211 protein-coding genes, 1 tRNA gene, 1 other RNA gene, 5 pseudogenes and 1 riboswitch (2 of these 219 cut by a window edge) are annotated in these 226,510 nt (G+C 61.8%); of the genes and pseudogenes, 108 read left to right on the forward strand and 110 right to left on the reverse strand.

The annotated features are described in order from the left end of the window. From FHT79_RS06140 to FHT79_RS06230, 20 genes and pseudogenes are all read left to right on the forward strand, one after another. Positions 1-280 carry the final stretch of a DsbA family protein gene (locus FHT79_RS06140; protein WP_183903068.1) on the forward strand. 323 nt of this gene lie to the left of the window's left edge, so only the last 280 of its 603 coding nucleotides appear in the window; the start codon falls outside the window, past its left edge; its stop codon occupies positions 278-280. A 157-nt stretch (positions 281-437) separates the two neighbouring features. Next, positions 438-1,814, forward strand: a complete 1,377-nt coding sequence (locus FHT79_RS06145; protein WP_183903069.1) for an FAD-linked oxidase C-terminal domain-containing protein — start codon at positions 438-440, stop codon at positions 1,812-1,814. A gap of 47 nt (positions 1,815-1,861) precedes the next feature. Continuing rightward, positions 1,862-4,183 carry a molybdopterin guanine dinucleotide-containing S/N-oxide reductase gene (locus FHT79_RS06150; protein ID WP_028758198.1) on the forward strand — a complete coding sequence of 774 codons (2,322 nt, stop codon included), beginning with the start codon at positions 1,862-1,864 and terminating at the stop codon, positions 4,181-4,183. A 134-nt stretch (positions 4,184-4,317) separates the two neighbouring features. Next, positions 4,318-5,970 (forward strand): ABC transporter substrate-binding protein, encoded by a 1,653-nt coding sequence (locus tag FHT79_RS06155; protein ID WP_183844639.1) that lies wholly within the window; start codon positions 4,318-4,320, stop codon positions 5,968-5,970. Between the two features lie 37 nt (positions 5,971-6,007). Beyond that, positions 6,008-7,018, forward strand: a complete 1,011-nt coding sequence (locus tag FHT79_RS06160) for an ABC transporter permease (RefSeq protein ID WP_183903070.1) — start codon at positions 6,008-6,010, stop codon at positions 7,016-7,018. Next, positions 7,015-7,863 carry an ABC transporter permease gene (locus FHT79_RS06165; RefSeq protein ID WP_183903071.1) on the forward strand — a complete coding sequence of 283 codons (849 nt, stop codon included), beginning with the start codon at positions 7,015-7,017 and terminating at the stop codon, positions 7,861-7,863. Before FHT79_RS06160 ends, FHT79_RS06165 begins: the two co-directional genes overlap by 4 nt. Then, positions 7,842-9,572 carry an ABC transporter ATP-binding protein gene (locus FHT79_RS06170; RefSeq protein WP_183903072.1) on the forward strand — a complete coding sequence of 577 codons (1,731 nt, stop codon included), beginning with the start codon at positions 7,842-7,844 and terminating at the stop codon, positions 9,570-9,572. The genes FHT79_RS06165 and FHT79_RS06170 overlap by 22 nt, the downstream gene beginning before the upstream one ends. After that, the gene (locus FHT79_RS06175; RefSeq protein ID WP_028758193.1) at positions 9,569-10,660 is read left to right on the forward strand and encodes an LLM class flavin-dependent oxidoreductase; all 1,092 of its coding nucleotides are present in this window, start codon (positions 9,569-9,571) and stop codon (positions 10,658-10,660) included. The genes FHT79_RS06170 and FHT79_RS06175 overlap by 4 nt, the downstream gene beginning before the upstream one ends. Positions 10,661-10,871: 211 nt before the next feature. Next, on the forward strand, positions 10,872-11,975 hold the full coding sequence (locus FHT79_RS06180; protein ID WP_028758192.1) for an LLM class flavin-dependent oxidoreductase: 1,104 nt from the start codon (positions 10,872-10,874) through the stop codon (positions 11,973-11,975). 114 nt (positions 11,976-12,089) lie between these two features. Beyond that, positions 12,090-13,271 (forward strand): acyl-CoA dehydrogenase family protein, encoded by a 1,182-nt coding sequence (locus tag FHT79_RS06185; RefSeq protein ID WP_183903073.1) that lies wholly within the window; start codon positions 12,090-12,092, stop codon positions 13,269-13,271. 77 nt (positions 13,272-13,348) lie between these two features. Beyond that, positions 13,349-14,326, forward strand: a complete 978-nt coding sequence (locus FHT79_RS06190) for a ketopantoate reductase family protein (protein WP_183903074.1) — start codon at positions 13,349-13,351, stop codon at positions 14,324-14,326. Between the two features lie 37 nt (positions 14,327-14,363). Continuing rightward, a complete protein-coding gene (locus FHT79_RS06195) occupies positions 14,364-15,368 on the forward strand; it encodes a C-terminal binding protein (protein ID WP_183903075.1) in 1,005 nt (334 codons plus the stop codon). 213 nt (positions 15,369-15,581) lie between these two features. Beyond that, positions 15,582-17,234, forward strand: coding sequence for an EAL domain-containing protein (locus tag FHT79_RS06200; protein ID WP_183903076.1), 1,653 nt, complete (start codon positions 15,582-15,584; stop codon positions 17,232-17,234). Positions 17,235-17,291: 57 nt separating this feature from the next. Next, entirely contained in the window at positions 17,292-17,801 is a 510-nt protein-coding gene (locus FHT79_RS06205) for a hypothetical protein (RefSeq protein ID WP_028758187.1), read from the forward strand. Next, positions 17,798-18,970, forward strand: a complete 1,173-nt coding sequence (locus FHT79_RS06210; protein ID WP_183903077.1) for a class I SAM-dependent methyltransferase — start codon at positions 17,798-17,800, stop codon at positions 18,968-18,970. The genes FHT79_RS06205 and FHT79_RS06210 overlap by 4 nt, the downstream gene beginning before the upstream one ends. Beyond that, positions 18,970-21,327 (forward strand): SpoIIE family protein phosphatase, encoded by a 2,358-nt coding sequence (locus tag FHT79_RS06215; protein ID WP_183903314.1) that lies wholly within the window; start codon positions 18,970-18,972, stop codon positions 21,325-21,327. The genes FHT79_RS06210 and FHT79_RS06215 overlap by 1 nt, the downstream gene beginning before the upstream one ends. A gap of 4 nt (positions 21,328-21,331) precedes the next feature. Next, a complete protein-coding gene (locus FHT79_RS06220; protein WP_028758184.1) occupies positions 21,332-21,892 on the forward strand; it encodes a hypothetical protein in 561 nt (186 codons plus the stop codon). 7 nt (positions 21,893-21,899) lie between these two features. Further along, positions 21,900-22,238: a hypothetical protein gene (locus FHT79_RS06225; RefSeq protein ID WP_028756789.1), complete on the forward strand. Its 339-nt coding sequence runs from the start codon at positions 21,900-21,902 to the stop codon at positions 22,236-22,238. Further along, positions 22,238-22,348 (forward strand): annotated as a pseudogene (locus tag FHT79_RS32050) (GFA family protein); the annotation flags it as partial. The gene FHT79_RS06225 and the pseudogene FHT79_RS32050, both read left to right, overlap by 1 nt. A 324-nt stretch (positions 22,349-22,672) precedes the next feature. Continuing rightward, entirely contained in the window at positions 22,673-23,320 is a 648-nt protein-coding gene (locus FHT79_RS06230; protein ID WP_183903078.1) for a hypothetical protein, read from the forward strand. A 132-nt stretch (positions 23,321-23,452) separates the two neighbouring features. Here FHT79_RS06230 and FHT79_RS06235 read toward each other — a convergent pair whose 3' ends face one another. Continuing rightward, the gene (locus tag FHT79_RS06235; RefSeq protein ID WP_063475187.1) at positions 23,453-26,236 is read right to left on the reverse strand and encodes an EAL domain-containing protein; all 2,784 of its coding nucleotides are present in this window, start codon (positions 26,234-26,236) and stop codon (positions 23,453-23,455) included. A gap of 173 nt (positions 26,237-26,409) precedes the next feature. Then, positions 26,410-26,543 (reverse strand): annotated as a pseudogene (locus tag FHT79_RS06240) (dihydrofolate reductase family protein); the annotation flags it as partial. 50 nt (positions 26,544-26,593) lie between these two features. Here FHT79_RS06240 and FHT79_RS06245 point away from each other — a divergent pair. Continuing rightward, positions 26,594-27,196 (forward strand): hypothetical protein, encoded by a 603-nt coding sequence (locus FHT79_RS06245; protein ID WP_028758227.1) that lies wholly within the window; start codon positions 26,594-26,596, stop codon positions 27,194-27,196. 329 nt (positions 27,197-27,525) lie between these two features. Here the strand turns inward: FHT79_RS06245 and FHT79_RS06250 are convergent, their stop codons facing one another. The 5 genes from FHT79_RS06250 to FHT79_RS06270 form a co-directional block, all read right to left on the reverse strand. Next, positions 27,526-29,658: a beta-galactosidase gene (locus tag FHT79_RS06250; protein WP_028758226.1), complete on the reverse strand. Its 2,133-nt coding sequence runs from the start codon at positions 29,656-29,658 to the stop codon at positions 27,526-27,528. A 17-nt stretch (positions 29,659-29,675) separates the two neighbouring features. Then, on the reverse strand, positions 29,676-30,821 hold the full coding sequence (ugpC, locus tag FHT79_RS06255; RefSeq protein ID WP_028758225.1) for a sn-glycerol-3-phosphate ABC transporter ATP-binding protein UgpC: 1,146 nt from the start codon (positions 30,819-30,821) through the stop codon (positions 29,676-29,678). Between the two features lie 46 nt (positions 30,822-30,867). Continuing rightward, positions 30,868-31,719, reverse strand: coding sequence for a carbohydrate ABC transporter permease (locus FHT79_RS06260; RefSeq protein WP_028756795.1), 852 nt, complete (start codon positions 31,717-31,719; stop codon positions 30,868-30,870). Further along, complete coding sequence (locus tag FHT79_RS06265) at positions 31,719-32,603, reverse strand: sugar ABC transporter permease (RefSeq protein WP_028758224.1); 885 nt, start codon at positions 32,601-32,603, stop codon at positions 31,719-31,721. Before FHT79_RS06265 ends, FHT79_RS06260 begins: the two co-directional genes overlap by 1 nt. Before the next feature lie 274 nt (positions 32,604-32,877). Next, positions 32,878-34,152: an ABC transporter substrate-binding protein gene (locus FHT79_RS06270; protein WP_028758223.1), complete on the reverse strand. Its 1,275-nt coding sequence runs from the start codon at positions 34,150-34,152 to the stop codon at positions 32,878-32,880. Between the two features lie 193 nt (positions 34,153-34,345). On the opposite strand from FHT79_RS06270, the gene FHT79_RS06275 reads away from it, so the two are divergent. From FHT79_RS06275 to FHT79_RS06285, 3 genes are all read left to right on the forward strand, one after another. Further along, complete coding sequence (locus tag FHT79_RS06275) at positions 34,346-35,569, forward strand: ROK family transcriptional regulator (RefSeq protein ID WP_028758222.1); 1,224 nt, start codon at positions 34,346-34,348, stop codon at positions 35,567-35,569. Positions 35,570-35,741: 172 nt separating this feature from the next. Beyond that, positions 35,742-36,008, forward strand: coding sequence for a DUF2277 domain-containing protein (locus tag FHT79_RS06280; protein ID WP_028758221.1), 267 nt, complete (start codon positions 35,742-35,744; stop codon positions 36,006-36,008). A 148-nt stretch (positions 36,009-36,156) separates the two neighbouring features. Further along, positions 36,157-36,543 carry a cupin domain-containing protein gene (locus FHT79_RS06285; RefSeq protein ID WP_028758220.1) on the forward strand — a complete coding sequence of 129 codons (387 nt, stop codon included), beginning with the start codon at positions 36,157-36,159 and terminating at the stop codon, positions 36,541-36,543. An 80-nt stretch (positions 36,544-36,623) separates the two neighbouring features. On the opposite strand, the gene FHT79_RS06290 is transcribed toward FHT79_RS06285, so the two are convergent. Further along, a complete protein-coding gene (locus FHT79_RS06290) occupies positions 36,624-38,300 on the reverse strand; it encodes a globin-coupled sensor protein (RefSeq protein WP_028758219.1) in 1,677 nt (558 codons plus the stop codon). Between the two features lie 547 nt (positions 38,301-38,847). On the opposite strand from FHT79_RS06290, the gene FHT79_RS06295 reads away from it, so the two are divergent. After that, positions 38,848-39,462, forward strand: coding sequence for a 3'-5' exonuclease (locus FHT79_RS06295; RefSeq protein WP_028758218.1), 615 nt, complete (start codon positions 38,848-38,850; stop codon positions 39,460-39,462). 71 nt (positions 39,463-39,533) lie between these two features. On the opposite strand, the gene FHT79_RS06300 is transcribed toward FHT79_RS06295, so the two are convergent. Together FHT79_RS06300 and FHT79_RS06305 are read right to left on the reverse strand one after the other, a co-directional pair. Further along, on the reverse strand, positions 39,534-39,992 hold the full coding sequence (locus tag FHT79_RS06300; protein WP_047610662.1) for a DUF4168 domain-containing protein: 459 nt from the start codon (positions 39,990-39,992) through the stop codon (positions 39,534-39,536). A 228-nt stretch (positions 39,993-40,220) separates the two neighbouring features. Continuing rightward, positions 40,221-41,084 (reverse strand): DMT family transporter, encoded by an 864-nt coding sequence (locus tag FHT79_RS06305; RefSeq protein WP_028758216.1) that lies wholly within the window; start codon positions 41,082-41,084, stop codon positions 40,221-40,223. Positions 41,085-41,174: 90 nt separating this feature from the next. Here FHT79_RS06305 and FHT79_RS06310 point away from each other — a divergent pair, with 90 nt between their 5' ends. Beyond that, on the forward strand, positions 41,175-42,644 hold the full coding sequence (locus FHT79_RS06310; protein WP_246713937.1) for a PLP-dependent aminotransferase family protein: 1,470 nt from the start codon (positions 41,175-41,177) through the stop codon (positions 42,642-42,644). Between the two features lie 129 nt (positions 42,645-42,773). Here the strand turns inward: FHT79_RS06310 and FHT79_RS06315 are convergent, their stop codons facing one another. Both FHT79_RS06315 and FHT79_RS06320 read right to left on the reverse strand, forming a co-directional pair. Further along, the gene (locus FHT79_RS06315) at positions 42,774-43,175 is read right to left on the reverse strand and encodes a response regulator (RefSeq protein WP_003560657.1); all 402 of its coding nucleotides are present in this window, start codon (positions 43,173-43,175) and stop codon (positions 42,774-42,776) included. A gap of 10 nt (positions 43,176-43,185) precedes the next feature. Further along, positions 43,186-44,931 (reverse strand): ATP-binding protein, encoded by a 1,746-nt coding sequence (locus tag FHT79_RS06320; RefSeq protein WP_183903079.1) that lies wholly within the window; start codon positions 44,929-44,931, stop codon positions 43,186-43,188. Positions 44,932-45,018: 87 nt separating this feature from the next. Between FHT79_RS06320 and FHT79_RS06325 the strand changes: the two genes are divergently transcribed. Continuing rightward, a complete protein-coding gene (locus FHT79_RS06325) occupies positions 45,019-45,555 on the forward strand; it encodes a GNAT family protein (RefSeq protein ID WP_183903315.1) in 537 nt (178 codons plus the stop codon). 104 nt (positions 45,556-45,659) lie between these two features. On the opposite strand, the gene FHT79_RS06330 is transcribed toward FHT79_RS06325, so the two are convergent. The 3 genes from FHT79_RS06330 to FHT79_RS06340 form a co-directional block, all read right to left on the reverse strand. Continuing rightward, complete coding sequence (locus FHT79_RS06330) at positions 45,660-46,574, reverse strand: esterase (protein ID WP_028758213.1); 915 nt, start codon at positions 46,572-46,574, stop codon at positions 45,660-45,662. Between the two features lie 128 nt (positions 46,575-46,702). Next, positions 46,703-47,335 (reverse strand): PQQ-binding-like beta-propeller repeat protein, encoded by a 633-nt coding sequence (locus FHT79_RS06335; protein WP_028758212.1) that lies wholly within the window; start codon positions 47,333-47,335, stop codon positions 46,703-46,705. Positions 47,336-47,380: 45 nt separating this feature from the next. Next, complete coding sequence (locus FHT79_RS06340) at positions 47,381-48,601, reverse strand: hypothetical protein (protein WP_028758211.1); 1,221 nt, start codon at positions 48,599-48,601, stop codon at positions 47,381-47,383. Between the two features lie 118 nt (positions 48,602-48,719). Here FHT79_RS06340 and FHT79_RS06345 point away from each other — a divergent pair, with 118 nt between their 5' ends. After that, positions 48,720-49,517 carry a thioredoxin family protein gene (locus tag FHT79_RS06345; protein WP_028758210.1) on the forward strand — a complete coding sequence of 266 codons (798 nt, stop codon included), beginning with the start codon at positions 48,720-48,722 and terminating at the stop codon, positions 49,515-49,517. 5 nt (positions 49,518-49,522) lie between these two features. Continuing rightward, the gene (locus tag FHT79_RS06350) at positions 49,523-49,864 is read left to right on the forward strand and encodes a hypothetical protein (protein ID WP_028758209.1); all 342 of its coding nucleotides are present in this window, start codon (positions 49,523-49,525) and stop codon (positions 49,862-49,864) included. A 167-nt stretch (positions 49,865-50,031) separates the two neighbouring features. Here the strand turns inward: FHT79_RS06350 and FHT79_RS06355 are convergent, their stop codons facing one another. From FHT79_RS06355 to FHT79_RS06365, 3 genes are all read right to left on the reverse strand, one after another. Then, complete coding sequence (locus tag FHT79_RS06355; RefSeq protein WP_183903080.1) at positions 50,032-50,673, reverse strand: metallophosphoesterase family protein; 642 nt, start codon at positions 50,671-50,673, stop codon at positions 50,032-50,034. 133 nt (positions 50,674-50,806) lie between these two features. Further along, a complete protein-coding gene (locus FHT79_RS06360) occupies positions 50,807-53,587 on the reverse strand; it encodes an EAL domain-containing protein (RefSeq protein ID WP_049816518.1) in 2,781 nt (926 codons plus the stop codon). 39 nt (positions 53,588-53,626) lie between these two features. Further along, positions 53,627-54,496, reverse strand: a complete 870-nt coding sequence (locus FHT79_RS06365; protein ID WP_348649667.1) for a FecR domain-containing protein — start codon at positions 54,494-54,496, stop codon at positions 53,627-53,629. Positions 54,497-54,630: 134 nt separating this feature from the next. Between FHT79_RS06365 and FHT79_RS06370 the strand changes: the two genes are divergently transcribed. Together FHT79_RS06370 and FHT79_RS06375 are read left to right on the forward strand one after the other, a co-directional pair. After that, positions 54,631-54,780, forward strand: coding sequence for a hypothetical protein (locus tag FHT79_RS06370; RefSeq protein WP_245294514.1), 150 nt, complete (start codon positions 54,631-54,633; stop codon positions 54,778-54,780). A 235-nt stretch (positions 54,781-55,015) separates the two neighbouring features. Beyond that, positions 55,016-56,038 carry an LLM class flavin-dependent oxidoreductase gene (locus FHT79_RS06375; RefSeq protein ID WP_028758207.1) on the forward strand — a complete coding sequence of 341 codons (1,023 nt, stop codon included), beginning with the start codon at positions 55,016-55,018 and terminating at the stop codon, positions 56,036-56,038. 3 nt (positions 56,039-56,041) lie between these two features. Here FHT79_RS06375 and FHT79_RS06380 read toward each other — a convergent pair whose 3' ends face one another. Next, positions 56,042-56,869 (reverse strand): AraC family transcriptional regulator, encoded by an 828-nt coding sequence (locus FHT79_RS06380; RefSeq protein WP_183903081.1) that lies wholly within the window; start codon positions 56,867-56,869, stop codon positions 56,042-56,044. 97 nt (positions 56,870-56,966) lie between these two features. Here FHT79_RS06380 and FHT79_RS06385 point away from each other — a divergent pair, with 97 nt between their 5' ends. Then, positions 56,967-57,890, forward strand: a complete 924-nt coding sequence (locus tag FHT79_RS06385) for a phytanoyl-CoA dioxygenase family protein (protein ID WP_183903082.1) — start codon at positions 56,967-56,969, stop codon at positions 57,888-57,890. A gap of 298 nt (positions 57,891-58,188) precedes the next feature. After that, a complete protein-coding gene (locus FHT79_RS06390; RefSeq protein ID WP_183903083.1) occupies positions 58,189-59,115 on the forward strand; it encodes a LysR family transcriptional regulator in 927 nt (308 codons plus the stop codon). On the opposite strand, the gene FHT79_RS06395 is transcribed toward FHT79_RS06390, so the two are convergent. The 3 genes from FHT79_RS06395 to FHT79_RS06405 form a co-directional block, all read right to left on the reverse strand. After that, positions 59,102-60,382, reverse strand: a complete 1,281-nt coding sequence (locus FHT79_RS06395; protein ID WP_183903084.1) for an MFS transporter — start codon at positions 60,380-60,382, stop codon at positions 59,102-59,104. The genes FHT79_RS06390 and FHT79_RS06395 overlap by 14 nt on opposite strands. Next, positions 60,379-61,023 carry a helix-turn-helix domain-containing protein gene (locus FHT79_RS06400; protein WP_047610686.1) on the reverse strand — a complete coding sequence of 215 codons (645 nt, stop codon included), beginning with the start codon at positions 61,021-61,023 and terminating at the stop codon, positions 60,379-60,381. The genes FHT79_RS06395 and FHT79_RS06400 overlap by 4 nt, the downstream gene beginning before the upstream one ends. A gap of 71 nt (positions 61,024-61,094) precedes the next feature. Beyond that, a complete protein-coding gene (locus FHT79_RS06405; RefSeq protein WP_183903085.1) occupies positions 61,095-62,213 on the reverse strand; it encodes an adenylate/guanylate cyclase domain-containing protein in 1,119 nt (372 codons plus the stop codon). Between the two features lie 217 nt (positions 62,214-62,430). On the opposite strand from FHT79_RS06405, the gene FHT79_RS06410 reads away from it, so the two are divergent. Beyond that, a complete protein-coding gene (locus FHT79_RS06410; protein ID WP_047610691.1) occupies positions 62,431-62,655 on the forward strand; it encodes a hypothetical protein in 225 nt (74 codons plus the stop codon). A gap of 218 nt (positions 62,656-62,873) precedes the next feature. Here the strand turns inward: FHT79_RS06410 and FHT79_RS06415 are convergent, their stop codons facing one another. Together FHT79_RS06415 and FHT79_RS06420 are read right to left on the reverse strand one after the other, a co-directional pair. Then, the gene (locus tag FHT79_RS06415) at positions 62,874-63,182 is read right to left on the reverse strand and encodes a hypothetical protein (RefSeq protein WP_018485640.1); all 309 of its coding nucleotides are present in this window, start codon (positions 63,180-63,182) and stop codon (positions 62,874-62,876) included. 185 nt (positions 63,183-63,367) lie between these two features. Next, a complete protein-coding gene (locus FHT79_RS06420; protein WP_063474682.1) occupies positions 63,368-63,814 on the reverse strand; it encodes an SRPBCC domain-containing protein in 447 nt (148 codons plus the stop codon). 259 nt (positions 63,815-64,073) lie between these two features. After that, positions 64,074-64,216: riboswitch (FMN riboswitch) on the forward strand. A 78-nt stretch (positions 64,217-64,294) separates the two neighbouring features. Here FHT79_RS06420 and FHT79_RS06425 point away from each other — a divergent pair. Together FHT79_RS06425 and FHT79_RS06430 are read left to right on the forward strand one after the other, a co-directional pair. After that, the gene (locus FHT79_RS06425; protein WP_063474681.1) at positions 64,295-64,729 is read left to right on the forward strand and encodes a 6,7-dimethyl-8-ribityllumazine synthase; all 435 of its coding nucleotides are present in this window, start codon (positions 64,295-64,297) and stop codon (positions 64,727-64,729) included. A gap of 281 nt (positions 64,730-65,010) precedes the next feature. Continuing rightward, entirely contained in the window at positions 65,011-65,700 is a 690-nt protein-coding gene (locus tag FHT79_RS06430) for a VOC family protein (RefSeq protein ID WP_047611733.1), read from the forward strand. A 142-nt stretch (positions 65,701-65,842) separates the two neighbouring features. Here the strand turns inward: FHT79_RS06430 and FHT79_RS06435 are convergent, their stop codons facing one another. Together FHT79_RS06435 and FHT79_RS06440 are read right to left on the reverse strand one after the other, a co-directional pair. Then, positions 65,843-66,376, reverse strand: coding sequence for a cytochrome b/b6 domain-containing protein (locus FHT79_RS06435; RefSeq protein WP_183903086.1), 534 nt, complete (start codon positions 66,374-66,376; stop codon positions 65,843-65,845). Further along, entirely contained in the window at positions 66,357-66,833 is a 477-nt protein-coding gene (locus FHT79_RS06440) for a MarR family winged helix-turn-helix transcriptional regulator (protein WP_047610698.1), read from the reverse strand. The genes FHT79_RS06435 and FHT79_RS06440 overlap by 20 nt, the downstream gene beginning before the upstream one ends. A 98-nt stretch (positions 66,834-66,931) precedes the next feature. Here FHT79_RS06440 and FHT79_RS06445 point away from each other — a divergent pair, with 98 nt between their 5' ends. Further along, on the forward strand, positions 66,932-67,300 hold the full coding sequence (locus FHT79_RS06445; protein WP_183903087.1) for an antibiotic biosynthesis monooxygenase family protein: 369 nt from the start codon (positions 66,932-66,934) through the stop codon (positions 67,298-67,300). Positions 67,301-67,370: 70 nt separating this feature from the next. Here the strand turns inward: FHT79_RS06445 and FHT79_RS06450 are convergent, their stop codons facing one another. Continuing rightward, the gene (locus FHT79_RS06450; protein ID WP_063474677.1) at positions 67,371-68,255 is read right to left on the reverse strand and encodes a LysR family transcriptional regulator; all 885 of its coding nucleotides are present in this window, start codon (positions 68,253-68,255) and stop codon (positions 67,371-67,373) included. Between the two features lie 125 nt (positions 68,256-68,380). Between FHT79_RS06450 and ampC the strand changes: the two genes are divergently transcribed. Further along, on the forward strand, positions 68,381-69,538 hold the full coding sequence (ampC, locus tag FHT79_RS06455; RefSeq protein WP_183903316.1) for a class C beta-lactamase: 1,158 nt from the start codon (positions 68,381-68,383) through the stop codon (positions 69,536-69,538). Positions 69,539-69,658: 120 nt separating this feature from the next. Here the strand turns inward: ampC and FHT79_RS06460 are convergent, their stop codons facing one another. Further along, positions 69,659-70,435, reverse strand: a complete 777-nt coding sequence (locus FHT79_RS06460; RefSeq protein ID WP_047610704.1) for a DUF1194 domain-containing protein — start codon at positions 70,433-70,435, stop codon at positions 69,659-69,661. A gap of 113 nt (positions 70,436-70,548) precedes the next feature. Next, positions 70,549-71,451, reverse strand: coding sequence for a LysR family transcriptional regulator (locus FHT79_RS06465; protein ID WP_047610706.1), 903 nt, complete (start codon positions 71,449-71,451; stop codon positions 70,549-70,551). Positions 71,452-71,645: 194 nt separating this feature from the next. Here FHT79_RS06465 and FHT79_RS06470 point away from each other — a divergent pair, with 194 nt between their 5' ends. Together FHT79_RS06470 and FHT79_RS06475 are read left to right on the forward strand one after the other, a co-directional pair. Beyond that, a complete protein-coding gene (locus FHT79_RS06470; RefSeq protein WP_047611738.1) occupies positions 71,646-72,371 on the forward strand; it encodes an SDR family oxidoreductase in 726 nt (241 codons plus the stop codon). Then, positions 72,365-72,853 carry a RidA family protein gene (locus tag FHT79_RS06475; RefSeq protein WP_183903088.1) on the forward strand — a complete coding sequence of 163 codons (489 nt, stop codon included), beginning with the start codon at positions 72,365-72,367 and terminating at the stop codon, positions 72,851-72,853. The genes FHT79_RS06470 and FHT79_RS06475 overlap by 7 nt, the downstream gene beginning before the upstream one ends. A 59-nt stretch (positions 72,854-72,912) precedes the next feature. Here FHT79_RS06475 and FHT79_RS06480 read toward each other — a convergent pair whose 3' ends face one another. Beyond that, a complete protein-coding gene (locus FHT79_RS06480; RefSeq protein ID WP_047610710.1) occupies positions 72,913-73,452 on the reverse strand; it encodes a Pycsar system effector family protein in 540 nt (179 codons plus the stop codon). 129 nt (positions 73,453-73,581) lie between these two features. Here FHT79_RS06480 and FHT79_RS06485 point away from each other — a divergent pair, with 129 nt between their 5' ends. The 3 genes from FHT79_RS06485 (at position 73,582) to FHT79_RS06495 (ending at position 80,489) form a co-directional block, all read left to right on the forward strand. Next, positions 73,582-77,367 (forward strand): FecR domain-containing protein, encoded by a 3,786-nt coding sequence (locus FHT79_RS06485; protein ID WP_183903089.1) that lies wholly within the window; start codon positions 73,582-73,584, stop codon positions 77,365-77,367. Next, on the forward strand, positions 77,367-79,349 hold the full coding sequence (locus tag FHT79_RS06490; protein WP_183903090.1) for an adenylate/guanylate cyclase domain-containing protein: 1,983 nt from the start codon (positions 77,367-77,369) through the stop codon (positions 79,347-79,349). The genes FHT79_RS06485 and FHT79_RS06490 overlap by 1 nt, the downstream gene beginning before the upstream one ends. 159 nt (positions 79,350-79,508) lie before the next feature. Beyond that, complete coding sequence (locus FHT79_RS06495) at positions 79,509-80,489, forward strand: SDR family oxidoreductase (protein WP_183903091.1); 981 nt, start codon at positions 79,509-79,511, stop codon at positions 80,487-80,489. Positions 80,490-80,607: 118 nt separating this feature from the next. On the opposite strand, the gene FHT79_RS06500 is transcribed toward FHT79_RS06495, so the two are convergent. Then, entirely contained in the window at positions 80,608-81,498 is an 891-nt protein-coding gene (locus tag FHT79_RS06500; RefSeq protein ID WP_183903092.1) for a LysR family transcriptional regulator, read from the reverse strand. Between the two features lie 171 nt (positions 81,499-81,669). Here FHT79_RS06500 and FHT79_RS06505 point away from each other — a divergent pair, with 171 nt between their 5' ends. Then, on the forward strand, positions 81,670-82,566 hold the full coding sequence (locus FHT79_RS06505) for a DMT family transporter (RefSeq protein ID WP_063474668.1): 897 nt from the start codon (positions 81,670-81,672) through the stop codon (positions 82,564-82,566). Between the two features lie 32 nt (positions 82,567-82,598). On the opposite strand, the gene FHT79_RS06510 is transcribed toward FHT79_RS06505, so the two are convergent. Beyond that, positions 82,599-83,135, reverse strand: a complete 537-nt coding sequence (locus FHT79_RS06510) for a GNAT family N-acetyltransferase (RefSeq protein ID WP_183903093.1) — start codon at positions 83,133-83,135, stop codon at positions 82,599-82,601. A gap of 44 nt (positions 83,136-83,179) precedes the next feature. Continuing rightward, the gene (locus FHT79_RS06515) at positions 83,180-83,932 is read right to left on the reverse strand and encodes a nucleotidyltransferase domain-containing protein (RefSeq protein WP_183903094.1); all 753 of its coding nucleotides are present in this window, start codon (positions 83,930-83,932) and stop codon (positions 83,180-83,182) included. Positions 83,933-84,216: 284 nt separating this feature from the next. Here FHT79_RS06515 and FHT79_RS06520 point away from each other — a divergent pair, with 284 nt between their 5' ends. Together FHT79_RS06520 and FHT79_RS06525 are read left to right on the forward strand one after the other, a co-directional pair. Beyond that, a complete protein-coding gene (locus FHT79_RS06520; protein ID WP_183903095.1) occupies positions 84,217-84,912 on the forward strand; it encodes a fumarylacetoacetate hydrolase family protein in 696 nt (231 codons plus the stop codon). 10 nt (positions 84,913-84,922) lie between these two features. Further along, positions 84,923-85,453, forward strand: coding sequence for a gamma carbonic anhydrase family protein (locus tag FHT79_RS06525; protein WP_047610725.1), 531 nt, complete (start codon positions 84,923-84,925; stop codon positions 85,451-85,453). Positions 85,454-85,764: 311 nt separating this feature from the next. Here FHT79_RS06525 and FHT79_RS06530 read toward each other — a convergent pair whose 3' ends face one another. The 3 genes from FHT79_RS06530 to FHT79_RS06540 form a co-directional block, all read right to left on the reverse strand. After that, on the reverse strand, positions 85,765-86,166 hold the full coding sequence (locus tag FHT79_RS06530) for a hypothetical protein (protein WP_049735194.1): 402 nt from the start codon (positions 86,164-86,166) through the stop codon (positions 85,765-85,767). A gap of 222 nt (positions 86,167-86,388) precedes the next feature. Next, a complete protein-coding gene (locus FHT79_RS06535) occupies positions 86,389-86,805 on the reverse strand; it encodes an ester cyclase (RefSeq protein WP_183903096.1) in 417 nt (138 codons plus the stop codon). Between the two features lie 89 nt (positions 86,806-86,894). Then, on the reverse strand, positions 86,895-87,470 hold the full coding sequence (locus FHT79_RS06540) for a transglutaminase-like cysteine peptidase (RefSeq protein ID WP_183903097.1): 576 nt from the start codon (positions 87,468-87,470) through the stop codon (positions 86,895-86,897). Positions 87,471-87,661: 191 nt separating this feature from the next. Between FHT79_RS06540 and FHT79_RS32055 the strand changes: the two genes are divergently transcribed. Further along, positions 87,662-88,933, forward strand: coding sequence for a hypothetical protein (locus tag FHT79_RS32055; RefSeq protein WP_246713938.1), 1,272 nt, complete (start codon positions 87,662-87,664; stop codon positions 88,931-88,933). A 235-nt stretch (positions 88,934-89,168) separates the two neighbouring features. On the opposite strand, the gene FHT79_RS06555 is transcribed toward FHT79_RS32055, so the two are convergent. From FHT79_RS06555 to FHT79_RS06565, 3 genes are read right to left on the reverse strand one after another with little or no spacing between them, the layout of a single operon-like run. Beyond that, positions 89,169-89,567 carry a Fur family transcriptional regulator gene (locus tag FHT79_RS06555; protein ID WP_047610731.1) on the reverse strand — a complete coding sequence of 133 codons (399 nt, stop codon included), beginning with the start codon at positions 89,565-89,567 and terminating at the stop codon, positions 89,169-89,171. Further along, positions 89,564-90,379, reverse strand: a complete 816-nt coding sequence (gene znuB / locus FHT79_RS06560) for a zinc ABC transporter permease subunit ZnuB (RefSeq protein ID WP_183903317.1) — start codon at positions 90,377-90,379, stop codon at positions 89,564-89,566. The genes FHT79_RS06555 and znuB overlap by 4 nt, the downstream gene beginning before the upstream one ends. Beyond that, entirely contained in the window at positions 90,372-91,307 is a 936-nt protein-coding gene (locus FHT79_RS06565) for a metal ABC transporter ATP-binding protein (protein ID WP_063474662.1), read from the reverse strand. Before FHT79_RS06565 ends, znuB begins: the two co-directional genes overlap by 8 nt. A gap of 102 nt (positions 91,308-91,409) precedes the next feature. Here FHT79_RS06565 and FHT79_RS06570 point away from each other — a divergent pair, with 102 nt between their 5' ends. The 3 genes from FHT79_RS06570 to FHT79_RS06580 all read left to right on the forward strand — a co-directional run bounded on the left by FHT79_RS06570 (position 91,410) and on the right by FHT79_RS06580 (position 93,960). Further along, positions 91,410-92,438, forward strand: coding sequence for a zinc ABC transporter substrate-binding protein (locus FHT79_RS06570; protein ID WP_183903100.1), 1,029 nt, complete (start codon positions 91,410-91,412; stop codon positions 92,436-92,438). A 143-nt stretch (positions 92,439-92,581) separates the two neighbouring features. Next, positions 92,582-93,787: a zinc metallochaperone GTPase ZigA gene (gene zigA, locus FHT79_RS06575; RefSeq protein WP_183903101.1), complete on the forward strand. Its 1,206-nt coding sequence runs from the start codon at positions 92,582-92,584 to the stop codon at positions 93,785-93,787. Then, the gene (locus tag FHT79_RS06580) at positions 93,784-93,960 is read left to right on the forward strand and encodes a hypothetical protein (RefSeq protein WP_168334074.1); all 177 of its coding nucleotides are present in this window, start codon (positions 93,784-93,786) and stop codon (positions 93,958-93,960) included. Before zigA ends, FHT79_RS06580 begins: the two co-directional genes overlap by 4 nt. 351 nt (positions 93,961-94,311) lie before the next feature. On the opposite strand, the gene FHT79_RS06585 is transcribed toward FHT79_RS06580, so the two are convergent. Next, positions 94,312-94,635 carry an RcnB family protein gene (locus tag FHT79_RS06585; protein WP_183903102.1) on the reverse strand — a complete coding sequence of 108 codons (324 nt, stop codon included), beginning with the start codon at positions 94,633-94,635 and terminating at the stop codon, positions 94,312-94,314. A gap of 316 nt (positions 94,636-94,951) precedes the next feature. Here FHT79_RS06585 and FHT79_RS06590 point away from each other — a divergent pair, with 316 nt between their 5' ends. Both FHT79_RS06590 and FHT79_RS06595 read left to right on the forward strand, forming a co-directional pair. Further along, positions 94,952-95,335 carry a VOC family protein gene (locus FHT79_RS06590; RefSeq protein WP_047611743.1) on the forward strand — a complete coding sequence of 128 codons (384 nt, stop codon included), beginning with the start codon at positions 94,952-94,954 and terminating at the stop codon, positions 95,333-95,335. 128 nt (positions 95,336-95,463) lie between these two features. Next, on the forward strand, positions 95,464-96,795 hold the full coding sequence (locus tag FHT79_RS06595; protein WP_183903103.1) for a hemolysin family protein: 1,332 nt from the start codon (positions 95,464-95,466) through the stop codon (positions 96,793-96,795). A gap of 77 nt (positions 96,796-96,872) precedes the next feature. Here the strand turns inward: FHT79_RS06595 and chrA are convergent, their stop codons facing one another. After that, complete coding sequence (gene chrA / locus FHT79_RS06600; RefSeq protein WP_183903104.1) at positions 96,873-98,294, reverse strand: chromate efflux transporter; 1,422 nt, start codon at positions 98,292-98,294, stop codon at positions 96,873-96,875. Between the two features lies 1 nt (position 98,295). Next, complete coding sequence (locus FHT79_RS06605) at positions 98,296-99,111, reverse strand: sulfurtransferase/chromate resistance protein (protein ID WP_183903105.1); 816 nt, start codon at positions 99,109-99,111, stop codon at positions 98,296-98,298. 284 nt (positions 99,112-99,395) lie between these two features. On the opposite strand from FHT79_RS06605, the gene FHT79_RS06610 reads away from it, so the two are divergent. The 5 genes from FHT79_RS06610 to FHT79_RS06630 all read left to right on the forward strand — a co-directional run bounded on the left by FHT79_RS06610 (position 99,396) and on the right by FHT79_RS06630 (position 102,206). Further along, positions 99,396-99,704, forward strand: coding sequence for a hypothetical protein (locus FHT79_RS06610; RefSeq protein ID WP_047610744.1), 309 nt, complete (start codon positions 99,396-99,398; stop codon positions 99,702-99,704). A gap of 456 nt (positions 99,705-100,160) precedes the next feature. Beyond that, positions 100,161-101,072, forward strand: a complete 912-nt coding sequence (locus FHT79_RS06615; protein ID WP_183903106.1) for a PhzF family phenazine biosynthesis protein — start codon at positions 100,161-100,163, stop codon at positions 101,070-101,072. Positions 101,073-101,290: 218 nt separating this feature from the next. Continuing rightward, a tRNA-Lys gene (locus FHT79_RS06620) sits at positions 101,291-101,366 on the forward strand. Positions 101,367-101,520: 154 nt separating this feature from the next. Further along, on the forward strand, positions 101,521-101,817 hold the full coding sequence (locus FHT79_RS06625; RefSeq protein ID WP_183903107.1) for a hypothetical protein: 297 nt from the start codon (positions 101,521-101,523) through the stop codon (positions 101,815-101,817). Positions 101,818-101,903: 86 nt separating this feature from the next. Next, complete coding sequence (locus FHT79_RS06630) at positions 101,904-102,206, forward strand: hypothetical protein (RefSeq protein WP_097594224.1); 303 nt, start codon at positions 101,904-101,906, stop codon at positions 102,204-102,206. A 149-nt stretch (positions 102,207-102,355) separates the two neighbouring features. On the opposite strand, the gene FHT79_RS06635 is transcribed toward FHT79_RS06630, so the two are convergent. Together FHT79_RS06635 and FHT79_RS06640 are read right to left on the reverse strand one after the other, a co-directional pair. Then, complete coding sequence (locus FHT79_RS06635; protein ID WP_183903108.1) at positions 102,356-103,126, reverse strand: NUDIX hydrolase; 771 nt, start codon at positions 103,124-103,126, stop codon at positions 102,356-102,358. Positions 103,127-103,134: 8 nt separating this feature from the next. After that, positions 103,135-104,244: an endonuclease/exonuclease/phosphatase family protein gene (locus tag FHT79_RS06640; RefSeq protein WP_183903109.1), complete on the reverse strand. Its 1,110-nt coding sequence runs from the start codon at positions 104,242-104,244 to the stop codon at positions 103,135-103,137. Positions 104,245-104,442: 198 nt separating this feature from the next. Between FHT79_RS06640 and FHT79_RS06645 the strand changes: the two genes are divergently transcribed. After that, positions 104,443-104,811 carry a DUF4189 domain-containing protein gene (locus tag FHT79_RS06645; protein WP_183903110.1) on the forward strand — a complete coding sequence of 123 codons (369 nt, stop codon included), beginning with the start codon at positions 104,443-104,445 and terminating at the stop codon, positions 104,809-104,811. A gap of 21 nt (positions 104,812-104,832) precedes the next feature. On the opposite strand, the gene FHT79_RS06650 is transcribed toward FHT79_RS06645, so the two are convergent. The 3 genes and pseudogenes from FHT79_RS06650 to FHT79_RS06660 all read right to left on the reverse strand — a co-directional run bounded on the left by FHT79_RS06650 (position 104,833) and on the right by FHT79_RS06660 (position 108,556). Continuing rightward, positions 104,833-105,888 carry an ABC transporter ATP-binding protein gene (locus FHT79_RS06650; RefSeq protein WP_183903111.1) on the reverse strand — a complete coding sequence of 352 codons (1,056 nt, stop codon included), beginning with the start codon at positions 105,886-105,888 and terminating at the stop codon, positions 104,833-104,835. Beyond that, positions 105,876-107,571, reverse strand: a pseudogene (locus FHT79_RS06655) (iron ABC transporter permease). The gene FHT79_RS06650 and the pseudogene FHT79_RS06655 overlap by 13 nt, the downstream one beginning before the upstream one ends. 7 nt (positions 107,572-107,578) lie before the next feature. Beyond that, positions 107,579-108,556 carry an ABC transporter substrate-binding protein gene (locus FHT79_RS06660; protein ID WP_183903112.1) on the reverse strand — a complete coding sequence of 326 codons (978 nt, stop codon included), beginning with the start codon at positions 108,554-108,556 and terminating at the stop codon, positions 107,579-107,581. A 297-nt stretch (positions 108,557-108,853) separates the two neighbouring features. Between FHT79_RS06660 and FHT79_RS06665 the strand changes: the two genes are divergently transcribed. Beyond that, positions 108,854-109,912 carry an aldo/keto reductase gene (locus FHT79_RS06665; RefSeq protein ID WP_183903113.1) on the forward strand — a complete coding sequence of 353 codons (1,059 nt, stop codon included), beginning with the start codon at positions 108,854-108,856 and terminating at the stop codon, positions 109,910-109,912. A gap of 201 nt (positions 109,913-110,113) precedes the next feature. Continuing rightward, a complete protein-coding gene (locus tag FHT79_RS06670; protein ID WP_183903114.1) occupies positions 110,114-111,157 on the forward strand; it encodes a DUF2278 family protein in 1,044 nt (347 codons plus the stop codon). A 22-nt stretch (positions 111,158-111,179) separates the two neighbouring features. Here FHT79_RS06670 and FHT79_RS06675 read toward each other — a convergent pair whose 3' ends face one another. Next, complete coding sequence (locus FHT79_RS06675; protein ID WP_183903115.1) at positions 111,180-112,400, reverse strand: PLP-dependent aminotransferase family protein; 1,221 nt, start codon at positions 112,398-112,400, stop codon at positions 111,180-111,182. Positions 112,401-112,668: 268 nt separating this feature from the next. Here FHT79_RS06675 and FHT79_RS06680 point away from each other — a divergent pair, with 268 nt between their 5' ends. The 5 genes and pseudogenes from FHT79_RS06680 to FHT79_RS06700 all read left to right on the forward strand — a co-directional run bounded on the left by FHT79_RS06680 (position 112,669) and on the right by FHT79_RS06700 (position 115,513). Next, a complete protein-coding gene (locus tag FHT79_RS06680; protein WP_183903116.1) occupies positions 112,669-113,769 on the forward strand; it encodes a branched-chain amino acid aminotransferase in 1,101 nt (366 codons plus the stop codon). Between the two features lie 257 nt (positions 113,770-114,026). After that, positions 114,027-114,260: pseudogene (locus FHT79_RS31925) on the forward strand (PIN domain-containing protein); the annotation flags it as partial. A gap of 105 nt (positions 114,261-114,365) precedes the next feature. Beyond that, the gene (locus FHT79_RS06690) at positions 114,366-114,617 is read left to right on the forward strand and encodes a type II toxin-antitoxin system ParD family antitoxin (protein WP_047610776.1); all 252 of its coding nucleotides are present in this window, start codon (positions 114,366-114,368) and stop codon (positions 114,615-114,617) included. Continuing rightward, the gene (locus FHT79_RS06695) at positions 114,601-114,936 is read left to right on the forward strand and encodes a type II toxin-antitoxin system RelE/ParE family toxin (RefSeq protein ID WP_047610777.1); all 336 of its coding nucleotides are present in this window, start codon (positions 114,601-114,603) and stop codon (positions 114,934-114,936) included. Before FHT79_RS06690 ends, FHT79_RS06695 begins: the two co-directional genes overlap by 17 nt. Continuing rightward, entirely contained in the window at positions 114,926-115,513 is a 588-nt protein-coding gene (locus FHT79_RS06700) for a class I SAM-dependent methyltransferase (RefSeq protein WP_183903117.1), read from the forward strand. The genes FHT79_RS06695 and FHT79_RS06700 overlap by 11 nt, the downstream gene beginning before the upstream one ends. Positions 115,514-115,562: 49 nt before the next feature. Here the strand turns inward: FHT79_RS06700 and ilvC are convergent, their stop codons facing one another. After that, on the reverse strand, positions 115,563-116,582 hold the full coding sequence (gene ilvC / locus FHT79_RS06705; RefSeq protein WP_047611747.1) for a ketol-acid reductoisomerase: 1,020 nt from the start codon (positions 116,580-116,582) through the stop codon (positions 115,563-115,565). 49 nt (positions 116,583-116,631) lie between these two features. After that, positions 116,632-117,297 (reverse strand): TetR/AcrR family transcriptional regulator C-terminal domain-containing protein, encoded by a 666-nt coding sequence (locus FHT79_RS06710; RefSeq protein WP_028757491.1) that lies wholly within the window; start codon positions 117,295-117,297, stop codon positions 116,632-116,634. Between the two features lie 174 nt (positions 117,298-117,471). Here FHT79_RS06710 and FHT79_RS06715 point away from each other — a divergent pair, with 174 nt between their 5' ends. Next, entirely contained in the window at positions 117,472-117,918 is a 447-nt protein-coding gene (locus FHT79_RS06715; protein WP_183903118.1) for a hypothetical protein, read from the forward strand. 23 nt (positions 117,919-117,941) lie between these two features. Beyond that, the gene (locus tag FHT79_RS06720; protein ID WP_183903119.1) at positions 117,942-118,307 is read left to right on the forward strand and encodes a DUF4087 domain-containing protein; all 366 of its coding nucleotides are present in this window, start codon (positions 117,942-117,944) and stop codon (positions 118,305-118,307) included. Between the two features lie 79 nt (positions 118,308-118,386). Here FHT79_RS06720 and FHT79_RS06725 read toward each other — a convergent pair whose 3' ends face one another. The 3 genes from FHT79_RS06725 to FHT79_RS06735 form a co-directional block, all read right to left on the reverse strand. Further along, the gene (locus FHT79_RS06725; protein WP_183903120.1) at positions 118,387-120,069 is read right to left on the reverse strand and encodes a hypothetical protein; all 1,683 of its coding nucleotides are present in this window, start codon (positions 120,067-120,069) and stop codon (positions 118,387-118,389) included. Beyond that, positions 120,069-121,127 carry a glycosyltransferase family 2 protein gene (locus FHT79_RS06730; RefSeq protein ID WP_047610786.1) on the reverse strand — a complete coding sequence of 353 codons (1,059 nt, stop codon included), beginning with the start codon at positions 121,125-121,127 and terminating at the stop codon, positions 120,069-120,071. The genes FHT79_RS06725 and FHT79_RS06730 overlap by 1 nt, the downstream gene beginning before the upstream one ends. A gap of 98 nt (positions 121,128-121,225) precedes the next feature. After that, positions 121,226-122,134: an AraC family transcriptional regulator gene (locus FHT79_RS06735; RefSeq protein ID WP_047610788.1), complete on the reverse strand. Its 909-nt coding sequence runs from the start codon at positions 122,132-122,134 to the stop codon at positions 121,226-121,228. A gap of 203 nt (positions 122,135-122,337) precedes the next feature. Between FHT79_RS06735 and FHT79_RS06740 the strand changes: the two genes are divergently transcribed. Then, on the forward strand, positions 122,338-123,384 hold the full coding sequence (locus FHT79_RS06740) for an NAD(P)-dependent alcohol dehydrogenase (protein WP_097594218.1): 1,047 nt from the start codon (positions 122,338-122,340) through the stop codon (positions 123,382-123,384). A gap of 138 nt (positions 123,385-123,522) precedes the next feature. Here the strand turns inward: FHT79_RS06740 and FHT79_RS06745 are convergent, their stop codons facing one another. The 5 genes from FHT79_RS06745 to FHT79_RS06765 form a co-directional block, all read right to left on the reverse strand. Beyond that, complete coding sequence (locus FHT79_RS06745) at positions 123,523-125,478, reverse strand: TetM/TetW/TetO/TetS family tetracycline resistance ribosomal protection protein (RefSeq protein ID WP_183903121.1); 1,956 nt, start codon at positions 125,476-125,478, stop codon at positions 123,523-123,525. A gap of 448 nt (positions 125,479-125,926) precedes the next feature. Continuing rightward, entirely contained in the window at positions 125,927-127,192 is a 1,266-nt protein-coding gene (locus FHT79_RS06750) for an NAD(P)/FAD-dependent oxidoreductase (protein WP_028757546.1), read from the reverse strand. Between the two features lie 361 nt (positions 127,193-127,553). Then, positions 127,554-128,063 (reverse strand): BA14K family protein, encoded by a 510-nt coding sequence (locus FHT79_RS06755; RefSeq protein WP_183903122.1) that lies wholly within the window; start codon positions 128,061-128,063, stop codon positions 127,554-127,556. A 127-nt stretch (positions 128,064-128,190) separates the two neighbouring features. Then, the gene (locus FHT79_RS06760) at positions 128,191-128,736 is read right to left on the reverse strand and encodes a PH domain-containing protein (protein ID WP_183903123.1); all 546 of its coding nucleotides are present in this window, start codon (positions 128,734-128,736) and stop codon (positions 128,191-128,193) included. Between the two features lie 26 nt (positions 128,737-128,762). Further along, positions 128,763-129,227, reverse strand: a complete 465-nt coding sequence (locus FHT79_RS06765; protein ID WP_097594216.1) for an Lrp/AsnC family transcriptional regulator — start codon at positions 129,225-129,227, stop codon at positions 128,763-128,765. A gap of 147 nt (positions 129,228-129,374) precedes the next feature. Here FHT79_RS06765 and FHT79_RS06770 point away from each other — a divergent pair, with 147 nt between their 5' ends. The 4 genes from FHT79_RS06770 (at position 129,375) to FHT79_RS06785 (ending at position 133,233) form a co-directional block, all read left to right on the forward strand. Then, positions 129,375-130,094 (forward strand): aspartate/glutamate racemase family protein, encoded by a 720-nt coding sequence (locus FHT79_RS06770; protein ID WP_028757544.1) that lies wholly within the window; start codon positions 129,375-129,377, stop codon positions 130,092-130,094. Between the two features lie 201 nt (positions 130,095-130,295). After that, positions 130,296-131,213, forward strand: coding sequence for a helix-turn-helix domain-containing GNAT family N-acetyltransferase (locus FHT79_RS06775; RefSeq protein ID WP_097594215.1), 918 nt, complete (start codon positions 130,296-130,298; stop codon positions 131,211-131,213). 59 nt (positions 131,214-131,272) lie between these two features. Continuing rightward, on the forward strand, positions 131,273-131,896 hold the full coding sequence (locus tag FHT79_RS06780; protein ID WP_097594214.1) for a TetR/AcrR family transcriptional regulator: 624 nt from the start codon (positions 131,273-131,275) through the stop codon (positions 131,894-131,896). A gap of 128 nt (positions 131,897-132,024) precedes the next feature. Further along, complete coding sequence (locus FHT79_RS06785) at positions 132,025-133,233, forward strand: MFS transporter (protein ID WP_063474640.1); 1,209 nt, start codon at positions 132,025-132,027, stop codon at positions 133,231-133,233. Positions 133,234-133,242: 9 nt separating this feature from the next. Here FHT79_RS06785 and FHT79_RS06790 read toward each other — a convergent pair whose 3' ends face one another. Further along, positions 133,243-133,659 carry a helix-turn-helix domain-containing protein gene (locus FHT79_RS06790; RefSeq protein WP_028757540.1) on the reverse strand — a complete coding sequence of 139 codons (417 nt, stop codon included), beginning with the start codon at positions 133,657-133,659 and terminating at the stop codon, positions 133,243-133,245. A 123-nt stretch (positions 133,660-133,782) separates the two neighbouring features. On the opposite strand from FHT79_RS06790, the gene FHT79_RS06795 reads away from it, so the two are divergent. Next, on the forward strand, positions 133,783-134,691 hold the full coding sequence (locus FHT79_RS06795) for an SDR family oxidoreductase (protein ID WP_063474639.1): 909 nt from the start codon (positions 133,783-133,785) through the stop codon (positions 134,689-134,691). Between the two features lie 246 nt (positions 134,692-134,937). Here FHT79_RS06795 and FHT79_RS06800 read toward each other — a convergent pair whose 3' ends face one another. Further along, the gene (locus FHT79_RS06800) at positions 134,938-135,690 is read right to left on the reverse strand and encodes a pyridoxine 5'-phosphate synthase (RefSeq protein WP_063474701.1); all 753 of its coding nucleotides are present in this window, start codon (positions 135,688-135,690) and stop codon (positions 134,938-134,940) included. A gap of 451 nt (positions 135,691-136,141) precedes the next feature. On the opposite strand from FHT79_RS06800, the gene FHT79_RS06805 reads away from it, so the two are divergent. Beyond that, the gene (locus tag FHT79_RS06805; protein ID WP_183903124.1) at positions 136,142-136,834 is read left to right on the forward strand and encodes a MerR family transcriptional regulator; all 693 of its coding nucleotides are present in this window, start codon (positions 136,142-136,144) and stop codon (positions 136,832-136,834) included. Positions 136,835-136,874: 40 nt separating this feature from the next. Here FHT79_RS06805 and FHT79_RS06810 read toward each other — a convergent pair whose 3' ends face one another. Beyond that, positions 136,875-138,002 carry an ATP-dependent RecD-like DNA helicase gene (locus FHT79_RS06810; protein ID WP_047610798.1) on the reverse strand — a complete coding sequence of 376 codons (1,128 nt, stop codon included), beginning with the start codon at positions 138,000-138,002 and terminating at the stop codon, positions 136,875-136,877. A 90-nt stretch (positions 138,003-138,092) separates the two neighbouring features. Then, a complete protein-coding gene (locus FHT79_RS06815; protein WP_063474637.1) occupies positions 138,093-139,019 on the reverse strand; it encodes a LysR family transcriptional regulator in 927 nt (308 codons plus the stop codon). Positions 139,020-139,151: 132 nt separating this feature from the next. Between FHT79_RS06815 and FHT79_RS06820 the strand changes: the two genes are divergently transcribed. The 4 genes and pseudogenes from FHT79_RS06820 to FHT79_RS06835 all read left to right on the forward strand — a co-directional run bounded on the left by FHT79_RS06820 (position 139,152) and on the right by FHT79_RS06835 (position 142,499). Further along, complete coding sequence (locus FHT79_RS06820) at positions 139,152-139,631, forward strand: carboxymuconolactone decarboxylase family protein (RefSeq protein ID WP_047610801.1); 480 nt, start codon at positions 139,152-139,154, stop codon at positions 139,629-139,631. Between the two features lie 68 nt (positions 139,632-139,699). Continuing rightward, positions 139,700-140,455: an SDR family oxidoreductase gene (locus FHT79_RS06825; protein WP_183903125.1), complete on the forward strand. Its 756-nt coding sequence runs from the start codon at positions 139,700-139,702 to the stop codon at positions 140,453-140,455. A gap of 53 nt (positions 140,456-140,508) precedes the next feature. Continuing rightward, positions 140,509-140,924: pseudogene (locus FHT79_RS06830) on the forward strand (cupin domain-containing protein). 93 nt (positions 140,925-141,017) lie between these two features. After that, positions 141,018-142,499 (forward strand): mechanosensitive ion channel family protein, encoded by a 1,482-nt coding sequence (locus tag FHT79_RS06835; protein ID WP_183903126.1) that lies wholly within the window; start codon positions 141,018-141,020, stop codon positions 142,497-142,499. A 114-nt stretch (positions 142,500-142,613) separates the two neighbouring features. Here FHT79_RS06835 and FHT79_RS06840 read toward each other — a convergent pair whose 3' ends face one another. After that, positions 142,614-143,102: an Rrf2 family transcriptional regulator gene (locus FHT79_RS06840; RefSeq protein ID WP_063474633.1), complete on the reverse strand. Its 489-nt coding sequence runs from the start codon at positions 143,100-143,102 to the stop codon at positions 142,614-142,616. 117 nt (positions 143,103-143,219) lie between these two features. Then, the gene (locus FHT79_RS06845) at positions 143,220-143,792 is read right to left on the reverse strand and encodes a MarR family transcriptional regulator (protein WP_183903127.1); all 573 of its coding nucleotides are present in this window, start codon (positions 143,790-143,792) and stop codon (positions 143,220-143,222) included. Between the two features lie 143 nt (positions 143,793-143,935). Here FHT79_RS06845 and FHT79_RS06850 point away from each other — a divergent pair, with 143 nt between their 5' ends. From FHT79_RS06850 to FHT79_RS06870, 5 genes are all read left to right on the forward strand, one after another. After that, a complete protein-coding gene (locus tag FHT79_RS06850; RefSeq protein ID WP_047610811.1) occupies positions 143,936-144,271 on the forward strand; it encodes a cupin domain-containing protein in 336 nt (111 codons plus the stop codon). Between the two features lie 46 nt (positions 144,272-144,317). Then, positions 144,318-144,734, forward strand: coding sequence for a VOC family protein (locus tag FHT79_RS06855; protein ID WP_047614142.1), 417 nt, complete (start codon positions 144,318-144,320; stop codon positions 144,732-144,734). A gap of 157 nt (positions 144,735-144,891) precedes the next feature. Continuing rightward, positions 144,892-145,272: a lipoprotein gene (locus FHT79_RS06860; protein ID WP_047614143.1), complete on the forward strand. Its 381-nt coding sequence runs from the start codon at positions 144,892-144,894 to the stop codon at positions 145,270-145,272. Between the two features lie 46 nt (positions 145,273-145,318). Beyond that, a complete protein-coding gene (locus tag FHT79_RS06865) occupies positions 145,319-145,834 on the forward strand; it encodes an RNA polymerase sigma factor (RefSeq protein WP_063474630.1) in 516 nt (171 codons plus the stop codon). Next, on the forward strand, positions 145,831-146,613 hold the full coding sequence (locus tag FHT79_RS06870) for an anti-sigma factor (RefSeq protein WP_063474629.1): 783 nt from the start codon (positions 145,831-145,833) through the stop codon (positions 146,611-146,613). Before FHT79_RS06865 ends, FHT79_RS06870 begins: the two co-directional genes overlap by 4 nt. 3 nt (positions 146,614-146,616) lie before the next feature. Here FHT79_RS06870 and FHT79_RS06875 read toward each other — a convergent pair whose 3' ends face one another. The 3 genes from FHT79_RS06875 to nthA are packed head-to-tail and all read right to left on the reverse strand — an operon-like array spanning position 146,617 to position 148,281. Beyond that, positions 146,617-146,985: a nitrile hydratase accessory protein gene (locus FHT79_RS06875; RefSeq protein ID WP_063474628.1), complete on the reverse strand. Its 369-nt coding sequence runs from the start codon at positions 146,983-146,985 to the stop codon at positions 146,617-146,619. Next, positions 146,972-147,631, reverse strand: coding sequence for a nitrile hydratase subunit beta (gene nthB, locus FHT79_RS06880; RefSeq protein WP_063474627.1), 660 nt, complete (start codon positions 147,629-147,631; stop codon positions 146,972-146,974). The genes FHT79_RS06875 and nthB overlap by 14 nt, the downstream gene beginning before the upstream one ends. Beyond that, positions 147,628-148,281 carry a nitrile hydratase subunit alpha gene (gene nthA, locus FHT79_RS06885; protein ID WP_183903128.1) on the reverse strand — a complete coding sequence of 218 codons (654 nt, stop codon included), beginning with the start codon at positions 148,279-148,281 and terminating at the stop codon, positions 147,628-147,630. Before nthA ends, nthB begins: the two co-directional genes overlap by 4 nt. Before the next feature lie 97 nt (positions 148,282-148,378). Between nthA and FHT79_RS06890 the strand changes: the two genes are divergently transcribed. Further along, positions 148,379-149,653 (forward strand): SDR family oxidoreductase, encoded by a 1,275-nt coding sequence (locus tag FHT79_RS06890; RefSeq protein WP_183903129.1) that lies wholly within the window; start codon positions 148,379-148,381, stop codon positions 149,651-149,653. Continuing rightward, the gene (locus FHT79_RS06895; protein ID WP_063474624.1) at positions 149,653-150,129 is read left to right on the forward strand and encodes a DUF2269 domain-containing protein; all 477 of its coding nucleotides are present in this window, start codon (positions 149,653-149,655) and stop codon (positions 150,127-150,129) included. The genes FHT79_RS06890 and FHT79_RS06895 overlap by 1 nt, the downstream gene beginning before the upstream one ends. Here FHT79_RS06895 and FHT79_RS06900 read toward each other — a convergent pair. Continuing rightward, the gene (locus FHT79_RS06900; protein ID WP_063474623.1) at positions 150,121-150,714 is read right to left on the reverse strand and encodes a LysE family translocator; all 594 of its coding nucleotides are present in this window, start codon (positions 150,712-150,714) and stop codon (positions 150,121-150,123) included. The genes FHT79_RS06895 and FHT79_RS06900 overlap by 9 nt on opposite strands. A 150-nt stretch (positions 150,715-150,864) precedes the next feature. Between FHT79_RS06900 and FHT79_RS06905 the strand changes: the two genes are divergently transcribed. After that, complete coding sequence (locus tag FHT79_RS06905) at positions 150,865-151,713, forward strand: aldo/keto reductase (protein WP_183903130.1); 849 nt, start codon at positions 150,865-150,867, stop codon at positions 151,711-151,713. Positions 151,714-151,792: 79 nt separating this feature from the next. Here the strand turns inward: FHT79_RS06905 and ilvN are convergent, their stop codons facing one another. Next, positions 151,793-152,365 carry an acetolactate synthase small subunit gene (gene ilvN / locus FHT79_RS06910; RefSeq protein ID WP_063474622.1) on the reverse strand — a complete coding sequence of 191 codons (573 nt, stop codon included), beginning with the start codon at positions 152,363-152,365 and terminating at the stop codon, positions 151,793-151,795. 83 nt (positions 152,366-152,448) lie between these two features. Next, positions 152,449-154,239 carry an acetolactate synthase 3 large subunit gene (locus FHT79_RS06915; RefSeq protein WP_047611753.1) on the reverse strand — a complete coding sequence of 597 codons (1,791 nt, stop codon included), beginning with the start codon at positions 154,237-154,239 and terminating at the stop codon, positions 152,449-152,451. A 323-nt stretch (positions 154,240-154,562) separates the two neighbouring features. Here FHT79_RS06915 and FHT79_RS06920 point away from each other — a divergent pair, with 323 nt between their 5' ends. Continuing rightward, positions 154,563-156,587, forward strand: coding sequence for an ATP-binding protein (locus FHT79_RS06920; RefSeq protein ID WP_183903131.1), 2,025 nt, complete (start codon positions 154,563-154,565; stop codon positions 156,585-156,587). Here FHT79_RS06920 and FHT79_RS06925 read toward each other — a convergent pair. Continuing rightward, complete coding sequence (locus tag FHT79_RS06925; protein ID WP_183903132.1) at positions 156,572-157,498, reverse strand: dihydrodipicolinate synthase family protein; 927 nt, start codon at positions 157,496-157,498, stop codon at positions 156,572-156,574. The genes FHT79_RS06920 and FHT79_RS06925 overlap by 16 nt on opposite strands. A gap of 20 nt (positions 157,499-157,518) precedes the next feature. After that, positions 157,519-158,133: a LysE family translocator gene (locus FHT79_RS06930; protein WP_183903133.1), complete on the reverse strand. Its 615-nt coding sequence runs from the start codon at positions 158,131-158,133 to the stop codon at positions 157,519-157,521. Positions 158,134-158,274: 141 nt separating this feature from the next. Here FHT79_RS06930 and FHT79_RS06935 point away from each other — a divergent pair, with 141 nt between their 5' ends. After that, positions 158,275-159,765: a PLP-dependent aminotransferase family protein gene (locus FHT79_RS06935; protein WP_132572538.1), complete on the forward strand. Its 1,491-nt coding sequence runs from the start codon at positions 158,275-158,277 to the stop codon at positions 159,763-159,765. A gap of 3 nt (positions 159,766-159,768) precedes the next feature. Here FHT79_RS06935 and miaA read toward each other — a convergent pair whose 3' ends face one another. Beyond that, the gene (miaA, locus tag FHT79_RS06940; RefSeq protein ID WP_047610844.1) at positions 159,769-160,665 is read right to left on the reverse strand and encodes a tRNA (adenosine(37)-N6)-dimethylallyltransferase MiaA; all 897 of its coding nucleotides are present in this window, start codon (positions 160,663-160,665) and stop codon (positions 159,769-159,771) included. On the opposite strand from miaA, the gene serB reads away from it, so the two are divergent. Then, positions 160,664-161,554, forward strand: a complete 891-nt coding sequence (gene serB / locus FHT79_RS06945) for a phosphoserine phosphatase SerB (protein ID WP_047610846.1) — start codon at positions 160,664-160,666, stop codon at positions 161,552-161,554. The genes miaA and serB overlap by 2 nt on opposite strands. A 93-nt stretch (positions 161,555-161,647) precedes the next feature. Here the strand turns inward: serB and FHT79_RS06950 are convergent, their stop codons facing one another. The 5 genes from FHT79_RS06950 to FHT79_RS06970 form a co-directional block, all read right to left on the reverse strand. Continuing rightward, entirely contained in the window at positions 161,648-163,393 is a 1,746-nt protein-coding gene (locus tag FHT79_RS06950; protein WP_183903134.1) for a DegQ family serine endoprotease, read from the reverse strand. A 207-nt stretch (positions 163,394-163,600) separates the two neighbouring features. Next, positions 163,601-164,557: a protease modulator HflC gene (locus FHT79_RS06955; RefSeq protein ID WP_183903135.1), complete on the reverse strand. Its 957-nt coding sequence runs from the start codon at positions 164,555-164,557 to the stop codon at positions 163,601-163,603. Positions 164,558-164,560: 3 nt separating this feature from the next. Further along, positions 164,561-165,643: an FtsH protease activity modulator HflK gene (hflK, locus tag FHT79_RS06960; RefSeq protein ID WP_047610852.1), complete on the reverse strand. Its 1,083-nt coding sequence runs from the start codon at positions 165,641-165,643 to the stop codon at positions 164,561-164,563. 165 nt (positions 165,644-165,808) lie between these two features. Beyond that, complete coding sequence (locus FHT79_RS06965) at positions 165,809-166,531, reverse strand: dihydrofolate reductase (RefSeq protein WP_183903136.1); 723 nt, start codon at positions 166,529-166,531, stop codon at positions 165,809-165,811. 107 nt (positions 166,532-166,638) lie between these two features. Continuing rightward, positions 166,639-167,433: a thymidylate synthase gene (locus FHT79_RS06970; RefSeq protein ID WP_183903137.1), complete on the reverse strand. Its 795-nt coding sequence runs from the start codon at positions 167,431-167,433 to the stop codon at positions 166,639-166,641. Between the two features lie 111 nt (positions 167,434-167,544). On the opposite strand from FHT79_RS06970, the gene ssrA reads away from it, so the two are divergent. The 4 genes from ssrA to FHT79_RS06990 all read left to right on the forward strand — a co-directional run bounded on the left by ssrA (position 167,545) and on the right by FHT79_RS06990 (position 169,127). Beyond that, positions 167,545-167,907: a transfer-messenger RNA gene (gene ssrA / locus FHT79_RS06975) on the forward strand. Between the two features lie 128 nt (positions 167,908-168,035). Then, positions 168,036-168,551, forward strand: coding sequence for an SspB family protein (locus FHT79_RS06980; protein ID WP_047610856.1), 516 nt, complete (start codon positions 168,036-168,038; stop codon positions 168,549-168,551). A 50-nt stretch (positions 168,552-168,601) separates the two neighbouring features. Next, a complete protein-coding gene (locus tag FHT79_RS06985) occupies positions 168,602-168,796 on the forward strand; it encodes a DUF4169 family protein (RefSeq protein ID WP_047610858.1) in 195 nt (64 codons plus the stop codon). A 106-nt stretch (positions 168,797-168,902) separates the two neighbouring features. Further along, complete coding sequence (locus tag FHT79_RS06990) at positions 168,903-169,127, forward strand: ribbon-helix-helix domain-containing protein (RefSeq protein WP_047610860.1); 225 nt, start codon at positions 168,903-168,905, stop codon at positions 169,125-169,127. A 95-nt stretch (positions 169,128-169,222) separates the two neighbouring features. On the opposite strand, the gene FHT79_RS06995 is transcribed toward FHT79_RS06990, so the two are convergent. The 3 genes from FHT79_RS06995 to FHT79_RS07005 all read right to left on the reverse strand — a co-directional run bounded on the left by FHT79_RS06995 (position 169,223) and on the right by FHT79_RS07005 (position 175,836). Further along, positions 169,223-172,933 carry an AsmA-like C-terminal region-containing protein gene (locus tag FHT79_RS06995; RefSeq protein ID WP_183903138.1) on the reverse strand — a complete coding sequence of 1,237 codons (3,711 nt, stop codon included), beginning with the start codon at positions 172,931-172,933 and terminating at the stop codon, positions 169,223-169,225. A gap of 191 nt (positions 172,934-173,124) precedes the next feature. Continuing rightward, positions 173,125-174,537 (reverse strand): FAD-linked oxidase C-terminal domain-containing protein, encoded by a 1,413-nt coding sequence (locus FHT79_RS07000; RefSeq protein WP_047614158.1) that lies wholly within the window; start codon positions 174,535-174,537, stop codon positions 173,125-173,127. Positions 174,538-174,801: 264 nt separating this feature from the next. Beyond that, positions 174,802-175,836, reverse strand: coding sequence for an aldo/keto reductase (locus tag FHT79_RS07005; RefSeq protein WP_183903139.1), 1,035 nt, complete (start codon positions 175,834-175,836; stop codon positions 174,802-174,804). Between the two features lie 92 nt (positions 175,837-175,928). On the opposite strand from FHT79_RS07005, the gene FHT79_RS07010 reads away from it, so the two are divergent. Further along, a complete protein-coding gene (locus FHT79_RS07010; RefSeq protein WP_183903140.1) occupies positions 175,929-176,831 on the forward strand; it encodes a LysR family transcriptional regulator in 903 nt (300 codons plus the stop codon). A 257-nt stretch (positions 176,832-177,088) separates the two neighbouring features. Continuing rightward, positions 177,089-178,183, forward strand: a complete 1,095-nt coding sequence (locus FHT79_RS07015) for an AbrB family transcriptional regulator (protein WP_047610870.1) — start codon at positions 177,089-177,091, stop codon at positions 178,181-178,183. On the opposite strand, the gene FHT79_RS07020 is transcribed toward FHT79_RS07015, so the two are convergent. Then, on the reverse strand, positions 178,143-179,054 hold the full coding sequence (locus FHT79_RS07020) for an AraC family transcriptional regulator (protein WP_047610872.1): 912 nt from the start codon (positions 179,052-179,054) through the stop codon (positions 178,143-178,145). The two genes, FHT79_RS07015 and FHT79_RS07020, sit on opposite strands and share 41 nt — an antisense overlap. A 40-nt stretch (positions 179,055-179,094) precedes the next feature. On the opposite strand from FHT79_RS07020, the gene FHT79_RS07025 reads away from it, so the two are divergent. Continuing rightward, positions 179,095-179,502 carry a DUF2000 family protein gene (locus tag FHT79_RS07025; RefSeq protein WP_183903141.1) on the forward strand — a complete coding sequence of 136 codons (408 nt, stop codon included), beginning with the start codon at positions 179,095-179,097 and terminating at the stop codon, positions 179,500-179,502. 67 nt (positions 179,503-179,569) lie between these two features. Here FHT79_RS07025 and FHT79_RS07030 read toward each other — a convergent pair whose 3' ends face one another. The 9 genes from FHT79_RS07030 to FHT79_RS07070 form a co-directional block, all read right to left on the reverse strand. Next, entirely contained in the window at positions 179,570-180,235 is a 666-nt protein-coding gene (locus FHT79_RS07030; RefSeq protein ID WP_047610874.1) for an OmpA family protein, read from the reverse strand. Between the two features lie 262 nt (positions 180,236-180,497). Then, positions 180,498-181,496, reverse strand: coding sequence for a flagellin (locus tag FHT79_RS07035; RefSeq protein WP_183903142.1), 999 nt, complete (start codon positions 181,494-181,496; stop codon positions 180,498-180,500). Positions 181,497-181,764: 268 nt separating this feature from the next. Beyond that, complete coding sequence (locus FHT79_RS07040) at positions 181,765-184,920, reverse strand: efflux RND transporter permease subunit (RefSeq protein ID WP_183903143.1); 3,156 nt, start codon at positions 184,918-184,920, stop codon at positions 181,765-181,767. Then, entirely contained in the window at positions 184,917-186,128 is a 1,212-nt protein-coding gene (locus tag FHT79_RS07045; RefSeq protein WP_132572562.1) for an efflux RND transporter periplasmic adaptor subunit, read from the reverse strand. Before FHT79_RS07045 ends, FHT79_RS07040 begins: the two co-directional genes overlap by 4 nt. A 267-nt stretch (positions 186,129-186,395) precedes the next feature. Further along, entirely contained in the window at positions 186,396-187,316 is a 921-nt protein-coding gene (locus tag FHT79_RS07050; protein WP_183903144.1) for an adenylate/guanylate cyclase domain-containing protein, read from the reverse strand. Between the two features lie 159 nt (positions 187,317-187,475). Beyond that, positions 187,476-189,026: a SpoVR family protein gene (locus FHT79_RS07055; protein ID WP_047610884.1), complete on the reverse strand. Its 1,551-nt coding sequence runs from the start codon at positions 189,024-189,026 to the stop codon at positions 187,476-187,478. After that, a complete protein-coding gene (locus FHT79_RS07060; RefSeq protein WP_047610886.1) occupies positions 189,023-190,297 on the reverse strand; it encodes a YeaH/YhbH family protein in 1,275 nt (424 codons plus the stop codon). The genes FHT79_RS07055 and FHT79_RS07060 overlap by 4 nt, the downstream gene beginning before the upstream one ends. Positions 190,298-190,309: 12 nt before the next feature. After that, positions 190,310-192,253: a PrkA family serine protein kinase gene (locus FHT79_RS07065; protein WP_047610888.1), complete on the reverse strand. Its 1,944-nt coding sequence runs from the start codon at positions 192,251-192,253 to the stop codon at positions 190,310-190,312. A 412-nt stretch (positions 192,254-192,665) separates the two neighbouring features. Beyond that, positions 192,666-193,142, reverse strand: coding sequence for a VOC family protein (locus tag FHT79_RS07070; protein ID WP_047610889.1), 477 nt, complete (start codon positions 193,140-193,142; stop codon positions 192,666-192,668). A gap of 260 nt (positions 193,143-193,402) precedes the next feature. Between FHT79_RS07070 and FHT79_RS07075 the strand changes: the two genes are divergently transcribed. Continuing rightward, on the forward strand, positions 193,403-195,895 hold the full coding sequence (locus tag FHT79_RS07075) for a UvrD-helicase domain-containing protein (RefSeq protein ID WP_183903145.1): 2,493 nt from the start codon (positions 193,403-193,405) through the stop codon (positions 195,893-195,895). A gap of 16 nt (positions 195,896-195,911) precedes the next feature. On the opposite strand, the gene FHT79_RS07080 is transcribed toward FHT79_RS07075, so the two are convergent. Continuing rightward, positions 195,912-196,259, reverse strand: coding sequence for a hypothetical protein (locus FHT79_RS07080; protein ID WP_183903146.1), 348 nt, complete (start codon positions 196,257-196,259; stop codon positions 195,912-195,914). A 402-nt stretch (positions 196,260-196,661) separates the two neighbouring features. On the opposite strand from FHT79_RS07080, the gene FHT79_RS07085 reads away from it, so the two are divergent. The 3 genes from FHT79_RS07085 (at position 196,662) to FHT79_RS07095 (ending at position 198,883) form a co-directional block, all read left to right on the forward strand. Next, a complete protein-coding gene (locus FHT79_RS07085; protein ID WP_183903147.1) occupies positions 196,662-197,165 on the forward strand; it encodes an EF-hand domain-containing protein in 504 nt (167 codons plus the stop codon). A 330-nt stretch (positions 197,166-197,495) separates the two neighbouring features. Next, the gene (gene pncA, locus FHT79_RS07090) at positions 197,496-198,122 is read left to right on the forward strand and encodes a bifunctional nicotinamidase/pyrazinamidase (RefSeq protein ID WP_183903148.1); all 627 of its coding nucleotides are present in this window, start codon (positions 197,496-197,498) and stop codon (positions 198,120-198,122) included. Between the two features lie 95 nt (positions 198,123-198,217). Next, the gene (locus FHT79_RS07095) at positions 198,218-198,883 is read left to right on the forward strand and encodes a dihydrofolate reductase family protein (protein ID WP_183903149.1); all 666 of its coding nucleotides are present in this window, start codon (positions 198,218-198,220) and stop codon (positions 198,881-198,883) included. Positions 198,884-198,976: 93 nt separating this feature from the next. On the opposite strand, the gene FHT79_RS07100 is transcribed toward FHT79_RS07095, so the two are convergent. After that, positions 198,977-199,240, reverse strand: coding sequence for a DUF2164 domain-containing protein (locus tag FHT79_RS07100; protein ID WP_047610898.1), 264 nt, complete (start codon positions 199,238-199,240; stop codon positions 198,977-198,979). Positions 199,241-199,373: 133 nt separating this feature from the next. Here FHT79_RS07100 and FHT79_RS07105 point away from each other — a divergent pair, with 133 nt between their 5' ends. Beyond that, positions 199,374-200,105 (forward strand): AzlC family ABC transporter permease, encoded by a 732-nt coding sequence (locus tag FHT79_RS07105; RefSeq protein WP_183903150.1) that lies wholly within the window; start codon positions 199,374-199,376, stop codon positions 200,103-200,105. 3 nt (positions 200,106-200,108) lie between these two features. Further along, a complete protein-coding gene (locus FHT79_RS07110) occupies positions 200,109-200,417 on the forward strand; it encodes an AzlD family protein (RefSeq protein ID WP_183903151.1) in 309 nt (102 codons plus the stop codon). A gap of 31 nt (positions 200,418-200,448) precedes the next feature. Here the strand turns inward: FHT79_RS07110 and FHT79_RS07115 are convergent, their stop codons facing one another. Beyond that, positions 200,449-202,284 carry an aminopeptidase P family protein gene (locus FHT79_RS07115; protein WP_183903152.1) on the reverse strand — a complete coding sequence of 612 codons (1,836 nt, stop codon included), beginning with the start codon at positions 202,282-202,284 and terminating at the stop codon, positions 200,449-200,451. A 278-nt stretch (positions 202,285-202,562) separates the two neighbouring features. Between FHT79_RS07115 and FHT79_RS07120 the strand changes: the two genes are divergently transcribed. Then, the gene (locus FHT79_RS07120) at positions 202,563-202,736 is read left to right on the forward strand and encodes a hypothetical protein (protein WP_012758267.1); all 174 of its coding nucleotides are present in this window, start codon (positions 202,563-202,565) and stop codon (positions 202,734-202,736) included. Positions 202,737-203,045: 309 nt separating this feature from the next. On the opposite strand, the gene FHT79_RS07125 is transcribed toward FHT79_RS07120, so the two are convergent. Beyond that, on the reverse strand, positions 203,046-203,924 hold the full coding sequence (locus FHT79_RS07125) for a 50S ribosomal protein L11 methyltransferase (protein WP_183903153.1): 879 nt from the start codon (positions 203,922-203,924) through the stop codon (positions 203,046-203,048). 68 nt (positions 203,925-203,992) lie between these two features. Next, on the reverse strand, positions 203,993-204,595 hold the full coding sequence (locus FHT79_RS07130) for an SCO family protein (protein ID WP_183903154.1): 603 nt from the start codon (positions 204,593-204,595) through the stop codon (positions 203,993-203,995). A gap of 392 nt (positions 204,596-204,987) precedes the next feature. Between FHT79_RS07130 and FHT79_RS07135 the strand changes: the two genes are divergently transcribed. Both FHT79_RS07135 and FHT79_RS07140 read left to right on the forward strand, forming a co-directional pair. Further along, a complete protein-coding gene (locus FHT79_RS07135; protein WP_183903155.1) occupies positions 204,988-206,952 on the forward strand; it encodes a methyl-accepting chemotaxis protein in 1,965 nt (654 codons plus the stop codon). Positions 206,953-206,954: 2 nt separating this feature from the next. Next, positions 206,955-207,422: a chemotaxis protein CheW gene (locus FHT79_RS07140; protein WP_017965084.1), complete on the forward strand. Its 468-nt coding sequence runs from the start codon at positions 206,955-206,957 to the stop codon at positions 207,420-207,422. A gap of 230 nt (positions 207,423-207,652) precedes the next feature. Here FHT79_RS07140 and FHT79_RS07145 read toward each other — a convergent pair whose 3' ends face one another. Next, a complete protein-coding gene (locus FHT79_RS07145; RefSeq protein WP_047610915.1) occupies positions 207,653-208,144 on the reverse strand; it encodes a CreA family protein in 492 nt (163 codons plus the stop codon). A gap of 76 nt (positions 208,145-208,220) precedes the next feature. Beyond that, entirely contained in the window at positions 208,221-208,811 is a 591-nt protein-coding gene (locus tag FHT79_RS07150; protein WP_183903156.1) for a 3'-5' exonuclease, read from the reverse strand. A 279-nt stretch (positions 208,812-209,090) separates the two neighbouring features. Here FHT79_RS07150 and FHT79_RS07155 point away from each other — a divergent pair, with 279 nt between their 5' ends. Beyond that, positions 209,091-209,627 (forward strand): GNAT family N-acetyltransferase, encoded by a 537-nt coding sequence (locus FHT79_RS07155; RefSeq protein ID WP_183903157.1) that lies wholly within the window; start codon positions 209,091-209,093, stop codon positions 209,625-209,627. 34 nt (positions 209,628-209,661) lie between these two features. On the opposite strand, the gene ligA is transcribed toward FHT79_RS07155, so the two are convergent. From ligA to aqpZ, 10 genes are all read right to left on the reverse strand, one after another. Beyond that, positions 209,662-211,818, reverse strand: a complete 2,157-nt coding sequence (ligA, locus tag FHT79_RS07160; RefSeq protein WP_183903158.1) for an NAD-dependent DNA ligase LigA — start codon at positions 211,816-211,818, stop codon at positions 209,662-209,664. 102 nt (positions 211,819-211,920) lie between these two features. Further along, complete coding sequence (locus FHT79_RS07165) at positions 211,921-212,457, reverse strand: DUF6886 family protein (RefSeq protein ID WP_183903159.1); 537 nt, start codon at positions 212,455-212,457, stop codon at positions 211,921-211,923. A 91-nt stretch (positions 212,458-212,548) separates the two neighbouring features. Beyond that, positions 212,549-214,222, reverse strand: coding sequence for a DNA repair protein RecN (gene recN, locus FHT79_RS07170; RefSeq protein WP_047610924.1), 1,674 nt, complete (start codon positions 214,220-214,222; stop codon positions 212,549-212,551). A 5-nt stretch (positions 214,223-214,227) separates the two neighbouring features. Continuing rightward, complete coding sequence (locus FHT79_RS07175; RefSeq protein WP_174824440.1) at positions 214,228-215,097, reverse strand: outer membrane protein assembly factor BamD; 870 nt, start codon at positions 215,095-215,097, stop codon at positions 214,228-214,230. Between the two features lie 257 nt (positions 215,098-215,354). Next, on the reverse strand, positions 215,355-216,311 hold the full coding sequence (lpxC, locus tag FHT79_RS07180; RefSeq protein WP_047610927.1) for a UDP-3-O-acyl-N-acetylglucosamine deacetylase: 957 nt from the start codon (positions 216,309-216,311) through the stop codon (positions 215,355-215,357). 262 nt (positions 216,312-216,573) lie between these two features. Then, a complete protein-coding gene (gene ftsZ / locus FHT79_RS07185; protein WP_047610929.1) occupies positions 216,574-218,292 on the reverse strand; it encodes a cell division protein FtsZ in 1,719 nt (572 codons plus the stop codon). Positions 218,293-218,347: 55 nt separating this feature from the next. After that, positions 218,348-219,679 carry a cell division protein FtsA gene (gene ftsA, locus FHT79_RS07190; RefSeq protein WP_047610931.1) on the reverse strand — a complete coding sequence of 444 codons (1,332 nt, stop codon included), beginning with the start codon at positions 219,677-219,679 and terminating at the stop codon, positions 218,348-218,350. Further along, entirely contained in the window at positions 219,676-220,608 is a 933-nt protein-coding gene (locus tag FHT79_RS07195) for a cell division protein FtsQ/DivIB (protein WP_281414610.1), read from the reverse strand. Before FHT79_RS07195 ends, ftsA begins: the two co-directional genes overlap by 4 nt. After that, a complete protein-coding gene (locus FHT79_RS07200) occupies positions 220,596-221,522 on the reverse strand; it encodes a D-alanine--D-alanine ligase (protein ID WP_183903160.1) in 927 nt (308 codons plus the stop codon). Before FHT79_RS07200 ends, FHT79_RS07195 begins: the two co-directional genes overlap by 13 nt. Before the next feature lie 272 nt (positions 221,523-221,794). Continuing rightward, positions 221,795-222,496 (reverse strand): aquaporin Z, encoded by a 702-nt coding sequence (gene aqpZ, locus FHT79_RS07205; protein WP_281414611.1) that lies wholly within the window; start codon positions 222,494-222,496, stop codon positions 221,795-221,797. Positions 222,497-222,706: 210 nt separating this feature from the next. On the opposite strand from aqpZ, the gene FHT79_RS07210 reads away from it, so the two are divergent. Continuing rightward, positions 222,707-224,020: an MFS transporter gene (locus FHT79_RS07210; protein ID WP_183903162.1), complete on the forward strand. Its 1,314-nt coding sequence runs from the start codon at positions 222,707-222,709 to the stop codon at positions 224,018-224,020. Positions 224,021-224,134: 114 nt separating this feature from the next. Continuing rightward, entirely contained in the window at positions 224,135-225,064 is a 930-nt protein-coding gene (locus FHT79_RS07215; RefSeq protein ID WP_183903163.1) for an SDR family oxidoreductase, read from the forward strand. Between the two features lie 3 nt (positions 225,065-225,067). Here FHT79_RS07215 and murB read toward each other — a convergent pair whose 3' ends face one another. Together murB and murC are read right to left on the reverse strand one after the other, a co-directional pair. After that, entirely contained in the window at positions 225,068-226,042 is a 975-nt protein-coding gene (murB, locus tag FHT79_RS07220) for a UDP-N-acetylmuramate dehydrogenase (RefSeq protein ID WP_063474590.1), read from the reverse strand. Then, positions 226,039-226,510 carry the 3' end of a UDP-N-acetylmuramate--L-alanine ligase gene (gene murC, locus FHT79_RS07225; RefSeq protein WP_063474589.1) on the reverse strand. Its footprint extends 944 nt past the window's final position, so only the last 472 of its 1,416 coding nucleotides appear in the window; its start codon lies beyond the right edge, outside the window — the gene reads right to left on this strand; it ends in the stop codon at positions 226,039-226,041. The genes murB and murC overlap by 4 nt, the downstream gene beginning before the upstream one ends.

The raw sequence follows: 226,510 nt of genomic DNA on the forward strand, positions 1-226,510 counted from the left end.
AAAGGCGCTTCAGGAGGCCTTCTGGACATGTGGCGAGGACATCGGCCGAGCCGAGGTTCGTCGCGCAATTGCGGATAAGGCAGGGTTCGACGGTGCAGTTCTGGAGCAGCGCGCTCAGGCCGAGGACGTGCAGGCGATCTGGAAATCGAACGCCGAGACCGCCAAGGCTGCCGGTGTCTTCGGGCTTCCAACCTTCCGATACGAAGACGAGTTGTACTGGGGACAGGACAGCCTGCCATTCCTCGAGCGCCATCTCAACGGCGACAAGATCGCCGCCTGATGGATCATCGAGCAGGCCGGCGCCAACAGCATCGGCCCGTTCGTCCCCCGCCAGAGCATCATCCGGAGCACTCCATGTCCATCACCCCCACCGAATGGCTGGCGGCGCATCCGGATAACCCTAGCCGCGTCATTCCTGGAGAGCGTCGAGGCGGCAAATGAGTGTTCTTTCTCCCGCTCTTTCGCAAACGCTTCGCATCCGTTTCGGCGATCGCTTCTCCATCTCGCAGGCCTTCCGCGAACAGCACGGCCGCGGTGAATCCCACCACACGCCCGCCATCCCGGATGCTGTCGTGTTTGCGGAAAGCACCGAGGACGTGGCCGAGATCGTCCGGCTCTGCGCGGCTGAAGACGTGCCGGTGATCGCGTTTGGCGCAGGCACCTCGCTCGAAGGCCATCTGACGGCGGTGCGCGGCGGTGTCTCGATCGATCTTTCACGCATGTCGCAGATCGTCCGCGTCAGCGCCGAGGACCTCGATTGCACCGTCGAGGCCGGTGTGAGCCGCGAGCAATTGAACACGCATCTGCGCGATATGGGCCTGTTTTTCCCGATCGATCCCGGCGCCAACGCCTCGATCGGCGGCATGGCCTCGACGCGGGCATCGGGGACGAACGCCGTGCGCTACGGCACCATGCGCGAAAACGTCCTGTCACTGACCGTCGTGCTGCCGAGCGGCCAGGTCATCCGCACCGGCGGCCGGGCGCGCAAGTCGTCAGCCGGCTACGATCTGACCCGACTGTTCGTCGGTTCCGAGGGTACGCTCGGCATCATTACCGAGGTAACGCTCAGGCTCTACGGCATCCCGGAGACGATTTCCGCAGCGCTCTGCTCGTTCGAAAGCGTCGAGCAGGCGGTCAATGCGGCGATTGCGGTCGTGCAGCTCGGCATTCCGGTTGCCCGCATGGAGTTGATGGACCGCGGCCTGATCGCGGCCGTCAACGCCTATTCCAATCTGTCGCTGAAGATCGAGGACACGCTCGCCTTCGAATTTCATGGCTTTCCGGCTGGGGTTCAGGAGCAGGTCGAAATGGTCAAGGCGATCGTCGAGGAGAATGGCGGCAAGGATTTCGAATGGGCAAACGCACCTGAAGAGCGCAACCGGCTGTGGAAGGCGCGTCACAACGCGTTCTACGCGGTCGTCTCCCAGCGGCCGCATGCCAAAGGCTGGTCATCCGACGTCTGCGTCCCTGTCTCACAGCTCAGCAGCTGCATCCTCAAGACGCGTGATCTTCTGCGCGGCTGCAGCGTTCCCGCCGCCATTCTCGGCCATGTCGGCGACGGCAATTATCACGTCGTCTTCGCTGTCGACCCGGGAAATCAGGCGGAACTCAATGAGGTTGCAGCCATCAACAAGAAGATGGTGCAACATGCAATCTCGGTGGGCGGCACCTCTACCGGCGAACACGGCGTCGGTACCGGCAAGATTGGCTATCTGCGCGGGGAACATGGCGATGCCGTCGATCTCATGGCCGTCATCAAGCATGCCATCGATCCGACAGGCATCATGAACCCAGGCAAAGTCTTGCCCGGATAGACGTCCGCAGTCCGTTGATAAACCCTTGTTTGCCTGGAGCTTTACAAATGAGTTCGTTTCAGCCCCATAGCTCCCACTGGGGCGCCTTTTCCGGCCGCTACGAAGATGGAAAGCTTGAAATCCGTCCCCATCCGGCCGACCCGCATCCATCGCCCCTGCTGGGCAATCTCGCCGCGATCGCCCATAGTCCGGCGCGCATCAGACGTCCGGCTGTCCGGCGCGGCTGGCTCGAAGGCAGCACCGGCAACGCGCAAAATCGCGGGGCAGACGATTATGTCGAAGTCAGCTGGCCGCAGGCGCTGGACCTCGTTTCGAAGGAGCTTCAGCGCGTTTACGCGGACTTCGGCCCGCGAGCCGTCTTCGGCGGGTCCTATGGTTGGTCGAGCGCCGGACGCTTCCATCATGCGCAGAGCCAGATCCATCGGTTTCTGAATGTGCTGGGCGGATATATCAGATCCGTCAACACCTACAGCTCGGGTGCGGCCATGGTCATCATCCCGCATGTCTTGGGACCCTACGACCATTTCGAGCGCAAGAGCGTCACCTGGGATGCCATCGAGCGGAGCAGCGAACTGGTCGTCGCCTTCGGCGGAATGGCGATCAAGAACACGGATGTGCACGGCGGCGGCATCAGTGCACATATCGTGCCCCGGACGCTGAATGGCGCGCACGCGCGCGGTGCGCGTTTTGTCCTCGTCAGCCCGTTGAAAGACGATTTTCCTGCTGACGTGAACGCCGAATGGCTGCCCATCTTGCCCGGCACCGACATAGCGCTGATGCTCGGCCTCGCGCATGTGCTTGCCAGCGAGGGATTGCACGACCGCCAATTTCTCGACCGCTATACGGTCGGCTACGAGCGCTTCGAAGACTACCTGCTTGGCCGGACCGATGGTGTCGAAAAGAGCCCGGAATGGGCGTCCCATATCTGCGGCATCGGCAAAGACACCATCAGGAAGCTCGCGCTTTCAATGGCGCGCGCCAGAACGCTGATCACCGTCAGCCATTCCCTGCAGCGTGCCGAGCATGGCGAGCAGCCGGTCTGGATGGGCATCGTGCTCGCCGCAATGCTCGGGCAGATCGGACTGGATGGCGGCGGCTATTCCTATTCGCTTGGCGCATTGGGCAATATCGGCAAACACCAGCTTGCCGTCCCACTGCCCACGCTCAGTCAATTCAAGAACGCCGTGCCGGATTTCATTCCCGTCGCGCGCATCGCCGACATGCTCCTCAATCCGGGCAGCGCGTTCAACTATAATGGTCAGGCGATGCGTTATCCCGACATCCGCCTCGTCTATTGGGCGGGCGGCAACCCATTCCATCACCATCAGGATCTCAACAGGCTGCGGGCGGCGTTCAGGAGGCCGGAAACCATCATCGTGCATGAGACGGCCTGGACGTCGTCGGCCCGTCATGCCGACATCGTGCTGCCGGCGACCACCACGCTCGAGCGGGACGACATCGGCGCGGCGGACCGCGATCCGCTGATGATCGCCATGAAAAAGTTGATCGAGCCGGTCGGCGAAGCGCGGGACGACTATGACATCTTTTCCGAGATAGCCCGCCGCCTCGGCAGAGCCGAAGAGTTCACCGAAAACCGCACCAGCAAGGAATGGCTCGCCTTTCTTTTCGAGACGACGCAAAAGGCGCTTGCTACCGCCGGACACGAAGCTCCCGACCTCGAGACGTTCTGGGAACGCGGAGAGATGCGCCTGCCGCTGAAGCCTGACGACGGCGGACCGGCGCGCGCCTTTCGCGATGATCCGTCCGGATCTCCGCTGCAGACGCCATCCGGAAAGATCGAGATCTTTTCCGAGACGATCGAGAGCTTCGGTTACGACGATTGCCGCGGCCATCCGCGATGGTATCCGGCCAAGCCGCAGTTAGAGGGCAATGCAAGCAGCTACCCGCTCCATCTGGTCTGCAATCAGCCGCATCAACGGCTGCACAGCCAGTTGGACTATGGCGATTTCAGCCGTTCCACCAAGATCAAGGGCCGGGAACCGGTCCGCATCAACCCGGCCGACGCGGCCGAGCGCGGCATCGCCGATGGCGACATTCTGAGGCTGTTCAACGCCCGCGGCAGCTGCCTTGCGGCGGCGGTGATAAGCGAGGACGTGAGACAGGGCGTGATGCAGCTTGCGACGGGTGCGTGGTTCGAACCGAACGACCCGACCGCCGAGAAGTCCATGTGCATCCACGGCAACCCGAATATCCTCACCCGCGACGTCGGAACCTCGCAATTGGCCCAGGGCTCGACCGGACAGCTTACCAGGGTGGAGGCGGAGCGGTTCGCCGGCGAACTACCGCCGGTGCGGATCTTCGAGGGAATGAAGTTCGCAGACATATCGCGACAAGCCCGGAAAAGCTGATCCACACACACGCAGAAACCGAACAAAATAATCCATAAATTTAGTAGAAAAAGAACAACTGGTCTTTCTCCCTCCTGTTGCCCTGCTTAGGCTATGCGTCGTGATCTCCTTGGCAAACAATACAGGACCGCATTATGATCGAACGCTTTTCCCCGTTCTCCCTTCCCCGGCGTCGTCTGCTGATCGCCACGTCTGCACTGGCAATCGCCGCCTTGGTGGTAACGGCGGAGTTCAATCCGGCTCTGAGTGCCGATAGCCCACACAACGGCGGTGACATCACCTTCCTCATCGACTCGTTGGGCGATACCTGGATCCCGAACAACAGCGCCATCTCCAGTTTCCAAGGCCACATCTGGGGCCATGTGACCGATAAGCTCCTTTACGTCGACGCTGACGGCAAGGTCAGCCCCTGGATTGCCGAGCGCTGGGAACAGAACGACAAGGCCACCGAGTTCACGCTGCACCTGAAGAGCGGCGTAACCTTCTCCGACGGCACCCCGCTCGACGCATCCGCCGTCGTCGCCAACCTCGACATCTGGTACGCCGGCCGCAAGAGCGAGGGCATCAACCCGATCGGTCTCTTCCCGAAGACTTACGACCACGCCGAGGCAGTGGACGCGGCTACCGTGAAGGTCTTCTTCAAGGCGCCGACACTCGGCTTCATCCCGACCCTCGGCTACCACGGCTCGATCCTGATCTCCCCCAAGACCCTCGCGCAGCCTGCCGCCCAGCAGGCCGACCTCAGCAAGACCGCCGGCAGCGGCCCCTATGTGGTCGATTCCTGGAAGGAAGGCGACTTCGTCAAGCTGGTCAAGCGCAAGGACTACAATTGGGGTCCCGCCGCGGTCGGCCATACCGGCCCGGCCTATCTCGACACGATCACCTACAAGCTGGTGTCCGAGCCGTCGCTGCGCGTTGCCGCTGTTCAGTCCGGTCAGGCCGACGTCGCCTACAACGCCTCGCCGCAGGAGCTGGAATCTCTCAAGACAGAGGGCTTCACCACCGCGACACCACGTTATCTCGGCTTCGTGAACGGCTGGGCTGTCAACACCAAGCTTGCGCCATACGATGACGTGAAAGTACGCCAGGCCCTCCAGGCCGGCATCAATCGCCAGGAGATCATCGACACCGTCTATACGTCAGACTGGAAACTGGCGACCTCCTTCATCCAGAGCAACGTGCCGGGAGCGACCGACCAAAGCGCCCTGCTGGTCTACAACCCCGAAAAGGCCGAGAAGCTCCTGGACGAAGCGGGTTGGACAAAGGGCGCGGACGGCATCCGCACCAAGAACGGCCAGCCGCTGGTGCTGACGCTGCATTCCAACCCCTACCTCGCAACCTCGAAATCAGTCGATGAGCTTATCTCCCAGCAGCTCGGCAAAATCGGCTGGAAAGTCGCCATCCGTTCCTACGATGTCGTCACCTACGGCCAAAAGGTCAAATACGGTAGCCCGGCCGTGCCGGCCTATGAGGTGACCCGCAGCTTCATCGACGCCGGCACCGTCGCCAGTATCCTGACAAATGCCAACAACGGCGAGAACTGGTTCGCCCTCGACGAGAGCGACAAGACGCTCAACGAACTCCGGGACAAGATCGCCAGCGCCGGTTCCATCGAAAGCCGCAAACCGCTCCTCGACGAACTGCAGAAATACATCCTCGATCAGGGTTACTTCATCCCGCGCACACAGATCGTCCAGCGGATCTACGTGCAGTCTCCGAAGCTCAAGGGCGAAGTCTACAACGGCGTCGCCTATGCCAGCTACTACACGGCCACGAAAAGCGAATAATCCGCAATTCAACCGAGCAACGTAAGAAGGTGACGGCATGAGCAAAGCCTACCTCAACTACGCCGCAAAACGCCTCGTGCAGGCGATCGTCGTGATCCTGCTGGCTTATGTCTTCACCTTCGTCGTCGTCAGCATCCTGCCCGGCGACCCGATCACCAATGTCCTGAACAATCCTCAGAATGGCTTCACACCGGATGAGATCAAGGAGATCATCGCCGCCCAGGGCCTGGATAAGCCGATCCCGGTCCAGCTGTGGACGTCTTTTTCCGGCTTCGTGACCGGGGATCTCGGCCTGTCGATGCGGACCAACCGGCCCGTCTCGACCCTGATCGCCGAGGTGCTTCCGTCGACCTTGGTCCTTGCTTCCGCAGGTCTCGTCGTCGCGCTGCTGCTGTCGGCAGTGATCGCCTATGGCACGCAGTTTCTGCCAAAACGGCTCGGTCAGGGCCTGCTGCGGGGCTTCCCCCCCTTGTTCCTGTCGGTGCCGAACTTCGTGATCGGCCTGGTGCTGATCCATCTCTTCGGTTTCCAGCTCGGCGTCTTTCGCGTGATCGAGCCCGACAGCTTCTGGGCGACGCTTTTCGCGGCCATCGCGCTCGGCATCCCCATCTCGGCACAAATCGCCGAAGTGCTCATCGCCAATCTCGATCATGAGTCCGGGCAGGAATACGCCGCCGTCGCACGGGGCCGCGGCCTCGGGCAAATGCGCCTGTTCGCCAAGCACCTGCTCAAGCCGTCGTCGCTGCCGGTTATCACCGTCATCGCGCTCACCATCGGCGAACTGCTCGGCGGCTCGCTGATCACCGAGACGGTGTTCGGGCGCACCGGTCTCGGCAGCCTGGTGCAACGGTCGGTGAGCACGCAGGATCTGCCCGTCCTGCAGGCGGTCGTCTCGCTGGCAGCGGTGGTCTTCGTGATCGTCAACCTGATCGCCGATCTCACCTACCCACTGCTCGACCCGCGCGTAAAGCTTCTTGGCGCTCCCGAGCGCCGTCCAACCACGGCTGACGAAGGCTCCGCCGGCATTTCCAAGGCGGTGACGCTATGACCCTCGCCTCCGCCTCCTCTGCCTCGTATGTCACGGCGATCAGCCGGCTGACGGCGCTGCGCGTACCGCCGGTCGTCGCGCTGTCCTTCGCTATCGTCGCGCTTGCCATCGCCTGGTCTCTCGCCCCTGGCCTGTTCACGATCTATGACCCGGTCAACGGCGTTCCTGCTCAAAAGCTGCTCGGCCCCAGTGCGGCGCACTGGTTCGGCACCGATCACCTCGGCCGCGACCTCTACACCCGCGTCGTCTACGGCACGGCCTCCTCGGTGGCGAGCGCGCTGATCGCCGTCGTCATCGGCGTTGTCGCCGGTGGCCTCATCGGCCTCCTGGCCGGCTTCTTCGGCGGCTGGGTGGACACCCTGTTCGCCCGCCTCGTCGACGTTCTGCTGGCTATTCCGAAATTCCTGCTGGCCGTCATCGTCGTCACCGCGATCGGCTTCGACACCACCAACGCCGCCATTGCAACAGGCGTTTCGGCGGTCGCCCTCTTCGCCCGGGTGATCCGCTCTGAGGTGATCAAGACCCGGCAGGCCACATTCGTCGAATCTTCCTTTCTGCTCGGTGGGTCGCGCTGGCACATCCTGTGGCGTCACGTGCTGCCGAATGCCTCGCGATCGGTGCTGCCGCTCGCCGTGCTGCAGTTCGGCGACTCGATCCTGGTGATCGCCAGTCTCGCTTTCCTCGGCTACGGCGACCCGCCGCCGGCCTCCGACTGGGGCCTGCTGATCTCGATCGGCAAGGACTACCTCAAATGGCCGTGGCTGGTTTACGCCCCCGCCTTCGTCACGATCGCAACCGTCCTCTCCGTGAACAGGATCAGCCGATGGCTTCGCAAAACAGACTGACTGAGCTTTTCGCTCACACCGACGCCGCCGGGCTGCCGCTCAAGCGATCAGCCCCTCTGCTCCGGGTTGACGGGTTGTCGGTTTCCTACGGGCCGCACGAAGTCGTCAGCAACATCGGGTTTCAACTCGGCCGTGGCAAGAGCCTCGCCCTCATCGGCGAGTCGGGCTCGGGCAAGTCGACCATCGCCCGGGCGGTGTTGCGGCTGCTCCCCAGCGGTGGACGCGCTGCCGGCCGCGTCGAGTTCGACGGCCAGGAGATACTGGGACTCCCGGAGCGCCGTTTCCGGCCGCTCAGAGGACGGGCGATCGGGTTCGTCCCGCAGGATCCCGGCAACTCGCTCAACCCGGTGCGGACGATCGGCGCCCAGGCGATGGAGGCGGCAGCACTCGTCGACGAGCCCAATAAGGCAATCCGCAAGGCGCTCATCCTGGAGACCTTCGCCCAGGTCAGGCTCGACAATCCCCAACGGGTCTACGACTCCTACCCGCACCAGCTCTCCGGCGGCATGCTGCAGCGTGTGCTGATCGGCCTTGCAGTCCTGCCACGGCCGTCGCTGCTGGTCGCGGACGAGCCGACGTCGGCTCTCGACGTCACGATCCAGAAGCGCATCCTCGACCTGCTTTCCAAGTTGCAGCACGAGCTTGAGATCAGCCTGCTTCTCATCACCCACGACCTGGCGATCGCCGCCGAGCGGGCAGACTCGCTGGTGGTGCTCAAGGACGGCGTCGTCCAGGAAGCCGGCAGCACCGCTTCCGTCTTCTCTGCGCCCTCCTCGGCATACGCCAGGAAGCTGCATGCCGACGTCCCGGCCCTCAACCCCGATCGCTACCGTGCGCTGCGCGACCCCGGCTTCCGTTTCCTCGGAACCAAGACCGGCAAGGCGCCGAAGATCGAGGTCAGCGGCGTCACGAAGACCTTCACGGTCGACGGCAAGGTTCTGACGGCCGTCAATGACGTGTCGTTTGCCGTCCCGGCTGGCACCACACACGCGCTGGTCGGCGAATCCGGTTCGGGCAAGACGACGGCAATCCGGCTGCTGCTCGGGCTCGAACAACCTGACGTCGGCAATATTGCCGTCGCCGGCGAGCAACTCACCGGTCGCTCGCACGGCTCACTGCGCGCGGTATGGCGCCACCTTCAGCTCGTTTATCAGAACCCGTTCACCTCGCTGGACCCGACCTGGAAAGTCGAGCAGCTGGTGCGCGAACCGCTCGACCGGTTCAAGATCGGCACCCGCGAGGAACGATCCGCGCGGGTCCGCGAAGCGCTGGCCAATGTTGGGCTCGGCGAACATCTGCTATCCCGCAAGCCGGAAGCTTTGTCAGGTGGCCAGCGCCAGCGCGTGGCCATCGCCCGGTCACTGGTGCTCAAGCCCGACGTCATCGTGCTCGACGAGCCAACCTCCGCGCTCGACGTCAGCGTCCAGGCCGACATCGTCGAGGTGCTGCTCTCGCTGCAAGCCAAGCTCGGCCTCACCTATGTCTTCGTCTCCCACGACCTGGCTCTGGTGCGCCAGCTCGCCCACACCGTCTCGGTGATGCAGCGTGGGCGTATCGTCGAGCATGGGACCGTCACCGACATCTTCGAACGCCCCCGGGAGCCGTACACACGCTCGCTGCTGGAATCGATCCCATCAGGCGCCGCTGCTATCGCCCGCGCGCCAAACCCCAGACCGCAGCGGTTAGTCAACGAGGAAAAGATCGCATGACCATCGCCGCGCCTGCCATCCCCCTGCCCGCACCGTTTCGTCCGAAGCAGCGGCTCGGCTTCAACACCCGGGTGTCCTTCAACGACGACGCCGGGCCGGCGCAGGGGCTACGCGACGGGATCGAGCTGTTCAAGGCCGCCGAGCGGCTGGGTTATCAGTCAGGCTGGGCCTACCAACGGCACTTCGACCACTACCTCTCGTCACCGCTTCCGTTCTTCGCCGCGGCCGGCCAGCATACCAGGCATATCACGCTCGGCTCGGCTGTTATCCCGATGCGCTACCAGGACCCCATCCTGCTCGCCGAGGCGGCCGGCACGACCGACCTTCTGATCGGCGGCCGCTTGGAGTTGGCGGTCTCCACCGGCGCCAATGCGGCGTTCGACGCCGTCTTCGGTACGGCAGACACCGATGCCCGGACGGAAGCCAAACGCCGTCAGGCGCGCTTCCTCGCCGCGATCTCGGGTGAGGTTCTCCACACCGTCGCCGGGCAAGGCCAAGGCGCCCCGGAGGGTACTGAACTGCGGGTGACGCCGCACAGCCCGACCCTGCGCTCGCGGATCAGGCAGGGCTCGGCTAGTCTGGATTCGGCGGTGCAGGCTGCCAAGCTCGGAATCGGGCTCATCTCAGGCACAGTGCAGCACGACCACGACGAGGGCGAAACCTTCGGGGAGTATCAGGCTCGCTGCATCGCGGCTTTCCGTGCGACCTGGCGCGAGACGTGGAACACCCAACCGCCGCCAGTCGCCGTTGCCGCCTCAATCCTGGTCGGCACCACGGCCGAGCTTCGGGAGAAGTATGCAGCCTACGACCTCGAGCGCCGCACCCAGGGAATTGCCGCGTCCCGTCCCAAGGGGGCGCTGACGCCGGCCGCGCCAGCCAATCAGCCGCCCGGCATCCAGATCTCCCCGGTCTTCCAAGGCAGGCCCGACCAGGTGCTTGAGGCCGTGCTTGACGACCCAGGCCTTGCCTCCGCCGATGAGCTTGTGCTCTTCCTTCCCCCCGCCTTCGACCTTGCCGAAAACGTGCGGCTGCTGACGGACCTGGCAGACACGGTGGCCCCCAACCTCGGCTGGTCGCCTACCATTTGAACCACACTGATGCCAGCGGTCGAGCGTCGCCATTGCGGCTGGAGCAGCCATCAGGGTTTTCAATGGAGAAGGTGACCAACTCTTCCCCACCAGGCTGCGACGCGCGAATATTTTCTACAGTTTTAGTAGAAAAAGAAAGACCTGTCTTCCTATGGGATTTGTCACGCCATAACGTGAGGGCATGTTCGGCAACCCCGGGAGAAACGCTCACATGGCCACGGAATTCATCAGCGCAAGCTTTGCCAATGCCTCCAATGACCTCAACCCTATTCCCGACGCGCCGGTGGATGCGCGTTTTCTGGAGCGATACGCGCGCGCGCTCGACGATTACGGCTTCAACTACACGCTGATCCCCTATTCCTCGTCTTCCTTCGATCCGTTCACGCTTGGAGCGACGATCCTCGCACATACGAAAAAACTCAGCATCATCGTCGCCCTACGTCCGAACACGGTCTATCCGACGGTTGCGGCGAAATCGCTGGCGACGCTCGATCAGTTGAGCGGCGGGCGCGTCGTCGTTCACTTCATTGCCGGCGGCAGCGACGAGGAGCAGGCGCGTGAAGGCGACTTCCTCAATAAGGAAGAGCGTTACGAGCGGCAGGAGGAATATATTCGCATCTTGCGTCTGGCCTGGACGTCGACCGAGCCCTTTGATTTCGATGGGAAATATTACCAGTTCAAGCAGTTTCGCAGCGCCGTGCGTCCCACCAGGGGCCTCATCCCCATCTCGCTCGGCGGCTCGTCGGATGCGGCTTACCGGATCGGCGGTTCGCTGTGCGACATCTTCGGCCTATGGGGTGAGCCGCTTGCCGAAACCAAGCAGCAGATCGACCGGATTTACGACGAAGCCGCCAAGGCTGGCCGCGCAGATCGTCCGCGCATCTGGGTCACCTTCCGGCCGATCGTGGCCGAGACCGACGAATTGGCCTGGGCGAAGGCGCACAGGGTTCTGGACCGGCTGAACGAGAACCGCGAGAAGGGCCTGAGCCGTGCGCCGCTTTCGGCTCCGCGTCCGGCCAATGTCGGCTCGCAGCGGCTGCTGGACATTGCGGCACGCGGCCATGTGCAGGACCGCGCCCTGTGGTATCCGACCGTGACCGCCACCAATGCCAGCGGCGCCACCACCGCGCTGGTGGGTTCGCCGCGCACCATCGCCGATTCCATCCTCGATTATATCGATCTTGGCGCCGACCTAATCTCGATCCGCGGCTACGACAATTACAACGATGCCGTCGATTATGGCCGCTACATCCTGCCGCTGGTGCGTGACGGCATCCGCGAGCGGGAAGAGGCCAAAAAGAAAACGGCCGCCTGATGATCACGGTCCGGTACGGTTGGACCATGCATTCAATCCCAGAACGAGCAGGCGACGCTGTCTTCATCGCGTCGGAGGATATCGCTCGGGCTTCCATCAGAAGGCTTCAACGACATGCCCCATGACACAACCGTCCTGAACGCAACCGCGCGGGTTCTAGCCGAGGCCGCTCCGGAAGCGGATCGTACCGGTCAGTTTCCATGGACGGGCATTCGTGCCGTTCATGAAAGCGGCCTTCTGGAAAGCACTGTCGCCGTCCGCTACGGCGGAGGAGGTGCCAACCTTGCCGACACGGCTCACATCCTAGCCGCCCTCGGGCGAGGCGATCCGTCGGTCGCGCTCATCAGCGCCATGACAATTTTCAACCATCTCGGCCAGGCCGGAAAAAACCATTGGCCGGAAGATCTCTACATCAGGCTGCTGGCGGAGGGAAAGCAGCGTCCGCTTCTGCTCAACGCCGCCCGCGTCGAGCCGGAACTGGGGTCGCCGGCGCGCGGCGGTCTGCCGGCAACGCGCGCCCGCCGCACGGCCAACGGCTGGTCGATCACCGGTCGCAAGCGCTTCGTGACCGGCGCGCATGGTCTCACGCATTTCCTCGTCTGGGCGCATACCGATGAAACCCCAACGCGGGTTGGAACCTTCGTCGTGCCGAATGGACTGCCTGGCATTCGCGTGATCGAAAACTGGAGCAGCCTCGGCATGCGCGCCACAGGTTCGCACGACGTCGAATATACCGACGTCGAGATCCCGGCAGAGGACGTGCTTGATCTCACCGACGCCACAGTTGCCCAACAGGACAATCGCGCCCATGCGGCGCTCACGCTGGCGCTGACCGCGCTCTATCTCGGCGTGGCGGAAGCCGCGCAGGCCGCCTTCATCCGCTTCGCGCATGAGCGGGTGCCGACCAATCTCGGCCATCCCATTGCCCGCACGGAGCGTTTCGTGACGCTTTCGGGCGAAATCGACCTGCTTGTCTCCGGCGCCCGCCAGATCATTTTTGGCGCGCTCGAAGCCGGCCAAAGTGACGCGGAAAAATTCATAAGAGCCCGGCTCATTGCCGGCCGGCAGCTGCGCGAGGCAGTCCAGATCGCGGTGCGCGGCATCGGCAATCCGGGCCTGAGCGCCGACCTGGGGCTTGAACGGCATTTCCGGGACATCCAGTCCGTGCTCGTCCATGCTCCGCAGGAAGACGTATCGATTTCCATTCTGGGGCGCGCCGCCTTCGACCGGTGGAACCGGGATGAGACCGCCCTATCGAGCTATTCGACAGGCGTCCCCGTCCTTAAAACAGCCTGACGCGACGGGGACGGACCTCGCCTGATGACCTTCCCACCTTCCCCTTCAACCCTCCGGTCAACTCGCAGTGGACGAACATGCCACGCTACATCATCATCGGCGCCGGCGCGGTCGGCGCAAGCCTTGCCGCCGAGTTCGAAACCCACGACATTCCTTACGTTCTGGTGGGACGCGGCGCTCAGATCGCTCATATCGCCGCCCATGGCCTTTCCTATCGCCGCCCGAGGGAAACCCGGCTGGTTCAGCTCAATGCGGTCGACACCGCAACGCCGCCCGTTCTGAAGCCGGACGATATCCTGATCCTCACGGTCAAGGCGCAGGATGTCGAAGCGGCAACCGATTTCTGGGCCTGGCGCGATGTGGATGGCGCGGGTCTCGCATCCGATCTGCCGCTGGTCACGCTCCAAAACGGGCTGGCGGCCGAGGATATTGCGCTGCGACGCTTCCATCGTGTCTATGCGGCCAGCATTCTCATTCCCGCGCGCTATACCGTGACCGGTGAGGTCGTCGTCGGCGGTGAACCGAATCTCGGCATCGTCACGCTCGGACGCTATCCGCACGGACTGGACGATACCGCATCGGCTGTTGTCTCCGACCTGACGAAGGCGGGATATCTGGCCGAAGCGCGTGCAGACATTCGCCGCTGGAAGGCCGCCAAACTGCAGCACAATGCGACTAACGCAGTCGAGCTTTTCGCCGGCACACCGGAGGTGCGCGCAAAAGCCGCCGCCGAATTGGCAGAAGAAGCCCGCACCGTCCTGAAGGCGGCGGGATACGATCTGGCGGCCCCTTCGGAACGGGCGATCGACATATCAGGCTGGCGCGTCGCCGAAGACAGCGGCATCGAACGCGGCCAGCAATCGACATGGCAGAGCTTCGTGCGCGGCACGTCAAGTGAGGTTGACTACCTGAACGGTGAGATCGTGCGGCTCGGACGTCTTCATGGCGTAGCCGCACCCCTCAACGCGGCCTTCCAACGAGCGGCGGCAAAGCTTGCACGCGATGGAGGCAAGCCGGGTTCGCTGGGCATTGAAGAGGTAGGACGGTTGGCGTGACCGAGGGACCAACAATTCAAGGCGGCTCTTCCTCCGAATGACAGAACAGAGAAAATATGTGGTCGGAATCACCGACCACATGATCGGCTCTCCGGACCTCGAGGTCGAGGTGCTCGGCCGGGAGGTCGAGATCGACTTCTTCGCCACCACGGATGAAACGCTTTTCGCTGCCGATCGCCTCGCCGGGCTCGATGCCCTGATAGTCTGGGGCGCACGGCTCGGGCCGCGAAGCATCGCGCATTTGACCCGCTGCCGGGGCGTCGTGCGTTACGGCGTCGGTTACGAGAAGATCGATATCGAGGCCTTGGCGGCCGCCGGCATCCCCTTCGCCAACAACCCGGATTATGGCACCGAGGAAGTTGCCGACCACGCGGTCGCGATGATCCTGTCCCTGCAAAGACGGCTCTGGGAACATGATGCCCGCGCCCGTGGCTATCGGTCCGGATGGCAAGTCCACAGCCTCAAGCCGCTTTCCCGTTCAAACCGGGCCACTGTGGGCGTCGTCGGTGTCGGACGGATCGGAACGGCGGTCATCAACCGCCTGAAGCCCTTCGGCTTTCGCATCCTCGGCTATGATCCCGGCCAACCGCCTGGTCACGAAAAGGCGGTGGGATACGAGCGTGTCGACAATGCGGGCGATCTTTTCGCGCGCTCGGATATCCTCACGCTCCACTGTCCAGCCACGGAGGAGACACGCGGCATGCTCGACGCTAACGGACTTGCCCGGATGAAACCCGGAGCCATTTTGGTCAATACGGCGCGCGGCGAACTTATTGACGATCTCGATGCGCTTGAAACGTCCCTCAGAAGCGGCCACCTGGCAGCGGCCGCGATTGACACGCTGGTGCAGGAACCGCCGGGCGACCATCCGCTGCTTTCGGCCTGGCGCAAACGTGAAGACTGGCTCGCGGGACGGTTGGTGATAACCCCGCACAATGCCTTTTACTCCGATCACGCCGCGGTCGAGATGCGCCAAAACGCAGCGCGGACGGTCAGAATATTGCTCGATGAAGGCAGGCTCCGAAATCGGATCACCGCCTGACGGCCTCCTGTGGTCCTGCCTATCCCAGTGCAGGCGCGGGCAAGACAGGTGATCGATTGCTTCTTTTTATCCGTGACATAAGTGTATCTCAATGCTGCGGTTGGGGATTGTTAATCAGAAATGCCTAATGTAAATCTTAGCGTGCACAAGTTGTGTGGGAGTCAAACTGCTACAATATCTGGTTAGGACATTCAGCAAGGGAGAGCCTCGGACATGCGGAAAATTCGTGCGGCCCACTCGGCCCTCGGAAAAACAGAGGCAGAGGCTTCGAGTTCGATCGACCGACTTTTGTTCTTTGACCGCGATCTCAATCCCGTCGAGAATTTGCTGGGCAATGAGCTGCCTGCTTCTGTCAAACCAGCAGCGTCCTTTTGGGAGCATTTTCCGGAACTGGACCAGTCGGCGATTACGCTTGCGTTACGTTCCCTGGGTGACAGTGCACAGCCTTTGCGAATATCGGGCGATCTTGGCGAGCCGGGATCGCGCGGACTGACGATCTATCGGATCGGAGATCTGTTTGCCGTGGTGCGCTCCGAGGAAAGTCTCGATGATGAGCGTGCAACCCTTCTGCACCTGGCGACCCATGATCCCCTGACCGGACTGCCGAACCGACGACAGTTCAGCGAGGACCTCACAGTATTGCTGCAGGAGGCCGCAGGCGCGAACGAGACCCTGTCTTTGATGCAGCTCGACCTCGACGATTTCAAGCCCGTGAACGACACGCTTGGGCATCCGGCCGGCGACAAGGTTCTTCAATTTGCGGCAAGGCGTATTCAAGGCTGCCTGACCAGCGATGACAGAGCCTATCGACTGGCGGGTGACGAATTCACCGTTATTTCCATGGGCTCGGGACATCCGGCCAAGGGGCAGTGGCTAGCAGAAGTTCTGGTTGCCGAATTCAAAAAGCCCTTCACGATAGATGGCATTGCCGTATTTGTTGGTACCAGCATCGGCATTTCCACCGCGCCATCGGACGGTGCAAGTCCGGAGCAGCTGATGAAGGCGTCCGATCTCGCGCTCTATGCCGCGAAGAAAGACGGGCGCGGCCGGGCAAAAGCATTTGATCCCTCGATGCTTGAATCGCTGGAGCAACGCGAACTGCTGCGCCGCAGCCTTCGCATGGCCTTGGCCCAGCAGCAGTTCTCTGTCGAATACCAACCCATCTCAGAGGGCGGCTGCGTTGTCGGCTTCGAAGCATTGCTGAGATGGCACCATCCCCTGCTTGGAAAAATTTCACCGGCGGCATTTATTCCGATGGCCGAGGCCGATGGAATGATGCCGGAAATAGGAGCGTGGGTTTTAGAGCAGGCATGCCGCGAGGCGATGAAGTGGCCGCAGAACTACATCGTTGCCGTCAATTTATCGGCGGCCGAATTCCTGACCAGCGGCCTCACCGATCGGGTCTCCCAGACGCTCGACCTGGTCGGCTTGCCGCCCGACCGTCTGGAGCTTGAGATAACCGAAAGCGTGCTGCTCGAGCGGACCGTCAACAACATCGACACCCTGAATACGCTCAACGTGCTGGGGATACGAATCTCGCTTGATGACTTCGGCACCGAATATTCTTCGCTCAGCTATCTGAAGACATTCCCTTTCGACACGATCAAAATCGACAAATACTTCATCACCGATCTCGAAAGCGATCTGAAAAGCCAGGCAATCGTCCGCTGCATCGTGAACCTCGCCCATGACCTCGACATGCAGGTGACCGCCGAAGGAGTCGAGACGCCAGGTCAGGCCGAATGGTTGCGCGGCGTGGGCTGCGACAGGCTTCAAGGCTACTTGGTCAGCAGGCCGCTTCCGATCGAGGCAATTGGCGAGTTCCTCGCCAGAGCCGAAACATCCCTGAGCCCCGCGCTATCATAGTAAACAATCGATTTTCGGAATCAACCTGACGCCCCGGACAAACGAATGGAGGGTGTAGTGGAAAAGGAAGCATCTCGCTTCGATGACCATGCATTTGCGCCGATGGTATCGCTGGAAATGAATACCGCCATGTTCAAATCGCGATGGCAGTTTTGCGACAGGATCACGGAATATCTCTCCGACATTCTCGGCCAGGGTCACAACGATCCCGCTCGATATTCGAACTTTCTTTCCGTCGCAGCCAACGAGCTCATTGAACTCGCTTTCCGTTCAACGGGTGAGTTGGGAAGGATACGTTTCAGTCTCTATCGGAGCGCAGCATTCAATCGGCTGAGAATTGCGTTTCCCGGCGAGGAAGCATTTGGCCGCAAACAAACGAGTGCGAGATCAGGCGAATATCTGCCTGTCCCCGATACCGAGTCTGGATACTTGGTCATGAAATCCGATGGGACGGTTTTGCTCAGCGATTTGGCAACAATATTCCGCGCCGCTATCCGAATTGAGAAAGACGGCGGACAAGGGATTCAAATCATTGCGGATTTCCCCTCGGCCGAGGACTTCCGATGAACCTGCTGCTGCGACCTTTCACGGTTTATTTTGATCCGACAAATCAGGAGCTGGTGCTGTCTGGCAAGATGCGGCCCGAAAGTGCCGCTGAGATTGGCGATGCTCTCGAACTGGTGCAGCAAAGTTTGGAAAAATACGGCGGGGTCGTTTACCTCAACGTCAAACGTCTGACGCATATCAACATGACTGCCTTCTCTGCCCTGTCGGATGTCCTCGCGGCAACCTGCCGGGCCAGGCCGGAACGGAAGATCGTCATCGTTACGTCAAGCGTGGTGGCATGGTCGACCTCGTTATTCCAAACGCTTGCGGCATCACAACCAAACTTGTCGGTCGAGGTCTACGATTCGGCATTCTATCCGGGCCAGAGCTTTGTCGAGGATGAGACTTTCATTCCCATCCTCCGCACCCAGACGAAAATGACATGGCGACATGAACGCGAACTGCTGCCGCGCCACGGCCTGCGCAACGGTCTTGCCATCGCCGATATCTGCTGTGGAATAGGTGATTTCGCGGCCTTGGTTCAACGGGAATTCAAACCGGCACGCCTTGTCGCGCTGGATCATTCGGTGCGCAGCCTCGAATATGCGCGCAGGGTCGCTACCGACTTCGATCTACAGGGAATCGAGTACACCTATGGCGACGCCTCGCAAATGTTGCTGCGAGACAATCAATTCGACTTTGTGACCTGCCGTCATTCGCTGCAGATTTTCAACCGTCCCGAGATGCTCCTGCGGGAGCTTTACCGCATCTGCAAGCCCGGCGGCCGCGTCTACATCACCAACGAAAAAAATTCTCATTGCCTTGGGGAGCCACATGCTGACACGATAAAATGGACTTACGAGGAGGTCGCCAAACTGTTCAGCCACTTCGACATGGATGTCGAGATGGGGCCGAAAAGCCGCCATCTCCTTGCCGATGCAGGCTTCGACAACATCAAGGTGGATTGTTTTATGGTAACGAACCTCGACGGCGATCCCCAAGACTTCGCAGACGTCATCGAAGCTTGGGAAAATGTCTACGCCGGTGAGATGGCCGTCCGGCGGGGCGACTCAATAGATTTCATTCGCCGGTTCCGGCAGGGATTCAAGGACCATGCCTTTGCCGCTCTTCACCCCAAGGGTTATGCGGGCTGGCCCATCTGGGCGGCCTCCGGGCGAAAGCCGCTGTGATGGACGCACGCTCATCGAAAAGACCGGCAAGATTGGGCTCATTTCGGGCAAAGTTCATCCTGGTCGTCGGTGGAGCCGTTCTCTTCGACTTGCTGGTCAGCGGTGGACTGGCGCTTTGGAACGTTCAGAGACTGTCGCGCGACGCAACCCTCGAAGTCGGCCAAGGTCTTGAAGCGGCAAGCCAGGAATACATTCGCACATATGCTGATTCGACCGCGGCGCAGGTAAGTTTGCTCCTGCGGCAGGTTCATAACGACGTCGGCACCTTGGCAGGGGTGCTCCAGGCGCAGATCGATGATCCCGAGCGCAATTCCGACGTCGGCGCGGCGATCGCTCGCACATCTCCCGGCAGCGTCAGCCTGTCCTACGATCAAAAGACGAACTGGTCTCAGAACGCTCCGGGCTCCGCCTCGGTTGTGAGCGTTTGGGGTTACTTGCTCGGACAAGACCATCAGCCAAGGCCCGACGTCCAGAGCGATATCCAGACCAGTGCGGTTCTCGACCTTGTTGCGCCGAGCCTGCTGCAGCGCGGTGCTTCGAAGCTGCAGATGTATTTCATCGGCTCGAAAGAACGACCAATCTTCAGGACGGCGCCTTACACCGACCAGGCTCAGACCTTCGACCGCCTTTATCCCGGACACAACGAGGCCAATTTCTGGGACTTCTTTTTTCCCGGACTTTACGAGTCCTGGCAGGGCTGGGCCAAGGACATGAAAACGCGGCCGGTCGCGGACGATATAACACAGACTGCGCCATATACGGACGCCATTACCGGGAAACTGATCGTTTCTTTCTTTCAGCCACTGTGGACCGCCGACAGGAAGGATGTCGCCGGGACGGCCGGTGCGGACATCACACTCGACCAGCTCGCGCAGACTGTTGAAAATGTGAAAGTGGCCCAGTCCGGCTTTGGATTTCTCGCAATGTCCGACGGAAATGTTGTGGCGATCAACGGCACGGGCGAAAAAACTCTCGGTCTGCGTTCTGCGAGCGATGCGAGCGGAGCCGGAGTGACTGGACTGGAGCGCTCCCTCAAGGGAAGCGCCCAGCCTGCGATCGCAAAACTGGCCCTTGACCGCGAACAGGGCATCCAACATTTGATGTTGCAGCAGGACGGTAACGAGGTCCCCTATATCGTTATCGTCAAAAGACTCCCTGCGACCAATCTCTGGGTCAGCGGCCCGGTGCGGCAAGAGGCGATGTCTCTTGGAGTCGTTGTGCCCGAACGAGAAATCGAAGCCTCGCTCTATGCGGCCCAGGCCAAGATTTCAGAGGCTACGAACCGGATCGTGCTCTACCAAATTCTCGCGATCTTACTGTCGCTGCTGGTTGTGACGATCGCGGTATTTGCGGCTTCGAAACGAATAACGGGCGGGATCAGTGCACTTGCAGATGCAGCCAAGCGGATTCAGGCGAAGGACTATTCGGTCAGGGTGGCCATATCGAGCAAAGACGAGGTCGGTGAGGCTGGCGAAGCATTCAATCGGATGGCTGAGCAGATCAGCTATCACACCGAAAATCTCGAGCAACTCGTCGAAGAGCGAACTGCTCAAATCGAAGATGCAAAGGAAGAGATTTCGACGCTGAACGCACAGCTCGAGCGAGAAAATCGACGTCTTGGAACCGAGCTCGCCGTCGCCGAGAGAATCCAGCTCATGGTCCTTCCGCTGCATCAGGAGCTCGAGGAGTTTCAAGCCCTCGAGATCGCCGCCTATATGAGGCCGGCCGAAGAAGTCGGCGGCGATTATTACGACGTATTGAAGAACGGAAATCGGTTGAAGATCGGCATCGGCGACGTCACCGGACACGGGCTCGAAAGCGGCGTGCTGATGCTGATGGTTCAGTCCGTTGCCCGCGCCCTGCAGGAAGCCGGAAACACCGATGCCGTCAAATTTCTCACAGACCTGAACAGCGCCCTGTTTAAAAATATCGTCAGGACCAAAATCGACAAGCATCTCACTCTGGCGTTTCTTGACTACGACGGTAAAGAGATGATTCTATCAGGACAACACGAGGAAGTTGTGATTGTGCGGGCGAACGGCGATGTCGAGCGCATAGACACCATGGATCTGGGCATGCCGATCGGGCTGGAAGCCGATATTTCTGCGTTCATCAAAACCCGTGAGATAGCGTTCGCGACGGGGGATCTCATACTCTTGCATACGGACGGCGTAACAGAAGCAGCAAACGACGGGGGAGAACTCTTTGGCATTGAACGTCTCTGCCGCGAAGCACGTCGCTTGAAGGATCAGAGTGCTGAGAAAGTCGTTTCCGGAATTGTAGCGGCATTGATGCGCTTTGTCGGATCGCAGAAGATTTACGACGACATCACGCTTCTCGCAGTGCGGCATAGGTGAGACAATGACGCCAACGGTATACGGCAAGGAATCTCTGGCGGGCATAAGCTTAGGTTCGGCCACTCGCCTCACGTTAAGCGATGGACCTCTTCAGCTTGGATGGAAGCACTCGGGAATGACGGCGGACTTCATAGCGGAAGTCATGGCTCTGCCCTATTCACGTTCAAGGAAAGATTACACGCAGGCGCATCATGACATCGGATATCTCAGCAATGAGCTGATTGAAAATGCCGTCAAGTTTCGACAACCTGGGGAGATCCTCATTGAAGCCGGCATATTCGACGGAGCCTTTTTGATAAGGGTCAAGAACACGATCGATGGCGTGACATCGTCCCGCTTCCAGCAATTGCTGCATCGCCTCCAATCGAAAGATCCCGGGGAACTTCTTCTTGAGCAAATCGAAACCAACGCCATATCGGCAACGAGCGGTTCGGGCTTGGGATTGCTCACCCTTCTGAGCGACTACGACGCAAAAATGGCTTGGGCATTCGAAGAGAACAATGACCAGCGTATCATACTGACGACGACTGCAGCTGTGGCGATGCCGCCCTCCTCCAATCTGTGAGCGAAGAATGGAAATCAGCGACGAAAACTTCCGCGTATGGGCGGAAAGAAACCAGGTATATTTCGACGGCGTATTCCGGCTGGCCGGACCGGACGCCTATGCGCCCATTTATTCATTGATTTCGGGTCTGCTCCATGAGGGGCACAAACAGGTGACGTTCAACCTGACGGGTCTCGAGTTCCTCAATTCCTCCGGCATAAATCTGTTGGCCAAGCTGACGATCGAAGCCAGAAAGATGGGCGATCTCCTGCTCGTCATCAAAGGCACCAATCAATATCCCTGGCAAGCTAAGTCTCTGCCGAACCTGAAGAAGTTACATCCGCTTATTGATTTACGTCTGGGGTGATTGCGCCGCCGCCTCTCGTTCGGGATCTGCCTGTCGATCATTTCGACGGCACGGACACGTTTGAAGGCCCTCCATCCAAAGGACGCTGCGTACGCAACCCTTGGTTCTGACAATCTGCGATGTCTCAGCTTCCGGCCGACTGCGAAAAATCCACCGGCGGCGGATCGCCGGCTCCAAGTTCCGGTAAAAGATCGTCCGGTGTTCAGCTGCTTCAGCCACGCCGAGCACCTACTCCCTCTTCACGGCGTGTCGCCACATCAGCCAACCTGGCTGACGATGTGGATTTATCAAATATTTCAACTTGTTTAGGACCATAGTCCCCACCGACGTCGGACCTCGTGCCGATGTGCGATACGCAATCAGCGTCTAACCTCTCACATCTCCCTATGCAGTGCAGTTGCACCGCACTTGATGATCTGACTCGGAGGAAAATGATGCGGATAGCAACCTTAGCGTCCTTGGCCGTGCTTTCGCTGGCTCTTGCAGCAAGCCCGGCTACGATTGCCGGGATCGACGTTGCCGCGCTGGCAAAAGACGGTGGGAGCGGTGGGGGCAATGGTGGTGGCAACGGGGGCGGTCATGGCGGCGGCAACGGAAATAGCGGCAGTCACGGCAACGGCAACCAGGGTAGCGGTTCAACCCATGGCAGCTCTAAATCCTCAGGCGTGAAAGGCAAATCCACCGAAGCAGGAAGCAAGTCCAAATCCGCGAAGGCTGATGGGACCAAAACCGTCACGAAAGAAAAGAACCTGTCGGCGCAGATGGCAGGCCTGAACTCCCTGAAGCGAAATTACAGGGCGCTGATGCATACGTCGGACCCGCGCATGACCGCCATCGCGGCCTATGCCATGGCTTATGCCCAGTATGAACTCGACAATGGCATCGAGCCCGCCGCCGATGACCCTCTATTAGGGGACGAGGCGCTGGAGGACGCATTGGCTTCCGCAACGAAAACCGGCCAGGTCAGCCCGGCGGTTTTGGCCGAAGCCAAGTCAATCCTCGGGGTTGGCGAGGCGAACGGGAAGATCGATCAAATCCGCGCCTCGCTGGAGAACGCCGCGCCGGAGACATCCGAGGAATAGGCTATAAACAGGTGCGAGCAGTGTGGAGCTGACAAGTATGGCTCCGCACTAAACTACGAGAGAGCATTTCCGTTTTGTTTCAGTACGGAGATGCTCTTTTTTTCTCATGAAACACTACGCCGTGGCGATGCCTCAAGCCGCCTTCTCAGCCACCGCCTCGCGCATCGCCTGCGGCCTTCCGAGCAGGTAACCCTGCGCCTCGTCGCATTGCTCTTCGAAAAGCGTATCGAGCTGCGCCTGCGTCTCCACGCCTTCGGCGAGCACTGGAACCTCCAGGCTGCGGCCGAGCGCCAGGATGGCCCGGACAATCGCCTTGGATTGCGCGTTGCTCTCGACCTCGGCCATGAAGCTCTTGTCAAGCTTGATCTTGTCGAAGGGGAAGGCGCGCAGCGTCTCCAGCGACGAGTAGCCGGTGCCAAAATCGTCGATCGCGATCGAGACGCCGAGCGCCTTGATCTCCCGCATGGTGCGCAGGGCCTTGTCCTTGTCGATGATGATAGAGCTTTCGGTGATCTCGATTTCGAGGCGTCGCGGATCGAGGCCGGTCTCCAGGAGGATGCTGGCGATGACGGCCGCCATGTCGGCATGGCCGAGCTGGATCGGCGAGAGGTTGACGGCGATCTTGTGGCCGCTGTTCCAGCCTGCGGCCTCCCGGCAGGCTTCCCGCAACACCCATTCGCCGATCGGCAGGATCGCGCCGCATTCCTCGGCAAGGCCAATGAAATCCATGGGCGGGATGTTGCCGCGTTCGTGATGGCGCCAGCGCAGCAGCACTTCATAGCCGGTGATCTCTCCCGTCCGCACCGATTTCTGCACCTGATAATGCAGATGAAGCTCGTTGCGGTCGATGCAGGCCCAGAGATCGTTGGCGAGCGCGCGACGGCGGCGCGCGGTCTCGTCCATGGCAGCCTCGTAGAAGCAGACTTTCTGCAGCAGCGATTGCTTGGCCCGGTACATGGCTAGGTCGGCATTGGCGAGAAGCCCGTCCACGCTCTCCGCATCGCCGGGATAGATGGCGACGCCGAGGCTGGCGCCGGTCTTGATCTCGAAGCCGTCGACCGAAACCATTCCGGTCAGCGCGCCTTCCAGGCGGCCGATGAAATCGTGGAGCGCGCTCAGATCGTCGAAGCGCTTGGTCGCGGCGAACTCGTCGCCGCCGAAGCGGGCGATGAATTCGCCCTCCTGCCGTGCCTCGCCGAGACGGCGCGTCAGCTCGACAAGCACCAAGTCGCCGGTGCCGTGCCCATGCTGGTCGTTGACCTCCTTGAACTTGTCGAGATCGATACCGATGACCGCAACCCTGCCCCTCATCCGGTCGGCGACCATCATTTCCTCGGAGACGCACTCGCCGAACTCCAGCCGGTTCGGCAGGCCCGTCAGCGCGTCGTGCTTGGCCAGGAAGGCGACCTGCTCCTCGGATTTCACGCGATCGCTGATATCCTCGAAGGTCACGACCCAGCCGCCGTTTGGCAGGATGTTGACATTCTGCTGGATAGAGATGCCGCTTGGATATTTGTGAACCGCACTGCCGGCCCCGCCCCGGATCAGCGCCATGTTCCTGATGTAATGGGCCTCGGCCCGCGCCGCCGCTTCCGCCGGGGTCTCGGCGTGGGCGGCATAGCCGACCTCGACGATCTCCCTGTAGTACATTCCCGGACGCACCGACCCTTCGGGAAATTTGAAGATTTCGAGATAGCGCTTGTTGCACAGCACCAGGCGCTCATCCGCGGCGAACATGCAGATGCCCTGCCCCATGTTTTCGAGCGCGACATCGAGATTGCGGCTGACCTCCTCGATCCGGTCGGCATCCGCCTTCTGCTTGCTGTTGTCCTTGGTGATCTTCGCATAGCCGATCAGCGCTCCGGTCTCGTCGTAGATCGGGTCGATGACGACATAGGCCCAGAAGGAGGAGCCGTCCTTGCGATAGCGCCAGCCCTGCGCCTCGAACTTGCCCTCGGTGCGGGCGGTCGCGAGCGCCCGCTGCGGCAGGCCGTTCCGGCGATCTTCCGCCGAATAGAACAGCGAGAAATCCTTGCCGACGATCTCCTCGGCGCGATAGCCCTTGGCGCGCTCGGCCCCGGCATTCCAGTTGCTGACCTTGCCGTCGGGATCGAGCATATAGATGGCGTAGTCGGTGACGCCCTGCACCAGCAGCTTGAAATTGCGCTCCGCCTTGGCGGTCTTGGCCTCCGAGCGCACGGCGAAAATGGCCGCCGCAAAACCCGCCGCCAGCAGCGAAAAGGTGACGGCGGCGATCGTCACCACCATGATCGCGGGCGAAAGCAGCGTCGCGGGATCGAGCGCCACAATGCCAGGCGTGACGGTGACACCCGCCATCGCGGTGAAATGCAGCGCGACGACACCTGATGTCAACAAAAGCGTCGGCGCGAGCCCGCCGAGAAGCGACCGCTCGTCCCTGACCGCAAACCGAAAGGCCGCGACCGAAAAGACGATGCCGAGGGTGAACGAGGCCGTCACGAACCCGCTATCCCATGAGATCGCTCCCGGGAATTCGATGGCGAGCATTCCAGAAAAATGCATCGACCCGATGCCGGCGCCGAAGAGCACGCCCGCCAGAATATTCGCCGTCCACCTGGTATAGGCGATCTTGGCCGCGATCGCGCCCGTCGTCGCGACGATCGCGACCAGCAGTGAAACCAGCGTCAAGCCGGCATGATAGCCGACGACGACACCTGGATCATAGGCCAGCATCGCAACGAAATGCGTCGCCCAGATCCCGAAACCCCCAGCCGCCCCCGCCGTCCCGATCCACACCCACCGGGCAGCGCCATCGGAAGACATCGCCCGATCGAGCAGAACCATCGCGCAAAGGCTGGCAAGAAAGCAGATCAAACCCGCGAGACCGACCAGCGTGAGATTATGCTGCTCGGTGACGCACGTCAGAACGGTGAACATGGAAAAGGACCCTCGATTTGAGGGGTTACGCTATGGGGCGGGCGTTTAAGGAAGGTTGAAGTGGAGGGGGCAGCTAGCGGAAAAGACGGGTGTTTAGGCGGGTTGGAGGTGGGGTTGTGGCATTAGGGTTTATCGCGGGTGTCTTGGCATGGTGAATGGATTTTCGACTGGCGCGGAGGGCGAGGCCCCGCGAAATAGGTCTTGCCCTGCCCCACCACGACCGGGTGCAGGTAGATGATATTCGTCGATCAGGCCAAGTTCGGTCAGGTTGTTGGGCAAGGTCCGGGCCGGCGACTTCGATCTCCCCAATTTCACCCAAGCACCATGGTAGCGGACTTGGATGAGTTGGAATCTGGGATGTCGATCTTGCTAAGAAGTTTGTCGCTACTGGTTGGAATAACATTGGCGGCATCAGCCTTTGGCAATTGCTTAACCGCCAATCAGACCAAACAGGGCGTACTGCTAACCAGAGAAGTGCCTTTCCTTTCCGTATTCTACAAGCCGAACGGTCCGGGTCTCACCGAACAAAAGCTGGTGGAGCGTAACCGTTCACTGCAGCCGGTGTCGGCCGTATATTTGCACCCCCTGCTCGTCGAAAAGAGAGTTGGTCCCAACGGGACGCATGAGCTGAAATACGCGAATGCGATTGCGTTGGACGATCTACCACAGAAGAAAAACTGGCAATCCGACACTACGCTTTTCATCAATGGCAAAAAATCCGTTTCGGGCACTACTTTTATTAGGTTCGACGGCTTGGGAGAGGAAACTATTGCATCTTGTTCCTACAAAGTTTGGGCCATCAACAGCCGTCTGGAACTGACGGGATTGCCTCCGATTATTTTCGAACAATACTATTCCCCCGAGCTTCGTCTCGTTCTTCATTCGGTAAGGCTCGGTCCCTCCGGCCAGCCGTTGAGCGAGGTTCGATTTGATCGGCTTCAAATTGGCTGGGGCAACTGATTGATCGTGAGGTCAAGCTGCCAGCACCCCCGCATGCCTGGGTTGATGAGATGACGAAATACTGGAAACTTCAGGGCTGAAGTGAGTACCAGGCGGAGCATCAGCAAGATCAAGAACCATATCCTGACGATTGGGTAGCTATCCAACGCGCCTTTATAGATAGCCTGTAATTTTGCGGATTGACCACGATCGATGGTCAGTTGCCTTAGTTTTCAAGGCAACTGGTCTTTCGAACGAGATTCTGCACTTGTGCCCAGGTGCGGTCAGGTACACCGCCTGTTGAACACGCGGGTCCACTTTCCGTCACCGCCATTCAATATGCCGCAACCTCACCCCTCCAACTCCACAATCGCACACCCATACCCGTCAAGCTCCAGCCCTCCCGTCACCCTCTTCTCCCCATCCAGCAGATCCCGCCCGGCCGGCACGCCACCGACCGTCACAGCCTGATCCGTATAATTCTGCACAAACAGCAGCCGCCGCTCCTTGTTCATCCGCATCGTCACCTCAACACCCTCCGGCAGCCCGCCGACCAGCGGCTCGATGCCGGCGGGGGCGAAGAGGCGTTCGGTCAGCGCCTCGGTCAGATCAGGCGTGAGATAGGTGCCGAGATAGATGACCTGTCCCTTGCCGACCTTGCGGGAGGTTGCCATCGGCTGGCCTTCGGCGTAGCGGTTGGACCAGGCGGCGATCACCTCGACGTCGGGGTCGATGGTGAGGTTTTCGTAGAAATGGCCGGCCGTCATTTCACGGTTGCCGATCTTGAAGCGGCGCTGGCGGCGGTTGCTTTCGGCCGGTTTGTTCGGCGGAATGACGAGGCCGCCGGAGCGCTCCATCACGTCGAAGAGGCCGTTGGCGCCCGGGGCTGTCAGACGGCCGAAATCTTCGACGCGCACGCCTGTCAGCTTGGAAAGCGCAGTGCCGGGCGCCGTCTCGCGGATAACGTGGTTGTCTTCGTTGCGGGTGCCGGTGCGCGCGCCGATGACGACGGTGCCGCCTGCTTCGGCGAAGGCTTCGAGCCTGGCCGTCCATTCGTCCTTCCACATCACCCAGTGCGGAACATAGAAGAGCTTCAGCCTGGAAAGATCGTCCTCGGGATGAATGAAGCCGCAGGCAATGCCGCGGTCATAGCAGTATTGGTGCAGCAGGATCGCATCGTCCTGCGGGCTTGGCAGGCCGATCGGATAGGTCTTGTGGGCTTCCTGATTATCGAAGTCCGATCCGGCAATGCCGACATCCATACGCACATAGGTGCCTAGGATCTTGGGCGCTAGCGCCGTCATCTCGGTGGCGAAGCGCTTGGCCTCCTCATAGCGATGGCGACCGATATCGTCATGGTCGATGATGCCCATCCAATAGATCTCGGCGCCGAAATGGGCCGGCCGCCAGCGGAAAAACATCAGGCCGTCAGCACCATGAGCAACCGAGGAAAGCGCCATACGGCGCAACTCGCCCGGCTCCGGCGTCAGCGTGCAGAAGCCCGGCTGGCTGCCGAAACCCGACTGCTGCTCGGGCACGATGTAATTGCCGGAGAAGCCTCGGCAGATATCGAGGTGCAGCGCCTGAACCTTGGCGTGATTGCCGAGCCGCTGGAACTCGTCATAGAGCATCGGATAGATGTCGTAGCCGACGAAATCGAGATCGGTGGAGAACTGGCCGCGAAAGTCGATATCCCGCAAGCCGCCGAGATTGTGGAAGACGAACCAGGATGGTTTGACGGCACGCAGGATCTCCACCTGGTCATGCTGGAAACGCGCCGTCGAGAAGGCGAGAAAGCGGTGATAATCCTGCAGATGGCCAGGGCTCGGGAAGGTCGGGCCGAACTCGATCGGCAGCACCACCTGGTCGAAACTGTCATAGGCCGTCGCCCAGAAATCACCGCCCCAGGCCGTATTGAGCTTTGATATCTCGCGGTATTTGCCAGCGAGGAAGGCCTGGAATTCGGTGAGCGTCGCTTGGGAAAAGCTCTCCGGCATGCTGGTGTTCAGCTCATTGTCGGTCTGCCAGCCGACGACATGGGGATTGCCGCGATAATGCTCGGCCATCGCCCTGGTGATGCGTTTGCTGTGCTCGCGGAAAACGGGGCTTGCCGTGTCGCAGTGCTGGCGCGAGCCATGGCTCATCGGCCGGCCCTTGCCGTCGACCCTCAGTATCTCGGGATGGGCCACGGTCAGCCAGCGCGGCGGCGTCGCCGTCGGCGTGCACATGATCGTGTCGATGCCGTAGCGGCCGAGCATGGCGATCGCCCGGTCGAACAGATCGAAATTGTAGGTGCCGAGCTTCGGCTCGAGAATGTGCCAGGCGAATTCTGCCATTCTGACCACGTTGAAGCCGGCTTTCGCCATGCGCTCGGCGTCGCGCTCCCAATAACTTTCGTCGACATGCTCGGGATAGTGCGGCGCACCGACGAGGAAGCGATCGGTCTTGACGGGGTTCCATACGGAGAGGGTCTTGTCGGACACGGTGGGGTTTCCTGTGATTATCTGTCGAGGATGGTTTTGCGGGCGCTGATCGTGCGTCCGCCATCGGGCGAGAAGAGATAGAGTTCGCTGGCGTCGAGCTTCAGCGCGACGTTCTGATCGGCGGCAAAAGGCGCGACATAGCTGAGCTGCACCGTGATGTTGCCGGTGCCGCTCTCCGAGGCGACGGTCCTGAGATTGCCGGCGTCGATATAGAGAATGGTCTCGCGGCCGAGATGCTCTACGAGCCGGACCTGACCGTTGATCGCCCCGCCTTGGCTGCCGTCGGCGACCACCGAGATGTTCTCCGGCCGCACACCCAGCGTCAGGCTGGCGCCTTTCGCCAGCGCTGTCGCCTCCGCCAGTTCCACCGTCACCGGCACAAGGCCGGGCGCCGAAACCGTGATATTGCGGCCGGACACCTCGTCGACGGTGACGCCGAGGAAATTCATTCTGGGCGCGCCGAGGAAGCCCGCGACAAAGAGGTTGTCGGGGTTGCGGTAGAGCTGCAGCGGAGAGCCGACCTGCTCGATCACCCCCTGGTTCAAGACGACGATCCGGCTTGCCATGGTCATGGCCTCCACCTGGTCGTGGGTGACATAGACCATGGTGGCGCCGAGTTCCGCATGCAGGCTGCTGAGCTCGACACGCATCTGGGTTCTGAGCGCCGCATCGAGGTTCGACAGCGGCTCGTCGAACAGGAAGACGTCGGGGGAGCGAGTGATCGCTCGCCCGATCGCTACGCGCTGCCGCTGTCCACCGGAAAGCTGCTTCGGCCGCTTCTCCAGCTGGTCGGTGATCCTCAGGATCTGGGCGGCGCGTGCCACGGCCGCCTCGATTTCGGCCTTCGGCCGTTTGGCCATGCGCAGGCCGAAGCCCATGTTCTCCGCTACCGTCATGTGCGGATATAGCGCGTAGGACTGGAAGACCATGGCGATGCCGCGGTCGCCCGGTTCCTGCTTGGTGACGTCGCGGCCGTTGATCAGGATCTGGCCGGAGGAAATCGCCTCCAGGCCGGCGATCGATTTCAAAAGCGTGGATTTGCCGCAGCCGGAGGGGCCGACCATGACGATGAACTCGCCTTGCGCGACGGAAAGATCGATGCCGCGCAGCGCATGATAGGCGCCATAATTCTTGTTGATCTCACGGAGTTCGAGACTGGTCATGCGTCCTGGCTCTCTGTTGTTGAAACTGGAAAATCGAAGTGCTGGATCATCCCTTCACCGCTCCCATGGTCAGGCCGGCGATGAAGTGCCGCTGCATCAGGAAGAACATGATGACCGGCGGCACGGCGACGACGATCGTGCCGGCCGAAATCAGGTTCCAGGCAGAGACCCATTCGCCGCGCAGATTGGCAAGGCCTGCCGTGACCGGCTTGACGCTGTCGCTGACGGTCAGCACCACGGCCCAGAAATAGTCGTTCCAGATGAAGGTGAAGATCAGGATGGCAAGCGCTGCCAGTGCCGGCCGCACCAGCGGGATCGCCACGTGCACGAGCGTCTGGAAGGGAGAGGCGCCTTCGGCGCGGGCCGCCTGGAACAGTTCGTCGGGAAGTGCCGCGATGAAATTGCGCATGAAGAGTGTCGCAAAGCCTGTCTGGAAGGCGACGTGGAAGATGATCAGCGCCGCCGTCGTGTCGATCAGATCGAGCTGCACCATCAGGTCGCGCACCGGGATCATCATGATCTGATGCGGCAGGAAATTGCCGCCGACGAACAGCGCAAAGATCAGCATGTTGCCGGGAAAGCGGTACCGCGACAGCACATAGCCGGCGAGTGTGCTGAGCGCCAGGACGCCGATCACCGAGGGAACGGTGATGATCAGGCTGTTGAGGAAGTAGCGGGCCATCGGCGTCTGCGTGAAGACATCAGTATAATTGTCGATCACGCCGATGCCGGTCGGCCATCCCCACAGATTGCCGCCCATGACATCCTCGGTCGTGCGGAAGGAGGTCAGGATGATCGCAAACAGCGGGCAGAGCCAGAGCAGCAGCACGATGACGACGGCGAGCACATAAAAGCGTCGCTGCCAGACGGCGGCTTCGGGAATAGGACGAGGATACATCAGCCTCCCCTTTCTTCGGTGCGGATGATGCGGCTGAGGTACCAGGCGATGAAGGCGGCCATGATCACGAAGAGCACGGAGGCGATCGCGGCGCCGTAGCCGAAGCGATAGGAGAAGATCGACTGCTCGAACATCTGGTAGGCGAGAACCGACGACGAGCCGAACGGACCACCGTTTGTCATCACCGACACCATGTCGAAGGATCTGAGCGCGCCGACGACGGTGACGGCAATGGCGATGAAGGTGACCTGAGTCAGTTGCGGCAGCACGATGTGCCACAGCATGTTCCAGCCCCTCGCCCCGTCGACACGGCCGGCCCCGATCAGCTCTTCGCTGAGATTGTTGAGACCTGCGAGATAAAGCACCATACAGAAAGTGATCTGCGGCCAGAGTGCTGCAATCACGATGGCGAAGGTGACGAAATGCTCGTCGGAGAGAACCGCCGGCGCCGTAGCTCCAAAGGCCTTGAAGATCAGCGCGAGCAGCCCGAATTCCGGCGTATAGACCCAGGTGAAGACGACGCCGACGGTGACCGAGGCGAGCACCAGCGGGATGAAGAACAGCGATTTCAGAAAGCGCATGCCGCGGATCTTCTGATTGACCAGCAGCGCGATAGCGAGGCCGAGCGGCGGTGCCGCCATGAACATGACAAGCCAGATCAGGTTGTTCTTCAGCGACACGTAGAATTGCGGATCGTCGTAGAGCTCGACGTAATTGCCGAAGCCGATCCACACCATCGGGCCGAAGCCGTCCCAGTCGTGCAGGCTGATCCAAACGCTCCGGACGGCCGACAGCAGGATGACGGTGAAAAACAGCAATATCGCCGGCGCGATGAGCAAAGTCGGGGTAAGCCACCAACGCTGGCGGCGCCATAATGTCTGCATTTCAGGAGCCTCGTTTACGACAAAAGCAAGCGGCGAACTGCCCCTCATCGGGCTGCGCTGGTCGGGCTGCCCCTCATCCGGCTGCCGCCACCGAGCGGGGTCGAGCCACGGGTCTCGACCCGTCCTTCGGACCCACGCTCGCGGGGCGAAGAGACGAAGCCGCAACCCCTCCGCCCCCCGCACACTTCTCGCAGGGCACGTCCCCTCTCCCCGTCAAAACGGGGAGAGGGTGAGGGTGAGGGGCAACCATGAACGCCAGGACGAGCGGCCGACGTCAGATCTTGTAAATCCGCTTACGCGTGCCCTCGAGGCGCGTCAGGATGGCCTTCCGCCGTTCGGGTTTGGCCATGAATTCCTGGAAGCCGACGAGGCCGGCCTGCGCCATGTCGGGGTCGCTGTCGCGGTCGTAATATTGCGACGTGCCCTCTACCGTTTTCATCGTCTCGACGGCAATGTTGACCAGCGGGTCCTTGCTGGGCGGCAGGTCGTGGCGCGGCGGCACGTTGCCGCCCGGCTCCAGATAGGCCGCCAGATTCTCAGGCTTGTAGAAATAGGCTAGGAATTCGCGCGCGCCCTGCTTGTTCTTGGCCTTCGCCGGAATGTGGATCGAATTGACCGAAAACTCTTCGAAGTGGCCGACCTTGGCGTCGAGCACCGGGAAGGTCGCATAGGAGAGCTGCGGCAGATCGTCGGCGGTGAAGGCCGAGCGCAGGAAGGCGCCTAAGTTCATCATGCCGGCCTTCTTCTGCGCCAGCAGCGCCGCGGCCTCCTGCCAGCCGAAGGATGTATGGTTGGCCGTGAAAAAGTCCTTTGATATCATCGCTTCCCACTGGTCGAACACGGCCGTCAGCGACGGATCGAGATAGCTCATCTCGCCATTCATCAGCGCCATGTGCTTGTCGAGGCCGTTGATGCGCAGGTTCATCTGATCGAACCAGCCGGCAGCCGGCCACAATTCCTTGGTGCCGATCGCAACCGGCGTAATGCCTGCCGCCTTGCACTTGTCGCCATAGGCCATGAATTCCTCGGCGGTCTTCGGCACGGTCAGCCCATGCTGCTCGAACACATCCTTCCGGTAGAACATGCCCCAGAGCGTGCCGCCTGTGGGAAGGCCGTACTGCTTGCCGTCTTCGGTAACGGCCCCCGCCGTCGCGCCGAGCACGTCCTTGTACTTTTCCTTCTCGAAAAGATCGGAGATGTCGTCGAACAGGCCGCGCTTGACGAAGGCGCGCATGCGGTTGCCGGAAAACCAGGAGCAGACATCAGGCGCGCCGGCGACGAGATAGTTGCGGATGGCCGTCTTATGGGCCTCGTGATCCATATTGTTGATGACGACGTTGACGCCGGCTTCCTTGCTGAAGCCCGCGGCGATTGCCTTCAGCGCATCGAGCGCGGCCCCATTGTTTTCGGCCGAGATCATCGTGACCTCTTGGGCCTGCGCGATCGCGGGAATTGGAAAACTGCCGGTGACCGCAGCGGCAGACACGATGCCCGCACCCTTCAGGAAGCTCCTGCGGGTGGCTGACGGAAATTGCTTTGAAAATGCCATTGAATTCCTCCCAGTTGATCGATCGACATCTCCCGACCGCCGCCTCCTCCATGAAACGACCGACCAGGCTTTCAACGCTGCGATCCACCCCAATTCCAGCGATAATCCGCCTGGCTGAGTTGATCCGCGGCCGAACTTATGCATAGATCTTTGCAGCTCGCAATAATTAATTTACAAAATTAAGGAATGCAAAGTGAAGCTCAAAGGCGACCAAACCACGGCGAGAGCCATGAACCGACGCCTCATCCTCAACCTCCTCAGGCGCGAGGGACCGAGGAGTCGCGCCGACATCGCCACCGTCATCGGCTTGAGCCCGGCGGCCGTGACCTTCGTTGTTTCAGACCTGCTGGAGGAAGGCATCGTCGTCGAAGGCAAGACCGTGCCCGGCCTCACCGGCCGCCGACCGATCCCCGTGGATATCAACTACGAACACGCGCTTGCCGTCGGCTTCAAGCTGATGGTGGATTCGGTGGAATGCGTGGCGACCGACCTCGCCACCAACCCCATCGCCGCCATGCGGGTAAACCTCGACGGCCATGAGCCCGAGAAGGTCGCCGACCTGTTGGCGGGTACCGTGCCGGAACTGGTGAAGCTCGCCGGCCGTCCCAACGCCAAGCTCGCCGGCATCGGCATCTCCATGCCGGGCGTCTTCAACCACGAACAGACCGCCTGCGTGCGCAGCCACCGCTTCAGCTGGGACAACGTCCCCCTCGCCTCGCTGGTCGCAAACCGCGTGCATGTCCCGGTCTGGCTGGAAGACGATACCAACGCCTATGCCATCGCCCAGCAACTCTTCGGGCTCGGCCGCCAACATCGCAACATGGCTGTCCTCGCCGTCGGCGTCGGCATCAGCTGCGCGCTCGTCATCGACGGCAAGCTCTATCGCGGCGCAAATGGAGCGGCCGGCAAGTTCGGCCATACCCTCTTCGAAGAGAACGGCCGGCTCTGCGAATGCGGCAAGCGCGGCTGCCTGATGGCCTATCACTCCGAAGCTTCGATGCTAAGGCGCTGGCGGGAAGCAACTGGCCGAGACGAGCTCGATCTGCCAGAACTCTGCAAGGCGCTCACATCAGGCGACCCCACCGCCCTCGCCCTCGTCGCCGATTCCGGCCGCGGCATCGGCACCGCCCTTGCCAATCTCGTCAACATCACCGATCCCGAAGTCATCGTCGCCGGCGGCGAAGCCGTCTCCCTCGGCGATCCTTTCCTGGTGCCGCTGCGCGAGGCGCTGGCCGCCCGAACCTTCAGGACCGCGCCACCGCTTTTGCCCGACTGGGAAGACAATTCCTGGGCAAGGGGTGCCGCCGCCCTGGTGACGCAGAAGATCTTCGACTTTGAATCGTCGGGTGGGGTGACTGATATTGCGACGCTGGGAGGGGTTAGGTTGAAAGCGCCGGGGTCTTCGTCGGCGGCTTGAGCGATGAGCTCATTGCTGCTGGCGGACGTGTGGTTTCGGCAGCTTGCGAGCACCGCGAAGGGATCACTGGGTGGGAAGTTCCCATGGTCGGTTGCAATTCGCGCTCGTGCGACTAGTTTTTATGCCGGGCCACGCTCCCTCGGTGGCAAAGAGAAATGACCGTGAGCAAGCCATGTGCCGAAATATAAAACCACTGTTCAATTTCGATCCGCCAGCGACGGACGAGGAGATTCATGAGGCCGCGCTGCAGTTCGTACGCAAGCTGAGCGGAGCGACCAAGCCGTCGAAGCGCAACGCGGTTGCGTTCGAACGCGCGGTCGGTTCGATCGCTGCTTGCGCCCGCGAACTGCTCGATTCACTGGAGACGTCTCAACCGCCTCGCGACCGCGAGGAAGTAGCGGCGAAGGCGCGCGCGAGAACCGCGATCCGCTTCGCGTAAGAAAAGTCCCGTCCTCGCAGGAGCATAGGCCTGCAGATACACTGTCTTACAAAAATGGGGGTTTCCAGACACATCCCTGGTTCAATCATCGACTGAAATACCGATGCGGCCGATGAGCCGAAAATGGTCAATTCAGAAGGATGCAACGATGAAAATGATCCAGGCTATCGCACTCGCCCTTGTTCTCGGCGGCGCAGCAGCAGCGCAGGCAGAACAGCCGCTGCAGCGCACCGATCTCATCAGGAACGATATTGACGTGCCCGGCCACGAGGCTATTCAGGTCCGCGTCGATTTTGCTCCCGGCGTTCTCGCCCCCAAGCACTCGCATCCCGGCGAAGAGATCGCATTCGTCATTGAAGGAACATTGGAATACCAGCTCGAAGGCGCAGAGCCGGTGACCCTTAAAGCCGGCCAATCCTTGTTCATTCCATCAGGCGTCGTTCACTCGGCGAAGAACATCGGCAGTGGCAAGGCGTCGGAACTGGCGACCTACATCGTCCGCAAGGGAGAGACCCTCGTCGTGCCTGCGAAGTGAGACCACATCAGCATTGAACCGCCGGCACGTAAAGCGCTCACGCTCGGACCTTTGGTCCGAGCGCCCGCTAGGTGACGATCTCAGAACTCGTCCCACTGGCCGCTCGCCAGCGCCGCGTTGCCCTGTGTCTGATACGCCTTGGCGACCCTGGCCTTGAGTTCGCGCGCGGGAGACCCCGCATCCGTCGGCTTCGCCGGCGCCAGCCTTGGGGGAGCGGAAGATGCGGACCTCTTGCCGATATGGAATTGGCTGAGCATTTCCGCGATCCGTCCGATCTCCCGGACAAGAGCATGGCTTGCGGCCGTGGATTCCTCCACCATGGCGGCATTTTGCTGCGTGCCCTGATCCATGGCATTGACGGCCATGTTGATCTCGGCAAGCGCGGTCGCCTGTTCGCGCGCCGCCTCGACGATCGAGCAGATATGATGGTCGATCTCCTTGACCTCATCGACGATGACAGCCAGCGCTTCTCCCGTTTCCCCAACCAGCGAAACGCCTGTCTTGACCTGCTCGCCGGAGGTATTGATCAATTCCTTGATCTCTTTTGCCGCCTTGGCCGAACGCTGGGCCAGCTCGCGGACTTCCTGGGCGACGACGGCAAATCCCTTGCCGGCCTCACCGGCGCGCGCGGCCTCGACGCCGGCGTTAAGCGCCAGCAGGTTCGTCTGGAAAGCAATCTCGTCGATCACGCCGATGATGCTGGAAATCTCACGCGATGAACTGTCGATCGCGCCCATCGCGGTAACCGCCCGCTGGACGATCTGGCCGGATTTTTCCGCACCGGCGCGCGCCTTTGAAACCAGCTGCCCCGCCTCCTCCGCGCGCCTGCTGGAATCCTTGACGGTCGTGGTGATCTCTTCGAGCGCGGCAGCAGTCTCCTCGATGGAAGCTGCCTGTTGCTCGGTGCGCTTGGCAAGCGCGTCGGCGGCGGAGCGAATCTCCTGCGATCCGGCATGGATCTGCGACGCGGCGGAATCGATCTCGCTGATCGTGCTCGTCAATTGATCCAGCGCGTGGTTGAAATCGTCACGCAGTTGGTGATAGGCGGCAGGCAGGTCATCGGTGATGCGATAGCTGACATCCTTGGCGACGATGGCGGACATCGCCTTGCCGAAACAGTCACTCACAAGCTTCTGCTCGCTCGCAATCGCTTCCGCCTGGGCCTTCTGCTTGGCGATTTCCGCTTCGTCGATATAGACCGAAATGGCCAGATCCATATCGAGCATCACGGCCTTGACCAGACTTGCCAACGCCTTTGCGAAGTCCGCCGGCTTCATGGTTTTCTTGGAAAACATTCCGCCTTTTGGAAACATCTCCTCGACAGCGCTCTTGATCAGGTGGTCGACAAGGATGGCGTAGCCGCCGATATACCATCTGGGCTCCAGGCCGATACGCGCGTGAACGGTGCCGATGGTACGGACCTTGGCGACGTAGTCCTCATTGAAGTTGCCATCGGATATATTCGCCCAATGCCCCACCTGGGCGCCCTTGGCTCTGGCAATATGCTCATCCGACGAAAAGAAGCGCTTGACCTCGGGGCTGTTGCGCAACTGCGCATAGAATTTGTCGAGACCATGCGGCAATTCCCGCTCGATCAGCGCTTTCAGCGAACGGATCCCGGCACGCCCTTGCTGGTCGAGCCCCATGAATTCGAGGCGACGTTCGATATTCCGGTTTTGCGACCCGGCATCGGCCTGTCCGGGTGTCGGGTGCCCATGAGCCTGATGACCAGTGGGGGCATGGGAATAGTTCGACATTGGCACCTCTTAGAGACAGAACTTCGGTAACTGATGTGGCGCGGGAATCCGTCTCCGAAACCCGTATTCATAGCAGCTTGTCGTGCAGACCCCGCCCATCGGACAACCGCGAATTGACGGCCGGCATGGTTTGGAAAGAGTAAATTCCCTTGATAAAACACAATTATTCAACGCCCTTTGGATACACGCGCGGATTTTGGATGCTCTTGCGCAAAGCCGGCATTGTCGAGAGCAACGTCTCGGACCGACGGTCCGCACAGACTGTGGATGCCAAGCCCTTTCAATGATACCCGTTCGCCTCGGCCAGCCGCAGCAGCGCGTCATTTTCGTCTGCGACGCCTTCCGTCAGGCGGGCAGCGGCAATTACGGGAAGCCAGGCCAGGATGGCACCGACCTCCACCTCGGCCACGGTGGACGAAAACAGGTGAGCGAAATTGTCGAAACACGCATAGGACGAACGGATCGCTGATGCCTGTTATAGAGAACTTGTCGGGCCACGATGGAGGGTATTCAGTCCGAAGCTCCAACTACGAGGGGAACGTCGGCCATGAAGACCGCCATCATATTCGACTGTGAATTTCTTTGCCTCGAAGGCTCGCAGCGCAGATTTTGGTGCGCGGCCCACGATCCCGATCCTGTCATTGCGCAGATCGGAGCCGTCAAGCTCGGACTCGAAGGCGAGTTTCCGATCCTTGGCACGTACAAGTCCTACGTCCGGCCCGTCGACCGCTTCGGCAAGCGGTATCCGCTCGATCCATACTTCACCCATCTGACCGGCATCACCGAAGAGGATATCGACGCCCATGGCGTGGCGCTGGAGGATGCGCTTTCCGGTGTCGACAGCTTCTCGGGCGGCGCCCGGTTCTGGTCCTGGGGTAAGGATGAGATGAACATGGTGGCCATCAGCTGCTATGTCGCAGGCATCCAGCCTTCCATCCCGGCCCGCCGGTTCGACAACGCCGTCAAGCTTCTCATCGCAGCGGGCATGCCGATCGAGGATTTGGCAAAGACGCCCAGCAACAAGCTGGCCGACTACTACAACGTCGACCATCCTCCCTTGCAGGCGCATGACGGGCTCGACGACGCTCTGTCGCTATCGTACACGCTGCAGCATCTGATGAAGATCCGGAAATTGCAGCCCGAGGTTTTCGATCGGCTCTGAAGGCACGAGACACCAAGGGCTTGAAGCAGCGCCCGGCCAAACGGCGGGCACTGCTTTCTAGGGCGGGCAGCTTATTGCTGCTGTTGCGCTGGCGCCGCCGGCGGCGGCGTACCGATCTTTTCCAGAACCTTCTTGGCCAGGGCCGGGTCGCTCTGCGCGGCGGTCAGGATCGAGGAATATTCCTCGACGGAGATGCCGTTGGAGGCTTCGACGGTATCGACCATCTGCTTCTTGGCTTCATCCTGTAGCTTTTGCTTGGCAGCCTCGTCCTTCGTCGCGCCGATCTTGGCCGAATATTCCTGGCGGACCTTGTCGACCTGCAGATAAGCAACGGCAAAGGCCTCGATTTTCTGATCGCTGACGGGTGCGGCCGCGCCGTTGCCACCGGTCTGTCCCTGCATCGGCGCCTGGCCTTGTGCCGGCGGCTGCTGTTGCGCCTGGGCCATATCAACAGCGAATGCCGGGCTGAAAGCAAGCAGGCTGAAGACCGCAGCGGTCATCGTTGCGACGGGTGTGTAACGAGTGATCATATTCGTTCCTTTTCACGTGCATGATTTGAGCGGCAGCAGAACCGCCTCGGTCGATCGCTCAGCCGTTGGGGCTGGCGAGGTCGCGACGATGGAACCTTTAAGAGGGCACGGTGCGGCGGCAACGGGGCGATTTGCTGACGATTGAGCGGCGGCTTTGTGACTGTCGACATGTCGGCTGGTGGTCACCGCACCGTCACTTCCAACCACTTGCCGTGACCGGAGCAACCGCTACCGCGCAAACCTGCGGGCGCCGGCCACGCACAGAATGACGGCGACCGTGACGGCGAGCATGGCCCAGGTCACAGGCTCGTGCAGCAGGGTGGCAGCAAGCGCCAGGCCGAAAAACGGCTGGAGCAGCTGCAGCTGGCCGACGGCGGCAATGCCGCCCTGCGACAGGCCGCGATACCAGAAGATGAAGCCGATCAGCATGGAAAACAGCGAGACATAGGCAAGACCCAGCAGCGCAGGCGTTTCAATGCCGGAAAAGCTTGCCGGCCGATGCAAAAGCGCGACCGCGACCATCACCGGCAGCGACAGCACCAGCGCCCAGGAAATCACCTGCCAGCCGCCGAGCGTGCGCGAAAGCCTGCCGCCTTCGGCATAGCCGAGGCCGCAGACGATGATCGCCGCCAGCATCAATAGGTCACCGATCGGTGACGCAGTCAGCCCTTGCGCCAGCGCGAAGCCCGCCACCAGCGCGCTGCCCAGGATGGAAAACAGCCAGAATGCCGGCTTCGGGCGTTCTCCGCCGCGGATCACGCCGAAGATCGCCGTCGCCAGCGGCAGCAGGCCGACGAAAACGATCGAATGAGCTGATGTGACGTGCTGCAGCGCCAGCGCCGTCAGCAAGGGAAAGCCGACCACGACGCCGAGCGCGACGACGGCAAGGGAGAGGGTATCGCGCCCGCTCGGCCGTTTCTCTCTGAAAGCGATCAGCAGGCCGAGGGCGAGAATGCCGGCGATCGCCGCGCGCGCCACGGTGAGAAAGACGGGATCGAACTGCATCACCGCCACGCGCGTCGCCGGCAGCGATCCGCTGAAGATCACCACCCCGATAAAACCATTGATCCATCCCGATGCCATGCGGTCCATGATGCGCTGCACTCCTTCTTTTCCCATCTCTTATCGGCCAACGGCGATAGTCATGACAGTAACAGTCTGATACGATTTCGTGAAACTGTAATGGTGCGGAAAGCAATACAGATGAATGAAGGACGCACACGCGTAGAGATGGTCGTCGCGACGATCAGGCAACGCATTGCCGGGCGCAGCCTGACGCCGGGCGCAAGACTGCCGTCCGTCCGGGGGCTGGCGGCGACGTTGAAGCTGTCGACATCGACGGTCGTCGACGCCTATGAGCGGTTGGTCGCCGAAGGCGCGATCCTGGCAAGACCGGGTTCGGGGTTCTATGTCGCCAACCAGGCAGCCCCGTTTGCGCTTGCGCAGAGCGGACCGAAGCTCGACCGCGCCGTCGATCCGTTCTGGATATCGCGGCAATCGCTGGAGGCTGATGAAACAGACCTGAAGCCCGGCTGCGGCTGGCTGCCACCCTCCTGGCTGCCGGGGGAAGGGATGCGCCGCGGGCTGAGGACGCTTGCCCGCGCCGACGGGCCGGCCCTCGCCGACTACGGCTCGCCGCTCGGCTTGCCGCAACTGCGCCAGCTGATTTCGCGGCGCATGGGTGAACGGGGGATCGAAGCCTCCCCTGAGCAAATCATGCTGGCAGATTCCGGCACGCAGGCAATCGATCTGCTCTGCCGTTTCCTGCTGGAACCCGGCGACACGGTGCTGGTCGACGATCCCTGCTATTTCAACTTCCATGCGCTGCTGCGCGCCCATAGGGCAAAGATCGTCGGCGTCCCCTATACCCCGTCCGGTCCCGATATCGAACTGTTCGCGCAAGTCGTCGCCGAAGAGCGGCCGCGGCTCTACATCACCAACTCCGCCATCCACAATCCCACAGGCGCAACGCTTTCCCCCGTGACGGCCCACCGGCTTCTAAAACTCGCCGAGCAGTTCGATCTGACCATCATCGAGGACGATATCTTCGCCGATTTCGAATATTCGCCGGCGCCCCGCCTTGCCGCCTTCGACGGGCTCGAGCGGGTCATTCACATCGGCAGCTTCTCGAAGACCCTGTCGGCCTCGGCCCGCTGCGGTTTCGTCGTGGCAAAACCGGAATGGATCGACGGACTGACAGATCTCAAGATCGCCACCTCCTTCGGCGGCGGCCGGCTGACGGCGGAACTGGTGCTGAACGTCCTGAGCGACGGCAGCTATCGCAAACACATGGAGACGCTGAGACACCGGCTCTCTCGGGCGATGAGCGAGGTCTCGGCCAGACTGAAGGGCTTAGGGATAACGCCGTGGCTGGAGCCACAGGCCGGGATGTTCCTCTGGTGCCAGCTGCCCGAGGGCATCGATGCGGCCGATGTGGCGCGCGCTGCATTGGAAATGAGGATCGTTTTGGCTCCCGGAAACGCATTCAGCCTGTCGCAATCGGCGACCAATTTCATGCGCTTCAACGTGTCTCAAACACTCGATCCGCGGGTGTTCGAGGTGTTGGGCGATGCACTGGCAGGACGAGGACAATGGAGGTCGGAGGCACAGGCTCAAGCGCCTTCTTCTCACTGCGTCCAGGCCCTCTCATGAGGGCGGCACCCCCAACGCTTCCGGAGTGGCATTCACCAACGCCCTCATCATTGAGGCGCGCAGCCCGCAGGGCGGAGCCTCCTGCGGAGCACCTCTGAGTGAGGCTCTCTCGGTCTCCGCCCGCAACGATCAAAACGACCGGTGAACCGCCTTGTCATTGGCAAGACGCGTCACGCAGCCTTCGAGCTTGGCGAGCAGCAGATCGAAGTCGAGCGGCTTCGTCAGATAGTCCGCCGCTCCGCCGCGTAAGCCGGCAAGCGTGTTTTCCCGGTCGGTCAGCGCCGTCAGCAGGATGAAGGGGATGTTGGAGAGCTCGGGGTGGTTGATCTGAATTTCCGCCAGAAGCTGGTGCCCATCCATGACAGGCATTGAAATGTCGCTGATGACGATGTCGGGCCATTTCGACAGGATCATTTCCAGCCCTTCGGCGCCGTTCGAAGCCTCGAGCGTCTTGTAGCCGGCTTCGCTCAGTTCTTCGACGAGGAGGTTCCGGATCTCGACTTCGTCTTCTATGCACAGGACTGTAACCATGAGCTCTTCCTTAAGCTGCGACTTGTTGATCCGACAATAGGAACGCTATTGGCAGAAGAATGGTGAATGTTGTGCCCTTGCCAAGCTCGCTGCTTACCTCGACGGTGCCGCCATGCAGTTCGACGACCTGCTTGACGACGTTGAGGCCGATGCCGGTTCCGGCAATGCCCGTGGCGCTGCGGGCGCGGTAATAGGGCTGGAACAGCTTCGGCAGATCCTCCGCATCCATGCCGATGCCGCTGTCGGAGATGGCGATCTCCACCGTCTTCTCGTCAGCCCGGGCGCGGACATGAATGTCGGGCGCGTTGGGCGAATATTTGACGGCGTTCGAAATCAGGTTGGTGAAGACCTGTTCCATGGCGCTGCGGTCGAATGTCAATACATCGGGTATCGGCTGGAGATCGAGATGAAACACATGCGAGCGGCTGAGATGGCGCTGCCTGTCGCAGCAGGTGACGAGCAGGGCTTTCAGATCGCCTTCGCTGCGCTTCAGCGTGATCTGTCCGGTTTCGAGCCGGCCGCTGGCGAGAATGCTCTCCATCAGATCGACCATGCGCACCACCGCGCTGCGGATCACGCCTGCTTTTTCATGAACGTAATCGCCACTGACGTTGGTCGTCGAGCGGCAGAGCCGCTGGGCAGCGGCGTCGATGATGGCGAGCGGTGTGCGAAACTCGTGCGAGGCCATGGCGACGAACTGGCGCTGGAGCGCATTCACCTGGCGTTCGTGCACCAGCAGGCGATCCAGTTCCTCTCTCTGCCTTTCGATCTCGACCGTTCGATCGGCCACCATCTCTTCCAGATGGTTGCGGTGATGGGTGAGTTGCGCCTGGCTGTCCAGCAGGGTCAGCGAGGTGCGATGCAGACCTCGTCCCAGCCAGAACACGACGGTGATCAGCAGCGCCAGACAACCGAGCCCCGCCGGCGCGATCTGCTGAAGCAGCATGTATCCGGGCCGGATGGGAGGCCACACGAAATAGCCGATCGTGCCGCCGTCATGCGATGACACAGGCACTTGCGCCCGCTCGTCCTCACCTTTCGAAGACGCGAAATGCAATCCTTCGAGCAGCGCATGATGGGCGATGCTTTCGGCAGTTTTTCCATCGATGAACTTGACCGAGATGGCGATGAACTCCTGGCCCGCCTCGATCTGCATCCTGGTCGAACTCGGCAGAATGGGACGCGCGCTTGCTATCGCCGGCCTTTTGCCGATCATGATCGTCCGAACCGTGGCCAGTTGACCAATCGGTTCGGCGCCGGGCTCTGCAGCCCGCTCAACGAGAGCGGCACGCATCTCTCCGGCAAGAGCGGTCATTTCTTTGCCGTCGTCGTCATCGAGCCGCGGCGGCATCGCATCAGCGCCGTCACGGAACGCAAACATCAGGCGATTGGCATCGTCGAAGATATAGGTTCTGTCGTGCGCGAAATACTGGCTCGTCCACCGCCCGACATTGTCGAGCAGCCATTCATGGTTCCGCTGCTTGGCATAGAGGAAGGCATCGTCCCATTTGGTGACGCTTTCCTGCTCACGGGGAAGTGCTGCGATCTGCTCTTCCAGTCCCTGTCGGACGAAATCGGCCTGTCGGCGCAAATAGATATCATCGACCTTGATTGCGGCGAGCCACGCAAAACCGCACAGCAACACGGCCGCAGCACAGGTGAGCGTTACCAGGACAAACGTAATGTGGGATGTGAGTCTGACCTTCAATACCTGCAACCTTTTGATGGCGACTGCCACCGAGAAATTGACACGCAAAGGTTGACGGACCGTGAATTATGCGCTCCCGTGCAGGTCCGCAACATGTCTCCTATAGGCATTTCACAATCTCCGAAGGAGAAGCGTTTGGATGCTCCCGCATCGCTGGAAACGTCGGATATCAGGATCGAACCGATCGCTGCCGCCCACATCGATAGTTTTCATCACGCACTCGACCTGGTCGCGCGGGAGAAAAGATACCTGTCTATGCTGGAAGCGACTCCTCTGCCGCAGACGCGGGAGTTCGTGATCGGCATGATTGCAAAAGGCAATCCTCACTTCGTTGCCACCGCTCAAACCCAAGTCATCGGTTGGTGCGACATCAGCCGTCATTTTTTCCCGTCGCATGCCCATCGTGGAAACCTAGGAATGGGTATCCTTCCTGCCTATCGGGGCAAGGGTCTGGGACGAAGGCTTATCGAGACGACATTGAGCGCCGCACAGAAAAGCGGTTTTGCCAGGGTTGAACTCGATGTTTACGAGGACAATGCCCGTGCGATCGCTCTCTACGAAAAGGTCGGATTTGCCCGCGAAGGCATCGTCCGACGGGCGGCACGCATCGACGGCCGGTTCATCGATGCGATCAGCATGGCGCTTTTGTTCGACGAGCGCGGCTTCTCATAGATCCTGGTATCGCGTCGATTTTTGAACGGGGCGAGTCCGGCTGATCATCATTTCGGCCTGAACTTGGAACAAATGCCCTTGCACGCAATGAGCCCAGCCATCCCCTATCGGGCGAAAGCCTCGAACGGATTGCCGTGAGTCAGGCGCATCAGCGTCCCGTCGTCTATGCCGCGCCGTTTCAACTCGGGCAGCAAGACCGTGGAAAGATGGGTGTACGGCTTGGGTGTCCCGCCCATCGGCAGTGCCGGATCGAACCAGCCCCGGTCATGGCTCAACAACAGGCGGTCGCCGCAGCCGGCATCCAGCGCCTTGATGACCAGATCCGCCACCTCGTTATCTTCGGCCCGGCCGACATGGTCATACTCGATCCAGGCGCCTCGCTCGGCCACGGCGACGTTATAGGCGAAGTCCTTTTCTTCCTGCGTATGGATCGAGATGAATCTGTCGGCCCTGTAGCCCTCCGCCTCGATGACATCGAGTTGATCCATGACGACCCGTCCCCTGATCGTATGACTGCCGATGACGGCGTCTGTCTGCGTCGCGGCGCGCGCGGCTGCCCGCAGGATTTTTGTCTCGAGCGCCGTCATGCCGTCATCGCCGGCACTGAGCTTGATCCAGCCTGCCTGGAACCCGGTCTCGTCGATCTGCTCCGTCAACTCGCGAAGCATCCACGCCTCCAGCTCCTTCTCGGAAGCATGGCGAACCCATTCGGGAATCCAGGGTTCACGGTAATTGCCGGTGGGAACAACGATCGGAAAATCCGTCGCGAGCGACACGGCAAGATCGATATCCGCACGGCGTCCGACGCCGCCCGTCGAGCATTCGACCAGTGCCGTCACCCCGAGTTTCTTGATCCGTTCGATTTCGGGGGCCATCAGCCGAACGACGTCTTCAATGTATGCTTCGGCATAACCGGGCTGGTCCGGCGTCCTGAGGTCGACGAAGACGTGCTCGTGCGGGAGGATCATCCCAAGTTCGGATTTGCTCTTAGGCCCAAGTGTCGTGCGCAGATATTTCAAAGTCTCTCCCCGCGGTCATGCCGCTTGCGTCGAGCCCTCGACCGCCCCCCGAAGCTTCGACACTGCCGCGAAAGTAGATCGTCCCATGACGAAATCAATCGCTCACTCGACCGAAATTCTTCCGGGCTTCACGCCGGCCGGCGCACCGCGCGGATCTTGCCACTGCCGCCTCCGCCACAGAAGAAGCGGTCGGCACCGTCGGATTCGAGGCCGGAGACGCCGGTGCCTTCGGGCATGTCGAGCCGTTCCAGCACCTCTCCCGTTTCCGGGTCGATGCGCCTGACGTCGCTGTCGTCGCCCTCCCAGGTGCCGTGCCAGAGCTGGCCGTCGACCCAGGTGACGCCTGTCACGACGCGGTTGGATTCGATGGTGCGGAGGATCTTGCCGGTCTCGGGATCGATCTGGTGGATCCTGCGGCCGCGATGCTGGCCGACCCAGAGCGTGCCCTCGGCCCAGGCAAGGCCGGAATCGCCGCCATTGCCAGGCGCCGGGATGGTGGCGAGGATACGGCCGGTCTTCGGCTCGATCTTGTGAATGACATCCTCGGCGATCTGATAGAGGAATTCACCGTCGAAGGCCGTCCCGGCATGGGATGCGACCTCGATCGAGCGCACCACCTCGCCGCTTTCGGGATCGAGCGCGTTCAGGCGGTCGCCCGAGGCAAACCAGACGTGCTCGCCGTCGAAGGTGACGCCATTGACGCGCTCAGCGCCGGGAAAAGGTCCATATTCACGCAGGATATTCGCAGCCGATTTCTTCATCTCTTCCATCCCTATGGTTCGGGCATCACAATCAGTCAGCCCACACTAATCGCTGGGCAGCGGTCCGGGGAGTAACAAGATCGTCGGGAAACCCGGCAGCGGCGGGCTCATCCAGCGCCGCGCCCGCCCGCGCCCCAGCGATTGCACCTTGCCTTCGCCCGCAAGGGAATCCAGCGCCCGCTGCACGGTGCGGGGGCTGGCAGCGAGCGCGATCGCCAAGGCCGAGCTCGACCACGCCTCGCCATCGGAGAGGAATGCGAGCACTGCCCCATGCTGACCTTCGACGAGCGGCGCCAGCACCGCGATATCCTGGGCGCCAAGCGGCGAAAGCGCAAAGCCGCGCTTCGTCGCTGAAACCTCCGCCAGTCCTCGCAGTTCGGCCCGCAGCCGGCCAATCTCGACCCGCAGCCTGGCGCGATGCGATTCATCGGCGTGTTTGCCGCGGAAGGCGCGCGCGATGAGCGCTCCCCTCGTCACATCTCCCGGACAGGCTTCGGCCAGCGTACGGGCAAGCGCAAACAGCACCGGTCGCGTCGCCAGCGAGACGGCGGCGCCCGCATTCCACACCACATGGCGGCAGGCATCGACGACGAGCGTGCCCGAACCGAGCAGCGCTTCCACCTCGCCGAGCAGCAGCAAGCGCTCCTGCCCGCGCGACATCAGCCGCGCCGCCGGCGTGTCGAGCACGAGGGCCGCAGTTTCGACCTCCGCCGTCAAAGCCTGAATATCGGCCGCGCGCGCCGCAACCCTTGCCCGGGCGAGCGCCGCACGCGCCGCCTGCGTTTGCAGGCGCCGGACGGCGATTCCGGCGGCCACCAGCTCGTGGGCAACCCGCAGAGCCGGCGGCAGCGGCGTCGGATCGAGTGCTGCAAGCGCGCGTTCGGCCTCGTCGAGACGCCCGATCAGCACCAGCCTGCGAATGGCGACATTGCCCGCATGCGCGGCATTGACCCTGTCGCCATGCGCTTCCAGCACTTTGCGCGCCGCTTCCAGCGCCTTCGGCGGCCAGAGAAGATCTCGCGAGACGAGCGCGATCTCGGCCTCGGCAACCACGCAACGCGCCCGCGCCAGCGCCTCGCGCGGGCCGAAGGCGCGCGCAGCACTCTTCAGCAGCGCCTTGGCGCGGACGAGATCGCCGAGCTGCGCCATCGCGATGCCGCGCAGCGCCAGCGCCGCCGCGTCGTCACGCAGCGCCACCCGCTTCAGCGCGCCCAGCGCATCACCCGATGCCAGCGCCTGCGCCGCGGCTGTGATCAGCGAGTCCATTCAAATCCCGTCACACTTGTCACTCCCGCCATTCCCCGGCCCAGCCGTAATCTGTTCAGGACCCGGCAACCAATTCGCGCCGGATGCTACGACGACAGACAGGCAAAGGAGAAGACCCATGACGACACAGCTGAACGCAACACGGCAGCAATGGCTGACGGCAAGGCTCGACCTGCTCGCAGAGGAAAAGGCGCTGACCCGGCAGAGCGACGCGCTGGCGCTCAAGCGCCAGCAATTGCCGCGTGTGAGAATCGATAAGGAATACCGCTTCGATACGGACGACGGCAAAGTCTCACTGAAGGACCTCTTCGGCGGCCGCTCGCAGCTTCTCATCTATCACTTCATGTTCGGGCCTGATTATAGCGCGGGATGCCCCTCCTGCTCCTCGATCGCCGACGGTTTCAACGGTTTCTTCGTCCACCTCGAAAACCACGACGTCGCCTTCTGGGCGGTTTCGCGTGCGCCACTGCCCAAACTTCAGGCCTTCAAGCAACGCATGGACTGGAGTTTTCCCTGGGCCTCCTCTCTCGGCAGCGATTTCAACGGCGATTTCTGCGTCTGGTTCTCTGCCGAGCAGCAGCACCAGGGCGGCATAGAATACAACTACCGCCAAGAGCTCCCCGCTCCCGAACCGCTCGCCGGCAAGACCGTGCAAGAATGGCAGTCGCCCGGCAGCGAGGGTCCGGTCGCTCAGATCGCCGCCATGACCGGCACCGATGTCGCGACCTACACCCGCGACCGGCCGGGCGTCAGCGCCTTCGAGCTCATCGATGGCACGGTCTACCACAGCTATTCCAGCTATGCCCGCGGGCTGGATGGGCTCTGGGGCATGTACCAATGGCTCGACCGCGCCCCCAAGGGCCGCAACGAAACCGGCATCTGGTGGCGCCATCACGACCGCTACGGCAAGGAGTGACTGCGATGCTGCTTTCCACCCCTACCCCGGAGAGAGGCGACGGCAACGCCGAATGGCTCTCGCTGGCCGCCGCCGCAGTCGGATCAACTGATAAGCCGAGCAGCAGTGTGGCTAGCGCCGGCGGCCGGCTCGCCGCCCACGCCGCCGAGTGGCTAGCATTCGCCGCCTCCCCAACATTCGCGATCATGGCGCTGCTGACGGCAGCAACCGGCAGCACCGACATGATGTGTATGACAACGCCTGATGCCTTCCCGATCGGGGGAATGGTGCCGATGTACCTGCTGATGGGCGGTTTCCATCTAGCGCCCTGGCTGCGGCTCGTCGCCGGCCGGCAGGGCCGGAAGTGAGGATTCTGCCGCACCCCATCTCTCTTCTCCCCGCTGGGAAAAGAGAGATGGGGTAGCGCTCTCGCCAAACTTCTGCTGACGGAGCGCGGCGGAGCGAAAGGCTTCCGCGCTCCGCGCGGCTCCCATTCCGCGTCTCCGGCTTTACGCCCTTACCGACGCGCCCAAGTTCATGCCCTCACCTCGATAAAGTCGATCGGCCCGCCGGCAACCTCGTCGTCGAAGACCGCGCAGGAAAGCTTGCCGCCGAAGACACAGCCGCTGTCGATGTTGGTGCGGTTTCCTGTCGTCACCGGGTTGGACAGTGACGGCGTATGGCCGTGGACCAGGTGCTTGCCCCAATAGTCGCTGGATTCACCGGGAGGGAACCGCAACCACAGAACATCGTCCTCGCTCTGCCGTTCCAGCGGAAACGCCGGATCGACGCCGGCGTGGACGAAGATGCGATGCCGGTCGACATGCATGAGCGGACGATCAGCCGCCCATTGCAGATGCTGGGGCGAAACTCTGCCGCCATAGGATATTTCGGTCTCGAGCCCGCCATTGCCGAGCCATACGGCTCGGCTGCCGCTGTCGGCATAGGCAGCGACCATCATGTCCTCATGATTGCCTTTCAGGCATATCCATCGCCATGGGTCGGCCGTGCCGGCAATGATGCGGTCGAGGACGTTTTTGCTGTCAGACCCGCGATCGATATAGTCGCCAAGGAAGACGACTGTCCCTTCAGGCGCATAGGCTTCGACCCGATCGATCATCCTGTTCAGCGGATCGATGCAGCCATGGATATCGCCAATGGCGAATGTGTAGCGCATGTCGCATTCTTAACGCCTGTCGAGAGCCAGGTGAAGTCCGCACCACCGATGCCGACAGAAAATCCGACTCCCTCTCAGCCGCTTACCGCAATTCCTTCTGCTTCCGCTTGAAGAAAGCGGCCGGCGAGATCGGTCATGCAGCACGCGTCCAGCCCGGCTGGCGCGAAAGCGTCATCAGAGCGGCGGACGATTGCGGTTTACCGAAGAAGTAGCCCTGGCCCTCCTCACAGCCCATCTGCGCCAGCATCTGCCATTCCGTCTCGGTCTCTATCCCCTCTGCCACGACCTTGAGCCCCAGCCCGTGGGCAAGCGAGCCGACCGTCGCGACGATCGCCAGGATCTTGGGATCGTCCGCGATCTTCCTGACGAAGGACTGGTCGATCTTGAGCTTGTCGAGGGGAAAGCCGGCCATATAGCTCAGCGACGAATAGCCGGTTCCGAAATCGTCGAGCGCGACGGCAATGCCGAGCGCTCTGAGCTCTGAGATGACCGACATGATCTGCTCGCTGCCGTCGACAAAGGCGGATTCGGTAATTTCGAGATGCAGGCGCGAGGCCGCCAGGCCGCTTGTCGCCAATGCAGCCTTGACCTCTGCAACCAGCTCCGGTCGGGAAAACTGGATCGGCGATACGTTGACGGCGAGATTGAGTCGATTCGGCCATTCGGCCGCCGCCCGGCATGCTTCGGCAAGCGCCCAGCAGCCGAGATCGCAGATGAAACCGCTGGCTTCGGCGACCGGAATGAAGTCTGCCGGCGAAACCAGCCCGAACTCCGGATGCTTCCACCGCAAAAGGGCCTCAGCACCGACCAGTTTGCCCGTCTTGAGGTCCACCTGCGGCTGATACAACAGGAAGAATTCGCGACGATCGAGAGCAGCGCGCATCTGCCGCTCGAGCAATCGCGATTGATGCTGCCGCAGGGCGGTCACCGGATCATGAGCGCGCCACCCGCTGCCAGCCACCCGCTTGGCGTCGTCGAGCGCAATCTCGGCATTCTGAATCCAAATGTCGGCGTCACCGTTGCGCGCCTCGCTGGTGCAGATCCCGAGCCGGGCGGCGACATGGATCATCGAACCGCCAAGCGCGAACGGCTCTCTGAAAAGATCAAGGATGAGCTGCGCGCACCGCTCCTGACCGCACTCCTCGGACGCCGGGATGACGGCCGTGAAGACATCGCCCCCCAACCGCCCGACGAGGCTGATTGCACCCTCCGCCTCCATCCGCACGGCGACGGCCCTCAAAAGCTCATCCCCGACATCCCGTCCCATCGCCGTATTCAGGACGGAGAAACGGTGTAGCCCCAGCGCGATCACATGGCATTCACCCTCGAGCCGATCGAGGCGACGGCGGAATTCGCGCCTGTTCATCAGACCGGTCAACTCGTCGAATTCGGACAGGCGCTGAAGTTTGTCTTCGTACCGCCGGCGGGCCGTCATGTCCCTGACGATCAGGCTGCCGATGAAGGATTTCGCGGCGACGATGCCGGATTCGCCAGGCCGTTCGACAGGCGAAATGGTGATCGCTGCCTCGAGATGCTTTGTCCCTCTCTCGGTTTGAAGCGAAAAACGCGCGTTGCAGGCGTGGATCGTGCCCGGCTGCGCCATATAATCCGAAGCAAGCTTGATGATGCGATGAACGAGAGGGGGCGGGATCATCGCATCAAGCGTTCTGCGCCTGTCCGCCTGTGGCTCCAAAGCCAGCATCGCCGCAGCCGAGGCGCTTTCGTTCAGAATGCGGAACTGATCGTCGAAGGCGATGACTGCGTCGGCGCTGTCAGCCACGATCCTCTCGAGCAGCCGGCGCGTGTTGCGCTGCTCGGCCTTGGCAAGCTCGACCAGAAACCGGCCGAAATCGACCTTCTCGTTCAACAACAGCACGAGACCGGCAAGAAGAATGATCCACGGCCGCACCGTGTGAAGGATGAGAGCGTGATCCTTCTGGAGAAAGAAGGCCGTCACTTCACCGGCGGCGGCAATGGCAAGAGCAAACGCGACGGCATGGGCTGCGGACCGGCTGCGCATGCCAAGGGCGAGCGCAATAATGGCTGCGGCAAAGAGAAGCTCCAGCGGCATCTGGTCGATGTCCTCGAGCAGCCGCTTCTGCAGGATCGTTTCGGAAGCGAGAATATGCAGCATTGCGCCGGGCAGTGCGCCATAGACCGGGACGGGGAAGATATCCTTCAGCTCGGTCGCATAGGCGCCGACAACCACCGAACGCCCTTCCAGATCGGGCCTGCCGACCTTCCCGGCAAGAACATCCGACAGCGAGAATGTCGGGACGCTCGCCGGGGCGATCGAATAGTCGATCGGATAGGAGCCTGCCGCCCTGTCGAATTTCGCCAGCACTGCGGCAACGCTTTGCGTCGGCTGATTGTCGAGAGTATCGCCAAGTGCGAACCGCCTGACCGTGCCGTCGCCGTCGAGGCCGACATTGGCGAGGGAAAGCCAGGCATTGTCGGCGAGATCCGGAATCGGCCGCGTCACCACCGTCTGCGATCCGGCCTCGGCGCCGAGATATTGCTTGAAGACCGGCAGGATCACGCCGCCTCCGGCTTCAGTCAGAGCCTTGGCCAGCCGGCCATCCTCGGCAGAGTTCGACGGCGTGCTGAAATCGACGTCGATAAAGATGTCGCCTGCGCCTGCCGCAATCAGCTTGTCAATGAGCTCGGCATAGAGGCTGCGGGGCCACGGCCAGGTGCCGACCGCATCGAGGCTGCGCTTATCGATCGCGACATAGACAATATTTCCGGACGCCGCCCGTGGCGCCGCGCTGAAGCGCCAGCTCACCAGGGCATTGTCGAGATAATTCACAAAGGGCAGGACTTGCCCCGAGAGCGGCAGGCCGATCATCATCAGGATGAATAACAGCCTGACTGGGCGCAATCGCGACAGCCGAAAGCCACGACCGCCCTTCATCAACGATGGAAACCTCTCACACCGGCCGACGGGGAAACTTCAGTCGTCATCGTTTCCCTTGCCTTTGTTCTTGTCCTTTTTGTCGCTTTTGTCTTTCTTATCTTTCTTGTCCTTATCCTTGCCGCTCCCGATTCCATTGTTGTCGCCGTTGTCGCTGTCATTCCCGACAGCGTTTCCTTGGCCGTCATCGTTGCCGGCTGCATTCTCATTGCCATTGCTGGAGCCGTTATCGGCGCCGTAGCGATTGCCATTGCGGCCTTCATTGCCGAAGGAGTGGGAAGCGCTATCTCGGTCGCCAGAGCCGGCGCTATTGGAAACGGATGAAGATGCGCCAGATGCCTTCGAACTCTCTGTCTCCGCCTGCCCGTTGAGGGTCGTCGCGCCGACGGCAGGCACTCGCGCCACCGACGGGGCGACCGCGGTCACCACAGGCGTCGAAACGTCGCCGGAAACCGTCATCCCTTTCACACCGTCGACGGATGCGCCCTGCCCCGGCCCGACATTCGCCCTTTGACCGCTCGCAAACGATGTCACCTGCACCAGGCCGCGGTTGACCGTAACCTCAGCCGCGGATTTCGAGACGGAAACGCGGAAATTCGTCCCCTTCACAACGGCCGCCAGGAAAGGCGTCTGGACTGTTGTATGCGGCTTGCTGCGTTTCTCGATCTCCAGATCGAGCACACCCGCCTGCTCGACGACCTCCGTCTTCCTCTCGCCAAAGCCCGATGTGAAGATGCCGGCGAGGGTGTTGGGTTGAAACGAAATGCTTTCGACGCCGCGCACCAGCTGAACGCGTCCCCTCGGCCCGGTCGCGATCCAGGCGGTGTTGGGGATGATGTCTCCCGCTCGAACCGCTACCCAGTTCCGCTTGTCGACGGTGAAATTCACCTGCTGGCTGGCCTTGGCCACTTGCCAGTCACCCTCAGCGGCATTCGCGGACACTATCGAAAAAAAGAAAAGCACCAGAAAAAACGAAAAAGCGCGAAACATATAATCTCCCAAATACCAACTGATAAAACCACTATCTCCTTAATTTCATTTGAATGATTCCAGAAAAACTCTCGCGAATCCGGCGATTCCCGACCTTTGCCGGCGAAGTGCGGGCGCTCTATCAAGACGATGCCAGCCTGCGCGTGCCATCGCAGGTGTTCAACGCCGTGCACACGCAGCTGGAGGATGTCGGCGCGGTGTGAAAGCCTGTGGAGATTCAATGGAAATTTTAGCACACGAGCATCTCCTCTCCCCCATTCCTGTGCTCGCCACAGGAATGACGGAGGAAAGGGCACGCGACACTCTCCAGAGATAGCGGAAGATAGCGCGTCAAATGCCGGATAAGTGATACGCCACATCCCCCCGCTTCCGATTGTCTTCCGGCCCGAAACTATGCCATGACCCATCCACCATGAGATGCAACGGAAAAGGCGCGGCATGAAGAAGATCGGTTTCCTCTCGTTCGGGCACTGGACGCCCTCGCCCCAATCGCAGACGCGCTCGGCAGGCGACGCGCTGCTGCAGTCGATCGATCTTGCCGTAGCGGCCGAAGAGCTCGGGGCGGACGGGGCGTATTTTCGCGTGCATCATTTCGCCCGCCAGTTGGCCGCGCCCTTCCCGCTGCTATCGGCCGTCGGCGCTAGAACCAACCGGATCGAGATTGGCACCGCCGTCATCGACATGCGCTACGAGAACCCGCTCTATATGGCCGAAGATGCCGGTGCGGCCGACCTCATTGCCGGCGGCCGTCTGCAGCTCGGCATCAGCCGCGGTTCGCCCGAGCAGGTGATCGATGGCTGGCGCCATTTCGGCTATGCCCCGCCGGAAGGCCAGAGCGAGGCCGACATGGCCCGGCACCATGCCGAAGTCTTCCTCGAAGTGCTGCGCGGCGAAGGTTTTGCCAAACCGAATCCGCGGCCGATGTTTCCGAACCCGCCCGGCCTGCTGCGCCTCGAGCCGCATTCCGAGGGCCTGCCCGATCGGATCTGGTGGGGCGCGAGTTCCAACGCCACTGCCGTCTGGGCGGCCAAGCTCGGCGTGAACTTGCAGAGCTCGACGCTGAAGGACGACGAAACGGGAGAGCCGTTCCACGTCCAGCAGGCCGACCAGATCCGCGCCTATCGCGCGGCCTGGAAAGAAGCCGGCCACACACGCCAGCCGCGCGTCTCGGTCAGCCGCAGCATCTTCGCGCTGGTCGATGACCGCGACCGCGCCTATTTCGGCTACGGCAACGACGAGGGTGACAAGATCGGCTTCATCGACGAGAAGACCCGGGCGATCTTCGGCCGCAGCTATGCTGCCGAGCCTGACGCCCTGATCAAGCAGCTCGCCGAGGACGAGGCAATCGCCGAAGCCGACACGCTGCTGCTGACCGTCCCCAACCAGCTCGGCGTCGCCTACAACACCCATGTCATCGAAGCGATCCTCACCCATGTTGCCCCGGCGCTCGGCTGGCGCTGACGTTCAAACCCGCCTGTATCTCGTGCGGAATTCACGAGGACTGCAGCCCTCGCGTTCGTGAAAGACACGCGAAAAATAAAACGGGTCATCCAGGCCGATCATGGCAGCAACCGTTTCAATCTTCTCGTCGGTGGTTGCCAGTAGCTGTTTGGCGTGATCCATGCGCGCCCGAAGCTGAAATGCCTTGGGAGGCAGTCCCGTCTCGAGCGTGAACCGCCGGCGCAGCGTGGCCGGCGACATGTCGTGCTCGGCGGCGAAGGCAGCGAGATCCAACGGCTGCATCGCTCGCTGCCGCAGCGTTTCCACGATTGCGGCCATGTCGGGCCTTTCCTGTCGTCGATCGCCCGCGACACTTGCCGCCTGTCTGGCGGCTGAGATGACGATGCGATGCAGCATCAATGCCGCCGACGCTTGTCCGAGGTTGGTATCGTCAAGCAGATCGGTATGAAGCTTGGCGAAGAGCCGCGCGACGTCATCGAGATGATGCAAAGCGACGACCGGGTGCCGCTCGGCGATGAGCCTCAGCCGCACGAAGTCCCGCGTGAAGGACCCTTCGAAAAGCGCCCAGCGCTCGTCCCAGCCTGCTTCATCGGGGCCATAGGAATGGGCGCGGTTGGGAAACAGCCAGAAGAGGGCCGGCCCCGCCAAGCTCAAGCGGCCGCTGGCGGCGGTTTCCAGCCAGCCCTGCCCGCGCTCCACCAGCACGACGGCGAAACTCGGCAGTTTCCGATCCCTCACCGCATGATGGGCATGCTGCCGGCCACTGCCGGTGACCGCAAGTCCGCCGGCCGCGCCGAGCGGTGACCGATAGATGGCCTCGACGTCTTTCATGGTGAGCGAAAAGTCCAGCTATGATTTTCCTCTATGTCGGTTGTCCCAACAGATCAGCTAACGAATGGCGAGCCAACTCAAGCGATGGAAGGCTGAAATGTCAATTACCGCCAAAACGATGCAAGCCCGAAAGCCGGAATTTCCCCTTGCCGCCCACGGCAAGACCTTGCCTGCGGAGCGGACGGGCTGGCTCGCGCCGACCGATCCCGCCATCGGCGTCGACGCCATCCGCCGCCGCTACCAGGACGATGGTTATGTCTGGCTGAAACGCCTTCTGCCGCGGACCGATGTCCTCGATTTTCGCCGCTGGGTCCTCGAACGGCTTGCCGAAACCGGGCTGATCGAGCCCGGCAGCGATTTTTCGCTGGGCATCGCGTCTGCCGCCGGCTTCGACAGGAGCCTGGCGGACCGGCGCCTGATGTCGCTGGTCCGCTCTGCCGCCTATGAAGGCTTCTGCGCGCAGCCGCCGCTTGCCCGTTTCATGGACGATTTCCTGCAGGGCATCTCTTATCTGCACAAGCGCAAGATCATGCGTTTCGTTCAGCCGGGATCGCCAACGGCCACACCGGCTCACTATGATCTCGTCTATCTCCGCGGCGGCACCAGACGCCTGGTGACGGCCTGGATTCCGATCGGCGACATCCCCGCCGAGATGGGGGGCCTGGTCTACCTCGAAGGCTCGCACGCGCTGGGCATCAAGATGGAGGCCGAGTTCCGGGCCGCAAGCGGCGACCTTTCTCCGGAAGAGCGGATCAGCGCCTATAACCGCCACATGGCCGAAGGCGGCTGGGTCTCGAAGGATCTCCCTGATATGGCGGAGCGCTTCGATACTCGCTGGCTCGCCGCCGATTATGAGGCCGGTGATGTGGTGCTCCACTCGCCCTACATGATCCATGCCTCGACCACCAACCAGGACTGCAGCCGACGGCTGCGCCTCTCCACCGACATAAGATATCAGAATGTCGACGACGAGATCGACGTCCGATGGAACAACCATTGGAGTCTCGGCGACATGCTGTAGCGCGGTTCGACGGCCTCATTGGGCACAGCCCCGGCTCTGCCGGCGTATCATCCGGTATAGGCGACGGCGCTGCTGCGGAAAGGCGAGGCCAAAAACGCCCGTCAGCGTGGTCGCGGCGGCCGTTGTTGACCGGCAATCCGGTGTGATGGCCGCTATGGCAGGTTGATTGACGAACGGACGTCGACACAGAAGCGAAGCGCCCGGACCTTACTGCCGCGTCGGACGTTGATGCTGCGAACCTTGAATCTGTCGCATGACTGACCGAGGTATGCTGTAGCCGAACCGCTCGAGTGACCTGATGCCGCGTACGAACCTGAACGATATCCTGATCTTCATGGCAGTCGTCGATGCCGGAAGCTTTATCGCCGGCGGCCAGGCCATGGGCCTATCCCGTTCGGCGGCAGGAAAGGCCGTCATCCGCCTGGAAGACCGGCTTGGCGCGCGCCTGCTCAACCGTACGACGAGAACGCTGGGCCTGACCGATGAAGGCCGGATGTTTTACCAGCGCGGGCTGCAGATCCTCGCATCGGTCGACGAGGCGGAGGCGAGCGTGGCGGGGCAGAGCGGCACGCCGCAAGGTGTTCTCAGGCTCACCGTTCCCGATGCCTTGGGGCGGCTCGTCGTGCTGCCCTTGCTTGAAAAATATCTTCGGGCCTGGCCCGACATCCAGGTCGAAGTGAGCTTCACCGATCGCCCGGCCGACATCGTCGAAGAAGGCTCCGATCTGGCGATCCGGATCGACGCGACGGCGTCGGATACCCGCCTGGTCTCGCGCGTGATCGCCACCTATAAGGCACGGCTCTGCGCGTCGCCGTCCTACCTGACTGAGCGCGGGGAACCGCGCAATATCGACGACCTCGCGGCCCACGATTGCCTGATCTTCGCCAGCCGCCATCAAAGGCAGGGCTGGCGCTTTCGCGGCGAAGGCGGCTCCTGGGTCAAGGCGCAGGGCCGCAGTCGCCTGAGGCTCGACAGCGGAGAGGCGATCCGTGACGCCGCGCTCGCGGGGCTGGGCATCGCGCTGCTTCCCGATTTTGTCGTCGCCGACGATCTTACCGCCGGTCGCCTCCGGCAGATCCTGCCCGACCTCGAAACCGACGACGCAAAAATCGTTACGCTCTATCCCGACAAACGCCTGCTGGAACCGCGTGTCCGCCGCTTCATCGATCTGATGGTCGAGGAGCTTGGGGGCCGGGTACGCGACCATGACGCTAGCTCTCGGTGAGAGGCTTGTCGAAGCCGCGGAAACTTTTCAGCGCCAGAGGAAAGAGGGTTGCGGCGAGATAGGCGAACCCGGTGAGCGAGAGCGCTGCGGCAAGGCCGATCATGCTGATCAGGGCGCCGCCGAAGAGGCCTCCGAACGGGATGAGGGCAAAGCAAAGGGCGGCGTTCATTGCGGTGACGCGGCCGATCAGCGGCTTGGGGATGCGCTCGAAGATCACCGCCGACAGGATCGGATTGAGGAAGCCCGAGGCAAATCCAGCGATTGCCAAAGTGAGAAAAATAATGGGGAGCGGCGCGTCCAGCGCAAGAACGAGAAAACGCGGAAATCCGGTCAGCAGGAAGGCCACCGTATAGACCATCAGGCGCGGCATCCGCTCACCGATCGCAGCGGCAATCGCCGCGCCGGCGATCGAAGCGCCGGTGAAGGCCGCAAACATCGCCCCCAGCAATTCCGGGCCATGGCCCGAACTCTGCGTCCAGACGGGCAGCAGCACCGCCCCATAGGCCTGGTCCAGCAGATTGGTGGTCGCCACCATGATGACGATGCCGACGAGCACCGCATCGCCGCGCAGAAAGCACCAGCCTTCCCTGAGATCGCCGAGATAGGAGGACATTCCGCCCGGCCGAGTCTCGGGCGTGCCTCGCGGCGCGGGCATGCATTGCAGCCTTGGCATGCGTTGCAGCCTGGGCATACTTTTCAGCCCGGGGATGCCTACCCCCACAATCACCGCGGCGGCGGCGAAGGTGACGGCATTGACGAGCAGCGCCTGGCCCGGGCCGATCAGGCTGATCAACGCACCGGCGCCGGCCGCACCTACCGTTGAGGCCAGCCGCTCGATGGCGCCAACGACACCGGTCACCCGCTCGAGCGGCACGGCCGCCAATTCGGCGATATCAGGCACCATCGCTTGCTTGGCGGCATCGGACGGACCGCGCAGCACACCCATGGCAAAAACGATCGGTAGCAGTACCTGCATACCAAGCAGCCCGAGCCGGTCGAGCAGCGGCACCAGCATCACCACGGCCACCGAGGCGGCGTCGCAGACGACAGCGATGCGCTTCGCGCCGACGCGGTCGATCAGCGGCCCACTGAGCGCCTTGGCGGCGACATAGGGCAGCATTTCCATCATCGCCGTCAGCCCCGTTAGAACCGGGTTGCCCGTAGCGACCAGCACCAACCAGGGAATGGCGATGGTCGACAGCCGTGTGCCGGAAAGCGAAAGCGTCTCGGCGGCGGCAAGCGCCAGGAAAGGCCCACCCCTTCTCATGACCCGCCATCCTCCTCGCTATGCGGGAGCCGGCCCGGATAGGGAAAGGCGTGTAGCATGATCGAGAAAGGCACCATGCCCGGAGCGGTCGCCTCGCCCAAAGGCGGAGCCACCCGCATTGCTTCGAGGATGATGTCGGTCAGCTGCCTGGTCAGGACCTCGGCCTGTTCCGCCGTCATCGGGATGATGACGTCGTTGGCAGCGCTCGCCTTGCGCCATTCCGCCGGCAGTTCGGCATACTCCTCCAGCGCCTGCTGCATCTGGCCGACCTGCAGGGAGAGTACCGCCTGGTTGAAGGCGAGGTCGAGGTCAAGCGCTTCGCCCTCGGCCTCGCTTGCCGGCACCGAGGTGAGTTCGTGGCTGGCGCGCCACCAGCGGTCGCGCCGCGAAGCATGCGGCGCTTCCTCGATGAAGCCGTATTGGGCGAGCTGGCGCAGGTGATAGCTGGTCGCGCCGCTGTTCAGCCCAAGCCGCGCTGCAAGCTGTGTCGCCGTGGCAGGCCCGTCGATCCGCAGCATGCCGAGCATGCGCAGCCGAACCGGATGCGCCAGCGCCTTCAAGGCGGTCGGATCCGGCACGACGCGACTGACGGTGCGCGGTGCGGTGACGGATTGAGCAGGCTGTGGGCGCGGTTTTTTCATGCGCGAAGCCTATTATTGCAAAGACATCTTTGCAAAGCTTTCTTTGCAATAATAGATGCCTTGCGCGTGGCTCAATCCGTCGGCAGCGTGAACACCGCACAAGGGTCGGCAATGCCCCGCAAGGTATGCTCTCCCAGCGGCATCAGCGCGGTCGTCGTATTCGCTGCCACGGCACCCGAGATCAGCACGCTTCGGCCGAGCGGCTTGCACAGCCCCTCCAATCGACTGACCAGATTGACGGCGGGGCCGATGGCGGTGAAGTCCAGCCGGTCGGCCGCGCCGATATTGCCCCACAGGATCTCGCCGAAATGCAGCGCCGCGCCGAAGGGCAGCGGCGCCAGCCCCTGCGCCTGCCGCAGTTGGTCGAGATGGGCCATGCCCGCCCGGCTGGCGGCGACCGCGCGAAGGGCGGCCTCGCAGGCTTCGCGATCCCCTTGGGCTGCATCGCCTTCGCCCGACGCAACAGTGACCGGAAAGATCGCCAGCACGCCGTCGCCGATAAACTTCAGCACCTCGCCGCCGAACGCATGCACTGCGCCGGCGACGCGGTCGAACCAGGCATCCAGCGCTGATATCATCACGTGAGGTTCGGTTACCTCGGAGAGCGCGGTGAAGTCGCGCAGATCGGCGCAGAGAAGCGCCGCGCGGATGGTCTCGCCGGTGCCGCGGGCAAGCGCGCCGGCCTGCACCCGGGCGGCACTGCGCCGGCCGAGATAGGCTTCGAGCAGCGCGGCCCGCGCCTCCCGCGCCGCCAAAGCGGCGAGCGGCGCTGCGGCAAAACGCGCGACCTCGCAGAGCAGGCTGGCCTCGGCCGGAGCGAATGCACCGCCCCCTGCCCCGTCGGCAATCCCCGCCCAGCCGAGTAGCGGGCTGTCCGATGCCTGTTTGTCCCGCGGCGACCCGATCCTTGCCTCCCATACCGGCCCCAACCCGGCGAGCCACTCGCGCCCGGCCTCACTTTGCGGAGCCGCGGCGAAGGCCAATGCCTCGATGACGGCGCCGGTCTCGGCCCGCCACAGCCAGGTGCGCCGCGCGATGATCGGATGCGGCACCGAAAGCGTCAGCGCCCCGCCGGAAAGCGGCAGGCCATCGGCCAGCAACCGTCGCCCGAGCTCGGCCAGAAACCGTTCGGGACCAGGCGAGGCCCCGGCCTCGTCAACCAGCCAGGCAAGGGGAGACGGCAGATCCATCGCTCAACATCGCATGCCGACGTGGACGTCCGCAAGGATATCGCCGGGGTGATCGTGGAGACGTTTTTCAGCGACCCAGTCCGACGCCTGTAAAAGGCGTCCGCGTCGCCTGTCGAAAACCGTCCAGCGCGGTGGAAAACAAGAAATAAACACTTTAAACTTGCGCGACTTTGATTCCATTATAGGATCGTTCGTCATCGTGTGATTGAGGGGTACGATGGGCACGATATTCTGGCCGAAAGATCCGCTGGATGGGGATGACATGACGCTGCTGACGTCGATCCTCCGGCGATGGTGCGAAAGATATCAGGTCGAGCTGACGGCGGAGGAGAGCAGCCGTAAGGCGAAGGAACTCGTCGAATGGTTCGAATTCGGCGTCAAGGATCCTGTCGAGCTTGAAGAACTGATCGACGGCAAGTACTGGCTCGTCAGCAGTATTTGACCATATCGGACAAATGCAGAGAACGCTGCCTGTCAGCGTCGGCGAAGCCGTTTCATCAGAAAAGGCCGGGCGAAAATCGCTCCGGCCTTCGTCCATCTCGATCTCATGCATGTCGCCCAAAAGTGCGCAGCGGTTTTGGGACAACGACATGCATAAATCAAAGACTTAAAGCGCGTCGCATGATTCCGGTTTGACGCGACGCGCTTTAAGCGAGACGTTTAGTCATCATCCCGCCAACGACGGTCGCGATCCCAGCGCCTCTCATGGCGCCAGCGCGGGCCATCCCAATCCCGGTGACGCCGCTCCCAGCCCCAGCGGGGCGGACCACCGTAGAAAGCGACCGGCGGCGGACGGCGCCAGTTTCGCCGGCATTCGCCCCAGCGGGTCAGGTGCCAGCCGCGACCGCAGGCATAGTCGACCTTCGTCACATTGCTCTGCACATTGATTGTTCCAATCGGCATCGCCTCAGCTGTACCGATCGAGAGGCTGCCGGCAAGCAAGGCAGCCGCGATAGAAAGTGCCTTCATCGAGAACTCCATTTCAATCCAGCCGCAATCACTTTAGGATCGCCAAATTGAACTGGAGATGAACTGCGCGTTCATGTTTGCGGGAGCAAAAGAAGCGCTTTCGGACAGCCGATCGCAGCGCCGGCCGGCAGTATTCCCCGATGCGGCAAACGCTTCCGGGCACCCTGCTGCCGGCGCAAAACCGTTCATGTCCTGCCGTAAAAAGGATCGGGACCCGGATCACGCCCGGCGGCAACATCGGTCAGCCGTCCGAGATAGTGGGCCCAGCCTTCCTCATGGCCGGCGCATTGGTCGGCGCTGGGCAGGCCGCTATGGGTGAGCCGCAGCAGCGTTCCGCCGCCCTGCTCGATGAGGTCGATCTCGACCAGGCTCGATCCCGGCGGCACCACTTCGCTGCCGTCCCAGCCGAAACTGTAGGCAAGGCGATGAACCGGTACCACCTCGCGAAACGAGCCGCGCGCAAAGCGGGCGCCGGTGACATTGACGAGATAGAGCCCGCCCGGTTGCGGCTCGACCTGCGCCTCCGTTCCCATCCAGCGCAGGATCTTCTCCGGATCGGTCATCAGCGCGAACACCGCAGCCGGCGGCGCCGCGATATGCGCCTCGCGGTGAACGACGAAAGATTCTGGCATCACTCCCTCCCATGGTGGCTGTCGCCTGCCCCGCCTCGGGCGAAGACGGCGTATCCTGTTCCGTCATGTTGTTCCGACGTGGATGTCCTCACCCGAGCATGTAGGCGCAAGCCCATCCTCAGCAAGAGGCATCGGCTGTTCGCCATCGACGGAGAAACGAAACCGCCACTTTGCGAGCCTTGATCCGCATCGACAGATTCATCGATCACGAAAGCATTTCCGACCTATTGCCAGCCCGCCGCCTTCCCCCTATTGTCGCCGCCGTTCTCAGGGCGGGGTGAAAGTCCCTACCGGCGGTATGCAGTTTCGATTGCGAGCCCGCGAGCGCCTTCTTAGGAAGGGTCAGCAGATCAGGTGAGATGCCTGAGCCGACGGTCATAGTCCGGATGAAAGAGAACGTACGTTCCTGCCGCCCTTGCGGCTGTCGGGAACGTTCGTGATCGCCTTGGGTGATGTGTCTGTTCGCCAAAGGAGATTACCATGACACCCACCCGCTACGCCTTCGTCAAAGCCAGCTGGCACGCCGACATCGTCGACCGCGCCCTTGATGGCTTCTATCAGCTCGTTCCGGCCGAGCAGGTCGATGTGTTCGATGTTCCCGGCGCATTCGAGATGCCGCTGCTGTCGCGCGATCTCGCCGCAACCGGGCGCTATGGCGCCGTCATTGCCGCCGCCTTCGTCGTCGACGGCGGCATTTACCGCCACGAATTCGTCGCGCAGGCCGTCGTCGATGGGCTGATGCGCGCCGGCATGGATACCGGCGTGCCGGTGCTGTCGGTTTCGCTGACGCCGCATCAGTATCAGGAAACCGAACACCACAAGCAGATCTACCGTGCGCACTTCATCGAAAAAGGGCGCGAGGCAGCAAAGGCAGCCCTGACGATCGGCAAAACCCGCGCAGCTCTCGCCGCGTAGTGGGATCCATCTTCCCGAACGCGGCTCGATGAGCCGCAACACAAGAGCGAAGACGGCGGGAACAAACCCGCCGCCTCACCGGATCGACTGACCTTGCCACCCCGCGGGTCGGAAACGACACGTCCGCGGATCGGAGCAACAGGCCTTGTGTCGCAGCGGAATCCGCCAATACCGGCCAAATCCGACAGAATAATTGATTCGACGGCCCGACCGCGCTGTGGTCCACTGACCGCTGACATGTATCGCCATTCTTAACGCATCCCAACCCCATGGAGCTGAAGATGAGCAATGCACTGCGCAGCGAAACCCCCATGCAAACCCCAAAATCACAGCCTGTCGACACCAAGCTCGAGGTGGTCGTCATCCCCGTTTCCGATGTCGACCGCGCCAAACGTTTTTACGACGGCTTGGGTTGGCGGCTCGACGCCGACTTTGCCAATGACGCCGATTTCCGTGTGATCCAGTTTACCCCGCCCGGCTCCGGCTGCGCGATCATCTTCGGCAAGAATGTCACTGCCGCAGCCCCGGGTTCCGCCCAGGGACTCTACCTGATCGTCTCCGACATCGAGGCTGCCCGTCGCGATCTGATGGCCCGCGGCGTCGAGGTCAGCGACGTGTTTCATGACGCTGCCGGCGTCTATGCCGGCAAGGACGAGCCCTATCTGTTCGGGCGGCTGCGCATCGCCGGCCGCGATCCCGAACATCGCAGCTACCGCTCCTTCGCCTCGTTCAAGGATCCGGACGGCAACGGCTGGCTGTTCCAGGAAGTCACCACGCGGCTGCCCGGACGCATCGACGCCGACGAAACGAAATTCACGACTTCCACCGAGCTTGCGGCAGCACTGCGCCGCGCGGCAACCGCCCACGGCGAACACGAGAAGCGAAACGGCGGCAAGCACGACGAAGGCTGGCCGGACTGGTACGCCGAATACATGGTCAGCGAACAGGCCGGCAAGCAGTTGCCGCTATAGGCACGGGCTCCAGCGTCATCGCAGACGGCAACATCGTTTGACAAGCGTCTCGGCACGCACCGCGCCGAGACGTTTTATCGTGTCTTTGCCTTCCTCGTAGCGGCTCTCGGTTCAGACACCCTCGCCGCCTCGTCAGCCGACCTCAGCCGCCATACCACATCCGCCGCAGCAGGTGATCGCCGCGAACGAGTTGGTGATAGAGCGCAGCGCCGGCATGGAAGACCAGCAGGCCGACAAGCAGCAAGGCGCCTAACCCATGCGGGCCACGCGGCGGATAGGCAGTGAAATCAGGCAGCATGGCGCCGGGTGCCCCGAAGACGGCGGGGGCGGCACCGCTGAGAATCATCATCCCGGTGCCGCTGGCGACCATGCCGAGAATGAAGACGTAAAAGGCGACGTGGACAAAGCGCGCGAGGCGCGCCTGCCACCGAGGCGATGCCTTTACCGGCGCAGGCTTGCGATCGAAACGCCACCACCAGACAAGGCGAAGAGCCGTGAGAAGCAGGACGATGATCGCCACCGGAATGTGGAAGCGCAACAGCCCAGCCTTGGTCGCCGCGTCCACGGCGTTGGCGGCCCGAAAACCGGAACCAAGCAACGCCAGGATCAGAACTGCGCTCAGCCAGTGGATCGAGACCGCTATTGCGCCATAGCGATCAGGCCTGCTCTTCAACATCTCCATTCCCTTCCAGTTTGCTGCGCAGCGCCTTCATGACGGCATGCGTGGTTTTGAGATCCTCGACCTGAAGCCCTTCCGAGAGCATGTCGACCCACGGTGCCTGCAGGTGCATGGCGGTTTCATATGCCTGTTTTCCCTTGTCCGTCAGCACGACGAGCTGTGCCCGCCGGTGATGCGGATTGGGCTGGAACGCCAGAAGCCCTTCCTTGTCCAGATCGTTGACGATGCGCTGGACGTTCTGGCGGTTGGCCCCCATGTCGCGCGCCAGCCACGCGACCGGCTGCGGCCGGCCTGCCGTGGCCACAGTGCCGAGGACATGCCAGCGGGCGCTCGTCAGACCGAGCCCCTCGACGAGCTTGTCGCCCGCGTTGATCATTCGGTTGTTGAGCCGGAAGAGATCCAGAATGAGGTCGGTCAAGGCCGTTCCGGTCGGGCTTCGCTGAGGTTCTCGCATTTGTCACCATGTACCTATATTGACATTATGATGTCAAAGGAAATATGTATCCTTATCACCAGATTGACATCATGTAACCAATTCAGATGGAGCCGACCATGTCGCTCATGCGTCCGATGGACCCCGCCTTCCCGATCGATCGTCAAATCGCGCTCGATGCTTCCGCGATCGTCCTCATCAATATCTTCACGCTCGACAAGGCCGACGAGCAGGCCTTCCTTGAAGCCTGGCAGGCCGATGCGGCCTTCATGAAACGCCAGCCGGGCTTCATCTCGACCCAGCTTCACCGGGCTATCGGCGAAAGTCCTGCCTATCTCAACTATGCCGTCTGGGAATCGACCGCCGACTTCAGGGCGGCATTCTCGCATCCGGAGTTCAGGGCAAAGCTCTCCTCCTACCCGTCCTCGGCCGTTGCCTCCCCGCACCTCTTCCAGAAGGTCGCCGTGCCGGGCATCTGCGTCGCCTAGGAAGCCCGTTCCCTGAGAGCGGGCACATGGATCTTCGCGGTCCGGTCCCTCGACTCCGCGCCAGAAGGTCTCATTGAGATGTGGAAGACATCTGCGACATTATCCAATCGGAAAATGCGAGCATGGCTGCCGTTGGCGGCCTTGATTGAAGTCGGGTCAGCCAATAGCTCCCCAATGATATCGTCGTGGGAAAGGGTTGGTTTAGAGCCCCTGACGACAGGTGCCTGGAAAACATCGACGGCGGCGCCAGAGCGATTCCCAGTCCTTGCAGCGCCGCCTCCGTCATGGCGACGGAAGAGTCGAAAACGATGCCTGCGTTGACCTGCGCCGCCGGAGGAACATCCGCTGCCGCGAACCAGGTGCTCCACTCGTCGGCCCTGTAACTGCGCAAAAGCGTCGCCTCGAGCAGGTCTGCGGGCGACCTTAAACGCTCCGCCAATTTGGGGGTGCAGAGTGGAGAGAGCGGAGCGTCGAACAGACGCGAGGCTTCCGTGCCGTGCCAGGAACCGCTGCCGAAGCGAATGGCGAGATCCAGTCCCTCAGCGGCCATGTCGACGCGATTATTGTTTGTCGAAATGCGCACGTCGATGAAAGGATGACGCTGTTGAAAATCCGGAAGCCTCGGCAATAACCAGCCGACAGCAAAGGTTCCGACGACGCCCAAAAACAGCAATTCCCGAACTTGACCGGCTTCAATCCTGTCCAGCGTGATTGCCATTTGATCGAAGGAAGTGGTCAACGTCGGCAAAAGAGCTTCACCTTCTGCGGTGATTTTCAAGCCCCTCGGAAGGCGCTGGAAAAGGGCAACGCCCAATCGCTTCTCCAGGCTTTTGACCTGCTGGCTGACAGCGGCCTGGGTAACACAAAGCTCGATCGCGGCGCGGGTGAAGCTGAGATGTCTCGCCGAAGCTTCAAAGGCCCTCAAGCCATTCAAAGGAAGGAATTGCCGAACCATTTTAGCCCTAGATTTTCTTGTGTTTCCTCCGAGATATCATCGTTTGCCGCCACAAAACAGTGCCGTTAAACGCCATGCTCATGCGCCCTTTGGCGCTGAGAAAGCTGCTTCCAGAGGATGAAAAAATGAAGTGTGACTGGCTAGGAATTCTATCGGCCGCATTGGTCTCGACATGCGTTTCTACAAGTGGCTTTGCGGCCGACGAGATGAAGCTCAAAGCCATCTCGGACGCTGCGATCAAACCGGTCATGGACAAATACGGCATCCCCGGCATGGCCGTTGCCATCACCGTCGACGGCGAGAACCACATCTTCAATTACGGTGTCGCCTCGAAGGACACCGGCAGGCCGGTCACTGCGACCACGATGTTCGAACTGGGATCGATCAGCAAAACATTTACGGTGACCCTGACATCCTACGCGGAAGCGATCGGCCGACTTTCGCTGTCGGATCAGGTCAGCAAATATCTTCCGTCGATGAAGGGAAAGCCTTTCGGCGAAGTCGCGCTGATGAATTTGGCCACGCATACGGCTGGTGGGTTTCCGCTGCAGGTTCCCGATGACATCAAAACCGAAAAACAACTGATCGACTATTTTAAAACCTGGCGCCCCTCATACGAGGCTGGGACCCATCGAACTTACGCCAATCCAAGCATTGGAATGCTTGGATATATAACGGCGAAAAGCATGGATGAGGGTTTCGTCGCTTTGATGGAAGGCAAATTGTTTCCCTCCCTTGGATTGAAAAGCACGTTCATCGATGTGCCGAAATCGCGAATGGCGGACTATGCCCAAGGCTACAAGCGGAACGGCGATCCCGCCCGGATGACGTCGGCATCTCTTTCATCGGAAGCCTATGGTGTCAAATCGACAGCAAGCGACATGATCCGGTTCGTCGACGCGAACATGGGCCTGGTCAAGCTGGACGAGACGTTCCAGCGGGCGATCACGAATACGCATCGGGAATACTTCGATGTCGGCGCGATGACCCAAGACCTTATTTGGGAGCAGTATTCCTATCCCACCACGCTGACGACGTTGATGGACAACAATTCCAGCGCGATGCTGAAGACCATTCCCGTCAAGCAACTGACGCCTGCAACGGAGCCGCGCGACGATCAATGGATCAACAAAACCGGCTCGACGAATGGTTTCGGCGCCTATGTGGCCTTCATCCCGAAAGAGCGGGTTGGCATCGTCATCCTGGCCAACAAAAACTATCCCAACGAGGATCGCGTCTCTGCCGCTTACCGAATACTGACTGATATAATTTCGGCGCCCTGACCCGGTAGAGCATGATGCCGAAAAGTGGGCGCGGTTTTCGGACGACATCATGCTCTAACTATGTAATTCAGAACAGGATGATTTTAGGCCGACCCGGCCTAAAGTCATCCTGTTCCGGCATCAGCGGTCGAACATGTCCCGCCATTGCTTCTCACCGATCAGGCAGTCGGCACCCGTCTCGGCGCCGGCTGTTTTCTGCACCGTCGCCGGCGGGGAAAGGCCGCTGATCTCCAGCACCAGCTTGCGGCGCACGGCAACGGTAAAATCCTCGATCTTGCGGACCGGCAGCACGAAGGCGCCGGGCCCGCCGATCACGCAGTCCGCATAATATTTGTCGAGCCCGTTGGGCGCATCGGAAGGTCGCAGCATGATGGCCAGGCCGTTGATGATCATGCCGGCTTCCACCGCCTTGTCGCGGGCGGGGCTGACGGGATTGCCGGAATTGTTCGGCCCGTCGCCGGAGACATCGATCACCTGTCGTCTGGACTGAAAGGGACTGGAAACGATCATGCTGGCGCCCTGGGCGATCGCGGTGGAGATCGATGTGCGCCGCTGCGTGGCAATCGGGCGGGCTTCGAGCTTGTCGGCAAAAGCGATCGCATCCTCTTCCGTCTCGATCACCTGCCAGTCGATCACCGAATCCTCGACGACATAACCGGCCCATTCGAAATAGCTGATGGCGATGCGGCCGGTCAGCCCGCCCTTCACCGCGTCGATGAATTCCTTGTGCTTGAGCGCTTCGACATAACCCTCGCGCTGGATGCCGATCTCCTCGAAATCCATCGACCGCGAGGTGTCGACGGCGAGCACCAGCGTCACGTCGACCTCGCTTCCCCCCGCCTGCGCGGCCGGGACGAGGCCGGAAAGACCCATAAGCACCGCAAGTGTCGTCAGCATTGGCAATCCAATCCCCGCACCATCCAGGCCAGCGAACTCTAACACAGCTTGGCCGACGCAGGATGCCCGGCCGTGCGCCCAGCTTCAATTTTCGGTGATGGAATCGAAAGCAATCAATGCAAGGGAAGCCACAAGGGGCTCTTCCATGTTTTCAGCGCCTCGAGAAAGACCTGCAACCGGGAGGGCAGGAAGCGGCGCGTGGGATAGACGGCATGCACGAAAATTTCTTCGGACGACCAGTCCGGCAGCAGGCGGATAAGCTCGCCGCTTTTGATCTGCTCGTCGCAATAGGTCGAAGGCAACAACCCGATCCCGTGTCCGCGATAGGTGAAGGCGCTCACCGCATCGAAATCCCGGCTCGATACCAGCCCCGATACATGCACGTCGATCGATTTGCGCCCGCTGACGAGATGCCATTCCGCTTCGCCGTTGCGACCGTTCAGCAGAACGCACTGATGGTCCTTCAGGTCTTCGGGCTTTAAGGGAAGCACCCTGCCCTTCAGGTAGTCCGGCGCGGCGACCAGATAGCGTACGCTCTTCCCGAGCCGCTGCGCAACGATGGTCGAATCCTTGAGATCGCCGAAGCGGATGCCGAGATCTATGTTCTCCGCGATCAGATCAAGGAACAGGTTGGTGACGAAGAGATCGACCTGAATCTTCGGATATGTCTTCAGGAAGGCCGAGACGAATTCGTAGAAGGCCTCCTGTCCAAAAATGACGGGCACGGAGATCTTCAGCAGACCTTCAGGTTTTTTCTGGGTCTCGGTCAGCACCTCCTCGGCGTCGAGGAGATGGGCAAGCGGTTCACTGCACTGATCGAAATAGGCCCTGCCCTGCGCCGTGAGGCTCAGCTTGCGGGTCGTCCGCTGCAGCAGCGTCACGCCGAGTTGCTCCTCCAGCGACGTCACCTTCCTGCTGACGGTCGACACCGGCATGCCAAGTGAATGGGCCGCACGGCTGAAGCTGCCATACTGCGCCACCTTCACGAAAACGGCGATGTCGTTCAGATCGGCCATGCCGGGATTTTTGCATATGTGCAAAAGAGAATCCAGATATTTCCATCTAATCGAGTAATGGAGTTTTCGCCATATTCACCCTGCGAAAACAATCACAACCCGATGGAGGCGCATTCGCAGCAGCCCCATCTCGAGCGACCCCGCCTTCGCAAAGCCAAGGCCCGCGTTGCCCGAACCAGTTTATGGAGATCAGCATGACTACGGGAAAAACAGTCATCGTCACGGGCGCCTCCCAGGGTATCGGAGCCGGGCTCGTCAACGCCTTCATCGAGCGCGGTTACAATGTCGTTGCCACCTCGCGCCAGGTCAGCGCCTCAGAGGCGTTCCAAGCCTCCGACAAGCTGGCGCTCGTTGACGGCGACATCGGCGATGCCGAAACCGCAGCGCGGGTAGCAAGAACCGCAATCGACCGGTTCGGCTCGATCGACGGCCTCGTCAACAATGCCGGCATTTTCCTAGCCAAGCCGTTCGTCGATTTCACAATGGCCGACTTCAATAAATTGTCCTCGACCAATCTCGAAGGCTTCATCCACCTGACCCAACTGGTCGTCAGGCAGATGCTCGCGCAGAAAACCGGCGGCAGCGTCGTCAGCATCACCACGCCATTGACCGATCATCCGATCGCCGGCTTCTCCGCCTCGGTGTCGATGATGACCAAGGGCGGCATCAACGCCATCTCCAAGAACCTGGCGATGGAATATGCAAACGAGAAAATTCGCTTCAACATTGTGGCTCCCGGCGTGGTGGACACGCCGCTGCACAAGGACAATCCGAAGGATTTCCTGAAGACGCTGTCGCCGATAACAGGCATATCCAACGTCGAGGAGATCGTCGACGCTGTCATCTTCCTGACCGAAGCGCCGCGCGTAACCGGGGAGGTGCTGCACGTCGACGGCGGCGCACATCTGGGCAAATGGTAAACCATGCGAAAGCGCAGGCAGCCGGCGCGGAACGACGGCTGCAGGAACTCGGCATTACCCTTCCCCCGCCGCCGACACCCTTCGGCGCCTATGTCGAAGCGACAAGGACCGGCAATCTGGTCTTCTTCAGCGGGATGCTGCCCGTCGTCGGTCATGAGCCCCGCTATATCGGCCGCGTCGGCGGTGCCCTGACGGTCGAAGACGGCAGGAAGGCGGCCGAAACGGCAACGCTGAGCGCGCTTGCGGCCGCCAGGGACTATCTGGGCTCGCTGGAAAGGGTCGTCAGAGTCGTGAAGCTCGGCGTCTACATCGCGACCGAAGGTGATTTCCGCGACCATCCGAAGGTGGCCGACGGAGCATCTGAAATGCTGCTTGCTGTCTTCGGCGAGGAAAAGCTCTCAGGCCGCGTCGTGCTCGGTGTCGCCAGCCTGCCCCTCGGCCTGCCGATAGAACTGGAGCTCGTCCTCGAAGTTGATGGCTGAAAGCAGCCGGGCATGTTGCGGCATGCCCGGCCAAAGCGTCCGCATCAGACTTGATGCGCTCACACCGCCACCAACAGCAGCACATAGGCGATCACACTCACCATCAGCCCGCGGAACGCGAAGGTAACGCAGCGGTACTTGCTGCGGGCGATGGCGGAGAGGATGTTGGCGTTTTCGAGATATTGGTCGAAAAGATAGCGTTCGTCTCGCCGCAGCGCCGCCTCGAAGAACAGATCGCGGTGGTTGTGCCATGCGCCCCAGAACAGCGAGGTCGAGCTGTCCAAACGGCGAGGCAGCACGACGAGGATCGCCGACAGGATGGAAAAGACCGAAGCGGCAGCAAGCAGGCCCGAGAACAACATGCTCCCTGGCGCCCCGTTCGCGTAGCGGGCCGGGCTGAAGACTGCCCTCACCTCGCTAGAGCTCACCAGGAAGGCCAGCATGAAAGTAAAGATATAGGCAGCCTTCTGATCGGAGATCTTGATCTGATCATAGAATATATCATTGATTTTCTTGATGTGGTCGAAATAACCGGCGCCAATGTCACCTGTCGACGGTTCGCTTGGCATAAGTTCAGTTGCACTCTCGAATTCGCTCACCTGAATACTCCACCCCAAAAGTGTTTCCCTGATATTACACTTCACAGCGAATTCAAGAACACGTGTGCAACGCGCTTGACTTTTCTTTTCTACATGGACAAAGGGGAAGTGGGGTTTGGGGTTGGGGTCATGCGGGGTCGCTGGAAAAACATCTGTCGCGCCGGGGTGGCGCTTGCGCTTGTCGTGCCGGGCTTTTCCCCGGCGGCGGCCGACCCGGTGCAACGTGCAACACCGGTCGCCGGATCCGTCATCGCCCGCAAGACCGGCGAGGAGGTCCGCTTCATCGACGTGTCGAACTGGCGCGTCGTCGACATCCATCAGGATCTGCTGACTGGCGACGTGCTGCGCACCAATGCCAACGGCCAGCTCGCCATCGTCTTTTCCGATCACACCCAGGTTCGCCTCGGCCGCAATTCCTCGCTACAGGTCAAGAAGATGGCCGCAAGCGGCGACACGACGCTGGAGCTGCAATCAGGAACGATCTGGGCGCGCGCCGAGCGCGGCGGCCAAGGCCTGACGGTGGAAACGCCGGCGGCCGCAGCCGCCATCCGCGGCACCGATTGGACCATGACGGTCGAGGGCGACAAGACCTCGATGATCGTGCTCGAAGGCCGCGTTGCGCTCAGCAACCCACAGGGCAGCGTCGAAGTGGGCGAAGGTGAAGGCGCCGTCGCCACCATCGGTCAGGCGCCGCGCAAGCTCGTTATCGTCACGCCCGACGATCGCGAGCAGATGCTGTTTTACCTGAACCTGCGAGACGGCTTCGGCCTGATGCCGACCTCGCCGCTGCCGGCAGGCCGCATGGCCGACGAGCGCCGCCGGCTGCTGGCATTGCCGCCGGAGCGTCGCACAACCGAGGACTGGCTGGAGCTTGCCGAAGTGCAGAGCGCCTTCGACGGCCGGCAGGTCGCCGCAGAGACGCTTCAGCAGGTTCGGGGCCGCAAGCTGACGACCGCCCAGAAGGCGCGCGTCGACCTGATCGATGCCACCATCGCCGGCTCCGAAAAACGTTACGACGAAGCCGCAAGGCTGTTTGCGACGGCACTGCCGCATCTCGACGCCAACCGCCGGAACATGGCGCAGTATGGCGCTTACTTCGCTCGCTCGCTTGCCGATCCCGCCCATGTCGAAAAACCGCCGTCGGCTGCCGTCGGTCCCTATGGCGCGATCATGAAGGCCTACACCGCCGGCTTTCTGGAAAACCCGCGCGCCGCTCTCGATGTGATCAGCCAAGCAGAGAAGCGTTTCCCCGACGATCCCACCCTACCCGCAATCCGCGCCCAACTGGCGCAGCTGATCGATGACCGCGCCCAGATGCAGGAGGCCGTGAACCGCGCCCTCTCGCTCGATCCCAACCATCCGATCGCCCTTGCCGCGCGCGCCTCCTACAAGGCGAGCTATGAAAGCGATATCGACGGCGCCCTCGCCGATCTGAACCGCGCCATCGAGCTTGCGCCCGGGGCATCGGGATCGTTGAACTCGCTGGGCCTGCTGCAGAGCGCCCGCGATGCCAATGGCGAGGCCGAGGCGGCCTTCCTGAAGGCAATCGCGCTCGATCCGCAGGACCCGGTTCCCCACGGCAATCTTGCCATTCTGTACCTGGACCAATCCAGGATGAAGGATGCCAAGCGCGAGATCGACACAGCGCTCGCCGTCGATCCGTCCTACGACATCGCTCTCCTCGCCCGCGGCCGTTACTACCTGCAGACCGGCGAGCGCGACAAGGCGCTGGCGGACTTGCTGGCGGCCAGCACCGCCAATCCGGCGCATTCGCAGTCGCAGCTGATGCTTGCCGCCGCCCACTACGAAAAGGGCGACCGTCTCCCCTCCGAGCAAGCGGTCGACAATGCCGACAGGCTCGACAAGAACGATCCCGTCATCTCTTCCTTCCGCACTGCCGTCGATATCGACGATTACGACGCCGACGGCGCGATCCGCAACGCCCAGGAGTTTCTCCGCCGCTCAAGGGCGCGCGGCGGCGATTACAGCGCGCTCGGCGCCAACCAGGACGCCGGCTCGACCCTGAACAACGCCTTCCGCCTGCAGGGCCTGGACGCTTGGGGCCGCTATTATGGCGATGCGGTCTTCAGTCCCTTCGAAGGCAGCGGCTATACCGACCAGTCGATCAAGGGCAGCATCTTTCCCTTCAGCAATGCGACTGATTTCGGCGACGACAATATCAGCCAGTACCGCCTCAACACGTCGAGCTTCTCCTCGCTCTTCCAGGGCCTGCTGCTCGATCCGCATATGCTGTCGGGCCGTTCGCGCTCGGCCACACTTCTGCGCACTCCTTTCATCGAAGGTTCGCTCGGCGGCGGCATTAACAGCGTCGACGGCCATACCAGGCGCATCGGCGAGGCAGAAATCCAGGGCTTCTCCAACGAAACCATCCCGCTCAGCTTCTACGGCAACCTGAACTGGGAGGAGATCGCCCGCGACGGCGACTATACGGATTTCGGCGGCTTCTCCACCGACAACAAGATCCTCAGCGGCAACGGTTATCTCACAGCGACGATTACCCCGGATGACCGCGTCGTCGCCTACTTCAATGGCGCCAAACGCGATTTCGACCTCGACACATTGAGCAGCAATTCCCAGCTGTCGACCATTCTGAACGACGGTCTGTTCGATCCCATCCTCGTTCCCTTTTTCGGTATCCCGCGGGTGCCTGATGAGTTACCGCTCTATCTCAACCGGCGCGACATCATCACGACGACCAATGCCGGCATCGGCTGGAGCCATACATTCGGCTACGAAAACGTGCTGAACACAGCGCTGCTCTATTCGGGGACCAGGACGAAGACCACCGCTGAGATGGAATTCGATTGGGAGGCCGTGCCGTTCCTCGGCGGTCCCGGCACCGATATTCGCCCCTTCGGGCAGACCACCCAGGACGTGAGCTCGAAGACCTATGTCGCCGCTCTCAACCACGATATCGGCGCGGGACCGCTGACCTTCCGCTATGGCATCGAGGGCGGCTGGATCGATGCCCACAACAGCAGCTTCCTCCACATCGAGGATATCGTTCCGGGCTTCCTCGACGGCACGACGCTCGGCCCCACGGAGGCCGACAACCGCGTCGACATTGCCCGCGGCTATGTCGACGTGCTGCACGAGATCACGCCCGATCTGAAGGGCGAATATGCGCTGTTCGGCACCCACATGTCGGGTGACGGCGTCGATGTCAGCCGGCTGGAGCCGCGTTTCGGCCTTGCCTGGGCGCCCGTCCAGAACCATTGGCTGCGCGCCGCCTTCATGCGCCAGAGCGTCGACACCGGCGTTCCGACCCTTGCCCCGGTCGGCATCCTCGGCCTGCAGCCGAACCAGTTTTCGGTCGGCATCGAAGGTTACAGCGATACGGTGGCGCTGCAATGGGATGCAGAGTGGACCGACCGCTTCTTCACTTCGGTCGAATACCAGCACCAGGAACTGCATGATTTCTCGATCGATTTTCCGTTGATCTCGCTTCCGGCAGCCGACAGCCTGCCGCTGTCGCGCGGCAGCATCGACCGCGCCGCCGTCACCGCCAACGTCGCCCTCGGCTATGGCTTCGGCCTGTCCGCCACCTATGCCTACATGGAGTCGGAGAACAAGGACCCGCTGGAGCCGAATTACGGCGGCTCGCTTCCATTCATTCCGAAAAATTCCGGCCAGATCGCCCTGACCTGGGTCAATGAGGCCAAGGTCAAGGCGACGGTGGCGGCCAACTATATCGGCGAACGCGACGGCGACGATCTCGGCACCAAGCTCGACGACTATTGGACCCTCGACGCCCACCTGATCTGGGAACCCCTGGACAAGCGCATCGCGCTGGAGGCGGCCGCCTATAACCTGCTCGACGAGGATTTCGAGCTGACGCCCGGCGTACCCGGCTGGGGCCGCGCCTTCAAGGGCACGCTCAAAGTCCGCTTCTGATGCAGGCGCAGGACAAGCCTCGGCAGGTCGGACCCGCCAGCCGGCAAGCCGAAAGCCGTCATCTCAGGCTGCTGGTGCTGGCGCTTGCGACGCTGGTCGCCATCTCGCTCTTGTCGCGCCTGCCCGCCTGGTCGCTGCTCGAGCTCAGAAGCTTCGACTATCTCTCGACCGTCGACGATCCGCGCCCGCCGCAAGGCGGACCCGTGATCGTCGCCATCGACGAGCCATCGCTTGCCGATATCAATGCGCAGTGGCCCTGGCCGCGCAGCCTGCATGCCGAACTCATCAGGCAGCTGCGCGCGGCCGGCGCCCGTGTCATCGGCCTCGACATCATCATGGCCGAACCGTCGAACCCCGACAATGATGCGGCAATCACCGGGGCCGTCGGCCCCGATGTCGTGCTCGCCGGCGATGAAACGCTGATCGAAACGCCGCAGGCCTCGCAGCTGATCCGCGCCACGCCGCTGCCGCAGCTGACCGAAGCGGGTGCGGTGACCGGCATCGCCTCCATCGATCTCAGCGGCGACGGCACGTTCCGGCGCATTCCAGGCTATGGGGACGGTTTTGCCGCCATGCTGATGAAGGCGGCGGGAGCAGCAAACATAGCCCTGCCCTCCGGCCGGCTCATCCAGTCCTTCGGCCCGGCCCGCTCCTATCCGACGGTCTCCTACTACCAGGCGCTCGACCCCGAGAATCTGCTGCCGCCGGGTTATTTCAAGGACCGCGTCGTGCTCGTCGGCCTCAGCCTGCAGAATGCGCCCGAGATCGACAAGGGCGGCGTCGATGCCTTTGCCTCGCCCTATACCGTTCATACCGGCAAGCTCGTCTCCGGCGTCGAGATCCAGGCGACGATCTACGACAATATCCGCCGTGGCCTGTCGATCACGGAGGCTCGTCTGCCGCTGGTCGCCGCCTGCATTCTGATCTCGGTGCTGCTGGCCGCCGCCACCGTCTGGCGTTCGACGGGATGGCTGACGATCGTCGCCAGCGCCGCCGCACTCATCGCCTTCGCGGCAGCGAGTTTTGCCGGCATGCGCTTTGCCCATGTCTTCGTCTCGCCGCTCGGCCCAGTCGTCGCCTATGTCTCGGTCGCCTTCGGCCAGGCGGCCTTCGATTATGCCGAGGAGCGCCGCAACAAGCGGCAGATCATTCGCGCCTTCGCCCAATATATCTCGCCCGATCTGGTCCGACGCCTGTCGAACGATCCCTCGCAGCTGAAGCTCGGCGGCGAGCGGCGTACGCTCTCGGTGCTGTTTTCCGATGTGCGGGGGTTCACCACCATTGCCGAGACCCTGAAGGACGATCCGGAGCAGCTGACCGGCCTGATCAACCGGCTGCTGACGCCGCTCTCCGACGTGGTGATGGATCACGGCGGCACGATCGACAAATATATGGGCGATTGCATCATGGCCTTCTGGAACGCACCGCTCGACGATCCCGACCACGCGCTCCATGCGGTGCGCGCCTCGCTTGCCATGCAGGCGGCGATATCGAGGCTGAACAGCCAGCTGGAGCGGGAGGCGGCGATACGCGGCGACAAGCCGCATGTGCTGAAGATGGGCGTCGGCATCAACACCGGCGAATGCATCGTCGGCAATATGGGCTCGACCCGCCGCTTCGACTACTCCTGCCTCGGCGACAGCGTCAACCTCGCCTCCCGCCTCGAAGGCGCCTCGAAGAATTATGGCGTCGCCCTGTTGCTCGGCGAGGAAACCGCCAGACTGGTCGCGGATACCTACACCGTCGTCGAACTCGACCGCATCATCGTCAAGGGCCGCACCGTGCCCTCACCGGTCTATACCGTCGTGCACAAAGCCGATGCTGAAGCGCTTGCCGCCCACCAGGCTTTCATCGAGACGAAATATGCCGGCACACTTGCGCCAGCCGACCCCGCCTTCGACAGGCTGGCCGCTGATATCCCCGAGCTTGCCGCCTACTACGCGATCGTGCGGGATGCGATGGTGGGCGATGGTGGGGAATGATGGCCACTTGTACGGCAGGCGATCAGTGACGGCTTTCGGCTCAACGCGGCCCCGCTCGCGGCGCAATCTTCGGTGCACGAGATTTGCGGGAGACGATCACGTTCTTTCGCGCTATGAAGGGTGATCACCAGATCCCGCCCATAGACCCCGAGGTCACTCATGGCTTTGAAAGTTCTTTTCATTGGCGGCACCGGCCAGATTTCCTATCCCTGCGTCGACCGCGCCGTTGCTGAGGGCCATCATGTCAGCGTCTTTAATCGCGGCTTGAGAAGCGACCCATTGCCTGCGGGGGTGACCTCGATCGTCGGTGAACTTGGGTCGACCGCCTATGCGGATCTCGCCAGGGCCAATTATGATGTCGTCTGCCAATTCATCGCCTTCACGCCCGATCAGGTGGCGCGCGACATCGAGCTGTTTGCGGGCAATTGCGGTCAGTATATTTTCATCTCTTCGGCCTCGGTCTATGAAAAGCCGCCGCGTCACTACGTGATCACCGAAGAGACGCCGGCGATCAATCCCTACTGGCCCTACAGCCAGGCCAAGATCGCCTGTGAGGAATTGCTCAAGAAGTCCAGCAATCTGGCCTGGACGATCATCCGCCCCAGCCACACCGTTCGCACCGGCCTGCCGATCATGATGGGCGATAGCGACGTCATGGCGAGACGCCTGCTGGACGGCGAACCCACCATCGTGGCGGGCGATGGCCACACGCCCTGGACACTGACCCGCTCCGTCGATTTCGCAGTGCCTTTCGTCGGGCTTTTCGGCAAGAAAGCAGCGCTCGGCGAGATTTTCCACATCACCTCCGATCGCGCCCACATCTGGGACGATATCCAGAAGACGATTGCAAGATTGCTGGGCGTAGAGGCCAAGATCGTCCACGTACCGACCGACACCCTGATCAGGTACAATCCGGATTGGAGAGGCCCGCTGGTCGGCGACAAGGCCTGGACGGCCATCTTCGACAATTCGAAGGTCAAGCGCGTGGCGGGTGACTTCACCTGTGCCGAGAGCCTGGATGAAATCCTGGCTGAGCCGATCATGCACCTCAAGCAGCGCCTGGCCAAAAGCCGTCCGCCAAAAGGTGAACTTGATGCCCTGATCGACAGGATATGCGCCGCGCAAAGCGCTCTCGGCTAGCGCGCCGCGTGCCCTTTCGGACGCAGAAAGGACGCTCTAGCACTTTCAATCCTCGCATCGTGCTTTCCGAAAATCGATTCCGATTTTCGGGCCGATGCGCTGGGCATGTCCCGGCCCGTCAGCTCGCCAGGGTCAGTCCGCCGTAGCGGCTGACCTCATTCTCGATTTCGGCGACCAGCGTATCGAGCGCCGGGTTTCGCGCCTTTCGGGCTCGGCGCACCACATAGGCCAGGGCGGGAGGTGTGGGCAGGCGGTTGGTGATGATACTCATCTCGGGGCGCAGATGGCGCCCATTCAGAAGCGCCACGCCCAGCGCGGATGTGACTGCCGAGACGATTCCGGCGGCGCTGGCGCATTCGAACACCGTCTCGAGCAGCGAGTCACCGTCCTGCCCGATATCAAGCGCCCATTGGCGATAGAAGCATTCGTCGTCAAAAGACAGGAATGGAATGGGACCACTCGGCGGCAGAGGCAAGTCCGCATGCTTCACCCAGTAGAGCTGCTCCCGGAAAAGGACGATATCGGTCGGGCGAACCTCGTGGGCAAAGATCTGCACGATCGCAGCATCGAGCTCGCCCCGCTCCAGCATCCCCCTGAGAACCAGACTCATTCTGACCTTGGTGCGCACCGCGACATCAGGATGGAGACGACGAAACCGGCCCAATATGCGGGCAAGGTCCGTGCAGGTCGTGTCCTCGGTCAGCCCCAGCGCGATGCGCCCGGCGAGCGGCGTTTTCGTCAGGCTGAGAAGCGCTTCGTCATGAAGGCCAAGGATACGTTCGGCATAATCCAGCAAGTCCTCTCCGGCGGCGGTGAACATGGCCGAGCCTGATTTGCGGCTGAGCAAATCGCAATCGAGGCTGACCTCGAGCCGCTTGATCTTATGGCTGACGGCCGATTGCGACAGACCGAGCGCCTCGGCGGCGCGAGTGACTCCACCATGACGGCGAACGGACCACAGGACCCGCAACGCGTCTATTTCCAATCGTCGGCTGTTGAGTTCGGTCATGGAGGCGCTCTCTGCTCACTGTGTCGCAAAATCTATGCATGGAGCTGGCCGGCCTGACAAGTCGACATCGATAAAGCGAGCGCATTGTCATGTCGCGATCGATATTTGTCATGTGCGATGGCGCATTTCCTGACCTATTTCAGAGCAGAGCGTTATCGAAATGAGTATGCCATGACAGATCAATCAATCGTCCGGCCCGAGCCGCGACGACATCCTCTCCTCTGGCCCGTGCTGGCGGCACTTCTGGTGATCAGCTGGAGTTCCGGTTTCGTCGGCATCCGCTACGCCAGCGAGGGGGCAAGCGTCATTCTGGTCTTGTTCTGGCGCACCCTTCTGTCGGGACTGATACTGCTGCCCTTCGCGCTGACGATCGGGCCAAGGATGCATCTGCGCAGTGTGCTGGGGCAAATGCTGTTCGGCGTGATGTCGGTCTTCCTCTATCTCGGTGGATTCGCTCTCGCCATCGAGCAGCGCGTGCCGACGGGACTGGTCGCACTGATTTCCGACCTCTTGCCGCTGGCGATTGCGTGCCTGTCGCAACCGCTCCTGGGCGAACGGCTGACATTGCGGCAATGGCTGGGGACGACGATCGCCGTGGTGGGCGTTCTGCTCGTTTCGCTCGAAAGCCTGAGCTTCGGCCAGGCCCCGCTCTGGGCCTATGGGCTGACGGCCGGCTCGATGCTGATTTTCGCCCTCGCCTCGGTTCTCTACAGACGGCGGCGCGACGAGCACATGCCTGTCCATCAGAGCCTTTGCATCCAGACCCTGACCGGCTCGGCCTTGTTTTCGTTCTGCGCCTTCATGCAGGGCAATATGATCCCGCCGATGACCATCGATTTCGCCATCGGCATGACATGGCTCGTGCTGATCGCAACCTTTACCGCCTATTCGGTCTATTACACCAGTCTTCGACTTTTCCCGGTGGCGCAGGTCAGCGCCGCAATCTACCTCAGCCCACCCGTCACCATGTTATGGGCCTGGGCCCTGTTTTCCGAGCCGCTGACGGCAACGATGTTCGTCGGATTGGCGGTGACAATGGTGGGTGTCTGGATGACCTCGCGAGCGTGAACGCTTGTGCGGATGCGATCGGCGCTTGCCGCTTAAGTCCGGAAACTGCCGAAGGCGTACATGTTGGTCGGCGCGCCGTGCAACATCACCTCGCACTCGAAGGCGAAGCCACATTTTTCGAGAATGCGTCTTGACGCGGTGTTGGCGGTGCGAACCAATCCGATCACGCGATCGGCCTGCAGATCGTCGAATGCAAATGTCAGGGATTCCCTGACCAATTCCGTGGCATAGCCATGGCCCCAGCTTTCAGGTTGCAGATGATATGAAAGGTTGAGGCCATCGAATTCCGTGGAAACAGTGACGCCGCCGAACCCTATCAGCGCACCGTCTGACTCAACAGCCCAACGCCCGAACCCGTGATCTTTCCAATGCCCGATATCGCGCGCGAGCCGCGCAGCACTTTCCTCCGGCGTATCAGGCCGGGGCACCGGTCGGTGTGCGACCAGTTCCGGCCGCGAAAAAAGCCGGATCAGGAAATCGGCATCCCCTTCCACCGGAGGTCTGAGAAGCAATCTGGCGGTGCGCCTCATGGCAGACTGCAAGGCACCTTTGAATTCATTCTCAAACATCTTTCATCCAATTTTCAAAATGCGGCAACGTGACCGATACCAAATTATTCCAGGCGGCGCGCTTCCAGCGGCGCGTTCTGCCGGTACCCGTCGAAATAGCGGCCGCCATGCAGGGCGAGCTCGCGGTCGGCAAGGGCCAGCAACCGGGCGCCGTCGCCCTGCCCCGCCAGCCTGAACGCCGCGTCGAATTCGGCCGCCAGTTGCGCATCGAGCGTCTTCAGGACACGCGGCGCCCACTTGCCGCGGCCGCTCCATGCGCCGCGCCCGAGCAGGATCAGATCGGCGAGCTTCTGGTAGAGCAGTGCGGCGATAGCGGCGACCTCTTCGGGCGGGCGGGCGCCGCGCAGGTCATCGGCCAGATCCGTGACCTGATAGCGCAGCATGTCATAGTCTGCCCCAGCAAGAGGCTTGGGCCCTGCCGCCAGAATATCCGCCGCCTTTGCCTGGATGAGGCGGGCGCTGTCGATATCCGGTCCCAAAATGCTGCCTGTCATCACCATGTTGACCATGATCGGATAGCCGCTGTCTGCATCCCGATGAAGATAATGCGCCAGCGTCTGCGCATCGTGGACGAAGGCCTCGACCGGGAAGCCGTCCTCAGTGAACGATTCCCGCCAGGCCCTTTCCAGCGACGGAAAGACGACGACCAGGTCGATATCCGAAAACGCGGTCCCTTCGCCGCGCATGATGGAACCCGCCGCATAGGTGAAAGCAGCCCCGGCAAAGCGGCTGGCGACACAGCGGCGGGCAGCGGCCAGCGCCCGCTCCGCGAGAATATGTTTCTGGATATCGTCCACGATCTCGTCCTCGAATGCGGGACACGGGCGGGAACAAAAAACCCGCTCGTTTCCGGCGGGTTGGTCTCAGCAGCAATGAACGGAATTCAGTTCACGCGTCCACCACCCACCGCGGCGCGGTGGTCGTAGACTTGGTCGAAACTGCAAAAATCCTGCTCATGGCCAAGGTTAACCCGCGACCGTGACGGCGTCAATGCACCCGATCCGGGCGCCAGGGATGCTTCCCCGGCGCGACGTTTTCCGTCTAAGATGGCGCAAGAGTCGAAAACAGGAAGAGCCCGCCCATGCCCCATCCCGCCACCGTCATTCCGCGTCCCGCACCGGTACTGCTGCCGGTGGAAGGGAGCGCCGAGCGTTTTCCGGTGCGCCGCGTCTATTGCGTCGGGCGCAACTATGCCGACCATGCGATCGAGATGGGCCATGATCCCAGCCGCGAGCCACCCTTCTTCTTCCAGAAGAATGCCGACAACCTGCTGCCGGCAGGCCATGCCTTTCCTTATCCGCCACTGTCATCAGATGTGCATTACGAGGTCGAATGCGTGCTGGCGCTGAAATCCGGCGGGGCAAACATTCAGGCCGCCGATGCGCTCGGCTGCATCTACGGCTATGCCGTCGGCATCGATTTCACCCGGCGCGATCTGCAGGGCGAAGCAAAGAAGCTCGGCCGCCCCTGGGAAGTCGGCAAGGCTTTCGAACATTCCGCCCCCGTTTCGTCGATCGTTCCGGCAAGCCGCCTCGGCCACCCCACGCAGGCAAAGATCTGGCTGGAACAGAACGGCAAACGCGTTCAGGACGGCGATCTCAACCAGATGATCTGGAAGGTGCCGGAGATCATCGCCGAACTGTCGAAGCTTTTCACCCTGGCGCCCGGCGATATCATCATGACCGGCACGCCCGCCGGCGTCGGTGCGGTCGCCAGGGGCGATCGCATCAATTGCGGCATCGACGGTATCGCCACCCTGTCGGTCGAGGTCGTCTGAGGAGAGAGCCATGCCCGTCTATGCGCTCGGTGGATCAACGCCGAAACTGCCCGCCGCCGGCCTCTATTGGATCGCACCGGATGCCAACATCATCGGCCAGATTGAGCTCGGCAAGAATGTCGGCATCTGGTTCGGCGCCGTGCTGCGCGGCGACAACGAGAAGATCACCGTCGGCGAAGACAGCAACATCCAGGAAGGCGTGATGGCCCATACGGACATGGGCTTCCCGCTGACGATCGGTAAAGGCTGCACCATCGGCCATCACGCCATTCTCCACGGCTGCACCATCGGCGACAACGCGTTGGTCGGCATGGGCGCCACCATCCTCAACGGAGCGAAAATCGGCAACAACTGCCTCGTCGGCGCCAATGCACTGGTCACTGAAGGCAAGGAATTCCCCGACAACTCCCTGATCGTCGGAGCACCCGCCCGCGTCCTGCGCACGCTCGACGAAGCGGCAATCGGAGCCATCCGCCGCTCGGCGGAAAACTATGTCGCCAACTGGCAACGCTTCGCCCGCGATCTCAAGCAGATCGGGTGACGCGCCACAGAGTTGTTGCCATTGGCAATCCAATCAAGAAAAACGCCGCTTCGGAATCCCGAAATTCACCGCTTCGGGATTCCGAAATTCGCGGCGTTTCGTGAGGTGTGGACGGAGAGAAACAGCCAATGATTTCAATGCCGCAACCAATTTCGGGATTCCGAAGTGCTATATAGAGTCTGGTCGGGTATTGCCGGCATCGACTTAATCGCAGCCAGGCCAATAACTGCCGCGGCCACTCCAGGGGAGACCTCGCATCGATCCCCGACGCCTCGAAATGACGGCCCAGGCCGATTTCATGGAAGAGTGCCTTATTCGGCGGCTTCGAGAAACTGGCTGTTCCGTGAGGAAGAGGCAAGAGCCTGAACCCTAGCTTCGGCCTTGGCGATCAATTGATAGAATTCGTCCTGCGCTTCGACATCCAGTTGGATGACGGCATTGACGTCGTCAGGCGTATCGCAAACGCAAGCGACCGCCGAAATGGGACAGATGCCGCCGGGATAACGTTTGCCGGCACCTGTATAGGCGCGGCGACCCCAACGCTCGGAGTAAACCGTCTCTTCGCGCTCGAGATGCAGGATCGTTCCCTTGCAAGCGGTCACGATAGCTGCCTTGCCGTAAGCGAACCAATGATAGTTCAGCTTCCGGAGAATATATTTGCCAGTGATATCTTCGCCAGCCAGCTCGGCAGGGTTTTCAATCATTCTGATCATGACGGCTTCCTCAACGTTTAAACAATATCCGTCATGTCGTCGCGCGCAGCAAGTCGAAAAACGCTGCTTTTGGAGACACTTAGTCACAAAGTGTTTCCGATTCTTACACCAGGCACGCGCCTAGCCGCCCGTCGGGCACACAATTCTTCGTCGAATTTACCGCAACCTGCCACCGATTTTGCCATTGAATGAGGCAGCGAGGTCAATGGCACCTTTGGCCGATCACTCCATCGCGTTCGTCATCTGATCGCGACGAAGCTGCACTTCGATCGCCTCCTTGTCGATGACCGACCATACCTCGACGATCTTGCCGTCGCGAAATTCGTAGATCACGTTCTCGGTGAAGGAAAGACGCCTGCCGTTTATGTCGAGGCCGAGGAACTTTCCCTTCGGCGTGCAGTCGAAGCCCAATCGGCAAGCCACGTAAGGTGGGTCGGCGACCAGCATCAGAACATTGAAAGCAAGATCGGGAATCGCATCGAAGTCCCGCTCAAGCATCGCGAGGTAACCCGACAGCCCGAGCCGCCGGCCGTTGTGAACCGCATCGTCGCCGACGAACTGCCCGAGATTGTGCCAGTCCTGCCTGTTCAGGCAGGCGATGTAGCCCCGGTATATTTTCGCGAGTTCGGTTTTCGTCACGCAATCGTCCCTGGCTTGGATTCTCAGGCAAAGATAGCGCCGGGATCTGCACTTGCCAGCGGCGAGCGTGCCGCCGCGAGACTTTCAGTTCAGGAGAACTCACCGGCGCGGGGACCGGCAAGCGTCACGCGCCAACCCGTTCGCGATTGGAAATCCTGAGTAGCCAGAAACGTATAGCCCGTCGAGCGCCAGAGCCTCACGGCGCTGGTCAGGTTGTCGAGCACATAATCGCCGGCGTCCGTCCGGGCGACGAGAACCACATGGTTTTGATCTTGCGGTCCGATGACCACGGAAAGCGCCAACCTGTTCGATGGATAACCAGCCTCGATCAGGTCCTTCATCTTCTGCAGAGCGTAGTCCTCACAGTCACCACGGCCGGCAATCGGTAAAGACCAAACATCCTTATTTCCGGAAGACGGGCGATCTTCTGCCGAAACAATACGTCCGTTTACGGCACGATTGACCTTTTGAAGAAGCGCAAGCGCAGCCTGCTCATTCAACTGTTGCGCCGCCATCCTGCCGCACAGCCACTTGTACTTGGCGCAGGCCCCGGCGAATCCCACCGGTGCGCCGATGCTTCGCGTCACAGGCAGCGACGATCCAGCAACTGCCTGATAATGCGGGATAATTATCAAAAAGGCAGCAAGAGAAAGGAGACGCTTCATTGCCGATTCGCTCTGTTTGCAACAAGAGAATAACACAGCCAGTATAAAAATTTATTAAAATTTTATACTTGAGAATTTAACTGTATTGGATGAACGAAACAGATTAACTATCATTTATTCTTCGCATTAATTCATCGTTAGTGTAAATGATCTCCACGTTAACGCTCAGTTAACCTTGGGAGACGATTGAAATGATCAGCAGAGCAGCGAAATTCAGCGTCGCTGTTGCTTCCCTTCTGGCAAGCAGCAGTCTGGCAACGGCCGCCCCGGCAGTCGTTAATTGCAACACCGCAGTTCGCGGCACACTCGAATACAGGCTGTGCATGCCGACCAGAGCAATTCGGGCCGATAACAAATTCAGTCCCAACGACAGCGATCACGGCAGCCAAAACGTTGGCGGCGGCAAGAAGACATCCAACACCGGCTCGGTCGCCAGCAATGGGAATGATGGCAATGACGGTGATGGCAGTAGCGACAGCAGCGGAAATAGCGGTGGCAACGGCGAAGGCGTTGATCAAGGCGGCGACACCGGCGGAAAAGATCAAGACCCCGGCAAGGATGACCACCACGGAAAAGACGACCACGGCGGCAAGGACCGCGATGATCACGGCGGCGGCAAGGGTGGAAAAGACCGTGACCACGGCAAGGATGGCAAAGGCCACCACGGAAAGGACGATCACGGCGGCAAGGACCGTGATGATCACAGCGGCGGCAAGGGCGGAAAAGACCACGACCACGGCAAGGATGGCAAGGATGGCAAGGGCCATCACGGAAAGGACGATCATGGCGGCAAGGATCGCGATGATCACGACAGCGGCAAGGGCGGAAAAGACCGCGACCACGGCGAGGGTGGCAAGGGCGACAACGGCGGTCCCGGCAAGGGCGACAACGGCGGCTCCGGCAAGAGCGACAATGGCGGCTCCGGCAAGAGCGACAACGACGGCTCCGGCAAGAGCGACAACGGCGGCTCCGGCAAGAGCGACAACGGCGGCTCCGGCAAGAGCGACAATGGCGGTTCCGGCAAGAGCGACAATGGCGGCTCCGGCAAGAGCGACAACGACGGCTCCGGCAAGAGCGACAACGGCGGCTCCGGCAAGAGTGACAACGGCGGTTCCGGCAAGAGCGACAACGGCGGTTCCGGCAAGAGCGACAACGGCGGCTCCGGCAAAAGCGACACCGGCGGCTCCGGCAAAAGCGACACCGGCGGCTCCGGCAAGAGCGACAATGGCGGCCCCGGCAAGAGCGACAATGGCGGCCCCGGCAAGAGTGACAACGACGGTCCGGGCAAGAGCGACACCGGCGGCTCCGGCAAGAGCGACAACGACGGCCCCGGCAAAGGCAACAACGACGGCTCCGGCAAGAGCGACAATGGCGGCTCCGGCAAGAGCGACAACGGCGGCTCCGGCAAGAGTGACAACGACGGTCCGGGCAAGAGCGATAACGGCGGCCCCGGCAAGGGCTGACCCAACGCTGGCCGGGGATTAAACTCGACCGGCGAAAGAATGCAAAAGATGAGGCCGGTTTTACGGCCTCATCTTTTGTCACGTTGAGTTTCCGTCGGCTCCACCATTTTCAGGAAGATAACGGAAGACTCTTTGCATTCATGGGAGCGAGCCACCGCGGACGCGCGGTGGCTGGATTTCTGCGACAAGCACAGCAATGAGTAAAGTGAAGCGACCTCATTCCGGCCCGCGCGCCTTACGCCGCACAGGCCTCGCACAGACCGCGGATCTCGATCGTCGTCTTCTCGGGCTTGAACTTCTGCCCCCGCACCCAGGCCATCAGCCGATGGTCGACTTCATGGTCGTGGAACTCCATCACCTGGCCGCAGCTTTCGCAGATCGCGAAGGCGACGATGCCATGGCTGTGGCAGTCGTCGCCGGGATGGGCGCAGGCAACGAAGGAATTGATGCTTTCGAGCCGGTGCACGACGCCATATTCGAGCAGCTTCTCCAGCGCCCGGTAGACCTGCAGCGGCGCACGAAAACCGTGATCGCGCAGCTTGTCGAGAATGGTGTAGGCGCTGAGCGGTCCATCGGCCTTTTCGAGCACATCGAAAACAAGCGACTGGTTCTTGGTCAATTGCGGTGTCGTCATGAGCCTTGTCCTTGCATGACCGCGCGATGGCGCCTGAGGGGAAGCAGGCTGAGCATGAAGAGGATCAGCGCCGCAACCACGATCGAGGGGCCGGAGGGCGTGTCGTAGGTGAGCGAACCGAACAGCCCGCCGAAGACGGCGATGGCCCCGATCAGCGAGGCGAGCACCGCCATGACCTCAGGCGTCGACGAGAAGCGCCGCGCCGCAGCCGCCGGAATGATCAGCAGCGAGGTGATCAGCATGATGCCGACGATCTTCATGGCAATCGCGATGACGACGGCCATCAGCAGCATGAAGAACAGCCGCGCCCGCTCCGGCTTCAGCCCCTCGGCCTCGGCGAGCTCGGCATTGACGGTCGCCGCCAGCAGCGGCCGCCACAGCCAGGCCATTGCCACGAGAACGAAGAGCCCACCGCCCCAGATCAGCGCGATGTCGGTCGTGGAAACGGCAAGGATATCGCCGAACAGGAAAGCGATGAGATCGATCCGCACCCAGCTCATGAAGGCGACCATGACGAGGCCGATCGCAAGGGTCGCATGCGAGAGGATGCCGAGCAGCGCATCGGCCGACAGCGCCTGGCGCTTCTGCAGGAAGAGCAGCAGCACCGATACGAGGGCGGCGACGGCAAACACGGCCAGTGTCAGATTGAGTTCGAAGAGCAGCGACAATGCGACGCCCAGCAGCGCCGAATGGGCGATCGTATCGCCGAAATAGGCCATGCGCCGCCAGATGATGAAGCAGCCGAGCGGCCCCGTCGTCAGCGCCAGCCCGACGCCGGCAAGGATGGCGCGCACGAAGAAATCGTCAAGCATGGCGATCTCCCGCCGCATGCTCATGGGCGTGCGGATGCGTGTGGCCATCACCGGCATGCCCATGGTCATGCCCGTCATGCCCGTGGTCGTGCGCATGGCCGCCGTCATGCGCGTGATGCCCGTCATCGGCGTGGCAATGATCGGTGACCGTGCCGTCCGCATGCTGCACGCGCCCATCCGGCAGATGCGTATGATCGTGATGATGGCTGTAGACGGCCAGCGTCTGCGCCGCCCGGCTGCCGAACAGGCGCACATATTCCGGGCTGCGGCTGACGGATTCGGGCGTGCCGCGGCAGCACACATGACCATTGAGGCAGATGACGGTGTCGGTCTCGGCCATAACGACGTGGAGATCGTGCGAGATCAGCAGGATGCCGCAGCCGCTGGCGTTGCGGATCGATTTGATGAGATCGTAGAGGGCGATCTCGCCGGAGAAATCGACCCCCTGCACCGGCTCGTCAAGCACCAGCAGATCCGGCTTGCGGGCAATGGCGCGTGCCATCAGCGCCCGCTGGAATTCGCCGCCGGAAAGATGCTGCACTTCGGCATCGAGCATATGGGCGATGCCGGCGGATTCGAGCGCCGAGAGCATGTCGCGCTCGGGCAGCGGGCCGGTCAGCGTCATCAGCCGACGCACCGAAAGCGGCAGGGTCCAGTCGATCGACAGCTTCTGCGGGACATAGCCGACCTTGAGGCCGGCCTTGCGCTCCACCCTGCCCTCGTCGGGCTTCAGCACGCCGATTGCCGCTTTGGCGCTCGTCGATTTGCCGGAGCCGTTCGGCCCGATCAGGGTAACGATCTCGCCGCGCGAGACGGAAAAATCGACGCCGCGCACCAGCCAGCGGCCATTGCGGAGAACGCCGACATTTTCAAGCGAAACCAGCGGTTCGGCCCTGACACTACCGAGGGTCTTTGCGGGAGAGAGCATCAAATTTTCCGAAAGTGCTGTTGCGTCCTGCTATTGCACACGTTATAGCATAACGCAATTGATGTAATAACATAACAATTGTAATTCAAGGGAAGCACACTGATGCAACGTGCCCTGGGGCCATTTCTCAAAGTCTTGGCCTTCAAAATACCGGCTCTCGCAATCATGGGCGTCGCAATCCCCGCCTTGCTCTTTGCCGGAACGATGCGGGCCGCCGATGCGCCTGTCGTCGTCACCTCGATCAAGCCGATCCATTCGCTGGTTTCGGCGATCATGCAGGGCGTCGGCGAACCGGAACTGATCGTCGACGGCGCCGCCTCCCCGCACACCTACAGTCTGAAGCCGTCGAATGCCCGCGCTTTGCAGGACGCCAAGGTGATTTTCTGGGTCGGTCCCGGCCTCGAGGCCTTTCTCGAAAAGCCGCTGCAGGCGCTCGGCCGGGATGCCAGCATCGCCGCGCTCGATGAAGCGCCCGGCCTCGTCAAGCTGCCCTTCCGCGAGGGCGGCGCCTTCGAAGCGCACGATGACGGCGACGAGCACGACACTGCCTCCGGTGGCGAACATCATGATGCCGAAGCCGCGCATGCTGCCGACGATCACCACGACCACGGCGCCTTCGACACCCATCTCTGGCTTGACCCGATGAATGCCAAGGCGATGGCCGCCATGATCACCACGACGCTGGTCGCCGCCGATCCCGCCAATGCGCTGACCTATCAGGGCAACGCCAAGGCTCTCGACGACAAGCTGGATGCGTTGGATACCGAGATCAAGGGCATTGTCGCTCCCGTCAAGGACAAGCCCTTCATCGTCTTCCACGATGCCTACCAGTATTTCGAGCATCGCTACGGCATCCGGGTCGCCGGCTCGATCACCGTCAGCCCGGAAACCATTCCCGGCGCCGAGCGTGTTTCGGAAATCCACAGCAAGGTCGGGCAACTCGGCGCCACCTGCGTCTTTGCCGAGCCGCAGTTCGAACCGCGCCTCGTCGATGTGGTCATCGAAGGCACGCACGCCAAATCGGGCGTGCTCGACCCCGAAGCGGCGACGCTGAAGGCCGGCCCCGATCTCTACTTCACCCTCATGCGCGGCATCGCCAACAGCATGAAGGGCTGCCTCTCCGGCGCATGATTGTCATGCGCCGCGCTGCGCGTCCTGCCGGACACGCGACGTTTTGGAGAAAGCTGAAGCGGAAGAAGGCGGACACCCCCGTTCCGCCTTTTTTCAGCGCAATCCATGTAATGATATAACATTAATAATTCGATGAGGTTCCCATGGACAATAGACTTCCCGTCACCGTGCTTTCAGGCTTCCTCGGCGCCGGCAAGACGACGCTGCTCAACCATGTGCTCGCCAATCGCGAAGGTTTGCGCGTCGCCGTCATCGTCAACGACATGAGCGAGGTGAATATCGACGCGGCGCTGGTGCGCGACGGCGGCGCCAATCTCTCCCGCACCGAGGAGCAGCTTGTCGAAATGACCAACGGCTGCATCTGCTGCACACTGCGCGACGACCTGTTGAAGGAAGTGCGCCAGCTCGCCGACCAGGGCCGCTTCGATTACCTCCTGATCGAATCCACCGGCATTGCCGAGCCCCTGCCCGTCGCCACCACCTTCGAATTTCGAGATGAGAACGGCCAAAGCCTTTCCGACGTCGCAAGGCTCGACACCATGGTGACCGTCGTCGACGCCGCCAACCTGCTTGCCGATTATGCCTCAGCCGATTTCCTCGCCGACCGCGGCGAAACGGCGGGTGACGGCGACAACAGGACCATCGTCGACCTGCTGGTCGAGCAGATCGAATTCGCCGATGTCGTGGTGCTGAACAAGGTCGGCACGGCCAGCGAGGAAGAGCGCGACGCCGCCCGCAAGATCGTCACCGGCCTCAACCCCGATGCCAAGCTGATCGAGGCGGATTTCGGCAGGGTGGCGCTGAACGAAATGCTCGGCACCGGCCGCTTCGACATCGACAAGGCCGAGACCCATCCGCTCTGGTACAAGGAGCTGCACGGCTTCCGCGATCACGTGCCGGAGACCGAGGAATACGGCATCCGCTCCTTCGTCTATCGCGAAAAACGGCCCTTCCATCCGGCAAAGCTGCAAGCCTTCCTCGACAGAAGCTGGCCGGGCGTGGTGCGCGCCAAGGGCTTCTTCTGGCTGGCGACCCGGCCGCATCATGTCGGCGAGATCAGCCAGGCGGGCGCGATCGTCCGCACCGGCAAAATGGGTCTCTGGTGGGCGGCCGTACCCCGCGAACAATGGCCCGAAGAGCCAGGCTTCATGCGCGCCATCGGCCGCTATCTCGACCCGGTCTGGGGCGACCGCCGCCAGGAAATCGTCTTCATCGGCGCCGATCCGATGGACGAAGCCTGGATCAGGAAGGAACTCGACGCCTGTCTGGTCGACACCACGGTGTTTGCACCGGAGCGCTGGCGCAAACTGCCTGATCCCTTCGCCAGTTGGAGCCGGCAGGCAGCATGAAAGCGACGGCGATCAAATCCTACCGCTGCATCTGCCAGGAATGCGATCCCTTGCCACCGATCGAGGGGCTGCATCCGCTGACGCATGAGGCTGCGGACGAGACGCCGCGCAAAACCAGGGGATTGCTCGGCCTCATCGCCGAACACGTGATGCCCTTGCGCCGGCAGGACTAAAGCGGTGACGACCGCCGCGGTGTCCTCCAAGCCGACGGCGAATGTGGCGTGAACGCCACCCCATCCTCCGTAGACCAAGTCGAGTTTGGCGCGAACGCCAACCCCACTCTCCGTCATCCCAGGCCTTGAGCCTGGGACCCATACCACTACTGCTAATGGATGCGGTGTGGATGCTCGGCTCAAGGCCGAGCAGGACGGAGGGTGGGGTTAGCGGGCGGAGCCGATCAGAACACGGGAGCCCCGTGGCGAGACCAGAAAGAGCAACGATGCTGATCGAGACGGTGTCGCTTGCCCGCCTCAAAGTCAGAAAGAGGGCAGCCAAATCCGCCCTCTTTCCTCATCCATCTGCGATCAACGGACGGTAATGATGCTGGAGATGATGCCGCTGGTGACGCCGATCAGCAGGTAGTCGTTGTCAGCGCGGACCCAGCGATAACCGCGCGGCGGAGGCGCCAGCCGATAGCGGCGGTAGTCGTTGACATCGGAGAACCGGCGACGCTCGCTGGCATTGACGCGGTATCCCTTTTTCCAATGCGGCCGGATGACCTTCTTCTCAACGATCACCCGCTTCTGCACGATAGGCGGACGGCGATAATCGTCAGCACTGGCCTGGGAGACAATCATCGGAGACAGAAGAAAGGAGGCGGAAAGAAGAGCTGCAAAAATCTTTTTCATGTCGGGTTCCTCGTGTTGGGCACGGGAACAAACTAGGGCCGAGAAGATGAACTGAAACTGAAATCTAAATTAAATTTTCGTAATAGAATCCGATGGCTGTGGGTTGCGGCTAATATTTTAGGTTAGTCTTATACACTGTGCCGAAAAGCCGTTTTACCCGAGCCGGCGCGATCGCCACGTAGCCCCGAAGATCGGATTCGATTTTCGGAAGAATTGGGCGCAGATTCAAATAATGCAGCGTGTCCCTGCCTCCGAACGAGCGCTTGGCGCCGTCGGACTGTCGTGCGGGATCGCTCTAGAGACAGTGGAGGAAATCATGCCCGGCATCAGCGTGCGCTATATCGTCGACGACGTCGACGTCGCGTTGGAATTTTACACGAGACATCTCGGCTTCTCGATCGCGCTTCATCCCGCGCCCAGCTTCGCCATCCTCACCAGGGACGGCTTTCGTCTGCTCGTCAGCGGCGTGACGGGACCGGGCGGAGCGTCTCAGGCGATGCCAGACGGACGAAAGCCCGAGCCCGGCGGATGGAATCGCATCCAGATCGAAGTCGCGGATCTGGAAGCCGAAGTCGCCACGCTGCGCCAGGCCGGCGCGCGTTTTCGCAACGAGATCGTGCAGGGCATGGGCGGCAAGCAAATCCTCCTCGAAGACCCGGCCGGAAACCCGATCGAACTCTTCGAAGCACCGAAGAGGTGACGCGGCAGCGGTCACCCGATGACGGCAACCCGACATCCACATCGCGTGCAGCAAGAATGCGGCTGCGCCTTGCTACCTCTGTCCGAGCGTGTAGTTTCGGACTCGCATCAATTCAGAGGTAGGGAAACATGTCCGAATCCGCGGGCGGGCTCTTCGACTATGTCGGGATACTAGCCGTGTTGCTTCTCGTGGCCGCCAATGGCTTCTTCGTCGCCGCCGAATTCGCACTGGTGTCGGTGCGGCGCAGCCGTGTCACGGAACTTGCCGCGGCAGGCCGCATGAATGCCTCCGCACTTCAGCACGCCGTCGACAATCTCGATGCCAACCTCGCAGCCACTCAGCTCGGCATCACCATTTCGTCGCTCGCCCTTGGCTGGGTCGGCGAGCCGGCGCTTGCGCACCTGATCGAGCCTCTGCTGTCCTGGCTGCCCGGGCAATGGGCGGCGACAGGCGCGCATACCGTCGCCATCGTCATTGCCTTCGTCATCATCACGGCGCTGCACATCGTGCTCGGCGAGCTCGCGCCGAAAAGCCTGGCGCTTCAGCGCAGCGAGGCCACCTCGCTTGCTGTGGTGCGTCCGCTCGGGTTCTTCCTCGTGCTGTTCAAGCCGGCGATTTTTGCCCTGAACGGCATGGGCAACCTCGTGCTGCGCGGTGTGGGTCTTCGCGCCGGAACCGGCGAATCGTCGTTCCATTCGCCGCAGGAGCTCAAGCTGCTGGTCGCCGAGAGCCAGGAGGCCGGCCTTCTCAACCAGGTGCAGCAGCAACTGGTCGAGCGGGTGTTCAACATCGGCGACAGACCGATCTCCGACATCATGACCCCGCGTCTCGATATCGAATGGTTCGACGCCGACGACAGCGACGCCGAGATCCTGAAGACCATCCGCGAATGCGGCCATGAGCAGTTGCTGGTCGCGCGTGGCTCGATCGACGAACCGATCGGCATGGTGTTAAAGAAGGACCTCCTCGACCAGGTTCTCGACGGCGGCAAGATCCGGCCAATGGAGGTGATTAAGCAGCCGCTGGTGCTGCATGAGGGCACCTCGGTCGTCCGCGTGCTCGACAGTTTCAAGGCCTCGCCCGTTCGCCTCGCCATCGTCATCGACGAATATGGCAGCCTCGAGGGCATCGTCACCCAGACCGATCTGCTCGAAGCCATCGCCGGCGACCTGCCGGGATCCGATGAAGAGCCCGATATCGTCGTCAGGGAAGACGGCTCGCTCTTGATCGATGCGATGATGCCGGCCTTCGACGCCTTCGAACGGCTGGGCCTGCGCGATCGTCCGGATGCCGATTTCCATACGCTTGCGGGCTTCGCGCTGCATCAGCTCCAGCACATCCCCGAAGCCGGCGAAACCTTTCTCTTCGACGGCTGGCGCTTCGAAGTGCTCGACATGGACGGCATGCGCATCGACAAGATGCTCGCGACGCGCATTCCCACGGATGGGGCGGAAGCCTAGTCTAGCGGATCGGCCCGCACGATGCGGAGGTCTGAAGTATTGGAGCGTCCTTTGTGCGTCCGAAAGGACGCACGGCTCTAGTTCACCGCCAGCGTCCAGATCATCCCTGCGGCTGCACAGGCGAGCAGCGTCGCGATCACGGAAGCCTTGAAGCGGAAGATGGCGACGGCAGCAGCGGCCGACAGCGCCATTGCCGCCGGCATCGCCGATTGCAGCACGGGGATATCGAGCCGCAAGCCGCCAAGGCCGACGGTCGCAACCTCGGCAAACAGCGTGTGCAGGGCAAACCAGATGGCGAGGTTGAGAATGACCCCGACGACCGCCGCCGTTATGGCCGACATCGCGCCGGCAAGCGCGATGTTGCCGCGCAGTTTCTCGATGAAGGGCGCGCCGAGGAAGATCCAGAGGAAACAGGGCACGAAGGTGACCCACGTCGTCAGCATCGCCGCAAGCGTGGCAGCAAGCATCGGGTTCAGTGCTCCGGGATCGCGGTAGGCGCCCATGAAACCGACGAACTGCACGACCATGATCAGCGGCCCCGGCGTCGTCTCGGCCATGCCGAGACCATCCAGCATCTCGCCGGGTTTCAGCCAGCCGAAATGCTGCACGGCCTCCTGCGCGACATAGGCCAACACGGCATAGGCGCCGCCGAAGGTGACAACCGCCATCTTGCTGAAGAACAGGCCGATTTGGGTAAAGACACTGTCGGCACCGAAGGTTGCGTAGAGCACGGCGAGCGGAGCGAGCCAGAGGGCGAGCAGCGCGGCCGACATGCGCAGCGACCAGGCAAGATTGGGGCGCGCATGCGCCGGTATGCCCTCGCCGAGCGCGGATTCGGCATCCGACAGCACCGGGCCGCTTCCGGCCTTGTGGCCGCCGCCCGTCCGGAAGGCGGCAAGCCCGAACCTGCCGCCGACAAAGCCGGCGATGCCGGCCGCGAGCACGATCAGCGGGAATGGCATATGGAGAAAGAAGATGGCGATAAAGGCCGCGGCCGCAATAGCAACCATGACGTTATTCCTCAGCGCGCGGCTGCCGATACGGATGACGGCCTGCACGACGACGGCGAGCACCGCCGCCTTCAGCCCGAAAAACAGACCGGCGACGATGGCGACGTTGCCGTAAGCCGCATAGATATAGCTGAGACAGAGGATCGATAGAAACCCCGGCAGCACGAACAGCAAGCCGGCGACGAGACCACCCGCTGTCCGGTGCATCAGCCAGCCGATATAGACGGCGAGCTGCTGCGCCTCAGGTCCGGGAAGCAGCATGCAATAATTCAGCGCATGCAGAAAACGATGCTCGCCGATCCATCGCTTCTCGTCGACAATGATCCGGTGCATGACGGCGATCTGGCCGGCGGGACCGCCGAAGCTCAGGGCGGCGACGCGCAGCCACACCCTGAAGGCGTCACCAAACGAGACGCCGTGATGATGCGCCCCATTCGCGTCCTCCCCCGCCATTTTGCCGCCGGATGCAGCATCCGTCATCTCGGCCATCTCATGCCCTCTTCTTCGGCGCTGGCCAGTTGTGGGTTTCCTCGGTCGCATCCCGGCACCAGCGGAAGAAGGCGTCGTAGAGCAGCATCCCGGCTTCCAGCTGCTCCAGATCGTCGGAATACATCCTGGAGAGGCCGAGCGACGCCGCAAGCAAGCCAGGCGCCTCGGGCGCGAGGTCGGGCCTTGCGGTATCCGCCGCCCTGACGATCCGCGCCAGGCGCAGAAGCGGTTCCGACGCCAGTCCGAACTCCTCGACCATGACGTCAAAAGTGCAGAATTCGCCGCGGTGGCTCCAGAACACATCTTCGATATCGAAGGGCGCCGCCCCAAAGCGTTCTCCGACTGCGACAACCTCCGGCGCCGGCACGAACAGGAAGACAGCGCTCGGATCGACGAAGCGCCGGATCAGCCAGGGGCAGGCGATGCGGTCGATCTTCGGCCGCGCGCGCGTTACCCAGACAGTCCGTCCCTCCGCGTCGCGGCGCGGCAGCTTTTCCCAAGGGACCGCCGGTCCGCCTGCGATCCAGGCTTCGAAGCCGCCCTCGAGGCTCTCGGTATCGATACCGGCATGGCGCAGGTAGGCTGCAACGCCATGGCTGAGCTTGCTGCCCTTCTGGCAGACCACGACGACGGAATCGGCATCGACGCTGCCGGCCCAGGACGCGACCTCGGTATGGTCGCGCCGGATCGAGCCCGGCACCAGGCGCGGATCGAGCCCGAAGTCCTCCTTCGTGCGAACGTCGATAATGCAAGGCGCACCGGGAGTTCCGATGAGGCGGCTGAGCTTGTCGGGAGAAATTTCGAGAAATGACGGCATGACGCGTCCCTCCGTTGATCGGTTCTGTTGGACGCGATTCTTCAGCATGACGCCTCGTGGGGTGATCGCGACCCCATGGGAAAAGCATGCAAAAGTGCCCCCGCCATGTCAAGGGCATTGGGTCGCGGCGGCTGCTGTTCGCAGGGCACCCGATCGGCCGGCATCTCGTCCTCCGGGACAAGAATGAAGAGGACGAAAACTCAATCAACACAGGCGCTTCGGCCCAGAACGGAACAAAATGCCCACTTCGGCATTCCTCTGTCACCGAAAGAGGAGAAAGTACCATGACGTACGACCCCAATAATGCCAACGACCCCAACCGCCCCCTGAACCCAAATTTGGATCTGCGCACCACGCCGAGCGCGCGCAACAATAATACGTGGGTTGTCTGGGTCGCTGCATTGGCCGTGATCGCTGTCGCTGCATTCGCCTATTCGCAGTGGAGCACCCCCGGCACATCGCCGGATACGACAGCCTCCACGACCCAATCCGAGCCGGCGCCGGCCAAGCCGATCGCTCCGACCGACAACAGCGCAACGCCCGCACCGGCACCGGCACCGGCCACCCCGCCGGCTGCCCCTGCTCAGCAGTAACCGCTGCTCGGCCAAAGGAAGCCGGCCCGATGCCGGCTTCCTGACCGCTGTGGGCTCTTGAAGATTATTAAGCAAACCCTACTTAAGGGATATCACATCTGTCTCTAACGGCTGACCACGGATGTACTGGCAGCCGTTATCGAGACTGATCGAGGAAGGTCGGTGCGAGTTTCGCCCGGCCTTTTTCTTGACCTCGTCATCGATGCCGAATGGGGCAGTCATGCCTGCTCCTGCCAAAGCGCTGCCCGAAAATCGAAAGCGATTGTCGCGGCGCTCCAGGCCGACTTAAAGCGCCATGCGTGCTTTCGAACGCATAATGGACGCTCTAACACCTTGAATTTACGCATCGTGCTTTCCGAAAATCGATTCCGATTTTCGGGCCGATGCGCTAGCGCCTTGCACTCGACCGCTTGGTCGGGCAGGTTGGCGGCGCGATGACGATTCAAGGAGGCTGATGTGGCGCGAAGCTACAGCGTCTATGACGTGTTCACCGATCGAAAGCTTGCGGGCAACCCGCTGGCGGTGATCTTCGACGGAGACGATCTCAGCGACGAGGCGATGCAGGCGATCACCCGGGAGCTTAATCTCTCCGAGACGGTGTTCGTGCAGCCTTCGAGCAACCCCGCCTATGCAGCGCGGCTGAGGATATTCACACCGGGGCGCGAGCTGCCCTTTGCCGGCCATCCGACGGTCGGCACGGCGGTGGCGCTGGCCGAGCGGGCGCATGGCGCGACGACCCGCGATCTCGTCTCGGTACTCGAGGAAAATGTCGGGCCGGTGCGCTGCGCGGTGCGGCTGAGGGAGGGCGAAGCGAGCTTTGCCGAATTTGACCTGCCGCGCAAGTCGCAGCCGGCCATCATGCCGCTCGACAAGCTCGGCATTGCCGATGCGCTGTCGCTGAAGGTGACCGAAATCGGCTTCGAAAATCATGTCCCATCGGTCTGGAGCGCCGGTGTCCCCTTCCTGCTCATTCCGGTGCACGATGTCGGAGCTGCGCAGCGGGTGGAATTCGATCCGCAGCTCTGGGAAAAGATCGTGCCTTTCGTCGACGGTGCGCTCGCCTCGGCCTATGTCTATTGTCGCGGCGGCGTCAACCACGTGGCGAAGTTCCATGCGCGCATGTTTGCAAGCGGCATGGGCATCGTCGAAGACCCGGCTACCGGCTCGGCAGCGGCGGCGCTCTCCGGAGCGATCCACCATTTCGACCGGCTGACGGACGGACATCATCCGATCATGATCGAGCAGGGCGTCGAGATGGACCGGCCATCCTTTATCCACCTGCATATCGATGTCGACGGCGGGACGATCTCCAACGCGCGCATCGGCGGCCAGGCGGTGCGGCTGGCCAGCGGCACGCTCGACCTCTGATTTCACCGGAGCGCCGCGCGTCCGACAGGACGCGCCCTATCACTTTGAATCGGCGCATAATCCTTTCCGAAAATCGCTTCCGATTTTCGGGGTTATGCGCTGCATTTCGGCCATGCCGAAAAATCTTCGCGATTAACCAAAGAAATTTCGCCTATGCGCTGGACAAGCCTGCCGATCCTGTTTATACGCCCCGTCACACCGCGCAGCCAAGCGCGAACGGGTGATTAGCTCAGTTGGTAGAGCAGCTGACTCTTAATCAGCGGGTCGTAGGTTCGAGCCCTACATCACCCACCAAATCTCTTGAAAAGATTGATGTTTCTGAATTCAGGCCGGGTTTTCCGGCCTGCCGGAAACCGTTGTGGACGCCGGCGGCATGGTTCGTCTTGCCGTCAAGGCTGGCCGCCGCGAACCGCGCGCCCTATCTCTCTCTCACAGACGGGAGGGGTGCATGAGAAGCGTTATTTTGGCCGTCGCCTTGTCTCTGCCCTTGCCGGCCTTTGCCGCCGGTGCAACGGAGGTCAAAGCGGGCGATCACAGCTGCGGCGAGCTTGCGCAGATCATCCGTCAGAATAAAAAGGTCTTTGTCCGGGTCGGCTTTGGCGGCCGCAGCTTCCGCTATCCGCCCGCCCAATGCAGCATGGGCGACAAACGCAGCACGACCAGTTTTCGCGATGCTAAGGGGAAACAGTGCATTCTCGACTATGCCTGCGTCTTCGACCCGGCCTCGCCCTATAACTTCCCCTAGAGCACCGTTCGTGTTTTCGGACGCACAAAGGACGCTCTAACACTCTGATTGCGCCAGCCGCCTCTTTCTCACATGCAGGAGTTTCCATGAAAAGCACTGTTCTAGCCGTCGCATTGTTGTTTCCGTCCGCAGCCCTTGCCGTCGAGGCGGTGGAGGTCAATGCCCGGGATCACAGCTGCGAGGAGCTTGCGCAGATCATCAGGAAGGACAAGGCGGTTTTTGTGCGCATGGGCTTTGGCGGCCGCAGCTTCCGTTATCCGCCGGCCAGGTGCAATCTGGGCGACAAGTACGACACCGCCAGGGTAAGGGATGCCAACGGCAAGCTTTGCCTTCTCGACTACGAATGCGTCTACGATCCCCAGTCCTTCTATAACAGGATCCCCAAATAATATCCTGAAGCGTCGCGCAATACGGTTCCAGGCACCGGCTTCGAATCTCATGGGAGGCACGAACCACCGCCCTCTTCCTTCGAGGCCCCTTCCGGAGCACCTCTGGATGAGGGCTGATTGGTGTGGCGTGACGCGGACGAACTGATCGCCTATGCGCCGGCCTTGCCGAAATACCAGTCGATCACCGGCAGCATGGCGATGTTATAGGGATAGGCCGAGGGATCAGCCGAGCGGATGGCCACGGCGCCCGCGATCTCCTGGTCGTCGGCGACCAGCATGTGGCGCTCGATCTGCTCGATCATCTCGTCGGCCGTCATCTCGAAGCGGAAGAGCCGCAGCAGCGTTACCGTGCGTTTGTTATGGGTGGCGAACAGCCCCTGCCCCGCGGCGGCATCGGCAAGATCGAGCCCGGTCTCTTCGTGGACCTCGCGGCGCATGTTTGCCTCGATGTCGCAGCTGTTGTCGACGATATCCTCCGGTTCGAGCGAACCGGCGGCGAAATAGACCTGGCCGGGATTGGCGGTATGGGCGCCCATGCGGATCGCCACCAGCGCGCCGTCGGAGCTTTCCAGCACCGGATAGGCGAAGACGTGAATGCCGCCCTGACGCTGCGGCTGCCGGCGCCACCACATGAACGCGGAAAAGGGAATGACATGGCCCTCGCCCACAATCCCGTCTTCGCTGAGCGATATCAGTCGCTGGAACACCATGCGCCCGTCGAACAGCGCCGGGTTGGCAGCGGTCTCGCGTGCCCAGTTCTCTCGAATCGCCGCTTCTTCGGCGGCGACGAGGGGATGGGGGCCGGGCAGGACGCGCAGATCCACGCCGGCAATCGGGAAGACCGTCGCCGACGGCGGCCAGCCGGCGAAATCATCGGAGAAATTGGCGTTGGTGAAATTCATGTTCAAATTCGTTTTCATGTTCGCTTTCAGGGAAGGTCCAGTGTCATGACGACGGGGCAATGATCGGACGCCTTCGGCCTGTCCCAGCCGGTGCGCGGATAACGCTCCACCTCCTGCCCTGGCGGGAAGATGGTGCGGTAGGGCTGGCCGCCGCGGATGATTTCGGGCAGGCGACCGGCATTATGGGCGGCGAGCGCTGGTGAAAGCCAGAGATAGTCGAGCTGGCAGAGCCACTGCTCTTGCGGCCCGCGCGCATGATAGAGCGTCCAGCGGTCCAGCGCAGGGCGGCGGCGTACGACGTTTTCGACAAAGCCGTCACGGCTGAAAACGTCGAGCGCGCTTTCGGCCTCGTCCTGATGCTCGAAACGATAGCCGGCGCCCCGCCGGCCGATGACGTCGACGCGCTCCTGATAATCATTCATGTCGCCGCAGATGGCGAAGCTTTTGGTGCCTGTGTGATCCGCACCGAAACGATCCTCGATGATGCGGCGCACCGCGCGCGCCTCGGCACGGCGGATCGGCATGGTCGATTGCCGCCCGTCCAGCCCGTCGCGCGGATTGCCCATCGACTTGAAATGCACGACATAGAGCGAAAACGGCCGGCCGCCGATCAGAAGGTCGAGCTCCAGGCAATCGCGCTTGAAGATCTTGTCGTCGATGCGGTTGGTGAGCCCCAGTTCCTCGTCGAACAGATCGAGATCGCGATAGGTCGTCATTGCATGGCTGCGGATGTCCCTGAGCTCGATCTTCTGGCCGTCGCGCGTTTCCTCGCGCATCAGCACCGCGACATCGATGCCGCGGCTGTCATTGCCCTCGACCAGATATTTCTGCCGGTAGCCGTTTCCGACCATGCGGAAGAGATAGCCGTATTCAAAGGCCTGAAGAGCCGCCATGTTGTCGATTTCCTGCAGGCAGAGGATATCGGCATCCGCGTCGGCGATCGCGAGCGCCGTCATCTGCCGCGTGTCGTCGGTCGCAGCGATCACCCGAGCCTGCTCGAGTTGCTGGTAGACGCCCTCGCTCGACACTTGGAAAAGCTTGATGACGCGGTCCTGGCGCAGCTGATTGCGGAAGCCGGTGAAATCGAAACGGGTCAGGAGATTTTCGACATTGAAGGTGGCGAGGCGAAGCGACATGGGAAGGATCCGGTTGCGGGGAGTACCTTAACCAGCAGAAGCCGCAGGAAAAGATGGCCGGCCAAGAAATATGCGGACAACCACCCCTCTTGCGGCCCCGGAGGCGATCGCCAGTGACTTAGGCCGCTGACATTCTCCCGCAGGCTCCGAATAATTCGTCCCGGACGACATTCACCGGTTCCGGGGCGGGAGCATTTCATGAAACGGATTTCTGCATCGATTGCGGTTTTGACTGCCCTCGCCGGCACCGGCCCGGCACTTGCAGACAGCTACGGTGCCATCGCCTATTCGCCATCAACGGGCACTCTGGGTTGGTCCAATGCCAATGACAATCGCGGCGACGCCGAAAGCGTCGCCCGGCGCAATTGCGACAGCAGCGCCGATGACTGCCGGATCGCCATCTGGTTCCGCAATGGCTGCAGCGCGGTGGCCGTCGGCCATCGCGGCGGCTGGGGCTCCGGCTGGGGTTACGACAACCGTGAGGCCCAGCGTCAGGCGATCGGCAGCTGTGGACGTCAGACCGGAACCTACCGTGTCATCCGCAGGCAATGTTCCGGCAGCGAGTGATCCCGAAAGGGCGCGGGCGTCTCAAAGCCGCCATGCCGCGCGCACCGATAACCTGAGACTGTCACCCGTCCGGACTGGAAAGCGGGAATAGGCCCGCAGCGTCTGCCCGTCGGCGAGGGTGAGCTTCAATGCGTAGCGCTCGCCCTCAAAGAGAACGGATTCGACCGCCGCCGCGATCCCCTCGCCGGCGGCGGTATTCTCGCCGGAGACCATCACATCCTCCGGCCGGACGAGGACATCCATCCGGTCGCCGCTGGCGGTCCCGGCGACAGCACCGGCAAACAACGGCTCCAGCACAGGCCGGTCAAACGCCCTGCAATTTCCGGCAACCCGCGGCAGCGTCACGATCGCCCCTCGCCCGATCAGCCCGCCGACGACGCGGCCTTCCGGCCGGGCATAAATTTCGGCAGGTGGCGCCACCTGCAGCAGGCGGCCTTCCGACATGACGGCGATGTCGGTCGCGAGCGCCATCGCCTCGCTCTGGTCGTGGGTGACATAGATCATCGTCGCGCCTGAGCGTTGATGGAACTCGCGGAAGGTTTCCTCCATCTCCTGTTTCAGGTGCCGGTCGAGATTGGCGAGCGGCTCGTCGAGCAGCACGACGTCGGGCGATGTGACCAGGCAGCGGGCAAGCGCCACGCGCTGGCGCTGGCCGCCGGAAAGATCGGCCGGCCGCCGTTCGGCATATTCGGCAAGCCGCACGATGCCGAGCGCATCGCGCACCTTCGTCCGATAGGTCTCGCCCGAAATGCCGCGCACCTTGAGGGGATAACCGACATTGTCGGCGACGCTCATATGCGGCCAGAGCGCATAGGACTGGAAGACCATCGCCATGTTTCGCTTTTCCGGCGGCAGCGATTGCGCGGCATCGGCAAGCAGCCGCTCGCCGAGATGGACCGACCCGTCGGTCGGCGTCTCGAAACCGGCGATCATGCGCAGCACCGTCGTCTTGCCGCAGCCGGAAGGCCCGAGCAGCGCCAGGAAGCCACCCTCACGCACATCGAGCGAAAACCCGCTGACGACAGCCCGTCCGGTGCCGAAATCCTTGCCGAGCTGATTGAGGATCAGCCTCGCCATGGGACCACTCCTTTCGGCAGCTGTTTGGCCAGAAGCTCGAGCAGCAGCATCAGCATGACGACCATGACGACGACGAGCACCGAAAGCGCCGAAGCAAGGTCGGAACTGCCGCTGTCATCGAGATTATAAATGGCGACACCGAGCGTCTGCGTGCCGGCCGACCAGAGAAGTGCGGAGATCGTCAGCTCGTTGCAGGCGATCAGGAAGACGAGGATTACGGAGGCGCCAGCGGCCGGCGCGATCAGCGGCACGATGATATCGGCAAGCCGGCGGAAGAAGCCGGCCCCGGAAAGCCGTGCCGCCTCTTCGAGCGCCGGATCGAGCTGATGAAAGGCACTGACCACCGGTTTCAGGCTGACGGCGAAGAAGGAGGAGAAATAGGCAATCAGGATGATCCAGATCGTGCCGTAGAGCGAGACGCGCAGGAATGGGATGGGTGCAGCGAACACCAGGATGAAGGAAACAGCCATGACGATGCCGGGCAGCGAATAGGGTATTTCGATGAGGCCGGAAACGATACGGGAAGCCGCATCCTTGCGCCGCGTCAGCGCATAGGCTGCAAGTATTGTCACCACCAGGAGACCAAGCGCGGTGGCGCCGGCAAGCGACAGCGAATTGACAAAGGCCGTGCGCGTCACCGCCTGCCGGAACAGGATCTCCTCAAAAGCATGCAGCGACATGGTCTTGAAGGTGAGCGGCACGCCATAGGCCGGCACCAGCGCGCCGGCAAGGAGCGCGAAGAAGGGTGCCGCCAGCATGAAGAACAGGATCACCCAGACGAGTGGCGCCAAGGCAAATCGCCAGGCACCGAGTTCGAAGGCGGCGCTCGCTCCGGATAGACCGATGACACGGTAGTCACGACCGCGCAGCGCCCGGTCCTGGATCATCAGGCCGACGACCGAGATGACGGCGATGATCGCCGAGAGTATGGCGACATCGCCGAAGGTCCGGCTGGTGAAGGCGGAAAACTTGGTGAAGATGAGCGTCGGCAGCGTGAAGATCGAGGCGGGAATGCCGAGAATGGCGGGGATGCCGAAATTGCCGGTACAGGAGACGAAGGAAATTGCCGCCCCGGCGATGATGCCGGGCAGCGACAGGGGCAGGATGATGTCGCGGAACACCCGCAGGCTGGAGGCGCCGGAAAGCCGTGCGGCCTCGACACCGTCGCGCGGCAGCGTCATCAAGCCGGCCCGAAGCGCCAGATAGACCAGCGGCGCATGCTGGACGCCGTAAAGCAGCGCGATACCACCCACCGAATAGAGCGGCTGCGGGCGAGCCGAGCGGCGGGGCAATGGAAAGCGCCTTCAACAGCGGGCTGGAGGGGCCGGACATCTGCACCCAGGCCAATGCCGTCACTTGCGGCGGGATCATCATCGGCAGCACGAAGAAGAAGCTGAGAGGCCCCTTGGAGCGGATATCGGTCAGCGTCAGCAGAAAGGCGAAGAGGCAGCCGATGACAAGCGAGATGACCGTGCCGAGAATGGCGGTGACAACCGTGTAATAGGTTGCCGACCACAGCGACGCCTCGCTCAAAACAGTCATCACGCCGCCATCGGCGAAGGCCGAGATCCCGACCATGGCAAGACGAGCGAGCGGCAGCACGCTGAGGATCAGGACGACAATGGCGACAAAAGGAAACAACCAGGCGGGCTGGCTGTTTTCTGTTTTGACATATCCGTGCATGAAAGGATCAGTTCGAACCGTAGATGCCCGAGAAGGTCTTCAGGTCCTGGTCGGTATTCTTCAACGCTTCGGCCGCCTTGATCGGCAGGACCTTGATGGTGTCGCGCGCCGGGAAGCCTTCCGGCACCTTCATGCCGTTGCGGGCCGGGATGTAGCCGAGCTTCTGAAAGCCTTCCTGGCCCTTTTCGGAGAGCACGTAGTCGACGAACTTCTTGGCGGCGTCGGCATTCTCAGTGCTGGCGAGGATGCCGACCGGCTCGGTGACAACAGAAACGCCTTCGCTCGGGAAGACGAACTCGACCGGAGCGCCCTTGGCCTTCTCGCGGATCGGCAGATAGTCAACGACCACGCCATAGGCCTTCTCGCCCGAGGCGACCGACTTCAGCACGGCGCCGTTGCCGCCGGCCGCGATCGCGCCGTTTTCCGCGAGCGACTTGTAGAAATCCCAGCCGAGGCCGGGAACGGCGGCAAGCGTCTGGGCGTGGATGAGTGCCGCACCCGAAGCAAGCGGGCTCGGCATGGTGACGAGGCCCTTGGCTTCCGGCTTGGTCAGATCCTTCCAGCTCGCAGGCTTCATCGAAGCCGACGTGTTGTACATGATGCCTGTCGTGATCAGCTTGGTGGAGTAGTAGTAACCGTCGGCATCATAGAGGGCAGCATCGTACCCTGCGGCTTCCGGCGACTTGTAGGCCAGGAGCCTGCCGTCTTCCTTGAGGCGCTCCAGCGTCACGACATCGGCGATCAGCAGAACGTCAGCGACCGGGTTGCCGGCCTGGATCTCGGCCTGGAGCTTCGCCATGATCTTCGGCGTGCCGTCGCGCACCCAGTCGACCTTGATATCAGGATTGGCGGCCATGAACCCATCGACCGTTGCCTGCGCATCTTCGTTCGGCTGGCTGGTGTAGAGAACGAGGTTTGCGGCCGAAGCCGGAATGGCAAAGAGGCTCGCGGCGACAAGTGCTGCGGCAGAAACGATCGTTTTCATGGGAAGGATCCTCGATTTCGATACCCCTCCCTTATTAGGGGTCGTTGACAGCGATGTGACAGCACGCCGCAGCCGCCAGGCCCAGGCTTCACAACCTTCCTTGACCTCCACCGGCTTTGCCGACAATCGGGGCGATCGCTGTGGCGCAATCTCGCAGGCGTCGTCTTCAACCCTGTGAAACATCCGATCATCTGGTATCCTGGCGCCAAGCAATCTCACCCAGGCGTGAACACTCGGAGATTGCCATTGCCGGGCTTTGCGCTACGTCACTCACGTTTCAATGAAGGAGGAATTTCTATGGAATATCGTCTGCTCGGCCGTTCCGGCCTGAAGATTTCGACTTTGACCATGGGCACGATGACCTTCGGCGGCGTCGGCTGGGCGAAGACCGTCGGGGACCTCGGCGTTTCCGAGGCTCGCAAGATGATCGATATGTGCATCGATGCCGGCATCAACCTGATCGATACCGCCAATGCCTATTCATCAGGCGAATGCGAAAACATCATCGGCGAGGTGCTTTCCGGCAAGCGGCCGCAGGGTGTGCTGCTCGCCACCAAGGCCCGCTTCAGCATGGGCGACGGCCCGAACGACCAAGGCCTGTCGCGCTACCACCTGGTCCGCGAATGCGAGGCGAGCCTCAAGCGCCTGAAGACCGATGTCATCGACCTCTACCAGGTGCATGAATGGGACGGCCAGACGCCGCTCGAAGAGACGATGGAAGCCCTCGATACCCTGATCAAACAGGGCAAGGTGCGTTACGTCGGTTGCTCCAACTATTCCGGCTGGCACATCATGAAGGCGCTTGGCATTGCCAACGAGCACAGGTACCAGCGCTTCGTCAGCCAGCAGATCCACTACACGCTGGAAGCCCGTGACGCCGAATATGAGCTGCTGCCGATCTCGATCGACCAGGGCCTCGGCGTGCTCGTCTGGAGCCCCCTCGCCGGCGGCCTGCTCTCCGGCAAGCACCGCCGCAACCAGACGGCCCCCGAAGGCACGCGCCAGTTCGCCGGCTGGACCGAACCGCCGATCCGCGACGAAAACCGCCTCTGGAACATCGTCGAGACGCTGGTGGCAATCGGTGAAGAGCGCGGCGTCTCCGCCGCCCAAGTGGCGCTCGCCTGGCTGATCGGCCGCAAGGCGGTGACTTCGGTCATCATCGGCGGCCGCACCGAAGCCCAGTTCCGCGACAACATCGCCGCCGCCGAACTGAAGCTCACGGACGAGGAGCGCAAGCGCCTCGACGCGGTCAGCCTGCCGCCGGTGATCTATCCCTACTGGCACCAGCTGAACACGGTCAGCGACAGGCTGGGTGAAGCCGATCTCGAGCTTTTCGCCCCGCATCTCCAGCAATAGGCAGCGGATCAGGCACAGCACGGCGAAAGACAAAGCATGTCGCGCAAAAGTGTGCAGCGGTTTTGCGGCCACGACATGCGCAAATCAGAGACCTAAAGTGTGGCAGGCGAATCCAAGAGATCGCGCTATACTTTAGCCGTCACAAAAGATGCACTTTCGCCGTGTTATCGTAACATCCCCGCCCACCCCGCGAGGTTTGCCATGCTGAAGAATTACAAGGTGCTGAAGGGTACGGCGAGCGCACTCGCCCTCGACGACGACAACGATCCTCATATCGAAATCCGCATCGAGGCGAACGGCGTCAGTTATCGCATCGCGCTCAACGTCCGCTCCAAGGAAACGCCGCACGATCTGCTCTATGCCAATATCGTCGATTTCAAGCACTCAGCGCTGACGGAGGCGCTCGAAGCGCTGCCGATGGGGCTGACCGACATCCGCAAGGACCGTCCAGAGCTTGCGATAGACTATGTTCGCGGCGGGCTGATCGAACGCGAGGATATGAATGTCGCACCCTTCCAGCTATCCGGCCCGAAAAACGACCTGCGCGACTTCATCGAGCCGATCGTCCAGGAAGGCATTGCCGATTCCGACGTGCATTTCTACGCCTTCGGCGAGGCCTGGGGTCCTGAGCACAACAAGCCGGACCAATATTTCCGTTTCGAGCCGGGCAACGGCATCCACGACATTCACATGAACCAGGGCGACGGCGGCAGCTTCAAGGCGACCAACGGGCCCAACCAGGACGGCGCCCTTCTCGTCCATTTCAACGATACCGACGAATGGGCGGCGATCTTCCTCTGCTTCCAGTCGCAGAATTGGAACACCGATGCGGCGACCGGCCATCCGGTTTCCGACAGCCGTGGCGGCCAGGGCCGCGGCGAAGGCACGCGCCGGCCGCAGCCGATCGTCGCCTCGTCGCTGCGCATCGTCGCCGCGCTGATCAACCCGGTGAACGGCGAAGGCGGCGCCGAGGCCGAAACAGTAACGATCATCAACCGCTCCGACATGACCGCATCGCTCGACGGCTGGAAGCTGGAAGACGAAAACGGCAGGACCCAGACACTGTCGGGATCGCTCGGCGCAGGCGAGCTGCGCACCGTGGCACTCGATGCCGCGGCCGGCGGCCCGCAGCTTGCCAACAGGGGCGGCGACATCATCCTGCGCAACGCCGACGGCGCCGTGGCCGACCGGGTCGGCTACGGCAAGAGCGAGACGGCGAACGAAGGCTGGACGACGATCTTCTGATCGACGCCCTCGCCAGCTTGGATCAGCCGCCGATTTCGGCCGAGATCAGCGCGCCCAAGCGGCCGATGCCGTCCTCGATCATCTGCTCGTTGGCGCAGGAGAAGCTGACGCGGAAGGTGTTGGCGCCGGAACCATCGGCGAAGAATGCCTTGCCGGGTACGAAGGCGACCTTGGTGGTCTCCAGCGATTTCGCCAAGAGCTTGGCGCCATCCATGCCCTCCGGCAGCGTGATCCAGATAAACATGCCGCCCTCCGGCTTGGTCCAGCTCGTGCCTTTGGGCATATATTTCTCGAGTGCCGTCAGCATGCAGTCACGGCGCTTGCTGTAGGCGGCCTTGATCTTGGCGACCTGCGCGTCGAAACCGCGCTCGGCGACATCTGATATCGCCATCTGGTTGATCGTCGAGGAATGCAGGTCGGCCGCCTGCTTCATCAGCACCAGCTTGCGGATGACGGGCGCATTGGCGACGATGAAGCCGACGCGAAGGCCAGGCGCCAGCGTCTTCGAGAAGCTACCGCAATAGATGGTGCGCGTATCGTTGATATGGCCCTTTTCGGCAATCTCGAGCGCCAGGATCGGTGGGATCGGATCGCCGTCGTAACGCAACGACTGGTAGGCCGCATCCTCGATGACGGCAATGTCGAGGTCTTCGGCCAATGCCAATACCTTCTTGCGGCCATCGAGATCGACGGTCTCGCCGGTCGGGTTGGAGAAATCGGCGGAGAGATAGGCGAACTTCACCTTGCCGCCGGCAGCCGCTGCGGCCGCCCGATAGGATTCCGGCGTCCGGTTGCCGTTCGGCGTCAACTGGTCATAGGCCGGTTCATAGGCGTTGAAGGCCTGCAGCGCGCCGAGATAGGTGGGCCATGTCACCAGCGCGGTATCACCAGGCGACAGGAAGAGCTTGCCGAGATAATCCAGGCCCTGCTGCGAGCCTGATACAATGAAGACGTTGTCGAGTTCGCAAGGGATGCCGAGAGCTGCCATCTGCTTGACCAGCCATTCGCGCAGCGGCTTGTAGCCTTCGCTCACTGAATATTGCAGCGCCGAGTTGACGGCGGCGCCGTCGAAGATATCGGCATAGGCCTGCTTGAATTCCCGATCCGGAAACAGCGCCGGATCAGGGATGCCGCCGGCAAAGGAGATGATGTCGGGCCGGTCGAGAAGCTTCAGCAACTCGCGGATCTCGGATGCGCGCATGCGCGACGAGCGCGACGCAAACATGGTGTCCCAGTTCAGCATGGGGTTTCCTCGTATTTTCTATACCGCCGACAAACCACGCCAGGGAAATTATGTCAATAATACTGACCTATTTTCTTGTCATGGTGACAAGCGTGGACGCCATCCGATATCGAAGACGCTCGATCCCGAATTTGCTGCTCGACGTCAGCCACTCCAAGCGATTATTCCTCTGATCAAAGTCGAAACCGGCTGATTCAGACCTTTCCAAGACCAGCTCGGCGGCAGTAGTGTCGCCGCCACTATTCAAATTACTATCAAGGTGCCAGCAATGACCGTGACGTCGGCCTCTTCTGAAATCAAAATCGAACTCCACCAGTCTCCCGTCTCCGACGCCGATCGCATCCAGGCACTGGAGACGCCAGGCTTCGGCAAGGTCTTCACCGATCATATGGTCCTGGCACGATGGACTGCCGACAAGGGCTGGCACGATGCGAAGGTTACGCCCAGGCGGCCCCTGGAGCTCGATCCTGCGAGCGCCGTGCTGCATTATGCTCAGGAAATCTTCGAGGGCATGAAAGCCTACAAGGCAGACGATGGCCGGATTCTGCTCTTTCGGCCTGAAGAGAATGCCCGCCGCTTCGCGCAGTCTGCAGCCCGCATGGCGATGCCTCCTGTGCCCGAAGAACTCTTCCTGAAGGCCGTCGAAGAACTGGTCCGCATTGACAAGGCTTGGATTCCGTCCGGCGACGCCAGCCTCTACCTTCGCCCCTTCATGTTCGCCAACGAGGCGTTTCTCGGTGTTCGTCCGGCTCAGGAATATGTCTTCTGCATCATCGCCTCTCCGGTCGGCGCCTACTTCAAGGGCGGCGCGAAGGCCGTCTCCCTGTGGGTCGAGACCGAATACACCCGTGCGGCTGCCGGCGGCACCGGCGCTGCAAAATGCGGCGGAAACTACGCAGCCAGCCTCGTGGCGCAAGCCGAGGCGGCGAAGAAGAATTGCGATCAGGTCGTCTTCCTCGACGCAGCAGAGCATCGTTGGGTCGAAGAACTCGGCGGCATGAACGTCTTCTTCGTGATGAATGACGGATCGGTGGTGACCCCGCCCCTTGGCGGCACGATCCTGCCGGGCATCACCCGGGCCTCCGTGATCGTACTCGCCGAAGAAAGAGGCTTGCGCGTCGAGCAGCGTCCCTACTCCTTCGGGGAATGGCAAGACGACGCTGCCAGCGGCAAGCTCATCGAAGCCTTCGCTTGCGGCACTGCCGCAGTCGTGGCGGGCATTGGCCTGGTTCGACATGCCGGCGGCGAGTTTCTGGTCGGAGACGGACAGACCGGCAAATTGACCAGCGAACTGCGCCAGCAGCTCGTCAGTCTGCAGAAGGGCGTAACGAACGATGAGCGCGGCTGGACCCGCCTTATCCCGGCCTGAACTCCCGACGTTCCACGCGAACGGCGGCGTCAACACCGACATGGTGGGCGCCGCTCTCCGCCTCGCCCGCAAAGCTGCCGGGCTGGCGACCCTAGTCCGCCCTCGCCAGAGTTCGTGTCGAGCTGCACGATACGCTACGATGTTCTTCGAGCGGACGGCCACTAAGCAATCCGCGGATCTCTTTCGAGACTGCGCGCCGCCCGGTCTTTTGTGGCCGAGTCAGCCGGAAAAACCATCGCTACTTCTCCTCTGGCGACCAAAAGGACGAGGAAGCCGTCGACAGCTTCATCGCTTATACCGCGACATGCATGGTTGTCTCTCTCGACACGACGCTTGCCCGCCGTGCTGCCGAAATCTCGACGATCCACAAACTCGCCACCGCCGATGCGATCATTTATGCGACCGCGGAGCGCCATGATGCCGACATCCTGACCTGCGACGCCCATTTCAAGGATCTCGAACGCGTCATCTATGTCGATAAAAAAGACTGACCTGGATGTGACCCAAGTGCTCGACGGCGGAGCGCAACGCTTCTATCACAACGTGGGAAATGGTAATCTGGCATCAACCGGCATGGACGGACTGCACCGAATTCAATGGCGAAAATGACGATCTCTCTTCCGGATAATCTGGCGGATTACGTCGCACGCCGTGTCGCAAGCGGCAGATACGCCAATGCCAGCACATATCTGGCGGAACTCGTCCTGAGGGACCAGGACCATCGCAAGCTCGATGACGAAGAATTGCGTGAGATTCTGAGGTTGGCCGAAGAGAGCGGCATCAGCGACCGGCGCATTGCCGATATCCTGTTGGAAACGAAGGCAAAGCTGCGTGACATCAACCTATAGGCTGACCCGAACCGCAGATGCCGTGCTGTCGGGCATCGACGAATATGCCAGCTTGCACTTCGGCGAGGCACAGGCGGATGCCTATCTTCTCGACTGGGACAGAATTTTCGTGCTTCTTTCGCGCGCGCCCTCCATGGGAGACGAATGCGAAGAGCTTGGCGTCGGCCTTCGCCGCCTTCTTCACATGCGCCACGTCGCCTTCTATCGTGAAATACCGGACGGCATCCTCGTCATCGACATCATCGGCGCCGATCGGCTCCCCGAAAGGCACCTTCAATCCAACCGACGCTCCCGAACGGCCGATCCGCATGCCTCGTGACAATACCTCTGACTTCTACAGGCAAAACGCCGAGACATACGCCAACCGGGCGCGCAGCCTGCCGAAGCAGCAGCTCGATGCCTTCCTCGCCGGGCTTGCGCGGGGTGCGGCAATCCTCGAACTCGGCTGCGGTGGCGGACAGGACAGCGTCTACATGCTGTCGCAGGGTTTCGACGTGACGCCGACGGATGGCTCTGCCGAGCTTGCAACACAGGCCGAAGCGCTGATCGGCAGGCCGGTCAGGGTCATGCTGTTCCAGGAACTCGACGCCGACAGCGCCTTCGACGGCGTCTGGGCGCATGCGAGCCTTCTTCATGTCCCCCGATCCGAACTGCCCGACGTCTTCGCCGGCATCCGCCGCGCCCTGAGGCCCGGCGGCCTCCTTCACGCAAGCTTCAAGGCCGGGGAAGCAGAAGGCCATGACGGCTTCGGTCGTTATTACAACTATCCCTCCGCCGAATGGCTCTCGGAGCTTCTGACGAAAGGCGGTTGGGGGAATATCGCCCTAAGCGAATACGACGGCGGCGGATATGACGGCAAGCCGACGCGCTGGCTGACCGTCAGCGCACAACGATAAAGGCCGGAGCTTTCGCCCCGGCCCTCGATTCCTACAGTCTGAAAACCGCTTAGTTCACGCTCTTGTCGACCAGCTTGTTCTTGCCGATCCAGGGCATCATGCCGCGCAGCTTGGCGCCGACTTCCTCGATCTGGTGGCTGTCGTTCAGGCGGCGGATGCCCTTGAAGCGCGAGCCGCCAGCGCGGTATTCCTGCATCCAGTCGGAAGTGAACTTGCCGGTCTGGATGTCCTTGAGGACGCGCTTCATCTCGGCCTTGGTCTCAGCGGTGATGATGCGCGGACCGGAGACATATTCGCCCCACTCGGCCGTGTTCGAGATCGAGTAGTTCATGTTGGCGATGCCGCCTTCATAGATCAGGTCGACGATCAGCTTCACTTCGTGCAGGCATTCGAAATAGGCCATTTCAGGCGCGTAGCCGGCTTCAACAAGCGTTTCGAAACCGGCGCGGATGAGTTCGACCAGACCGCCGCAGAGAACGACCTGTTCGCCGAAGAGGTCGGTTTCGCACTCTTCGCGGAAGTTGGTTTCGATGATGCCCGAGCGGCCGCCGCCGACGCCGCAGGCGTAGGAGAGAGCGAGTTCAAGCGCATTGCCGGAAGCGTTCTGGTGAACGGCAACGAGGCAGGGAACGCCGCCGCCCTTCTGGTATTCGCCGCGAACCGTGTGGCCCGGGCCCTTCGGCGCGATCATGACGACGTCGACCGTGGCCTTCGGCTCGATCAGGCCGAAATGCACGTTGAGGCCGTGGGCGAAGGCGATCGCCGCGCCGTCGCGGATATTTGCAGCGATTTCCGACTTGTAGATGTCGGCCTGCAGTTCGTCGGGCGTTGCCATCATCATCAGGTCGGCCCAGCCGGCGGCTTCGGCAACCGTCATGACCTTGAAGCCGTCGGCTTCAGCCTTCTTGACGGTCGGCGAACCGGCCTTGAGCGCGATGACGACGTTCTGGGCGCCGCTGTCTTTGAGGTTCAGCGCATGGGCACGGCCCTGCGAACCGTAGCCGATGATGGCGACCTTCTTGGCCTTGATGAGGTTGAGATCGGCATCACGATCGTAATAGACGCGCATTTGAAGTTCCTTCCCTTTGCTTGTCTTGTTGACTGTCATTAAAGCGGAATCAACCGAGAACCGGCATCTCCACCAGAACCTTGTCCGTGCCGTAGAGCCGGAGGAAGGCGGTAACCGCCCTCTCCGCCTGGCGCGCGGTATCCTTGAGGCCCGGCTCGCCGAGCAGCATGCGCACATGCAGATCGGAAACAACAAGGCCGTAAAGCGTGTGATAAGCCTCGTCGGCATCGGAAAAACGCAGGAGCCCTGCCCTCTTTCCGGCATCGATCAACGCCATGGCGCGCCGGTCGATCTGGCGGCGGCCGCGCTCGAGCAGCAGCTTGCCGAGCTTCGAGCCGTCGCGGTTCGACTGGCCGATCGCCAGCCGGTTCAGCGCCAGCGAGACGTCGCCGGCGAGCACCTCCAGCAGATCACGCGCGAAAATGACGACATGGTCGTGCAGACTTGCCGCCGTCAGCCTCTCGCCGTTGCGCTCGAAGGTGCGCACCTTGCTCGCCTGATAGGCGATCATCGCCGACAACAACCCATCGCGGTCGCCGAACCACTTGTAGAGGCTCTCCTTCGAGCAATTGGCGGCACGCGCCACACCCGAGGTCGTCAGCGCCTTCTCGCCGCCATCGACGAGCAACCGCAACGCCTGCTCCAGAACGGCGTTCTGGCGCGGCGAAAATTCGCTCGGCTCTGCGGTATCGACAGACAAGGTCGTAGCTCCCATGTACGTACCGTACGGTACGGTTCGCGAGGTTTATGCGATAAACCGATCAGATCGTCAAGAAGCCCGGATCATTTTTTTAATACGGGAAACCGCGATCAAACACCAGAATTGGATAGGCGCGAATCCTTGGTGATCGCATATTGTCGCGGTACCCGTTTGCGCCTGGAGGCTTCGATGTCACGCCTGTCTGCAGCTCTTCTCCTGCTCGGAGCAATTTTCCTGGGCGGCTCAAGCGCTCTCGCGCAGTCCGACAGCGACGTCTATAACCGCATCGAAGAACTGCACGGCGACGCCGCAGGCTTCGACCGGCCGCTGCGCCAGCTCGTTCGGGCGATCCGCTCGGGCGACGCCGAAACCATTGCCGGGCTTGCCGAATACCCGCTGACGGTCAAGGCCAGGGGCGAGACTTACGACGTCGAGAGCGCCGAGGATTTCATCGACAATTTCGACGATCTGGTGACGCCGGAAACGCGCCGCGCCGTCGGGCGCCAGCAATACGGGGATCTGTTCGTCAATAGCGACGGCGTCATGCTCGCGGGTGGCGCCCTCTGGATGGGCGCGGTCTGCGATGACGACGCCTGCGAGGAAAGCCATTGGGCGATCATCGCAATCAACAACTGAAATCTGGCGACGAGGAAAAGCCGATGAAATACCGGATAGCTGCCGCGGTCATCACCGCAGCTCTCGCCATCGCCGCAACCGCACAGGCGGCCGAAACGCGTTGCGGCTGGATTGAAAATCCGACGCCCGCCAACTGGTGGCTGGAGGATGCGGAAAACACCTGGACGATCATGACCCAGGGCGACGATGTCGGCGAGGTGGAAGGCATGGAGCTGATCTCCGACATCTCCGAACATGAGTATGTCAGAACCAACGGCAATTACGGCTATGCCTGCGCCTGCATGAGTGTGGAGACGGATGGCAAGGAGCGCATCACGAAAATCCTCTCCTTCCGCCAGCTCAAGCTCGCCAAATGCCGAGCCGACAAGGCGCTGAAATTCCCCGACTGATGAGCCACATAGCCCGAAAACCGGATGGCGGCCGCGATCATGACCCGATTCAAGGGTAATCGTCCACGAGAGCCGGGGCCTATGACGCCGTAACGCAACTGGCGGGGATCACGAGAGGTTCCGCCGGTATCGCCTTGTCGATCGCATAAAGCTTCGCGAAACCGGCATCCTCGACCAGCGTCAGGCCCGTCGGCATGCGGGTGCCAACATAGCGGTCGGGGAGATCGGCATTGGCGACGAGGATGAAATTGAAACGTCTGCGCCAATCCGAAAGATAGGGCGTGAAGCTATTATATTCCTGCATCATTGCTGGGCATGAAAGCACGCCGATCGACAGCAAATTGCCCTCGGGAACCGCGATCTCAGACCATGGTGACAGAACCGATAACGGCTGCTTGCCTTTTGCGGTGAAGAGCGTCGGCACGAAAGCATGCGAGACGGGCACGGCAAGCGTCGGCAGATGCCGGAAAGTATCCAGTCCCCAGAAAAAATGCCGGTTGGAGTGGGCAAGGTAGCTCACTGTCTCAGGTTCATGCCCAAGTGGTAGCACGGCTGCACCGGCCGGCACCCTTTTCAGCACGCTCTCGACAGCGGCAACATCCTTTTGCGCCAGCCACCAGTTCCAGCCGATCCAGCCGGTACGGCCGAAGACTGCAAGATTGATGACGAGCGAAAGCAACAGCGCCTGCCGGCGCGGGAGATTGGCGAAGGGGCATACCATCGCCATGGCGACGAGCGCCGTCATGATCGGAAAGCGCCAACTGATCCATCCGGTGCCGAGCATGTGCCGAGGCGAAATACAGGAGAGCAGCAGCAGACCGCCAGCGGCGACGGCAAGCCCCGCATGCATGCGGATGTCGCCCGCTCGTGCGGCACGTGTGCAGATGAGGATCAGCGGCAGAACCAGTAAGACATCCACCACCGGGACATAGGCCGTGATGGCGGAGAGCAGATTGAGGACGATCAGGACGACGCCGTCGTTCCATGCAAGCCCAAGGCCGTTGCCACCGGCGTTGGGCAAAGATGCCGTGTGAAGGTAGAGCGCGAGCGGTGGCAAGACGCAGGCGCCAATCGCCAACGCCAACCGGCCGACGAGCCTCGTGAGACCCGCCTTCGATCGCAGTATGTCGATGCGCCACGAAAATTCGAGGCCGCAGACGATCGCCATATAGAAGCCGAGCGAGAAGATGTGCATCACCGTCAGCAGCAGCGAAGCGGCGAGCCGCCAGGCAAAAACCAGCGCGGGATTTTTGCCCTGCAGCCGGAGGTCGACGCAGGCGAAGAAGAGCGCCATGCCGAGGCCGATCTGGAAATTGATGAAGCCGCCGATCATGGTGGCGCACCAGCCGAGCGACAGCATGGCGGTCTGCCAGTGGTGCCGGCCGCCGAAAAGCGCGCGATGCAAGCCGATCGCGCCGAGCGGCGGCAGCACGATCGCCAGGAAAAGCAAAGTCCGCGCAAGCCTGTCGGCGCCGACAAGCGGTCCCAGCCAGGTGGCGAGAATGTCGATCCCGACATTGGTGAAGGTGCGGCTCCAATCGACCGCATAAATCTCAGGAAACGGCTGCTCGCCGATGCCGCCCGAAAGGAGCCATATCCGGGCGTAGTGATTGGGGTAATCGAGAACCGGCGGAAAACGAAACAGCACCACCAGCGCCGCGGCAAGCGCGACGAAAGCGGCGATCGCAATGGTGGAATCCTGTCTGGCGGCTAATCCCTGGGGCTCGGCTGCGACCACAGCAGGCGTGGCGATCTGGTCCATTATCCGATCCGACTGCTCTTTTGCGCTCGCGAAGGCTCCCCGGATGCGAAGACCGCATCCAGTGCTGTGCGCTTGTCGTCGGTGCTCATCTCCGAAAAAGCAGTCGGCAGCTCGGCGTGTTCGCTGCCGCGCAGGATCGTCTCGATCATGAACATCGGCCGCTTCTTGCTCTCCTGCACGAGACGGCCGAGATATTCGCCGATGATGCCGATACAGATCAGCTGGATGGCGCTGAAGGCGCTGACTGCGGCCATGATCGACGACCAGCCGGTGATCGTTTCGCCCTCCAACCAGCGAACGAAGGTGTAGACAAGCAACGCGATCGCGACGCCGGCGCTGATCATGCCAAGCCATGTGGCTATACGCAGCGGCGTCGTCGAAAAGCTGGTGATCGCATCGAGCGCAAAATTGATCATCTTGCGCAGCGGATATTTCGTCGTGCCGGCAAAACGCACGTCACGCTCGTAGGGGAGAGCCACCTGCCTGCCACCGATCCAGCTGACCATGCCCCGGATAAAGCGATCGCGCTCCGGCATCGCCAACAGGATATCGACGACGCGCCGGCGCATCAGCCGGAAATCACCAGTATCACGCGGGATGGTGACAGAGGCGAGCTTAGACAGAGCGCGATAGAAAAGCGAAGCGGAGGCAAGCTTGAACCAGGTTTCGCCTTGGCGGCGCGTGCGCTGACCGTAAACGACGTCGGCGCCACGCTCCATGATCGGCATCATCATCAAAAGCAACTCGGGCGGATCCTGGAGATCGGCGTCGATCAGGAGCACACGCTCGCCCCGCGACGCGGAAAGGCCCGCCGTCGATGCCAATTGGTGGCCGTGATTGCGAAGAAGACGAACGCCAAGCACTTGCGGCACATCAGTCGCCAAATCGGAAATGATCTCCCAGCTGCGGTCGGACGAGCCGTCATCGACGAGAATGAGCTCGAAGGCATCCCCAGCAACGCTCCGAGCAGCGGCGGCGGCTCGGCGGCAGAATTCGCGCAGGCCCTCCTCCTCGTTATGACAAGGCGCGACGATGGAAAGAAGTGGTGTTTGCGTCATATCGCCATCGGTGCTGGTGTTTCGCGCAAGCCTAGCCACGAAACGTCAAACATCCTTTAATAGCAACCGCGCCGGCGTCTCGCCGGACGCGCTACACTCTACTCCGTCGCCATGACCTCGCGCGCGCCATCGATATCGCGCGCCGGCGAAGCGCCGTAGAGGCGACTGTATTCGCGGCTGAACTGCGACGGGCTTTGATAGCCCACGCGGTGGCCGGCCGTGCCGGCATCGAGGCGCTCCACCAGCATCAGGCGACGCGCCTCGTGCAGGCGAAGCTGCTTCTGATATTGCACCGGCGTCATCGCCGTGACCGATTTGAAGTGATGATGGAAGGACGACACACTCATGCTGACGCGGACGGCAAGATCCTCGATCCGCAGCGGCCGCGCGAAATTCTCCTTCAACCATGCGACGGCGCGGGCGATCCTGTTGCTGTGGCTGTCTGCTGTGGCGATGTTGATCAGCCGCGCGCCATCCGGCCCGGTCAGCACCCGGTAGAGGATTTCCTGCTCGATCAGCGGCGCCATGGCAGGAATGTCGCCTGGACGATCGAGCAAGCGCAGCAGGCGGACGGCGGCATCCAGGAGCTCCGGCGGAGCGACGTTCACCGCCATCCCGCGCTGCCCGTCGGTATGGGCCGCCGGACGCGGAATATCGATACGGCTCAAAAGCTCAAGCAGCTTTTCGGAATCGATTGCCAGCCCCAGGCAGAGATGCGGCACTTCAGGGCTTGCCTCGGTGACCTGCCAGGCAACCGGCAGGTCGAGCGAGGTCAGCAGATAGTCCCCTGTCCCGTAGCTGATAAGTTCGGTGCCGAGGCGCAGGCTCTTGGCCCCCTGCAGCACAAAGGCAAAACAGGGCCGGTAGCTGCTGTGCAGCGGATCGCTTGGCTTGGATCGACGGCTGACGTGAAGATTGCCGATATCAGTCGAGAACTCGCCGTCGCCAGGCGCGAAGCGCATCGCGATGTCGACAATTTCCTGATAGGGGCTGAAGGGCAAAGTCATGCGGCAACTCTTTCTGTCAACTGGCTGACGCCGTGATACCGCCCTTATCTAGAGTGCCTTCGCCATTTCGCAAACAGGCCGGCGCCTCACTTTTGCAGGATCGTGCAAAAAGCTGAGAGGATCGCTCTAACCCTCTCACGTAGTTCCGGGCAATAGTCCGCCATCCCGTTCAACCCCCACCACAATCGAAAAGGAAGGTTCCCATGCCTATTGCAAGAGGCTACGCCGCAACCGACGCTTCCAAACCGCTGACCCCTTTCACCTTCGAACGCCGCAACCCCAACCCCGATGACGTCGTGATCGACATCAAGTTTGCCGGCATCTGCCATTCGGACATCCACACTGTCCGCAACGAATGGAAGAACGCCGTCTATCCGATCGTGCCGGGTCATGAGATCGCCGGCATCGTCTCGGCGGTCGGTTCCGCCGTGACCAAGTTCAAGGTCGGCGACCGCGTCGGCGTCGGCTGCTTCGTCGATTCCTGTATCGGCTGCGCCGAGCGCGACCTCGATCGCGAACAGTATATGCCGGGTCTCAGCGGCACCTACAATGATTTCGAAGCCGACGGCAAGACACGCACCCAGGGCGGCTATTCCGACTCGATCGTCGTCAAGGAAGGCTATGTCATGTCCATCCCGGACAACCTTCCGCTCGATGCCTCCGCGCCGCTGCTCTGCGCCGGCATCACGCTTTATTCGCCGCTGCGCCACTGGAATGCCGGCCCCGGCAAGAAGGTCGCGATCGTCGGCATGGGCGGCCTCGGCCATATGGGCGTCAAGCTGGGTGCGGCGATGGGCGCCGATATCACCGTTCTTTCCCAGAGCCTTTCCAAGAAGGAAGACGGGCTGAAGCTCGGCGCCAAGGAATATTACGCCACCAACGACCCGGAAACCTTCAAGAAGCTCGCCGGCACTTTCGACCTGGTCATCTGCACCGTCAGCGCCGAAATCGACTGGAATGCCTATCTCGGCCTTCTGAAGGTGGATGGTTCCTTCGTGGTGGTCGGCGCGCCTGAGAATCCGATCCCCGTGCATGCCTTCTCGATCATCCCCGGCCGCAAGAGCATATCGGGCTCGATGATCGGCTCGATCAAGGAAACCCAGGAAATGCTCGACTTCTGCGGCGAGCACAACATCGTCTCCGAGATCGAAAAGATCAACATCCAACAGGTCAACGAAGCCTATGAACGCGTCCTGAAGAGCGACGTCCGCTACCGCTTCGTCATCGACATCGCCTCGCTGGCAGCATAAGAAAACGAGAGGCGGCGCCTTCGGGGGCCGCCTTTTTCAATGTCGGGCGATTTCAACTGTGGCGGTGCTGTCAAAATCTCCGCCCTTGGGCGCAGCCGCACCGTCTGCCACCCGCGATCAAATGCGACACTCGGGATGTCACGATATGCCTCCGGCATGTCGATGCAGGCGCAGCAGGTATTCGACGCCGTTGAACGGATCAGGACCTGATCGCGGGCGCGAGCGCGGCGGGCCAGCCACTGGGGCGTAATGATCGAAGCTGCTTTCCATGGTCCCCGCCCCGCTCGTCAGGCCCGGCAATTGCTGCTGGACACCGCGGACCATCTGAGACGCCATGGTACCCTCGAGCCGGGCGACGCCATCGGCAATGATCGAATCCGTCGTCGTTGCTGCCGATTTTGCAAGCAGGGTGACCACGCCGCTCAAATTTTCTGCGGGCGTTTCGAGATGAAAGCGGTCGACCGGCTCGCAGAGCACAGTCTGCGCGGCCGATAGCGCCGTTGCCAGCACCCATGGCGTCAACTGCCGGAAATCGGCGGCGGTGCTTGCGGGCGAGCTGTGCCGGGCCGCCGTCATCGCCACCTGGCAATCGATGACCTGCCAGCCGAAAATGCCCTGTTTCAGCGTTTCGAACACGGTCTCCTCGACTGCTCGATAAAAGGCTACGGGCATCTGGCCGACATCCACTTCGAGCGCAAAGCTGTTGCCTGCCCCGGGAGGGCGCGGTTCGACGCGCAGGCCGACGGTCGCCAGGAAGGGATTGGGCTCCTTGAAGAGGATCTGCAGGCCGGCCCCGGTCCCGACCGGCCTCTCGACCAGGATGACGGTGCTTTCCTCGAACTTTGCCTCAAGTCCGAAGTCCGTCAGCAGGGTCGATTGGATAACTTCCTTCTGCACCTCGCCGTAGAGTGAAACGAAGACTTCGTCCGTCTCCTCGTTCCGGCGCAAATTGATCAAGGGATCCTGTTCGGCCATCTGGTTCAGCGCCAGCCAGAGCGCCGCCTTGTCGGAAGGCCGCCGCGCAAGGACCCGGGTTTCGAGCGTAGGCGGCGCAAAGTGAGCCCGCCCGCCCGCGGGATCTCCGCCCACCGCATCCCCGATCCGGGCGCCGGCAAGGCCGGCGACGCGCGCAATCTGCCCTGCGCGAAGGCTCTCGGCGCCATCAACCCGGCCGGCCTGGAACAGGTGGATCGCAGTCACCCGTTCCGGGCCTCCGGGCAGGTCCAGATATTGCCGAAGCCGCACCGTACCTGAGGCGAGATAGATGTAGGCGAGCTTTTCCCCACCCCAGCCGCGTTCGATCTTGAAGATCTTGCCGGCAACCGGGCCATCCGGATTGGAGCGCCGGCCGGGCAGGATCGACGCAATGGCCGATGCCAGGGCGGGGATGCCGACGCCGGTCATCGCGGCGCCCGCGAAGACCGGATGGACGAGGCCGCTCGCCACCTGCTCGGCTAGGCAGCGCCCAAGCCTTTCCTTGCTCAGGCGACCGGCAGTAAGGATATAATCGGCAAGCAGGGCCTCGTCGTTTTCTGCCAGTGCCTCACAGAGCGGCGTGAAAAGCGGCTCGTCTCCCGGCGCGAGCGTCTCCACCCGGGCAAGCTTGGCTCCGGCATCGATGACCGACGACATGGCGATGGGGCGGACCTGTAATTGGCCGGCAAGAGCCTCCACCACCTCCTGATATCGGGCCCCAAGACGATCGACCTTGTTGACGAAGAAGATGAAGGGAACGCCAAGCCGCTGCAACGCCCGCACCAACACCCGTGTCTGGGCCTGCACGCCTTCGACCGCCGAAACAACGACGATCGCGGCATCCAGCAATCCCAGCACCCGCTCGACCTCGGCGATGAAATCCGGGTGGCCGGGCGTGTCGATGAGATTGACGATCCTGTCGCCGATCGCAAACGACACCACCGCCGCCCTGATCGTGATGCCGCGTAGTCGTTCGAGTTCGAGAGTGTCCGTCTGTGTATTGCCGGTATCGACGCTGCCGAGCTTGTCGATGACGCCGGCGTCAAAAAGCAGTCTTTCGGTAAGGCTAGTCTTGCCTGCATCTACATGGGCGAGAATGCCCAGATTCAAAGTGCGCATGAACCACCAACTTCTCAGAATTTCGAATGTGATTTTCGTGAGAAGTGAATCGGCGCATTGGAACCTCTACCCGTTGCTACGGCTGGATGCGCACCTCCCGGTGGTTGGGAGACGCGGATGGAATGCTAAGGGTGTGCGGGGAGATGTGTCAAGCTTGGGCGTATCGCGTTGTCTAAAGGCTCCGACATGTGTGCCGCAGGGCACGACAATCAGCCCTCATGGTGAGGGTGAGGAGCGAAGCAATCGATCCAGTGAATCGATTGCAACGACAAACGCAGGGCCGTCTCGAACTACGAGGGCGGGTGGCTAAGCGGTGCCTGCTGCATGCAGATGTCGCTGGGTGAAGCGCCGGTGGCCGTCCCCCATCCTTCGAGGCCCTCCGGTTGTACCTCAGAACGAGGCAGGAGAGACGGCGCATTCCCGGACAGCTTTCACGGGCAAAGGAGGCCTACTCCTCCTCCCGCATCGTTTCTTTCTGGGTGATCAGCCGGGCGCTGTGCTGGCCACTCAGATAGATCCACAACCAGCTCCAGGCGACGGAGAAGCGCGAGCGGGTGCCGATCAGGAAGTAGATATGGGCAAGACCCCAGATCCACCAGGCGATCCAGCCCTTCAGCTTGATCCGGCCGAAATCGATGATGGCCGCACTCTTGCCGATCGTGGCGAGGCTGCCTTGGTGCCAGTAGCGGAAGGGCGCCGGTGCCGGCTTGCCGGACAGACGGGCACGGATCACCTTGGCGACGTAGCCGCCCTGCTGCTTGGCGGCAGGCGCGATGCCCGGCACCGGCTTCCCGTCCTCGCGCATCACCGATGCGGTATCGCCGACGACGAAGACGTCGGGTAGCCCCGGCGCGCTCAGATCCTTCTCGACCACGACGCGCCCTGCCCGGTCGGCCGCAACGCCGAGCCACCGTGCCGCCGGCGAGGCGGTGACGCCGGCTGCCCAGACGATCGTCCGGCTGGCAACGAAAGTGTCGCCGATCTTCACGCCGTCGGCATTGCATTCCGTCACCGGCCTGCCGAGATGGATCTCGACCCCGAGTTTCTCCAGCGCCTTCTGGGCATAGGCCGAAAGCTCTTCGGCGAAGGTCGGCAGCACCCGCGGACCAGCCTCGACCAGCACGACGCGGGTCTTGCGCGTATCGATGTTGCGGAATTCCTTGGGCAGCGTGAAATGCGCGAGTTCGGCAATGATGCCGGCCAGCTCGACACCGGTCGGCCCGGCCCCGACGATGGTGAAGGTCAGAAGCGCATCGCGCACGGTCGGATCGGCCTCCATCTCCGCCCTCTCGAAGGCGAGCAGCACGCGCCGGCGGATCGTCGTCGCATCCTCCAGCGTCTTCAGGCCCGGCGCCACCGGCTCCCATTCATCATGGCCGAAATAGGCATGCGTCGCCCCGGTCGCCAGCACCAGCGTATCGTAACCAAGAGTCATGCCGTTACGGAGGGAAACAGTCTTTGTGCCGCTGTCGACGCCTGTGACCTCGCCGAGCAGCACCGTCACGTCAGGCCGGTCGGCATAGAGCCGGCGGATTGGCCAGGCGATTTCCGAGGTGGAGAGAATGGTCGTCGCCACCTGATAGAGCAGCGGCTGGAAAAGATGATGGTTGCGCCGGTCAACGAGCGTGATCTTGACGCCAGCGCCTTTCAAACCGTTGACGAGTTGCAACCCGCCAAAACCGCCGCCGACAACGACGACATGATGATCGCCCATGACCTGCCCCTTCTGCGCCATTTCGCTGAAAGCCAATGTGGCCCTCGCCGCAATGGTTGCAACCGCCGTTTCGGCATGTCTCCCCTGCGTCATCCGCAGTCGAAAGAGCATGTCGCGCAAAAGTGTGCAGCGGTTTTGCGAGAACGACATGCTGGAATTGAAAGGCCTAGACCAAAGCAAACGAATCCGATCGCGGCGCGCTTTAGCGCCGAGATTATCGGCAACTCCTGCAACCCAACCCGGCGACGCTTGTGAAGCGGACGTCGGGCAGAATTATAACTGCCCAGAGCCTCGGTCGAGGTGCGACACAGACATAGCGTTCGAACGGGCAGTCGGCCCGGAACAGTTCACGGCGCAGCAATCAATAGGGACCGACGCACTGGCGACGGGGTCCATGATAGGGCTGGAAGGTATTGTCGAACGCCCTGTACGACCGATAACGCGCATAGCACCAGCTCTCGTGGCTGCCGCCCCGTCCATAATAGCCAGACGACGCATAGGCCCGATAGGGCCGGCCATAATAGCGATACGGCGAACCGTAATAGCGGTAGGGCGAGCCGTAATAGCCGTAGGGTGAACCGTAATACGAGCCGTAATAGGGCTGTGCCAATGCGCCGCCAATGATGGTGCCGACGGCTAGACCACCCAAGGCCCAGCCCCAATCCGCTCCATGGTTATGGTGGTAACCTCTGTAATAGCCGCCTCGGTAATGGCCGCCACCCCAGTGGCCGCCTCGGCCACGCCATTGCACATGCTCTATCTGCTGCTGCGCTTCGATCCTGGGTGGGTTGATAGCCGGAAACGCTTGAGCCGGCGTGATGCCGGGGGCACCTATGATCAAGCACAACGCGGCGACGGTCAGCTTTCTCATGACTGTTCTCCTCTGCTCGTCCAAGTGAGGGAACTATCTTCCCCTCCTCCTGAACCAAAGGTGAACGCAATATGTCCAAAAACGTTCCTTATAGAGACACATTAATCCCTATCGATGGCACTGGGAATTATCGGCTGCTGGTGCAATCCGACCTTGCTGTTTCCAGGAGGCTGTAAACGTGTCGCGCATCCTCGATCCCCAGAATCTGAGGTTCGTTGGCCAGACTTGGCGTCCAGCCGCTCATCCTCCTGTTGGACGGCACGCCGAATTTGATCGTACCCTTGCCGCGGCTGCCCTCTTCAAGACTGATCGACGGCAGGAGTTCGAGCTGGTTGGTGGACAAATATCGAAAGAGCCCGCTTCTGCGAATGATCACACGTCTGTTGGTCAGTACATATTCCGTCCGAGCCCGGGCAGCCGCATCGACGAAAAAGCGTCCGGCCATTAGGTAAAGGCCCATGAGTACGAACGGAATACCCCATAATTTTGTGAATACCGGCGTTTCCGTGCTGATGGCAGTAATTTCCCAGAAGATCGCAAAGCCGCCCCACAAAAGCGAGAACGGAACGAGGAGGAAATCCCGCGATGTCAAAAGAAATCCTTGTCCGGGACGCCCTGACCAAGGAAGCTTTTCCCCCGGCATGAAAAGGCTACGAATATCGCTATCGCTCATACTGTCATGCCCTTTCAAATGATTTTTTACCGGGCGTAGCCCACGGGTATCGCCATTCCATGTTTCAATTCTTCCATCGAGATCGACGCCGAGACGTCGAAGAGTTCGAGCTTGCGCACGATCTGCTTGTAGATCACGTCGTAATGCTCGACACGCGGCAGCACGATCTTCAGAATGTAATCGTGATTGCCGGTCAGTCGGTGCGCCTCGACGATCTCGGGAATGTCGCCGATGATCCGGCGAAAGCTTTCCGTCCATTCGTCGGAATGGTGAGCCGTCTTGACGAGAGCGAAGACCGTCGTCGGCACGCCCATTTTCTCCCGGTCGAGCACGACGATGCGCCGGGCGATATGGCCGCTTTCTTCCAGCCGCTGGATACGCCGCGAACAGGCCGACACCGAAAGCGCCACGCGCTCGGCAAGATCGGTCACGGATATGCCTGCATCCTTCTGCAGCATGTCGAGAATGCGCCTGTCGCGATCATCAAGCATGTATCCACCGCCCAATCTTTGCACGATTTCATCAAATGGCGCAAAATTATAGCACATATCCCACCATGGAAACAAATAACGCAAACACACCGCGCCGGGATTACGGCATCATTTTCGAAAGTTCAGAATCATGGAGAGCGTGAAGACATGGAAACGATCGGCCTGATCGGCGGTATGAGTTTCGAAAGTTCGGCGGTCTATTACCGTCTCGTCAACGAGATGGTGCGAGACCGCAAGGGTGGCCTTGCCTCGGCCGAACTCATCCTGCATTCGGTGAACTTCGAGGAGATCGTCGCCCTTCAGAAGGCCGGCGCCTGGGATATGGCCGCCCGTCGCCTTGCCGACGTGGCTTTGCGCCTGCAGATTGCTGGCGCCGGCTGCATCCTCATCTGCACCAACACCATGCATCTGATTGCCGACGAGGTTGCCAAGAAGATCTCCGTGCCGCTGATCCACATCATCGACGAGACGGCGAAATCGCTGCATGCCGGCGGCCGGAAGCGCCCGTTGCTGCTTGCGACCCGCTACACGATGGAACACGGCTTCTACAGCGACCGCATGAAAAACCTCGGTCTCGACATCATGGTTCCCGATGCCGGCGACCGCACCACCGTGCACGACATTATTTTCAATGAACTCTGCGCCGGCAAGGTACTCGACAGCTCACGCGACAAGCTCATGGCGGTCATATCACGCGCCATCGACAACGGCGCCGACAGCATCATCCTCGGCTGCACCGAAATCTGCCTGATCCTCGATCCCGACCATCTGCCGCTGCCCGGCTTCGACACCACGGCGATTCATGCGCGAGCGGCAGTCGATTTCGCGCTTGGCGCGGACGAGATCGCGGAAGAGGAAGCGGCCTGAAAGTGTCTCGCCTCGGATTGCCAAATTAATTGACTCAGTCCATTAAATACAGCACAAGATCTCTATTTGGAGATTCTTGAGTTGTTGACAAGGCTCGTTCTTTCCTCGGCGTTATCCTCGGCCTTGTGCCGAGGATAAACGAAAGATGAGTGGGCCGACTTGTCAGCAGTCTGACTAGGTCTCCATCTGGAGATCTTTGCCATGTCCGATATCGCCCTCATCGAAACCGCGCGCGATTTCAACCGCTTCTATACGAACTTCCTCGGCCTCCTGAACAAGGCCTATCTCGACACCGCATTCACGCTGACGGATGCCCGCATCCTCTTCGAGATCGGCTCGCATGACGGTGTCAGCGCCGTGGCGCTGGTCCGCGACCTGCATCTCGACCCGGCCTATCTCAGCCGTATCCTCAAGCGTTTCCGCGCAGAGGGACTGATCGAGACCAGTCCGGATCCGGCCGATCTGCGCAGCCAGGTCATCATTGTCACCGACCGGGGACGTGAGCAGTTCGAAGAACTCGGCCGGCGCGCCAATGCGCAGATCGCCGCCCGTTTCGACAATCTCGCGGCCGGCGAGCCGGAGGCGGCAGTCTCGGCCATGCACACCATCCGCGCCCTCCTCGACCCTACGGCCAAACCCGCACCGGCCGTCATCCGCGCCCATCGCGCCGGCGATATCGGCTGGATCGTTCAGAGCCAGGGCCGTTTCTACGCCGAGGAGTATGGCTGGGACCTGCGCTTCGAAGCGCTGGTCGCCGAAGTTGCCGGGAAATTCCTCGCCAATTTCGATCCGGCCAAGGAATATTGCTGGATCGCCGAGCGCGGCGACGTCAATGTCGGCTCGGCCCTCGTCACCAATGGCGGCGACGGCATCGCCAAGCTCCGTCTGCTCTATGTCGACAAATCAGCCCGCGGCCTCGGGCTCGGCAAGATGCTGGTCGACGAATGCATCCGCTTCTCCAGACAGAAGGGCTACCGCGAACTCTCGCTCTGGACCAACGACATGCTGGAGACCGCCCGCGCCATCTATATCAAGGCCGGCTTCCGGCTTGTCTCCGAGGAGAGACACCGCATGTTCGGCCCCGAGGCGAACGGCCAGAACTGGGTTCTGGCTCTGTGATTTGCTGCGTCGCAAAAGTTTCGCTTGATTTGGAAACGAACATTTCCTAATTAGATGCCATGAATACGGCGACCATTGAACATCAAGAAAAGACCAGGGGCCGCGGCCGGCCGCGCGAATTCGACGTGGAGGCAGCGCTCGACGCTGCCCTACGCGTCTTTTCCGAGCGCGGCTATCACGCCGCCTCGATCAGCGAACTGACCGAGGCCATGGGCCTTGCCGCCGGCAGTGTCTACAAGGCGTTCGGCGATAAGCGTGGCATCTTCCTTGCAACGTTCGACCGCTACCGCGCCGTTCGCCGTGGCATGCTCGATGCCGAACTCGCCAAGGCGGAGACCGGCCGGGATAAGCTGCATGCGCTGATCGCCTTCTTTGCGGCGTCCTCCCACGGCGAAACCGGCAGGCGTGGCTGCCTGGTGGTCGGCAGCGCCGGCGATCTCGCTCTCTTCGACAGCGAAGCGGCCGAACGTGTCGCCGCCGCCTTCATGGCCGACGAGACACTGCTGGCCGATCTGATCCGCCTCGGCCAGTCCGACGGCTCGATTTGTGCAGACCTCGATATATCAGCGACCGCGCTTGCGCTTCTCTGCCTCACCAAAGGCATGCGCGTCATCGGCAAGGTGGAGCGCAGCGGTGAAGAAATGGCGGCCGTCGCCGAAGCCGCGATGAAGTTGGTGACCTGACATCCCCCGGAAAAAGGCGAGCCATTCTCTCGGAGGAGCGGCAAGCTGTTGCACAGCCGGAAGCGGGTGGCCGGCGGCAAGATCATTTGAAATCATTCCTTTCAATCTTTGAATACCGGAGTTCCCCGATGAGCATTTCAGCCACCACGCCGGATAAGGCCATTCCCAGGGCGCTATCCCCCTGGCTAACCTTCCTTTTTGCCGCCGCCTGCGGACTGGTGGCCGCCAATCTCTATTACGGCCAGCCGCTTGCCGGCCCGATCAGCGCCGATCTTGGCTTCACGCCTGCCGCCACCGGCCTGATCGTCACGCTGACGCAGATCGGCTACGGGCTCGGCCTGTTGCTGATCGTGCCTCTCGGCGACCTCACCGAAAATCGCCGTCTGGTGTTGCTGCTGATCGCCGTCTCCGCCGTTGCGCTGATCGGCGCGGCGCTGTCGTCGACGCCGACGGCCTTCCTCATCGCCTCGCTCTGCATCGGTCTTTCGTCGGTGGCAGTTCAGGTCCTGGTTCCCTTCGCCGCCAACATGGCGCCGGATGCAACGCGCGGTCAGGTCGTCGGCAATGTCATGAGCGGCCTGCTCTGCGGCATCATGCTGGCTCGCCCCTTTGCAAGCTTCGTCGCCGAAGCTTCCTCCTGGCATGTGGTCTATTACCTCACCGCGGCGCTGATGCTCGTGCTTGCCGTCGTGCTGCGCTTCAACCTGCCGGTTCGGCTGCCGAAGACGAAGCTGCGCTACGGCGAGTTGCTCGCCTCCATGGGTCATCTGGCGCTGACCTCGCGCGTGCTGCAGCGCCGCGCGCTCTACCAGGCCGGTATGTTCGGCGCCTTCAGCCTGTTCTGGACGACGACGCCGCTGCTGCTTGCAAGCCCGGCTTTCGGCCTGACACAGAACGGCATCGCCCTCTTTGCGCTTGCAGGCGCTGCCGGCGCCATCGCCTCGCCGATCGCCGGCCGGCTTGCCGACCGCGGCATGACGAGGATCGCCTCGACGATTGCCATGCTGCTCGGAATGGCTTCCTTCGTGATCAGCCATTTCGCCACGGACGGTTCGCTCACCGCTCTGCTGCTTTTGACGGCCGCGGCGATCCTTCTCGATTTCGGCGTGACGACCAATCTGGTCTGCGGCCAGCGCGCCATCTATGCCCTGAACCCGGAACACCGCAGCCGGCTCAACGGTCTGTTCATGGCGACCTTCTTTGCCGGCGGCGCGCTCGGCTCGGCGCTCGGCGGCTGGGCCTATGCCACCGGCGGCTGGACGATGACAGCCTGGATCGGCTTCTGCTTTCCGGCGCTAGCCTTCCTGTTGTTCCTGACGGAAGGGCGCGGCCGGTAGGAAGCCAGCCTATTTGTCGGTGGAATCAAAATGCGAACGGGCGGCGCGAACGGCGTCGTGGTTTGCCTCCGCCCAGTTCAGCAGCTGCGACAGTGGCTGGTAGAGCGAGCGTCCGAGTTCGGTCATCGAATATTCGACGCTCGGCGGCTTGGTCGGGAACACTTCGCGATGGATATACCCGTCCCTCTGCAGGTCACGTAGTGTCTGCGTCAACATGCGCTGCGAGATATCGGGGAGCATCCGCCGCAGCTCGCCGAAGCGACAGGGCCGAGCCGCCAGCACTTCGAGCAGCAGCGTCGACCATTTGCCGCCAATTTGCTGCATCATGTCCCTGACCGGGCAATTCGAAAAATCGAGACTGGCGAGATCGATCTCGCGCCGCATCCCCGGCATTCTGTTCTTCAGACTGAGGACCGCGCCGGTCATCTGCTGGTTCCTTTTTGGTAACGTAGAGCCGAAAAACTGCCTCCTTTACACCGCCAAGTCAATTCCTATTCTAGTGTAACTCTCTTTTTGAGACCGCCACCAAAACATAGAAGGAAACGACCTATGAGCGAAACCATCCTGGTCACCGGCGCTGCCGGGCAGCTCGGCCAGCGTGTCATCCACCACCTCATCGAGACCTACAGGGTCGCGCCCGGCAGCATCGTCGCGGCAACGCGCAGCCCGCAAAAGCTCGCCGAGCTGGAAAAGAAGGGCGTTCTCACCCGCAAGGCCGATTTCGACGATGTGGCAGGCCTGGAAAAGGCTTTTGCCGGCATCGACCGCCTGCTGATCATCAGCACCGACGCGCTCGACACGCCCGGCAAGCGTATCGCCCAGCACAAGGGCGCCGTTGCAGCGGCCGTCAAAGCCGCCGTCAAGCACATCGCCTACACCTCGATGCCGGCGCCGGACAATTCGCTCGTTTCCTTCGCGCCCGATCATCTCGGCAGCGAGAACGCCATCAAGGCAAGCGGCATCGCTTACACGATCATCCGCGACGCCTGGTATCACGACAATTACCTGCACGGCATGCCGCACAACCTGCAGGGCGGCAAATGGTACAGCGCCACCGGCGACGGCAAGATCTCGACCATCTCGCGTGACGACTGCGCGCTGGCCATCGCCGCAGCCCTTGCCTCCGGCACCGCCGAGAGCGCCACCTATACGCTAACCGGCGCGCAATTGCTGAACAACCGGCAGATCGCCGCCATCGTCTCCGAAGCCGCCGGCAAGCCGCTCGAAGTCGTCGACGTCAATGACGAACAGCTCGGCCAGGGCATCCGCGGCGCGGGTCTTCCCGGCTTCGTCGCCGACATGCTGGTTTCGGCCGACGCCAACATCCGCGCCGGCAACTTCGCGATCGTCACCGAAGACTTCACCAAGCTGACCGGCAAACAACCACAGCCGCTGAAGGATTTCTTCGTGGAACACAAGGCGGCCCTGACGGCGTCAGGCAATGCCGGAGGCCATTGAAGCCTTTCGCTGTGTTCCTGCGCTAGTCGCAGGGATGAGCGAACTCCGATTCTGGATCCCTCATCAGGGCAGATGAGTCACGCACGGCCAGGGCGCGCCGTGGCTGGATTCCTGTGACAGGCACAGGAATCCAGCGCGCCCAGGTCCTTGGGCGCGGGAGACTCTTGCTTCAAAACGCATTGTGTGACTCACAGACAGAAGCGTAATAACCCGCTTCCAGTCAAAGCGTTGAAGGCAACGCCCCGATCAAACTGCCTGCCCGCAGGCGCGGCAAAAGCGCCGTACCGTTTCCGCCATGCCGTATTCCAGCGCATCGGCGGTCAGCCCGTGGCCGATCGAAACTTCAGCAAGCGCGGGAATGCGTTTCACCAGCGCTGGCAGGTTTTCAACTGTCAGATCATGGCCGGCATTGACGGCAAGGCCGATTGCAAGGGCCGCATCCGCCGTCCGTCCGAGTGCTTCGAGGATCGGGGCCGCCCGTTCCGGCGCGCCGTAACAGCCGCCATAGGGGCCGGTATAAAGTTCGATCCGGTCGGCGCCGACTGCCTTGGCGATCTCGACTGCTTCGGCATCCCCGTCGCCATCGGCAAACAGCGACACCCGGCATCCCATCTTCTTCAAACGGGCGACGGCATCAGTCAGAAACGCCCGGTGCTTGCGGAAATCCCAGCCGTGATCGGATGTCGCCTGCGCGGGATCGTCGGGCACCAGCGTCACCTGCTCGGGCGCCGCCCCGGCGCAGAGTTCGAAGAATTCCTCGGTGGGATAGCCCTCGATATTGAATTCGGCCTTGGGAAATTCGTCGTCGATCAGGTTGCGGATCACGGGCAGGTCGGAAAAGCGGATGTGCCGCTGGTCGGGGCGCGGATGCACCGTCAGGCCGCTGGCGCCGGAGGCGAGTGCGATCCGCCCGAGCGCTTCGACGCTTGGCCAGGGCAGATCGCGCCGGTTCCGCAGCATGGCGATGGCGTTGAGGTTCACGGAGAGCTTGGCGGGCATGGCGAAATCCATCGGTCATGAAAATGGGAGGCCCTGCTTTTAAGCCATGTGCTCCGTGATGGCCAACGAGATTCACAAATGGATGCGATGCCAATCGCTGATGGACACCGAAATTGCGCTGAGCATTTGCCGCACGCGTACCGCAGATAGTAAATCCCGTCACCTTTGAAGAGGACCGCGAGATTCCGCAGTGCAGCACAGGTTTTTGTGCGACACACCCAAGAACCCGGCAAAATATGCCGGTAAAGTTGCTATCCCATTTAAAAGAGATTATTTTTAGCACTTATAAAAAAGATCGTTCACGCATAACGTGGACATCGTATCGCGTAGAGTACGCCGCGTACTGCTTCTTTCCCACTGAGAAGAACGCTTAGAGGAAACCCCACTCGCCGCGCATGGGAAGCAACTGGCAAATCCGCATGAGGTGCAACAACATGCCCTAGGAGGGTTCATGCCAGACGGTTCCAAACGCCTGTTTGCCACCGCCGGTATCGCTTCGGAGGCCCGATCGAAATATCGGTTCCTGCCTTCAGCCGCGCTGCCGCCGGATCTACCTGATGGTCCCGTGCCCATCGCCGATATGGCCAATGCATTCGGGGTGACACACAGGACACTGCATTTCTACGAAGAGAAGGGCTTGATTTCGGCCAATCGCATCGGCCTGATGCGGGTCTACGGGCAGGACGACGTGATGCGCATGGCCGTCATCACCGTTTGCCGTGAGACGGGCATGGCGATCGCCGTCATCCAGGAATTGATGGACGAGCTTCGCAGCGCCGATTCGCAGGAATCGGCCGAGGCAATGTTCCGCGAGGCCCTGCAGGTACGCAAGCGCGAGCTGACCGCCGAGATGTCGACGCTGCACCGCCAGCTCCAACAGGTCGGCGACCTCCTGGATTACGACGGCACCATCGAGGAGCCGCCGTTGAACGACAATCAGGACAGCGCCAGCCTGAGTCCACAGGAGCGGCGTTGCCTGGAACTGATGGCGGAAGGCTATTCCACCCAGCGCATCGCTCGGGCGCTGGACCTGAAACATGACGAGACCAAGGATCTCGAGGCCGGGATCATCCTGAAATTCCGCGCCAACAACCGCTTTCAGGCCATCGCCAAGGCGGTTCTGCTCGGCATTGTGCAGGCCTGAACACACACGACGGCCGCCACCGTCTCCTGCCCGCCAAACGTCAACGGACGATCGTCAGCGTCTCCGCCGCGCGCGTAATCGCGGTATAGAGCCAGCGCTCCCGCGTATCGCGAAACGCCCAGCTCTCATCGAACAGCACGACATCGTTCCATTGCGAACCCTGCGCCTTGTGCACGGTGAGCGCATAGCCATAGTCGAACTCGTCGTAGCGCTTGCGGGTGTTCCAGGGGATCTCGCCCTCGACATCTTCGAAGGCCTGCTTCAGCAGCTTGATCTTGGCAGCGCCGCGGTCCATGTCGTCGTCCTCGGGGCGGACCAGCAGATTGATGCCGGGCTTCGTCGTTTCCTTCGACGAGGTCATCACCTGCCAGAGCGAGCCGTTGAGCAGGCCCTTGGCCGGATCGTTCCGCAGGCAGACAAGCTTGTCGCCGGTCTGCGGATAATCGGCATTGAAGCCTTTCAGCTCGCGCAGGCGCTGATTGTAGCGGCGGCGCGTCCGGTTGGTGCCCACGAGTACTTGGTCGGCCTTCATCACCAGATCCTGCGTCACCTCGTTCTTCGAGATCACCTTGGCCGTGCCGTAATCGCCATACATCACCTCATTGCCTTCGCGCACCTGCATGGCAAGCTTGATGATCGGATTGTCACGCGCCTGGCGGTGAATGTCGGTGAGCAGGTAATCCGGGTCCTGATTGGTGAAGTAACCGCCGCCGCTGACCGGCGGCAGCTGGCCGGGATCGCCGAGCACCAGGATCGGTGTGCCGAAGCTCATCAGATCCTTGCCGAGCGCCTCGTCGACCATCGAGCATTCATCAACGATGATCAGCGCAGCCTTGGCGACCGGGCTTTGCCGGTTGATCGAAAACATCGGCGCGATCGACGTCTTGCCGGTTTCCTCGTCCTCCACCGCCTCCTCGCCGCGCGGCCGGTAGATCAGCGAATGGATCGTCCGGGCGTTGGAGGCGCCGCGCGAGCGCAGCACCTGCGCGGCCTTGCCGGTGAAAGCGGCAAACAGCACATCGCCATCGACATTCTCGGCGAAGTGCTTGGCAAGCGTCGTCTTTCCCGTTCCGGCATAGCCGAACAGGCGAAAGAGCGGCGAGCGCCCTTCATTCAGCCATTTCGAAACAGCCTTGAGGGCTTCGTCTTGTTGCGGCGCAAATTGCATGATTGCACGACTTGGCAGGATTCGCGGGCGTTAGGCAAGGCGGAAACTGACGCGGCAAGGCCGATGACGCCAAATCCGCCCGGCCGACAATCATCCCTCCCACCGCCGATCCGCTCCGCTTGCTGACATCGACGGATCCTGCCCGATGGCATCAGTCAGAAAGTCCAGAACCGTCTTGACCCGCAGCGGTATGTTTCTGCGGGAGGGATAGACGACATAAATGGGCAGCCGGGTCGGTTGAAAGTCGTTCATGACGGGGATCAGCCGACCCGCGGCGATATCCGGCACGGCGATGATGTGGGAGAGCACAGCTAGGCCCGCGCCGGCAAGGGCCGCCCTGTGAATGGCGACGGCGCTGCACGCCGTCAGCCGCGGCGAGATCCTGACGGATATGTCTTCCGAGCCGTTCGAAAACGACCATGAACAGGCATCGCCGGCCCTGCTGTAGCAGAGGCATTCATGGTCCTTGATGTCCTTCGGCGTCCGCGGCGGCGACCTGCGGGCGAGATAGGCGGGCGAGGCGACGAGGAAGGCCGTCGTCCAGCCGATCCGCCGGCAAACGAGGCTGCTGTCGGCGACGGAGCCCAGACGCACCTCGAGGTCGAGGCGCTCCTCGATCATGTCGGAGCTTTGTTCCCGGAACATCAGTTCCACCGAGAGTTTCGGATGGGCGGCGAGAAGATCGCCCAGCCGATCACTGAGATAGAGGCCGAGTGGCGCTGGAACGCTGAGCCTGACCTTTCCGGAGGCCATGGCACCTTCCGGTCCGGCGGCATCGCCGAGCTCCTCCACCGCCTCGAGAATCCTCATCGCCATTGGCAGCATCCGTTCACCCTCCGCCGTCAGCGAGAGGCCACTCGTCGTGCGATGCAGCAGGCGGGTGTTGAAATGCCCCTCAAGGGCCGCGACCTGCCGCGAGACCGCCGGCTGCGTCACGTCAAGATCATGCGCCGCCGCCGAGAACGAGCCCGTCTCCACGACGCGCAGAAAGGTCCGCAATGCCGATACGATATCCATCCCCGCCCCCTCATACTTTTGCGCATAGGCCTTATGCAGCCAGACTAAGCGAGAATGGCTTTACAGTCCAGCAATTAAGGATATCTTATATCCATAAGGATATTTTGTATCCTTAATTAGAGGAGAAACGATATGACCCAGCGATTGAACTACGCCCAGCAGTCCCCCGAGCTTTTCAAGAAATTCATGGAATTCAGCATGGCGCTGAAGAACAGCGTGATCGACGAAAAGCTGCAGGCTCTCATCGAGATCCGCGCTTCGCAGATCAATGGATGCGGCTTTTGCCTCGACATGCATGTGAAGCAGGCGAAGATCTATGGCGAGAGCGAATTACGGATCCACCACGTTGCCATCTGGCGGGAATCGAACCTGTTCCTTCCCCGCGAGCGCGCCGCCCTTGCCTGGACCGAAGCTCTGACCAAGCTGCCGGAAGGCGGCGTTCCCGAGGAGATCTACGAACGGGTTCGCGGCCAGCTTTCGGAGAAGGAAATCTCGGACCTGACCTTCGTCGTCATGGCCATCAATGCCTGGAACCGCGTCAATGTCGGCTTCAAGACCGTGCCCGGCTCGGCCGACAAGGCTTACGGCCTCGACAAGGCAGGACTGAACTAAGCTTCGCAATTCATTGAGAAGATTCAATTTTAACGCTGCCGCATCTCGGCAGTGAACGGAGATCTGTTATGAAAATCGTTGTCATCGGCGGAACCGGCCTCATCGGTTCGAAGACTGTCGAACGTCTGCGCAAGCAGGGACATGACGTGGTAGCCGCATCGCCGAACTCAGGCGTCAACACGATCACGGGAGAAGGACTGGCCGAGGCGCTCGCAGGCGCCGAAGTCGTGCTCGATCTCGCCAATTCGCCATCCTTCGAAGACAAGGCCGTGCTCGAATTTTTCGAGACCTCTGGCCGCAAACTTCTCGCCGCCGAAAAGGTGGCCGGCGTGAAGCATCATGTCGCGTTGTCCGTCGTCGGCACCGAGCGTCTGCAGGAAAGCGGCTATTTCCGCGGCAAGCTCGCCCAGGAAAAGCTGATCAAGGCGTCAGGGATTCCCTACACCATTGTGCATTCGACGCAGTTCATGGAATTCCTCGGCGGCATCGCCCAATCGGGCACTGTCGGCCAGACGGTTCGCCTGTCGCCGGCCTATGTGCAGCCGATCGTATCCGACGACGTCGCCGATGTCATGGCGGATGTGGCGCTCTCACCGCCCGCCAACGCGACGATCGAGATATCAGGTCCGGAACGGGCGCGCCTGAGCGAACTCGTCGCCAGATATCTGAAGGCCATGAAGGATCCGCGCACCGTCGAGGCTGATGCCGAAGCAAAATATTTCGGCGCCAGGCTCAACGACCAGTCGCTCGTTTCCGACAATAACCGGCGGCTCGGCTCGATCACCTTCGAGCAATGGTTCGCAAAGACCGCGCAGCCGAAATGATCTTGCCAGGGCGCCATGCGCGCCCTGCGCACCACGATCCCATGGAGATTCCGATGATCAGAACATCATTCCTCGCCGCCGCCCTCGCCTGCCTTGCAGCCACCGGCGCCGGCGCGCACGACGCAAACAAGGCCTCGAAGGTCACCCTCGTTTACGAGCACGAGCTTCCGAACGTGCCGGGCAAGAGCATCAAGGGCGTGCTGGTCGAATACGGTCCGGGCGGCTTCTCCGAAGGCCACACCCATCCCGACACCGCCTTCATCTATGCCACCGTGCTCGAAGGAGCGATCCGCAGCCAGGTCAATACGGCCCGGTCAAGGTCTATCATGCCGGAGAGAGTTTCTCCGAAATGCCGGGCGATCGTCACGGCGTCAGCGCCAACGACAGCGAGACCAAGCCCGCCCGTCTGCTCGCCGTTTTCGTCGTCGACACCAATCAGAAAGAACTCACCTACCCGCTCAAGAAGTGACATCCGCCGATACCGCCCGTGCAAGCCCGATGCTTGCGCGGGCGGCCGAGATGCTGAATCATGTGCGGCCCGCCCTATCCCGGAGACAGAGAGATGATCTACGACGTGCTCTTCGGCAAGCCTCTGATATCCCTCATTGCGATAGGTTTCGCCGGTATCGTCGTCTGGCATCTGCTCTCCAGCCATCGGCCGACGACGCGACTGGTGGTGCAGATTCTCTTCTTTGCGGCGATGACATTGATCCTGGTCGGCAGCGGTATCGAACCTCACCGGTTTCAAGGATATGAGTCCGAGGATCCGCAGGCGTTGCTCGTCATCGTCGCGAAATCGCTCTGGTGGATCCATCTGGCATGGGCCGTCATCGGTTTCATCAGACTGTATCTGGTGCTGGAGGGCAGCCCGCGAGAGGCCCGCCTGCTCCAGGATCTCGTCATCGGCGTCGTCTATATCGGCATGGCCCTGTCGGTCCTGGCCTTCGTCTTCGGCGTGCCGATCGGCACGCTCGTCGCAACCTCGGGCGTCGTCGCCATCATTCTCGGCCTGGCGCTCCAGAACACCCTCGCCGACGTCTTCTCCGGCATCGCGCTGACGCTCGGCCGGCCCTACATCATCGGCGACTGGATCCTCCTCAGCGACGGCACGGAGGGGCGTGTCGTCGAAAGCAACTGGCGCGCGACGCATATCCTGACCAGCGCAAACAATATCGTCGTTCTGCCGAACAGTTTTCTGGCAAAGCTCGGCCTGACGAATGTAAGCCGGCCGGACGAGACCCATCTCTTGATCCTCACCATCCGCATCGCCCCGACGCGGATGCCCGCCTCGGTCCGGCACGTGATGGCGACAGCGCTGGCGAGCTGCAATTCGATCGTGCGCGAACCGCCGCCGGTTGTGGCGCTGAAGGGGCTGGATGCCACGGCGCTGGAGGTCGAGCTGCAGTTCCGGGTAACGAGCCCCAGCCAGCGTGTGCCGGCGCGAAACGAGGTGCTCGACCTCGTCTATCGCCACTGCAAATCGGCCGGCCTGCTTTTGGCCGTTCCAGCCGCGGCCTCCGTCCTGACCGGCGAACTGCCGACCGAAGAGAGCGCACGGCCGCCCCGCGTGACGCCGCTCGAATTGATCGAGGCCATTCCGATCTTTGCGACGTTGACGCGTGATGAAAAGCAGAAACTCGCCGAGACCACGGCCGTGCGCGAATTCCGCAAGGGCGATGTCATCGTGCGGGAGGGCGAAATGCTGCCATCGCTGATGATGGTGCGGGCGGGCATCATCGCGGCGCGCCACGGAGATCAGGAGCGTGGGCGGCTGGCACCAGGTGATTTCTTCGGAGAGACCGGGCTGCTCGCGGGCATGCAGGAAGTCTGCACCCTGGAGGCTCTGACCCCGGTTATCGCCTATGAAATCGATCAGGAGGCCTTCGCGCCGCTGCTGAACGAACGTCCCACACTGGCAGAAGAGATCGCCGAAGACCTCGCCAGCCGCGCCGAGCGCTTTCGCGACGGCGCCGCCCTGCCCCCGGAACATGCCGGCAGCGCGCGCGCCATTCTGAAAACCATCAGGACCATCTTCAGGGCATAAAGCAATTCCAGTAAGAGTGCGCAGCAGTTTTGCGTCCGGAATTGCGAAAAACAAATACAGGGCATTTCCGTGGCTCAAAGAAAAGCGGAAATGCCCTCAAGCGCGGTCTTCCCCTCAGCCGGCGCGCTTCAGCACCCATGCGAAGGTGCTCTGCCAGAGTTCGGCCGGAACCTCCTCGGAGAGGATCCCGACGAGATCGGAAAGCCGGACGCGCCTCAGCGTATTGCGCCAGGCCTCGTCGGCTTCCCACATGATGCGGGCGACCGCGCAAGGCTTGCTGTCACAATAACCTTCCGCCCGGCATGGATTGTTTTCTCGGATATTCGTGCAGGTGAAGCTGCGCGCGCTTCCCTCGACCGCCTCGACGATGTCGAGGAAATTGATCTCGGACGAGGGTCTTGCAAGCCGGTAGCCGCCGCTCGGGCCGAGCGTGGTGTTGACCAGCGATGCCTGCGAAAGGCTCTGCAGCGCCTTGGAGAGGTATTCCTTCGGCAGACCATGAAGCTCGGCGAGCGCCTTGGTGGAAAGGTACCTGCCCTCAGGCAGGCCCGCGAGAATGGCGCAGCAATGCAACGCCCACTCGACCTGGCTTTTCAGGATCATTCGGCAACTCTTGTGATGACTGGCTCGGCCATTGGAATTAAGGATATATCATATCCGAAAACCGGTATGATGTAAACGACCTGCATAAGCAGCGTGTTGCCGCCTGAGCCGTGAACCTCAGCCGGCCTCGCTCTCTCCCCTCGGCTGATCATTCTCAATCCCGGCAATCAGCTTGCGCAGCAGCGCCGCGAGCGCCTCGCGCTCCTGTCCGTCAAGAGCCTGCAGAAACGAGGATTCGCTCGCCATATCGGTGCGGAAGGCCTTTTCGGCGAGTGCGGCGCCGGCTTCTGTCAATGCCACCAGCACACTGCGCCCGTCACGTGGCGATTTCTCCCGGCAGATCAAGCCCGCTTTCTCCAGACGGTCTAGCCTGTGGGTCAGGCCTCCCGACGAGATCATCAGCGCCGAATACATGTCCGTTGGGGTCAGCCGGTAAGGCGGCCCGGAACGGCGAAGCGTTGCGATCACGTCGAATTCGCCTCGGTCGAGGCCAAAATCGGCAAAGGTCGCCTCGATGCTGGGGCGCACCAGGTTGGACAGCCGAAAGGCCCGCCCCAGGATCGCCATCGGCTCCGTGTCGAGGTCGGGCAGTTCCAGCGTCCATTGCCGGCGCAGCCGGTCGACATGGTCCTCGCTCGGGCGGCCCCCGTCCTCGGGGCGGTCACCGTTCCCTTCAGTTCCATCCATCATTCTCTGCCTCATATCACCACGGGCGAGACATACACCTTTCACTCGATTCACGGAAGATATCTTGACGGGAAGATAATTTTCAGAGATATATCTTCTCGCAAAGATAGTTTGCGTTCGCAGACGGCACGAGCAGGAGGCACGTGATGTTCAGGATTCTTCGACACCAAGAACCACGGCCGGATCAGAGCAGGACGGTCCGCTTCGAAGGCCACGATTACGGCGGCGAGATATCGCTCTTCCTCGTCGACAACGAGCCCGGCCAGGGCCCCGATCTGCATGTCCATCCCTATTCCGAGACATGGGCCGTCCGGAAAGGCGAAGCCGAGTTCACCGTTGGTGACGCCAAAACCCGGGCCTTTCCCGGTGATATCGTCGTCGTGGCCGCCAACATTCCCCACCGCTTCGAAAATGTCGGCACGGGACGGCTCGAAATCGTCTGCATTCATGCCAGCGACACGATCGTCCAGGAGTTTGTGTGAGGCGAGACTGCCCCCCGAAAAACACCCCAAAGAGGAGGAAACCGCAATGTCCAAGATGATCTTCGTGAACCTGCCGGTAAAAGACATTGCCGCTGCGACCCGCTTCTACGAAGCGATCGGATGCAGCAAGAACGAACAGTTCAGCGATCACCAGGCCTCGAATATGGTCTGGTCCGAGGCGATTATCTTCCATTTGCTGACGCGCGATTTCTTCGCGAGTTTCACGCCAAAACCTGTTGCCGAAGCGGAGAAGGCGAGCGAAATGCTGATCGCATTGACGATGGACAGTCGTGAAGACGTCGACGCCATCGTCGAGGCGGCCTCAACCGCCGGCGGCAAGGCCGATCCGCGCGCCCCGACAGACATGGGCTGGCTCTATAACCGCGCCTTCGAGGATCCCGACGGCCATATATTCGAAGCGGTATGGGTCGATATGGCGGCGGCGTCCGCCTCGGGGCAATAGCCGACAAGGCGCTCCGATGCGATCTGCACGGGCGAAGCGGGTTTCGGCTCGCCTCGCCCGCCATGAAAACTTTTCCTGCGCCTGGAATAAAACTGCCTTGTGCCGTGTCTCATCTCAGGCATCGCAAGATTGCGTGCCCAATCTGAGGAGAGACATCATGAAGTCCGTGAAATTTCTGTCCGTCGTGGCGGCCGCCGCCCTTGCCGCGACCGCTGCTTTCGCCGCCGCTCCCGTCAAGACCGTCGATTCCGCCAAAGGCAAGGTGCTCGCCGGCGAAAACGGCATGACGCTTTACACCTTCAAGAAGGACGTCAAGGGCGTTTCCAACTGCAACGACGATTGTGCCAAGAACTGGCCGCCGCTGATGGCCGCTGGCGACGCCAAGGCCGATGGTGCATATTCGATCATCGATCGCAAGGATGGCACGAAACAATGGGCCAAGGACGGCATGCCGCTCTATTTCTGGGTCAAAGACAAGAAGGCAGGCGACATCACCGGCGATGGCGTCGGCGGCAATTGGGATCTCGCCAAACCCTGATTGTGGCGGCCCTGATCGCCCAGACCCAAATCACCAGAGAGCCGGCGTGAAGATACCCGCACCCGAAACCTTCGAGGGCCAGATCCTGGCCCTCCTGCCCTCGCTCCGGCGGTATTCGCGCAGCCTGACGCGCTCGGATGCCGATGGCGAGGATCTGCTCCAGGATTGCGTCGAGAAGGTTCTCACGCGCCGTGGCCAATGGCGCGGCCTCAACCTGCGCGGCTGGGTCCTGACCATCATGACCAATCTCTATCGCAACGGCCGGCGCGGCAAGGCGCGCGACGGCCTGATCGAACTCGACGCGGCTGAGGATATGGCCTCTTCCGAACCACCGGCCGATCCGCTGGAGCGCGCGCGGCTCGACGATGCGCTGAACAGCCTTTCGGAAGAACACCGCGCCGTGCTGATGCTCGTGGTCATCGAGGGATATACCTATGGCGAGGTCGCCGCCGCGCTCGACATCCCGATCGGCACCGTCATGTCCCGCCTGTCGCGCGCCCGCCGGCGCATCGCCGAGCGGCTAAAGGCCGACAACATCATTACGCTTCGGAGACCGAAATGAACGAGACCAATCCGAGCGTCACCGAAGCCGATCTCCACGCCTATGCCGACGGCCAACTACCAGAAACGGCGCGTGCCCGCATCGAGGCCTTCCTGGCCGACAATCCCGATGAAGCGGCGATGGTCGCCGCATGGCAGGCGCAAAATGGGGCGATCCGCTCGATGTTTGCAGGTTATGAGCAGGCGAAGGACACCGACCCCCTGCTGGTCGTCCCCCCGCGCGCCATTCCATCAGGCTCGAAACGCTGGGCGATCGCTGCGGCCGCCCTCGTCGTCTTCGCGCTCGGCGCCGTCAGCGGCCATTATGGCCCAGCACTTCTGGAAAAGCCGGAGTTGCAGCTTGCCGGCGACGAAACGCTGCCGAAACAGGCTGAGACCGCCTTCGCGGTCTATGCCGCCGAGGTTCGTCACCCCGTCGAGGTCTTCGCAGACGAGGAGGCCCATCTCGCCACCTGGCTCGGCAAGCGCCTGGCAATCCAGAATCTCAAGATCCCGAACCTGCAGCCGCTCGGCTTCAAGCTGGTCGGCGGCCGCCTGCTGCCGGTCGACGGCAGGCCGGGCGCCATGTTCATGTACGAGAACCAGGCCGGCGAGCGCCTGACTGTCCTGGTCGGCCGCAACACGGACAACCGCACGACGAGCTTCCGCTTCGCCTCGTCGGGCAATGTCGAGACCTTTTACTGGATCGACGGCGAACTCGGCTATGCCGTCACCGGCGAAATCTCCCGCGAGACGCTACGGAAGGTGGCTGAGGAATGCTATAAGCAGTTTCCGTCGTGAGGATCAGCGCGAGGGATCGTTGCTGAGCTCGATCGGCCGTCCGTGCGGCGTCGCTTCCGCCGCCCGCTGCCAGCTGTGCTGCAGTGCCAGGATCGTTTTCGCATCGGCGATGCCGTTGCCGACGATCAGATCCGAGAGAGCCGCCACCCAGCAGTCGAAATAGTCGCTGCCATCTTCGGCCCGGCCAGGCCTGTGCAATTGCGCGGACAGCGTTTCAGCCCATTGGCTCCAGCTGAACAGCCCTTTTGCGTGCAGGTGCACGGTCATGGCAAAGGCTTCGGCCGCCCATGGCTCGGGAAAGACCGGCTCTCCCTCCGGCGATCTCGGCAGGCTGGGCGATTGCCTCAACGGCGATGTCTCATGCCGGCTCAAGATAGCTCTCCCATGCATCGATCGACACGGTCAGCGTGGGATCGGCATCCGCGCCCCAGATCTCCGCGCCGTCGAAGACGATGGTATACAGCCATTGCGGGTTTTCGCCCTTGCCATGCGCATTGTCGTCAGGGAAGACGAACGAACCTTGTACAGCTTCGACCACACCGGTCCTGGCGCGCGCGTAACGCGGTAGGCGCGTATGCGTCGGCGGGTTGAAATTCTTCGTCTTCACCGTCTCGCCGACCGCAAAGAGCGGAGCGGTCTTAACAGGACGATCGCAAGGCCCACCCTTTGCCAAAACGGCGGGCACGATGTCCGCTTTCAGCACCCGCTTCGGCACCGCGCCGTCCTGCAATGCATGGCCGGACAGCAACTCCTCGCGCGTCGCAAAGCCGTGCCGCTCCAGCAGCTTGTCGATGCCGCGGATCCAGATCTCGTAGTAGCTGGCGGCGAGGTAATCGGCCGGCGGAATATTCTCGCGCGCATGCCGGCTTTCATCGATCGTCCACGCGCCGAAAGCGCCGCAGGAGATGGTGATGCCGAGCGCCCGCTTTTCCCATGCTGCATGAAAATAGGGCTCATTCTTTTCGGGCGCGACCGGCCCGAAGCCCATCTGCCCGCCGAGATCGTGCGGTCCGTTCATGGTGTGCTCTCCGGGCTGGCAGCAACCGCGGTGCCGATCATCGCATCGCGGCTGACGAGACCGGCAAGCGCCTGTTCGTCCATTCCTTCCGTGCCTTCCGGCCGCTCGGGAATGACGAGGTAACGCAGCTCTGCCGTCGAATCCCAGACGCGGATCTTCTTGTCCTCCGGCAGCGTCAGCCCGAATTCCGCAAGCACGCCGCGCGGATCGATGACGGCGCGCGAGCGATAGGCCGGCGCCTTGTACCAGACCGGCGGCAGGCCGAGCACCGACCATGGATAACAGGAGCAGAGCGTGCAGACGACGAGATTATGTGTTTCGGCCGTGTTGAAGACGGCACGCATGTGCTCGCCCTGCCGGCCCGTGTAGCCGAGACTGGCGATCGCCGCCGTCGCATCACGCTTCAGCCAGTCGGCGAAATCGGCATCGCTCCAGGCTTTGGCTACGACATGCGCGCCGTTTCTCGGCCCCACCTTCGTCTCATAGGTCTCGACGATCGCATCGATCGCCGCCGGATCGATAAGCCCCTTCTCCGTCAGCAACGTTTCCAACGCCTTCACACGTGCCTGCATGTCGGAATAGTGATTGTCGTGATCATGCCCGTGGGCATGATCGTGGTCATGGCTATGCGCGTCATGATCGTCGTGCAAGACACTGTCCTCCCGAAACTTTCTCCTATTTTTACCATATGCCGCAGGTCCGCCAAGCCCTTCTATGCGCCCTCAGCTTTTCCGCTAATCTCCCGCCATGAACATTCTGATTCTCGGCGCAACCGGCTTCATAGGCTCCGTGGTCGCGGCCCGGCTCGTTGCCGATGGCCACGCAGTGACCGGGCTTGGCCGCAATCCCGCGCGTGCCCGCCTGAAACAGTCGAAGGTCGACTGGCGGCGCGCCGATCTCTCGCGCATGACGAAACCGGCGGATTGGAACGACATCCTCAAGGACCAGCATGCCGTCATCAATTGCGCCGGCGCCCTGCAGGACGGCCTTTCGGACGATCTGTCGGCCACCCAGGCAGAGGCGATGCTGGCGCTCTATTCCGCCGCAAAAGCCTCGTCGCGCCCGCTGATCGTGCAGATATCGGCAAGGACGGCGGGAGCGGCCGGCGATCTTCCCTTCCTCGCCACCAAACGGCGGGCCGACGAGGCGCTTGCTGCCAGCGGCCTGCCATATTTCATCCTGCGCCCTGCCCTGGTTCTCGGCCGCAATGCCCATGGCGGTTCGGCGCTGCTGCGCGCACTCGCAGCCTTTCCATTGGTGCTGCCCCTGGTCCATGCCGAAAGCCTCGTCGAAACACTCTCTGTCGACGATGTGGCGGAAGCCGTGTCGCGGGCGGTTTCCGGCGACATCTCCGGCGATGTCGATCTTGCCGCCGCCGAGACCCTGACGCTCGCCGATCTCGTCCGCCTGCACCGGCAATGGCTCGGCCTCCCTCCCGCCCGCGTGTTTGCCCTTGCCCCCTGGCTTGCCCGGCCGGTGACATGGCTCGCCGATCTGTCGGGCCTGCTCGGTTGGCGTTCGCCGCTGCGTTCGACAGCGATGACCGTCATGTCGGAAGGCGTGCAAAGCTCGAAAGCAGGAAGCGGCCTCGTCGCGACATCAGCGGCTGCGACGCTCTCGGCCAATCCCTCCGGCGTCCAGGATCTCTGGTTTGCCCGGCTCTATCTCCTGAAGTCGCTTGTCATATCGGGCCTGTCCGTCTTCTGGCTGCTTTCCGGCCTGATCCCGCTGCTGGCGCTCGAGAGGACATCCGCTCACTTCCTGCCATTCATGCCTCACGCTGCCGCAACGGCGCTGACGCTGGCGACCTGCCTCGTCGACATCGTCCTCGGTGCCGCCGTCCTTGTCCGTCCCCTGGCGAAACGCGCCCTTCTCGGCATGCTTGGAGTGTCGATCGCCTATCTCGCCGGCGCCAGCCTGCTCGAACCCGCGCTCTGGCTCGATCCGCTCGGGGTTCTCGTCAAGGTGCTGCCGTCGATCCTGTTGACGCTGGTAGCCCTTGCCATCCTGGATGAACGCTGATGCTTGAAGAATGGCTGCTGCTCGCCCATGTCATTGGCGCTACCGTGCTCTTCGGTACCGGCGCCGGTATCGCCTTCTTCATGGCGATGGCGCATCGCACACGCGATCCCGCACTGATCGCCCATGTCTCAGCAACCGTCGTCATCGCCGATACGCTCTTCACCGCCACCGCGGCCATCCTCCAGCCGGTGACCGGCACTCTGCTGGCGCGATCGATCGGCTGGGACCTGTCGGAGGGCTGGATTGCGCTGTCGCTGCTGCTCTATGTCGTCACCGGCCTGTTCTGGCTGCCGGTCGTCTGGATCCAGATCCGGCTGCGCAATCTCGCTCGCGCTGCCGCGGCATCGGGAAAAGCCCTGCCGCCAGCCTATTTCAGCCTTTACCGCATCTGGTTTGCTTTCGGCTTTCCAGCCTTCTCAGCCGTCCTCGGCATTTTCTGGCTGATGCTGATGAAGCCGTCGATCGCTCTATTTTAACATCGGCCAGAGGCTTAGCACCAAGAGCACTGCCATGCTGATGTTGAACCATTTCAGCCGCACCGGATCGGAAAGCCATTCCCTGAGCGCCGAGCCGAAGCCTGCCCATGTCGAAACGCTGGGGACATTGACCACCGCGAAAGCGAGACCGACGATCAGCACGCTGACGAGATAGAGTTGCGGATTGGTATAGGTGGCCATCGCGGTGACCGCCATCACCCAGGCTTTTGGATTGACCCATTGGAAGGCGGCAGCCGCAAAGAAGGACATCGGCTCGACGCCGCTCTTGCCTTCGCTGAGCGAGCGCGACGTGGCGATCTTCCAGGCGATCCAGACGAGATAGGCGCCGCCCGCAAATTTCAGCGCCGTATAGACGGCCGGCACCGTATGCAGAAGCGCGCCGAGCCCGAGGCCGACGCCGATGAGCAGCGAGAAAAAACCGGCGCCGATGCCGAACATATGCGGGATCGTCCTGCGGAAGCCGAAGTTCACGCCCGATGCGAAAAGCATCATATTGTTCGGTCCCGGCGTGATCGATGTCGTGAAGGCAAAGAGAACGAGGGCGAGAAACGTATCCAGCGGCATGCGACCTCCCCAGCCAGCTTTTTGCGGCCTGCTTATTTAGGTCAGCATAGCTGCCCTAAACTGCCGATGCCATGACATCATTGTCATGGTGACAGGATTACTTGAAAGATGGCGAGCCGGCCCAATCTCTTGCCGAAGGGACAGAAAATTATGCAAGACGACCCGATTCCATTGATCACATTCCCGAACGGCACGGCGGTGCCGGCGCTCGGCCAGGGAACCTGGGCCATGGGCGAGGATGCCGGCCACGCCAGGGCCGAGATCGAAAGCCTCAAGGCAGGCATCGATCTCGGCATGACACTGATCGACACCGCCGAAATGTATGGCGACGGCGGCGCCGAGGAGATCGTCGGCCAGGCAATCAGGGGACGGCGCGACGAGGTCTTCGTCGTCAGCAAGGTCTATCCCTGGAACGCCAGCCTGAAAGGCACGATCGAAGCCTGCGAGCGCAGTCTCGAACGGCTCGGCACCGACCGCATCGATCTCTATCTCTTGCACTGGCGCGGCAACTACCCGCTCGCCGAAACCGTCGCCGCCTTCGAAATGCTGAAAACATCCGGCAAGATCGGCGCCTGGGGCGTCTCCAACTTCGACACCGACGACATGCAGGAATTGCTTGGAGTGCCCGACGGCGCCAATGTCGCCGCCAACCAGGTGCTCTACAATCTCTCCCGCCGCGGCATCGAATTCGACCTGCTGCCCTGGTGTCAGAGCCGCAAGATTCCCATCATGGCCTATTCGCCGATCGAGCAGGGAAATATCCTGCATCATCCCGAGCTGATCCGTATTGCCAAGGCCTATCAGGCAACGCCCGCCCAGCTGGCGCTCGCCTTCCTGCTGGAACGCGACGGCGTCATCGTCATCCCGAAGACCTCGAATGCCGAACGCGCGGCCGAAAACCGCGACAGCGTCTCGCTCGATATCACCGACGAGGACTGGCAGGCGCTGGACGCCGCCTTCCCGCCGCCGGCAAAGAAAAAGCCGCTGGAGATGCTCTGATCTCCAGCGGCTTTCGCAATTATTTCAGCAACGGGCCTACATGCCCGGCTGTAATCTTTACATGCCCGGGCTGTAATATTTACATGCCCTGGACACCGCGGTTCATCGCCGCAATGCCGGTACGGCAGACCTCGATCAGGCCGAGCGGCTTCATGATCGCTACAAACTGGTCGATCTTCGACGACTTGCCGGTGATCTCAAGAATGAAGTGACCGACCGTCGCATCCACCACCTTGGCGTGGAAGGCATCGGCAAGGCGCAGGGTCTCGGCGCGCATGTCGCCCTCGCCGATCACCTTGATCAGCGCCACCTCGCGCTCGATCGGCCGGTCCTGGCCGAGTTCGCGGGCGCGCACCGTCAGGTCAACGACGCGATGCACCGGCACAATCCGCTCCAGCTGCGCCTTGATCTGCTCCAGCACGTGCGGCGTGCCGCGTGTGACGATGGTGATGCGGGAAAGATGCGCCTGATGCTCGGTCTCGGAGACCGTCAGGCTTTCGATATTGTAGCCGCGGCCGGAGAACAGGCCGATGACCCGGGCAAGAACGCCCGGCTCGTTGTCGACGAGAACCGAAAGCGTGTGGCTTTCGACGGCCGCCGTTTCCGGCGAGATGAAATAGGCGGAGCCCGTGGGCTGTAGATGTGCGTTCATGGTCCTGAGTTTCCTCTTCCCTGTCGCATACCCCCGAAAATCGGGAACGATTTCCGGAAAGGATTATGCGCAAATTAAAAATGTCAGACGAGCGCGCGGCCCTTGGCATCGATCGCATTGGCGACCGCCTCGTCGGTGGCTTCATCCGGCAGCAGCATCTCGTTATGGGCCTTGCCTGAAGGGATCATCGGGAAGCAATTGGCGAGATTGGCGACGCGGCAGTCGAAGATGACGGGCTTTCTGACCTCGATCATTTCCAGAATGGTGTCGTCGAGCTCATCCGGCTTTTCGCAGCGCAGGCCGACGGCGCCATAGGCTTCCGCCAATTTGACGAAGTCGGGCATCGCCTCGGTATAGGAGTTCGACAGGCGGTTGCCGTGCAGCAGCTGCTGCCACTGACGCACCATGCCCATATACTGGTTGTTCATGATGAAGATCTTGATCGGCGCATCGTGCTGGATCGCTGCCGACATTTCCTGGATGCACATCTGGATCGAGGCATCGCCTGCAATGTCGATGACGAGGCTGTCGGGATGGGCGATCTGCACGCCGAGTGCGGCCGGCAGGCCGTAACCCATCGTGCCGAGGCCGCCCGAGGTCATCCAGCGGTTCGGCTGCTCGAAGCCGAAGAACTGCGCCGCCCACATCTGATGCTGGCCGACCTCGGTGGTGATGTAGGTGTCGCGGTCCTTGGTGTGGGCGTAGAGCCGCTCCAGCGCATATTGCGGCATGATGACGTCGTTGCTCTTCGTATAGGCGAAGGAGTTGCGCGCCCGCCAGCGGGTGATATCGGTCCACCAATCGTCGAGCCGGCCCTTTTCCGGCTTCTTCGGCAGCGCCCGCCACAGGCGGACCATGTCTTCGAGGACGTGGCCGACATCGCCGCGGATGCCGATATCGACCCGGACGTTCTTGTTGATCGAAGACGGATCGATATCGATATGGATCTTCTTCGAATTCGGCGAAAAGGCATTGAGACGGCCGGTGATGCGGTCGTCAAAACGCGCGCCGATGCAGACCATGACGTCGCAATCGTGCATCGCCATGTTGGCTTCGTAGGAGCCGTGCATGCCGAGCATCTTCAGCCAGTTCTTGCCGGAAGCGGGATAGGCGCCGAGGCCCATCAGCGTCGAGGTGATCGGGAAATCGGTGAGCTCGACCAGCTCGCGCAGCAGCTTGGAAGCCTCGGGACCGGAATTGACGACGCCGCCGCCGGAATAGATGACGGGACGGCGTGCATTCGCCATCAGCTCGATCGCCGCATGGATCTGGTTGAGGTCGCCCTGGGTCTTCGGCTGGTAGCTCTTCTGGATCGTGTAGTCGGCCGGCGGTGTGTAGGTGCCGGTCGCAAACTGCACGTCCTTCGGAATATCGACGACGACAGGGCCTGGACGGCCGGACTGGGCGATGCGGAAGGCCTCGTGAATGACGGCGGCGAGTTCGTTGACGTCCTTGACTAGCCAGTTGTGCTTGGTGCAGGGTCGGGTGATGCCGACCGTATCGCATTCCTGAAAGGCGTCGGAGCCGATCAGCGAGGTCGGAACCTGGCCGGTCAGGCAGACGAGCGGGACCGAATCCATCAGCGCATCCTGCAGTGGCGTGACCGCGTTGGTGGCGCCCGGACCCGAGGTTACCAGCATGACGCCGACCTTGCCGGTCGAGCGAGCGTAACCTTCGGCCGCATGACCTGCCCCCTGCTCGTGGCGGACGAGGATGTGCTTGACCTCCTCCTGCTGGAAGATCTCGTCGTAGATCGGCAGGACCGCGCCGCCGGGATAGCCGAAGATATGTTCGACGCCATTGTCCTTCAGCGCCTTGAGAACGATCTCCGCTCCCGTCATCCGATTGCCTGCCGCCTGATTGTCCGTGCTCATCTGTCTGTTCCGTTTATGCTGGGATTTGCGTTTGTGGCCGGAAGCCCTGATTTCGGGCATAAAAAAAGGCCCCGGAGGAGCCTGTCATCTAGCGCATGGGTGGCTATCGCCGGATGGTTACACCATCCTGCCCATGCGCTTTCCCACCACGATAAGAGCCGTTGCGATTTTCATGGTCGGCAGTGATAGACAGAAAATTTCGCAGCGTCAACGCATGCCGCAATAAAAAACTGCCCGGCGCCCGTATCCCCGAAAATCGATAGGATGAAGGATTTGTTAAAGGATCGACTTTATTCTTATGCGCTACCGCATGGAGTAGCCCTTTGCTCAACAACGACTTGCGCACGTCTGGCAAGGTAGGCGAGCATGATCGCCGCGATGGCCATGCGCCGGGGAATCGCTTTCTCGGCCGCGTCGTTGCATGCAGCGGCTCCAGGGCGACGATTGCCGCCGTCGCCGAACAGGGCGGCACCGATCTTACCGAACTCTGGTCCGTGGGCCGGCTGATTTCGATCAGCGTCGGCCGCAACCGTGTCGTCGCCCTCGTCTATCAGATGAACACCGGCAGCCATGCCTGGGATGAAGGCGAAGACAACACTTTCCGGATCGAGACCGAACTGCTCGGCGAAGTCCGTGTGGATGAGGACGGCACCGAGGAGTTCTCGACCGGCATCTCGCGTTATCCCTATCTCGGCGCCATCGCCCACCGCATCCGTTCCGCCGACCTGATGCGCATCTATGATGCCGGCGAGGGTACGACCGCCGTCATCGGCAAGCTGACGCAGGACGAAAGCATCGATGCGGCGATCCACATCCCCTCGATGCTCTCCAAGCATTTCGCCGTCGTCGGCTCCACCGGCGTCGGCAAGTCGACCGCGGTCTCGCTGCTCCTGCACAAGGCGATCGTGGCGGATCCGAAGCTGCGTGTGCTGATCCTCGATCCGCATAATGAATTTGCCGCCGCCTTCCCCAAGCACGCCGTCACCATCGATACCGATACACTCGACCTGCCCTTCTGGCTGATGCGGCTGGAGGAATTCGCCGAGGTCGTCTTTCGCGGCCGTCCGCCGGTGCCCGAAGAGCTCGACATGCTGCGCGATATCCTGCCGGAAGCCAAACGCGCCTTCCGCGGCAGCGACAACTCGCTGGTGCGCCGCACCACGGAAAAAAGCTCGATCACCGCCGATACGCCGGTTCCCTACCGCATGGCCGATCTGCTGGCGCTGATCGACGAGCGCATCGGCCGCCTGGAAGGCCGCTCGGAAAAGCCCTTCCTGCGGTCGCTGAAGATGCGCCTCATCGCCGCGATCAACGATCCGCGCTATCATTTCATGTTCTCCAACAACACGATCAGCGACACGATCACCGAAACCATCGCGCAGATCTTCCGCATCCCCGGCGAGAATCGGCCGATCTGCACCTTCCAGCTTGCCGGCATTCCCTCCGAGGTCGTCAATTCGGTCGCCTCGGTGCTCTGCCGCATGGCCTTCGAAGTGGCGCTGTGGAGCGACGGCGCGATCCACATGCTCGTCGTCTGCGAGGAAGCTCATCGCTACATTCCCTCCGATCCGAGCCTCGGCTTCGTGCCGACGCGCCAGGCGATTGCCCGCATCGCCAAGGAGGGCCGCAAATACGGCGTCTCGCTCGGCATCATCACCCAGCGGCCGGGCGAGCTCGACCAGACGATCCTGTCGCAGTGTTCGACGCTCTTTGCCATGCGCCTTGCCAACGACCGAGACCAGGAAATCATCCGCTCGGCCATCCCGAATTCGTCGATCTCGACGACGAGCTTCATTTCCTCGATCGGCAATGGCGAGGCAATCGCTTTCGGCGAGGCGATCAGCGTGCCGATGCGCATGCGCTTTTCCCGCGTCGAGGAGAACCTGCTGCCGAAGGCGAGCAGCGCCAACAGCAAGCACAGCGAGGAAGATCCGGATACGGTCGACCTTCGCAAGATCGTCACCCGTATGCGGGCGGTGACCGTCGGACCCGACATTTCGAATTTCCAGCAGAACTACGCCGCATCCGTGGCAAGCTTGGACGAGGCTGATGCAGCCGACGAGGATCTCGGCGCCACGCCTTACGCGCCACCCACCTCTTCGGCCGCGCCGCTCGAATCCTACCGACGCGAACTGCTGCCGCAAACGCCGCGGCTGGATCCGGCTGCAGTGCCGGTGATCGATCCCCGGCTGGACGCGCTCCGCCGCGAGATGCGCCGCGAGGAGCCGGTCTTTCCCCGGCCGGCGCCGTCGGCGGATCAGCCAGCGATCACCCGCCGGGAGCCTGGCACGTCGCTGCGCGAAAGCATCCTGAAAAAACCGCTGAGCAGCCTCTACAACAAGGATTGACGCTTCAGCTCACTCTCCAGCGTCATTAGAGGTCCGACGGCATCGAGCACCCGTTGCCGGTCCATCGATGCGAGCGGCAACAGAGGCCGTGGGAGCTCTGCCCGAGCGAGTGCGAGAATGTCGACCAGCGTATAGACCACGCGAAGGCTTCCGAATTCCTTGAACGTTTTCCAGAGCGGCTGGAGGAGAGCATCGAGCCGGCGCGCCTCACCACTGTCGCCCGCAATCGCGGCCTTGCTGAGCGCAAGGGCGACGCGCGGAAGCAAGCCGCCGATGACGCTGTACCAGGCATCGGCGCCTGAAAGCAGCGCTTCGGCCGCCCCCCAGTCGCCGCTATAGCCGATCGCAAGCTCGGTCTTCTCCCGCAATGCCGCCAGTTCGCCTGCGAGATGGCCGTCAACAGGCAGAGGCATCTTTACCGCCTTGATCGTCTCGAGGTCGGACAGGCGTTGCAGAAGCTCGCGGCTGAAGGTGAAGTGGGTCGTGCCGGGATTGTTGTAGATGCAAAGCGGCAGCTTCGCCGCCTCCGTGACCGCAAGGAAATGCCCATAGGCTTCTTCCTGGGTCAGCGGCGTATAGGATACAGGCGCCAGCAGAAGCGCATCTGCACCAGCGGCCTCGGCATCCCTCGCAAGGTTTTGGGCCTGGTCTGTCCTCAAAGCGCCAACGCCGACGACGAGGGGAATACGGCCGTGAACGCATTCGACCGCAGCCTCGACGGCTCGCCGCCGCTCCTCAGGTGCAAGAAAGGCATAGATCCCGGTGCTGCCGAGAAGACCTATCGAGGCGACGCCTGCATCGCACAGGCGCTCCAGCAGGCGGCTAAGAGCTTCGGTGTCGACCCTGCCATCCCGATCGGCGGGCGTTGGCGGAAAGGCCGAAAGACCATGAAACGGAGAAGCGACAGACATGATGCGATCCTGAAAAACGGTCAATGTGAAAACAGCAGGCGCGATCCGGCGCCGGCGAAGAAGACGGCGAGACTTCCCTCGATCCACCGCCGCGCGCGGGCATAGCCGCGCACCATCGGCGCCGTCGAGAAGAGCACAGCATATCCGGCAAATATCGAGATCCCGAGAAGCACGCAGCCGCCGAACGCCGTGACGGCCATCTCTGGCGAAGCGCCGGGCTTAAGGCCGAGCGACATGATCGCGACCCAGGCCAGAACCGCCTTCGGATTGCCGAGATGCATCAGAACGCCGCCGCGATAGAGCATGCCGAGTTGCGCGTCAGGCCGGACGAGCTCACCTGCCGGCCTGTCCGGGGCGGCTGCCGAGCGGGCCGCCTTCCAGGCGAGCCAGAGGAGGTACAGCCCGCCTGCGACCTTGAGGAACAGCAGGGCATGGGCATAACGGACCAGCAGTGTCGAAATGCCGGTAACCGCGATCAGCCCCCAGAATGTCGACATCGTGATGACCCCGGCGGCCAAGGCTAACGCCGGTCGACGCCCCTGCCGCATCGCCACATTCATGATGGCCATGTTGCTTGGTCCGGGACTGCCGGCAGCAATTGCATAGGCGATATAGACGACGAGAAGATCCTGCATTTGCGTGTTTCCAGAAGTTTGCGCCCACGGACGGCCCCCAGAAACGAAGAATACGGGGAGCAGCCAATCCGCTTCCTTTTCCTCGAAAACTGGTCCACCATGAAGCACCATTTTTGAAGAAAATCTCTAGACCATTTTGCGATGTCCAAACGGCGCAGCACCATCGAAATCCCGTCGCTCAACGCGATCGATCGAACGGCCAATGTCGGCCGCCAGCTTGCCCAGAGCCTGCGCAGCGCAATCGCCAGCGGCGAACTGAGGCCAGGCGAACGCCTTCCTTCGACGCGCAGCCTTGCGGCTTCGCTGAAGATCGCGCGCGGCACTGTCGTCGAGGTGTTCGATCAGTTGGTCGCCGAAGGCTATCTCGAAGCGCGGGTCGGAGCAGGAACCCGGGTTGCCGCTCATCTCCTGGACGCGATGCCGGCGCCGGCAGCACCGCCGGTCGCTGATGCTGTCGATCTGCCTCCCCCGGCTGCCCGGCTGATCGCCGTTGCCCGTGCGCTCACCCCGCACCCACCGGTTCCCTTCGCCATCGCCGTCCCGGCGTCCGGTATTGCGCCCGACGACACCTGGCGCCGCCTTGGCAATCGCGTGCGCGCGTCGAGACAGGCCGCACCCTCGGGTTACCACGACCCGATGGGTCTGCACGAGCTCAGGCTTGCCATTGCCGACCACATCCGGCGCGCGCGGGCCGTTCATTGCGAGCCGGAACAGGTCATCGTTACATCGGGCACCCAGCAAGGCCTCTATATGGCAGGCCGGGTGCTTCTCTCGCGTGACGATCCGGTATGGGCCGAAGACCCCGCCTATCCCGGGTTGACGGCAGTGCTCGACGATCTCGGCGTACGGACCCACCGCTTGCCCGTCGATGCACAGGGGATGAACGTGGAACGCGGCCTCGAACTCTGTCCGCAGGCGCGCGCCGCATTCGTCACCCCTTCGCACCAATATCCGATCGGCATGCCGCTCAGCATGGCGCGGCGCAATGCCTTGATCGCCTGGGCCGACCAGAATCGCGCCTGGATCGTCGAGGACGATTACGACAGCGAGCTGCGTTATGCCGGACACCCGTTTCCCTCGATGCAAGGATTGCGTCCGTCACGCGTCATCTATCTCGGAACCTTCAGCAAGGTGCTCTTCCCCTCCCTGCGCCTCGGCTACGTCATCGCCCCTCCTCCGCTCGTAGAAGCCTTTGCCGGCGCCCGCGCCATTCTCGACCGGCATTCGCCGATCGCAGAACAGCATGTTCTGGCGGCTTACATGCGGGAAGGCTATTTCGAGGCGCATATCCGGCGCATCCGCGGCCTCTATGCCGACCGCCGCGCTGTCCTGCTCGCAGCGCTCGAGCGGGCCTTGCCCGAGGGATGCCAGGTTCAGCCGAGCGACCAGGGCATGCACATTCTTCTGTGGCTGCCCGAGCAGGCCGACGACGTGCAACTTGCAGCACGCGCCCTATCGGCCGGCCTCGCCGTGCGGGCGATCTCCCCGATGTATGCCGCGGAGCCGGCGCGCCCCGGCCTGATGCTGGGCTTCGGCGGATTTCTTCCGGACCAGCTGCGGGCGGCGGTCGGCGAACTCGCCAAACTGCTGAGCCTGCAGATGACTGGAGCGGAAGGCCCGCGTCAGGTCTGACACTTAAGCGATCAGCCGTTCCCAGCTGTCGTCCATCTGGTTGCGGAACCATGTCATCTGCCGCTTGGCATATTGCCGCGTCGCCGCAGCACCCTTCTCCAGCACCTCGTCGCGTGTCATCTCGCCCCTCAGCATCGCCGCGATCTGCGACACGCCGATTGCCTTCATCACGGGCGCCTCGGCCGGCAGGTCGAGCGCAAGCAGCGCCCTCACCTCGTCTTCGGCGCCTTGCTGCAGCATTTTTTCGAAACGGCCGTTGATGCGTTGATGCAGCACCGCCCGGTCCGGCAGCACGACGATCTTGCGGGCCTCACCCGCGTCGATCACCACCGGTCCCGACTGGCCCTGGAAATCGGCGATCGACCGCCCCGTCGCCTTCATCACTTCCAGCGCCCGGACGATGCGCTGTCCGTCCTGGCGGTTGAGACTTGCCGCCGTGGCGGGATCGGCGTCAGCGAGCTCCGCGTACAACCCGTCCGGCCCCTCCTCCAGCAGCCGTGCCCTGAGGCTTTGCCGCAGTGTCTCCGGTATCCCGGGCATATCCGAGAGTCCGCCGGTCAGCGCCTTGAAATAAAGCCCCGTGCCGCCGACGAAGACCGGCAGCCGTCCTTCGGCCTTGAGCATCGGCAGCAGCGCCGAGACATCGCGCAGCCAGGCGCCTGTGGAATAGGCCGCCCCCGCCGGCACGTGGCCGTAGAGATGATGTGGCACGCCTTGCATCTCCCCCTCCGACGGCCGCGCCGTCAGCACCCGCAGCGTATCGTAGACCTGCATGCTGTCGGCGTTGACAACGACACCGTCATGGCGTTTGGCCAATTCGACGGCGAGCGCGGACTTGCCGCTGGCGGTCGGCCCGGTTATCAGGATCGCGTTCACTGTGCTCAGAAGGTTTTCCATCATGGCCCTCGTTGCCACGCTTGTTGCCAATCCGTCAAATCCCGTGCTGACACCCGCAATCGCCGAACAGGCGGCCGAGGTGGTGAAGGCTTCCGGCCTCTATTGGCTGGCCGACGGCATCGCCTGCGACATCGCGCTGCGCGACGGCACGGATGCGCAGGCGGCCGAGGCCAATATCCTTGCGCTCATATCAGGCGCACCGATCGACCTCGTCATCCAGGAGCAGGAGACCCGCCGCAAGAAGCTGCTGATTGCCGACATGGATTCGACGATGATCGGCCAGGAGTGCATCGACGAACTCGCCGCCGAAGTCGGCCTAAAGGAAAAGGTTGCCACCATCACCGCCCGCGCCATGAATGGCGAGATCGCCTTCGAACCTGCCCTGCGTGAGCGTGTCGCCCTGCTCAAGGGCCTGCCGCTGTCGGTCGTCGACGAAGTGATCGCCAAGCGCATCACACTTACCCCTGGTGGCCCGGAACTGATCGCCACCATGAAATCGAAAGGCCATTACACCGCCCTCGTCTCCGGCGGCTTCACGGTCTTCACCAGCCGCATCGCCGCCACCCTCGGCTTTGATGAGAACCGCGCCAACACGCTGCTCGAAGACGGCGGCATACTCTCCGGCTTCGTCGCCGAACCGATCCTCGGCAAGCAGGCGAAAGTCGATGCGCTGAACGAAATTTCGGCTCGCCTCGGCATTTCGCCGGAAGAAGCGATCGCCGTCGGCGACGGCGCCAACGACCTCGGCATGCTGCACCTCGCCGGCGCCGGCGTCGCCCTCCACGCCAAGCCCGCCGTCGCCGCGGAAGCTGAGATGCGCATCAACCACGGTGATCTCACAGCCCTGCTCTATATCCAGGGCTACCGGAAGACGGATTTCGTGACGGCTTGAAGACCGACGTGGCACACCCTCATCCCTATGCTCGTCACAGGAATGGGCGAGAGTTGGAGACGACGGCGGTAATTCACCACCGCCGCAACTTTCTTATTCCATCGGCACCGCCACGAACCGGAGATCGCCATTCGCCGATGCGATCATAAGCTGGGCGTTGCGGCGGCCTTCCTGTTTCAGCGCCTGCACCTTGGCGGCGACCGCATCCGGCGACTTCATGAACTCCTGCGCCACTTCGACGATCACATCGCCGGGCTTCAGCCCCTTTTCGGCCGAGGCGGAGCCGGGCGTCACCTCTGTCACGACGACGCCGTCGACGCTCTCGGCGATGCCGAAAGCCTTGCGCGTCTCGGGGCTCAAAAGCGACAGCGACAGGCCGAGCACGTTCTTCGGCGTTGCCGCATCCGGCGCCACCTGACCCTTATGCTGGTCCGGCGTGCCGGGTTCGGGCTGGACCTGATCGCCGCTGTCAGGCTGGTCCATGTCATTGTTTTCGCCGGGATCCGGCGTGATCACGCCGTCGTCCTGCGAGCCATCGGGCGCCGCATCGCCGGATGCGGCCGCCTGATCGCTGTCTTCGAGCCGGCCAAGCTTCACCTTGACGGTCTGCTCCTTGCCGTCGCGCAGCACCACCACGTCGACTTCCTTGCCGACCGTGCTTTCCGCCACGACGCGCGGCAGGTCGCGCATTTCGCTGACGGTCTTGCCGTCGAATTTCAAGATGACGTCGCCTGCCTTGATCGAGCCATCGTCGACGGGTCCGCCCTTGATGACGCCGGCGACCAGCGCGCCCTTTGCGCTGTCGAGCCCGAGGCTGTCGGCGATATCGTCGGTCACCGGCTGGATGCGCACGCCGAGCCAGCCGCGCCGCGTCTCGCCATATTCGCGCAACTGGTCGACGACGCCGGACGCAAGCTCCGACGGCACCGAGAAGCCGATGCCGATCGAACCGCCGCTCGGCGAGATGATCGCCGTGTTGATGCCGATCACTTCACCCTTCATGTTGAAGAGCGGTCCACCGGAATTGCCCTTGTTGATCGCCGCATCCGTCTGGATGAAGTTGTCATAGGGGCCGGCATTGATATTGCGGCCGCGGCCGGAAATGATGCCTACCGTCACCGAACCGCCGAAGCCGAACGGATTGCCGATGGCCATCACCCAGTCGCCGATGCGCATCGTGCTGGAATCGCCGAATTTCACGGATTTCAGCGGCGCCTTCGGCTCGACCTTCAGCACGGAAAGATCGGTCTTCGTATCCGTGCCGATCAGCTTCGCCTTGAGTTTCGAACCATTGGCGAAATTGATCTCGATGTCGTCGGCGCCCTCGATCACGTGATTGTTGGTGACGATATAACCGGCCGGATCGATGACGAAGCCGGAGCCGAGCGAGCTGACATTGTGGTTGCCGCCCTTGTTGCCCTGCTGCTTGTTGAAGAAATCGTTGAAAAACTCCTGGAACGGCGAGCCGTCGGGCGCACGCGGCGCCGGGCCGGCCCCCTCGTCGTCCTTCACATTCTGCGAGGTCGAGATATTGACCACGGCATCGAGCAGCCCCTCGGCGAGATCGGCGACCGAAGCCGGGCCGTTGTTTGGCGTGACGGCCTGGATCGGGGCGATCTGCTGTGGCGCGGCGGGTGCGGGCGGCGTGGGCGTAGGAGCAGCCGCCTCCGGAGCAGCCGCCTCCGGAGCAGCCGGAGCGGGCGTGGCAACCCCGGGAGCGGCCGTCTCAGGTGCGGTTTGCGCATAGGCAATCCCGTTCATGCCGGCATGCGCAAGAATTGCAGCGCTGGCCATAAGCGCGAGCGTTCGTCTGAAGGGCGAGCGTTTCGTGGGGGCCATCAAGCTTCCTCATAAGGGGTAAATGCGCACATTGAGCACCAGCATAAGGCGGAATGATGGAGGGTGAAATCACCTTTTCGCGAAATCCCCGTGCAATGTGACGTGGCCTCGCAAATGCCGGATCATCTCAATCATCCCACAAAAAAAGGGCCGGCACTCGGGCCGGCCCTTCGAGGATTGTCGGGATGCGATCGGCATCCCTTGCCGTCAGTTCGCCGGCTGGGCGGGTGCTGCGGGAACAGCTGCAGCCGGTGCGGCCGGATTTGCCGGTGACGGCTGCATCGTGCCGGCGGCATTGTCGAAAAAGCGGAAAAATTCCGAATTCGGCGACAGCACCAGCGTTGTGTCCTGCGACGAAAGCGCCGAGGAATAGGCCGCCATCGAGCGATAGAACTCGAAGAAGGCTTGATCCTTGCTGAACACTTCGGCGAAGACGCGGTTGCGTTCGGCATCGCCCTGGCCCCGAAGGATTTCAGCATCGCGCTGGGCGCCTGCGGTGAGCTCGACAACCTGGCGGTCGGCGACGGCCCGGCGCCGCTGGCCTTCCTCATTGCCTTCGGCACGGATACGCTCGGCCTCGGCAAGGCGTTCCGAACGCATGGCATTATAGGTGTTCGGCGCAACCTCCGGCGAAAGGTCGGTACGGCGGATGCGAACGTCGTCTATATGCAGGCCGAGATTTTCGGCATCTGTGCGCAGGTCGTCGCGAATTTCCAGCATCATCGCGACACGCTCTTCCGAGAGTGCGGCATTGTAGTCACGCAGACCGTAGACGCGGCGAAGCGATGAATCGAGCTGCGCCCTCAGCCGCGCTTCCGCGGCCTCACGATCACCCGATACCGTCTCGCGGAAACGACGGACATCCGAGATATTGTAGATCACGAAGGCATCGACGTCGAAGGTCTGGCCGTCCTGGACCTGAACCCGGATATTGTCGAGATCGAGCCTCAGCGCCTGCTTTTCGACCAACTGAACGCGGTCGGCATCCATGAAGCCGAACGGCAGCTTGAAGTAAATGCCAGGCTCGGTCTTGACCGACTGGATCTGGCCGAAACGGACGACAATGGCCTGCTCGCGCGCATTCACCACGAAGATGGACGAATAGAGCCCGACCAGCACGATGGCGAGGATGAGGAGAATGATGGGAAGTCTGTTCGATGTCATGACTCAACCTCCCTGCTGCGCCGGTTTGCCGAGCTCGTTGAGCGGCAGATAGGGCAACACGCCCTGCTTCTCATCGATGATGACCTTCTTCGAGTTCTTCAGCACCTGCTCCATCGTTTCGAGGTACAACCGCTTGCGGGTTACGTCAGGCGCCTTCGAATATTCGTCGTTGATCGCAGTGAAACGCTGCGCTTCACCTTCCGCCTCTTTCACGACGCGGTCCTTGTAGGCGGCGGCATCTTCACGGATTCTGGCCGCATCGCCTCGCGCCTGGCCAAGCTTCTGGTTGGTGTAGCGATTGGCCTCCTCGATCGTGCTATCGCGGTCACGGCCGGCACGCTGCACCTCTTCGAAAGCATCGGCGACTTCCCGCGGCGGCGCCACGTTCTGGATCGTCACGCCGGTGACGGTCACGCCGGCGCCATAGCGGTTCATGGTATCCTGCAGAATATTGAGCACATCCACTTCGATCGGCTGGCGATTGCTGCGGAAGGCGTCCTGGGCCGGACGCCGGCCGACGATTTCGCGCATGGCGCTGTCGGAAACCTGCTGCAGGGTCTCTGCCGGATTTTCGACGTTGAAGAGATAGGCCTTCGGATCACTGACCGTGTAGAAGACGGCGAACTGCACGTTGATGACGCTCTTGTCGCTGGACAGCATCAGGCCGTTCGAAGACGAGGCCGAGGTCGCCCCGATATTCAGCTGTTGCACGGTCACCTTGACCGTCTCGACGGTTTCCATCGGCCAGAAATGGAAATGCAGGCCGGGCATCGAGATCTCTTCCTTCGGCTTGCCGAACCGCAGCTCGACGCCGCGTTCGTCCGGCTGCACCACGTAGATGCACTGGATCAGCCAGAACACCGCGAGGATCGCCACGACGATCACCGCCACGCCGCCGTTGAAACCGCCGGGAACGATGTTGCGCAGCTGGTCCTGGCCGCGCCGGATGATATCTTCCAGATCGGGCGGTCCGCCCTTGCCGCCGCCACCGCGCGGGCGGTTCGGCCCCTGGCCCCATGGTCCCTGATTATTACCGCCGCCGCCGCCCCAAGGGCCGCCGCCGCCATTCTGATTGCTCCAGGGCATCAAAACCTCGTTGTTCGTTAAGTCTTCCACACATCCGGAACCGTGGGGGCTGACCGGCGGATGCGTTGGTGACCGTTATAGGTATCGCCGCATCGGCTTTCAACGCAACGTGGGAAACTTGGTCAATTTAATTGGAAAATAGTTCATTTTCAGGCGTGTCGGCGTTCAAGATCTAGTGGAACGCGTATCCTCTGGGAAGAACTCGTACTGCACGCCTTCACTGTCGGAAGCGACGACTTTCTTCTCATACAACTCAAAGTATTTATCGAAATCCGGCTCCCGCCCCATAAACTCTTCTTTAGATTTGAATCTATGTTCTGGCTTTCGCCTCTCGTAACGGGTTATGCGAAACGGAAATTGGTCGTGTTCACTCTTGGGGTATTCGTCCTCAAATCCACGCTTCCATTCGGACTTTGATCCAACCGCATCCTTCTCGAAGTCAGTTTCAAATTTAGCATCCCCATTGATAGGACCACAGAAGACTTCAGTCAGAAAAACCTGATTTATATAACGTTCAAATATCTTGTATATCTGCTCTCCGCCAATAACAAAAAACTCAAGCTTGCCAGCTATTATTGAGCTTACATCAGCGAATAACAAAGCCGTCTCAACATCTCTCGCCCATCTAACGTCAGGTGAGTTAGAAAGGACTTCAGATCGCGACAGTACAATATTTGCTCGATTTGGCAGAGGCCGACTTCCAAGTGATTCAAAGGTCTTTCGGCCCATAATAATGGCATGGCCAGACGTTCTTCTCTTGAAAATCTGAAGATCAGTACGCAGGTGCCATGGCAATCGGTTCTCAATGCCAATGATATTGTCCGGATAACTGCGAGCAACTATTGATGTTGCCGACGGCATTTTTACCCGTTTTCTTTTGATTCTCATTGACTGCAATCTTTGGTTGCAACTCGCTTATGCAGTCTGGTTATATTACGGAGAGGTCGCATTCAAGTCGAATGTGGCTAATTAAAATTAAAACTGCGAATGAAGTATCAGACGGCGATCGGCGCCTTGATGCTGGCATCGGCCTCGTAGCCGATCAGCTCGAAATCGTCGAAGGTGAAGCCGAAAATGTCCTTCACATCAGGATTGATGCGCATGAAGGGCAGCGGCTTCGGCCGGCGCGCCAGCTGCAGCTTCGCCTGGTCGAAATGATTGTGATAAAGATGGGCGTCGCCGAGCGTGTGGACGAAATCGCCGGGCTTCAGCCCGGTCACCTGGGCCACCATCATCGTCAGCAGCGCATAGGAAGCGATGTTGAACGGCACGCCGAGGAAGATATCGGCCGAGCGCTGGTAGAGCTGGCAGGAAAGCTTGCCATCGGCCACATAGAACTGGAACAGGCAATGGCAGGGCGGCAGCGCCATTTCATCCACTTCGGCCGGGTTCCAGGCCGAGACGATATGGCGGCGTGAATTCGGGCTGTTGACGATGCCTTTGACGAGATTGGCGATCTGGTCGATATGGCCGCCATCCGGCGCCGGCCAGGAGCGCCACTGGGCGCCGTAGACAGGCCCGAGATCACCGTTTTCGTCGGCCCATTCGTCCCAGATAGAAACGCCATTCTCCTTGAGATAGCGGATATTCGTCTCGCCCTTCAGGAACCAGAGAAGCTCGTGGATGATCGAGCGCAGATGCAGTTTCTTTGTGGTGAGGACAGGAAAGCCCTCTTCGAGGTCGAAGCGCATCTGGTAGCCGAAGACCGAGCGCGTGCCGGTGCCGGTGCGGTCGCCCCGGTCGGAGCCCTTGTCCATCACATGGTTCAGGAGATCGAGATATTGCTTCATGTCGCGCTGATTCCGTTTGCCCCAATTTAAGCCCTCAGCGGCGGGAAACCAATCGCCACCGGGCATTTTCCCAATGTTTCTGATGGGCCGCATAACGCTTTTATGACGTTTGCCCTTTCCTTGGGCTGAGGAAACCACTATATCACCCTTGCCGGCTTTCGGGTCGGCTATGGCGATAAATGAGCGGTGTAATAAACCTATTGGACCCGGGGGCGGTACCCGGCGCCTCCACCAAAAACCGGCGGCCTCGAAGGCCGGCTTTTGATGGGGGCGAAACAGGATCGACAAGGGTGTAAAGATCGTCTTTTTGCTCGGCATTGTACCGCCGTTATCGGGCTAAAATTGTAGTTGCAAACGACAACTATGCGGAAGCTCGTCTCGCTGCTTAATCGCGGTGTGACACTTCAATCAAAGTCCTAGTGGTTCGCACCTCTAGGCGGGGTCCGAAGGCACCTGGCAACAGAAGCCTTCACCTTCTCCCTGCCGCCGAAATCATGTATGCTGCTTCAAAACGTGACTCGGCTCCGGTCTTTCCCAAGGCGCCTGGACGTGGCATATAACCTTGTGAAAAGACTTCCGAACCGACGAAAGACAGGAAAAGCATGGGGCAGGATCATATCCGCTACGACATTCTGGCACAGGATGCACTTCGCGGCGTCATCCGCAAGGTTTTGGCGGAAGTCGGCGCGACCGGCCGTCTGCCTGGCGACCATCACTTCTTCATCACCTTCCTCACCGGTGCCGCCGGCGTACGCATCTCCCAGCACCTGAAGTCGAAATATCCCGAGCAGATGACCATCGTCATCCAGCACCAGTTCTGGGACCTGAAGATCACCGAGACGCATTTCGAGATCGGCCTTTCCTTCTCAGACGTTCCGGAAAAGCTGGTCATCCCGTTCAATGCGATCCGCGGCTTCTACGATCCCTCTGTCAATTTCGAACTCGAATTCGACGTGCCGCTGGCCGATGGCGAGGAGCTGCCATCAGGCGAGATCACCGCTTATCCTGTCGATGCGGCTGCAAAGCCCGATGACGCGGCGGGCGCGAAACCTGCCGACGGCGAAGAGAAGAAGCCGGGCTCCGTCGTCTCGCTCGACTCCTTCCGCAAGAAGCAGTGATTTGAAGGGAGGCCAAGCCTCCCTTTTTCATAGGGAATTCAGGCAACCGCATGAGCGCCGAAATCATCAATCTGCGCCAGTTCCGCAAGAAGCAGGCCCGCTCCGAAAAGGAAAAGCAGGCTGAGCAGAACCGCATTTCCTTCGGCCGCACCAAGGTCGAAAAGCAGCTGACCCGCAGCTTGAACGACAAGGCCGACAAGGCCCATCGCGACGGCCGTATCGAAACGGATGACGACGGCGCGTGACGCTTTCACCGACGGCTTGAAGAGCCGGAATGGATTCCGCAATCAACCACTTGCACGGCCGCCTTGAATCGATCTTCGAACCCGATCGAAACGCGAAACAGCCTTCATGATCCGCAAGCATTCGGCAACATTGCACGGCCATCGCACCAGTTTCTCGCTGGAGGATGAATTCTGGGCCGAGCTGAAGACCATCGCCGCATGCCGCTCGATGCCGCTTGCCGCGCTGATCTCCGAGATCGACGACCACCGTCCTGCCGACAGCAACCTGTCCTCGGCGCTGCGGCTCCACGTGCTCGCCTGGGCGAAGGCCGGCGGCGACCGCCGGACCTGATACATATTGCTTAAGATCGCATGGCGCTTTGTGACGGCGACATCAATGAAAACAAAGAGCTGAGGCGCGTCGCATGAATCAAATTCTATCCGCCGTCACTGCGCCTGAACGCCCGGCAGCTGGTCGAAATTGAGCGGACCGGGCTGCGCCTGCCCGCTACGGCGCGCCGCTTCCGCCTCGGCAGCGGCCCTTGCTTGCGCATCCGCCTTGGCTTTGGCTTCCGCCACACGCGCGGCCTCCGCCTCGGCAGCCGCCTTCTGTACCGCTGCCGCCTGCGCCAATGCGCGCAGCCGCTCTTCTTCCGCCCGACGTTGTTGCTCGATCTCGGCTGCCCGGACTCGCTCCGCGTCGTTGAACCGGTAGAGCGCCACCTCGCGGCGCAGCCGCTGCTTTTCGAGCACGATCGCCTGCAGCCGCTCGACCCGCCGGCGCTCGCGCTCAAAGGCACGCAGCGACAGATAGCTGGTGATATCGGTCACATCCATCGTCTTGCCGGGCGATGGCAGCATGCCGGAAAAATTCAGCCTGAGCGCCGGCTCGGCGCCGGAAAGCGCTTCCGTGCCGGGATTAAGGCCAACAGCCAGCGTCGCGCTGATCCGTTCCTCCGGCAGCGCGATCTGCGCATCGGCGGTGATGCGGGCGAGATCGTTGGCGACGGTGACATTCTGCACCCTCAGCGTGCCGTCGGTGATGTTGAAGGGAATACCGAGCGGCGGCAGCTTCGCCTCGCCGTTGCTGAGCAAAGTCTCGACGATCGGATGCACCTTGCCGGCATTGATCTGCTCCTGCATCGTGTCGGTTGCGGCAAGCAGCGGCGGAAGGATGGCGAGGTTCAGCCCACGTATGCTGGTATCGCCGAGCCTCAATTCGCCCGAACCATTGAGCGAGCTGGCGATCTCGCCGATCGTCTTGCCCGAGGCCTCCATCGACAGCGACAAACCGAACTTGCCGTTGGCGATCGGCGCGCCATCGCGCAGCCAGACGATGCCGGAAAGATCGGAATCGGCAAGCGCAAGCTTCGTCTGCAGGAAACCGGTGCCGTTGGCATTGGTGAAGAGCAGGTTGCCGGAGAGTTTTCCGCCGTCCCAGTTGCCGGCCATGTCGTTGAGCTGCAGCTCATCGCCCTTGTAGGCGACGTTGCTGGTAAAGTCGGACACCGCAGTTTCCGGCAGGCCGGGCCAGAACTCCTTGGCCGTCAGCTTCACGTTGACGTCGAGATCCTTGAAGATGGGCAGTCCCAGCGGCGCCGTCGTCAGCTGACCGTTGGCCGGATCGACGATCTGGCCGAACACTGCCTCGCCGAGCCAGCCGGCATCGGCCTTCGAAAGGGTCAGCCCGCCGCTCGCCGTCGTCTTCGTAGCCTTCCGGTCGAAGCTCAGCCCGCCTGAAAATTCGTTGTCGGCCGCATGACCCTTGAGATCGGAAAAGACGATCTTGTCGCTGTCGACGGCGGCATTGACCTGCAGGCCGAACGGCAGCCCCGTCCCAGTCTGCGGCAGGGCGATGCCGTTCATGATCAGATATGGGTCGATATCGGCGCTGTCGAGCGAAAGGGCGATCCGGCCGTTCATGAAGGTTTCCGGCCGGACATCGACCTTGCCGTTGGCCGTGAACGAGGTCCGGTCGGTCGCAAAGGTCAGCGCCGCATCGGCGGGATCGTTGCCCGATGCCTTCACCTTCAGCGTCAGGCGGCCGTTGGCGCCGACATCGACCGGCAGCGGGTCGAGCCCGGCCTGGCCGAACAGGATGGACGGCACGGCGTTTTCGAGGGTCGCCTCCAGGCTCGTCGTGCCGTTGCCGGTCAGCGCCAAGAGGTCGGACATGCGGTAATCGAGATTGACGCGGCTGCCGTTCGAGACGCCGGCAAGCGTCACCGTCAGCGCGTCGCCCTCGTCGCCGCCGAGCGTCAGCGCCCCGCGAAGCGCGGTATTACCGTACCAGCCGGCATTGCGCACCAACCGGTCGAGTACCGGGTGGTGCGGCAGATGCTCGCGCAGCATAGTGAAGAAGCCGCCGGGATCGGCGGATTTGAAGGTAATCTCACCCGCGCCCTTGTAATCGAGCAGTGAACCTTCCGCCCTGCCCGTCGCCGTCAGCTCGGCGCCTGCGATATTCTTGATCGACAGCCGGTCGACGGCAAGCTCCCCATCGGCAATCGTGAAGGTGGTCTCGACATTCTCGGCATTGACGCCGAAGGCGGTGAACTTGTCCGCCTTGAGCTGGGCGGCGATCTTGTGGTCGAGCACGTTGTCGCCGGCGTCTTGACCGGTCATCAGCCCGCTCAGCGCCTGCAGCGCGTCGAGATCGAGCGTATCGCCATTCAACGCCACAGACAGCGTCGGCGTCTGGCCGGAAATCGCCTGGCGCTCCAGTCGGCCCTTCAGCGTCGCCGGTCCGATGGCGATCTCGAGATTTTCGAAACGCTGCAATTCATGCGTCAGGCTGACATTGGCGGAAAAGCCCGCCTGCCGTAATTGCCGGATGGCCGGATCGACCGAGCCGGCAAGCCAGGAGGCAAGTCCCGTCGGCTGGCTCGAAGCCACCACGATCTGGCCGTTGAAGGAGGCTTCGCCCTGAAGCTGGAGCTTGCCCTTGCCTTCCACCTGCGTGCGCCCCGGCAACGTGCCGGTGGCGCTGTCGATCATCCAGCCTGTTCCGGCCGGCTCCAGCTCCAGCTGCACGTCACGCAGCGTCGTATCGCCGGCGACGATGGCCGGCAGCTTGACGCTCGCCTTGCCCGGCACCTGCGGGATTGGCACCTGCCCGACGATATCGATCAGCGAATTCAGACGCTGGCGCGCCGAAACCGCCGCATCCCGCGTCGTCTTGCCGGCCGCGCCCTGATTGCCGATACGGTTGACGTCAATCTGCTGGCCGTCGGCGGTCAACAGGAATTCCGGCGCATTGCCGGTATCGAGCGTCGCCTCGCCAGTTATGACATAGGGATCGTCCGTCGGGCCGATCTCCATCCGGTATTCGGGAATGCGGATGCGTTCGTTGGTCAGCTCGAAGCGGCCCTTGACGCGCGGCGGCTGCTCATTCTTGTCGGCCGGCCTGGCGCTGTTGCGGGTCTCGATCGCCGCCGAAAGCTGGCCTTGATAATTCGGCTTGCTGTCGACGAGCTTTAGCTCGCCGTCAAGATCGACGCTGACGGGCTGCTTGTCCGGCGAAAGCTTCGTGCGCATGCGCAGCACGCCCTTCTCATCCGGCTGGCTGCTCGAGATCGAGAAACTGCCGTGTTCGCCGTCGAGCGCCGCATCGCCTTCGATGCGCCAGGGTCCGGCCAGCGACTTCGCCGACATTTCCGCATTGAGGCCGGTGATGCGGCGCGAGCGGCCCGACTGGTCGTCGACGAACTCGACTTCACCGCCGCTGACATGCACATTTTCGAGAACGACGGTCTTTGCCGGTATTTCAGCGCGGCTGCCGCGCATCCAGTCGAGCGTGCCATCCTTGAGCAATCTCAGGCGCACCTTCGGATTGACGACACGCATGTCGAAGATCAGCGCCTCGCCCGACAGGAAAGGCGCGAGTTCCGCATCCATGGAGAACTGCTCGACCTTGACGATCGGCGTGCCGTCCACTTCCTGGCCAACGCGCACGTCGTGCAGCGTGACCGACGGAAACGGCAGCAGGCGCGCGTCCACCGTGCCGTAGACGGTGACTTTCTTGCCGATGATGCGGCTTGCCTGATCCTCGAAATTCTTGCGGAAATCCGTCCAGTCGATGAACAGTGGCGCAAGCAGCGCCACAAACAGCACTACGACGATCACTCCCCCCAGAAAGACGAGGAACCGGCCTACCAATGCAAGGAGTCTCCATTCGGGATTCTGTTGCCGACACTAGAGCAATTCCAGCACAAGTGCACAGCGGTTTTGCGTCCGGAGTTGCGGAAAAACAAAAAGATAGAGCATTTCCGCAGCTTGGAAAAAAACGGAAATGCTCTAGCGCCGTTCATGCCGGGGGCAAGGCCCAACTTCATGAGAATATTCCGTTTTCAGCCATGGTGGAAAATCTTGCCGGGATTGAAGATATCGTCCGGATCGAGCGCCTGTTTCACCTGTCGCATCAGATCCACCGCGCCTCCGAGCTCCTGTTCCAGAAACGCCATTTTGCCTTGCCCGATCCCGTGTTCACCGGTGCATGTCCCGTCCATGTCGAGCGCTCGCCGGTTAAGCCGCTGCACGAAGCTCTCGGCCCTGGCGATGTCCTCGGCACTGCTGTCGTCAAACAGCAGCAGCACATGGAAGTTGCCATCGCCGGCATGGCCGACGATCGGCCCCAGCAGCCCGTGTTCCTCGATATCCGCCTGCGTTTCGGAAACACAATCGGCGAGCTTCGATATCGGAACACAAACATCGGTCGAAAGTGCGGCAAGCCCGGGCGCCAGGGCCCTTGCAGCCCAATAGGCGTCGTGGCGCGCTTTCCAGAGCTTCGTCCGCTCCTCGGCATTGGCGGTCCACAGGAATTCGCCGCCACCGCATTCCGCCGCGATCTCGGCAAAGGCCGCCGATTGCAGCGGCACCGTCTCGTCGGTGCCGTGGAATTCGAGGAACAGCGTCGGGCTCTCGGCATAGGAGAGCTTGGAATAGGCGTTGCAGGCCCGCATCTGCACCGTATCGAGCAACTCGATGCGCGCCACCGGAATGCCCATCTGGATCGTCATGATGACGGCATCGCAGGCAGCCTTGATGCTCGGGAAGGCACAGGCTCCGCCGGCGATCTTCTGCGGGATCGCCTGCAGGCGCAGCGTCACCGAGGTCAGGATGCCGAGCGTGCCCTCGGCGCCGACGAAGAGCCGCGTCAGGTCGTAGCCGGCGGAAGATTTGCGGGCGCGCCGGGCCGTGCGGATTTCCTCGCCACTGGCGGTGACCGCGGTGACGGCAAGGACATTGTCCTTCATCGTCCCATAGCGCACGGCATTAGTGCCGGAAGCCCGCGTCGAGGCCATGCCGCCAATCGAGGCGTTGGCGCCGGGATCGATCGGGAAGAACAGGCCGGTATCGCGAAGGTGGATGTTCAGCGCCTCGCGCGTCACACCCGGCTCAACGGTGCAGTCGAGATCTTCGGGATTGACCTCGAGCACCCGGTTCATGCGGCTGAAATCGATCGAAATGCCGCCATTGGCGGCGTTGACCTGCCCCTCCAGAGAGGTGCCGACGCCGAAGCCGATCACCGGCACCTTGTGGGTCGCACACGCCCTGACCGCCGCCTTCACATCCTCAGCGCTCTCCGCAAAGAGCACCCCGTCCGGCAGTTGCGACGGGATATAGGTGGTCGTGTGGGCATGCTGCTCGCGGAACGACTGGCCGGTCTGGAAGCGCTCGCCGAAGCTCTGTTTGAGAATGCCGAGCACGGCAGCTATGCCCGCCTCGTTGCGTGTGCCGGCCTTCGCGTCCTTCAGCGCCATTCCTTTGATCTCCCTGCTATTCCGCAGAAACCCTATCATGTCTCGCAGGCTACAGCGCCGCGGTCTTTTCAGACGCGCAAAGGACGCTGTAGGACTTTAAAATTGCTGCATAATTTCATCCTTAATTCGATTCCGATTTAAGGAATTATGCAGCAGGCTGGGTATGCGGCAAGTCAAAGCGGCTGTCCAGTTAAGATTGGCAGAAGATTTCATTCCCCTTTTGTTATAGGCCGGCTGTTATAGCCAAGTTCGCCTTTCGACACCTCAGACGAGCGGCGGATTGAGCCGCGCAAAACCCTCCTGCCGCCGATAGGGGAAATAGGGATAGGGCGCAGTGACAGTGCTGACGGCGTCGAGCCTTTCGATCTGGTCTTTCGACAGGCTCCAGCCGACCGCGCCGAGGTTCTGCCGGAGTTGTTCCTCATTGCGGGCGCCGATGATGACGCTCGACACCGTCGGCCGGCCGAGCAGCCAGTTGATGGCGATCTGCGGCACCGTCCGGCCGGTCTCGGCCGCGATGGCGTCCAGCACCTCGACGATGTCGAACAGCTTCTCGTCATCGACCGGCGGGCCGTATTGCGCCGTCTCGTGCAGCCGGCTTGCCTTGGGTAGCGGCTGGCCGCGGCGGATCTTGCCGGTCAGCCGTCCCCAGGCAAGCGGGCTCCAGACGAGAGCTCCCACACCCTGGTCCGCGCCAAGCGGCATCAGTTCCCATTCGTAATCGCGCCCAGCCAGCGAATAATAGACCTGATGGGCGACATAGCTGGGATAACCGTGACGCTCGGCGGCGGCGAGCGACTTCATCAGCTCCCAACCGGCAAAATTGGAAACGCCGACATAGCGGATCTTGCCTGCGGCGACGAGGCCGTCGAGCGTCGACAGCACCTCCTCGATCGGCGTCGAGGCATCGAAGGCGTGAAGCTGCAAGAGGTCAATATAGTCGGTTCCGAGCCGGCGCAGCGCATCTTCGGTCGCGCGGATCAGCCGCGCCCGCGACGTTCCCCAGTCCTGCGGCCCCTCGCCCATCGGCAGCGCCGTCTTCGTCGAGATCAGCACCGCGTCGCGCCGGCCACGGATCGCCTGGCCGAGCACCTCTTCGGAAGCGCCGGCCGAATAGACGTCGGCCGTGTCGAAGAGATTGACGCCGGCTTCGAGGCAGATGTCGACGAGACGGCGCGCCTCTTCCGCATCGGTATTGCCCCAGGCGCCGAACAGCGGACCGTTGCCGCCGAATGTGCCTGCGCCGAAGCTCAACACCGGCACCCTGAGGCCGGATGCACCGAGATTTCTGTAATCCATCGATCTGTCTCCTGTATTTCCTCTGAGATAGACCTTGGCCAGCTTGTGATATAGATTGCCTGAAAGAAAATCATCTGTGACTTGAATTCATCATGAGCCGTCAGGACATCAACCGCTCCGGCGAAATGGAAGTCTTCGTCAGCGTCGTCGAGCGCGGCGGTTTTTCCGCGGCCGCCACGGCCCGGCGTATGACGCCGTCGGCCGTCAGCAAGCTCGTCGCCCGGCTGGAGACGCGCCTCGGCGCCCGCCTGGTCAACCGCTCGACCCGCAAGCTGCAGCTGACGCCGGAAGGCTGCGCCTTCTACGAGCGCTGCATCGCCATCCTTGCCGATATCGCCGAGGCCGAACGTCAGGCCTCGACAGGCGAGCAGGCTTCGGGCCGCATCCGCATCAACACCAGCGGCTCCTTCGGCAATCATGTGCTGGCGCCGCTGATGCCCGCCTTCATGGCGCTTCATCCGGCCGTGACGCTGGATATTTCCCATACCGACAGAATAGTCGACCTGATGGAGGAGCGCGCCGATGTCGCGATCCGCGCCGGCCCCCTGAAGAATTCCAGTCTGATCGCCCGAAAGCTCGGCGCCACCGGCAAGATCATCGTCGCATCGGCGGATTATCTCTCGCGTCATGGCGAACCACGCACTGTCGCCGATCTCCGCCGCCATTGCCGCATCGGCTTTTCCTACGCCCGCGCCGTCGAGGGCTGGCCGTTGCACGAAGACGGCGAGACCGTAACCATCCCGATCACCCCCGGCGTGCAGGTGACAGACGGCGAAGCCATGCGGCACCTCGCTCTGTCAGGCGCCGGCCTTGCCCGCCTCGCCGCCTTCACCGTGCGCGCCGATATCGATGCCGGGCGTCTGGTGCCGGTGCTCGAAGAGGCCAATCCCGGCGATCTCGAGGAATTCTACGCCCTCTACATGGGCCAGGGTGGGCCGCTGCCGGCACGGGTCCGCGCACTGCTCGATTTCCTCGTCAGCCACGTGCGTTTTTGAGGGCAGATCAACCGAAACCGCTCAGTGGCTTCGGAAGTCAACCTCCATGAAAACAATAGCTTACAAAAGTTATATGAATCAATTTCGCATTCCCAGGCGCCGAGAAGCCAGATTTCGCAATTGACCGTTCGTCTTCCACCCGCCTATATCGGACCCGCGCCAGCCGGCTCTTGCAGCCGGCCTCTCTTCGTCATGCCGGAGCCCCTCCCATCTTCAGCCTCAGGGCTTGGCGCCGGCCAGAAAAAGACACGGGGATCATGTCATTCAGCGACGCGAGCCGCCTGCTGCGGGATGCCGGCCTGCCGAAATGGGCGCTGCTGCTGGCGCTTTCCACAGCTCTCGTCATCTTCCTCGAACTCTTCGCCCTGCCCGCCTCGCTGCTGATCGGGCCGATGGTTGCGGCCATTCTTCTGGCGCTGACCGTCGGCAAGGGAAAGCTTCGTGTGCCCTTCTGGCCGTTGCAATTCGGCCAGGTCCTCGTCGGCCTGATGATGGCGCGCACCATCACCGCCGACATTCTCGGCACCATGGCGAAGGACGCGCCGCTCTTCCTGCTGTTCATTTTCTCGGTCATCGCCATCGCCACCGGCCTCGGCTGGCTGCTGACGCGCTGGCAGGTATTGCCGGGAACGACTGCCGTCTGGGGCTCCTCGCCGGGCGGCGCTTCCGCCATGGTCATCATGTCGGAAGCCTATGGCGCCGATGCCCGCCTCGTCGCCTTCATGCAATATCTCCGCGTCGTCTTCGTCGCCGTCGGCGCCTCGGTGATCTCGCGCCTGTGGGTGGCGGCCGACGGCGGCGAGCCGCCGCCGCTTGTCCTCTTTCCCGAGATTGACTGGCCGGCCTTCGCTGCGACGATGGCTTTTGCCGCCTTTTGTGCCTATGGCGTCCGGCGCCTGCGACTCCAGGGCGGCACGATCATCGCACCGCTCTTTCTCGGCGCCTTGCTGCAGGGCATGGGTCTCCTGAAGATCGAGCTGCCGATGTGGCTGCTCGCCATCGCCTATGCACTGGTCGGCTGGAGCATCGGCCTGCGTTTCACCCGCTCGATCCTCAAGCACGTGGCGCGTGCCCTGCCGAGGGTATCGGCCTGCATCGTGCTGCTGATGGCGCTCTGCGGCTGCATGGCCGCAGCGCTTCACGTCTTCGCTGGCATCGATCCGCTGACCGCCTATCTCGCCACCAGCCCTGGCGGCGCCGATTCCGTCGCCATTATCGCCGCCTCCAGCGATGTCGACGTACCCTTCGTGATGGCGATGCAGACCGGCCGTTTCCTGGTGATCCTGATGATCGGGCCGATGCTCGCCCGCTTCATCGCACGCCGTTCCGGCCTTGCGGAAAATCCCGCATAGAACGCTGCGCGGAATTATGCGCGAGCGCTGCCCACTGGCCGGGCGTCATGCCGTAGGCTTTCTTGAAATGGCGATTGAGATGGCTCTGGTCGGCAAAGCCGGTCGCCGCCGCCACATCGGAAATCCCCTCGCCTGCGCCGATCATCGCCCGCGCCTGCTGCAGCCGCCGCATTAAGAGGTAGCGATGCGGGCTGGTGGCGAAGGCCGCCCGGAAATGCCGCGACAGCGCGAAACGGTCGAGCCCCGTCACCGCTTCCAGCTCGCCTGAACGCACCGCCCGGGTCGCATGCGCCTCGAGATAATCCCGCGCCGCCCGCGCCTGCCGCCAGGCGACGAGGCCGAGCGGCCGGCGCGGCATACGCGCATGCCGTGACAGCCCGCCCGTCACCCGCGACAGGAAATCGTCAACGAAAAGTTCGTCCAGTTCGCGATCGAGTTCGCCGAGCGCCGCGAGCAGCACACCCGCCAGCGCCGGATCGCCGATGACAGGTTCGTCGACGAAAGGCAGGCCGGCGCCATCCGCCTCCAGGCATTCGAGAAGCAGCGATGGTTCCAGGTAGAGCATGCGGTACTGCAACCCATCCTCCGTCCCCGCCCCACCGTCGTGTTCCTCGTCGGGATGCAGCACGATCACCTGCCCCGGCAGGCTGAAGCGCTGTTCGCCGCGATAGCGGAAGGTCTGCACGCCCTTCAGTGTGACCCCGAGTGCATAGGTGTCGTGCCGGTGCGGTTCGAAGGCATTGCCCGAGAATTGCGCCTCGATGCGCTCGATGCCGGGAAAGGCCGGCGCGGCCAGGATGGCGTTGCCGGATGGTCCCGCGCACAAACGTTCAAGACCTTCGAAGGCCTGCGGATGTAAATCCTGGCTCAACGCGCCCGATACTCCATAGTCCGAGATGAAAGACCATCCGATGTTTGATACCAAAATTGCCGTCGTCCTGCGAAACAATCTTGCCGGCTGGCAGAAACTGAACGTCACCGCCTTCCTGATAACAGGCATCGCCGGCGGACACCCCGAAATCATCGGCGAACCCTACAAAGACCGCGCCGGCAATCTCTATAATCCGCTGTCGATCCAACCGATCATCGTGCTCTCCGCCGAGGAGGCGACGATGTCAGCCATCCATCGCCGTGCGCTGGAGCGCGATGTCACCGCCTCGCTGTTCATCGAGGAAATGTTTGCAACCGGTCACGACGCCGCCAACCGCGCCGTCTTCGCCGAATTCGCGCCCGAAGATGCCAAGGTGGTCGGTATCGCGCTGCGCGCCGAAAAGAAGATCGTCGACAAGATCACCAAGGGCGCGACGATGCAGCACTGACGTAAAGATTGGAATGAAAAAGGCCGGGCAATGACCCGGCCTTCGTGTTGTCTGGGAAAGCGTGCGATCAGCCCTGCGTGATCGGCGCGATCTGGATTTCGACGCGGCGGTTCTGTGCGCGGCCGGCCTCGCTCGCATTGGAGGCGACGGGCTGCGACGGGCCGAAACCGACGGCGGAGACGCGGCGCTGGTCGATGCCCTGGCCGCCGAGATAATCGGCAACCGAAAGCGCGCGGCGCTGCGACAGGTCCTGATTGTGCTGCAGGCTGCCGGTCGAATCCGTATGGCCGTTGACGTCGATCAGCGTCCGGTTGAACTTGCGCAGTACGATCGCCACCGAATTCAGCGTCGGATAGAAGCCCGGCTTCACCGCATCTTGGTCGACGTCGAAGGTGATGTTCGAGGGCATGTTGAGGATGATGTTGTCGCCGTTGCGGGTCACCGAAATGCCCGTGCCTTCGAGCTGGGCACGAAGCTCGGCTTCCTGTTGGTCCATGTAATTGCCGATCGCGCCACCGGCGAGAGCCCCGACGCCTGCGCCGATCAATGCCGCATTGCGCTTGCCGTGGCCGCCGCCGCCAACAGCCACACCGACGAGGGCACCGCCGAGGGCGCCAAGCGCAGCGCCGCCGGCCGTATTGGAAACCTTCTGCTCACCGGTATAGGGATCGGTCGTCGTGCAGGCACTGAGATAACTTGCTGCAACAGCCAGAAGTATGAATTTCTTGATCATGGACAGGACGGTCTCCGTTCGAACTGATGCGAGCAAATGGCAAGGATTGCGGCAAGAAAATGAAGATGCTCTCTTGATAGGGGAATTTCAGGCGCCGAAACAGAAGCCATGTTGCGGGAATGCGCGGATATCACCAGTTTTAGCGAGTAGTGCGCCTGTGATTGCCGTCATCGGCCGTCGCATAGTGCGTTGTTGGAGCCGCCACTTCTCCTCCCTCATTCCTGTGCTCGTCACCGGAATGAGGGAGAGTGGGATCGCAATCTTAGAAATTCTGGAACAACTGCCTGACCGTATCGTAAGTCGCATTGGCGATGTTCAGCGATTGCAGGCCGAGTTGCTGCTGCGTCTGCTGCGCCTTGAGCTTGCTGGACTCCTCTTCCATGTCGGCATCGACGAGCCGGCCGATGCCGGCGGTGATGTTATCGTGCAGTTTGCTAGCGAAATCGTTCTGTAGGTTGATGCGTTTCTCCAGCGCGCCGAAAGCCGAGCCGACCGTCGTCAGCTGCGTCAGCGCTGCATCGACGACGCTAATCATTTCGCTGACCTGTCCTTTCGTCGTGGTGTCCGAAAGCGAGATCACCACTTGGCCCGTGGTGGTGCCGTTCTTGCTCGTCATCAGCACGTAGTTCTGCGAGGCGCCGAGCTCGGTGGCGAAATAGGTCGACGTCAGCACACCGTATTCACCCGAACCGGTGGCGCGATCATCGATCAGATAGCGCGCATCCTTGGAGGACGTACTTCCGCTCGGCGTCGTATCGATATGGTAGCTCAGCATGCCGACCGAGACAGTGCCGTCGGCATTGCGAATGAAGGAGGCCGGGATCTGGCGCGGCTGCGTCGGGGTCGCATCGTTATTGAGGACCACCCAGTTGTCACTGTTGAAGGTCGCCGCTTCCGAGACGCTGCGCAACTGCTCCTGCAACTGCTTGAGCTCTTCGTTGATCTTGTTCTTGTCGACACCATCTTCCGTTGCGGCGACCAGCTTCGCCTTGATCTCGGAGACGACATCGATGACGTCCTGAACGCCGGTATAGGCCGTTCCCATCGTCGCCGCCGCCATGCCGAGCGCATCCTGGATCGCTGAAATCGCCTTGTTATCGGTTCGCGCGGTTGTGGCGACCGACCAGTAGACGGCATTGTCGCTGGCTTTTGCAACACGCATGCCCGTCGTGATGTGATTTTGAGTGACGGCCATGTTCCGATTGATATCGCGCAGCACATGAAGCGCCGCGTCCACGGAAACGCGCTGATAAATACTCACGGGAACTAGACTCCAAAAACTCAACAGACGCAAACTGTACAAAATGAACCGTGCCGCGCGGACGCTCATGTCCGGGGTCGCTGACGCTTCAGCGCTGCGGCCTTCAAGAAACGAAGAAGACCAGTCGGTGTCTGGAGCAATCATTGCCGTTTATGCTTAACAAACGGCTAAACTTCAGAAGTAATTCATCTTATTTTTCAAGGTTTCGTACACCATAAGAAACGCCGCCGGACGAGGTACGGCGGCGTTGCAAAATCGGATGGAAGCCTTATTCGGCAGCCTGTAGCTGCTCATCGTCGGGGGTAGTGCGCGACCGTGTGGCGACCGCCATCTCTTCGTGCAGGCGCGCTTCCTCATGGGCGTGCGGCTTGGCGAAGCGGGCAAGCAGCAGATAGGCGACCGGCGTGATGAACAGCGTCACCAGCGTCGCGAAACCGAGACCGCCGACGATCACCCAGCCGAGCGCGACCCGCGCTTCGGCGCCCGCGCCATGGGCAAAAACCAGCGGCACGCCGCCGAGGATGGTGGCGATCATCGTCATCATCACCGGGCGAAGGCGTAGCGCGCAAGCTTTCTCGATCGAGGATCGCACGTCCTCGCCGCGGTCGCGCAGCTGATTGGCGAATTCGACGATCAGGATGCCGTTCTTCGCCATCACGCCGACGAGCAGCACGAGGCCGATCTGACTGTAGATGTTGAGGCTGGAACCGGTGATCACCAGCGCGAAAACGGCGCAGGCAAGGCCGAGCGGCACCGTCGACATGATGATCAGCGAGGACAGCACGCTTTCGAACTGCGCGGCCAATACCAGGAAGATGATGACGATGGCGAAGCCGAAGGTCAGCGCCATGCCGCTCGAATTCTCCTCCAGCGTCGCCGCTTCGGCAAGCGGCAGCAGGCGGGAGCCTGCCGGCAACAGCGGCTCGGCGAGCGCTGTGACCTGCTTGACCGCATCGCCGAGCGACATGCCGTTCCTGAGGCCGGCGGTGATCGCGACCGAAGCGAGCTGCTGCTCGCGGTTGAGCTGCGGCGCGACCGAACCTTCCTTCATCGTGGCGATGACCGACATCGGCACGATCTTGCCGTCGCCGGTCTTCAGGAACACGTTCTCGAGGTCGGTCGGATCGTCGATCGGCCGCGTCGTCGAGGTCAGAAGCACGGGATAGGATTCGCCGTCGACGAAGACGTCGACCACCGAGCGCCCTTCGAGCAGCGACTGGATCGCCGTCGAAAGCCCGGTGATGTCGATGCCGAGGTCGGAGGCACGCTCGCGGTCGATCGCCACCGATACCTGCGCCTGGCTCGGCTCGTTGGTCAGGCGCGGCGTATCGTATTGGCCGGTGGCCTCGAGCGCCTGAACCAGCTTGGCGGCTGCCGCCGTCAGCGCCTCGTGATCATTGCCGATCAGCGCCATCTGCACGCCGCTGCCGGCGCCGCGGATGCGCAGGCTGTTGGAGGAGATGGCATTGCCGCGCAGCGCCGGCACCCTTGATGCCGCCTGGTTGATGTCGCCGACGATCTCCGCCTGCGTCCTCTGGCGCTCTCCCCAGGGAGCAAGCGTCAGCACCATGAAGCCGCTGTTCAGCGAACCGCCCTGGCCTGAGATCGAGAAGACGTTGCGGATGTCGCCGCTGTCGACCAGCGGCTGCAGATATTCCTCGACGAGCTGCATCTTGTCGCGGGTATATTCGAGGCTCGATCCCTGCGGCGTCGTCAGCCGCATCATCACCATCGAGCGGTCCTCTTCGGGCGTCAGCTCGCTCTTGACTGTGGAAAAGGCGATGACCGCCGCGCCTGCAAAGATTACCGAGAACAGGATGACGACGAAGGGCGCGTTGAGGCAGCCGTGCAGGGCCCATTTATAGAGATCGGCAAGCGCCCCGCCGAAACGGCCGAGCGCGCCGTGATCCTCGAGAACCGGCTTGGTCAGCATGCGCGAGGCAAGCATCGGACACAGCGTCAGCGCCACGATCGACGACAGCCCGACCGAGAAGGCGAGTACGAAGCCGAATTCGCGGAAAAGGCCGCCGACCTGTCCCGGCAGGAAGGAGAGCGGAATGAACACCGCCGCCAGCGTCGCCGTCGTGGCGATGACGGCGAAGAACACCTCGCGCGTGCCGAGCACGGCGGCCGCGCGCGGCCCCATGCCTTCGGCGCGCCGGCGCACGATATTTTCGAGCACGACGATCGCATCGTCGACGACGAGGCCGGTCGCCAGCACGATGGCAAGCAGCGTCAGGATGTTGATCGAGAAGCCGACCATATAAATTGCCGCCAGCGTGCCGATCAGCGCCACCGGCATGCTGACCGCCGGGATCAGCGTCGCGCGCCAGTCGCGCAGGAAGAGATAGATGACGGCGGTGACGATGACGGCGGCGAGCACCAGCGCCAGCACCACCTCGTGGATCGCGCCCTGGATGAAGACGGCGTCGTCGCTGGTTATGGCGATCCTCGTGCCCTCGGGCAACGTCTTCGATAGCTGGTCGACAGCGGCCTTGATGCCGGTCGAGATGTTCAGCGTATTCGACTGCGCCTGGCGAATGATGCCGAGGCCGATGCCCGGCTTGCCGTTGGAGCGCAGCGCCGTTTCACCGTCGCGCGGCCCAAGCGTCACCGTCGCCACATCACCGAGCCGAATACGATCCTGCAGCATGACGTTGGAAAAATCCGCCGGCGTCTGCAGATTGGCGGTGGCGCGCACCACGATATCCTGCGTCTTGCTTTTCAGCGAGCCGGCCGGCACGTCGAGGGCCGCATTGTCGAGCGCCTTCGTCAGGTCGCCGATGGTCAGCCCGCGGCTGGCCAGCGCGCCCTGGTCGACATCGACGCGGAAAACCTTCTCCTGGTCGCCATATTCCTCGACATCGGCAACGCCATCGACGGAGGCGAGGCGATCGATCACCTCGTTTTCGACGAGCTGTGTCAGGTCGTCCATGTTGAGTTTGGTGGAGGTGACGGCAAGGCGCATGATCGCCGAGGAATCCGAATCCGCCTTGACGATCTGCGGCGCATCCGCCTCATCCGGCAGGTTCTGGGTGACGCGGCCGATCGCGTCGCGCACGTCGTTGGCGGCGACCGCCAGATCGATCGCATCGGAGAATTCCAGCGTCACCCGACTCTGGCCGAAGGAAGAGGTCGACGAGATCGACTTCAGGCCGCTGACGCGCGCAACCGCCCCCTCGATCACCTTGGTCAGTTCCTGGTCGATCGTCTGCGGCGATGCGCCGTCGAAGGTGGTGCGCACGGTGACGACGGGACGGTCGACATCCGGCAGTTCGCGCACCTCGACGCCGACATAAGCCGCAAGGCCGGCTACGACCATCAGCGTGTTGAACACCAGCGCCAGGATCGGCCGGCGAACGAAAAGTGCGGTGAAGCTCTGCTTGCCCGAGGCCCTGTCCTGATGAATCTCGGTCACGCTCATTGGGTCGCGACCTCCGCAGTGGATGCGACATCGGCGCTGATACGCACCGCCCCGCCCTCCCGCACGCGCTGCAGGCCCTGCGTTACGATCTTGTCGCCGTCCTTAAGGTCGGCTTTGACGAGCACGAAATCGGGATTGCGCTGCACGACGCTGACACGCACCTTATGCGACTTGTCGTCGGTCACCTGCCAGACGAAGGAACCCTGCGAATCCCACTGCACGGCGACCGGGTCGACGGCCGGATATTTGTCGCCGGGAAATTTCATGCTGACGCTGAAGGACATGCCGGCACGCAGCTCATCGGAGCTGTTGTCGATCCGGGCGCGCAGGCGAAGCGTGCGGCTTGCCGCGTCGATGCGGTTGTCGACGGCTTCGACGACACCGGAAAACACCTGTCCCGGCCTTGCGACCGACATCGCCTCGACCGGCTGGCCGACCGACACCGTATTGGCGAAGCGCTCCGGCACCCAATAGTCGACGAGGATTTCCGAACGGTCGTCGAGGGTGACGATCGGGATGCTCGTCGTGACGTTGTCACCAATATTGACCGGCACGATGCCGACGATGCCGTCGATCGGGGCTGTGATGTTGCGCCGTGCGAGATTGAGCTCGGCGGCCTGCAACTGCAGCCGCGCGCCCTGCTCGGCGATCTCGGAATCGAAGACATCCATGCGCGACACGCTGGACTTGATGTTGTGATAGAGATTGGATTTCTCGACGGCGGCCTTGACCGCCACATCCGCCTGGCCGCGGGCGATCACCTGCTCCTCGCTGTCGAGCTTGGCCAGCACCTGCCCGGCCTTCACCCTGTCGCCCGACTTGATGAGGATTTCGCGGATTGTGCCCGATGCCTGCGGCGTGACCGCAACCGAACGGATCGCGTCACCTGTGCCGATGGCATTCAGCCGATCGTTGACGACGCCCTGGACGACGGCTTGCGTCGCGACGAGGATGGCGCTGTTACGCCCGCCGCCGTTGCGGCGGTTCTGGCCCTGGCCTTGTCCCTCGCCGCGCTGTTGACCTTGTGCCCGGCCGGGAGCGTCGGCATCCGCTGTCTCCTCGGCCTTCGGCGCGATCTTGGAAACGATGCTCTCTGGAATACCTGCATCGCGCATCGTATCGCCGGCGCCGGGCACAAGGAAAACCCACGCGGCAAAGCCGGCAATAATGACGATGAGCGACAGTATAAACTGCTTCCAAAAGGCCATTCACGTCTCCGGAGGGACTCGAGGTTGGACCAGGGTCGGTCGAAAGAGGCGCTGCGGGATCAAGAGTCCCGTCTGATGCGACAATATCGCGCGTTTACAGTTTACCGGCAAGCATAAGCAGCCGGCATTACCGATTTGTAATATCAACAAAGAATGGAAATAACCCGGGCGCTCACTTTTGCTTGAACGGACACTCACGCATGTCTTTGACACCGTCGATTTCGGGCGAGATGCCGTATCCAATCTCTGGCGATGCGGGTCGGACGTCTATCGGCGCATCGACCATCGCAGGCCCATTGCGGCGGCAATCCCGAGGATCGGCCACACCGCCCAGAACTGCCCCGTCCAGGTGAAGAGGTTGATGCCGACAAAGCCGAGCGCCAGGATCGCCAGCGAGGTGAGCTTGCGGTTGAACCGGCTCTGGTCGCGATTCCAGGCGAGTGCCGCGACGACGGCGAGCGCAAGCACCGGAAAGCGCGCCCAGAAAACGCCCTGCCACGATAGAAGGTTGATGCCGATCAGGACCACGGCGATAACGCCGAGCACCCCGTACAGCCTGCGTCTGCCCGGTGCCGGCCTTACCTCGGCCATACCAGCCGGCATAACCGCCGCCGGCTGCGATCGCGCCGGACTGGATCCTCCGGCAGGCGGCGTCTCATCCCTGGCGTCGCCGATCTTCACCGCATAGCTCGGCACGCCTTCATCGACGTTCTTCACCATCAGCGGCCCGAGAAACTCGAAACCCACAGCCACCTTGTTGCGGACCTGGTCGTAAACGGTGCTCGATATGACGATGCCGCCGGCCGTCGCCGAAGCCTGCAACCGCGCCGCGATATTCACGCCGTCGCCATAAATATCGTCGTCTTCGACGATCACGTCGCCGAGGTTGATGCCGATACGGAAGAGCATGCGCCCGTCGGCCGGGCGGCGGGCGTTGAAGCCCGCGAGTTCGTTCTGAGTGTCGACGGCCGCGCGCACCGCTTCGACCACGCTCGGGAAATCGGCGATCAGCCCATCGCCCCAGGTATTGATGATGCGGCCGCCATGGCTTTCGATCAGGCGCCCCATCGCCTCCCGGCAGCGCTTCAGGCTCGCAAGCGTGCCCTCTTCGTCAGCCCCCATCAGCCGCGTATAGTCCTGCACGTCAGCACAGAAGATCGTCGTCAGCTTGCGCCGCGTTTCACTCATGGTCTCTCGTCTCCGCGCTGTCCGCCCGCCGGGAAAGATCGCTGCAAAGGGTGAAACTGGCCGAGATCAGGGGGCGATTGCAACGGCGATAAACTACTAAGGCTTTGTGTTTGTTGCCACCGATAATTGTTGATTATCGCCCGTCAGCATAACGGGTGATTATTGAACGATTTTGCGCGGGCTCGCCGTGTGTTCTCTCGCCACCGTGCTGGAGCTGTCGATTTCCTGAAGCAAGACGTCGTAGCCCCAGAGATCGGCGAGATGCTGCAGGACGAGTTTCGTGTCATTTTCCTGAAGGTAGCAGCCATTCACGACGATGTGCTGCAGCAACAGGCGGCGGTCGCCGGCGAGGTCGACATCGACGATATCGATTGCCGGGTCGGTCCAGCCGATATCGTATTCGCGGGAGAGCTGGCGGCGGATGCGCAAATATCCGCGCTCATTGTGGATCGCCGAAACCAGTATCCCCTCGGTCTGTTCCGGATCGTCGTAGAGATGGAACAACCGCAACTGCCGGATCAGGTTCGGGCTCAGGAACTGGCTGATGAAGCTCTCGTCCCGGTAGTTGGCCCAGATGTCGCGCAACACCGCCATCGCATCGCCTCGTCCGGCGATATCGGGAAACCATGCGCGGTCCTCTTCCGTCGGCGCCGTGACGATCCTCTCGATATCCTGCATCATCGCAAAACCAAGCGCATAGGGGTTGAATCCCGAGAACCGCCGGTCGTCATAACTCGGCTGGAACACCACATTGGCGTGCGACTTCAGGAATTCCAGGAAGTTTCCGTCGCTGATCTGCCCTCGCTCGTGAAGCCGGTTCATGATCTGGTAGTGGACGAAGGTGGCGGTTCCCTCGTTCATCACCTTGGTCTGGCGCTGCGGATGAAAATATTGGGCGACGTGGCGGACGATGCGAAGGATCTCGCGCTGCCACGGCTGCAGCCGCGGCGCCGTTTTCTCGAGAAAGTAAAGGATGTTGTCCTGCGGAAGACCGAGGGCGGCGCGGCGCTTATCCAGGCCGCTGTCGCTCGCCTTTTTGGCCTTGCCGACGGGAACCGTGCGCCACAGGTCGTTGAACATCTGTTCCTCGTGGGCGCGGCGCTCCTGCTGCCGCTTCTCCTCCTGGCGAAGATCGATGGTGGTCTTGCCCGCGTATCGATGCACCCCGTGCGACATCAGCGCATGGGCTGCATCGAGCGTGCGCTCGACGGCCGTCTCGCCGTAACGCTCCTCGCAGCGCGTGATATAACCCTTGGCGAAATCAAGGTAATCGAGGATGCCCTCCGCATCGGTCCAGAGCTTGAAGAGATAATTGTTCTTGAAGAAATGGTTGTGGCCGAAGGCCGCATGCGCGGTGACGAGCGTCTGCATCGTCGCCGTGTTCTCTTCCATCAGGTAGGAGATGCAGGGAGAGCTGTTGATGACGATCTCATAGGCAAGATCGCGCATCCCCCGGCGATAGAAAGTTTCGTGATGCGCGAAGTGTTTGCCGAAGGACCAATGGCGGTAAAAGAGCGGCATGCCGGTTGAGGAATAGGCATCCAGCATCTGCTCGGAGGTGATGACTTCGATCTGGTTCGGATAGACGTCGAGGCCGAGTTCGTTAAGCGCGATGTCCTCGCAGGCGTCGTGGATGCGCTGGAGTGTTGAAAAGTCCCAGTCGGCCCCCTCGAACAATAGCCGCTCTCGTGGCCTCATCGTCATGGTCATGGCGTTACCTTCGACTGTGCGTCACGTTTCTGGAAGAGATCGTGGAAAACCGGGAATATTTCGTTTCGCCGGCAGACCTTGCGCATCGAAAGCGGCTGCAGCTCGGAACGGATCCCGTCATAGAGCATCCAAAGCGGTGAGCGGGATACCGAGGAGTCGCCGCCCTCTTCACCGACCTCGATATAGGCGAAATACTGGCACAGCGGCAAAATCTCGCGCAGCAGCTGCCCGCTCAGGTTCCCGTCCGAATGGGCATTGTCGCCATCCGAGGCCTGGGCGCCATAGATATTCCATTCTGCCGGATCGAAACGCGCCGCGATGATCGCCCGCATTGCCGCCAGCGCGCTGGAGACCAGCGTGCCGCCCGTTGCCGGGCCATAAAAGAAGGTTTCCTCGTCGACTTCCTCGGCCTTGTCGGTATGGCGGATGAAGACGATCTCCACTTTCTTGTAACGCTTCGACAGGAAGAGGTAGAGCAGCAGATAGAAACGCTTCGCCAGGTCCTTCATGTGTTCCGACATCGAGCCGGAGACGTCCATCAGGCAGAACATCACGGCCTTCGCCACAGGCTTCGGCTCGTTTTCGAAGCGGCGATACCGCACGTCGAGCGGATCGATATAGGGAATGCGCCGGCTTTTTTCCGTCAGGGATTTGAGTTTTGCCTCAAGCGTCAGGCGGCTCTCGTCGTCCTCGCATTCCTCGATCTGCCGCTGCAGGGCTTCGATTTCTTCGCGGCGCGGACGGCCAAGCGCGACACGGCGCATCATCGCGAGCCTGGTCGTGCGGCCGACGGCGATGTTGGACGGCGATCCCGACACGGAATAGCCGGCACGGAAGGGCGTTTCCTCCTCGGTTTCGGCCAGGCGCCGCTTGGCAAGGTCGGGCAGTTCCAGATCGTCCAGGAACACATCGAGGAATTCCTCGCGCGTCAGCACGAAACGGAAGCCGTCCTCGCCGTCGCCTTCGCCCGCATCCTTGGGTTTTCCGCCCCTGCTCCCCGGCGGGCGCGGAAGAATGTCGCCTTCGACGAAGGCCCTGTTTCCAGGCAGGATATGATCGCGGATGCCGCCGTCGCCCCTTCGCAAGTTCGGTTCGGCCATCCCATCGATCGGCAGGCTGATTTCCCCGCCGTCGAGCACATCGCGAATGTTGCGGTTTTGCAGAGAACGTTTGACCGCCTGCTGCACGGCGCCCTTCATGCGTCGAAGGAACCGCTGCCGATTTTCCAGACTTTTACCGCGCGGATTCAGCCGCCGGTCGACAATGTGCATAATGGCTCCGCATTAACTTGCCTGTTTGACGCGCATGTACCATTCCACAAGGCGTCGAACCTGCCTCTCGGTGTAACCCCGCGCGGCCATGCGCGAGACGAATTCGCTGTGCTTCTTTTCCGTTTCGGAATCCTTCTTCGATCCGAAGGAAATGACCGGCAAAAGATCTTCGACCTGCGAGAACATTCGCTTTTCGATGACTTCCCGGATTTTCTCGTAGCTCGTCCATGACGGATTCTTTCCGCCGTTGGCTGCCCGCGATCTCAAGCAGAACTTGACGATTTCGTTGCGGAAATCCTTCGGATTGGCGATTCCCGCCGGCTTTTCGATCTTCGTCAGTTCCTGGTTGAGGAGCTCGCGGTCGAGAAGCTGGCCAGTATCGGGATCCTTGAAGTCCACATCTTCGATCCAGGCATCGGCATAGTCCACGTAGCGGTCGAACAGGTTCTGTCCGTAGTCCGCATAGGATTCAAGATAGGCCTTCTGGATTTCATTTCCAATGAACTCTGCGTAACGCGGCGCAAGATCGGCCTTGATGAACTCCAGATAGCGCTTCTCGACATCGTCGGAAAACTGCTCGCGGCGGATCGACTGCTCCAGCACATACATCAGATGAACCGGATCGGCGCCGATATCCGTGGTGTCGTGGTTGAAGGTGGAGGCGAGCACCTTGAAGGCGAAGCGGGTGGATATGCCGTCCATGCCCTCGTCGATGCCGGCGGCATCCCGATATTCCTGGACACTGCGGGCGCGCGGATCCGTCTCCTTCAGGCTTTCGCCGTCGTAGGTGCGCATCTTCGAAAAATACGTCGAATTCTCATGCTTGCGCAGGCGTGAAAGCACGGAGAAGCGGGCCAGCATTTCGAGCGTCGCCGGGGCGCATGGCGCATCGGCGAGTTCGGATCCCTCGATCAGCTTCTCGTAGATCTTCTGCTCTTCCGTCACGCGCAGGCAATAGGGCACCTTGATGACGCAAATACGGTCGATGAACGCTTCGTTGTTCTTGTTGGCCTTGAAGGTCTGCCATTCCGCCTCGTTCGAATGCGCAAGAACGATGCCGGAGAAGGGTATGGCGCCGATATTCTCGGAGCCGATATAGTTCCCCTCCTGCGTCGCCGTCAGCAGCGGATGCAACATCTTGATCGGCGCCTTGAACATCTCGACGAATTCGAGCACGCCCTGATTGGCGCGGTTGAGGCCGCCCGAATAGCTGTAGGCATCGGGATCGTTCTGGGAATAGGTCTCCAGCTTGCGGATATCGACCTTGCCGACCAGCGACGAGATATCCTGATTGTTCTCGTCTCCAGGCTCGGTCTTGGCGATGGCGATCTGGCGCAGCCGCGAAGGCTGTACTCTGACGACGCGGAAGCGGGAGATATCGCCGCCGAAATCGTCGAGTCGCTTCAGGCACCACGGGCTCATCAGTCCGTTCAGGCGACGCAGGGGAATACCGTATTGCTCCTGCAGGAGCGATCCCATCGTGTCCGGGTCGAAGAGGTTGAGCGGACTTTCGAAAACGGGGCTGATCTCGTCACCGGCCTTCAGCACGTAGATCGGATGAACCTCCATCAGCAGCTTTAGCCGCTCCGCCAGCGATGACTTGCCGCCGCCGACCGGGCCGAGCAGATAGAGGATCTGCTTGCGCTCTTCGAGCCCCTGGGCTGCATGCCGGAAGAAGGAAACGATGCGTTCGATTGTCTCTTCCATGCCGTGGAAGCCGGCAAAGGCGGGATAGATCCGGATGGTCCGGTTCATGAAAATCCGGCCGAGGCGCGCGTCCCTGGCGGTATCGACCATCTGCGGCTCGCCTATCGCGGCAAGCAGCCGCTCGGTCGCATTGGCATAGGCAAGCGGTTCTTTTTTACAAAGGTCGAGATACTCCGCGATCGACATATCGGTCTCGCGGCGCGCATCATAACTGCGGGTGAACGCATCAAATACGGATTCGCTCAGCATGGGCCCTCCATTCAAGGTTACTGCCACAGGCTCTAGGTCGTCATACCAAAGGAGATGGCCACGACATTCCTAAGAATCAATAGTTTCGCAGGTATATTCCACGCTCACCGGCTGTTTCTGGCAATGCACAAAAACGTGCATGCACCGGTTATTTTTTTACTCTACGAAACTGTTTCTTATTGTAGTTGAGAAAAGGACTTTTGCGGTATCAGCACATTTCGCGACGTGACAGAAAGATGAAAAGGGTGTGCAATGTCGCCCGTGATTCGAGCCTTGGAAAAATCGACGCTTGGCAGCCAATCTGCGCAAAGTCGATGCTGGACAGCGCATACCCATCCGCGCCTGACATGATAAAGACGGGCGCATCACAGCCATGCGCCCGTTTTTCGTAACGATATGCCACCGGCGCGACTCAGCCGTTGAACGCCTTTTCCAGCGCGGCGATATCGATCTTGATCATGCCGAGCATCACCTCGGTCACGCGCCTCGCCCGCTCGCGGTCGCTATCGGCGACCATCTCGGAAAGCATGCGCGGCACGATCTGCCAGGAAAGGCCCCAGCGATCCTTCAGCCAGCCGCAGGCCTCCGGCGTGCCGCCATTGGCGAGGAATGCCTCCCATATCCGATCGATCTCGGCCTGGCTTTCCAGGAGAATCGCGATCGAGAAGGAATGGTTGAAGCTATCGAGCGGCCCGGCTTTCATCGCCAGGAAGGCCTGGTCGCCGAGCGTGAACTCGATCAGCTCGACGCTGCCGGGAGGCCCGCTCGGCGTTTCCGCCGGCAATATAGTGATGCGGCCGATCCGGGAGTCGGGGATAACGGATGTGTAGAATTCGACGGCTTCGCGCGCTTGCTCGGCGAACCAGAGATTTGAAACGACCTTCGGCATGAAACGGCCTCCTTGTTGACGAGTATTGATCCGGACCCCGTCCGATGATCGAAGCCCGATGCTTCAAGGACGTCGCGCCGGCATCGCTTCCGACAGGTTGCGATCTGAATTTTTTCGCCCGGTTCGCCGGCATGGCGATCGCAGCCGCGCTCGCGGCGCCCTTAGTGCCCAGAGCATCCCGCTTGGGATAGCGGCCACTTGGGAATGAAAGCAGAACATCTTTTCTGGTCTTTCCTTCCCGAATCACTACATTACGCGCCATGAGCAATAGTTTCGACGATATTCCCTTCTTTGATGAAGAGCCGGGCGAGATGGCGCGCAAGCCGCAGCCGCCTCAGGCTTCGTTGGGAAAGGCGCCTGCAACAGGGAGCATTGCAGCTGGAGGCCTCGCCGCGCGCGCCATGGCGGCCCGCGACGGCGGCAAGCGGCCGGATTATCTTGCCGGGCTGAATCCTGAGCAGACAGATGCCGTCGAAACGCTGGAGGGCCCGGTCCTCGTGCTCGCCGGCGCCGGCACCGGCAAGACACGGGTGCTCACCACCCGCATTGCCCATATTCTCAACACCGGCCGCGCCTTCCCCTCGCAGATCCTCGCCGTCACCTTCACCAACAAGGCCGCCCGCGAGATGAAGGAGCGCATTGCGCTGCTCGTCGGCGGCGCCGTCGAAGGCATGCCCTGGCTCGGCACCTTCCACTCGATCGGCGTCAAGCTGCTGCGCCGCCACGGCGAGCTCGTCGGCCTGCGCTCCGATTTCACCATTCTCGATACCGACGACGTCGTCCGCCTGATCAAGCAGCTGATCCAGGCCGAAGGCCTCGACGACAAGCGCTGGCCGGCCAAGCAGTTCGCCGGCATGATCGACACCTGGAAGAATAAAGGCCTCGGGCCTGCCGATATTCCCGAGGGCGACGCCCGCGCCTTTGCCAATGGCCGCGGCCGCGATCTCTATTTTGCCTATCAGAATCGCCTGACGACGCTGAACGCCTGCGACTTCGGCGATCTGCTGATGCATCCGATCGCGATCTTCCGCAAGAATCCGGATCTCCTGAAGGAATATCACGGCCGCTTCCGCTATATCCTGGTCGACGAGTACCAGGACACCAACACCGCCCAGTATATGTGGTTGAGGCTCCTCGCCCAGCGCGCCAAGGGCGAGCCGCAGAATGTCTGCTGCGTCGGCGACGACGATCAGTCGATCTACGGCTGGCGCGGCGCGGAGGTCGACAATATCCTGCGCTTCGAGAAGGATTTCCCCGGCGCCAAGGTGATCAAGCTCGAGCGCAATTACCGCTCGACCGAACATATTCTCGGCGCCGCGGCGCATCTGATCGCCCATAATGAAGGCCGGCTCGGCAAGACGCTGTTCACCGACCGCTCCGATCCGGACGACGTCAAGGTTCAGGTCCACGCCTCCTGGGATTCGGAGGAGGAAGCCCGCGCCATCGGTGAGGAGATCGAGCAGCTCCAGCGCAGCAAGCATCTCTTAAACGACATGGCGATCCTCGTGCGCGCCTCCTTCCAGATGCGCGAATTCGAAGACCGCTTCGTCACCCTCGGCCTCAATTACCGCGTCATCGGCGGCCCGCGTTTCTACGAGCGCCTGGAAATCCGCGATGCCATGGCCTATTTCCGCCTGGTCGCTCAAGCCTCCGATGACCTCGCCTTCGAGCGCATCATCAATACGCCAAAGCGTGGCCTCGGCGATACGACGGTGCGTGCGCTGCACGACTACGCGCGCGCTCGCGACATCCCGATGCTTGCGGCAGCGGCCGACATCATCGAGACCGACGAGCTGAAACCGAAGGCGCGAAAAGCCCTCTTCGACGTGATTCAATCTTTCCGCCGATGGCAGGAACTGCTTGAAAACACACCGCATACCGAACTTGCCGAGCAGATCCTCGAAGAGTCCGGCTATACCGACATGTGGAAGAACGACAAAAGCGCCGAAGCCCCCGGTCGCCTTGAGAACCTTAAGGAACTGATCCGCTCGATGGAGAGCTTCGAGTCGATGCGCGGCTTCCTTGAGCACGTCTCCCTCGTCATGGATGCCGAGACCAACGAGAACCTCGACGCCGTCTCGATCATGACGCTGCACTCGGCCAAGGGCCTGGAATTCGACACCGTCTTCCTGCCCGGCTGGGAGGAAGGCCTCTTCCCGCACCAGCGCTCGCTGGATGAGAGCGGCCGCGCCGGCCTGGAGGAGGAACGCCGCCTCGCCTATGTCGGCATCACCCGCGCCAAGCACCGCTGCCATATCTGGTTCGTCTCCAACCGCCGCATCCACGGTCTCTGGCAGTCGACCCTGCCCTCGCGTTTCCTCGACGAACTGCCGGAAACCCATGTCGAGGTCGCCGAAATGGAGCAGAGCTATGGCGGTTACGGCCGCGGCGGCTACGGCCAGTCTCGCTTCGACAAGGCCGAGCCCTTCGCCAATTCCTATTCCACCCCAGGCTGGAAACGCGCCCAGGCCAACAAGACCGACGCCACCCGTGACAATTGGGGCACCCGCTCCGGCCACGCCGTCGAACGCATCGGCTATGGCGAAAGCGGTCCGAAAGGGCGCACGATCGACGGCGAGCTGGTGGCGAAATCGACCTCGTCGGAACCGTCGCGATTCACCCTCGGCGATCGCGTGTTCCACCTGAAATTCGGCAACGGCAACATCACCGGCATCGAAGGCAACAAGCTGACGATCGAGTTCGACCGGGCCGGACAGAAGCGGGTGCTGGACGGGTTCGTCGAACGCGTCTGACCTTGCGTCAGCACCTTCAGCCGAGCATCCGCATGCTTCCAAGCCCGAGAATATCGTTCATCAGGGCAATCCCCATCCCGATGGCGACGATCGACAATCCGATCAGGAAAAGCCGGCGAGCCCGGTCATATTTGACGGCCACCAGCGAGTCCCGCGCCAGGAGATCGGCAAACACCTTCACCTGAATGGCGATGCCGACCGTCAGGAACGACATCGGCAGCAGATCGATGCGGCTCCAGTCATTCGGATTGGATACCCAGAGACTGATGAAATTGAGAGAGAAACCGAGGATGATCCCGGTCGCCGTCAACGATCCGTTGCGGAACGTCGCATCGATCTTTTCGTTGGGATCCGCTTCGGACATGGCTTCGGTTCCGGCTTGCAGCTGACGGCAAGAAAGGCAGAAATCGCGGTCCTGAGCAAGATCGATCTGGCATCGCGCTCCGGGAAGCCGGACGAAATGCCGCAGCGGCGGGAGCCCCGGCGGACCGTCCATTGCCCCTCCAGCAAGCCGCGATGGCGCCATCGCGTGCGCTCGCAGACATGGACTTTCGCTCGCCCGAACCCGTCGGCCGCTAAAAACGCCAATCATTTCAATGAAACAGCTTTGGTAACCGAAAGGTTAACGTGCGTTGCCCCACGCCGTCAATCGCACCTTCTTCCCTGTCAAAACGTCGCTTTGACGCTTTGCGCAAATCAGCTTAGCCCGGAGACTGCCCGTCCATGAAAGGCGGGCTTCACGACGAACTTTTCGAAGGAGGTTCAAGTGACCAGTGTTTCATCTCTCGGCAGCACGTTGACACAGTATCAGTCTCCGCTTTCAAGCCTGGACAAGAACGGTGACGGCGTCATTTCGGCGGACGAGCTCGCCGCCGCATCGCAGTCCTCGACATCAAGCACGATCGCGACCGACGGCGATAGCGACGACAGCAGTACAGACATCGTCAAGAAGATCACCGCCGACATCCTGTCGCTGATGTTGTCCATGCAGAAAACCGACGGCAGCGACGATCAGGGCGACGGCAGCGATCAGAACGACGATACTTCCAAAGGCGTCTTCGCCTCGATGGATACGAATGGCGACGGCAAGTTGACCGAGTCCGAATTCCTCGCCGCCGATCCGAGCAAGATCAGTACATCCCGCGACAGCGATCCGCTGCTCACCAAGGTGCTGAGCGACATGCAGACGGCGCTTCAGGCCTACCGCAATACCTACGGCGCTTCCGCCGCAGCAGGTGATTCCGCAGCCGACGCCGCGGTTGCGGTCTAGCCGACCGAGATCCGGGCTCTGCCGGGGGAGCCTCGATCCAACGATGCCGCGCAAAAGCGTCTTAGCGGTCAAAGCGATTTGCCGGCAATCGCCGCCGTCTTTGGCCGCGTCTGCGATCCCCAGATTATCCACGAACCTTCCCTCCATTCCATTTCAACACGAGAGCCGCCGCCAGCTATCGTCATAGTTGCATTAGAGCTCCCTACTTTGACGACTTACTACCGCTAGTACCAGAATTAACACTTGCGCCGCCGCGCCTGGAAATCCACTAGTTGATACATTGGGTGTGCTTGGCGTCTTACACTGCAATAAGCGAAGGGATTGGGCTTGATGAAAGCGCTGCTGCTCGTCGACATTCAGAACGGCTTCTGTCCGGGCGGCAATCTGCCGGTACCTGATGGCGACAAGGTGGTTCCCGTCGCAAACAGGCTGATCGACAGCGGCAAATACGATCTGATCGTCGCCTCGCAGGACTGGCATCCGCCGGGTCACGGCAGCTTCGCCTCCGCCCATCCGGGCGCGGCCCCCTTCGAGATGGGTGAACTCTCCGGCAAGCAGCAGATGATGTGGCCCGACCACTGCGTTCAGGGCACGCTCGATGCGGAACTGCATCCTGCGCTCAGATCGGAAGAGATCGATCTGATCCAGCAGAAGGGCGAGCATCCCTATATCGACAGCTATTCGGCCTTCCGCGACAATGACCGCGATGCCTCGACCGGCCTTTCCGATTTCCTCGAGGACCAGGGCATCACCGACCTCGACGTCTGCGGGCTCGCGACCGACTATTGCGTCAAATTCTCCGCGCTCGACGCGCTGGAGATGATGCCGGGTGTCCGCGTGCGCTTCATCGAGGATGCAAGCCGCGGCATCACGCCCGAAGGTGTCGCCGCCGCCATCGAGGAGATGCGGGCGCATGGCATCGCGATCATCGACAGCGCCAAGGTCTTGTCAGATTAAGTCAGATCGCGCCTAAAAAACCACGCGTCGGATGTCGGATCGGTGCAAGCCGATCCGTCCTTGGCTCTGAACACACCAACAATGGGAGTCGAGAGATGAGAAAGCTTGTTGCTGCAGCCTTCGTGAGCCTGGATGGCGTCATGCAGGCACCGGGCGCGCCACAGGAGGATCCGACCGGCGGCTTCACGCTTGGCGGTTGGACCGTCAATTATTGGGACGAGCCGATGGGCCAGTTCATGGGCGGGATCTTTACCGACCCCTTCGAACTGCTGCTCGGCCGCAAGACTTACGAGATTTTTGCCGCGCATTGGCCCTTCGTCGAGAAGGACGATCCGATCGGTCAGGTCTTCAACGCCGTGACCAAATATGTCGCGACCAGCTCCACGGAACCGCTCACTTGGGAGAATTCTATCGCCTTGCGTGGCGACGTCGCTGCCGAAATCGCCCGGCTGAAGCAGGAGGACGGTCCCGCCCTCCTGACGCAGGGCAGCAGCGGCCTGCTGCAGACCCTGTTGGCGCACGACCTGATCGACGAATTCCGGCTTCTGACCTTCCCGCTCGTGCTTGGCCCGGGCAAACGCCTCTTCGGTCAAGGCGCCAAGCCGGAGGCGCTGAAGCTGACCGCCAATAGCGTATCGACGACGGGCGTGATCATGAGCGTCTATGAGCGTGCGGGCGCAATCAAGACAGGCACGTTCGAGCTGGCGCAGCCCTCGGAGGCCGAAGCCGCTCGCCGGGAGCGGATGAAGCGCGAGGGCTGATCCTTCCGCGATCTTGCGGGCCGCGGCGCCGCCGCGTCCCGTTATCGCGACAGCGCCGTGCTCCTTCTCAGATGCGTAGGGAACGCTGTAGAACTATGCGGTAGTGCCCTTGTTCTTCTCCTCGCGCTCCAACAGATAGATGTCTTCCGCCAGGTCCTCCATCTTCCTCAGAAGGGCGGCATGCGCATCGCGAAGACCCTGATTGTAATAATGGGCGCCGATCTCGTCCGCGAAGAAATCGAGCAGGAACTCGGCCGGCAGCACACCGATCGGCTGGTCGAGCTCCGCCTCGAAATAGCGGCGGATGCTTGAAACGATCGCCGCCTTCGCCTCCTTGGAAAATTCGATCTTCTTCATGGTTTCCTCTTGGCCGAATGCACTCTGGAGTTTGATGGTTCAGCGAAATCGATTGGTCAATCAAGGAAATTCAATTGCCGTTGCAAGCCATAGACCATAAGGGGAAACCTGAATTCCAACCGGACAAGATCGCATGAATCGCGCCGACTTTGTTGAAGGTTTGCGGGGCGGCATTGCCGTTGCGCTGGCATCGGCGCCCTTTGGCGCCCTGTTCGGAGCGCTCGCCGTCGAAAACGGCATGTCGCTTTCCGAAGCCGCCTTCATGAGCGCCACCGTCTATGCCGGCGCCAGCCAGATGGTCGGCATCGAACTCTTCGGCCACAATGTCCATGCCTGGCTGATCGTGCTGTCGATCCTCGCCGTCAATTTCCGCCACGTGCTCTATTCGGCGGCGATGGCGCGCTATATCGGCCAGTTCACGCCGGTCCAGAAATTTTTCACCTTCTTCCTGCTCGTCGATCCGCAATTTGCCGCAGCGGTGAAACGCGGCGAGTCGGGTCTGCCGGTCAGCTTCGCCTGGTATTTCGGTTTCGGCATCATCATCTACGTTCCCTGGGTGCTGATCAGCGTCTTGGGCGGCATGCTCGGCGGCTTCATCGGCGATCCCAAGGCGATCGGCCTCGATATCCTGCTGCCGGCCTATTTCCTCGGCATCGTCCTTGGTTTCCGCAAGCGCGACAATTTCCTGCCCGTGGCGCTCGTCAGCGCCGTCGCATCAGTCCTCGCCTATCGCTATGTCGGCTCGCCCTGGCATGTCAGCCTCGGCGCCGCCGTCGGCATCGTGCTTGCCGCCCTGCTGCCGCTGCCGCCGCAAGCGCCGGATCTCGAAGCCGACGCCCTGCAATCCGAAGTGCACGAGGTTTGAGCCATGGAATTCGATCTTCACATGGCGCTCGTCATCTTCGCCGCCGCGGTCGCCACTTTCGCCACCCGCATCGGCGGCTATATCCTCATCACCCGAATGAAGAGCATTCCGCCGCGCATGGAGGCGGCGCTGAATGCCGTGCCGGCCGCCGTGCTGACGACGCTGGTCGCCCCCGCCTTCTTCATCGGCGGCTGGGAATCGAAACTGGCGCTGATCGTCGCCCTCTTCGTCGGCCTGCGCGTTTCGCATACATGGATGCTGGTCGCCGCCTGGATCGTCGTGATGACCTGGCGCCACACGGTCGGCGCCTGAGGGCTGTAGCGCCGGCGCGTCGACGCCGTTCTCAATATTCCAGCGGCAGCGTCGCGTTTTCGAGCCATGCCCTGACATCGTGATCGTGGATCAGCGGCATCAGCGCCTCGTGTGTGCGGCGGTGGTAGTCGTTGAACCAATGCAGCTGGTCATGGGTCAGAAGCTCTGGAATGACGAGGCTGCGGTCGATCGGGCAGAAGGTCAGCGTCTCGAAACCGAGCATCGCCGTATCGCCGCCCTCGATTTCCTCGGCGCCGCGCACATAGATCAGGTTCTCGATGCGAATGCCGAAGCTGCCGGGCCGGTAATAGCCCGGCTCGTTCGAAAGGATCATGCCGGGCAGCAGTTCCTGCGTCGAAAGCCTGGAGATGCGCTGCGGCCCCTCATGCACCGAGAGGTAGGAGCCGACGCCATGGCCCGTGCCGTGGGCGAAATCGGCGCCTGCTCGCCACAGCGCGATGCGCGCCAGCGGATCGAGGTCACAGCCGCGCGTGCCTTTCGGGAAACGCGCCGTGCTGATCTCGATCATGCCCTTCAACACCAGCGTGAAGAAGCGCCGATGCTCTTCGGTTACCCTGCCGATGCCGACCGTGCGGGTGATGTCGGTCGTGCCGTTGATATATTGCGCGCCGGAATCGATCAGGAAGAGTTCGCCGGCCTCGATCATCCGGTTGGTCTCGGTCGTCACGCGGTAATGCATGATCGCCGCATGTTCGCCCGCACCCGAAATCGTGTCGAAGGAAATGTCCTTCAGCGGGTTCTGCATGCTCTGGCCGACACGGGCGCGCGCCGCTTCGAGACGCTCGGCCGCGACAATCTCGCTCACCGTGCCGGGTTTTTCCTGCGACAGCCAGTAGAGGAATTCCACCATCGCTGCCCCGTCCTGCAGATGCGCGGCGGCCGAGCCGTTGATTTCGACGTCATTCTTCACCGCGCGCGGCAGCTTGGCGGGATCGGCGCCCTCCACCACTTCGCCGCCCGCCCGGCGGATGATTTCCGCCAGCGCATAGGAAGCGATATCGGGATCGATCAGCACGCGGCCGCCATTCCGGGAAACGGCAGCGAGTCTCTCCTCCAGCGCCGAGGGCGGCAGCTGCGTGCAGATCTGCCCGAGATAGGCCTCCGGCTCGATGCCCGTCTTGCGTTTGTCGAGGAAGAGCTCGGCTCGGCCGTCGGCATGAATGATGGCGCGCGACAGCGGATGCGGCGTGTGCGGCACGTCGGCGCCGCGGATATTGAAGATCCAGGCGACAGAAGAGGGATCGGCGATCAGCACCGCAGCGAGGTTCTTCTTCGAAAGATCGGCCGCAACTGTCGCGATCTTCGCTCTGGCCAGCACGCCGGCCTGCGCGACGTTCTGGATGCTGACCGCGCCGAGCGGCTCGGCCGGCCGGTCGCTCCAAAGCCTGTCGAGCGGATTGTGCGGCAGGAAGACCAGCGTGCCGCCGATCTGCGAAAGCGCCTTTTCCAGACGACGCACCTCGGCACCCGCATGCAGCCAGGGATCGATGCCGAGCCGCAGGCTCTTGGCGCCGTTTGCGGCCAGCCAGACATGCGGCGGCTCATTGACAAGATCGCCGCCCGAAAAGACCGAACCGTCGACCTGTTCGGCAAGCTGCGTCACATAGCGCCCGTCAACGAAAACGATCGCCTGCGTGCGCAGGATCAGCGCAATTCCTGCCGACCCGGTAAAGCCGGTCAGCCATGCGAGACGCTCCGAACCTGCGGGAACGTATTCGCCGTTGAACTCGTCGGCGCGCGGTACGAGGAAGGCGTCGATGCCGAGCGAATCGAAACCGGCGCGCAACGCCGATACACGATCCCTGCCGAATTGCGGCGTGGAAGTGACCTCGAAAGACTGGAACATGCTGGAAACCCGAATGGTTGAGACGAATCCGGTTAATGGGATAGCTGCCATGTTAGCGAAATTTCAACCGATGGGGAGAAAAAGCGACGAAACGAGTCGAAACCCTTGGGGCCGCTCAACATTTTGACAGAACTGTGACACGAAATCGCAATTTGGCACGCTTTATGCATTGGCCGCATGGCTCCCATGAGCAAAACCCTCTGCCTCCGCATTTCAGAATAGCTATATAGACGCCATCGAACGGTTCGCGATGAACCCGAAACAAAGGAATTCTTGAAATGACCGCCTCTCTCTCGCGCTTCGCATATAGCAGCCCGGTGCAGGCTGGCGAACGCCAGACCGTGCGTCACGTGATCGGAGCCCGCCGCCCGCAGAACGAGGACAGCCTCAAGCTGCTCGGCGCCGGCCAGCGCGCTACGCGCCACAAGGGCGCCCTCAGCTACGCGTTCTAAGCCTGAAAGCCCGTCCGTCTCCTCCCTCCCGGACCGGCCTATTGGAATGCAGTAGAGCCCGCTTGAGCGCCCCTCCCCTTGAGCTCGCGGGCATTGGCCGGATAGACCGGTCCAAGGCGGTGCCATCGGCACCGCCTTTTTTCTTGTCTTAGGAAGAGTGCGAGTCGCGGCGTCGTGGGGATGGAGCGCAAGCCCCTCCTCGCTCATTCCTGTGACAGGCTCAGCATTGGGGCGGGGAAGGAACTTGGTGCCCCAAGCAAGCGTGACGTAGGCTAGGGCGCTCACCTACCCAGAAACAACCCAGCAAAATTACGGTCGATCGAAGTGGATCGTCACCCAGCCATTGCGCCATATGGTCCGCACATGGCGAAGCCGTGCGCCGCTATAGGCGGCAATCACCTTCCAGCGCTGCGCGGCTAGAATGCCCGAAAGAATCACCGATCCACCCGGCGCAAGATGCGTCGCGAGCTTCGGCGCCATGCGGATCAGCGGCCGGGCGAGAATGTTGGCGATGATCAGATCGAAGGGACCGTGTTCGGAAAAGGCCGTTGAATGAAAGCCCGGCGCGGTCCTGGTGACGATGCCCGACGCGATGCCGTTGCGGCGCACGTTCTCGGCCGCCACCCGTGTCGCGATCGGATCGATGTCGGTCGCCAGCACCGGTATGTTCTTGAGCTTGCGCACCGCAATCGCCAGCACGCCGCTGCCGGTCCCGAGATCGAGCGCATTGCGGACCGGGCGCGAGCGCACCACGGCATCGATCACTTCGAGGCAGCCGGCCGTCGTGCCGTGATGGCCGGTGCCGAAGGCCTGGCCGGCATCGATCTCGATGGCGATATCGCCGGGGCGGACCTTGTCGCGGTCATGCGAACCATGCACCAGGAAGCGCCCTGCCCTGACGGGCTTCAGCCCCTCCAGCGATTTCACCACCCAGTCGACCTCGGGGATGACTTCTCGCTCCAACCGGGCATCGGGGAAAGAGGTCTTCAATGCATCCTCGACGCGGGAACGCACTTCGGCCTCGTCCTCGGCCATCATATAGATCGAGGCTTCCCAGATATCCTTCTTCTCATCGATCTCGGTGGTGCCGATGGCAAAGTCTTCTTCGCCGAAGACCGTGCTCAGAAGGTCGAGAATCTCTTCGGCCTTGCTTTCGGTCGTCGTCACGTAAAGGCGGATTTCACTCACGATAGGCGGTCTTTCCCGTTTCCGTTGCCCGCCGCCGGTCGGGCCAACGCCCCATCACGCTGAAACCATCACCCCTTGCTGACGAGATTCTCCAGCTTCTTTACCGCCGTGTCCGGGTTTTCGCCATAGGCGATCGTTCCTGAAAACCGCCCGGCCGAATCGAGCAGGAAGACCGAGGCGGTGTGATCCATCGTATAGTCGCCATTCGGATCCTTCTCGTCGACCGGCACCTTCTTGGCGTAGACGCGGAACCCCTTGATGACCTCGGCGACCTTGTCAGGCGCACCTGATATGCCGGTGATCCGCTTGGAAACATTGGAAACGTACTGGTTCATGATCACGGGCGTGTCGCGCTCCGGATCGACGGTGACGAAATACGCCTGGAGCTTGTCGCCCTTCGGATCGACCTTCTCCATCCAGCCGTTCAGCTCGAAAAGCGTCGTCGGGCAAACTTCCGGGCAATGGGTGAAGCCGAAAAACAGCGCCGTCGGCTTGCCGCGCAGCGCCTGCTCGGTGATCGGCTGGCCCGTCTGGGAGACCAGGGTAAAGGGCACGCCGAAGGGAGCCTCCGCCACTACATTCCCCGATCTGCTGAGATAGTACGAGAACCCGCCGAGAAATCCGGCCAGTATCAGGACACCGACCCAGACGGCGATGCGGAAAGTCTTCATTGAATGATCCTCGATCCCGGCGGATATCTGCCGCCCACCCCTTGCGCCCCGCGTGATTATAGCCCCGACCGGACGCGCGCAATTCAACAATATGTTTTCTGACCCGTGATTAATTGTCTCACTGATAGAGGCCATCTACGGCGGAAAATCTGCCCGCCAAAATTGCCATGGATCGAAAACCATTGTGTTTTGAATAATTTGCTTTTGAAGCGAACAGACGATCTCAAGGCACATATCGTTAGGAAAGACTTAAGCCGTCATATCTATATTTAGCAATGCGTGCGGCTCCATCGAGCCGTTCTGACATGAAGTCTGCCGAGTGGCAAAAACCCCGGACGTCCGCATGAGGGTAGGAGAACATAAACCCGAGCGGTTTGTGGAGGGGTCTTTTCATGACGAATTCAGCAGTGCGCAAGAGCCTGTCGGTCAGCCAGCGGCTCTGGACGCTCGGTGGCGCGGCCTTCCTCGGTTTCGGAACGATGCTTGGCGTCGGCTGGTACGAGAACATGCGGGTCGATGCCAGCCTGCGTAGCGCCAGCGAGATCCAGACGAGCGTCAACCATATCGACGACATGCGCCTTGCGAACCTGACGATGGTGCTGGCCGCCATGGATATCATCGTCGACAAGGACGACAAGGCGGTGGAGCCGGAGCGCATCAAGCTGATCGGCGATTCGCTCACCGCGCTTTCCGGCGGCTCGAAGGAAATGCGCCGGCTTGCCGAAGAAATGCATGACGATGGTCTGTTGAAAAGCTATGACGCCGACGTCGCCGCAATGGGCAAGGCGATCCAGGTCGATCTCGTCGCCCTTGTTCAACAGGGTGCGCCCGATGCCGAGTTCGACAAGATCGACGACACGATCGACGGCGCCGGCGAGGAGCTGACCAAAACGCTCGACAAGCTCGCCGCTGACGGCACCGTCTTCGCCCAGCAGCATGTCGATCTTGCCAATGCCGTATCGCGGGAAGCCCTTGTTCTCCAGATCGGCCTCGGCATCTTCGCCATCCTCAGCATGGGTATTCTGCAATATGTCCATGGCGGCTCGATCCGCCGCGGCATCGGCGCCGTGCGCGAAAGCATGCTGCGCATCATGAACGGCGATTTCGCCAGCGACGTTGCCGAAAAGAGCCGCGGCGACGAGATCGGCGAAATGGCTCGCGCCGCCGACAGCTTCCGTCTCGCCGCCATCGAGAAGCGTAACCTCGAGACGCAGAACCAGACCGACAGGCAGCGCAGCGATGCCGAGCACCGTGAGCGCGAAGCCGCAAAGCTCGCCGACGCCGAAGCTCTGAACGCCGCCGTCACAGCCCTCGGCCACGGCCTTACCCGCCTGTCGGAAGGCGACGTGACCGTTACGATCGACCAGCCTTTCCGCGAGGAGTTGGAGCGCCTACGCCGCGACTTCAACCAGACGACGGCAACGCTGCGCAAGGCGATGAGCGACATCGCCGTCAACAGCAGCTCGATCGAGGCGAACAGCCGCCAGATGCGCGCTGCCGCCGATGACCTCGCCAAGCGTACCGAGCAGCAGGCCGCGTCGCTCGAAGAGACGTCAGCCGCCCTCGACCAGATCACCGCCACCGTCCGTAACGCGACCAACCGTGCCGAGGAAGTCGGCCATATGGTCACCCATACCCGTGAGAACACGGCGAAGTCGGATATCGTCGTCGGCGACGCAATGGCGGCGATGCAGCGAATCGAAGGCGCGTCCCGCGAGATCGGCAAGATCATCAACGTCATCGACGAGATCGCCTTCCAGACGAACCTTCTGGCGCTCAACGCCGGCGTCGAGGCAGCACGCGCCGGCGAAGCCGGCAAGGGTTTCGCCGTCGTTGCCCAGGAAGTACGCGAACTCGCCGGCCGCGCCGCCGGCGCTGCCAAGGATATCAAGACCTTGATCGGAAAATCCGGCGACGAAGTGAAGATCGGCGGCGAACTGGTGACGGCCGCCGGCGAAGCGCTTCGCCAGATCGGCGAAGATGTTCTGCGCATCGACGAACATGTTAAATCAATCGTAACCTCTGCGCGCGAACAATCAGTGGGACTGAATGAAATCAATACGTCCATCAGCCAGATGGATCAGGTCACGCAGAAGAACGCGGCCATGGTGGAAGAGACGAACGCTGCAAGCCATACGCTCGCCATCGACGCGGAAAACCTGACGCAACTGGTCAAGCAGTTCAAGACCGGCGAGGGCATGAGCGCCCGGCAAACGCCGCGAGAGGCAAATGCCGCCTCGCATTCGAGACCATCTCCCGCGCGCAACCTGATCGGCAAAGTCGCGGGCGCATTCAACGGCGGTTCTGCCGCCAAAGTCATCGCCTCTCCCGCCGGGGACAACTGGGAAGAATTCTGACCATGAACAACAACGCCATCAAGCAATCGGGCGCCTATCTCGAAATCGTTTCGTTCCACCTGGGCGACCAGGAGTTCTGCATCGACATCATGGCCATCCGCGAAATCCGCGGTTGGGCGCCGGTGACGCCGATGCCGCACACCCCGCCCTACGTGCTGGGTCTCATCAACCTGCGCGGCGCGGTGATCCCCGTCATCGACATGGCCTGCCGCCTCGGCATGAAGATGACCGAGCCCTCCGAGCGCTCGGCGATCATCGTCACCGACATCGCCGGCAAACTGGTCGGCCTGTTGGTCGAGCAGGTTTCCGACATGATGACCATCAAGAGCGAAGACCTGCAGCCGCCGCCGGAAATCATCCCGGAAGCCCAGCGCGCCTTCTGCCGCGGCATCGTCGCGCTCGAAAAGACCATGGTCTGCTTCCTGAACCTCGACACGGTCATTGCCGACGAGCTGACGCAGGCGGCTTGATATTTCTCCGTTTGCGTATTGGAAGGCCCGGCTCGTCCGGGCCTTTTCCGTTTGGTGTGGAGCATAAGCCAGCATCGGATCAGCTTTAGGGAGGGACTAAGCTCAGGCCCCGCCTCGCTCCTCCCGAAACGTCAAAGATCTGGAAAGCGGGTGCGACAAGTTAAGCCCCTCCCCCTTGTGGGGCGGGCTTTTCAATAACGAACGCGAAAAATCCAGGAACCTTCCCGCCCCTACGGCTTCCCGTTCTTCCACACAACATTCTGCCCATAGAGCGGAATGGTCGAGATCGACATCTTCGCCGAACCGTCCGTCAGTTCGCGCGAATGGGCGAGATAGATCAGCGTGTCGTTGGTCTTGTCGTAGATGCGGTTGACGACCAGCGTTTTCCAGATCAGCGACATGCCCTGGCGGAACACCTCGCTGCCGTCCTTGGACAGGTCGATATTGCCGATCTCGATCGGCCCCGTCTGCCGGCAGGCGATGGAATTGTTGGACGGGTCTTCGAACCAGTTGCCGTTCTTGAACCGGTCGATCAGGCTGCGGTCGAAATAGGTGACGTGGCAGGTAACGCCCTTGACCTCAGGGTCGGAGACCGCCTCGACAATGATGTCGTTGCCGATCCAGTCGACCCCGACCTTGCCGACCACCTCGGCCGAGACGACCCCGGCGGAAAGAACGGAGAAAGAGAAGGCGGCGAGGAGAAGATTGCGCAGCTTGGACATGGCGGCTCCCTGAATGATCCGGATTCTAGATAAGCATGCACCCATGCTTTGCAAGAAATCGCCGTTGCGAGAACGCTCAGCCTTTCCGGCAGGTGCAGGGCTCGTAGGCCCGCGCCGTCAGCCGGCCGGGCCTCATGCCGATCAGCGCCGGTATGGCGTGAACGGCGTTCGCCTTGACCGCCTTCGCCATTTCGATCGCCGCCGCCGCGCAGACCGCTGCATCCTCGGCGGCGTTATGATGCACGAAACGCAGGCCGAGATGCTCGGCGATCAGGTTCAGCCGGTGCGAGAGGAAGTGCGGCCAGATCCGCTGCGCCATCTTCAGGCTGCAGAGATAGGTAAGCTCCGGATAGGATTGCCGGTAGAGATCGAGACACGCCCGCCAGACGCTGAAATCGAAGGCGGCATTGTGCGCGATCATCGTGGCACCGCGAAAATCCTCCTCGAACTCGTCCATCACCTCGGGAAACTCAGGCGCATCCTCGACATGCTCCGGCCGGATGCCGTGGATTGCGATGTTCATCCCGGAAAACCGCATGTCCCGCGGCCGGATCAGCCGCTCCTCGACGCGCGTCACCCTGCCCTCCTCGATCCAGGCAAGGCCGACGGAACAGGCGCTGCCGCGCTGTTCGTTCGCCGTCTCGAAGTCAATCGCGATGGTTTTCAATGCCGCAACCCGAATCGTTTCTCCAGGCACAGGAATACCGCCCCGCTTCCCACCGCGCAAATTCGGCACGACGCATGGTTGACTTTTTGCCCCGCATATCGAAACCTACCTGCCATGATCGGCTTCGTGACCATGGCAGCGCTTATTCATCACACCACGACCCTTGAAGGGTACGCGGGAGCGATGGCGCGTTAGCAGCGATCCGATCATCCCGAAACCCTGCCGAGGCGAGCAGGGTTTTCGGAAACCGGCTCTCCTCGTAAACGACGGAGAGCATGAATGTCCGAAAACGAAGAGAATGAACCGCGCGGCCGAGCGCACCTGCCGGATGGGGTCCTGGTGCGCGCCGTCCGCCTTTCCGATGCCGAGGAGATCACCGATCTCATAAATCTGCCGGGCTACCGGGCAGGTACCTTGCGGCCGCCATACCAGGCAGTCGAGGAGGTTCGCAAGCACATGGAAAATCCGTCACCGGGCGCGCTCAACCTCGTCGTCACCCAAAATGGCAAGATCGTCGGCAGTGGCGGCCTCAACCGTCTTTCCGGCCGCAGGCAGCACGTCGCCAGCATCGGCATGGGCGTGCATGACGATTTCACCGGCCGCGGCTTCGGACGGATCCTGCTCGGTGCATTTGTCGACGCTGCCGATGACTGGCTCGATATCAGACGGCTGGAACTGACCGTCTATACCGACAACGATGTCGCCATCGGTCTCTACCGCAAATTCGGCTTCGAACAGGAAGGCCTGCTAAGGGCTTTCGGATATCGCGCCGGTCAATATGTCGACGCCTATACGATGGCACGGCTCAGGCTATGAGCGAGCGGAAGGCTGGCGGCCTGCCCTCAGCCCTTCACCCGCTGATCAACGCCAGCCATTCATCCTCGTCCATCGTCTGCACGCCGAGCTCGCGCGCCTTGTCGAGCTTGGAGCCGGCGCCGGGGCCGGCAACGACGATGTCGGTCTTCTTGGAGACCGATCCCGCCACCTTGGCGCCGAGGCTTTCCGCCCTCGCCTTCGCCTCGTCGCGGGTGAATTTTTCCAGCGACCCGGTGAAGACGACGGTCTTGCCGGCGACCGGGCTGCCCGCCGTCACCGGCTGTTCGGCCTCCTCGGGCGTCACCTCCTCGATAAGCCGGGTGATCACCTCGACATTGCGCGGCTCCTTGTAGAATTCGACGATAGCCCGCGCCACGACCTCGCCGATGCCCTCGATGGCATTGAGATCGTTCCAGGCGTCACCGGCAAGCGTCTCGGCCTCCCGCATCCCCGTCTCAAAGGCCGCATAGGTGCCATAGGAGCGCGCCAGCAGCTTCGCCGTGGTCTCGCCGACATGACGGATGCCGAGCGCGTAGATGAAGCGGTGGAGCGCAATGCTGCGCCGTTCGTTGATCGCCGCATAGAGCTTGCCGACGCTGACCTTGCCGAAGCCGTCGATATTTTCGAGCTTGGTCAGCGATTGCTGCTGGCGCTTCTCCAGCGTGAAGATGTCGGGCGCGGTACGGATCTGCAGCGACGCGTCCTCGTTTTCGAAGAAGAAGTCGATCTGCTTCGAACCGAGCCCTTCAATATCGAAAGCGTTGCGCGAAACGAAGTGCTTCAAATGCTCCGTCGCCTGCGCTCGGCAAATGAAGCCACCCGTGCAGCGGCGCACCGAATCCATCTTGCCGGTCTTCTCGTTGACCTCGCGCACGGCATGCGAACCGCAGACCGGGCATGTCTTCGGGAATTCGTATGGCCGGGCGTCGACCGCGCGTTTTCCCATCACCACATCGAGGATCTGCGGAATGACGTCGCCGGCGCGCTGGACGATGACGGTATCGCCTTCGCGGATATCGTGTTCCTCCGGCCGGATGCGCTCGCCGCTATTGCCGATGCCCTTGATGTAATCCTCGTTGTGCAGCGTCGCATTGGTGACGACGACGCCGCCGACCGTGATCGGCTTCAGCCGCGCCACCGGCGTAAGGGCCCCGGTGCGGCCGACCTGGATCTCGATCTTCTCGACCTCGGTGAAGGCCTGTTCGGCCGGAAACTTATGCGCCGTCGCCCAACGCGGCGAACGCGAGCGGAAGCCGAGACGGGCCTGCAGTTCGAGACTGTCGACCTTATAAACGACGCCGTCGATGTCGTAGTCGAGATCCGGACGCTCAAGGCCGATCTCGTCATAATGCGCCAGGATGTCGGCGACCGAATTCAGCCGCTTCATCAGCGGATTGACCGGGAAACCCCAGTCTCTAAAGGTCTGCACCATGGCAAATTGCGTGTCGGCGGGCATCTCAGACATCTCGCCCCAGGCATAGGCGAAGAATTTCAGCTTGCGGCTCGCTGTCACCTTGGCGTCGAGCTGGCGCAGCGACCCGGCCGCGGTGTTGCGCGGATTGACGTAGGTCTGTTTGCCCTCCGCCTCCATCTGCCGATTCAGCGCCAGGAAGTCGCTCTTGGCCATATAGACCTCGCCGCGGATCTCGACGACAGCGGGCACGCCCTTCGGCAGCTCGTTGGGGATCTCGGCGATGGTCCGGATGTTGGCGGTGACGTTCTCCCCCGTCGTCCCGTCTCCGCGCGTCGCAGCCGTCACCAGCCTGCCGTTCTCGTAACGGATCGACATCGAGAGACCGTCGATCTTCGGCTCGGCGGTAAAGGCGATCGACTGGTCCGGCAGACGGCCGAGGAAGCGATAGACGCCGGCGACGAAATCCTGCACGTCCTCCTGCGAGAAGGTGTTGTCGAGCGACAGCATCGGCCGCGCATGGACGACAGGCGAGAACGTCACGGAGGGCGCTGCACCGACATGCCGCGATGGGCTGTCTTCGCGGATCAACTCGGGAAAGCGCGCTTCCAGCGCATCATTGCGGCGCTTCAGCGCGTCGTAATCGGCATCCGAAATCTCCGGCTGGTCCTTGCCGTGATAGAGCGCATCGTGATGCGCGATCTCCTTTGCCAGCCGTTCGAGCTCGGCGGCAGCCTCTTCGATCGTCAACGTGTCGACGGCGGAACCTTCGGTGGGCATGGAATAACACTCCAGGGAATCTGGCCAGAAATCTGGATTGTTTTTAGAGCAAAATCGCCGGATGAAAAGAGAGGCCGCGCATGCCGCGCTGCGAAGATCGATCTACCCATCCTGTTCCCAATCCCGCGCATTGCGCAGCCGGATGCCGCTGACATGCAAGCTCGTGTCCCAAAGGCTCTTCAACGGCCGCAAACTGTCGACCACTCTGAGCTCCACGTCGGGCGGCGCAAACTCCCGGTCGAGCCGCGAGATGGCGGTGCGCTCGGTGGGAACAACGCGTCTGCGGGCCACCCACATGCCGGCATCATTCAGATCCTCGAAACCCCCAGCCGGCAGCTCGTAGCGATGGAGCGTTTCCGCCGAGAGCCTTTCCAACCAGTGACGCTCGACATAGGCCGCGGCCCGGCAATCCCTGAGCCAGTGCCGCCTCTCCGCCTCCGGCGTCTTGGGTGTCGCCCAGATCAGGATCCGCGGGCAGTCGCGCGGAAAGAGATACATGAAGTCATGGTCGCCATCGATCGCCCAAACGAGTGGACCGTTCAGCCATTCCCGGCCCGCCGGGCGGATTGAGGCTACGCGAACCGGGCGCGGTTCGAACACCGCAATGTCGGGATCATCGCTGAAATGGAAAAGGCGCATGGCAACAGATCGGCGCGGATCGGAATGTTACGGATAGCGCAAAGCGAGATGTTCGTCACCGCCGTCGGCCTTACCGACAGCCGAGTTGCGATCAGCCGTTGCCGGCCAGCAGCCGCTTTGCCGCCGCCCTCGCCTCTTCGGTCACCGATGCCCCGGCCAGCATGCGGGCGATCTCCTCGGTGCGGTCCTTCTGCGCCATCGTCGCGACGCGCGTAGCGATCTTTTCCGAACCCTCGGCCGCCGGTCCCTTGGAGATCAGAAGATGCGTCGCCGCCCTTGCTGCGACCTGCGGCGCATGCGTGACCGACAGCACCTGCACCCGCTCCGACAGCCGCTTCAGCCGCTGGCCGATCGCATCGGCCACCGCACCGCCGACGCCGGTGTCGATTTCGTCGAAGACCAGCGTCGGAGCAGATCCGCGATCGGCGAGCGCCACCTTCAGCGCCAGCAGGAAACGTGAGAGTTCGCCGCCGGAGGCAACCTTCATGATCGAGCCCGGCCGCGTGCCGGGATTGGTCTGGACATGGAACTCGACCACATCGATGCCTTCAGCCAGGGCCTCGTGCGCATCGGTGGTGATCTCGACCATGAAACGGGCGCGTTCGAGCTTCAGCGCCGGCAGCTCGGCCATGACAGCCGCAGCCAAGGCGATACCGGCATGATGGCGCTTGTCGGAGAGCGAGCGCGCCGCGGCATCGTAATTTTCCCGGGCCAGGCCGACCTCGGCTTCGAGCCGCGCCAGCCGCTCCTCACCCGCGTCGAGATCGGCAAGGTCGGCGATCATGCGGACGGCAAGCGCAGGCAGCTCGGTGACGGGCACGGAATATTTGCGCGAGGCGGCCCGGAGCGCAAAAAGCCGCTCCTCTACCCGCTCCAGTTCCCTCGGATCATATTCGGTCTTGCGCAGCGCCGCCTCGACTTCCATCTGCGCGTTGGAAAGCTGATCGAGCGCGGCATCGAGCAGCGCCACCGTGTCTTCGAGCAATCCTGGCGCCTCATGGCTCTTGCGCTCCAGCCGGCGCACCAGCGAGGCGATATGGGGCACCGGCGAGGCATTGCCGTTCAGGAACTCGGAGGCCTCGGCGATATCGCCGGCGATTCGCTCGGCCTTCATCATTTTCTGCCGGCGGTCGGCGAGTTCTTCCTCCTCGCCATCCTGCGGCGAGAGCTTCTCGAGTTCCTCGACGGAAGAACGCAGATAGTCGGCTTCGCGTGCCGCACTTTCCACCTTCTCGCGGTGCTTCTTCAGCGTCCGCTCGCTATCGCGCCACAGCCGATAGAGCCGGGAGACCTCCGAAACCTCGTCGGTAAGGCCGGCGAAGGCATCGAGCAGAGTGCGGTGGGCATTGGTGTCGACCAAAGCGCGGTCGTCATGCTGGCCATGGATTTCGACCAGCATTTGACCGGCCTGGCGCATCAGCTGCACGCTGACCGGTTGGTCGTTGACATAGGCCTTGGTGCGCCCGTCCGCCGATTGCTGGCGGCGAAAGATCAGATCACCCTCGTCATCGATGCCGTTTTCACGCAAGAGCATGCGGGCGCCGTGATCCATGCCAACGTCGAACACAGCCGTCACCTGGCCCTTGTCCTCGCCATGGCGCACCAGGTTGCCGTCGCCGCGCCCGCCGAGCGCCAGCGACAGGCTGTCGAGCAAGATGGATTTGCCCGCCCCGGTCTCGCCCGTCAGCACGGAGAGGCCGGTCTCGAAGGCAAGATCCAGCCGCTCGATCAGGACGATATCGCGGATCGAAAGCTGGATCAGCATTGGCCTCAGGAACCGAGAAGAAGTTTCTTGCCTGCCGCAGCGATCCACGAGCCCTTGTTCTCACGCGGCTCGGCACCACCGGTCTGCAGCAGCTTGTAGGAATCGGCGTACCACTGGCTGTCGGGATAATTGTGACCCAGAACGGCAGCCGCCGTCTGCGCCTCGTCGACGATGCCCATGGCGTAATAAGCTTCGACGAGACGCGCCAGGGCCTCTTCGATCTGGTTGGTGTTCGGATATTTCTCGACGACGATGCGGAAGCGTGAGATCGCGGCGAGATATTCCTTCCGCTCCATGTAGTAGCGGCCGATCTGCATTTCCTTGCCGGCGAGCTGGTCGCGCGCGAAGCGGATCTTCGCCTGCGCGTCGTCGACATATTCGGAGTTCGGATAGTTGTCGATGACAGCCTGCATCGCCTCGATCGTCTTGGCCGAGGCGCGCTGGTCCTGCGTCACGTCGACGATCTGCTTGGAATAGGTGAGACCGATGAGATACTGCACATAGGCGGCATCCTGGGACTTCGGATATTGCGACATGTAGCGGTTGCCCGAAGCAAGCGCATCGTCCAGACGCCCCTGGCGGTATTTGACGAAGGTGCTCATCACAAGCGCCTTGCGCGCCCATTCGGAGAACGGGTTCTCGCGGTCGATCGCGTCGAACTTGCGCGCCGCTTCCGCCATGTTGCCGGCCTTCATATTGGCAAGGCCCTGGGTGTAGAGCACATCAGGCGGATCAGTTTCGAGGCCGAGCTTGGTAATGTCGATATCAGGGTCCGACTGGCAACCGGAGATCGCGGCGCCTGCGCTGAGCACCAGAAGCGATGCGAACAAAGCACGCGCTGTCTTCATCATACCTTCAGATCCTGCATAACCCATTCGAAAGAACCCCACTGCCGCCGCTCGCTCCACGGCAGCCACGCCTCGCTGGCGTTTCTAGCCACAAATGTGCATCAAGAGCAACGCAATGATAAGGCATTAACGCATTTTTGTGGCAGCCGCCGCAGAATGACCGGGCTTTTCATCTTCTTCCCGACCTGTGGCAGTCATGCATCTGCCTATTGCCGACGACGCGGCGGATATAAAAAAACCGCCTCCGGGAAAGAGGCGGCCTGGTCTTGAGAATGTGCTGGAGGTCATGCCGACCAGGGAGCGAATTCCGAAGCGCTGACTGCGATAAGTTCACGGGCAGCAACGCGCTGGCGCGGCGTCGACGTCTCCACGACCTCGTAGGCGGAGGGATCGGCGAGCAGCGCCTTCAGCGCATTGGCGTTCATCTTGTGACCGCCGCGATAGGAACGGTAGCAGCCGATGAACGGCGCGCCGGCAAGCGACAGATCGCCGACGGCATCGAGCGTCTTGTGGCGGACGAATTCGTCCTTGGCGTAACGCAGCCCTTCGACATTGATGACGGTATTGTCGTCCGAGATGACGACGGAATTTTCAAGCGAGGAGCCGAGCGCGTGGCCCGACGCCCAGAGACGCTCGACATCGCGCATGAAACCGAAGGTGCGGGCGCGGGAAAGCTCTGCCTTGAAGACGGCGGCGTTCATGTCGCCGGCCCACTTCTGCCGGCCGATCAGCGGGCACTCGAAATCGATTTCGACTTCGAAGCGCGTCCCATCATAGGGACGGAATTCGCTCCAGGAGCCGCCATGCTCGATTCGCACCGGCTTGGTGATACGGATATAGCGGCGCTTGACGCCGAGCGAGACGAGACCGACCTGCTCGATTGCCTCGACGAAGGGCAGCGAGCTGCCATCCATGATCGGCATTTCGGAGCCCTGCACCTCGATCACCACATTGTCGAGGCCGAGCGCATAGATGGCGGCCATGACATGCTCGATCGTCGCCACCGAATGGGCGGGCGAGAAGCCGAGCACGGTGCAAAGGTCGGTATTGCCGACCTGCGAGGAGACGGCCTTGAGTTCGGTGATATCGCCATTGTCATGCAGGCGCTGGAAAACGACGCCGGTGCCCGATTCCGCCGGGTTCAGGGTGATCGAGACATCAGCGCCCGAATGCACTCCGATGCCCGAGAGCGTTACGGGGCGCGATACCGTCGTTTGAAAACCCAGCAAGCCAATTGCCATAAATTCTGCCTTTTATTCTACCGTACCGCCGGTCTGTCCGATCGGCACGGTCATCGTTCATTCTGCAGCAGGAGCCTGTCGAAAGGTCTCCTAGGGCAGTTTCCTTGCACCATACTTACGTGCGCCGGCGCTCCAATCCAAATCACTGTTTCTTTCGCTTTGTTACGAAGTCACGCAATTGAAATCACTTGCGAATCGCAGCCAGAAAAACGGCAATGCCCGGGACCTTGATCCCGGGCATGAACGGTGCAGAAGCACGGTATCAGTTCGACTGGCGACGCAGGAATGCCGGGATTTCCAGCTGGTCGTCTTCCTGCATCATCCGGGCCTGCGGAACCGCGCGGCCCTGGTCGTCGAGGTTGCCGCGACGCGGTGCATAGAGGCTCGCCTCCGGCGACAGCGGACGGCGCTGCTGCGAAGCAGCCGGCGGTGCGGCGGTCATGTCGGCGGCAACGGCGTCGTCGTCACGGCGGCCAAGCGAATTGGTGATTCGCTTGAGCAGGCCCATCGGACCGCGCTCTTCCGCCGCATGCGCGGAGGCCGGCTGCGTGCGGTGGTCGAGTTCGGCCTGGACGACCGGCGGGAAATCCTCGACCTTCGGCATGCGCACCGGTTCGGGCGCCTGGCGGATGATCGGCTCCTGCCGGACCGGCTGCTGCTGAACCGGCTGGCTTATGACCGGCTGGCTCATGACGGGCGCCGGAGCCTGCTGCTGCACAGGGGCAGGACGCATTGCCGGAGCTTCCGGCGCAGGCGCGAAGATCTTGCTCTGCGGACGGAATGTTTCCTGCTGTGGAGCCGGCTGCTGCAGCGGTGCGGCAGCACGCGGGGCCGGAATTTCGAGCTCGCGTTCCATCTCGGCTTCGCGGATGGTCTGCGCGATCGGATCCATGGCCTTCGGTGCCTGCATCACGGGGGCAGGCTGAACTGCGGCCGCTGCCGGAGCAACAGCCGCGGAGGGACGGATAGCGGGCCTTGCTGCCGGCTGGAGGTTCCGCTCGGCGGCTTCGTTCATCGCCCGGTCGATGCCGGTTGCGACGACCGAGACGCGGATGATGCCTTCGAGCGATTCGTCGAAGGTGGCGCCGAGGATGATGTTGGCGTCTGGATCGACTTCCTCGCGGATGCGGGTCGCGGCTTCGTCGACTTCGAAGAGGGTGAGGTCGCGACCGCCGGTGATGGAGATCAGCAGCCCTTGAGCGCCCTTCATCGAGGTTTCGTCGAGCAGCGGATTGGCGATTGCAGCCTCTGCGGCCTGCAGTGCGCGGCCGGAGCCGGAGGCTTCGCCGGTGCCCATCATCGCGCGGCCCATCTCGCGCATCACCGAGCGGACGTCGGCGAAGTCGAGGTTGATGAGGCCTTCCTTCACCATCAGGTCGGTGATGCAGGCAACGCCGGAATAGAGAACCTGGTCGGCCATGGCGAAGGCATCGGCGAAGGTCGTCTTGTCGTTGGCAATGCGGAAGAGGTTCTGGTTCGGAATGACGATCAGCGTATCGACAGACTTCTGCAGTTCCTGAATGCCCATCTCAGCCAGACGCATGCGGCGCCCGCCTTCGAAATGGAACGGCTTGGTGACGACGCCGACCGTCAGGATGCCCTTGTTGCGGGCTGCCTGCGCGACGACGGGAGCCGCACCCGTGCCGGTGCCGCCGCCCATGCCGGCGGTGACGAAGCACATATGCGTGCCGTTCAGGTGATCGACGATCTCATCGATGCACTCCTCGGCAGCCGCTCGGCCGACCTCCGGCTGCGAGCCGGCGCCGAGGCCTTCGGTGACGTTGACGCCGAGCTGGATGATGCGCTCGGCCTTTGTCATCGTCAGCGCCTGCGCATCCGTGTTGGCGACGACGAAGTCGACGCCCTGGAGGCCGGCGGTGATCATGTTGTTGACGGCATTGCCGCCACCGCCACCAACGCCGAACACGGTGATGCGCGGCTTCAGCTCTGTGATGTCAGGCTTTTGCAGCTTGATGGTCATGGTACCTGTTCCTTCTCTCTCTGGCCGCATCGCCACGCCGGCCAATTACTCAATTTCAGAAGCTTTCCTTCAGCCACTGGCCCATGCGGGCTATCCGGCTGTTATTTCCCCCAAGCGACATGAGCAGACCGCTCTGTGACGCATGTGTCTCCATGTCCGCGACCTGCGGATAGATCATCAGGCCGACGGCCGTCGAAAAGGCCGGGCCCTTGGCCGCCGTCGGCAGCCCCGAGACGCCCATCGGGCGGCCGATGCGGACGTTGCGGGCAAGGATGCGCCGCGCCACGTCGGCAAGACCGGTCAGCTGGCTCGCCCCGCCCGTCAGCACGACGCGTTTGCCGACGATCGGGCTGAAGCCGGAGCGCTGGATACGGTCGCGAATCAGTTCCATCGTCTCCTCGATTCGGGCCGATACGATGCGCGAAACCAGCGCTCGCGGCACCTGCGACGGCTGGTCGCGATCGTCCTCGCCGATCGGCGGGATCGAGATCAGCTCTCGCTCGTCGGAAGAATTCGAAAGGGCCGTGGCATGCACGACCTTCAGCCGCTCGGCATCCTCGATGCGGGTCGAAAGGCCGCGCGCGAGATCCGTGGTCACGTGATGGCCGCCGAGGCCGACGGCATCCGTATGAACGAGCTTGCCTTCGGCAAAGACCGAGATCGTCGTCGTGCCGCCGCCCATGTCGATCGCCGCGCAGCCGAGCTCGACCTCGTCGTCGACGAGCGCCGCAAGGCCGGATGCATAGGGCGTCGCAACGATGCCCTCGACCGACAGATGCGCGCGGTTGACGCTGAGTTCGAGGTTCTTCAGCGCCGAGCGCTCCGCCGTGACGACATGCATGTCGACACCGAGCGCGTCGCCGTACATCGCCAGCGGATCGCGGATGCCCCGCTCGCCGTCGAGCGAGAAGCCGGTCGCCAGCGAATGCAGCACCGAACGGTCCTGACGCAGCGACTGCTGGCAGGCGGCCGACAGCACCTTCTTCAGATCGTTGAGTTCGACTTCCTGACCGCCGAGATCGATGGTCGCGGTGTAGATGTCGCTGCCGAGGCGGCCGGCCGTCAGATTGACGATCAGGCTCTCGACGGTCAGCCCCGCCATGCGCTCGGCAGCGTCGACGGCAAGACGGATGACGCCTTCCAGCGCGTCGAGATCGGCGATGACGCCGGTCTTGATGCCGCGGGAACGCTGATGGCCGATGCCGATGATCTCGATATTATGGGTGCGGCCCGGCAGGATCTGGCTTTCCTCGCGCGGCGTCAGCCGGCCGATCATGCAGACGACCTTGGTCGAGCCGATGTCGAGCACCGAAACGATATGCGACCGCTTCGACGAAAGCGGCTTCAGGCGCGGCAATCCGAAATGGGACGAACCGAACAAGCTCATATATTCTGCCCCGCCTTCTTCAATTCTTTCGTACGCTCCGTCACAACCGCCTGCCGGCGGACCGCCGCTTCCGGCGTCAGCTGGATCGCGGTTCTGTCAGGCAATCTCAGATCGACCGCGGCGATGTCCCGCTCGAGCAGCTGATGCTCCTTGTCGAACTTCGAAAGCGTCGCCAATGCCTGGTCGATACCGTCTTCCGGCAGCTTGACGACGACGCCGTTGTCCATATGCAGGTCCCAACGACGGCCGGATATCCAGACGTAGGCCTTCACGCGGGCCTTCACGTCGGGCCATTTCGAGAAGGCGTCGTCGAGTGATGCCGCCGCCGTTTCCGCATCGCGGCCAACGACCAGCGGCAGCGCCGAAAACTTGTTGTCGCGCAGCGGCGCAATGACGCTGCCGTTCTTCTCGATCAGGGAAAGCTCCTGCCCGTGCTGCCAGATCGCATAGGCCTGGCGCTCCTTGAGCTTCACTTCGATCGTTTTCGGATAGATCTTGCGAACCTCGACATTTTCGACCCAGGGAAGATGGGCGATCTTCCGGCGGGCGGCATCGACGTCGAGAGCAACCAGCGAGGTCGTGCCGTCGAGGCCGATCAGCTGCAGGATCTCGATTTCGGACGTCTCCGAATTGCCGGAGACCTTCACGTCCTCGATCGCAAAGCCTGCCGCCGTCGTTGTCGCCTGGGCGACTGATTCGGTGTGGCCGCCGAGCGACATGCCGTAAAGCCCTGTCGCAGCCAGGAAAGCGAGCGCCGAGACCGTGCCAGTATGGGCTGGAATGTAGATGCGGCCGCTGCAGAGGCTGATCAGGAAGCGCGTGACCCGGCGCAGCGGGCGCGGCAGCACGAACCGCTCTTCGGCTTCCATCATCGGAAGCACGGCATGATGGCTGGGGCGCCCTAACCTCTTGACCGTCAACGCAAACAAGACGCGTCCTCCACCATCCACCGGAGAAACTGACCAAAGGAATAGCCGGCATGACCGGCCATTTCGGGCACGAGCGAGGTTGGAGTCATGCCTGGCTGGGTATTGACCTCCAGCCAGATAATTTCGCCGTCTTCGGAGAAACGATCGTCGTAACGAAAGTCGGACCGACTGACGCCGCGACAACCGATTGCCTGATGCGCCCTTAGGGCCAATGTTTGTATTTTTTGGTAAATATTCGGTGAAATTTTCGCCGGGATGACGTGTTTTGAACCGCCTGCCGCATACTTGGAGTCGTAATCATAAAAATTGTGTCCCTGCGGCACCACTTCCGTGACACCGAGCGGCGTTTCGCCCATGACACCACAGGTGAGCTCGCGGCCATAGACATAGCGCTCGACGAGCACCTCCTCACCGTAACGCCACTCGGGGGAACTGACGACCTGCGGTGGATGCGCCTGGTCTTCAGTGACGATGACGACGCCGAAGCTCGAGCCCTCGCGGACCGGCTTCACCACATAGGGCGGCTTCATCGGATGCGTCGCGGGGAAGGCGAAACGATTGACCACCTGCGATTCGGCGACCGGAATGCCGGCGGCGGCGGCAACGAGCTTCGCCTTGTCCTTGTCCATCGCCAGCGCCGAGGCAAGCACGCCCGAATGCGTATAGGGGATCTCGAGATATTCGAGGATGCCCTGGATGGTGCCGTCCTCGCCGAACGGGCCGTGAAGCGCATTAAAGACGACATCGGGCTTCAGCGCGGCGAGCCTCTCGGAAACATCGCGCGCGACGTCGATCGCCGTCACGTCGAAGCCTTCCGCTTCGAGGGCTTCTGCGCAAGCCTTTCCCGAGGAAAGGCTGACCGGCCTTTCCGAGGAAAATCCGCCCATCAGGACAGCGACATGCTTGCGACTCATCAACACCCCCAAAAATAACTTCCATTCTCGAAAGCGACGCTTGCGCGAAGCTGTCTGCTCCGTTTCAGGCCTTTGTCCGACCTGCACGCATTAGAGCATCATTATGGTTAATGAAGTGTTTACTTTCGTTAACTCCGTCTTGCTGCGCCCTTCATTTTTTAACTTTCACCTCTTCGGAAATGTCGAGCGAGGATGCCCGCCGATCCGCGGAAAGAGAAAAGCCCGCGCGGAAAAACCACGCGGGCTCAATGGGATAGCTCGATATCTTGCAGTCAGTCGGCGTCGTCGAGGAATTTCCACACCAGTCCGCCGAGCGCACCACCCGCAAGCGGCGCAATCCAGAACAGCCAGAGCTGCTGCAGCGCCCAGCCGCCGACGAAAAGCGCCTGGCCGGTGGAACGTGCCGGATTGACCGAGGTGTTCGTCACCGGGATGGAAATGAGATGGATCAGCGTCAGCCCGAGGCCGATCGCCAGCGGCGCGAAGCCGGCAGGCACCCGGCTGCTGGTCGATCCCAGGATGATGATCAGGAAGAACATGGTCAGCAGCACTTCGATCAGCAGCGCCGAAAGCAGTGAATAGCCGCCCGGAGAATGATCGCCATAACCGTTGGCGGCAAAACCGCCGAGCTCGAAACCCGCCTTGCCGCTGGCGATAAGGTAGAGCACTGCGGCCGCGGCGACGGCGCCGACAACCTGGACGACGATATAGGGAACAAGGCGCGCGGCGGGAAACCGGCCGGCAACCGTCAGACCGAGGGAAACGGCGGGATTGAAGTGACCGCCCGAAATGCCGCCCACGGCATAGGCCATGGTGAGCACGGTCAGGCCGAACGCGAAGGCCACGCCGAAAAAACCGATCCCCAGTTCGGGAAAGGCCGCTGCCAGCACGGCGCTACCGCATCCGCCGAAGACCAGCCAGAATGTGCCAAGAAACTCGGCAACAAGACTCTTTTGCATACGCGCCTCCTCCATTTCAACCAAAGGGTTAATAATGCTTCAGCCACAATTTGATTCCGGTCAAGCGCGCCGGCATGCGCGCAGCAAGCTTCACGCAAGGAGCGAGAAACCGCAGGTTCGAGACGCGATGCGTGCGACGCGAGGAGACGTTTTCTTAGATCTGAAATTGCGTTAAGACCCGCCGGCCTCCCAAGGCGTTCCATAGACAGACTGATTGGAATGAAAATGACAGACGCGATCTCCGCATCGCCGACACCTGCCTCGAACAGCGCGCAAGTCAATTCTCCGGCTCGCGTTCTCATCGCCAGCCTTGTCGGCACCACCATCGAATTCTTCGACTTCTACGTCTACGCGACGGCAGCCGTCCTCGTCTTCCCGCATCTCTTCTTCCCGGCAAGCGATTCGAACGCCGCAACGCTGCAGTCGCTGGTCACCTTCTCGATCGCCTTCTTCGCCCGCCCCATCGGCGCCGTGGTCTTCGGTCATTTCGGCGACCGCATCGGCCGCAAAGCAACGCTCGTCGCCGCGCTGATGACGATGGGGCTTTCGACCGTCCTGATCGGCATGCTGCCGGGCTATGATTCGATCGGCATCGCAGCACCCTTGCTGCTGGCGCTTTGCCGCTTCGGCCAGGGGCTTGGCCTCGGCGGCGAATGGGGCGGCGCCGTTCTGCTCGCCACCGAAAACGCTCCTCCCGGCAAGCGCAGCTGGTACGCCATGTTCCCGCAACTCGGCGCGCCGATCGGCTTTATCCTTTCCTCCGGATTTTTCCTCATCCTGGCGGAAACGATGAGCAACGAGGATTTCCTCGACTACGGATGGCGCATTCCCTTCATCGCCAGTCTCGCCCTTGTCGCTGTCGGCCTCTATGTCCGCCTGAGGATCGCCGAAACGCCGGAGTTCCGCAAAGCCGTCGAAAAGCACGAGCGCGTCGCCGTGCCGATCGAGATGGTCTTCCGCGGCCACCTGCGCAGCCTGATCCTCGGCACCTTCATCGCCGTGGCGACCTTCGTGCTGTTCTACCTGATGACGGTCTTCACGCTCTCCTGGGGCACGACACCTTTGGAAAAGGGCGGGCTCGGTTATTCCAGAGAGCAGTTCCTGGTCGTCCAGCTTGTCGGCGTCGTCTTCTTCGGCCTGACGATCCCGCTTTCCGGCTGGCTCTCAGACCTCTATTCGCGCCGCATCATTCTGTCGCTGACGACGATTGCCATCGCAATCTTCGGCTTCTTCTACGCGACGCTGCTGACCAGCGGTCTGACCGGCGCCTTCCTGTGCTCGATCATCGGCCTCGCTTTGATGGGCTTCACCTATGGTCCGATCGGCGCGGCTCTTGCAGCGCCCTTCCCGACCATGGTGCGCTACACCGGCGCCTCGATGACCTTCAACCTCGGTGGCATCTTCGGCGCCTCGCTCGCCCCCTATATCGCCACCTGGCTCGCCACCCACTACAGCCTGAACTATGTCGGCTACTACCTTGCCGCCTCGGCTGTGATCTCGCTGGTCTGCATCCTGCTGTCGGGCCGCGAAGAAGTCTGAGCCTCGGATAACCAATCAACGAAAAGCCGCGACGGCCACCGTCGCGGCTTTTTTATTGATACCGTGGGCACTTCAGGCTAACCGGAGCAGTCACGGCAAAACGGGGAACAGATGATGCGATGCCTCATTACCGGCGCGGCCGGCTTTGTCGGTGGCCCCCTCGTCGAAAGGCTGCATAAAGAGCGGATATGGGAGCTTGCGGTAACCACCCGCTCGGCCGCCGCCAGCTTCCCGGCGGATGTGCGGCATTTTCCCATCGAGATAACCAGCGAAACCGACTGGACGGCAGCTCTCGACGGTGTCGATGTCATTGTCCATCTCGCTGCCCGCGTTCACATCATGAATGACCGCGCGGCCGATCCTCTGACGGAATTCCGCCAAATCAACACTGCCGCCACGCTGAATCTCGCCGAGCAAGCCGCCCGCGCGGGCGTAAAAAGGCTCGTCTTCATCAGCAGCATCAAGGTCAATGGTGAAGAGAACGACCGGCCTTTCCGGCACGACGACACGCCGATGCCGGTTGATCCCTATGGTATTTCGAAGCTGGAATGCGAAATCGGGCTGCATGAAATCTCCGCCCGAACAGGCATCGAAATCATCGTCATTCGACCGCCGCTCGTCTATGGGCCCGGTGCCAGGGGCAACTTCGCCCTGCTCGTCGGACTTGTCCGGAAGAAGATACCGCTCCCCTTCGCCTCGCTGAAGAACCGCCGGACATTGGTCGCGCTTCCCAATCTCGTCGATCTGATCGTCACGGGCATGACGCATCCGGACGCTGCCGGCCAGACCCTTCTTGCAGGCGATGGGGAAGATCTGTCGACGCCGGGGCTTATCGAAGGAATTGCCGCAGGCTTGGGCGTCAAGCCGATGCTGCTTCCCTTCCCTCCCGCCTTGTTGCAGATGGGGGCGAGAGTGACGGGAAAGAACGCCGTCTACCAGCGTCTTTGCGGCTCCCTGCAGGTCGACATATCCCACGCCCGCGACGTGCTCGGCTGGTCGCCCGTCGTCACGCCGCGCGAGGGCCTGAAGCTTGCGGTGAAGTAACCGTTATTCGCTCGTGACGCCCTGGAACGGGCGCACTTCCCGGCCGGGCATGAAGACGCCGAAGCGTTTGATTTCCCACTCGAGCTTGATGCCCTCTTTCTCGAAGACTTCGCGGCGCACCTGTTCGCCGAGATATTCGAGATCGTAGCCGGTCGCCTGCCCCATATTGATCATGAAGTTGCAGTGAAGCGACGACATCTGTGCTCCGCCGATGACGAGGCCGCGGCAGCCTGCCTCGTCGATCAGCTTCCAGGCCGAATGGCCAGGCGGGTTCTTGAAGGTCGAGCCGCCGGTCTTTTCGCGCACCGGCTGCACCGTCTCGCGGTGATTGCGCACAGCATCCATCTCGGCACGAATCTGCGCCCGCTCTTCCGGATAGCCCTCGAACAGCACGGAGGTGAAGATCAACTCGCTGGATGCGGTCGAATGGCGATAGGAATAACCCATCTCGGCATTGCTGAGCACATGCTTGTTGCCTTTGCGATCCAATGCATGGACCTCGATCAGCCGCTCGCGCGTTTCCACGCCGTTGGCGCCGGCATTCATCCGCGCCGCGCCGCCGATGCTGCCCGGAATGCCGTAGAAGAAATGGAAGCCGCCGATACCGTTATCCATTGCCATCGCCGCCACATGTTTATCAGGGCAGATGGCGCCGGCCAGGATGCGGTTTTCGCCGGCAAGCTCGACGAAGCCGAACCCCTTGGCGGACAGGCGCAGCACGACGCCGGGAATGCCGCCGTCGCGAACCAGGATGTTGGAGCCGACGCCGACCACGGTCAGCGGCACCTCTTCCGGCAATATTTTCAGGAAGGCGATGAGATCGTCGATGTCATGCGGCTGGAACATCAGTTCGGCCAGGCCGCCGGCCCTGAACCAGGTGACGCGGTCCATGGGGGCATCCGGCGTGATACGGCCGCGGATATCCTTTACACCGTCTCCGAGAGACGCGAGAAGCTTTTCCCCATTCACCTGTTTCATACGGACTTTCCCGAAAGGCCTTCCAGTTGTTTGGGCAGCGCCGCTGCCCAGGATGTGATGCTCCCAGCCCCCAACAGAACCACGAAATCGCCAGGCTTTGCAACCTCCGAGACCATCTGAGGCAGAAGTTCCGCCGAGGTGAGAAAGCGGGCGTCGCGATGGCCGCCCGATTTTATGCGCGAAACCAGCGACACGGAATCGATACCCTCGATCGGATCCTCGCCCGCTGCGTAAACAGGCGCGAGGAAGATGCTGTCGGCATCGTTGAAGCAGGCGGCGAATTCCTCGAAGAGGCTGGCAAGACGGCTATAACGGTGCGGCTGGTGAACCGCGATGATGCGCCCCTTGCAGGCTTCGCGGGCAGCGCGCAGCACCGCCTTGATCTCGACGGGATGGTGGCCGTAATCGTCGAAGATCTGCACTCCGTTCCATTCGCCGGTCAGCGTGAAGCGCCGCTTGACGCCGCCG

This window comes from Rhizobium sp. BK212 (genome assembly GCF_014197475.1).
Classification (GTDB): Bacteria; Pseudomonadota; Alphaproteobacteria; order Rhizobiales; family Rhizobiaceae; genus Rhizobium; species Rhizobium anhuiense.

What these genes read in the sequence shown, in the direction of transcription:
- FHT79_RS06145 (WP_183903069.1), top strand. Translation starts at nt 438, where the DNA reads ATGAGTGTTCTTTCTCCCGCTCTTTCGCAAACGCTTCGCATCCGTTTC.
- FHT79_RS06150 (WP_028758198.1), top strand. Translation starts at nt 1,862, where the DNA reads ATGAGTTCGTTTCAGCCCCATAGCTCCCACTGGGGCGCCTTTTCCGGC.
- FHT79_RS06155 (WP_183844639.1), top strand. Translation starts at nt 4,318, where the DNA reads ATGATCGAACGCTTTTCCCCGTTCTCCCTTCCCCGGCGTCGTCTGCTG.
- FHT79_RS06160 (WP_183903070.1), top strand. Translation starts at nt 6,008, where the DNA reads ATGAGCAAAGCCTACCTCAACTACGCCGCAAAACGCCTCGTGCAGGCG.
- FHT79_RS06165 (WP_183903071.1), top strand. Translation starts at nt 7,015, where the DNA reads ATGACCCTCGCCTCCGCCTCCTCTGCCTCGTATGTCACGGCGATCAGC.
- FHT79_RS06170 (WP_183903072.1), top strand. Translation starts at nt 7,842, where the DNA reads ATGGCTTCGCAAAACAGACTGACTGAGCTTTTCGCTCACACCGACGCC.
- FHT79_RS06175 (WP_028758193.1), top strand. Translation starts at nt 9,569, where the DNA reads ATGACCATCGCCGCGCCTGCCATCCCCCTGCCCGCACCGTTTCGTCCG.
- FHT79_RS06180 (WP_028758192.1), top strand. Translation starts at nt 10,872, where the DNA reads ATGGCCACGGAATTCATCAGCGCAAGCTTTGCCAATGCCTCCAATGAC.
- FHT79_RS06185 (WP_183903073.1), top strand. Translation starts at nt 12,090, where the DNA reads ATGCCCCATGACACAACCGTCCTGAACGCAACCGCGCGGGTTCTAGCC.
- FHT79_RS06190 (WP_183903074.1), top strand. Translation starts at nt 13,349, where the DNA reads ATGCCACGCTACATCATCATCGGCGCCGGCGCGGTCGGCGCAAGCCTT.
- FHT79_RS06195 (WP_183903075.1), top strand. Translation starts at nt 14,364, where the DNA reads ATGACAGAACAGAGAAAATATGTGGTCGGAATCACCGACCACATGATC.
- FHT79_RS06200 (WP_183903076.1), top strand. Translation starts at nt 15,582, where the DNA reads ATGCGGAAAATTCGTGCGGCCCACTCGGCCCTCGGAAAAACAGAGGCA.
- FHT79_RS06210 (WP_183903077.1), top strand. Translation starts at nt 17,798, where the DNA reads ATGAACCTGCTGCTGCGACCTTTCACGGTTTATTTTGATCCGACAAAT.
- FHT79_RS06215 (WP_183903314.1), top strand. Translation starts at nt 18,970, where the DNA reads ATGGACGCACGCTCATCGAAAAGACCGGCAAGATTGGGCTCATTTCGG.
- FHT79_RS06220 (WP_028758184.1), top strand. Translation starts at nt 21,332, where the DNA reads ATGACGCCAACGGTATACGGCAAGGAATCTCTGGCGGGCATAAGCTTA.
- FHT79_RS06225 (WP_028756789.1), top strand. Translation starts at nt 21,900, where the DNA reads ATGGAAATCAGCGACGAAAACTTCCGCGTATGGGCGGAAAGAAACCAG.
- FHT79_RS06230 (WP_183903078.1), top strand. Translation starts at nt 22,673, where the DNA reads ATGCGGATAGCAACCTTAGCGTCCTTGGCCGTGCTTTCGCTGGCTCTT.
- FHT79_RS06235 (WP_063475187.1), bottom strand. Translation starts at nt 26,236, where the DNA reads ATGTTCACCGTTCTGACGTGCGTCACCGAGCAGCATAATCTCACGCTG.
- FHT79_RS06245 (WP_028758227.1), top strand. Translation starts at nt 26,594, where the DNA reads ATGTCGATCTTGCTAAGAAGTTTGTCGCTACTGGTTGGAATAACATTG.
- ugpC (WP_028758225.1), bottom strand. Translation starts at nt 30,821, where the DNA reads ATGACCAGTCTCGAACTCCGTGAGATCAACAAGAATTATGGCGCCTAT.
- FHT79_RS06260 (WP_028756795.1), bottom strand. Translation starts at nt 31,719, where the DNA reads ATGTATCCTCGTCCTATTCCCGAAGCCGCCGTCTGGCAGCGACGCTTT.
- FHT79_RS06265 (WP_028758224.1), bottom strand. Translation starts at nt 32,603, where the DNA reads ATGCAGACATTATGGCGCCGCCAGCGTTGGTGGCTTACCCCGACTTTG.
- FHT79_RS06270 (WP_028758223.1), bottom strand. Translation starts at nt 34,152, where the DNA reads ATGGCATTTTCAAAGCAATTTCCGTCAGCCACCCGCAGGAGCTTCCTG.
- FHT79_RS06280 (WP_028758221.1), top strand. Translation starts at nt 35,742, where the DNA reads ATGTGCCGAAATATAAAACCACTGTTCAATTTCGATCCGCCAGCGACG.
- FHT79_RS06285 (WP_028758220.1), top strand. Translation starts at nt 36,157, where the DNA reads ATGAAAATGATCCAGGCTATCGCACTCGCCCTTGTTCTCGGCGGCGCA.
- FHT79_RS06290 (WP_028758219.1), bottom strand. Translation starts at nt 38,300, where the DNA reads ATGTCGAACTATTCCCATGCCCCCACTGGTCATCAGGCTCATGGGCAC.
- FHT79_RS06295 (WP_028758218.1), top strand. Translation starts at nt 38,848, where the DNA reads ATGAAGACCGCCATCATATTCGACTGTGAATTTCTTTGCCTCGAAGGC.
- FHT79_RS06300 (WP_047610662.1), bottom strand. Translation starts at nt 39,992, where the DNA reads ATGATCACTCGTTACACACCCGTCGCAACGATGACCGCTGCGGTCTTC.
- FHT79_RS06305 (WP_028758216.1), bottom strand. Translation starts at nt 41,084, where the DNA reads ATGGACCGCATGGCATCGGGATGGATCAATGGTTTTATCGGGGTGGTG.
- FHT79_RS06310 (WP_246713937.1), top strand. Translation starts at nt 41,175, where the DNA reads ATGGTGCGGAAAGCAATACAGATGAATGAAGGACGCACACGCGTAGAG.
- FHT79_RS06315 (WP_003560657.1), bottom strand. Translation starts at nt 43,175, where the DNA reads ATGGTTACAGTCCTGTGCATAGAAGACGAAGTCGAGATCCGGAACCTC.
- FHT79_RS06335 (WP_028758212.1), bottom strand. Translation starts at nt 47,335, where the DNA reads ATGAAGAAATCGGCTGCGAATATCCTGCGTGAATATGGACCTTTTCCC.
- FHT79_RS06340 (WP_028758211.1), bottom strand. Translation starts at nt 48,601, where the DNA reads ATGGACTCGCTGATCACAGCCGCGGCGCAGGCGCTGGCATCGGGTGAT.
- FHT79_RS06345 (WP_028758210.1), top strand. Translation starts at nt 48,720, where the DNA reads ATGACGACACAGCTGAACGCAACACGGCAGCAATGGCTGACGGCAAGG.
- FHT79_RS06350 (WP_028758209.1), top strand. Translation starts at nt 49,523, where the DNA reads ATGCTGCTTTCCACCCCTACCCCGGAGAGAGGCGACGGCAACGCCGAA.
- FHT79_RS06355 (WP_183903080.1), bottom strand. Translation starts at nt 50,673, where the DNA reads ATGCGCTACACATTCGCCATTGGCGATATCCATGGCTGCATCGATCCG.
- FHT79_RS06360 (WP_049816518.1), bottom strand. Translation starts at nt 53,587, where the DNA reads ATGAAGGGCGGTCGTGGCTTTCGGCTGTCGCGATTGCGCCCAGTCAGG.
- FHT79_RS06370 (WP_245294514.1), top strand. Translation starts at nt 54,631, where the DNA reads ATGATTCCAGAAAAACTCTCGCGAATCCGGCGATTCCCGACCTTTGCC.
- FHT79_RS06375 (WP_028758207.1), top strand. Translation starts at nt 55,016, where the DNA reads ATGAAGAAGATCGGTTTCCTCTCGTTCGGGCACTGGACGCCCTCGCCC.
- FHT79_RS06380 (WP_183903081.1), bottom strand. Translation starts at nt 56,869, where the DNA reads ATGAAAGACGTCGAGGCCATCTATCGGTCACCGCTCGGCGCGGCCGGC.
- FHT79_RS06385 (WP_183903082.1), top strand. Translation starts at nt 56,967, where the DNA reads ATGTCAATTACCGCCAAAACGATGCAAGCCCGAAAGCCGGAATTTCCC.
- FHT79_RS06390 (WP_183903083.1), top strand. Translation starts at nt 58,189, where the DNA reads ATGCCGCGTACGAACCTGAACGATATCCTGATCTTCATGGCAGTCGTC.
- FHT79_RS06395 (WP_183903084.1), bottom strand. Translation starts at nt 60,382, where the DNA reads ATGAGAAGGGGTGGGCCTTTCCTGGCGCTTGCCGCCGCCGAGACGCTT.
- FHT79_RS06400 (WP_047610686.1), bottom strand. Translation starts at nt 61,023, where the DNA reads ATGAAAAAACCGCGCCCACAGCCTGCTCAATCCGTCACCGCACCGCGC.
- FHT79_RS06405 (WP_183903085.1), bottom strand. Translation starts at nt 62,213, where the DNA reads ATGGATCTGCCGTCTCCCCTTGCCTGGCTGGTTGACGAGGCCGGGGCC.
- FHT79_RS06410 (WP_047610691.1), top strand. Translation starts at nt 62,431, where the DNA reads ATGGGCACGATATTCTGGCCGAAAGATCCGCTGGATGGGGATGACATG.
- FHT79_RS06415 (WP_018485640.1), bottom strand. Translation starts at nt 63,182, where the DNA reads ATGAAGGCACTTTCTATCGCGGCTGCCTTGCTTGCCGGCAGCCTCTCG.
- FHT79_RS06420 (WP_063474682.1), bottom strand. Translation starts at nt 63,814, where the DNA reads ATGCCAGAATCTTTCGTCGTTCACCGCGAGGCGCATATCGCGGCGCCG.
- FHT79_RS06425 (WP_063474681.1), top strand. Translation starts at nt 64,295, where the DNA reads ATGACACCCACCCGCTACGCCTTCGTCAAAGCCAGCTGGCACGCCGAC.
- FHT79_RS06430 (WP_047611733.1), top strand. Translation starts at nt 65,011, where the DNA reads ATGAGCAATGCACTGCGCAGCGAAACCCCCATGCAAACCCCAAAATCA.
- FHT79_RS06435 (WP_183903086.1), bottom strand. Translation starts at nt 66,376, where the DNA reads ATGTTGAAGAGCAGGCCTGATCGCTATGGCGCAATAGCGGTCTCGATC.
- FHT79_RS06440 (WP_047610698.1), bottom strand. Translation starts at nt 66,833, where the DNA reads ATGCGAGAACCTCAGCGAAGCCCGACCGGAACGGCCTTGACCGACCTC.
- FHT79_RS06445 (WP_183903087.1), top strand. Translation starts at nt 66,932, where the DNA reads ATGTCGCTCATGCGTCCGATGGACCCCGCCTTCCCGATCGATCGTCAA.
- FHT79_RS06450 (WP_063474677.1), bottom strand. Translation starts at nt 68,255, where the DNA reads ATGGTTCGGCAATTCCTTCCTTTGAATGGCTTGAGGGCCTTTGAAGCT.
- ampC (WP_183903316.1), top strand. Translation starts at nt 68,381, where the DNA reads ATGAAGTGTGACTGGCTAGGAATTCTATCGGCCGCATTGGTCTCGACA.
- FHT79_RS06460 (WP_047610704.1), bottom strand. Translation starts at nt 70,435, where the DNA reads ATGCTGACGACACTTGCGGTGCTTATGGGTCTTTCCGGCCTCGTCCCG.
- FHT79_RS06465 (WP_047610706.1), bottom strand. Translation starts at nt 71,451, where the DNA reads ATGGCCGATCTGAACGACATCGCCGTTTTCGTGAAGGTGGCGCAGTAT.
- FHT79_RS06470 (WP_047611738.1), top strand. Translation starts at nt 71,646, where the DNA reads ATGACTACGGGAAAAACAGTCATCGTCACGGGCGCCTCCCAGGGTATC.
- FHT79_RS06475 (WP_183903088.1), top strand. Translation starts at nt 72,365, where the DNA reads ATGGTAAACCATGCGAAAGCGCAGGCAGCCGGCGCGGAACGACGGCTG.
- FHT79_RS06485 (WP_183903089.1), top strand. Translation starts at nt 73,582, where the DNA reads ATGCGGGGTCGCTGGAAAAACATCTGTCGCGCCGGGGTGGCGCTTGCG.
- FHT79_RS06490 (WP_183903090.1), top strand. Translation starts at nt 77,367, where the DNA reads ATGCAGGCGCAGGACAAGCCTCGGCAGGTCGGACCCGCCAGCCGGCAA.
- FHT79_RS06495 (WP_183903091.1), top strand. Translation starts at nt 79,509, where the DNA reads ATGGCTTTGAAAGTTCTTTTCATTGGCGGCACCGGCCAGATTTCCTAT.
- FHT79_RS06500 (WP_183903092.1), bottom strand. Translation starts at nt 81,498, where the DNA reads ATGACCGAACTCAACAGCCGACGATTGGAAATAGACGCGTTGCGGGTC.
- FHT79_RS06505 (WP_063474668.1), top strand. Translation starts at nt 81,670, where the DNA reads ATGACAGATCAATCAATCGTCCGGCCCGAGCCGCGACGACATCCTCTC.
- FHT79_RS06510 (WP_183903093.1), bottom strand. Translation starts at nt 83,135, where the DNA reads ATGTTTGAGAATGAATTCAAAGGTGCCTTGCAGTCTGCCATGAGGCGC.
- FHT79_RS06520 (WP_183903095.1), top strand. Translation starts at nt 84,217, where the DNA reads ATGCCCCATCCCGCCACCGTCATTCCGCGTCCCGCACCGGTACTGCTG.
- FHT79_RS06525 (WP_047610725.1), top strand. Translation starts at nt 84,923, where the DNA reads ATGCCCGTCTATGCGCTCGGTGGATCAACGCCGAAACTGCCCGCCGCC.
- FHT79_RS06530 (WP_049735194.1), bottom strand. Translation starts at nt 86,166, where the DNA reads ATGATCAGAATGATTGAAAACCCTGCCGAGCTGGCTGGCGAAGATATC.
- FHT79_RS06540 (WP_183903097.1), bottom strand. Translation starts at nt 87,470, where the DNA reads ATGAAGCGTCTCCTTTCTCTTGCTGCCTTTTTGATAATTATCCCGCAT.
- FHT79_RS32055 (WP_246713938.1), top strand. Translation starts at nt 87,662, where the DNA reads ATGATCAGCAGAGCAGCGAAATTCAGCGTCGCTGTTGCTTCCCTTCTG.
- FHT79_RS06555 (WP_047610731.1), bottom strand. Translation starts at nt 89,567, where the DNA reads ATGACGACACCGCAATTGACCAAGAACCAGTCGCTTGTTTTCGATGTG.
- znuB (WP_183903317.1), bottom strand. Translation starts at nt 90,379, where the DNA reads ATGCTTGACGATTTCTTCGTGCGCGCCATCCTTGCCGGCGTCGGGCTG.
- FHT79_RS06565 (WP_063474662.1), bottom strand. Translation starts at nt 91,307, where the DNA reads ATGCTCTCTCCCGCAAAGACCCTCGGTAGTGTCAGGGCCGAACCGCTG.
- FHT79_RS06570 (WP_183903100.1), top strand. Translation starts at nt 91,410, where the DNA reads ATGCAACGTGCCCTGGGGCCATTTCTCAAAGTCTTGGCCTTCAAAATA.
- zigA (WP_183903101.1), top strand. Translation starts at nt 92,582, where the DNA reads ATGGACAATAGACTTCCCGTCACCGTGCTTTCAGGCTTCCTCGGCGCC.
- FHT79_RS06580 (WP_168334074.1), top strand. Translation starts at nt 93,784, where the DNA reads ATGAAAGCGACGGCGATCAAATCCTACCGCTGCATCTGCCAGGAATGC.
- FHT79_RS06585 (WP_183903102.1), bottom strand. Translation starts at nt 94,635, where the DNA reads ATGAAAAAGATTTTTGCAGCTCTTCTTTCCGCCTCCTTTCTTCTGTCT.
- FHT79_RS06590 (WP_047611743.1), top strand. Translation starts at nt 94,952, where the DNA reads ATGCCCGGCATCAGCGTGCGCTATATCGTCGACGACGTCGACGTCGCG.
- FHT79_RS06595 (WP_183903103.1), top strand. Translation starts at nt 95,464, where the DNA reads ATGTCCGAATCCGCGGGCGGGCTCTTCGACTATGTCGGGATACTAGCC.
- chrA (WP_183903104.1), bottom strand. Translation starts at nt 98,294, where the DNA reads ATGGCCGAGATGACGGATGCTGCATCCGGCGGCAAAATGGCGGGGGAG.
- FHT79_RS06605 (WP_183903105.1), bottom strand. Translation starts at nt 99,111, where the DNA reads ATGCCGTCATTTCTCGAAATTTCTCCCGACAAGCTCAGCCGCCTCATC.
- FHT79_RS06610 (WP_047610744.1), top strand. Translation starts at nt 99,396, where the DNA reads ATGACGTACGACCCCAATAATGCCAACGACCCCAACCGCCCCCTGAAC.
- FHT79_RS06625 (WP_183903107.1), top strand. Translation starts at nt 101,521, where the DNA reads ATGAGAAGCGTTATTTTGGCCGTCGCCTTGTCTCTGCCCTTGCCGGCC.
- FHT79_RS06630 (WP_097594224.1), top strand. Translation starts at nt 101,904, where the DNA reads ATGAAAAGCACTGTTCTAGCCGTCGCATTGTTGTTTCCGTCCGCAGCC.
- FHT79_RS06635 (WP_183903108.1), bottom strand. Translation starts at nt 103,126, where the DNA reads ATGAAAACGAATTTGAACATGAATTTCACCAACGCCAATTTCTCCGAT.
- FHT79_RS06640 (WP_183903109.1), bottom strand. Translation starts at nt 104,244, where the DNA reads ATGTCGCTTCGCCTCGCCACCTTCAATGTCGAAAATCTCCTGACCCGT.
- FHT79_RS06645 (WP_183903110.1), top strand. Translation starts at nt 104,443, where the DNA reads ATGAAACGGATTTCTGCATCGATTGCGGTTTTGACTGCCCTCGCCGGC.
- FHT79_RS06650 (WP_183903111.1), bottom strand. Translation starts at nt 105,888, where the DNA reads ATGGCGAGGCTGATCCTCAATCAGCTCGGCAAGGATTTCGGCACCGGA.
- FHT79_RS06660 (WP_183903112.1), bottom strand. Translation starts at nt 108,556, where the DNA reads ATGAAAACGATCGTTTCTGCCGCAGCACTTGTCGCCGCGAGCCTCTTT.
- FHT79_RS06665 (WP_183903113.1), top strand. Translation starts at nt 108,854, where the DNA reads ATGGAATATCGTCTGCTCGGCCGTTCCGGCCTGAAGATTTCGACTTTG.
- FHT79_RS06670 (WP_183903114.1), top strand. Translation starts at nt 110,114, where the DNA reads ATGCTGAAGAATTACAAGGTGCTGAAGGGTACGGCGAGCGCACTCGCC.
- FHT79_RS06675 (WP_183903115.1), bottom strand. Translation starts at nt 112,400, where the DNA reads ATGCTGAACTGGGACACCATGTTTGCGTCGCGCTCGTCGCGCATGCGC.
- FHT79_RS06680 (WP_183903116.1), top strand. Translation starts at nt 112,669, where the DNA reads ATGACCGTGACGTCGGCCTCTTCTGAAATCAAAATCGAACTCCACCAG.
- FHT79_RS06690 (WP_047610776.1), top strand. Translation starts at nt 114,366, where the DNA reads ATGGCGAAAATGACGATCTCTCTTCCGGATAATCTGGCGGATTACGTC.
- FHT79_RS06700 (WP_183903117.1), top strand. Translation starts at nt 114,926, where the DNA reads ATGCCTCGTGACAATACCTCTGACTTCTACAGGCAAAACGCCGAGACA.
- ilvC (WP_047611747.1), bottom strand. Translation starts at nt 116,582, where the DNA reads ATGCGCGTCTATTACGATCGTGATGCCGATCTCAACCTCATCAAGGCC.
- FHT79_RS06710 (WP_028757491.1), bottom strand. Translation starts at nt 117,297, where the DNA reads ATGGGAGCTACGACCTTGTCTGTCGATACCGCAGAGCCGAGCGAATTT.
- FHT79_RS06715 (WP_183903118.1), top strand. Translation starts at nt 117,472, where the DNA reads ATGTCACGCCTGTCTGCAGCTCTTCTCCTGCTCGGAGCAATTTTCCTG.
- FHT79_RS06720 (WP_183903119.1), top strand. Translation starts at nt 117,942, where the DNA reads ATGAAATACCGGATAGCTGCCGCGGTCATCACCGCAGCTCTCGCCATC.
- FHT79_RS06725 (WP_183903120.1), bottom strand. Translation starts at nt 120,069, where the DNA reads ATGGACCAGATCGCCACGCCTGCTGTGGTCGCAGCCGAGCCCCAGGGA.
- FHT79_RS06730 (WP_047610786.1), bottom strand. Translation starts at nt 121,127, where the DNA reads ATGACGCAAACACCACTTCTTTCCATCGTCGCGCCTTGTCATAACGAG.
- FHT79_RS06735 (WP_047610788.1), bottom strand. Translation starts at nt 122,134, where the DNA reads ATGACTTTGCCCTTCAGCCCCTATCAGGAAATTGTCGACATCGCGATG.
- FHT79_RS06740 (WP_097594218.1), top strand. Translation starts at nt 122,338, where the DNA reads ATGCCTATTGCAAGAGGCTACGCCGCAACCGACGCTTCCAAACCGCTG.
- FHT79_RS06745 (WP_183903121.1), bottom strand. Translation starts at nt 125,478, where the DNA reads ATGCGCACTTTGAATCTGGGCATTCTCGCCCATGTAGATGCAGGCAAG.
- FHT79_RS06750 (WP_028757546.1), bottom strand. Translation starts at nt 127,192, where the DNA reads ATGGGCGATCATCATGTCGTCGTTGTCGGCGGCGGTTTTGGCGGGTTG.
- FHT79_RS06755 (WP_183903122.1), bottom strand. Translation starts at nt 128,063, where the DNA reads ATGAGAAAGCTGACCGTCGCCGCGTTGTGCTTGATCATAGGTGCCCCC.
- FHT79_RS06760 (WP_183903123.1), bottom strand. Translation starts at nt 128,736, where the DNA reads ATGAGCGATAGCGATATTCGTAGCCTTTTCATGCCGGGGGAAAAGCTT.
- FHT79_RS06765 (WP_097594216.1), bottom strand. Translation starts at nt 129,227, where the DNA reads ATGCTTGATGATCGCGACAGGCGCATTCTCGACATGCTGCAGAAGGAT.
- FHT79_RS06770 (WP_028757544.1), top strand. Translation starts at nt 129,375, where the DNA reads ATGGAAACGATCGGCCTGATCGGCGGTATGAGTTTCGAAAGTTCGGCG.
- FHT79_RS06775 (WP_097594215.1), top strand. Translation starts at nt 130,296, where the DNA reads ATGTCCGATATCGCCCTCATCGAAACCGCGCGCGATTTCAACCGCTTC.
- FHT79_RS06780 (WP_097594214.1), top strand. Translation starts at nt 131,273, where the DNA reads ATGAATACGGCGACCATTGAACATCAAGAAAAGACCAGGGGCCGCGGC.
- FHT79_RS06785 (WP_063474640.1), top strand. Translation starts at nt 132,025, where the DNA reads ATGAGCATTTCAGCCACCACGCCGGATAAGGCCATTCCCAGGGCGCTA.
- FHT79_RS06790 (WP_028757540.1), bottom strand. Translation starts at nt 133,659, where the DNA reads ATGACCGGCGCGGTCCTCAGTCTGAAGAACAGAATGCCGGGGATGCGG.
- FHT79_RS06795 (WP_063474639.1), top strand. Translation starts at nt 133,783, where the DNA reads ATGAGCGAAACCATCCTGGTCACCGGCGCTGCCGGGCAGCTCGGCCAG.
- FHT79_RS06800 (WP_063474701.1), bottom strand. Translation starts at nt 135,690, where the DNA reads ATGCCCGCCAAGCTCTCCGTGAACCTCAACGCCATCGCCATGCTGCGG.
- FHT79_RS06805 (WP_183903124.1), top strand. Translation starts at nt 136,142, where the DNA reads ATGCCAGACGGTTCCAAACGCCTGTTTGCCACCGCCGGTATCGCTTCG.
- FHT79_RS06810 (WP_047610798.1), bottom strand. Translation starts at nt 138,002, where the DNA reads ATGCAATTTGCGCCGCAACAAGACGAAGCCCTCAAGGCTGTTTCGAAA.
- FHT79_RS06815 (WP_063474637.1), bottom strand. Translation starts at nt 139,019, where the DNA reads ATGGATATCGTATCGGCATTGCGGACCTTTCTGCGCGTCGTGGAGACG.
- FHT79_RS06820 (WP_047610801.1), top strand. Translation starts at nt 139,152, where the DNA reads ATGACCCAGCGATTGAACTACGCCCAGCAGTCCCCCGAGCTTTTCAAG.
- FHT79_RS06825 (WP_183903125.1), top strand. Translation starts at nt 139,700, where the DNA reads ATGAAAATCGTTGTCATCGGCGGAACCGGCCTCATCGGTTCGAAGACT.
- FHT79_RS06835 (WP_183903126.1), top strand. Translation starts at nt 141,018, where the DNA reads ATGATCTACGACGTGCTCTTCGGCAAGCCTCTGATATCCCTCATTGCG.
- FHT79_RS06840 (WP_063474633.1), bottom strand. Translation starts at nt 143,102, where the DNA reads ATGATCCTGAAAAGCCAGGTCGAGTGGGCGTTGCATTGCTGCGCCATT.
- FHT79_RS06845 (WP_183903127.1), bottom strand. Translation starts at nt 143,792, where the DNA reads ATGATGGATGGAACTGAAGGGAACGGTGACCGCCCCGAGGACGGGGGC.
- FHT79_RS06850 (WP_047610811.1), top strand. Translation starts at nt 143,936, where the DNA reads ATGTTCAGGATTCTTCGACACCAAGAACCACGGCCGGATCAGAGCAGG.
- FHT79_RS06855 (WP_047614142.1), top strand. Translation starts at nt 144,318, where the DNA reads ATGTCCAAGATGATCTTCGTGAACCTGCCGGTAAAAGACATTGCCGCT.
- FHT79_RS06860 (WP_047614143.1), top strand. Translation starts at nt 144,892, where the DNA reads ATGAAGTCCGTGAAATTTCTGTCCGTCGTGGCGGCCGCCGCCCTTGCC.
- FHT79_RS06870 (WP_063474629.1), top strand. Translation starts at nt 145,831, where the DNA reads ATGAACGAGACCAATCCGAGCGTCACCGAAGCCGATCTCCACGCCTAT.
- nthB (WP_063474627.1), bottom strand. Translation starts at nt 147,631, where the DNA reads ATGAACGGACCGCACGATCTCGGCGGGCAGATGGGCTTCGGGCCGGTC.
- FHT79_RS06890 (WP_183903129.1), top strand. Translation starts at nt 148,379, where the DNA reads ATGAACATTCTGATTCTCGGCGCAACCGGCTTCATAGGCTCCGTGGTC.
- FHT79_RS06895 (WP_063474624.1), top strand. Translation starts at nt 149,653, where the DNA reads ATGCTTGAAGAATGGCTGCTGCTCGCCCATGTCATTGGCGCTACCGTG.
- FHT79_RS06900 (WP_063474623.1), bottom strand. Translation starts at nt 150,714, where the DNA reads ATGCCGCTGGATACGTTTCTCGCCCTCGTTCTCTTTGCCTTCACGACA.
- FHT79_RS06905 (WP_183903130.1), top strand. Translation starts at nt 150,865, where the DNA reads ATGCAAGACGACCCGATTCCATTGATCACATTCCCGAACGGCACGGCG.
- ilvN (WP_063474622.1), bottom strand. Translation starts at nt 152,365, where the DNA reads ATGAACGCACATCTACAGCCCACGGGCTCCGCCTATTTCATCTCGCCG.
- FHT79_RS06915 (WP_047611753.1), bottom strand. Translation starts at nt 154,239, where the DNA reads ATGAGCACGGACAATCAGGCGGCAGGCAATCGGATGACGGGAGCGGAG.
- FHT79_RS06925 (WP_183903132.1), bottom strand. Translation starts at nt 157,498, where the DNA reads ATGTCTGTCGCTTCTCCGTTTCATGGTCTTTCGGCCTTTCCGCCAACG.
- FHT79_RS06930 (WP_183903133.1), bottom strand. Translation starts at nt 158,133, where the DNA reads ATGCAGGATCTTCTCGTCGTCTATATCGCCTATGCAATTGCTGCCGGC.
- FHT79_RS06935 (WP_132572538.1), top strand. Translation starts at nt 158,275, where the DNA reads ATGTCCAAACGGCGCAGCACCATCGAAATCCCGTCGCTCAACGCGATC.
- serB (WP_047610846.1), top strand. Translation starts at nt 160,664, where the DNA reads ATGGCCCTCGTTGCCACGCTTGTTGCCAATCCGTCAAATCCCGTGCTG.
- miaA (WP_047610844.1), bottom strand. Translation starts at nt 160,665, where the DNA reads ATGATGGAAAACCTTCTGAGCACAGTGAACGCGATCCTGATAACCGGG.
- FHT79_RS06950 (WP_183903134.1), bottom strand. Translation starts at nt 163,393, where the DNA reads ATGGCCCCCACGAAACGCTCGCCCTTCAGACGAACGCTCGCGCTTATG.
- FHT79_RS06955 (WP_183903135.1), bottom strand. Translation starts at nt 164,557, where the DNA reads ATGACATCGAACAGACTTCCCATCATTCTCCTCATCCTCGCCATCGTG.
- hflK (WP_047610852.1), bottom strand. Translation starts at nt 165,643, where the DNA reads ATGCCCTGGAGCAATCAGAATGGCGGCGGCGGCCCTTGGGGCGGCGGC.
- FHT79_RS06965 (WP_183903136.1), bottom strand. Translation starts at nt 166,531, where the DNA reads ATGAGAATCAAAAGAAAACGGGTAAAAATGCCGTCGGCAACATCAATA.
- FHT79_RS06970 (WP_183903137.1), bottom strand. Translation starts at nt 167,433, where the DNA reads ATGAAGCAATATCTCGATCTCCTGAACCATGTGATGGACAAGGGCTCC.
- FHT79_RS06980 (WP_047610856.1), top strand. Translation starts at nt 168,036, where the DNA reads ATGGGGCAGGATCATATCCGCTACGACATTCTGGCACAGGATGCACTT.
- FHT79_RS06985 (WP_047610858.1), top strand. Translation starts at nt 168,602, where the DNA reads ATGAGCGCCGAAATCATCAATCTGCGCCAGTTCCGCAAGAAGCAGGCC.
- FHT79_RS06990 (WP_047610860.1), top strand. Translation starts at nt 168,903, where the DNA reads ATGATCCGCAAGCATTCGGCAACATTGCACGGCCATCGCACCAGTTTC.
- FHT79_RS07000 (WP_047614158.1), bottom strand. Translation starts at nt 174,537, where the DNA reads ATGGCGCTGAAGGACGCGAAGGCCGGCACACGCAACGAGGCGGGCATA.
- FHT79_RS07005 (WP_183903139.1), bottom strand. Translation starts at nt 175,836, where the DNA reads ATGGATTACAGAAATCTCGGTGCATCCGGCCTCAGGGTGCCGGTGTTG.
- FHT79_RS07010 (WP_183903140.1), top strand. Translation starts at nt 175,929, where the DNA reads ATGAGCCGTCAGGACATCAACCGCTCCGGCGAAATGGAAGTCTTCGTC.
- FHT79_RS07015 (WP_047610870.1), top strand. Translation starts at nt 177,089, where the DNA reads ATGTCATTCAGCGACGCGAGCCGCCTGCTGCGGGATGCCGGCCTGCCG.
- FHT79_RS07025 (WP_183903141.1), top strand. Translation starts at nt 179,095, where the DNA reads ATGTTTGATACCAAAATTGCCGTCGTCCTGCGAAACAATCTTGCCGGC.
- FHT79_RS07030 (WP_047610874.1), bottom strand. Translation starts at nt 180,235, where the DNA reads ATGATCAAGAAATTCATACTTCTGGCTGTTGCAGCAAGTTATCTCAGT.
- FHT79_RS07040 (WP_183903143.1), bottom strand. Translation starts at nt 184,920, where the DNA reads ATGAGCGTGACCGAGATTCATCAGGACAGGGCCTCGGGCAAGCAGAGC.
- FHT79_RS07045 (WP_132572562.1), bottom strand. Translation starts at nt 186,128, where the DNA reads ATGGCCTTTTGGAAGCAGTTTATACTGTCGCTCATCGTCATTATTGCC.
- FHT79_RS07050 (WP_183903144.1), bottom strand. Translation starts at nt 187,316, where the DNA reads ATGAGTGAAACGCGGCGCAAGCTGACGACGATCTTCTGTGCTGACGTG.
- FHT79_RS07055 (WP_047610884.1), bottom strand. Translation starts at nt 189,026, where the DNA reads ATGACCATGACGATGAGGCCACGAGAGCGGCTATTGTTCGAGGGGGCC.
- FHT79_RS07060 (WP_047610886.1), bottom strand. Translation starts at nt 190,297, where the DNA reads ATGCACATTGTCGACCGGCGGCTGAATCCGCGCGGTAAAAGTCTGGAA.
- FHT79_RS07065 (WP_047610888.1), bottom strand. Translation starts at nt 192,253, where the DNA reads ATGCTGAGCGAATCCGTATTTGATGCGTTCACCCGCAGTTATGATGCG.
- FHT79_RS07070 (WP_047610889.1), bottom strand. Translation starts at nt 193,142, where the DNA reads ATGCCGAAGGTCGTTTCAAATCTCTGGTTCGCCGAGCAAGCGCGCGAA.
- FHT79_RS07075 (WP_183903145.1), top strand. Translation starts at nt 193,403, where the DNA reads ATGAGCAATAGTTTCGACGATATTCCCTTCTTTGATGAAGAGCCGGGC.
- FHT79_RS07080 (WP_183903146.1), bottom strand. Translation starts at nt 196,259, where the DNA reads ATGTCCGAAGCGGATCCCAACGAAAAGATCGATGCGACGTTCCGCAAC.
- pncA (WP_183903148.1), top strand. Translation starts at nt 197,496, where the DNA reads ATGAAAGCGCTGCTGCTCGTCGACATTCAGAACGGCTTCTGTCCGGGC.
- FHT79_RS07095 (WP_183903149.1), top strand. Translation starts at nt 198,218, where the DNA reads ATGAGAAAGCTTGTTGCTGCAGCCTTCGTGAGCCTGGATGGCGTCATG.
- FHT79_RS07100 (WP_047610898.1), bottom strand. Translation starts at nt 199,240, where the DNA reads ATGAAGAAGATCGAATTTTCCAAGGAGGCGAAGGCGGCGATCGTTTCA.
- FHT79_RS07105 (WP_183903150.1), top strand. Translation starts at nt 199,374, where the DNA reads ATGAATCGCGCCGACTTTGTTGAAGGTTTGCGGGGCGGCATTGCCGTT.
- FHT79_RS07110 (WP_183903151.1), top strand. Translation starts at nt 200,109, where the DNA reads ATGGAATTCGATCTTCACATGGCGCTCGTCATCTTCGCCGCCGCGGTC.
- FHT79_RS07115 (WP_183903152.1), bottom strand. Translation starts at nt 202,284, where the DNA reads ATGTTCCAGTCTTTCGAGGTCACTTCCACGCCGCAATTCGGCAGGGAT.
- FHT79_RS07120 (WP_012758267.1), top strand. Translation starts at nt 202,563, where the DNA reads ATGACCGCCTCTCTCTCGCGCTTCGCATATAGCAGCCCGGTGCAGGCT.
- FHT79_RS07130 (WP_183903154.1), bottom strand. Translation starts at nt 204,595, where the DNA reads ATGAAGACTTTCCGCATCGCCGTCTGGGTCGGTGTCCTGATACTGGCC.
- FHT79_RS07135 (WP_183903155.1), top strand. Translation starts at nt 204,988, where the DNA reads ATGACGAATTCAGCAGTGCGCAAGAGCCTGTCGGTCAGCCAGCGGCTC.
- FHT79_RS07140 (WP_017965084.1), top strand. Translation starts at nt 206,955, where the DNA reads ATGAACAACAACGCCATCAAGCAATCGGGCGCCTATCTCGAAATCGTT.
- FHT79_RS07145 (WP_047610915.1), bottom strand. Translation starts at nt 208,144, where the DNA reads ATGTCCAAGCTGCGCAATCTTCTCCTCGCCGCCTTCTCTTTCTCCGTT.
- FHT79_RS07155 (WP_183903157.1), top strand. Translation starts at nt 209,091, where the DNA reads ATGTCCGAAAACGAAGAGAATGAACCGCGCGGCCGAGCGCACCTGCCG.
- ligA (WP_183903158.1), bottom strand. Translation starts at nt 211,818, where the DNA reads ATGCCCACCGAAGGTTCCGCCGTCGACACGTTGACGATCGAAGAGGCT.
- FHT79_RS07165 (WP_183903159.1), bottom strand. Translation starts at nt 212,457, where the DNA reads ATGCGCCTTTTCCATTTCAGCGATGATCCCGACATTGCGGTGTTCGAA.
- recN (WP_047610924.1), bottom strand. Translation starts at nt 214,222, where the DNA reads ATGCTGATCCAGCTTTCGATCCGCGATATCGTCCTGATCGAGCGGCTG.
- FHT79_RS07175 (WP_174824440.1), bottom strand. Translation starts at nt 215,097, where the DNA reads ATGGGTTATGCAGGATCTGAAGGTATGATGAAGACAGCGCGTGCTTTG.
- lpxC (WP_047610927.1), bottom strand. Translation starts at nt 216,311, where the DNA reads ATGGCAATTGGCTTGCTGGGTTTTCAAACGACGGTATCGCGCCCCGTA.
- ftsZ (WP_047610929.1), bottom strand. Translation starts at nt 218,292, where the DNA reads ATGACCATCAAGCTGCAAAAGCCTGACATCACAGAGCTGAAGCCGCGC.
- ftsA (WP_047610931.1), bottom strand. Translation starts at nt 219,679, where the DNA reads ATGAGCTTGTTCGGTTCGTCCCATTTCGGATTGCCGCGCCTGAAGCCG.
- FHT79_RS07200 (WP_183903160.1), bottom strand. Translation starts at nt 221,522, where the DNA reads ATGAGTCGCAAGCATGTCGCTGTCCTGATGGGCGGATTTTCCTCGGAA.
- aqpZ (WP_281414611.1), bottom strand. Translation starts at nt 222,496, where the DNA reads ATGGAGGAGGCGCGTATGCAAAAGAGTCTTGTTGCCGAGTTTCTTGGC.
- FHT79_RS07210 (WP_183903162.1), top strand. Translation starts at nt 222,707, where the DNA reads ATGACAGACGCGATCTCCGCATCGCCGACACCTGCCTCGAACAGCGCG.
- FHT79_RS07215 (WP_183903163.1), top strand. Translation starts at nt 224,135, where the DNA reads ATGCGATGCCTCATTACCGGCGCGGCCGGCTTTGTCGGTGGCCCCCTC.
- murB (WP_063474590.1), bottom strand. Translation starts at nt 226,042, where the DNA reads ATGAAACAGGTGAATGGGGAAAAGCTTCTCGCGTCTCTCGGAGACGGT.